This window comes from Paraburkholderia sprentiae WSM5005 (genome assembly GCF_001865575.2).
In the GTDB taxonomy this organism is placed as follows: Bacteria; Pseudomonadota; Gammaproteobacteria; order Burkholderiales; family Burkholderiaceae; genus Paraburkholderia; species Paraburkholderia sprentiae.
Genome location: NZ_CP017561.2, coordinates 2,058,979 through 2,289,664 on the forward strand (window position 1 = coordinate 2,058,979; position 230,686 = coordinate 2,289,664).

The following is a 230,686-nucleotide window of genomic DNA, read 5'->3' on the forward strand; positions in this document are numbered from 1 at the left end:
CCGCTCGGGCGCATCGAGCGAGGCCGTCTGCACGGTGTGCCATTCGCGTTGCGCGTGGTCCCACGCATAGTCGGCCCAGTAGATTTCGTCCATGCGCGCGTCGAGCGCGGCGAGCACGCGCGTCGTCGACGGATCGCGCAGGCGCGCGCTTTCCGCGCACACGAGCAGCGTGCCGATCGGCACGACCGGCAGGTTCAGGCCGAACGCGAGGCCTTGGGCGACGCCGGTCGCCGTGCGCAGTCCGGTGAACGAACCCGGACCCGAGCCGAACGCGATCGCGTCGCAGTCCGCCAGCGTCAGGCCGGCTTCGTCGAACAGTTCGCGGATCGCCGGTAGCAGGCGTGTACTAGACACCGCGCCGGTCTGTTCGTGACGCAGCCAGACGCGGGGTTCGGCGGTGAGTTGACCGGCGGCATCGACAGACGCTGACACGAGCGCCGCCGAACAATATTCGGTCGATGTATCGAGGGCAAGGAGCACTGTTTGAGTCATGGACCGTATTGTAATCGGCGCCGTGCGCGTGAATGATGGTTTGCGCGGGCCGCGCTGACCTGCTTTGCGACCACCACCGTTTGGAATGAGCCCTCGGCCTCGCGGCGGCGGGCAATTGTTATGATTTGCGGCCGATCTCATCTCTCCCGCCGAGCGGGCCAAACGACCATGACCGACATCAACGCCCAGTTCGCGCAAGCCCAGCAAGACGTCAAGCAACTGCCCGAGCGTCCGGGCAACCTGACGCTGCTGCGTCTTTATGCGCTCTTCAAACAGGCGAGCGAAGGCGACGCGCGCGGCGACAAGCCGGGCTTCACCGACATCGTCGGCAAATACAAATACGACGCGTGGGCGGCGCTCAAAGGCACGGCGCAGGAGGCGGCGAAGCAGCAATACGTCGAGCTCGTCGAGTCGCTGAAAAGCGGCGCCGCGACCTGAGTTGCCGCTAGGCCAGCCGTCTGCTGGAGTGGCGGTCTGACGCGGCTGCGACTGCCTCGCGGCGGTGTCGGACTCGACGCTGCGAGCGGCCGCCTCGCTTGCCTGCCTAATTCCGGCACGTGTTCCGTCGGAATTGTCCGAATAGTGGCGCAGTGCAGCAAATGTCGCTATAATGCCGCCTGCGCTTCACTGCTTTGGCCGTTTTTCTTCCAGCGGCCCCCGCGGCGCAGCGTGCCATAGCGTTTGCTCCAATCCAGTTTAGAACCTGTCCCCTCTGCCTAGCCCCCTCCGGGCTCAAGTCCCAGGCTGGCGACTCGCCATGTTGGCTCGTCGCATCCGATACAGCTTCTAACTAGAAACTCGCCTTCATTGTCGCGAGTTGCCCCCGTTTTTCGATTTGCTCGCTGCTTTTTTGCTCGCTGAATCCGACGACTTGGGTATGCCGATTGGCGTTGACGTTTCATCCGATGAACCACCCAGGATCGTTTTCAAGGATTCACATGACTTTGAGCAACACCCCCAGCAGCCCGTTGAACGCCATCGCCGACGAAGCACTCGGTCTCGCACCCGCCGCTCCCGAAGCCGCCGCGCCGGCTGACGCCAAGCCGACCTTCGCGTCGCTCGGCCTGTCCCCGGACGTCGTCTCCGCGCTGACCGCCGCCGGCTACGAGCACCCGACGCCGGTGCAGCAACGCGCGGTGCCGGCAGCTATCGCCGGCCGCGATCTGCTGGTTTCGAGCCCGACCGGCTCGGGCAAGACCGCCGCCTTCATGCTGCCCGCCATCGAGCGTTTCTCGCAGCTGCAAAAGACCCAGGCGAGCCAGCCGCGCGAACCGCGCCCGGCCGACGGTGGCCGCGGCCGCCGTCCGCAGCCGGTCGCGCGTCCGACCATGCTGGTACTCACCCCGACCCGTGAACTCGCGATGCAGGTTACGACCGCCGCAGCGACGTACGGCAAGCACCTGAAGCGTCTGCGCACCGTCAGCATTCTCGGCGGCGTCGCTTATGGCCAGCAGTTGATGCTGCTCGCGAAGAACCCTGAAATCCTGGTCGCCACGCCGGGCCGTCTGATCGACCACCTCGAGCGCGGCCGCATCGATCTGTCGCAACTGCAGATCCTCGTGCTCGACGAAGCGGACCGCATGCTCGACATGGGTTTCATCGACGACATCGACACGATCGTGGCCCAAACGCCGGCTACCCGTCAGACCATGCTGTTCTCCGCCACGCTCGACGGCAAGATCGGCTCGCTGACCGGCCGTCTCTTGAAGGACCCCGAGCGTATCGAGATCGTCCAGCGCCTGGAACAACGCACCAACATCGCGCAAACCGTCCATTACGTCGACGACCGCGATCACAAGGACCGTCTGCTGGACCATCTGCTGCGCGACGATGGCCTCGACCAGGCCATCGTCTTCACCGCGACCAAAATGGACGCCGATCAGTTGGCAGGCCGTCTGGCCGACGCCGGCTTCGAGTCGGCCGCCCTGCACGGCGACCTGCCGCAAGGCGCGCGTAACCGTACGATCCGCGCGCTGCGCGAGCGCCGCGTGCGCGTGCTAGTCGCAACCGACGTCGCCGCTCGCGGTATCGACATCCCCGGCATCACGCACGTGTTCAACTACGACCTGCCGAAGTTCGCCGAAGACTACGTGCACCGTATCGGCCGTACCGGCCGCGCGGGCCGCTCGGGTATCGCGGTGAGCCTCGTGCATCACGCCGAACAGGGCGCGCTCAAGCGCATCGAGCGCTTCGTGCGCACGCCGCTGCCGGTCAACGTCGTCGCAGGCTTCGAGCCGCGCAAGGCGGCGCCTGCGGGCAATGGTCGTCCTGGCTTCGGCGGGCGCGGCCGTCCGGCCGGTAACGGCCGTCGCTTCGGCAGCGGTTCGGGCAAGCCGGGCGGCTACGCCGGCTCCCGCAGCGGTAGCGGTAGCGGTAGCGGTAGCGGCAATGGCAACGGCTGGGGCAACAAGCCGGCTGGCGGTTCGCGCGAAAGCACCGGCGGTTCGCGTGACGGCTATGGTGCCCGCGAAGGCTTCGGCGGTGGTTCGCGCGACGGCTACGGTTCGCGTGACGGCTTCGGCGCGCGCCGCAACGACGGTCCCCGTTCGGCACGTCGCGGCAGCTAATCGCCCATCCGACAGACCGGACGGCTTCGCGCCGTCCGCGACAGGAAAGAAAACCGGTGCTCAGGCGCCGGTTTTTTTTCGCCCATAGGCTGTCCGCCCCAAATTTCACGATGTAAAAAAATTTTTTGCGTCGTAAAAAATCATGCTGCAAAGCACAAGAACGGCCATTGCAACAGGGAAGATATCGTTTCTCATCGCGAAACGAAAGCTCCAAGACATTGATTTGACAGAAAAACAAATATTGAAGAAACGCTTTGCGGCGTCTATTGCACACTCTTCGGTTTGCCTAGACTCTTATATAAGACTTCACGAAACGGAATGCCTCTACGGTCGCGACGCTTCGAGAAGACAGAGTCACCCATCCACCATAACTGGCATCGAAGGAGCACATCATGACCATGACCCGCGAACAGCAAGTGCAGCAGCTCAAGCAGCAATGGGAAACGGACCCGCGTTGGAAAGGCGTCAAGCGCACCTACTCGGCCGAAGACGTGGTGCGTCTGCGCGGCTCGGTGCAACCCGAGCACACGCTCGCCAAGCGCGGCGCGGAAAAGCTGTGGGCCGCCGTGAACAACGAACCGTTCGTCAATTCGCTCGGCGCGCTGACCGGCAATCAGGCGATGCAGCAGGTGAAGGCCGGTCTGAAGGCAATCTATCTGTCGGGCTGGCAGGTCGCGGGCGATGCCAATGTCGCCGGTGAAATGTACCCGGACCAGTCGCTGTATCCGGCCAACTCGGTGCCGCTCGTCGTCAAGCGCATTAACAACACGTTGACGCGCGCCGATCAGATCCAGTGGTCGGAAGGCAAGAACCCGGGAGATGAAGGCTACGTCGATTACTTCGCGCCGATCGTGGCCGACGCGGAAGCCGGTTTCGGCGGCGTGCTGAACGCGTTCGAACTGATGAAAGCGATGATTGAAGCGGGCGCGTCGGGCGTGCACTTCGAAGACCAGCTCGCGTCGGTGAAGAAGTGCGGCCACATGGGCGGCAAGGTGCTCGTGCCGACCCGTGAAGCCGTCGCGAAGCTGACTGCCGCGCGACTCGCCGCCGACGTGTCCGGCGTGCCGACCGTGCTGCTCGCCCGCACCGACGCCGAAGCCGCCGACCTCGTGACCTCCGACATCGACGACAACGACCGCCCGTTTTTGACCGGCGAGCGCACCGTCGAAGGCTTCTACCGCACGAAGCCGGGTCTCGAGCAGGCAATCTCGCGCGGCCTCGCGTATGCGCCGTACGCCGACATGATCTGGTGCGAAACCGGCAAGCCGGACCTCGAGTTCGCGAAGAAATTCGCCGACGCGATCCACCAGCAGTACCCCGATCAACTGCTGTCGTACAACTGCTCGCCGTCGTTCAACTGGAAGAAGAACCTCGACGACGCGACGATCGCGAAGTTCCAGCGCGAGCTCGGCGCGATGGGCTACAAGTTCCAGTTCATCACGCTGGCTGGCTTCCACGCGCTGAACTACTCGATGTTCAACCTCGCGTACGGCTATGCGCGCAACCAGATGAGCGCGTTCGTCGAAATGCAGCAGGCGGAATTCGCGGCGGCCGAAAAGGGCTTCACCGCGGTCAAGCACCAGCGCGAAGTCGGCACCGGCTACTTCGACGCGGTCACCCAGACGGTCGAGCGCGAAGCATCGACGACGGCGCTGCACGGTTCGACGGAAAACGAACAGTTCTTCGACAAGAAGGTCGCCTGAGATCGGGCCGGTCGGGGTCGTGCAGTTCCGGGCCTGAGCGCACAAACGATCGGCAAACGTCGAGCGGCACCACAAGAGTGTCGCCGACATAGGGAGAACCGTGCCGTGCCCGATTGACTGGCTGAAGCGTCAGCGCGCATGCCAGCGGCCGGGGTCCAGAAGAAGCCGGCACGCGACACGCCTGCGGCGGCGAAGCTGAACGCGCCGGCATCGCTGTCGGCGCGTTTTTTTTCGAATGCGCCGCGCGCCGGCAATCGGCCGGCGGCGCATCGTTTCACCGATAGACGATCACAGGAATCTTCGTATGCGTGAGCACGCGCTGCGTTTCACTGCCGATCAGCAGGCTGCCGAGCCCACGCCGGCCATGCGATGCCATGAAGATCACGTCGCAGCCGCCCTGCTCAGCGGCTTCGATGATGCCGAGATACGGCGCCGGATGCACGCTCGTGCGGCTCTCCACGCTGACGCCGACGCGGTGCGCCGCACGCTCCACTTCGCGCAGATGCACGCGCGCTTCGCGCTCGCTGCGCTGCAGGAACTCGCCGGGCAGTTCGACCACGACATCGGAGAACGGCGAGTACGGATATTGCGGCAGACACGCGTACGCGGTGACCCGCGCGCCGACGGCCTGCGCGAGGTCGATCGCGCCCGCTATCGCCTTGCGCGACAGATCTGAACCATCGGTTGGAACCAGGATGTGCCTGAACATAATGCCCTCCGTCACCGGCTGCGCGCAGCGCGGCCTCAGCGTCCAACGAAGCCCGGGGTGCAGGCTGCTCGAAACGATTCTAGTGCGTATGAATGGGGGTAGGGATCGGCTTCGTGCCGGTCTGGCGATTGGCGCATCAGTCCCAGTAACCGGCTTCGCCGTACGTATGTTTGAGGAAGTCCAGAAACAGCCGCACTCGCAGCGGCAGATGACGGCGCTGCGGGAACACCGCGTGGATGCCGATGCGCGGCGCGGCGAATTCGTCGAGCACGCTGACGAGGCGGCCCGCTGTGATGTCCGCGCCGACCTCCCACCACGAGCGCCACGCGAGCCCGTGCCCGGCGAGACACCATTCGTGCAGCACCGCGCCGTCCGAGCACTCCATCGTGCCGGACACCTTGATCGACACCACCTTGCCGTCGTGCTGGAACATCCAGCCGCGCTGCTGGTTCGCGCTCGCGCCCAGCGCAAGGCAGTTGTGGCGCGCGAGATCGGCAAGGCTATGCGGCGCGCCGCGCCGGCTCAGATACGCGGGCGACGCGACACACACGCGCCGGTTTTCAGCGAGTTTCAGCGACACCAGCGTCGAATCGGGCAACTCGCCGAGCCGCACCGCGCAATCGAAGCCTTCGTTGACGAGGTCGACGAGACGATCGGACAGATCCAGCGTAATCGACACGTCCGGATGCGCGACGGTGAACGCGGGCACGAGCGGCGCCACGTGCCGGCGCCCGAAGCCGGCCGGCGCCGACAGCCGCAGATGGCCGCTCGCCTTCACTCCGCCCGCCGAGACGCTAGCCTCGGCGTTCTGCATGTCGTGAAGAATGCGCTGGCAGTCTTCGAGAAAGGCCGAGCCTTCGAAGGTCAGCGTGAGCTTGCGCGTCGTGCGCACGAGCAGCTTGACGCCGAGGCGCTCTTCGAGCGCGTCGATGCGTCGGCCGATGATCGCGGGCGCGACGCCCTCGGCGAGTGCCGCCGCGGACAGGCTCCCCTTGGCCGCAACGGTGGCGAAGGTCTCGATCTGCTTGAAACGGTCCATGAACGAGTACGCGCCGCGCCGCGCAAAAGTGAGTGGTGCGCGTCAGATTAGGTATATGAAAGTAAAAGATCAAGTGATCTTTAGCGTATTTTTAGCACCCAAGGTCACCCAATACAATCGACCCCGATCTCTGACAGGAGCGCACGGCAATGTCGGCCACAACGACACCTTCCCCGCGAGCAGTGATTTTCGACGCCTACGGCACGCTGTTCGACGTGCATTCGGTCATCGCCGCCGCGGAGCAACTGTTCCCCGGACACGGCGACGCACTGTCGCAGCTTTGGCGTCAGAAGCAGATCGAATACACGCAACTACGCACGCTCGCCGCGCGTACCGACGCTCCCGGCGAACACTACCGCCCGTTCTGGGACATTACGCTCGACGCACTGCGTTTCGCCGCGAAAAGACTGCAGCTCACGCTCGGCCGCACGGCCGAAAAACGGCTGATGGACGAGTACGCGTGTCTGTCCGCGTTTCCCGACGCGGTGCCCGCGCTGCGCGCGTTGCGCGAGCCCATTGCCGCGCCGCGTGTCGGGCTTGCGATTCTGTCGAACGGCAACCCGCAGATGCTCGACATCGCGGTCAAGAGCGCCGGCATGAACGCCCTCTTCGATCATGTGCTGTCGGTCGACGCGGTGCGCGCTTATAAACCCTCACCCGCCGCATATGCGCTCGGCCCCGACGCGCTCGGCGTGTCCGCGCGCGAGATCGTGTTCGTGTCGTCGAACGGATGGGACGTCGCGGGCGCGGCATGGTTCGGCTTCACGACGTTCTGGCTGAACCGGCAGAACCTGCCCGTCGAAGAGCTCGGCGTGACGCCGCATGGCACCGGCGCCGGCATGAACGATCTGCTGGGTTTTCTGCGGACGCTCGCGACGACGCCGCGCTCGAGCGACGGCCGTCAAACGAAAGTTCATGGCAGTGGCAGTCGCAAGCGCGCCGGCCCGCGCGGATGACGGCGCCCCGTGCCTTCGGCAATCCACTTCCCCGTTTTTTAAGCTTCGCATTTTTGCAGTCTGACCGACCAAGGAGAAAACATGGCTAATCCGCTGTCGTTGCCGCAAGGCATCGAAATCACCGGCGACATCGAGCCCGGCTTTGAAGCGATCCTCACGCGCGAAGCGCTGGAACTTGTCGCGGCGTTGCATCGCACGTTCGAGCCGCGCCGTCAGCAGTTGCTGCAGGCGCGCGTCGAGCGCACCAGGCGGCTCGACGCGGGCGAGCGGCCCGACTTCCTCGCCGCGACGAAGAGCGTGCGCGAAGGCGACTGGACGATCGCGCCACTGCCGCGGGATCTGCAGTGCCGGCGCGTCGAGATCACCGGGCCGGTCGAGCGCAAGATGATCATCAACGCGCTCAATTCGGGCGCCGACTCCTACATGACCGACTTCGAGGATTCGAATGCGCCGAGCTGGGACAACCAGATCACCGGACATATCAATCTGAAAGATGCGGTGCGCCGCACGATCTCGCTCGAACAGAACGGCAAGTCGTATCGGCTCAACGACAAGACCGCGACGCTGATCGTGCGTCCGCGCGGCTGGCATCTCGACGAGAAGCATGTGAAGATCGACGGCAAGCGCGTGTCGGGTGGCATCTTCGATTTCGCGCTGTACATGGTGCACAACGCAAAGGAGCTGATCGCCCGCGGCTCGGGCCCGTACTTCTATCTGCCGAAGATGGAGAGCCATCTCGAGGCGCGTCTGTGGAACGACATCTTCGTCGCCGCGCAGGAAGCGCTCGGCGTGCCGCGCGGCACGATTCGCGCGACGGTGCTGATCGAAACGATCGTCGCCGCGTTTGAAATGGACGAGATCCTGTACGAGCTGCGCGAACATAGCTCGGGCCTGAACGCGGGCCGCTGGGACTACATCTTCTCGGCGATCAAGAAGTTCAAGAGCGACCGCGACTTCTGCCTTGCCGATCGCTCGCAGATCACGATGACCTCGCCGTTCATGCGCGCCTACGCGCTGCTGTTGCTGAAGACCTGCCATCGCCGCAACGCGCCGGCGATCGGCGGCATGAGCGCACTGATTCCGATCAAGAACGATGCGGCCGCGAACGACAAGGCGATGGCCGGCGTGCGTTCCGACAAGGCACGCGACGCGGGTGACGGCTACGACGGCGGCTGGGTCGCGCATCCGGGTCTCGTGCCGGTCGCAATGGAAGAGTTCGTCAAGGTGCTCGGCGACCGGCCGAATCAGATCGACAAGCAGCGCGTCGACGTGCTCGTGACTGCGACCGACCTGCTCGACTTCCGCCCGGAAACGCCGATCACCGAAGCGGGCTTGCGCAACAACATCAACGTCGGCATTCATTACCTCGGTTCTTGGCTCGCGGGCAATGGCTGCGTGCCGATTCACAACCTGATGGAAGACGCAGCCACCGCCGAGATTTCGCGCTCGCAGGTGTGGCAGTGGATCCGCTCGCCGAAGGGCAAGCTCGACGACGGCCGCAAGGTGACGGTCGAACTGGTGCGCGAGCTCGCGGTGCAGGAGCTCGACAAGGTCAAACGGACGGTGGGTGGGAATACGAAGCCGTATGAGCGTGCGGCGCAAATCTTCGAGCAGATGTCGACCGCGGAGCAGTTCACCGATTTTCTGACGCTGCCGTTGTACGAAGAGATTTGATGACGTTTATGATGCGCGCTCGAGCGGCTTGGGCCCGCTCGAACCGAGCGATCGCATCAGCTTGAATGACGGCGTGCCGCGCAAAGATGCGGCGCGCCGTTTTTTTTTTTTGCTCGCTGTCGCGCACCGGCTCAGCGCGTGCGCCGATGTTCCACCCAATCTCCCGAACGGATTTCGGGCAGCCCTTTTACCGCGTTCGGCGCGACTGGATAGAAGCGGCAGTTCACGACGTTGCCGTCCACTTTGACCATCACCTCGCGCGCCAGAAAGCGATCTTCGACGCCCGGGTACACGGATTCGATTTCGTCGAGCACCGCGACGAGGGCATCGTCGATTTCGTAGACGTCGCCGCGCACCTCGACGCCTGCTTCGTCGACGACGAGACCTGGATAGTCGCCAAAATCGAATAGGTGGCCGCGAACGGTGGTGTCGCCGAGCAGGCTCGGCGCGGGAAGATCGTTGCGCGCGGCGGCTTGGCTGATGTCGTTCGCTTCACCGGCACGCAGCGTGCCGTAGACAAAGACGGTCTGCATCGTCGTTGAATCTCCGTGGTAGTGATGTTGCTGGCTCAGGGGGATCGGGACATTATGCAACGGTGGCCCGTTGGCAACGGCAACTGGGCACGGCCTACAATGCTTGATGCTCTCGGCAGTGAATGGCCTCGACCGCACTCCGCCGTTGCCAGCTCCGGTGATCCGAACCAAGCTTGCCATGACCTCGTCCACCGACTCCGACCCGCTGAGCCGCGTGCGTTTCGCCGACATACCGCCCGAGTTCGCGCCGAACGACACCCACCCGATCCGCGTGCGCTCGCGGCCCATGCCGGCCGGCTGGCATATCGCCCGTCACACGCATGCGTGGGCGCAGGTCGCGTATGCGTCGCGCGGCGTGCTGCGGGTCGCGACGACGGGCATGACATGGATGGTGCCGCCGTCGCGCGCAATCTGGCTGCCGCCGCATGTGACTCACGAAGTGGTCGCCGTCGAGGATGCGTTCCTGCGCACGCTGTACATCACCGAAAGCACGGTGCCGGCCGGACTCGATACGCCGCGCGTCGTCGAAGTGTCGAACCTGTTGCGCGAAGTGATTGCCGCGCTCGATACGCCGGGCCTGTCCGCCGCGCGCGAGCAACTGCTCGGCGCGCTCGCGCTCGATGAATTGACGCGCTCCGAGCCGCTGCCACTGTCCGTACCGATGCCCAGCGAAAAGCGGTTGCGCGCGCTGTGCGAGGCCGTAATCGCCGATCCGATGCATGGCGAATCGCTCGAACAGTGGGCGTCGACCGTGGGCGCGAGCACGCGCACGATCGCGCGGCTGTTTCGCAGGGAATTGGGGGTGAGTTTTTCGCAGTGGCGTCAACAGGCGATTCTCGCGCGCGCGATTCCTCTGTTGAGCCAGGGACGCCCGCTGTCGCACGTCGCACAGGAACTGGGCTATCAGAGCCAGAGCGCCTTCTCCGCGATGTTCCGGCGTGCGTTCGGCGCGAGTCCGCGCGCGTTTATCGAGCGAGGTGCCGAGCATCGCGCGAGCAGCGACGAGCATGAAGGCGCGCCGGCGGATGATGAAACGGCGCGGGATCAAGCCAGTTCGGCGGACGTTGCCGAGCGGTGATTGGCGATCACGAGCGGTGCGCGTCGGTCATCGCCGCAGGCACCACGTCACACCCGCCGCGCCAGATGACGGATCGCGCCTAGCTGCGCGAGCCGCGGCCCGGCGAGCTTGTAGCCCTTGCGCTGATACAGCCGCGCCGCCGGATTATCGACGAACACGCGCAACTGCAACTCACGCAGCCCGCGCTCGCGCGCCCATTGATGCGAGATGTCGAGCAGAAACGTACCCGCGCCAAGCCGCCGATACCCTTCGGCAATCTGCACGTCGCGGATATGCAGCGAATCGCCCTCTTCGGTGATACGCAGCACGCCCATCGGCACGTCATCCACTTCCAGAATAAAATTTTCCGATTCCCGCCAACTGCCGAGAAATAGATCGCTGCGCCACACCAGATGATGCCGGCGATAATAGCCGCCCATGTTGTTGCGGGTCAGCGCCTCGGCAAACTCGAAATCGTCCATGCTGGCCGCGCGCAGATGAAACGGTGACGGAGCTTCGGTGGGATCGAACATGGCGGGACCGCTAGGATGAGTCGCATCAACGGTAAAACAGGCCGCGCGCGCTGGCAATGGCTGTTTGTCCCGAGCCCTCCGGGAGGCGTTGGCAACGAACGCGACCAATAAAAAAAGCCCACTTCTTACGAAGTGGGCCTTCTCAAATCTGGCGGAGCGGACGGGGCTCGAACCCGCGACCCCCGGCGTGACAGGCCGGTATTCTAACCAACTGAACTACCGCTCCAGATTTTGCACCGCAGCCTGCGAACCATGCTCGCCGCCTACTGCACCGTTCAACTTTCATCCGAACGACGCCGATATTTGGCGTCCCCTAGGGGATTCGAACCCCTGTACTCACCGTGAAAGGGTGATGTCCTAGGCCTCTAGACGAAGGGGACAACGCACTGCTTACATCTTTAATGAAAAAGCCCGTTCAGGTATGTATGAACGGGCTTTGTCTGGCGGAGTGGACGGGACTCGAACCCGCGACCCCCGGCGTGACAGGCCGGTATTCTAACCGACTGAACTACCACTCCAGTCTTTACACCTTGCTTGCGAGCGTCGGTTAATTCTCTGCAAGCCGCACTGCTTTAGTAATACTCGAATACTAAAGCGACGCTGATGTTTGGCGTCCCCTAGGGGATTCGAACCCCTGTACTCACCGTGAAAGGGTGATGTCCTAGGCCTCTAGACGAAGGGGACAAAATCTTTTCAGATCCGTCTTGATTCGCTATCGATCCGATCAACTCGCGCTAACTTTTCAGTTAATCCGCAAAGTTTCTTTCTCGTCAAGTGCGAAGTCCGCTATTTTAACTACGTTTCGGCGACTTGTGAAGTTTTTTCTACAACTTCCAGGCTTCTCAACCGCTTTAACTTCTCTGCTCTGTTGGTGGAGGTAAGCGGGATCGAACCGCTGACCTCTTGCATGCCATGCAAGCGCTCTCCCAGCTGAGCTATACCCCCTGCAGATCAGAGAAACGAGATTCTAGAGGGCGATCTGCGCTTTGTAAATACCCTTTGAGCAATCACATGCGAATTCGTTTGCGCCGGCAGGCTAACCCTCTCATGCGCACCAACCGCTGATCAGCCGAGCGATTTTTCGATGCGGCTAACGACGACGTCGCGACCGAACAGCATCAGCACGCTGTCAATCGACGGAGTATGCGTGGTGCCCGCCACCAGCAGACGCACCGGCATCGCAAGTTGCGGCATCTTGAGCTTGTGCGCGCCGAGCGTCGCCTTCAGCGCGGCAGCGATCGACTCCCGGGTCCACTCCGCCGTCTTCAATGCAGCGGCCAGATCGGCGAGCGCCGGACGAACCGCGTCGGTCACGTGCTGTGCGAGCGACTCGGCATCGGGTGCCGGCGTGAGATAGAACATCGCGGCGTTCTGCGCGATCTCCTTCACGGTCGACGCACGGTCCTTCATCAGACCCACCACGCCCGTCAATCCCGGCCCTTGCGCGAGCGCGGCTTCACTGATGCCGAGTTCCGCGAAGAACGGTTTCGCCAGTTCGGCGAGGCGTGCGTTGTCAGCTTCCTTGATGTAATGCGCGTTGAGCCAGTTCAGCTTGTCGTGGTCATACTGCGCCGGCGACTTGCCGAGATGCTCGAGATCGAACCACTCGACGAACTGCTCGCGCGTGAAAATCTCCGCGTCACCATGCGACCAGCCAAGCCGCGCCAGATAGTTGACGACCGCTTCCGGCAGGTAGCCCGCATCGCGATACCCCATCACGCTCATCGCGCCATGGCGCTTGCTCATCTTCTCGCCCTGCTCGTTCAGCACGGTCGGCAGGTGCGCGTAGACCGGCGGCTCGCCGCCGAGCGCGCGCAGAATGTTGATCTGGCGCGGCGTGTTGTTGACGTGATCGTCGCCGCGGATCACGTGTGTGATGCGCATATCCAGATCGTCGACGACGACGCAGAAGTTATACGTCGGGGTGCCGTCCGGGCGCGCAATCACGAGGTCGTCGAGTTCTTCGTTCGAGATTTCGATGCGGCCTTTCACGGCGTCGTCCCACGCGACCACGCCGGTCAGCGGATTGCGAAAGCGCAGCACCGGCTTCACGCCCGTGGGCGGCTCCGGCAACACCTTGCCCGGCTCCGGACGCCACGTGCCGTCGTAGCGCGGCTTTTCGCCCGCTTCGCGCTGGCGCTCGCGCAGCGCGTCGAGTTCTTCGGTCGACATGTAGCAGGGGTAGACGAGCCCCGCGTCCTGCATCTGCTTCAGCACTTCGCGGTAGCGGTCCATGCGCTGCATCTGGTAGAACGGGCCTTCGTCGTAGTCGAGACCCAGCCACGCCATGCCTTCTAAAATCGCGTCGACGGATTCGGTCGTGGAGCGCTCGAGGTCGGTGTCCTCGACCCGCAGCACGAAGGTCCCTTTCATCTTGCGCGCGAACGCCCACGGATACAGCGCGGACCGAATGTTGCCCAAGTGGATGAAGCCGGTGGGACTCGGTGCGAAACGGGTGCGAACGGAGGTGGTCATTAGCGGTTACTCGGAAAACAGGCGCCGGCGCCGATGCGAAGATGACTACGAAGCGCGGCAGCGAAGCGTGTCCATGCTGCGCGCGATGTCGCGCACGGCCACGAGGGAAATAGGTGCAAGAGCCGAATTATACCTTCCGCACGTGGGCTACCGCCCTCGTCCGAATGGCCTAAGGCGCATAGGAGAACGGCGTCCGGAGAGCTACCTACACGCTTCGCCACCGCTTGCCTGAACCATCTTGAGAAAGCGCCTCCGCAGTTCCGAATACTTCCTCTGCAACGTTTCATTACAGCGCACCGCGCGAGCCGATCGTTTGCTTTAAGATGTGCGCGCGCTGCAATGGAGGGCTTACCGTACACCGCTCCATTGCGGAGGGACACTTCCCCAGCGCGCGGAATCGCCGTCGGCGATCCGCCTGGCCCGACCTCAGCCTGACCGCGGTGCGCGCGACGCCGCCTGTGTCGCCCGCGCCGCCGCTGGAGAACTCGTTGAAACCGTCATCCCCCAGTTCGAGCCGCCGCAACTTTTCGTTGGCGGCCGCATCCGCGGTGCTTGCCGCGTGCACCACGACCGCCGGCAAACTCGATAGCGCGCCGATCACCGCGACCCCCGCCGTACCCCCGACGCCGCCTGAAAAAGCGCAACAGAAGCCGGTGCGCGTCGCGCTCGCACTCGGCGGCGGCGCGGCGCGCGGCTTCGCGCACATCGGCGTCATCAAGGCGCTCGAGGCACGCAATATTCAGGTCGATCTGGTCGTCGGCACGAGCGCCGGTTCGGTGGTCGGCGCGCTGTACGCGTCGGGCATGAACGGCTTCGCGCTGAACAAGCTCGCACTGTCGATGGACGAAGCATCGATCAGCGACTGGGCGATGCCGTTTCGTACGCGCGGCTTCCTGCAAGGCGTCGCGTTGCAGAATTACCTGAACACGACGCTAAACAACCGTCCGATCGAGAAGATGGCAAAGCCGCTCGGTGTAGTCGCGACCGATCTGCAAACCGGCCAGCCGATCCTGTTCCAGCGCGGCAACACCGGCATCGCGGTGCGCGCGTCGTGCAGCGTGCCGTCGATTTTCGAGCCGGTGAAGATCGGCGGTCACGAGTATGTGGATGGTGGTCTCGTGAGCCCGGTACCGGCGTCGTTTGCGCGCAAGATGGGCGCGGATTTCGTGATCGCCGTCGATATCTCGCAGCGACCGGAAACCGGCCTCACGGCAAGCTCGTTCGACGTGCTGATGCAGACCTTCACGATCATGGGCCAGACGATCAAGGCCTACGAACTCGACAAGTACGCCGACGTGGTAATTCGGCCGAATCTCGCGGCGATGAGCGGCAGCGATTTTTCGCAGCGCAACGCGGCAATCCTCGCCGGCGAGGAAGCGGTCGCGAAGACGATGCCGGAGTTGCAGCGCAAGTTGGCCGCACGGCGGATGGGAGTCTGAAAGCGGTGGCGCGCAATTAGCGCGCGCCACTATCGAAAAAATTCGCGGTGTCAAACGCAAAAAGCCTGCTTCGAACGAAGCAGGCTTTTTTCTCGCGAGCGCAGCGCGGAATCAGTTATTGCCGCCGATCGTCGCGTTCACGCGCTTGCGCAGATCGTCGCCCTGATACGAGGTCTCGATCCGACGCGCACCCGTGAAGCGCTTTTCCCAGTACCCATCATCCATGTCGTCGACGCGAATCGTACTGCCGGTGGACGGCGAGTGCACGAACTTGTTATCGCCAATGTAAATGCCGACGTGCGAGAACGTGCGACGCATCGTGTTGAAGAACACCAGGTCGCCCGGCTTCAGGTCGCTTACGCGCACCTTTTCGCCCACGCGGCTCATTTCTTCGGCACGGCGCGGCAGGGCTAGGCCGAGCGTGTCCTGGAACACATAGCGCACGAAGCCGCTGCAATCGAGCCCCGAATCGGGCGTATTGCCGCCCCAACGGTAGCGCACGCCGATCATATTCAAGGCGCCGACCACCACATCGCCCGCTTTGCCGGCCATCCCCGAAAGGAACGATCGGGCGCCGCCGTTCTGGCTCTCGGCAGGCTTCGTTTGTGGAGTGAGGAGGAAGAGAGGATCCGAGCCGGTGGCGGTCGGATATGAGGCATTCTGACTAAAACCGCTTACTTCGTCGGCGAATGCGCCGGGAGCTGCTGCCATCAAGACGCCAATGAACATCCCGGCGACGACGCGCGTGCAAGCCTGGGTGAAGTTTCTTTGCTGCATTGGTCGGTAGTTTTTGCCAAAAAATCAGGGGTCTAGAAAAAGTTTGCTCGATACTAGCCAGTAAGTATTTGCGTGTCAAAAGAAATAGGAAAAATCAATCGAGAGACGCACTCAATTGGGGAATGGGTGAAAAATCAACGGTCCAGCGCTGCTTTCAGCAGCTTTCGCGTGTAAGGATGCACCGGCATCGCAAAAATTTGCTCGACGTCGCCGGTCTCCACGATCGATCCGTTTTGCATTACCACGACGCGGTGCGCCATGGCCCCGATCACTTCCAGATCGTGGCTGATGAACACGAAGCCGAGGTTGTATTTGTGCTGCAGACCGACGAGGAGCTTGAGCACCTGCTGCTGGATCGAGACGTCGAGCGCGCTGGTCGGTTCGTCGAGAATCAGCACACGGGGCTCCAGCACCAGTGCGCGCGCGATCGCGATGCGCTGGCGTTGGCCACCCGAAAATTCATGCGGATAACGATACAGCGCCGTGCGGTCGATGCCGACTTCGCGCAGCACCGCGACCACCTTGTCGCGCCGCGCTTGCGGAGTCATCTGCGGCCGATGCAGCGCGAGACCCTCGCCGACGATCCGCTCGATTGTCTGCCGCGGCGAAAGCGAACTAAAAGGATCCTGAAAGACGACCTGCATGTTCGAGCGCAACGCGGTCTTTTCCACGCCGCGATAGCTCGCGAGCGCCCTGCCCTGAAACTCGATCTCGCCATGCGCGGTGCGCTGCAGACCGAGCAGCGCCATCGCGAGCGTCGACTTGCCCGAACCCGACTCGCCCACGATGCCGAGCGTCTCGCCCTGGCGTACCGACACGTCCGCCTCGTCGACCGCGCGAAACCGCCCCGCGCCGAACCAGCCCCGCAAGCCGGGCAGTTTCGTTCTGAAGTCGACCGACACGTCGCGCGCTTCGAGCAGCACCGGCGAGATCGGCAACACCGGCACGACCTCGCGCTGCGGCCGGCTCGCGAGCAGCCGCTGCGTATACGGATGGCGCGGCGCCTCGAATACCTGCTCGACCGTGCCGGTTTCGACCAGCACGCCCCGCTCCATCACCGCGACGCGCTGCGCGAAGTGACGCACGAGGTTCAGGTCGTGCGTGATCAGCAGCACGGCCATGCCGCGCTTTTTTGCTTCGTCGCGCTGCAATTCCAGCAGCAGCTCGACGATCTGCGCGCGGATCGTCACGTCGAGCGCGGTGGTCGGCTCGTCGGCGAGCAACAGGCGCGGCCGGCAGGCAAGCGCCATCGCGATCATCGCGCGCTGCCGCTGACCGCCCGACAGCTGATGCGGGTAGCTGTTCACGCGTTTCTCCGGCTCCGCGATGCCGGTGCGCGCAAGCAGCGCGACCGCGCGCCTGCGCGCCTCGGTCGCGCCGACGCCATCGTGCACGACGATCGTCTCCGCAATCTGGTCGCCGATCGAATACAGCGGATTGAGCGCGCTCATCGGCTCCTGGAAGATCATCGCGATGTCCGAGCCGCGCAGACCACGCATCGCGCGCTCGCTCTTCTTCAGCAGCTCTTCGCCATCGAAGCGGATCGCCCCGCTCACCTGGGCGTCGCTGAGCAGGCGCAGTACCGACAGCGCGGTCACGCTCTTGCCCGAGCCCGATTCGCCGACGAGCGCGACCCGCTCACCGCGCGCGATGGCGAGCGTAACGTCGTCGACGACCACGGTGTCGCCGAACGCGACACGCAGATGGTCAAGTTCGAGCAGCGGCGTATTCGTCGATTGCGGATCGATCTGCGGCAGTGCGCTCATTGCCGGCCTCCGGCGCGCATGGCATCGGAGATACGCGTGTCGAGCGCGTTGCGCAGTGCGTCGCCCATGAAGGTCAACAGCAGCAGCATCGCGACCAGCACGCCAAAAGTCGACACCGAAATCCACCACGCGTCGAGATTCGCCTTGCCCTGCGCGAGAAGCTCGCCCAGGCTCGGCGTCGGCGGCGGCACGCCGAGGCCGAGGAAGTCGAGACTCGTCAGCGCGAGAATCGCGCTGCTCATGCTGAACGGCAGGAACGTGATGACCGGCGTCAGGCTATTCGGCAACACGTGACGCCAGATGATCTGCCGATGCGACAGGCCCATCGCGCGCGCGGCGCGCACATAGTCCTGCTGGCGAGTGCGCAGGAATTCGGCGCGCACATAATCGGACAGGCCGATCCAGTTGAACAGCGACAGCAGCACGATCAGCAGCGCGAAACTGCGCTCGAAGATCGACGAAAAGATGATCAGCAGATACAGCTGCGGCATCGCGTTCCAGACCTCGATCAGACGCTGTCCGACGATATCGGTTCGCCCTCCGAAGTAACCTTGCACCGCTCCCGCAGCAATGCCGACTATCGTGCTGATCACGGTCAGCACGAGGCCGAACACGACCGACACGCCGAAGCCGTACAGCAGACGCGCGAACACGTCGCGACCGCGGTCGTCGGTGCCGAGCCAGTTTTCGCGCGACGGCGGCGCCGGATTGGGCGCCTTGGAGAAGTAATTGAGCGTGTCGTAGTAGTAGTGATTCGGCGGATACAGCGCGAAATTGCCCGGCGCATCGAAGCGGTGACGGATGTACGGATCGAGATAGTCGGCCGGCGTGGGAAAGTCGCCACCGAAGGTGGTCTCGGCGTAGGTCTTGACCAGCGGGAAATACAGATGGCCGTCGTAGCGTACGACGACCGGCTTGTCGTTCGACCACAGCGGCCCCACGAGGCTCGCCGCGAATGCGACGACGAAGATGATGAGGCTCCAGTAGCCGAGACGCTGCTGGCGAAAACGCCGCCATACGCGGCGCGCCGGCGACGGCGACATCAGTGCGCGCGCGGGTTCGGTGCGCGCCGCCGCATCGGCGCAAAGGCGGGCTCGATTCATCAGCGCTCCAGCTGTTCGAATTGGATGCGGGGATCGACCCACACGTAGCAAAGGTCGGAGATCAGCCGCGTGACGAGGCCGATCAGCGTGAACAGGTACAGCGTGCCGAGCACGACCGGATAGTCGCGCCGCATCACCGATTCATACGACAGCAAGCCGAGCCCGTCGAGCGAGAACAGCGTTTCGATCAGCAGGCTGCCAGTGAAAAACGCGCCGATGAACGCGCCCGGGAAGTTGACGATCAGCGGCAGCAGCGCATTGCGGAACACGTGTTTCCACAGTACGCGCCGCTCGGATAAACCTTTGGCGCGTGCGGTCAGCACGTACTGCTTGCGGATTTCGTCGAGGAACGCGTTTTTTGTCAGCATCGTGACGACCGCGAAGCTGCCGACCACCGACGCCGTGATCGGCAGCGTGATATGCCACAGGTAGTCGAGGATCTTGCCGACGAGACTCAACTGGTCCCAGTTGTCGGAAGTGAGGTTGCGCAGCGGAAATAGCTGCAGGAACGTGCCGCCGCCGAACAGCACGAGCAGCAGCACGCCGAGCACGAAACCCGGAATCGCGTAGCCGACCAGCACGACGAGGCTCGTCGCGATATCGAAGCGCGAGCCGTTGCGCACCGCCTTCGCGATGCCGAGCGGCACCGATATCAGGTAGGTGAGAAAGAACGTCCATAGGCCGATGCTGATCGACACCGGCAGCTTGGAGACGATCAGCGACCACACGCTCTGATGGCGGAAATAGCTCTGGCCGAGGTCGAAGGTTGCGAAGCGCTTGAGCATCAGCACGTAGCGTTCGAGCGGCGGCTTGTCGAAGCCGTACAGCTGCTTGAGTTGCGCGATCTGTTGCGCGTCGACGCCGCTGTGCGAGCGCAGCCCGAACGGCGAGGCGCCCTCCGCGCCCTTGCGCAGCTCGTGCTGCATCTGCTCGACGGGGCCGCCCGGCACGAACTGGATCACGACGAAGGTCAGCGTCAGCACGCCGAGCAGCGTCGGGATCATCAGCAGCAGGCGTTTGAGGATGTAGCTCCACATAGGCGGTGTTCCGGTGCGAAGGCGATGGTTGGGGGCGATCGGTCCGCGGATCAGTCGACGGTGCCAGTGTGCGAGCGCGCCTGCGGATCCGCGTACCACCACATCGTCGTGATCCAGCCTTCCGCGCCATAGTACAGCGGCAGCGTCTTCGGCCACGCGAGCCCGCGTTTGAACGCGACGCGATGCGTGCCGCTGTACCAGTGCGGCACCACATAGTAGCCATGCATCAGCAGACGGTCGAGCGCGTGCGCGGCGTCGGTCAGCTGCTCGCGCGTTTGCGCATGCACGAGCGCGTCGAGCACCGCGTCGACGGCCGGCGACTTCAGGCCGATCGCGTTGTCCGAGCCGGGGGTATCGGCGGCCTTGCTGCCAAAGCGGGTGATCTGCTCGGCGCCCGGCACCTGGACGTCGGGCATGCGAATCGTCGTCACGTCGAAGTCGAATGCATCGAGCCGCTTCTGATAGACCGCGAAGTCGGTGGTGCGGAAGTTCGCGGTGATGCCGAGCTTTTGCAGATTGCGCGTGAAGGTCGCGATGATCGGCTCCATCGACGAGGCCGAACCCGAGTCGTCGAGTATCTCGAACTGAAACGGCTCGCCGTTCGCGTTGCGCAGCGCGCCGTCGCGATAGGTCCAGCCGGCCTGCTGCAGCAGATCGCGCGCCTGCAGCAGGTTGGCGCGCAGGGAGCCGGGCGGATCGGTATTGGGCTGCTTCGGCATCGGCCCGAATACCGCCGGGTCGAGTTGGGCGCGAAACGGCTCGAGCAGCGCGAGCTCGCCCGGCGACGGCAGCCCCTTCGCTTGCCATTCGGTGTTGGCGAAGTAGCTGTCGATGCGCGCGTACTGACTGAAAAACAGCTGGCGGTTCAGCCATTGAAAGTCGAGCGCGAGATCGAGCGCTTTGCGTACCCGCACGTCCTGGAACAGCGGGCGGCGCGTGTTCAGGAAAAAGCCCTGCATGCCGGTGCCGTTGTGCTGCGGGAACTCGCGCTTGATCAGCTCGCCGCTGTCGAATTTCTTGCCGACGTCGCGCCGCACCCAGTTGCGCGCGACATATTCGACGAGCGCATCGTATTCGCCGGCCTTGAACGCCTCGAGCCGCGCGGTGCTATCCGCATACAGCTTGTAGACGATGCGATCGAAGTTGTTCATGCCGACGCGCACCGGCAGATCGGCGCCCCAGTACTGCGGGTCGCGTTTGAAGGTGATCGTGCGGCCGTTGTCGTAACTGTCGATCAGATACGGCCCGCTGCCGACGGGCTTGTCGAACGCGAGCTGATCGAACGGAATGCGGCTGCCGTCCGGCTTCATCCCCCACTTGCGCGAGAACACCGGCATGCTGCCCGCGATCAACGGCAATTCGCGATTGCGCTCGCGAAACTCGAAGCGCACCGTGGCCGGATCGACGACGACCGCGCGCTCGATTGCGCTGAAAATCGACGCGTACTGCGGCGCGGCCTGCGGGCTCTTGAGCGTGTCGAGCGAGAACTTGACGTCGCCGGCGGTGACAGGGTCGCCGTTCGAAAAGCGCGCGCGCGGATTGATGTGGAAGGTGACCGACAGGCCGTCGGGCGCGACGACGATGTCGTCGGCGAGCAGCCCGTAGGCGGACGCGACTTCATCGCTGCTGCCGATCGTCAGGCTCTCGAACATCATCTCGAGGCCGGGCGCGGCATTGCCGCGCAGCGTGAACGGATTGAACTTGTCGAAGCTCGTCAGGCGGCTCGGGTTGGCGAGCACGAGCGTGCCGCCTTTGGGCGCCGCGGGATTGACGTAATCGAAGTGTCTGAAGCCGGCCGGATATTTCGGCTCGCCGTATTGCGCGATCGCATGCGCGGCATGCGCGTGTGGCGCGACGAGCAGACTCGCGCACAGCAACGCGACGGCGAATGCGGCGCGCAAGGGTCCGTGGATCACGCTGTGTCGAAGTCCCTCAGGCGTTTGAACCCGTCGCGAGCCGGTTGTCATGGAGTCGTGCTGGTCAGTGGGCAGTGGCGATGTGGGGGATTCTACCCAATTGGCTTGCGCGATCCGGCGCGCGCGCGTCTGCGACGAAATGCGTTAGCGCTGGATGTTTCAGCGCCAAAACAAAAACCGCCCTCGAAGGGCGGTTCTGCGATCGCTGCGGCCGGTCGGGGCGCCGCTGTGCACGACGCGGTCCGACTCAATGCCAGCCACGATGCTGGTCATAGTGACCGCGCGCATAGTCGCCGCGGCCCGGCGGATGGTGACGATACCAGTCGTCACGCGCCCAGTAGCGACGGCCGTCCCAGTACCGGTCGCCATGCCAGCCGATCACGACTTGCGGGCCGCCGTAGTACACGGGAGCCGGCTGATAGACGACGGGAGGTGGCGGCGGAGGCGGCGGTGCGTAGACCGGAGCCGGCGCGACGTAGACCGGCGCGGGAATGCCGATGTTCACCCCGATGTTGAGCCCGGCGGCGGTCGCGGCACCCGATGCCGCCAACGTCAACACGCCCAGCATAAGCGGAACAAGACGAACGGACTTCATTGATCACCTTTGTAGGAACACGTTTTGTTGGCGGAAATATAACGCAACGCAGCAACGTGCGTATTTCAACCTTGTAATAACTGATGCTGAAAATCGCGTCCGTCACGGCGGCGTAACGTTTCGTTACATCTTCGGACGGCTGGTGAAAAGCGCCGCCCGCGCGGGCGATGGCCTCACTCGTGCAACCTAGCGCAAACGAACATCCGATGTTCGAAAGAACATCCAAGGCCGGCAATTTCTGCTTTGTGTCATCGGACGACCGGTCGATGCCCGTTCAGAAAAATCATCCTTTTGCGCAACAAAATGTGGATGAACAGCGCAACGACTATGGTTTTCCCGAATATCTAGTGGTACCTCAAGTGGTAGGATGACCGCCAGCACAGACAGAATAAATGTTCGAATTCGCGCATGACCGGGCATTGCTTCCCTAAGCGATGACTCCGGTGCGCCACGGAGACTGATTTTGAAAACGATCAAGGGATTGCGCTGGTGGATCATCGCCCTCGTTTGCGTTGGGACGATCGTCAACTACCTGTCGCGCAACGCGCTCGGCGTGATGGCGCCCGAGCTGATGAAGCTGCTGCACATGAGCACGCGGCAGTACTCGTACGTGGTCGGCGCGTTCCAGGTCGGCTATACGGTGATGCAGCCCGTCTGCGGCCTGATCATCGATCTGATCGGCCTGCGCCTCGGCTTCGCGCTGTTCGCGTGCCTGTGGTCGCTGACCGGCGTATTCCACGGTTTCGCGGGCAGTTGGTTTTCGCTCGCGGCGTTGCGCGGCTTCATGGGCCTATCGGAAGCGGTCGCAATTCCGGCCGGCATGAAGGTCGTCGCCGAGTGGTTTCCCGATCGCGAGAAATCCGTCGCGGTCGGCTATTTCAATGCCGGCACCTCGTTGGGCTCGCTGCTCGCGCCGCCGCTCGTGGTGTTCCTGTCGCTGCGCTACGGCTGGCAAAGCGCGTTTGCGGTGACCGGTGCACTGGGCTTCGTGTGGGCCGCCGCGTGGTTCGTGCTGTACCGCTCGCCCGCCGAACACAAGCGCGTGAGCGACGCCGAGCGCACCGTGATCGTCGAAGGCCAGGCACCGCCCGCGGCGCGCCGCGCGAGCGTGCGTGAAGTGCTGCGCACACGCCGCTTCTGGGCGATCGCGCAAGCGCGTTTTTTTGCCGAGCCTGCGTGGCAGACGTTCAGCTTCTGGATTCCGCTGTATCTCGCCACACAGCGTCATATGGATCTGAAACAGATCGCGATGTTCGCGTGGCTGCCGTTTCTCGCCGCGGACCTGGGCGGTCTGTTCGGCGGCTATCTGTCGCCGTTCCTGATGAAGCATTTTCGCGTGCCGCTGATTTGGTCGCGTATCTCGGGCGTCGTGCTCGGCGCAGTGATGATGATCGGGCCGGCGTCGATCGGTCTGGTCGCATCGCCGTACCAGGCCATCGCCCTCTTCTGCGTCGGCGGCTTCGCACACCAGATGATCTCCGCGCTCGTCAACACGCTCGCCGCCGACGTATTCGATCCGGGCGAAGTCGGCACCGTCGCCGGCTTCGCGGGCATGGCCGCGTGGATCGGCGGCCTCGGCTTCTCGCTGATGGTTGGCGCGCTCGCCGATTCGATCGGCTACACGCCGCTGTTCGGCGCGCTCGGCGCGTTCGACATCATCGGCGCGACGCTGCTGGTCATCCTGATGCGCGGCGTGCCGCGCCACGGCCGCGCGCGCCGCGCGGATCTGAGCGTCAACACTGCTGCCTGACCTCCCTCGAAGACTCATTATGCGTTCACTCAATCTCAAACATCCGCCGCGCTTCGCGCTCGTCACTAACGCGCGCCACCCCGCGCGCCACCCCGCGGGCAACCCGGTCGTGCTGAGCGCGCAGCCGGATTGCCGCATCGAGTTGTTCGTGCTCGCCGAGGACATCATCCGCGTGCTGGTGCTGCCGGACGGCCAAACGCGCGGCCCGCGCACGTGGGCGATCGCGCCCGGCGCGGACGACGTGCCGCTCGAAGGCCGCGAGCGCCGCGACCTGAGCGGTTTCACGCCGCCCCCATTCACGGTGAACGAAGATGCCGATCACGTCGTGATCGAAACGGCACGCGTGCGCGTGAGCGTCGCGCTCGAAGGCGGCGCTTGCGCCTGGGACATCCGGCACGAAGGCACGTGGCATCGCGTAATGAGCGATCGCAAGACCCAGGCCTACAACTTCGGCTGGTGGGATTCGCGCGTCTATCACTACGTCGAGCGGCGCCGCGACGAAATGTATGTGGGGCTCGGCGAGCGTGCCGGCTCGCTCGACCGCGCGCAGCAAAGCTACGAGATGCGCAACATCGACGCGATGGGCTACAGCGCGCGCACCACGGACCCGCTGTACAAGCACATCCCGTTCTACGTGACGTGGCAACCGCAGACGTCGACGGGCTTCGGCCTCTTCTACGACACGCTCGCCGATTGCCGCTTCGACATGGGCCGCGAGCTCGATAACTACCACGGCCACTATCGGCACTTCATCGCCGAGCATGGCGACCTCGACTACTACTTCATCGCGTCGCCAGGTTCGCCGCTCGACGCGGTGCGCCGCTTCACGTGGCTCACCGGACGTCCCGCGTGGATGCCGAAGTGGGGCCTCGGCTACTCGGGCTCGACGATGAGCTACACCGACGCGCCGGACGCGCAAAAGCAGATGGGCGAATTCATCGAGCGCTGCCGCGAACACGACGTGCTGTGCGATTCTTTCCATCTGTCGTCGGGCTATACCTCGATCGGGCCGAAGCGCTACGTGTTCAACTGGAATCACGAGAAGTTTCCGGACATCGACGGCTTCGTGCAAAGCTATCTCGATTACGGGGTGCGCCTGTGCGCGAACATCAAGCCGTGTCTGCTGCAGGATCACCCGGCGTTCGACGACGTCGCTCGAGCCGGCCTGCTGATCCAAGCGCCAGATGGCGAGCCCGCATGGGTGCAGTTCTGGGACGAAGTCGGCGCGTATCTCGACTTCACGAATCCCGCGACGATCGACTGGTGGAAAGCGCGCGTGAAGGACTCGCTGCTCAAATACGGCATCGCGGCCACCTGGAACGACAACAACGAGTTCGAGATCTGGTCGCCGCGAGCGACCGCACGCGGCTTCGGCAAACCTTATCCGGCAGGCCAGGCGAAGGTATTGCAAACGCAGCTGATGATGCGCGCGTCGCACGACGCGCAGCGCGAGCACGCGCCCGACAAACGGCCGTTCCTCGTGTCGCGCTCGGGCGGCGTGGGCATGCATCGCTACGTACAGACGTGGTCCGGCGACAACTACACGTCGTGGGAAACGCTGCGCTTCGATCTGAAGATGGGGCTCGGGCTCGCGATGTCGGGCGTGTCGAATAGCGGCCACGACATCGGCGGCTTCTCGGGTCCGGCGCCGGAGCCGGAGCTGCTCGCGCGCTGGGTCGCGTTCGGTATCTTCCTGCCGCGCTTTTCGATTCACTCGTGGAACGACGACGGCACCGTCAACGAACCGTGGATGCATCCTGAAGTCACACGGCACGTGGCTGAGCTGATCAAGCTGCGCTATCGTCTGATCCCGTATCTGTACGAGCTGCTGTGGCAATCGCATAGCGCGTACGAGCCGGTGCTGCGGCCGCTGTTCGCGGAGTTTCCGCACGATCCGCGCTGCCTCGTCGATGGCGACGACATGATGCTCGGCGCGTCGATGCTGGTCGCGCCGGTGGTAGATCCAGGCCAGAGCACGCGCGACGTGTACCTGCCGACCGGTTCGCGCTGGGTGTCGTACTGGAGCGGCGAGGCGTTCGACGGCGGCCAGACCGTCACGCTGCCTGCGCCGTTCGAGCGTCCGGTGTTCCTGTTGCGTGAAGGCGGCGTGATTCCCCTCAACGTCGCAGAGCAGCACTTCGGCCGTCCCGCCGACGAGCGCGCGTTCCTCGCGGTGCCGTATGCCGGCGCAGGCACCGCGCATGGCGGGTCGATCGAGGACGACGGCGAGACCGAAGCCTGGCGCAACGGCGAGCAAGGCCGCTGGAACGTCACGCTGACGGGCGACGCGAACACCTTGCGCGTGACGCTCGAGCGTTCGCAATGGATGCCGTGCGCGCAGCCGCAAGTGCGCGTGTTCCTGCCGATGCACGAAACACGCGCGATCGAGTGCACCAACGGCACGCTCGCAGCCGATCACCTCGTGGACGGCTGGCGCTGTCTGACGATTTCATTGCCGCACTGAAACGCACCGAACGACAAACCGCACCGGCCCGAGGGATCGGGCCATCCATTCAGTCTGGAGACGTCCCAATCATGAAAAAAAACCAGCGCGCGCGCACCCGCGCGTTCGTCCTCTGCTGCCTGCCGTTCGCGGGCGCCGCATGGTCCACCAGCGCGTCGGCGCAAAGCAGCGTCACGCTGTACGGCGTGGTCGACAATGCGTTCGCCTACGTCAGCAACCAGAAGGGGCATTCGAACTTCTACATGAGCCAGGGCAACCTGCAGGCGAGTAAGTTCGGCTTTCTCGGCTCTGAAGATCTCGGCGGCGGCACGAAGGCGATCTTCCGGTTGGAGAGCGGCTTCAATTCGCTGACCGGCGCGCAAAGCACCGCTGGGTATATGTTCAACCGCCAGGCCTATGTCGGTCTCGCGAACGATCGCTATGGCACCGTGACGCTCGGCCGCCAGTACACGCCCTACTTCCAGATGGTCGGCGCGCTGGGGCCGACTGGCGTGCTGACCGGCGCGACCGGCGCACACCCCGGCGATGTCGACGCCCTCGACACGACGCTGCGCTTCAATAATTCGGTAACCTACCTATCGCCGACGATCGCTGGCCTGCAGGCCAGCGCACAGTACGGTCTTGGCGGCGTACCTGGCAGCGTCGCGAACGGCAGCCTGTTCAGCGCGGCGCTGCGTTATGACTTCCAGCCCGTGTCGCTCGCGGTCGGCTACGTGAAGCTGAAGGACATCGCGACGAGCGCGGCGCTCGGCAGCTTCGCGATCAACTCGCCGGTCAACAACGGATACGCAAGCGCGCGCAGCACGCAGTTGTTCGCCGCGGCGGGCCGCTACACGTGGCACGATCTGATGGTGGGCCTCAACTACTCGAACGTGCAATATGCGCCGGGCCACGGGTCGCTGTTCTTCGACAAGGCCGTGTTCAACACTTACGGTGCGATTGCGACGTACCGGATCACGCCGAGTGTGACCGTCGGCGGCGGTTATAGCTTCACCCAGGCAAGCAAGGCGAACGGCATCAGCGATCCGGCGCACTATCATCAGATCTCGCTCGAACAGACTTATAGCCTGTCGACGCGCACCACGCTGTACGCGCTCGAGGCCTATCAGCATGCAAGCGGCAAGTCGCTGATCGCATCGGGCAGCGGCGTGACCATTGCCGACGCCGTCGCGGTGGTCGGCGACTCGCAGAACGCGACGCCGTCGTCCGGTCCGTCGCAGTTCGTCGGCATGGTGGGGTTGCGGCACGCGTTCTGACCGACGCGATCGCCGTCAGTGGCGGGATCGGCTCAATCAGACAGACTCGTTGCGGGTGGCGCTGAATCTGGCGCGTCCGCGACCGATCGCTGCGTATGGCCCGCCGCTACTACGTCGATGCAGACCCCGCCGTATCTCGCTCGCAGCGGATTGCGCTCGGTCGTGCACAGCGTGCCGAGCGCATCCAAGCCGTCGGTGGCTGCCGATGCGATAGCCGATCCGCGTCGCCGCCAGCGCATCATGCATCGTTTGCGTGATTCGAAAAGCCTGAACCAACCTGAATTAGAACGCGTCGGCTTATAACCATTTTTATTAGCCAATGACTGTGATATTTAATAAATCGAATCCGCACGCTTGCAGGCTCTAAGCGAACCGTGTACGTCGGCCGTTTTCGGGCAAACTAACTGCGCAAAGGCAGCATGTATTCAAACAATTCGCGGTCGTTGGTAAAGCCGAGCTTTTTCATCCCCTGCTTGCGCTGGGTACTGACGGTTTGCAGGCTCCGATGACTTAATGCCGCGATTTCGCTGATACTCATGCCGCTGACGTACAGGCGCAGCACTTCTCCTTCCCGCACCGACAGACGTGCGGTTTTCGTCGTGTCGAATTCTTCGCAATGGGTAATACCGGAGATGCGCCGCACCGACGGCGCGACATAGAATTGGCCGCGTGAAACGGCGCGCACCGCGCTAATTAATTCTTCCGGCGAGTCGCTTTTCAGCAGCACGCCATGGGCACGCGATCTGATTATCGCTTTCAATAGCAAAGGGTTGGTGAGCGCGGTGACGAAGATGACTTTGGTCGAAGGATAGGTGCAACGCAGCAGTGCCATCAGGGCAGTGCCGTCCCGGTACATCTTCCCGGGGATCTCGAAGTCGCTCAGCAGCACGTCGACTTCCTCTTCCCGAAGCAATTCGACGATTGCCGTAGAGGTCTCAGCCTCGCCAACCACGCTCAAGCCAGCTTGCCTTCGCAAAACACATCGCATTCCTATTCGCAGAATAGAACTGCTGTCCGCGATAGCGATCTTAGTAAGCAAAACTCACCTCCAGACATGATTACCTACCACCACTGCATCTTTGCAACCTGACTTCCACATCTCACGCAAAATCGTAACGCCCATTCACTCACACGGCTTATCTTTACTTGTCCAGATAGCGTGGATGAACGCACTGACCGGCTGCGACACCTTACCAGTGCATATTGTGCGGGCGTCCGCCCCAATGCGAGATAGTATAAGCACGAAATATCTGTCAATAAGTGCAAATGCCCGACTGACATCGATGGACGTACCGAGACAATTTTTTACGTTTCGACATTGGATTCGCGCCGTATCGCATCTTAAAAAGATTATCGCGAAAATCAAAAGAACCTACAGGCTGCCGCATTGCGGCCGTAGAGGACCATCCGTAAAGCGAGACCTCCCGGTGGTCGGGGGTGCTTGGCGGGGGACGTGACGATTAGGTGGAAAGCGCAGGGCCAGCCAATTTGAAGCGACATTTGCGCCACCAGGCGGATGATGCGCGGCCCACCGCCGTGAAGATTCCATTGCCCTTCGAGTTGTCTTTGACCAGCGTGGAGCGCCAACGGCGCCATGCATTGATCAGTAGACCTGCATATCAAACTCGGGACATAGCCATGCCTGACGGTGAGATCAAAACCAAAAAAAATGACCCGGAAAAACAAAAACCCCGCAGAGCCTAGACTCTGCGGGGTTTCGCCACCATTGCTGGCGGAGACGGAGGGATTCGAACCCTCGATCCAGGTTTTGGCCCAGATGCTCCCTTAGCAGGGGAGTGCCTTCGACCTCTCGGCCACGTCTCCCAAACTTTCTGTCGCACAGGGAGTCAGTGCGACGAAGCCAAGATAATAGCGGGCCAGGCCGAGAAGGTCAATCTCCGGAGAATATTATTTGTGCCAAAGAGGCGCCCCGCGGCGCATTCGTTCACATGAACGCCATAAAGCAACGGGGCGCTCTGGAGCACCCCGTTTTTCCCGACTTTTACGCCTGATCGAGTTCGAAGGCCTTATGCAGCGCGCGCACTGCGAGCTCCATATACTTTTCGTCGATCAATACCGAAATCTTGATTTCGGATGTGGAGATCATCTGGATATTGATGCCCTCTTCCGACAGCGTGCGGAACATCTTGCTCGCGATGCCGACGTGCGAGCGCATCCCAACGCCGACCACCGATACCTTCGACACCTTCGGGTCGCCCAGCACCTGCTCGGCCTGCACGTGCGCCTTCACGGTGCCGGTGAGGATCTCCATTGCACGCGCATAGTCGCCGCGGCCAACCGTGAAGGTGAACGCCGTCTTGCCTTCAACGCTCTGGTTCTGGATGATCATGTCGACGTCGATATTCGCGTCCGCCACCGGGCCGAGGATCTGATACGCGATGCCCGGCTTGTCGGGCACACCCATCACGGCAATACGCGCTTCGTCGCGCTGGAACGCAATGCCCGAGATGACTGCTTTTTCCATGGTCTCGTCTTCTTCAAAAGTAATCAGGGTGCCCGACTTCATTTCTTCGTCGAGCGGCATCAGCGGATCGGTCAGGCTCGACAGCACGCGTGTCTTCACCTGATATTTGCCGGCGAATTCCACCGAGCGGATCTGCAGCACCTTCGAACCCAGGCTGGCCATTTCCAGCATTTCTTCGAACGTCACGCGATCGAGCCGGCGCGCTTCTTCGACAACGCGCGGGTCCGTCGTGTACACACCGTCGACGTCTGTGTAGATCAGGCACTCGTCGGCTTCTAGCGCGGCCGCGACCGCGACGGCCGACGTGTCCGAGCCGCCGCGGCCGAGTGTCGTGATGTTGCCGTCCGGGTCGATCCCCTGGAAGCCCGTGATCACGACCACTTTGCCGGCCGCGAGGTCGCGCTTGACGCGCTCGCCGTCGATGTCGCTGATGCGCGCTTTCGTGAACGCGCTATCCGTTTTGACCGGCACCTGCCAGCCTGCGTAGCTGACGGCTTCGACGCCGGCTTCGTGCAGCGCGATGGCGAGCAGACCCGAGCTGACCTGCTCGCCGGTGGCGGCGATCATGTCGAGTTCACGCGGGCTCGGTTGAGTCGTGATTTCTTTCGCGAGGCCAAGCAGGCGGTTGGTTTCGCCGGACATTGCCGACGGCACGACGACCATCTGATGGCCAGCCTTGTGCCATTTCGCGACGCGCCTGGCGACGTTCTTGATGCGCTCGACCGAGCCCATCGAGGTGCCGCCGTATTTATGTACGATGAGTGCCATTGTCGTTCTGAACTGGAAGAGAAACCGCGCTGGCGCGCTGGAGACGACCGCACAGAAAGCACAGGGGCGCAACGTCTCGTGAACGGCGGCAAAGTGTGTGGCGGCGTAGATGCAGCACGCGTGAAACACGCGCGGATTTGCCCGGGATGAAATCGCAAATGGCTGATCGGATTTGAACGGCAGCGACGGATCGCGCTCGCCAGCCGGCACTAACGACCGATAGCGACAAAAGCGACGGCGAAATCGGGTCGGGCAAACAGCTAAAGTACCTGATTGGGCGCCAAAAGACAAGACGCAACGAGGGGTCCAGATGCTTCAAATCAGGCTTGCAATGGCCTGTTTTATCGTTGATTTGCACCCTATTTCACGCCTTCGACATTTGCCCGCGCGGCTTGCGCGACCGTCCGATCGGCGTTCAGGCGATCAGCAGATCCTCGCGCCAGGCGATTTTCACGCACGCCTCGCGCTCTCGAGACGCGTCGCGCACTGCCGCGCGATTCACGCCGATGCGCGGCACGAACAGCAGTTCATCGCCGACGTAGAGCAATGGCACGTCGCGCTTCCATGCGGGAATGCCGCGCTCCTGAAACAGGTTTTTCAGCGTGCGGCCCGGCGTATTCGGCGCGCCGATGCGCATGCGTTCGCCGCCGCGGCGCGCTCGCACGCTTAGCGATGCGCGTTGCAGGACGCTGAGGGGAACCGTGTCGAATGCTTCGTGAGCTGGCGCGCCCGGCGAAGCGTCCCCAACGTTGGAAGCAGAGGCTGCATCCACCACCGCGAACACGAACGTGCCGCGCCATTGCGGCACATGCCAGACTTCTTGCCCCTGCCACTCGAGTTCACTGATCTCGCGCTCGACGAGCGCGGTTTCGTCGGCTGGCTCGCTGCTGTCGCCGGCTTCCCAGTAGATGAGTCCGCGATAGCTGCGCAACGCATGCCCCGCATGATCGATGCGCAGACGATGCCCGTCCTGCCCCGCACCGACTTCGCGCAACTGCCGCAGCGCATCCGCGACACGCGCGCTCGATGCCGCGACGAGGCCGAGCGAGCGCATCCAATAGCGCAGCAGATTCAGCGCGCGATCGTCGTCGAACGCGAGCAGGACCTCGTGCGCGAGCGCGCGTCCTTCATCGCGCGACGCGCTCTGCATGTCGGCGTGCGCAAGCGTATCGAGCAACCGCTGCGCCGACGCTGCATGAGCGGCCGTGCGCGCGAGCGCATCGCGAAAACCGGGGAAGTGCACCGCGAGCGCCGGCATCACCTGATGACGCAATGCATTGCGCGCATAACGCGTGTCCGCGTTCGATTCGTCGTCGATCCAGCGCAGCTTGCGCACGCTTGCGTAATGTTCAAGCTGCGCGCGCAGCAGATGCAGCAGCGGCCGCACGCGGGTCGCAGACGCACCCGCGGGCAACAAGCCTGGCGCCATCGCCGCGAGACCCGCGAGCCCCGCGCCGCGCAGCAGCTGCAGCAGCACGGTCTCGGCCTGATCGTCCGCATGGTGCGCGAGCCACAGCGTGTGAATGCCGTGCGTTGCGCACATCGCGTCGAGCGCGCGATAACGCGCGTCGCGCGCCGCGGCCTCGATGCTCACGCCCGGCGCGCGCGAAACGTCCACACGTCGCGCGTCGAAGTCGACGCCGCGTTCGCGCGCGAATGCCTCGCAATGCGCGAGCCACGCATCGGCATGCGGACTCAAACCATGATGCACGTGCAACGCGATACAACGCGAGGCACCCGCGACGCGCACCGCCGCATCGAGCAGCACGCTCGAATCGACGCCACCGCTGAATGCGACCGCCATGCGTGTGTTCGGATCGAGCGCGGACAGCGCCGCGCCGAGCGCCTCGATCACGAGGCGCTCGGCGGATGAGTCGGCGGTGGTGGTCACGTCGTTAGCGCAGCAGGCGCCGGTGAGCGAAAGAGACAGGCCAACGCGCGGGGCTTATGCGCCCGGCGTCGTTTCCTTGAATTTGCCGTACGCCATCAGCCGTTCGAAACGGCGTTGGCGCAGGTCGTTGGTGCTCATACCCTGGAACTGGCGCAGCGAATCGGCGAGCGCGCGGCGCAGCATCGCGGCCATGCCCTTCGGATCGCGATGCGCGCCACCGAGCGGCTCGTTGACGATCTTGTCGATCAGACCGAGCGCCTTCAGACGATGTGCAGTGAGGCCGAGCGCTTCAGCCGCTTCCGGCGCCTTCGCGGCGCTCTTCCACAGGATCGACGCGCAGCCTTCCGGCGAGATCACCGAGTAGGTCGAGAACTGCAACATCAGCACGCTGTCGCCCACCGCGATAGCGAGTGCGCCGCCCGAGCCGCCCTCGCCGATGATCGTCGCGATCAGCGGCGTCTTCAGCTCGGCCATCACATACAGATTGCGGCCGATCGCTTCGGACTGGCCGCGCTCTTCCGCGCCGATGCCGGGGTATGCGCCCGGCGTGTCGATGAACGTGAAGATCGGCAGCCCGAACTTCTCGGCGAGGCGCATCAGACGTTCCGCCTTGCGATAGCCTTCCGGACGTGGCATGCCGAAGTTGCGCAGTGCGCGCTCCTTGGTGTCACGGCCTTTCTGATGACCGATCACCATGCACGCCTGGCCGTTGAACCGCGCGAGACCGCCGACGATCGACAGATCGTCCGCGAAGTTACGGTCGCCATGCAGTTCATGGAAGTCGGTAAACAGCTCACTCACGTAGTCGAACGTGTACGGACGCTGCGGATGACGGGCGATTTGCGAAACCTGCCACGGTGTGAGGTTCGCATACAGATCTTTGGTGAGCTGCTGGCTCTTCTTGGACAGCCGCTCGATCTCTTCCGAAATATCGACGGCCGAGTCGTCCTGCACGAAGCGCAATTCTTCGATCTTCGCTTCGAGTTCAGCGATCGGCTGTTCGAAATCCAGAAACGTGGTCTTCATTGGTTGTAATCCTTGGACTTACCGGGCAGCGCGTATTCTAACCGCGCGCGCCGATGTCAAAACCATTTCTCAACTATCGAGATCATATACGCGATAGTCTGTGAGACGGTTTGGTTTCCTGTTCTTCTTCAATAGTCGACCGGCAACGGATCGAGACTACGCCACATGTACCAGGTCGCGACGGTGCGCCACGGCTCCCAGTTCGCGGCAACCTCGCGCGCTTCGCTGCGCGTGACGGGTTCACCGCTGAAATAGTTGACGCTGATCGCCCGGATCAGGCCGAGGTCGTCGAGCGGCAGTACGTCGGGGCGCGACAGGTTGAAGATCAGGAACATCTCCGCGGTCCAGCGGCCGATGCCGCGAATCTGCGTGAGTTCGGCGATCACTGCCTCGTCGTCCATCGACGTCCACTTGCCGACGTGCAACGCGCCCGACACGAAATGCTGCGCGAGATCGAGTACGTACTCGGCCTTGCGTTTGGACAAACCGCACGCGTTGAGCTTCTCGAGCCCGAGCTTGATGAACTGTTGCGGCACGAGTTTCGGACACGCTGCTTCGACCTTCGACCACACCGCCTGCGCCGACGCGACCGAAATCTGCTGGCCGACCACCGAGCGCGCGAGCGTGACGAACGGATCGCCACGACTGAGCAGATGCACGGGGCCGAACTTTGGAATCAGCTTCTTCAGAATGCGATCGCGCTTGACGAGATCCGCGCACGCCTTGTCCCAATACGCGGGACGCGTGACCTCAGGCGCGAGACCGCCGATCTGCACCGGCACGGCGACTTCGTTCGCAAGCGATGCGACACCGGCCGCTTCCCCGCCCGCGCTGACCGCACTCGCCGACGCGGCCGACACGCGCGTCTTGCGCACGACTTCGCCCGCGTTCATGTCGCGTGCGAGCTCCTGCACGTCGCCGCCGAGCTCGGCCGGCAATGCGCCGTTGGGCTTTGCGCGCGACGCCGTTTTCGCGCGCTTCGCAGCCGGCGCATGCGCGGCTTCGGTGAGCGCGCCGCCCGCGCCATTGAGCGAACGTTTGGCGGTGCTCTTCTTAGCCGCGGCAGAGCCAGCTTTCGCCGCCGCCCCGGCCGCTTTCGACGACGCTTTGTCTACCGCGTTGCCGCCCGCGCGAGTCGACGTACGCGTCGACTTAGCCGCGGCAGCCGACGCCGCGGCTGCCGCCCTGGTTTGAGACGCCGCGCGTTTAGCCGGCGTCTTCGTGGCCGTTGCCATCCTGCCTCCTGCCTGGCGAGTCGTTCAGAGGGAAGTACGAGGTGCGCTCACACGCGCCGCCACTCGGTCAACCCGCCGGGTTTGTCTTCAAGGGCAACGCCGGCATCGAGCAATTCAGCCCGGATCCGGTCTGCTGCCGCATAGTCCTTTGCCTGCTTGGCGGCGATGCGCGCGGCGATCTTCGCTTCGATCGCGGCGGGCTCGAGCGCGCCTTCGGCTGCAGCACCCGCTGCCTGCTGCAGGTAGGCACGCGGTTCGCGTCCGAGCAGCCCGAGCACCGCGCCAAGCGCGTGCAATTGACGGGCCAGCGCGGGGTCGCGCGTGCGGTTCAACTCAGTGGCCAGTTCGAACAGCACCGACACGGCCACCGGCGTGTTGAAGTCGTCGTTCATCGCCGCCCGGAAGCGCTGCGCATGCGCTTCGTTCCAGTCAAGCTCGGCGCTATCGGGTGTCACGTCTTTCAACGCCGTGTACAAACGCGCGAGTGCATTGCGCGCGTCGTCGATATGCACGTCGCTATAGTTCAGCGGCGAGCGGTAATGCGCGCGCGCGATGAAGAAACGCACCACCTCTGCATCGTACTGCGCGAGCACTTCGCGAATCGTAAAAAAATTGTTCAACGACTTCGACATCTTCTCATTGTCGATCTGTACGTAGCCGTTGTGCATCCAGTAATTGACGAATGTTTGTCCGGTCGCGGCCTCGCTTTGCGCGATCTCGTTTTCGTGGTGCGGAAACTGCAAGTCCTGCCCGCCACCGTGAATGTCGAACTGTTCACCGAGCAGCGTGCAGCCCATCGCCGAGCACTCGATGTGCCAGCCGGGACGACCGCGGCCGTACTTCGAATCCCAGCCGGTGTCGACCGGTTCCTCGGGCTTCGCCTGCTTCCATAGCACGAAGTCGAGCGGATCCTGTTTCGCGTCGTTGGCCGCGACCCGTTCGCCCGCGCGCAGGTCTTCGAGCGACTTGCCCGACAGCTTTCCGTAGCCTTCGAATTTGCGTACCGCGTAGTTGACGTCGCCGTCGCTTGCCTGGTACGCGTAGCCGTTTTTCTCGAGCGTTTCGATCATGCCGAGCATCTGCGCAATGAAGTCGGTCGCGCGCGGCTCGATGTCCGGGCGCTCGATGCCGAGCGCGTCCGCGTCTTCGTGCAGCGCGGTGATGAAGCGATCAGTCAGCGATTTGATGGTTTCGCCGTTCTCGACTGCGCGCTTGATGATCTTGTCGTCGATATCGGTGATGTTGCGCACGTAGGTCACGTCGTAGCCGAGTGTGCGCAACCAGCGCTGCACGATGTCGAACACGACCATCACGCGCGCATGACCGACGTGACAATAGTCGTACACGGTCATCCCGCAGACGTACATCTTCACGACCCCGGCACGAAGCGGCACGAAAGTCTGTTTGTCACGCGCGAGCGTGTTGTAGATGCGCAGAGATTCCATAGAGAACGGTGCGTGGGCCGAAAGAAGTCCGCATTGTGCTTCATGCGCGCCGCGACCCGCGAAACGAAGACGACAGCGGGTGCATCGCATACAGCCGAAACCGGCGCACCTCGTGCAGCGATCAGGCTGCCGACGACGCTGCGAACCGGGCGGAGACGGCCACGAGTGGCGAAAAGACAGTCGGCGGTTCGACGGAACGCGCAGACCTTTTGTTAGAATGGCTCGGAGTATAACATCCAGACCTGAGCCTATGAAACACTCCAGCGGCCGCGCGCATAGCGCTGCGACCCTCGCCACCACGGCGTTTGGCAACGTTGTCGGCGGCGCTGTTGGCCGCGTTACTTTCGAAGCGGCGCGCGCCTTCGCGTGGCGCGTCACGGTCGTTGCCGCGCTTGCCGCCGTGCCGGTCGCGAGCGCTTATGCGCAGAAGGCCGCGGTGATGCCGCAAGGCCCCGCCGTGCGTGACGACACGCCGGAAATCGACGCGTCGATCGCGCAGCAAAACTGGCAAGCCGCACTGTCCCAACTCGATGCCCGAGTCGCCGCGAATCCGCACGACGCACAGGCGAAGTTCAAACGCGCGAACGTGCTCGTGCATCTGAATCGCGACGACGAAGCGATCACCGCGTTCACCGAACTCACCCAGCTGTATCCCGAGTTGCCCGAGCCGTACAACAACCTCGCCACGCTCTTCGCGCGGCAAGGCCGCCTGACCGAAGCGCGCGGCGCGCTCGAGATGGCCACCAAGGTCAATCCGAACTACGGCCTCGCGTTCGAGAATCTCGGCGACTTGTATCTGCGCCTCGCCGATGCCGCGTACCGTCGCGCGGAGAGCCTCGGCAAGGCGAGCGCGCGGACCTCGCAGCGTCTCGCGGAGATCCAGAAGGTCGTCTCACCGGCGCCCGCTGCCGCGGCCTCGCAGCCCGCCGCCGCGCCGACGAACGAGCCCGCCGCGCACCCCACGTCGAATATCACGGACAGCCCGAGCTTCCAGTTCGGCGGCCCGAATGGCTCGCTCGCCATGCCGCCGTACATGGCGCCGTCGCGCTGAGCGGCGGGCTCGTCGCCTGCCGCAGGTTTTCTCCAACCCCGAGGATTTTCATGAAATGGTTGATGTTGGCGCTCGGCAGCGCCGCCCTCATCGCAAACGCGCCCGCTTTTGCTCAGTCTGGTTCGCAGGCCGGGTCACAGCCCGTTCATCCGTCCGTGCTGTTCAAGACGTCGGAGGGCGACATCCGCGTCGAACTCTATCCCGAGAAAGCGCCAAAGACGGTCGCCAATTTCCTCGACTACGTGAAGGCCGGCCAATATAGCGGCACGATCTTTCATCGCGTGATTCCGGGCTTCATGATCCAGGGCGGCGGCTATACACAAAGCTTCGCCGAGAAGCCGACGCGCGCGCCGATTGCGCTCGAGAGCCGCAACGGTCTGAAGAACACCGCGGGCACGATCGCGATGGCACGCACGAGCGACCCGAATTCGGCCACCGCGCAGTTCTTCATCAACACGGTGGACAATGCCAATCTCGACTACCCGAATCCCGACGGCAACGGCTACGCGGTGTTCGGCAAGGTCACGAACGGCATGGACGTCGTGAAGCGCATCGAAGCCACGCCCACCACCACGCGCGGCCCGATGAGCGATGTGCCGCAGAAGCCGATCGTGATCCAGTCGGCGACGGTGGTGAGCAAATAACAACGAACGAGCAAGCCAACCGCGCGGCCGAAGCGCGGAGCGCGACCCACGCCCCGGCGCGGCCTGTCCTCGGCATGACGACGCGCCGCGCCTTTTATCCACCTGTTCATCAAAGGATTCCATCATGGTTGAACTGCATACGAACCACGGCGTCATCAAACTCGAACTGAACGCTGAAAAGGCGCCGAAGTCGGTCGAGAACTTCCTGAACTACGTGAAGGCCGGCCACTACGACAACACGGTGTTTCATCGCGTGATCGACGGCTTCATGATCCAGGGCGGCGGCTTCGAACCTGGCATGAAGCAAAAGCCGACGGCCGAGCCGATTACCAACGAGGCGAACAACGGTCTCAAGAACGAGAACGGCTCGATCTCGATGGCGCGTACCAACGACCCGCATTCGGCGACCGCGCAATTCTTCATCAACGTGAACGACAACGACTTCCTGAACCACTCGTCGCCGACGCCGCAAGGCTGGGGCTACGCGGTGTTCGGCAAGGTGGTCGAAGGCATGGACGTGGTCGAAAAGATCAAGAAGGTCAAGACCGGCTCGAAGGGCTTCCATCAGGACGTGCCCGTCGATGACGTCGTGATCGAAAAGGCTGTCGTCGTCGGCTAGGCTATGAGTGAGTCGCGCCTCGTGTGGCGTCGACTCCTTTGAACTGAAATCAGGCACCTTCAATGCTGCAAGAGACGCCGCTGCGAAGCGTCGCCGCGGGCGTGCCTGGCGAGGGCCAACGCCCGCACGCCGCGCGCCCTTTTTTCTTCCTCTCCGATCTGCATCTGAGCGAGGCGATCCCGCGCACAGTCGCCGCGTTCGAGCATTTCATCCGGGTGAGCGCGCAAGCGGCCGATTCGGTGTTCATCCTCGGCGACCTGTTCGAGTACTGGGTCGGCGACGACATGCTGAGCGAGCCGTTCGTCGCCGATGTTGCGGCGCTGCTGCACACGCTGTCCGAGCGTGGCATCGCGCTGTACATCATGCACGGCAATCGCGACTTTCTACTGGGCAAGCGTTTCATGAAAGCGGCCGGCGCGATCTGGCTGCCCGATCCGTTCGTGATCACCGCGTTCGGTACGCGCATTGCGCTCGCCCATGGCGATGGCCTGTGCACCGCAGATCGCGGCTATCAGCTCTTCAGGCATTTCGCGCGCAATCGACTCGCGCAAGCACTGTTTCTCGCGTGGCCGTTCCGCTGGCGCCGCAAGCTCGCCGAGAATATGCGCTCGAACAGCGAGCATGGCCGCACACGGCCGATGTCGATCAGGTATGACGTGACGCCGAAAGCCGTCGCCGCGCTGTTCAGGAAATCGAAGACGGCGACGATCGTTCATGGGCATACGCATCTGCCCGCGCGGCATCGCGAGCCGGGCGGCACGCGCTGGGTTCTGCCGGACTGGGATCTCGATCACGGCGAGCACCGGGGCGGATATCTGAAGATCGATGCCGACGGGATTCGAGCGTTGCCGCTGGATTGACCTTGCTGGATACCACGCGCGCAGGGCGCTGCCGGTGCGCCGAGATCTAGCGCTCCGCCGCCACCCCATCGACCTTCCCCGCGATCGCCGCCGACAGCCGCCGCAAATCGAGCAACGCCGCATCCGCGCCTTGCAGCCCTTCCAGGCTCGTGCCGAGCCGCTCTAGGGCATCGACGATTTCATCGATACGCCGCGCCTGGGTAGCCGCATGATCGATCAGGCCGTGAATCGCGAGCGACACCGGATCGTCCGCATTGGGCGTGATGCCGTATGCGCAGAACGCGCTGATTGCGCTGCCACGCTTTGCGTCGCGCGTCGCGTGGTTCGACTCCGCGTTCGCCCCGCTCGCGGCCGCGGCGACCGCTGCCGCTGGCACGATGATTCGCGCCGGATTGCCGACCGCCGTGCCGCGCGCGGGCACCGGCTTGGTCACGACCGCATTCGATCCGATCTTCGCGTCCGCGCCGACCGTGAAGCCGCCGAGCACCTTCGCGCCCGCACCGACGATCACACCGCGCTCGAGTGTCGGATGCCGCTTCGCGCCGCGCGTCAGCGACGTGCCACCGAGCGTCACACCCTGATAGATCGTGCAGTCGTCGCCGATCTGCGCGGTCTCGCCGATCACGACGCCCATGCCGTGATCGATGAACACACGCCGCCCTACCGTCGCGCCCGGATGGATCTCGATGCCCGTCATGAAGCGCGCCATCTGCGACACGAAACGCGCGAGCCAGCGGCGCTTCGCGCGCCAGCACGTGTGCGCGATCCGGTGCAGCACGAGCGCGTGCAGCCCCGGATAACACGTGAGCACTTCCCATGCGCTGCGGGCGGCGGGATCGCGCTCGCGGATCGTGGCGATATCTTCGCGAAGTCTCGTGAACATGGCAGGGACTGTGTTGTTGGGGGGAAACCGTCTGCGTGAGCGGGACCGCGCTTTGCGCTTGCGCGAGCCTCTGCATTTCGCGCCACGCCCGACGGCATTGCTGCCGCTTAGCACGGCGGCAGCTTTGCTTCTAACGTTTGGTGGATTGTAGGTCGATTGCGCGAAACCTGCCGGAAGCCCCCGACCTCGGCAAGGTTGTCGTCAGCTGAAGGCGGCGCATCAGGTGCGCCGTGCCGAACGGACCGACGGACCGTCAACCGGTGCGCTTGTTCTTGAGCAGGATGTGCCTGGCGATGCCGCGCACGATGTTGACCTCCTCGGGCTCGAGGCCCGAGCGCGCGAACAGCCGGCGCAGCCGTGACATCAGCCTTTTCGGATTGGCCGGATCGAGAAACTCGAGCGCGACCAGTGCGCTCTCCAGATGCGCGAACATGCTCTCGATCTCGTCGCTGGCCGCCATCCGCGTGCGCGTGCCGGCGGATTCGGCCCGCGCTGCGACGGCTGCCGCGGCGGGCGCGCCGTCGGTCGTCTCTTCGGAGCCGAGATACGCGGTGCGAAGTTCATAGGCGAGCACCTGCACCGCCTGCGCGAGGTTGAGCGAGCTGTAGGCCGGATTGGCCGGAATATGCGCGATCGCGCTGCATCGCTCGACGTCCTCGTTCGACAAGCCCGCGCGCTCGTTGCCGAACACCAGCGCGATCTCGCCGCGCATCGCCTCCGTGTGCGCGGCGGCGGCTGCCGCACGCGGCGTCCATTGCGGCGGACCGTATTCGCGTAGTCGCGCGGTCAGCGCGATCGACCAGTGCACGCCAGCCAGTGCCTCGGCGAGTGACGCTACCACGTGCACGGAGGCGAGCACGTCGTCGGCGCCGCTCGCCATCGCAATGGCTTCAGGATCGTTCTGCACGCTCGGCACGCGCGGCGACACGAGCACGAGCCGCGAAAAGCCCATGGTTTTCAGCGCGCGCGCCGCGGCGCCGACATTGCCGGGATGGCTGGGCTCGACCAGCACGAAACGCGTCGACGTGAAGCCGCCACGCAAGTCGGCCACGGCGGGGTCGGAGGAATGGCGGATGTGGTCCACGATGAAACTCGGCTGGCTAGTGATTCAAGACGCGTATGGTAGCGCCAACGGGCGCCGGCGCCGAATCGGACGTATGCGTGCGCCCCTGCGCGAGGGCGCTCGGACTCAGGTAAAATACCGCTTCTCGCGTCTGCCGCCGACGTTTGCGGAAGCTTCCGTCGAACTGGGCGCACCGTTCTTATTCAATTCGTCTCCGTCGACGGAATGCGCTCCGGTTTGATAGCCGGTTGGCGTTCCGTGCTGTTTTTCGCGTCGTCGCGGCGCCCGTCAGCGCAGGCTTCGCGCTTATTTTCCGGCCGGCAGCCATGCTGCCCCGGCACAAGGATCAGTTTATGCATCCCATGCTCAATATCGCTGTGAAGGCCGCGCGCCGCGCAGCTCAGATCATCACACGCGCATCGCTCGATCTCGACCTGCTCCAGGTCAGCAAGAAACAGCACAACGATTTCGTCACGGAGGTCGACAAAGCGTCCGAAGCGGCGATCATCGAAACGCTGAAGACCGCCTATCCCGATCACGCCATCCTCGCCGAAGAGTCGGGCAAGTCGGACGACGATTCCGAATACCAGTGGATCATCGATCCGCTCGACGGCACCACCAACTTCATCCACGGCTTCCCGTACTACTGCGTGTCGATCGCGCTCGCGCATAAGGGCGTCGTCACGCAGGCCGTCGTGTATGACCCGAACCGCAACGATCTGTTCGTCGCATCACGCGGCCGTGGCGCGTTCGTCAACGATCGCCGCATCCGCGTCGCCAGGCGCGACCGCCTCGCCGACTGCCTGATCGGCACCGGCTTCCCGTTCCGCGCGCAGGACAGCCTCGAATCGTACGGCCGTCAGTTCGCCGAGATGACCCAAGCCTGCGCGGGCCTGCGCCGTCCGGGCGCTGCAGCGCTCGATCTGGCCAACGTCGCGGCCGGCCGCATGGACGGCTTCTTCGAGCAGGGCCTGAACGCTTGGGACGTCGCGGCGGGCAGCTTGCTGATCACCGAAGCCGGTGGTCTGGTCGGCAACTACACCGGTGATTCGGAGTTCCTGCACGTCGGCGAAGTCGTCGCGGGCAACGCGAAGGTCTACGCGCAGATGGTTCCGATCCTGTCGCGCTACAGCCGCACGCGTGAGCATTCGGCGTAAGCTGCGCCACCGCCACGGCCGGTCCGCGGCAACCCATTAACGGATGTGCAGAAAAGCGGCTTCGGCCGCTTTTTTGTTTGGTGGCGCTGCAGTGAGCGGGGCTTCGTGCTACAAGTGGGAGTCGTTGGCGCGGGACTCGGCCGGGTCCGTTCCCTGCTCCATGCCGCTTTGACCCTGCCCGACTTTCTCCCCGGGCGCAGCGTCCAACCTGCCCCATGAAAAAAGGCTTCCACACGATCATCGCTGCACAGTTCATTTCGTCGCTAGCCGACAATGCGCTGTTGATCGCAGCCATCGCCCTGCTTTCGGTGATTCGCTCGGCCGCGTGGGTCACGCCGCTGCTGCAGATCTTCTTCACGATTTCGTACGTGCTGCTCGCGCCGTTCGTCGGCGCGTTCGCCGATTCGATGCAGAAGCGCCACGTCATGTTCATCTCTAACGCGCTGAAGGCGAGCGGCTGCCTGATGATGATCCTCGGCGTTCATCCGATGATCGCCTACGGCGTGGTCGGTTTCGGCGCGGCCGCGTATTCGCCGGCCAAGTACGGCATCCTCACCGAGCTCCTGCCGGCCGAGAAACTCGTGCGGGCGAACGCATGGCTGGAATCGGCGACGGTGCTGTCGACGATCGTCGGCACGATGCTCGGCGGTGCGCTGATCAGCACGGTCGTCGAGCACTTCGTCACGCGGGTGCACCTGCCGCTGATCCGCTCGGCCGCCGATCTCGCGATGGGCACGGTCATGCTCATCTACGCGCTCGCCGCCGCGATCAATATCTTCATTCCGGATACCGGCGCCCGCTACCCGAACCGGCTGACCGAGCCGACCAAGCTGGTCGGCGATTTCCATCACTGCTTCCGTGTGCTATGGGCCGACAAGCTCGCGCAAATCGCACTGTGGGTGACCACGCTGATGTGGGGCGCCGCGGTGACGATGCAGTTGCTGGTGCTCAAATGGGCGAACGTGAACCTCGGCTTGTCGTTGTCGAAGGCCGCCGTGATGCAAGGCGTGACCGGCTTCGGCATCGCGATCGGCGCGGCCGGCGCGGCGGCACTGATTCCGCTGCGCAACTCGCTGAAGGTTTTGCCCGTCGGCGTGCTGACGGGCGCGGTGGCGATCGCGATGGCCTTCTACAACAAGAACCTGTTCCCGCCGGGCGCAGGCCTGCGCTTCGGCACGCATGCCGTGCCGTACTACATGCTGCTTGCTTATCCGCTGATGATCGTGCTGGGCGCGTTGTCGGGCTTTTTCATCGTGCCGATGAACGCGATCCTGCAGCATCGCGGCGCGACGCTGCTGTCGGCCGGTCACTCGATCGCCGTGCAGAATTTCAACCAGAACCTCGCGGTGCTGCTGATGCTCGGCGCGTACGCGCTGCTGCTCACGGCGAAGATGCCGGCGCAGTGGATCATCGTCGTGTTCGGCAGCTTCATTACGCTGCTGATGTGGCTCGCGAAGCGCCGCAGCGCGTCCAACGAACGCAGGGTGGACATGCGGGCGATGATCGAGGAATGAACGCATCGCCGTGCTTCGGCAATCACAGCGAATGGCGCGGCTCCACCGGCGTCACGCGCCACGACGGCGTGAAACGCTCGCTTCGATTGAATCGGTCATGCTGCCATTCGGCTCTCGCGTTGTGCATCGTCCGTTCGGCCAGGGTCCGCTCGCCGCGCCGGCGAGTTAAACTCACGCCCTGAGCATCTACCGCAAGAAGACACGAAGGATGGGCATTCAAACCGCAGCGGCCAGCGACGTCGCACAACATACGCCGATGATGCAGCAGTACCTGCGCATCAAGGCGGAGCATCCGGGCACGCTGGTTTTCTACCGGATGGGCGACTTCTATGAACTCTTTTTCGACGATGCGGAAAAAGCCGCGCGCCTGCTCGACCTGACGCTCACGCAACGCGGTGCGTCGGCCGGCAATCCGATCAAGATGGCCGGCGTGCCGCACCACTCGGTCGAACAATATCTGGCCAAGCTCGTGAAGCTAGGCGAATCGGTCGCGATCTGCGAACAGATCGGCGACCCGGCCACGTCGAAAGGCCCGGTCGAGCGCAAGGTCATGCGCGTGGTCACACCTGGCACGCTGACCGACGCGGCGCTGCTGTCCGACAAGAGCGACGTCTATCTGCTCGCGCTATGCGTCGCGCACAATCGCCGCGGCGTCGCGACGAGCGTCGGTCTCGCCTGGCTCAATCTCGCGAGCGGTGCGCTGCGCCTCGCCGAAGTGGCGCCCGATCAGGTCGCCGCCGCGCTGGAGCGCATCCGTCCCGCGGAAATACTGATTGCCGACGCCACCGCCGATTCCGCCAGCTGGACACCTCCTGTCAACGCCAGCGCACTCAAGCGCGTGCCAGCCTGGCACTTCGATATCACGTCGGGCACGAAGCGCCTGTGCGATCAGCTCGAAGTGGCGAGCCTCGACGGCTTCGGCGCGCATTCGCTCGGTTGCGCGTGCGGGGCGGCCGGCGCGTTGCTGCTGTATGCGGCGTCCACGCAGGGTCAGCAACTGCGTCATGTGCGCAGCCTGAAGGTCGAACACGAATCGGAATACATCGGGCTCGATCCGGCTACGCGCCGCAACCTCGAACTCACGGAGACGCTGCGCGGCACTGAAGCGCCGACGCTGTGCTCGCTGCTCGATACGTGCTGCACGACGATGGGCAGCCGTCTGCTGCGGCACTGGCTGCATCATCCGCCGCGCGATTCGGCGGTGGCGCGGGCGCGTCAGCAGGCGATCGGCGCGTTGCTCGACGCGCCGCCGGGCGCCGATCTCGATACGCTGCGCCAGGCGTTGCGGCAGATCGCGGATATCGAACGGATCACCGGACGTCTCGCGCTGCTGTCGGCGCGCCCGCGCGATCTGTCGAGCCTGCGCGACACGTTCATCGCGCTGCCCGCTTTGCGCGCGCAACTCGCGGCGGTGGCATCGAACGCGGATTCGCTCGCGCGCATCGACGCGGCGCTCGAACCGCCGCAAGCGTGCGTCGACTTGCTCAGGATCGCGGTCGCGCAGGAACCGGCCGCGATGGTGCGCGACGGCGGCGTCATCGCGCGTGGATATGACGCCGAACTCGACGAACTGCGCGACATCTCGGAGAACTGCGGACAGTTCCTGATCGATCTCGAGACACGCGAACGCGCGCGTACCGGCATCAGCAATCTGCGCGTCGAGTACAACAAGGTCCATGGCTTCTATATCGAAGTCACGCGCGGCCAGACCGACAAGGTCCCCGACGACTATCGCCGCCGGCAAACGCTGAAAAACGCCGAGCGCTATATCACGCCCGAGTTGAAGACCTTCGAGGACAAAGCGCTGTCCGCGCAGGAACGCGCGCTCGCGCGCGAACGCGCGCTATACGACGCGTTGCTGCAATCGTTGCTGCCCTTCATTCCCGACTGTCAGCGCGTCGCGCTAGCGCTCGCCGAACTCGATCTGCTGGCCGCGTTCGGCGAACGCGCTCGCGCGCTCGACTGGGTCGCGCCGACGTTCTCGGCCGACGCGGGCATCGACATCGAGCAGGGTCGTCATCCGGTGGTCGAGGCGCAGGTCGAGCAGTTCATCGCCAACGATTGCTCACTCGCGACCGAGCGCAAGCTGCTGCTGATCACCGGTCCGAACATGGGCGGCAAGTCGACCTTCATGCGCCAGACCGCGCTGATCGCGCTGCTCGCTTACGCGGGCAGCTACGTGCCGGCGCGGCGCGCGGCCTTCGGACCGATCGACCGCATCTTCACGCGCATCGGCGCGGCCGACGACCTCGCTGGCGGTCGCTCGACCTTCATGGTGGAGATGACCGAAGCCGCCGCGATCCTCAACGACGCGACACCGCAAAGCCTCGTGCTGATGGACGAGATCGGCCGCGGCACGTCGACGTTCGACGGCCTCGCGCTCGCGTGGGCGATCGCTCGCCACCTGCTCGCCCACAACGGCTGCTACACGCTGTTCGCGACGCACTACTTCGAGCTCACGCAGCTTCCCGTGGAGTTTCCGCATGCGGCCAACGTGCACCTGTCGGCGGTCGAGCACGGGCACGGCATCGTGTTCCTGCACGCGGTCAACGAAGGGCCGGCCAATCAGAGCTACGGTCTGCAGGTCGCGCAACTCGCCGGCGTGCCGAACGCGGTGATCCGCGCGGCGCGCAAGCACCTCGCGCATCTGGAGCAGCAATCGGCCGCGCAGCCCGCGCCGCAACTCGATCTGTTCGCGACGCAGCCTGCCATGCTCGCCGAAGACGCGCACGACGACAACGAGGCCGCGGGCGGCGCAACGCCCGCGTCGCCCGCGATGCAGACACTCGTCGAGCGTCTGCGCGGCATCGATCCGAACGATCTGCGGCCGCGTGAAGCGCTCGATCTGCTGTACGAACTCCATGAACTGGCCGTCGCGCCGGATGCGGATCACTGACGCGCGGAGACACCCGCAACGCCTGCGCGAGCTTCGCGCGGCGCTGCGCCATGTGCACGCATCGATAGGCGGCATCGTCGTGCTCGCGGCAGTGTGCGCATGGACCGCGCCGGCGCACGCCGAGGCCTCGCGCTTCGCGTTCGCGGTGCTCTCCGACACGATGCACAGCTCCGCCGACGAAGCCGCCACGCAACGGCTGCTCGACGCGATTGCCCGCGAGCGCGACGTGCGCTTCATCGTCTACGACGGCAATCTGAAGGGGCCGAAGGAAGTCTGCCGCGACGCGCTGTTCGAGCGCCGCCACGCGCTGCTCGACAGTTCCCGGACCGCTCTCTTCTTTATCCCCGGCCAGCACGACTGGGTCGATTGCGGCAACGCGGAAGCCGGCGGCTTCGATCCGGTCGAGCGGCTCGACCAGTTGCGGCAAACGCTGTTCGCCGATCCGACCTCGATGGGCCAGAACCCGATCGCGTTGACGCGCGAGAGCGAGGTATCGCGCTTCCGTCCGTTCCGCGAAAACGTGCGCTGGGTGATCAACGACAAGGCGAACAACAAAGCCGGCGACGTCGTCTTCATCGGGCTGAACGCGCCCGGTCCGAACAATCACTACCTGAGCGCGGGTGGCCGCAACGGCGAGTTCGAAGATCGCGTGATTGCCAACGCATTCTGGCTCGAGCACGCGGCCGAGTACGCGAAGCGCCGCGACGCGCGCGCGATCGTCGTGTTCATTCAAGGCGACTTCGACCCGGAGCGCTACGAGCGACCCGAACGGTTCGCATGGCTGCACTTCGCGCACAGCGCGCGCCGCGACGGCTTTCTCGAATTCAAGCGCAGTCTGGTCAAGCTCGCGCAAACTTTTCCCGGACCCGTGGTCGTGATTCACGCGGACGACGAACGGCCGGCCGGCGGCTTCGTGATCGATCAGCCGCTACGCAACGACAAAGGGATGGTCGTGACGAATCTCACGCGCATTGCGCTCGCGCCGCGTGATCGTCTCAACCAATGGATTCAGATAGAAGCGGATTTCGGCAGGAAGCCGCCGTTCAGGGTCAGCGTGCGCGACGTGCCGAAGCAGATGCTGCTGCCCGCGACACCGCCGGTCTTGCCGCGCGAGGAGTCCGGCACGTCGATGCCGGGTGCACCGGAGATGCCGAATGTGGAAGGGTTCGGGCCGGCGTCGGAATTGCCGCCGGCATTGCAGACGCCCGGAGAATCGCAGGACCAGCAGCCGCGCATCCCGTCCGACCAGGGCGGCGCTAATTACGGGCCCGCGATTTCGATGCCGCCGGGGTCGATACTGCCCGCCTCGCCTGCTATGCCGGCATCGGCGCCGTCTGTCCCCGCGACGACACCGCGCGTGCCTGCAAGCTCAGTGCAGGGTCGGTTTTGAGTTGTCTTGTTCGTCCTCGTCTTCATCGTCGTCGAGAACTTCGAGGCCATCCGCGCCGTGCGCGTGCTCGTGCTGGATTTCGTCTTCGGTCGCCGGACGCACGTCTTTGACGGTCAATGCGAAACGCAGCGCCATGCCGGCGAGCGGATGATTGCCGTCGAGCACGACCTTGTCTTCCGCGACGTCGGTCACCACGTACACCAGCGCATCGATTTCCTCGTCGCCGTCTTCCGGGGTGCCTTCGAACTGCATGCCGACTTCAAGCGGTTCCGGGAAGCGATCGCGCGGCTCGATCTTCACGAGCTCGGGATCGTACTCACCGAATGCGTCTTGCGGCTCGAGCTGGATATCGGTCTCGAAGCCGGCCTCGTGGCCGTCGAGCTCTTCCTCGATCTTGGGGAACGTGCCATCATAGCCGCCGTGAAGATAGACCATCGGCTCTTCGCTTTCCTCGATCAGATTGCCCTGCGCATCCGAGAGCTTGTAGGCGACCGACACGACGGTGTTCTTTGCGATTTTCATTCGATTCTCCAGAATACAACTCACATTATACGATGCCCAGGCGGCCCACTCACCTCCCGGCCGATGCAGGTCCGGCGCGCAATTCGCCGTCTGCTGCAAAGCCGGCCACGCAGCCCATCGTTCCGCCCTCGCCCGACATTCCGACCGCACTGCTCGGCAATCTGAGCCCGTCGCAATTCATGCGCCGCTATTGGCAGAAAAAGCCGCTGCTGATCCGTCAGGCGATTGCCGGCATCGAAGCGCCGCTGTCGCGCGACGAGCTGTTCGAGCTGGCCGATCGGGACGACGTCGAAGCGCGCCTGATTACGCACTTCCGCAACACATGGCAGTTGGAGCACGGCCCGTTTGCGCCCGACGAACTGCCGTCCGTCAAGCAGCGCGCCTGGACACTGCTTATGCAGGGCGTCGACCTGCACGATGACCGCGCGCGCGCATTGCTCGACCGTTTCCGTTTCGTACCGGACGCACGCCTCGACGACTTGATGATTTCGTATGCGACCGACGGCGGCGGCGTAGGTCCGCATTTCGATTCCTACGATGTGTTTCTTTTGCAAGTAAAAGGCAAGCGCCGCTGGCGCATTAGCGCGCAGAAAGATCTCGCACTGCAGCCCGGTTTGCCGTTGAAAGTTTTACAGCACTTCGAGCACGAACAGGAGTGGGTGCTCGAGCCCGGCGACATGCTGTACCTGCCGCCGCACATCGCGCACGACGGCATCGCCGAGGGCGAATGCATGACTTGTTCGATCGGTTTTCGCGCACCGTCCGAGAGCGAGCTGACCGCGCAGTTCCTCTACTATCTGGCCGAGCGCGGCGAGGCCGCGGGCAAGGCCGGCGCGCTCTATCGCGATCCGCGGCAGGCCGCCGTCGAGCGGCCCGCACAACTGCCCACGGCGCTCGTCGAACGAGTGGGCGCGATGCTTGCTAAAGTCCGATGGAATGAGCAGGACATTGCGTCGTTCCTTGGCACGTACCTCAGCGAACCCAAGCCGAGTGTCGTCTTCGATCCGCCGCAACGGCCGCTCAACGCAGCCCGTTTCATCGGCGCGGCGTCCAAATTCGGTTTGCGGCTCGATCGCAGGACTAACCTGTTGTATGAACGCCGCTTTTTCTTCGTAAATGGAGAACAAATAACGTGGGGCGGCGCAAAAAAATGGTTGTTTGATCTCGCGAATCTGCGGTGCATGAGTGCGAAACGCTTTGTAACACTCTCGCACGATTCATCGGTGACAGCACTGCTACACGAGTGGTATTGTGCGGGCTGGATACAGGTGGGCGAGCTTGCGTAACTCTGCCCACGTGCTATACCGTACAGTGAAATTTTGTATGAGAAAGACAACGTATTGACCCCGGATTTATCGACTGTCAGTACGAAAGTGCATATAATTTCCGCCCAAGCCGTAGGGAAGATTCCAGCTCGTCAAAAGAGCATCTCCGCCAGCGGCCCAGGTCGGTGTTGGAGCACATTACCGGTTTTATTTTGCGCTGTTGCTTACCTTTAAACCATAAAAGGACGTGATCATGAAGAAATCCCTCCTCGTAGCATCCCTGTTGGCAGCTGTGGCACTGGCTGCATGCAACAAGAGCAACGATCAAGCCGCTGCACCGGCTAGCGACGCTGCTGCTGCTTCGGCACCGGCTGCTGCTGCTTCGGACGCAGGCGCTGCTTCGGGTGCTGCTGCTGCTGCGAGCGACGCTGCTGCTTCGGCTTCGGCTGCTGCTTCGGACGCTGGCGCTGCCGCTTCGGACGCTGCTGCTTCGGCTGCAGCTCCGGCTTCGGGCGCAAGCCAGTAAGCTGTCGCGTAGGGTTCGCCTCTGGGCGAAAACTGCTTCGGGAAATCGTTGCGATGTCCCGGGCAGTTAAGCAGAACGCCACGGATTGATCTCCGTGGCGTTTTGTTTTTTTGGCGCTCGATTAATGAAGCTTGCCGGCCCGCTAACTGTCTCATCACCTCAAAAACAAAACGCCGCTTTTTATAGCGGCGTTTTATTCAACAAAGAACCGCAGGCTCTATCGAGCCGTCGCCCCGGGCACTACATTTTCCTCGAAGAATTCGCGCACCACGTCGATCTCGCGGGTACGCTTGAACGGCGGCAGACTCTGCCAGATGCGACGGCCATAAGGTTTATCGACGAGACGGGTATCGCAGATCATCAGCACACCCCGATCGGTCTCGGCGCGAATCAGCCGCCCTGCGCCCTGCTTCAGCGTGATCACGGCTTGCGGCAGCTGATGGACGGCGAATGGGCTCAAGCCCTTCTTGGTCAGCGCGTCGAGCCGCGCGGCCAGCACGGGATCGTCCGGTGGCGCAAACGGCAGCTTGTCGATCACGACCAGCGACAACGCGTCGCCACGCACGTCCACCCCTTCCCAGAAGCTCTGACTGCCGACCAGGATCGCATTGCCGTACGCGCGAAAGCGGTCGAGCAATTCGGTGCGGCTCGCATCACCCTGCACAAGCAGCGGATAACCCCAACCGCGCGCCTCGATCGCGTCGCGCAGCTTCGCCGAGATACGGTCCACCGCGCGCAGCGTCGTGCACAGCATGAAGACGCCGCCGCCCGATGCTTCGATCGCGGGCAACGCCGCATCGAACACGGCATCGGTGAACATCGGCGATGACGGTTGCGGCAGATTGCGCGGCACGTACAAGAGTCCCTGCGACGGATAGTCGAACGGGCTTGGCAACGTCATCGAACGCTTCGCGTTCAAGCCCATCTGCGCTGCGTAGTGCGCGAAGTCGCCGCGCACCGACAACGTCGCCGATGTGAAGATCCATGCGCGCGGCACGCCGGCGCGCTGCTTCGCGAAAATCGGCGCGACCGACAACGGCGTTTCGTGCAGTTGCACCGTGTGCGAGAACACCTCGATCCAGCGCACCTTTTCGTTCGGATCGGCGCGCGCCGCGTTGGCGTCGCCCTCGCTGGTAGCGACCGCGTTGCGTTCGGCTTTCGTCGGCGGTGTGGTCCAGCCGCTCAGCACGTCCTGCAACTCGCGCGCGCGACGCAGACACGCGCCGAGCGATTCAGCGCGCTCGGCCTGCCCCGCCAACGCCGAGGCCAGCGCAGCGAGTTCGGTTTCGAGCGTCTCGAGCGTGGCGAACAGCGGATGGTCGTCGCGCAGCTGACCGATCGACACACGCACCGAGTCTTCCTTGAACGCGAGCCGCACGTCGCGCGCCGCGCGTTCGAGCGTCGCGCCGAGCTTGACCCAGTCGAGCGCATCGCGTGCGTGGCCGAGTCCCTCCGCCACCGAATCGCGCGCGAGTTCGAGAAACTGCGCGGTGGATAGCGTCTCGCCGAAAAACAGCGTCGCCGTTTCGGGCAGTTGGTGCGCTTCGTCGAAGATGACCGTGTTCGCGGTTGGCAGCAGCTCCGCCATGCCGGTATCACGCAGCATGATGTCGGCGAAAAACAGATGGTGGTTGACCACCACGATATCGGCCTGCTGCGCTTCGCGGCGCGCCTGCATCACGAAGCAATCCTTGTAGTGCGGACACTCCTGGCCGAGACAGTTGTCGCGGGTCGACGTGACCATCGACCACACCTGCGCCGTTTCCGGCACGCTCGCGAGTTCAGCCTTGTCGCCGGTGCGCGTGATCTTCGCGAAGCGCACGATGTCCTGCAGATACGAGGTCTCCTGGCGCGACGGCAGTCGGCCATTGTCCGCGGTGCGTTGCAGATAGTAGTGGCACAGGTAGTTCGCGCGCCCCTTCAGCATCGCAACCGACACCGGCACCGCGAGCGCGTCGCGCACGGTAGGAATGTCGCGCTGGAACAGCTGATCCTGCAGATGCTTGGTGCCCGTCGAGACGATCACCTTGCCGCCCCACAGCATGGCCGGCACGAGGTACGCATAGGTCTTGCCGGTGCCCGTACCCGCTTCGACGATCAGCGTGTTTTCACCGCCATCGCCGCCGTCGACGTGATCGGATCGGGCGCTGTTGTCGGTCGACTCGGAGGCGGCATCGGCCCCCGTGTGCTGCAGACGCCGCGCCGGGCGCTTCTGCGTCTCGAACATCGCGGGCTCGGGCATTGCGCGGCCCGATGCCTCCATCGCCGCGGCAACCGCGCGCGCCATCTCGATCTGCGACGCACGCGGCCGATAGCCATCGATCTGCCGTGCGAGCACACCGTTGTCGGCGAAGATCTCGTCGAGCTCGCTCGCGCGGCGCCGGGCCAGCGACACGGTCGTGCCGGCGGCCGATGGATCGTCCGGCGCGGCCCGGGATGAAGTGTCATGCGGTGAATTCAAGGCAAGCGTTCCTGCTAGGTCCGGCTCGCGCGCGGCGCGCCCGGCGCCTGCCAGGCCGCGAACTCAGGCGCGCGCATCCGGTTCGAGCTGCAATTGCAGCAAGATGATAGTGTCCTTGACCTTGAGTTTGCGCTTTTTCAGGCGCTGCAACTCGAAGTCGTCGATGCCGTGCTCATCCGACATCCGGTCGATCAACCGGTCGAGTCCACTATGCTCCGATTCCAGTTGCAGAATGCGGTCGCGAAGTGTGTTTGCGTCGATGGCGTGATGACGATCGCGCATGCTCGCCTCCTCTGGTCGGCGGCACGAACCGCGTGCAAGCGGTCCGAAGCCTGAGGTTGCAGTCCGGCTCAAACGCATTACGGCGGCCATGCCCATGCCCGCCACGGCTCACTCTACGGCACAGCCACTACAGCACACTTACTGCTGTTGTTGCTGTTGTTGCTTTTGCTGCTCTTCGAGCTGTTGCTGCTGCAACTCTTGCTGGCGTTTCTGCTCGGCTTTCTCGGCGGCCTGCTTCTGACGCGCCTCGACATCGAGCTTGTGCTGCGCTGCGTCGGCTTGCTTGCGCTCGAAATTCTCCTGCTTCTGCTGGCGCTCCTCGGCCTTTTGCGCGCCCTGCTGACGCGCTTGCTCGAGCTGGCGCTGGTAGTCGCTCTGCTTCTGGTCGTAAGCCCGCTGATTGGCCGCTGCCTGCGCTGGCGTGACGCCATGCTGCGCCTGATCGAGCGCGTGCTGGCGCTGCTTTTCCGTGTACGCCTGGGCGTTGGCTTCGCGCTGGGGTGCCTCGGCGTTGCGCTGCGCCTGATCGAGCGCACGCTGACGCTGCTTTTCCTGGTACGCCTGCTCGTTGCGCGCGTCTTCGGCGGCACGTTGCGGCGCCTGGGCCTCGTTTTGCGCGCGCCGCAATGCCGCACGTTCGTCGCGCTCGCGGGCGCGCTGTGCACGCTGCTCGGCGTCGAGCGCGAGCTGTTCCTTACGGATGTCCGCCTGCACACTGCGCATCGCGTCGCGCGCGCGGTTCAGACAGTGATTGACGAAGAAGCGGCTGTAGCAGTTGTGCTGCGCGACCGCGTATTGATAGTTGTTGTCGTCGGTGCGCTGATTCAGCACCTGTTGACGCTCGTCGAACGACTTGTCCAGCGCAGCCGCGTCACCCGCGCTTTGGGGGCCTTCGACGGTTGCGGCGACTTGCGGGCCCGATGCCGCGACAGGCGCCGCACCCTGCGCGGGCATCGCGCTCTGCGCCACAGCCGGCACCGGTGCGGCGAGCGCAGCGGCGATCACGCACGACGCCGCGGCCGCCTGAAGCGACGGGCCGAACAGACGCAAAGAAACCAGCGGCAATTGAGACGAACCCCGAGACGAACCCGGCAGCGAACCTGACGCCAGCAAAGAGACCAGGCGGTTGAGGGACAAGGTGATTGGCAACGTCGTAGAGGGTCAACAGAAGATGCCCGAAATTCTAACACCCCGCGGTTGAGCGCTTTGGCATTTATGGCAAAATGCCCCGCTCTAGCAAGCTGGTCGCGGCGCACGCCCGGCCTGTCCCGATTTGCCGCCCGCGCGCGGCCCATCACTGAGTCCGCAGGAACACCAAGACCTTATGACGGAAACCGTAGCACTCAAGATCGTCCAGCGCATCGCCACCGAACTGTCCGTCCAGCCGCGCCAGGTCGCGGCCGCGGTGGACCTTCTCGACGAAGGCGCGACCGTTCCGTTCATCGCCCGGTACCGCAAGGAAGTGACCGGCAATCTCGACGACACCCAACTGCGCAATCTCGAGGAACGCCTGCTGTATTTGCGCGAACTCGAAGACCGGCGCGCGGCGATCATCGCGAGCATCGACGAACAGGGCAAGCTCACCGACGAGCTGCGCGGCGCGATCGAAGGCGCCGACAGCAAACAGGTGCTGGAAGACCTTTACCTACCGTATAAACCGAAGCGCCGCACGCGCGCGCAGATCGCGCGCGAAGCCGGTTTGCAGCCGCTCGCCGACGCGCTGCTCGGCAATCCGCTGCTCGATCCGCAAACCGAAGCCGCGGCGTACGTGGACGCGGAGAAAGGCATCGTCGATGTGAAGGCCGCACTCGACGGGGCGCGCGACATCCTCTCCGAACAGTTCGGCGAGACCGCCGATCTGCTCGGCAAGCTGCGCGACTATCTGTTCAACCAGGGCGTGGTGTCGTCGAAGGTGGTGGAAGGCAAGGAAAGCGCGGAAGAAGAAAAATTCCGCGACTACTACGACTACGCCGAAACGATCCGCACGGTGCCGTCGCATCGCGCGCTCGCGCTCTTCCGCGGCCGCAATGCCGGCGTGCTGACGGTCAAGCTCGGCCTCGGCGAAGAGCTCGACGCGCAGGTGCCGCATCCGGGCGAAGCGCTGATCGCGCGGCATTTCGGCATCGCCAATCAGAACCGCCCCGCCGATAAGTGGCTCTCCGACGTATGCCGCTGGTGCTGGCGCGTGAAGGTGCAGCCGCACCTCGAAAACGAGCTGCTGACCAATCTGCGCGACGAAGCCGAACACGAAGCGATCCGGGTGTTCGCGCGCAATCTGAAGGACCTGTTGCTCGCGGCTCCGGCTGGGCCGAAGGCCGTGATCGGTCTCGATCCGGGGCTGCGCACGGGCGTGAAGGTGGCGGTGGTCGACCGCACCGGCAAAGTGCTCACGACCGACACGATCTACCCGCACGAGCCACGCCGCGATTGGGACGGCTCGCTCGCGAAGCTCGCGCGAATCGCCGCGCAAACGCAGGCCGAGCTGATCAGCATCGGCAACGGCACCGCGTCGCGCGAGACGGACAAACTCGCGAGCGAACTGATCGCGCGTCATCCGGAACTGAAGCTGCAGAAGATCGTCGTGTCCGAAGCCGGCGCGTCGGTGTACTCCGCGTCCGAGCTTGCCGCGAAGGAATTCCCCGACATGGACGTGTCGCTGCGCGGCGCGGTATCGATCGCACGACGTCTGCAGGATCCGCTCGCCGAGCTCGTCAAGATCGAGCCGAAGGCGATCGGCGTCGGCCAGTATCAGCACGACGTGAATCAGCGCGAACTCGCGCGCTCGCTCGACGCGGTCGTCGAAGACTGTGTGAACGCGGTCGGCGTCGATGCGAACACCGCGTCGGTCGCGCTGCTCGCGCGGGTGTCGGGTCTCAACGCAACGCTCGCGCGCAACATCGTCGACTATCGCGATGCGAACGGGCCGTTCCCGTCGCGCGAGCATCTGCGCAAGGTACCGCGTCTCGGCGACAAGACCTTCGAGCAGGCCGCCGGCTTCCTGCGCATCAACAACGGCGAGAATCCGCTCGACCGTTCGTCGGTCCACCCGGAAGCGTATCCGGTCGTCCAGCGCATCCTCGCGAAGATCAGCAAGCAGGTTGGCGAAGTGCTCGGCAATCGCGACGCGTTGCGCGGACTGTCGCCCACTGAATTCGTCGACGAACGTTTCGGTCTGCCAACCGTGCGTGACATTCTGGTCGAACTCGAGAAGCCTGGCCGCGATCCGCGTCCCGAGTTCAAGACCGCGACGTTCCGCGAAGGTGTCGAGAAGGTCAGCGACCTGATCCCGGGCATGGTGCTCGAAGGCGTCGTGACGAACGTCGCGGCGTTTGGCGCGTTCATCGATGTCGGCGTGCATCAGGACGGTCTCGTGCACGTGTCGGCGATGTCGACGAAGTTCGTGAAAGACCCGCACGAAGTCGTGAAGGCCGGTCAGATCGTCAAGGTCAAGGTGCTCGAAGTCGACGTGAAACGCCAGCGTATCGCGTTGACGATGCGTCTGGACGACGAACCCGGCGCGGCGGCCGCTCGCAGCGGCGGCGGTGCGCAGCAGGATCGCGGCGGCTCGGGCGGCAACGTCAATCGCGGCGCAGCGGGACGCGGCGCGCCGCAGCGCTCGCGCGAAGCGGAGCCGGGCGGTGCGATGGCGGCCGCGTTTGCGAAGCTCAAGCAGAAGTAAGCCGATCGGGCCGGTGCACTTAGTCGCACGTGCACCGGCCCACAGCATGACCGCGTCGCGCGATCGATCGCACACGCACGCGCATAAGCGAAAAGCCCACGCATTGCGTGGGCTTTCTCGTTTGCGCTCCCGCAGTCACGCGCAGGCCGTCAAATCTCGATCTTCGTCCCCAGTTCCACGACCCGGTTAGCCGGGATGCTGAAGAAGTCGGTCGGCTTCGCGGCGTTCTGATGCATCCACGCGAACACACGTTCGCGCCACACCGACATGCCCGGTAATTGCGTCGGCACCACCGTTTCGCGCGCGAGGAAGAACGACGTGTCCATCAATTCGAAGCTCATGTCGTGTGTGCGTCCGACGTCGAGCAGCACCGCCTTCACGTCGGGCGTTTCGTTGAAGCCGTAGGCCGCCTTCACCAGATACAGGCCACCCTCCATGTCCTTCACGGTCACGCGCTCGGCGTCGTTCACGTACGGAATGTCGCGCGTGACGAAGGTCAGGAAGATCGTGCGCTCGTGCAGCACCTTGTTGTGCTTCAGATTGTGCAGCAGGCTCACCGGCACCAGCGAATCGCTGCCGGTCAGGTAGATCGCGGTGCCCGACACGCGATGCGGCGGATGCGCGAGCAAACCTTGCAGGAACGGCATCAGCGGAATACCGTCGGCGGCCGTGCGTTCCTTCACGATCATCCTGCCCTTGAACCACGTCATCAGCAGGAAGAACAGCAGCCCGCCGATACATAGCGGCAACCAACCGCCTTCTTCGACCTTCAGCAGGTTCGCGCCGAAAAAGCCCAGATCGACCACCATGAACACGCCGATGATGAGCCCGACGAGCAGCTTGTTCCACTTCCACACCTTCACCATCACGACGCAGGCGAGGATCGTCGTGATCACCATCGTTGCGGTCACCGCGATACCGTACGCGGCCGCGAGATTGTCGGAGCTTTTGAACGCGATCACGATGCATAGAATGATGAACAGCAGCATCCAGTTCACGACCGGCACATAGATTTGCCCGATCGCGAGCTCGGAGGTGTGCAGGACCTTCATGCGCGGCACGTAGCCGAGCTGGATCGCCTGGCTCGTCAGCGAGTAGGCGCCCGAAATCACCGCCTGCGACGCGATCACTGTCGCCACCGTCGACAGCACGACGAGCGGCAACACCGCCCAGTCCGGCGCGAGCAGGAAGAACGGATTTTCGATCGCCTTCGCGTCGCGCATCAGCAGCGCGCCCTGGCCGAAGTAGTTCAGCACCAGCGACGGCATCACGAGCACATACCACGCCATGCGGATCGGCTGCGCGCCGAAGTGGCCCATGTCCGCGTACAGCGCTTCCGCGCCGGTCAGCACCAGCACGACCGAGCCGAGCACCACGTAGGCCTGCAGCACGTGCGCGGCCATGAACGTGTATGCGTAGTACGGATTGAGCGCGCGGATCACATTCGGCGACTGCACGATGTGCCAGAGGCCGAGCACCGCCAGCACGAGGAACCACAGCATCATGATCGGCCCGAACAGACGGCCGACGGTGGCCGTGCCGTGCCGCTGGATCCAGAACAGCACGATCAGGATCACGACGGTCAGCGGAATCACCAGATGCGACAGATGTGGCGCGGCGATTTCCAGGCCTTCGACCGCAGAGATCACCGAGATCGCCGGCGTGATCACCGCGTCGCCGTAAAACATGCAGGCGCCGAAGATGCCGAGCATCATCAGAAGGCCGGCCATTTTCGATTTCTGATCGACCGAGCGCATCGCCAGCGCCATCAGCGCAAGGACGCCGCCCTCGCCGTTGTTGTCGGCGCGCATCACGAACAGCACGTACTTGACGCCGACCACGATCACGATCGCCCAGAACAGCAGCGAGATCACGCCAAGGATCGACTGATCGGTCAACGGGATACCATGCGACGGGCTGAAGGCTTCCTTCAGCGCATACAACGGACTCGTGCCGATGTCGCCGAACACCACTCCGATCGCGGCAATCGCAAGGGAGGGCAACGGCTGTCTGTGTACGTGATTGTTATCTGTCATGGACGCGAGGAGATCCGTTCCCGGGCGAAAAACGACCGCTATTTTAAACTGCCCATCCGGTACCGCCCGGCTTGTTGTGGATACGCCACGTGGATGTCCGCGCAGTGTAGCATTGCGATATGGACGCGTCTGCCGCGGCCGAGGCGTCCCGGCGCCGCGCGGGGCGCGCATAAAAAAAACGGAGCCCGACCGGGCTCCGTTTGTGACACCGCAATGACGCACACGTGCGATTCGGCAAAGCGTGGCGCGCGCGCCTTCGGGTTAATTGCCCGACGACTCGTCAGCCTGAGCGATACCGCGCTTGATCCACGCGCCGAGGTTATGCGGACGCACCGTGTCCCACTCCTCGAACGGTTGATGAATCCATGGGTTGGTCGGCAGGTACTGCACGTGGTAATCGGGCTTCACCTTCGAGCAGCCCTTGTACCACAGCACAGCCGAGCGCACCGCGGTGATGGCCGGATAGCGTTCCTTCAGATGCTGCTGCACGCGAGCGAGCGTGACGCCCGAATCGACGAGGTCGTCGACGAGCAGCACGTTGCCGTGCAGCTCGCCGCGGGTCATCGTGATGTATTGCGCGATGTCGAGCTCGCCCTGCTGCGTGCCGGCCGCTTCGCGGTACGAGCTGGTTGCCAGGATTGCCAGCGGCAGATCGTAGATGCGCGACAGCTGGTCGCCGACGCGCAGACCGCCGCGCGCGAGGCACAGGATCTTGTCGAACTTCCAGCCCGATTCGTGCACGGCAAGGGCGAGCACCTCGATCAGCCGGTGATATTCGTCCCAGCCGACCCACAGGTTCTTGTCGTCGTTGCGCGGATCTTTCATCGCGATCATGGGTACACCTTGCATCGCTCAGACCTTGAACGGATGACGCAGCAGAATCGTTTCGTCGCGATCCGGACCGGTGGACACCATGTCGATCGGAATGCCCGCGACTTCCTGCACACGAGTGAGATATGCACGTGCGTTGGCGGGCAGCTCGTCCCACTCCTTGATGCCGACCGTGCTTTCCTTCCAGCCCGTGAAGGTTTCGTAGACCGGCATGCAGCGCGCGACTTCGGTCGCGCCGCGCGGCAGCAGATCGACGTTCTGGCCGTCGACCGTGTAGCCGACGCACAGCTTCACTTCGTCGAGACCGTCGAGCACGTCGAGCTTGGTCATGCACAGACCCGTCACGCCGTTGATCTGAATCGAGCGGCGCAGCGCGGCGACGTCGAGCCAGCCGGTGCGGCGCGGACGACCCGTGACCGAGCCGAATTCCTTGCCGACGGTGGCGAGTTCGAGGCCGATCGGCTCCTGGCGCGACGCGTTGTCTGCATCGTACAGCTCGCTCGGGAACGGCCCCGAACCAACCCGCGTGCAGTACGCCTTCGTGATACCGAGGATGTAGTTCAGCTTCTGCGGACCGACGCCCGCCCCCGCCGTCGCGGCACCCGCGACGCAGTTGCTCGACGTGACGAACGGATAGGTGCCGTGGTCGATGTCGAGCAGCGTGCCCTGCGCGCCTTCGAACAGCAGATTGCCACCGTTCGCGTTGACGTCGTAGAGACGGCGCGAGACGTCGGTGACCATCGGCTTCAGGCGGTCGGCGTAGCTCGACATCGTGTCGAGCGTTTGCTGGAAGTCGACCGCGGCTGCGCCGAGGTACTGCGTGAGCACGAAGTTGTGATAGTCGAGGTTTTCGCGCAGACGCTCGGCAAAGGCTGGTGCGTCGAACAGGTCTTGCACGCGCAGGCCGCGGCGCGCGACCTTGTCTTCATAGGCCGGGCCGATGCCGCGGCCGGTCGTGCCGATCTTGCTCGCGCCGCGGCGCGCTTCGCGGCCCTGGTCGATCGCGATGTGATACGGCAGGATCAGCGTGGTGGCTTCGGAAATGAACAGGCGCTTCTGGACGTCGATGCCGGCGGCTTCGAGTTCGCCGATTTCCTTGAACAGCGCTTCCGGCGACAACACGACGCCATTGCCGATGTAGCACGCGACGCCGGGATGCATGATGCCCGAGGGAATCAGACGCAAGATGGTTTTCTTGCCGCCGATGATAAGCGTGTGACCGGCATTGTGACCGCCCTGGAAGCGAACGACGCCTTGAGCGTGGTCCGTCAGCCAGTCGACGATCTTGCCCTTGCCCTCATCACCCCATTGGGTACCCACGACGACGACGTTGCGCCCGGGGTTCACATTCACTGCGCTGGCAGACATGTTGTTTCGTAAGCTGGTTAAAAACGTATTTTACCTAGGTTCGCGGAAGCTTCCGGAATTTTTCCGTTTCCGCTCAAAGGCATGCACGTCATGTTGACTATCGCGAGAGATGCGCGGCCGCGAACATTCGCTCGACCGCGCCCGATTCGGGCAGTGGTTGCGCCGCCCTGTGGCGAGCGACCGCAGACCCGTCCCCGGCAGCGTTGATCGGAACGCGCGGCTCAAGCGCGCGGTTCGACCATCCATGCGCCATTGCGCTCGACCAGCACCCGGTCGAACGCGAATTCATCCAGGTCGTGCTCATGGCCAGGCAGCGCCTGGATCACCACTTCACCGCCATCGCGCAATGCCGTGACCGCCACGCGCAACGCTTCGTCGTGCCGCCACGGCGCGAGGATCGCGCTGCTGCGCGCTTCGATCGACGAGATTCGCGCGACCTCGCGCAGATCCAGCGAAAAGCCGGTTGCCGGGCGAGCGCGGCCATAGGCCTGGCCGACGTGGTCGTATCGGCCGCCCCGCGCGACCGCGTTCGGCACACCGTCCACGTACGCGGAGAACATCACGCCGCTGTGGTACGCGTAGCCGCGCAGATCGGCGAGGTCGATCATCACTTCCGCGCCGTCGACCTGGCTCGCGAGGAATGCGAGGTCGTCGAGCGCGCGGGCGATCGCCGGCGCGTTCGGCAGACACGCGCGGGCCTCTTCGAGCACCGCCGCGCCGCCGTACAGCGTTGGCAGCGCGCGCAGCGCATCGCGAATCACTGGCGAGAATTGCGCGGTCATCTCGACGAGACGCGGCACGTCCTTGCCCGCAAGGGCGTCGTAGAGCCCCTGCCCGAGTTCCTCCGCGGCCGGTTCCGCTTCGATAAGTGCCGCCAGCACTCCCGCATGACACAGGTCCAAACGCACCTTCGCGAGGCCGGCGAGACGCAGCGCGTCGAGCATCAACTGCTGGATTTCGAGGTCCGCTTCGAGCCCCGCGTGCCCGTAGATTTCCGCACCGATCTGGATCTGCTCACGCGTTGCGTGCAGCCCGCGCGGCCTCGTATGTGCGACGTTGCCGGCGTAGCAAAGACGCGTGACGCCCTGGCGGTTCAGCAGGTGCGCGTCGATGCGCGCGACCTGCGGCGTGATGTCGGCGCGCAGACCGAGCGTGCGGCCCGACAGCTGGTCGACGAGCTTGAAAGTGCGCAGATTCAGATCGCGCCCGCCGCCGGTCAACAGCGACTCGAGGTATTCGAGCAGCGGCGGCATCACCATCTCGTAGCCGTACGAACGGAAACGGTCCAGCAAATGACGCCGCAATTCTTCAATCTTGCGGGCCTCCGACGGCAGCACGTCGGCGATATTCTCAGGAAGCAACCAGGTCGACATCGATACAGTCCTACGGCGTTGAGCACGGCGTCGTGAAGCGCCGATAAATAAGTTTGGATGGCATGCCGCGGCTTGATTCTGGCGGTTGACACAGACGCTCGGGAGGCGCTTTGCAGTTCACGCGACGCGCGGCGGTACAGGGCAACGAGCGGCAATGAGCGCCAATAAGCAACGTTCGTCAGACAAGCCAGTCCGCTTCAATGCCCGCTTCAGGTCGCGATGAACAGCAGAATCAGCCCAAGCAACATCACGATGAACCCGCCGACGCGAATCTGGTGCGGCGGCCGTTCCGCTATTTTACGGAACGTGTCGCGCCAGGCGCTCGGAAAAACGAACGGAAACATCCCCTCGATAATCAGCATCAGCGCGATCGCGAGCAATAACGAACCAGCTATGTCCATGCGAGTGAAGCGGCCGCGATGCGGATGCCGCGGCCTTCGGTAATCAGCGTTTGCGCGCAGCAGGCGCGGAAGCGTCCGGGGCGGCGCCGCCGGTCGGGCTACGCATGAAGCGGAAGAACTCGCTGCTGGAGTCGACCACGATCAGATCGCCCGGCCTGAAGGTCTTCCGGTACGCCTCCATGCTTTGATAAAACTGGTAGAACTGCGGGTCCTTGCCGAACGCTTCGGCGGCGATTTCCGCGGCCTTCGCATCGCCTTCACCGCGAATGCCTTGCGCCTGCGCGAGGCCGTCGGCGAGTACCGCCTGCTGCTTCGCGAGCGCGTCCGCGCGGATCTGGTTCGCTTCGGCGGCGCCCTTCGCGCGCTCGTCGGCCGCGGCCTGCTCGCGCGCGGCGATCATGCGCTTGAATACCGAGTCGGCCACCGCCGCCGGGAAATCGACACGCGTGAGTTGCACATCCACGACCGACACACCGAGCGATGCCGCGCCCTTGTCCATCGCAGCGCGCGCCTCTTCGGCGACCGCCTGCTGTTTGGCCAGTGCATCGGACAGCGTGAACTTGCCGAACGCGTCGCCGAGCGCGCCGCGCGACAGCAGCGCGAGCCGTTCCGGCAGGCTCTGCGGATCACCCTTCGTTTCGGCGATCAGCTTCAGCGGATCGGTCACGCGGAACCTGATGACCGGGTTGACCAGCAGGTCGGTTTTGTCGGACGTGACGTAGTGATCTTCGTCGGGTGCGTCGAGCGACTGGAGCCGATTGTCGACGAGCGTGACCGTTTGCAACGGCGGCGGCAGCTTCACGTGCAGCCCCGGGCCGAGCAGCGTGGGGGTCGCGTCGCCGCGCGCAGACAGCACGGCCATGTGCCGTTGGTCGACGACGAACACCATCGACGATGCCGCGAACAGCACGATGACGACGGCGACGACGAGCGCAATGATTCGGTTCATATTCCTGGGCGCTCCTTATTGAACGTCGTCTTCGCGCATGCGATTGCGAAACGCCTCGCGCGAGCGCAGCGACGCGGCACTCGGCCGGCTCGCTGGCGCAGGCGCGGAAGCCGCGGGGCCGGACGCTCCATCGGCGGCGGAGCCTGCCGCGCCACCGGTCTCAGCAGCCGACGCGGCCGTGGGTGCGGCTGCACTCGCCCCTTGCGGCGCGCCCGCGACAGCGGGCCCCGAAGCCGCGGCGCCTGTCGCCGCCGCCTGACGCTCGCGGTTGTGCTCGACGAGCCTATCGAGTGGCAGATACAGCACGTTGTTGCCGTTCTTCGCGTCGACGAACACCTTGGTCGCGTTCGCATAGATCTGCTGCATGGTTTCCATGTACAGGCGGAAGCGCACGACGGCCGGTGCCTTCGCGTATTGCGCGTAGACCTGATTGAAGCGCTCGGCCTCGGCCTGCGCCTGCGCGACCGTGGTCTCGCTATAGGTTTTGGCTTCCTGGAGCCGACGAGCGACGTCCGCCTGCGCCCGTGGCAGGAGATCGGCCGCATAAGCCTGCGCGTCGCGTTTCGCGCGTTCGTTTTCGTCGTGCACCTTCGCGGCGGCGTCGACCGAGGGTTGCACCTGCTCGGGCACCTGCACGCTTTGGATCGTCACGCCTGTGACCGCCAGACCGGACTGGTACTGATCGAGCGATTGCTGGATTGCGGCGATCAGCTGCTGGCGCAATGTTTCGTGATCCTGATCGAGAATATCGCTGGTGCTGTGCGCGCCGACGATGCCCCGCACCGCCGCCTGCGCGGCATGCATTACGCTCTGGTCTGGATCGACGCTGCGGAACAAAAAGTCGTCGGGCTTGCGCACCTGATACTGCACGGCAAAGCGAACGTCGACGATGTCGCCGTCGTGCGTGAGCATCGATGCGTCCTTCACGTTCGCGAGACGCACCACATTGCTACGGCCGATTTCAACTTGACGGATCTGCCCGACGTTGACCAACTCGTGGGACTCGAACGGATACGGCAGACGCCAGTGCACGCCTTGCGCCGCGGTATAGCGATACTTGCCGAACTGCAGCACGACGGCCGCCTGGCCATCCTGCACGACGAACACGCCGCTGCCGAGATAGATCGCGATCAGCACGCCGATCACGATGCCGACGCCGATGCGCGCGCCGCGGCCGTTGTCAGGACGGCCACCGCCGACACCGCCGCCTCTGCGCCCGAAAATCCGCGAGAGACGGCGATTGAAATCGCGCCACATTTCGTCGAGATCGGGCGGACCTTCACCATCGCGCGCTGGACGCTTCGGATCGTTCGGCCGTTGCCGGTCGCCGTTGCCCTCGCCCCGGCCCCAACGCGGATCGTTCAGTGAAAGCAAGGCGCGCATACGCAGCCAGATACTCTGCTCGTTGTAATCGTTCACCTGTGTTCGTTCACCAGAGTAGACAGCGGATCAGTGCAATTGAAACGGGTCAGTGCCCGAGTTCCGGAACCTTGTGATCGTTGCGCGTGTGCGCCGCGAAGTCATCTTGCGACGCATCGAGCGGCACGCCGGCAAGCGGTTCGGCGGTAGCGATTTCAGCGATGGCAGCGCGCAATGCATCCAGCCCCTGCCCGGTGCGCGCGCTCAAAAAGACGCGCGAAATATTACCATACTCATCCCGCTCGACCGCCTCGCCGCGGGCCGCCAGCTCCGGCACCGCATCGATCTTGTTGAACACCAGCACCTGGCGGATCGTATCTGCGCCAATCGCACGCAACACCTCGTTGACCTGATCGATCTGGTCGAGCCGCACCGCGCTCGATGCATCGACGACGTGCAGCAGCAGGTCCGCGTGAATGGTTTCCTCAAGCGTCGCGCGAAACGCGGCGACCAACTGGTGTGGCAGCTCACGGATAAAACCGACGGTATCCGACACCACCACCTGCCCCGCTTCGCCGCCCAGATAGACGCGCCGCGACGTGGTGTCCAGCGTCGCGAACAGTTGGTCGGCGGCAAACGCCTGCGCTTTGGTCAACGCGTTGAAGAGCGTCGATTTGCCCGCGTTCGTATAGCCGACGAGCGACACCGAGATCGTCTGGTTGCGATTGCGCGCGCGACGCTGTGTGCCATGCTGGCGGCGCAGCTTGTCGAGGCGAATCTTGAGCGCCTTGATGCGCTCGCCGATCAACCGGCGGTCGGTTTCGAGCTGCGTTTCGCCCGGACCGCGCAAACCGATACCGCCCTTCTGACGTTCGAGGTGGGTCCACGCGCGAATCAGCCTTGTCGACAGGTATTGCAGCTGCGCGAGTTCGACCTGCAGCTTGCCTTCGTGGCTGCGCGCGCGCTGCGCGAAAATGTCGAGGATTAGACTGGTACGATCGACCACGCGCCGATTAAGCGCCCGCTCCAGATTGCGCTGCTGAGCAGGCGCAAGAGCGTGGTTGAAGATCACGAGTTCAATGTCGTTCGCTTCGCAGGCGAGACGCAACTCTTCGGCCTTGCCGCTGCCCACGAACATCTTCGCGTCGGGACTGGAACGGCGTCCGGTGAGGGTGACTAAGGGGTTTGCGCCCGCGCTGTGCGCGAGCAGGCTGAGTTCTTCGAGACTGGCTGCGAAATCGATCTTGCCGAAATCGATGCCAACAAGCGCTGCATTGATCAAATTGGAGGGTACCAAAATGACGCGGCCGGGAGGGAATCGCCAACGGGCGACGCTGAGCCGGCCGCGGCGAGGGTTAGGACTGTTCGGAATCCGGGTGGAAATTCACCGGACGGGCGGGCACGACCGTCGAAATGGCGTGCTTGTAGACCATCTGGGTGACCGTATTCCTGAGCAACACGACGTACTGGTCGAACGATTCGATGTTCCCTTGAAGCTTGATGCCGTTGACCAGGTAGATCGACACCGGCACGTGCTCTTTACGCAGTGCGTTCAAAAACGGGTCTTGTAACAATTGCCCTTTGTTGCTCATAGCAAACTCCGTATTTTTTTGCAGGTTGACTGAATTGACGGCGAAGAAAAAGAGATCCGCCGCCAACCGCTACACTATAGCTGATTTTCATTTCGACGCGCGGGCCCGGGACCCGCGGCCAAACCCAGCGTACATGCGGGTTTCAGCCCAGGTTTAAGACCGCCTTCACCTGCTTCAGCCCTTATCCGCGTAAGGGTTCGTCGACGATCTGAACTCTATTCGCAATGGAGTCCCGGTCAGCTTGAAAGTTTCCCGGAAGCGATTCTCGAGGTACCGCTTATACGTGTCGGTGATCGCGTCGAGCGCATTGCCGTGAATCACGATAATCGGCGGATTCTGCCCGCCCTGGTGTGCGTAACGCAGCTTCGGACGCACCGGACCGCGGCGCCGCGGCTGCTGGAACTCGACCGCCTCGATCAGCGCACGCGTCAGCTTTGGCGTCGGCAGCTTCGACATTGCGGCAGCGTATGCGTCGTCGACCGAACGCATCAGCGGCCCGATTCCGGTTTTTTCCGCGGCGGAAATGAAATGGAATTTGGCGAAGTCCAGAAATTTTAGTTTGCGTTCGAGGTCCGCTTTGGTGCGCTCGCGCACATGCGGATCGAGACCGTCCCATTTGTTCACGCCAACCACTAGCGCGCGGCCCTGCTCGACGACGAAGCCGGCGATGTGCGCGTCCTGCTCCGAAATGTCCTGGCGCGCGTCGAGCAGCAGGATCACGACATTCGCATCGGAGATCGACTGCAGCGTCTTCACGACCGAGAACTTTTCGATCGCCTCGAACACCTTGCCGCGACGCCGCAGGCCGGCCGTGTCGATCAGCGTGTACGGCTTGCCATTGCGCTCGAAATCGACGTAGATCGAGTCACGCGTCGTGCCCGGCATGTCGAATGCGATCACGCGCTCTTCGCCGACCAGCGCATTGATCAGCGTCGACTTGCCAACGTTCGGCCGGCCGACGATGGCGATCTTCACGCCGCGGGCTCCCTCGTCTTCCTCGCTCTCTTCCGGCTGACCTGCATACGCGACTTCGAGCGCCTCGTTGATCATGTCCGTGACGCCGTCGCCGTGCGCGGCCGAAATCGCGCGCGGATCGCCGAGACCGAGCTCGTAGAAGTCGGCCGCGACGTTGGCGTACTTCATGCCCTCGGCCTTGTTCACGACGAGGAAGATCGGCCGGCCGACCTTGCGCAGATAGTCGGCGATCGACTTGTCCTGCGGCGCGAGACCGTTGCGCCCATCGACGATGAACACGACGACGTCCGACTCCTCGACCGCCTGACGGGTCTGGCGCGCCATCTCGTGCAGGATGCCGTCTTTCGCGACCGGCTCGAAGCCGCCGGTATCGACGACCAGATACGGCCGCTCGCCGGCGCGTCCTTCGCCGTAATGGCGATCGCGCGTGAGACCGGGCAGGTCGGCGACCAGCGCGTCACGCGAACGCGTGAGGCGGTTGAACAGCGTGGATTTCCCCACATTGGGGCGCCCAACGAGGGCAATAACGGGTTTCATCAGATGTTGTTCACGGTGAGACGCGGATCGCAACCGATCGCGCGCTTAGCGACGCCAGGCGGCCGCCGTGAGGCGGCGTTCTGACGAAATTATCACGAATTCAACCTGCTCCGGATGCGCGATCGATATGCGCATCCAGGCGGACGGGGCGCGGGCTGTACGGACGCCACCAGCGGCCGCCTGCTTCAAACCGGGCTGCTCGACGGCTGGCCCGCTCGTGTTCGAGCGCGTCCCCGGTTCGCAAAACTGGCGGCGAAGCGCACACGCGGCTTGGCATATGAGCCGGCACAACCTCGCGCCGACTTGCCGAACCGGCCCGTCCGGCGATTTTTTCTTTGAGCTTGCCCGATCACGCGATGGGCAGCGTCGCAACCCGATGCGGGAGCCGCGTGCCAAAGCCGGCGCAGCTTCAATTAAAAAGCGCGCGGCCGGCAGAGCCGGCCTGCGCGCTTGACAACAGGTGTAGCGGTCAGTGCGGACGATAGCCGAACAGGCCGCCGTCGCGCGTCTGCACGACCAGCGTGTCGCCGGCCAGCACCGGCGCCGCGGTAATCGCGCTGCCGTCGGTCTTCACCCGCGCGACGAGCGTGCCGTCGACGGTCGACAGGAAATGCACGAAACCCTGATAGTCCCCGAGCACGGCAGCGCGGCCGAGCAGCATCGGTACGCTCAGGTCGCGGTTCTTCAGCGTCTCGTTCTTCCACAGCACCGAGCCGTTGTTCACGTCGAAGGCGGACACGATCGACCAGTCGTCGGCGGCGACCACGCTGCGCTCATCCTGCGCGAGGCCGCTGGTGCTCGAGAACGGCTTGCCCCACAGCGCGCGGCCCGAGTTGGCATCAAAACAGCCAATCTGGCCTTGGAACGTTACCGCACACGTCTCCGAACCGACCAGCGTGGGCGGGCCGGTCACGTCGTTGATACGCTCGACCTCGGTCACGCCCTTCGGATACGACACCGGCGTCTGCCAGTAGGCGTCGCCCGTCTGCAGATTGATCGCGGCGAAGGAGCCGCCCGGGAAGCCGGCCAGCACGGCCGCGTCACCCGCGAACGTCATGCCCGACGACACGCGCAAGTTCAGCGGCACTGCGCGATTGCGGAAGTTCCACTTCTGCTCACCGGTTTGAGCGTTGAACGCGACGATCTGGCCGTCGACCGTGCGCACGATCACGAGGCCGTTGCCAACGAGCGGCGGCGTAATGATTTCGCCCGGCGCCTTAGCCGTCCACAACTCCTTGCCGTCCGCGCCGAGCACGTACACGTCGCCCTTCAGGCCACCCACCGCGGTCAGTGTGCCATCGCTGCCGACACCCGCCGACAGATCGTCATGCAGCTTGGTGCGCCACACGTCCTTGCCGGTTTGCGCGTCGATCTTTGCGACCGTGCCGTTCGCGCCCGCAGCGTACACGGCATTGCCGACCGCAACCGGCGAAAACAGGTAGCGGCCAGCCTTGCCGACGCTCGCCGACCAGGACTGTTGCACGTCGAGCACGGGTTTGAACTCGGTGAGCGGCGTCGGCACACGGCGCTCGTCTTTCGAGGACGAGCAAGCCGCCAGCGTGAGAACGGTCATCGCACAGATAACGGGCACGGCGTAACGTTTCAGCAGATTCATCGGTGGACGAAGCATTCAGGAAATGGATTAAAGGAGACCGTCTTGCGGTCGTCGCTCGCGGCGCGCCGCGCGGGACGCTTAGCCGCCAAGCGCATCCAGCTTGAACTGGATCAGCTGGCGCGCCGAGCTGTCACTCTTTGACAGCGAGTCGAGCGCGAGCTTATAGGCCGCGCGCGCGTCGTCGCGCTTGCCCTGGGCTGCGAGCAGGTCGCCGCGGCGGTCCGCCACGACGCCTTTGAAAGCATCGGATTGCGGCTCGGCCAGGAGCGCAAGGCCCTGGTCGTAAGCCTTGTCGTCGAGCAACAGAGACGCCATGCGCAACTTCGCGATCTGCTTGAACTCATCGTCTTTCGCGTGATCGATCGCCCATTGCAGCTGCGCTTTCGCGCCGGCTTCGTCGCCAGCGGCGTAAAGCGCTTTGGCGGCACCGAGCGCGGTCATCTGCGCATAGGCGGTGCGGCCGAACTTGTCTTCCATGTCGGCGGCGACGCGCGCGATCTGCGCCTTGTCGCCCTTTGCCGCAGCCTGCTGGACCTGGTCATACAGCACCGCGGCTTCCGCCGCCTGGCGACGCTGCCAGAAATTCCAGCCATTCCAGCTCGCGCCGGCCAACAACACTACCAGCACGATCCACGTGGTCGCATTGCCCCACTGCTGCCACCATGCCTTCAGACTTTCAATCGATTCTTGTTCGTCGTGGTAACTCATTGCCCGGCGATTTCCTCATTCTTGCTGCGTGTGCGTGTCGAGCCAGCCGGCCCGACGACATCGCGATCAGTCGTCGCCGTCTTCGGCGGATGCAACCATCGCATTGATTAGATATTCGGTCAAGTCTTCGGCGGGCACGTTCCGTTGCTCGTTCTTACCACCGTTGGCTTGCGTATCGCGCAGCGGTTTCACCCCGGCCGTACCGTTGGCGATCTCATCTTCGCCGAGCACGACCGCAAACGCGGCGCCGCTCGCGTCGGCGCGCTTCATCTGCGACTTGAAGCTCGCCGACTGACCGTCCGCGCTGCAGTGCAGGATGACGTCGAGGCCCGTATCGCGCAGACGTTCGGCGATGATGAACGCCTGCTCGCGCGCGGCGTCGCCCTGATGGACCACGTAGACGTCGCAGCCTTCGTCTTCGGGTACGAGCTGGTCTTCCTTCAGCAGCTCGAGAATCCGCTCGACACCCATCGCCCAGCCGCACGCAGCCGTCGGCTTGCCGCCAAGTTGCTCGATCAGCGGATCGTAGCGGCCGCCCGCCGCGACCGTGCCTTGCGCGCCGAGCTTGTCGGTCACCCATTCGAACACGGTCAGATTGTAGTAATCGAGACCGCGCACGAGACGCGGATTGATCGTGAACGGCAGGTTGTTCGCCTTCAGCAGACGCTGCAGGCCTTCGAAGTGCGCGCGCGATGCTTCACCAAGAAAATCGATCAGCTTCGGCGCATTCTGTGCGACTTCCTGAAGCGCAGGATTCTTCGTATCGAGCACGCGCAACGGGTTGGTGTAAAGGCGGCGCTTGGCGTCTTCGTCGAGCACGTCGATGTGTTTTTCGAGGTATGCGATCAGTTCGACGCGATGCGCGGCGCGTTCTTCAGCAAGGCCGAGCGAGTTGATTTGGAGCTTGATGCCGGTCAGGCCGAGGTCGTCCCACAAGCGCTGGCACATCATGATGATTTCCGCGTCCGCATCCGGACCCGCGAAGCCGAGCGCTTCGACGCCGACCTGATGGAACTGGCGATAACGGCCGCGTTGCGGACGTTCGTGACGGAACATCGGACCGATGTACCACAGACGCTTCGGGCCGTCGTACAGCATGTTGTGCTCGATCGATGCGCGCACCACCGCTGCCGTGTTTTCCGGGCGCATCGTCAGGTTTTCGCCGTTCAATGCGTCGGTGAAACTGTACATCTCTTTTTCGACGATGTCGGTCACTTCGCCGATACCGCGTGTGAACAGTTGCGTATGCTCGACGATCGGCGTGCGGATGTTCTGGTAGCCGTACGAACGCAGCATCGACTTGACGGTGGTTTCGAAAAATTCCCAGAGCCCGGCTTCCTGCGGAAGGATGTCGTTCATCCCTTTCACGCCGGACAGCTTCTCGAGCTTTTTCTTCTGTTCAGTCATCTGTGTTTCGATAGCCGGTATTTAGTTGAGCACGTCGGCGCGGCCATAGCGGCGCTCGACATAGTCGCTCACGATTTGCTGGAATTCTTGCGCGATGTTCTCGCCGCGTAGCGTCTTCACTTTTTCGCCGTCGATGAACACCGGCGCGGCCGGGTTCTCGCCCGAGCCCGGCAGACTGATGCCGATGTTCGCCTGCTTCGACTCTCCCGGACCGTTGACGATGCAGCCCATCACCGCGACATGCATCTGCTCGACGCCGGGATACTGGTCGCGCCAAACCGGCATCTGCTGACGCAGATAAGTCTGGATCTGCGACGCGAGTTCCTGGAACAGCGTGCTCGTGGTGCGGCCGCAGCCGGGGCACGCGATCACCATCGGCGTGAACGAGCGCAGGCCCATCGTCTGCAGGATTTCCTGACCGACGATCACTTCGCCGGTGCGCGACCCGCCCGGTTCCGGCGTCAGCGAAATACGGATCGTGTCGCCGATGCCCTGCTGCAGCAGCACCGACAGCGCCGCGGTCGACGCGACGATGCCCTTGGAGCCCATGCCCGCTTCGGTCAGGCCAAGATGCAGCGCGAAATCGCAGCGGCGCGCGAGTTCACGGTACACGGCGATCAGATCCTGCACGCCGCTGACCTTGCACGACAGGATGATCTGGTCACGCCCGAGACCGAGTTCGACCGCACGTTCGGCCGAGCCGATCGCCGACTGGATCAGCGCTTCGTACATCACGCTTTGTGCTTCCCACGGCGTGGCGCGCGACCCGTTTTCGTCCATCATCTTCGCGAGCAGGTCCTGGTCGAGGCTGCCCCAGTTCACGCCGATGCGCACCGGCTTGTCGTATTTGATCGCGGCCTCGATCATTTGCGCGAACTGCGTGTCGCGCTTCGCGCCGTGCCCGACGTTACCCGGATTGATCCGGTATTTCGAAAGCGATTCCGCGCAGCCCGGATAGTCGCGCAGCAGCAGGTGACCGTTGTAATGGAAGTCGCCGACCAATGGCACCGTCACGCCCATGCGGTCGAGCTGCTCGCGGACCGCCGGGACGGCCGCCGCCGCTTCCGGCGTATTCACGGTGATACGCACCAGTTCTGAACCGGCTTGCGCCAGTTCCTTGATCTGGATGGCGGTGCCGATCGCGTCGGCGGTGTCGGTGTTGGTCATCGACTGCACGCGCACCGGCGCATCGCCGCCGATGGTCACGAGCTGGCCGCCCCAGCGGACGTTGACCGCATGTGACTTGCGCCGCATCGCGTGGCCGCCGAACACCGGTTCGTCTGAAACGATCTTGCTACAGGATTGGGATTGAGCTTCGGTTTGCATCGAAAAACCCATTTACGCCGCACGCGCTATGCAAAAACGCAGCGCCTGAATTGAAAAAGCGCCGCCGGCCGGTTGGCCGCGGCGCGTACTGTATGTGTCAAGGCAGTGCGAAGCGTGCCACGTTGCCCTTGGCTGCCGCATATTTCGACGGATCGACCGGCTGACCGTCGAGCGTCACCGACTCGAGACCGGCCTTGTTGCCGACCGTAACCTTGAACGGACCAACACCCGTCACTTCCTCCGGATCGCCCGCATGCACTAGGCCGGAGAACAGTTCCTTACCGCTCTTGTCGCGTACGCTGAACCAGCTGTCCTGCGTCACGCGCAGTGCGACAACTGCCTCTCCTGGCGCTGGCGTGGCCGCCGCTGCCGGCGCATTTGCCACGGTCAGCGGTGCGCGCGCGGCCCGTGAGGCATCCTGAGCCGCTTGGGCTTTCGAGCCGGCCTCCGGTGCCGCTGCTGCTGGCGCCGCCGCTGTATTCGCCGCTGGCGCCGAGCCCGGCGCGGTGCCAGTGGCAAGCGGCGCAGGCATCGGCGTTACCGACGCAGACGCCGGGTTGTCCGGACTCACCGCGTTGTCAGCCGTCGCCGCCCCTGCGTCCGGCGCCGATGCGCCTTCCGCCGCTGGCGTCGTCGGACCTTGCGCGACCGCACCCGATGCCGCCGTGTCGCTGGTCGTCGAACTATTCGCGCTTGCCTTCAGTCGCGCGAGCCACGCGGACGAGTCGCCGCCGTTCGTGCGCCACATGCCCAGCGCGATGACCGCGACGACGATCGCCGCAATGCCCCACAGCCACGATCGGCTCTTGTGCCCGCTGTCGCCGAGCGACAGCGAAACCTTGCCGCGCGGCAGATCCTTGCCGGATGACGCCGGCATCGACAGGTTCGGCGCCGGCACGCCCTTCTCGCGACGCAGCGCCGCCGTAAAAGGCGCCGGATCGGCGCCCAGCATTTTCGCGTAGCTGCGTACGACACCGAGTGCGAACGTCGTGTCCGGCAGATGGCTGATGTCGCCCGCCTCGAGCGCCCTCAGCTTGACGATCGACACCTTCAGCCGCGCCGACACGTCCTCGATCGTCCAGCCCTTCGACTCGCGCAACTGGGTCAAGCGCGCGCCAACCGCCGCCAACGAATCGAGGGCCGGCTGCACGGCAGGCTGGACCACTGCTCGGGCAACGGGTGCCGGATGGCCATCGTTCGTGTCTGTCTCGTGCGGCTGCGGGTGCTGCGGCTCACTCATCCCAAATCCTTTCGCGTCGATTCTTTTAGTCGTGTGACCGGACGGGCCTGAGCCTCGCTCCGAATCGCAGACCGTTTATAACAAAATGCGCGGCTTTGTGTGCCGCTCCTGATCGATTCTGCAAACTTTCTTTTCAATCGGCGGTGGCATGGCAGCATTTTCGCGCTCACGGAGTGTTCCGCCGAACGCCGACGCCCTGCCGCCCCGCGCGATTACACGGCGCGAACCTCGATCACCTTCGCCGCCCTCCCGGTGCGCTCAGCAAGACGCGTGCGGTCTTTCACCGCGCCGGCCAGCTGACCGCAGGCAGCATCGATATCGTCGCCACGGGTCTTGCGCACGGTGGTGACGACGCCCGCGTCCATCAACACTTGCGCAAACCGCTTGATCTGTTCCGACTTCGAGCGGACGAGGCCCGATTCGGGGAACGGATTGAACGGAATCAGATTGAACTTGCACGGCACGTTGCGCGTGACAGCGAGCAGCTCGCGCGCGTGCGCCTCACTGTCGTTCACGCCATCGAGCATGCAGTATTCGAACGTGATGAAATCGCGCGGCGCAACTTTCAGATAGCGCTCGCACGCCGCCATCAGTTCGCGCAGCGGATACTTTTTGTTGAGCGGCACCAGCACATCGCGCAGTGCGTCGTTCGACGCATGCAGCGACACCGCGAGCGCTACGGGCAAATCCGCGCCGAGCCGGTCCATCATCGGAACGACGCCCGACGTGGACAGCGTGACGCGCCGGCGTGACAGGCCGTACGCGTTGTCGTCGAGCATTAGGCGCATGGCCGGCACGACAGCGTCGTAGTTGAGCAGCGGCTCGCCCATGCCCATCATCACCACGTTCGTGACGACCCGCTCGCCTTTGCCGTCGCCGCCCATCGCGCGGCCGAGCGCATCGCCGCGCGACGCGCGCAGCGCGAACTCGGCCATGCGCAACTGGCCGATGATTTCGCCGGTGGTGAGATTGCGGGAGAACCCCTGCTTGCCGGTCGAGCAAAACCGGCAGTTGACCGCGCACCCGGCCTGCGACGACACGCACAGCGTGCCGCGCGTTTCTTCCGGGATGTACACGGTTTCAACGGCGTTGCCGTTGCCGACATCGATCAGCCACTTGCGTGTGCCGTCCGACGAGACGTGGTCGCTGACGACGCCCGGCATCGTGATCGCGGCCCGGCCTTTGAGCTTTTCGCGCAAGGACTTCGCGAGATCGGTCATGCAATCGAAGTCGGCAGCGTTGTATTGGTGAATCCAACGCTGCAATTGCTTGGCGCGAAACGGTTTCTCGCCCAGGCTGTCGCAATAGGCGACGAGCCCTTGGGCGTCGAGGTCGAGAAGGTTGACGGAGGGACTGCTCGTCATGTCGAATCCTGCCATTTCAGTGCGAGACTACGTTCACGCAACAAGCTGCATGAACGCCATGCCGTTCGCGCCCATTCCTGCTGCTTTTACCTTACTACTTTGCCGTGCCGCGCGCGCGATTCATGCGATAAAACAGTTGGGCCACACGAAACGCGCCAGGCTGACAGCTTGCGACAGGCGACCGAGATCAGCGCCTGACCTCAGCGCGAGTAGACGTTGACCTGGGGGAAGAAGAACGCGATTTCAACCGCGGCCGTTTCCGGTGCGTCGGAGCCGTGCACCGCATTGGCGTCGATACTGTCGGCGAAGTCGGCGCGGATCGTGCCCTTCTCGGCCTTCTTCGGGTCCGTCGCACCCATCAGGTCACGGTGCTTCAGGATCGCGTTTTCGCCTTCAAGCGCTTGCACGACCACCGGACCCGAGATCATGAACTCGACGAGGTCCTTGAAGAACGGACGTGCTGCGTGCACAGCGTAGAACTTCTCGGCGTCAGCACGCGACAGATGCACCATGCGCGAAGCCACGATCTTCAGACCAGCGTTTTCGAAGCGGGTGTAGATCTGGCCGATTACGTTCTTGGCCACTGCGTCCGGCTTGATAATCGACAGGGTACGTTCGATCGCCATAAAAACTCCAAAAAATTAAGAGGTTACAGATTCAAATGAATCCGCTATTGTAGCATGTTCCCGGCCATCATTGCGATCGAACCCTTACATTATTGAAAGGATCGAAGCGCAGGGTGTAAAATACTGGTAGCGTAGGCCATGTGGGCGACTCGAGGGTATTGAAACTCCGTGCCGCCGCGCTAATCTTACGGATGAACGCTGCGCTCGCGGGCGCTTCGCGAATTGCCGTATCACCATCACGAAACACGCTTCCGAGGTAAGGAGAGACCATGAACGAACATCCGTATATGTTTGGCCGCAACGGCGCGGTGAGCACGGCCGAAACGCGCAACCGCGTGCTACGAAACACCTACTGGCTGCTCGCGCTGTCCATGATTCCAACCGTGCTCGGCGCGTGGGTCGGTCTTGCCACCGGCTTCTCGCTGTTCGCCGCCACCAGCCCTGCCATGAGCATGCTGGCTTTCTTCGCGATCGCCTTCGGCTTCATGTTCGCGATCCAGCGCACCAAGGACAGCGCCGTTGGCGTGTTCGTATTGCTCGGCTTCACGTTTTTCATGGGGCTGATGCTGTCGCGCATTCTCGCGTTCGTTCTCGGCTTCTCGAACGGCCCGTCGCTGATCATGCTCGCGTTTGGTGGCACTGGTGTGATCTTCGCGGCCATGGCGACTATCGCCACCGTCAGCAAGCGCGACTTCTCGGGCCTCGGCAAGTGGCTCTTCATGGGCGTGATTGTGATCCTGCTGGCTTCGGTCGCGAACGTGTTCCTGCAACTGCCGGCACTGATGCTGACGGTCTCGGTCATGGCAATCGTGATCTTTTCCGCCTACATCATGTTCGACGTGCAGCGCGTCGTGAACGGCGGCGAGACGAACTACATCACCGCAACGCTCGCGATCTACCTGGATCTGTACAACGTGTTCGTCAACCTGCTCGCGCTGCTCGGCATTTTCGGCGGCAACCGCAACTAACTCTGGCGGGTCGCGCGCCGTGCCTCCACGCCGCGCTCGAGGCGCAAAGTAGCAAAGGAAAAGCCCATAACGGTTGCTCGTTATGGGCTTTTTTCATTGCGTGGCCATCTGGCACGTGGCGCTCGGCGCGTCTGACGTCAATCCCGTGCGCGCGTTACAGGGTCAACCATGCGAAACCGTCGCTCTGGGACGCAACCACCACCTCTATGGGCGTCGCGCCAAGCACGCCCGCCAACGCCGCCCGCGCAAGTTCCGGCAGATTGTTCTGCTGGCTCAGATGCGCGGCGACCAAATGCCGCAAACGCGAGCGGTCCAGCGACGCCAGAATTTCAGCCGCCGCATCATTGTTCAGATGTCCGTGATTACCGCCGATTCGCGCCTTCAGCGACGGCGGATAACGACTGCCCGCGAGCATCTGCACGTCGTGATTGCATTCGAGCACGAGCGCGTCGCAGCCGCTCAGCACCGCGCTGATATGCGGCGTGGACGTGCCCACGTCGGTGAGCACGCCGAGCCGGCTCGCGCCGTTTGAGAACACGTATTGCAGCGGTTCGCGAGCGTCGTGCGGAACGGTATAAGGGAGAACGCTGAGCTCGCCGATCGCTACCGCCTCATCGCCCCACAGCACCTGCAGGTCGATATCGGCTTGGTCGGCGCCCACCGCGCGCGCGGTGCCCCAGCTCATGTACAGCGGAATCGACCACTTCCGCGCCAGCGTCAAGGCGCTGCCGATGTGATCGCTATGTTCATGCGTAATCAGGATCGCGTCGAGGTGCTCGGCGCTCGCGCCGAGCCGCGTCAGACGCCGTTCGACTTCACGCGCGGAAAAACCGCAATCGAGCAGCACACGCGTGGTGACTGCGCCGCTGTGCGCTTCCACCAGCAGCGCATTACCTTCACTGCCGCTGCCGAGACTTGCGAAGCGCACGACCCGCCTAGTTCAGTTGCGCGTGCAGCAGCGACACGATGCGCTGCGCATCCGACGACGTGTCGACCTGCCCATTCGCGTCGACGACCGCAATCTGCGTCACCGCGTCGCCCTTCGCGCGCACGTTGACGCGGAATTCCTGGCCCGGCTTGCGCGTCGAATTGCCGCTGTAGAACAGCTTGCCGAACAAGCCTTCCTTCTTCAGTTCCTGCATCGAATCCGCGTAGCGCACGTAATAGATGCCCTTCTCGCGATCGCGATTGTCGACCGTGAAGTTGGTGCGATCGAGCGCGAGGCCCACACGCAGCCAGGCGCGGTCGAACGACTCCTGCAGATCGAGCGTCGAGGCGCCCGCGTTCTGCTCAATGGTGGTCGGCGCGGTCGCCGGGCGCGCGTCGGTCAGCAGCTGCTTCGACTGCGCTTCGGTCAGGCCGAACTTCTGCATCAGCTTCGCGAGGAACAGCGCCTCGAGAGCCGGGTCGCGCGGACGCTCTTCCCAGCGCGAGGACGTCTTGTCCTGCCCGGTCAGCACTTCTTCCATCGCGCTATGCGTGATTGAGATATCGGTCGCGCTGTCCGAACCGCGCGACACCAGCGTGCGGAAACTGTCGCGGGTACCGGACGAATAGGCGAAGTCGATGACCTTGCCGATCGTGCGGCGGAACCAGTCGTCCGGAATGTTCGCGCGGTTTTCCGCCCAGTCGGTCGACATGATGCCGGTGGCCGGCGCGTCCGTCTTCAGTGCGAAGCCGTTCTCCTGCCAGAACTCCTGCAACTGCGGCCACAGCTGCTCCGGCGACCGGCCGTCTACCACAAGCCAGCGACGGTCGCCGTCGCGCTCGATGTGCATGCCGAGCGGATCCTGCGCAGTCGGCTGGCCTTCGGTCGCGTTGCCAGCCGCCGTGACAGCACGGGTCGGCGTGCCACCCAGCGCCAGATTGGCGGGCGGCGCCACATAGCGCTGGTCGTTCGGCGACGTGCTCAGATCGCTCGGCACGGCGAGCGGCGGCGCGCTCGAGGTCGCCTTGTAGTTGACGCGGTCGGAAGCGAACCAGTCGTTCAGCGTGTCACAGCCGGCGAGCGTCGACAGGGCAAGCGCCAGCGCCGCCATGCGGGTTGCGTGGAGGGAAAATGCGGAACGTTTCATGAGGTCCTTCGTGATGCTGGAACGCGATGCCTCGTTCGATCTGCCGGGAACGTGGGCTGAAGCGACGTCGGTTAATGAAATGCCGGTGGCGGTCTTGCGTGGGCGGCGGCACGCTTGGCCGTTCAGCCTAGCAGGCCCGCATCACGCAACGCGCCGCGCACCACTTCGTGGTATTGCACGTCGAGCGGCGTGAGCGGCAGGCGGATGCCGCCCTGCACTCGCCCCAGTTGCTGCAGCGCCCATTTCGCCGGAATCGGATTCGCTTCGGCAAACAGGTACTTGTGCAGCGACAGGAGTTTCAGATGAATGTCGCGCGCGGTCTTCACGTCCGCCGCGAGCGCGGCCTTGCATAGCTGGCTCATTGCGCGCGGCGCGACGTTCGCGGTGACCGAAATATTGCCATGGCCGCCGAGCAGCATCAGTGCGATCGCAGTGGGATCGTCGCCGCTATAGATGCCGAAGTGCGCCGGCGCCGACTTGATCAGATGCGCGGCGCGGTCGATGTTGCCGGTGGCTTCCTTGACGCCAACGATGCCCGGCACCTGCGCGCAGCGCAGGATGGTTTCGTTGCTCATGTCGGCGACGGTGCGGCCGGGCACGTTGTAGAGGATCACCGGCAGATCGACGGTTTCGGCGATCTTCGCAAAATGGCGGTAGATGCCTTCCTGGGTCGGCTTGTTGTAGTACGGGACGACCTGCAGCGTGGCATCGGCGCCGACGTCCTTCGCGTGCCGCGTCAGTTCGATCGCTTCAGCGGTGGAGTTGGCGCCCGCGCCCGCGATGACCGGAATCCGGCCAGCGGTGTGCTCGACCGCGGTCTTGACCATCAGCACGTGTTCTTCGACCGACAGCGTGGCCGATTCGCCGCTCGTGCCGACCACGACGAGCGCATTCGTGCCTTCCTCGACGTGCCAATCGATCAGTTTGCGAAACGCCGGCAGATCGAGGCTGCCGTCTTCGAGCATCGGGGTGATGATGGCGGGGATGCTGCCGCGGATCTGAACGCCGTTCTGGTGACCGCTGTGGTTGCCGTTAGTCATGAAACGCCATGAATATGATCAGGTAAACCGCGATTGTAGCGGATTAGCCAGCCAACTCGTAACAAGGTGGCGCTGTTGCCCGCGCGGGATCATCAGCACAGGCCGCTTCCCGAACCGCGCAGATGCGCTGAACGTAGGCCGGGCGCGGCTCGGCGACAAAACCGTCCTGAAATGCGATCACCCGCAGCTGACCCCGCACAATGTCGAGCAGCTCGCCAGGCGTCAGCAAATACGCCGGATTGGAGGGTTTACCGACGCTTTCGTTTCCTTGCGCGAAGGTCTCGTAAACCAGTATGCCGCCGGGTGCGAGCGCGCGCAGCAACTGTGGAAAAAGCGGCCGATGCAGGTAGTGAGTGACGACGACCGCGGCGAACTCCGCGTCGCGAGGCAATGGCCACGGCGCATCTTCGAGATCGGCTACGACCGGCGTGACGAGCGGCACGTCGCGCAGCAGATCGAGCGCAGCCGCGTCGCGATCAATCGCGGTGACGGGATGGCCCAGCGACGCAAGAAAGCGCGCGTGGCGCCCGGCGCCCGATGCGACGTCGAGCACCGCGCCGCCCGGCGCGATCAGGTGCGCCCAGTGACGCACCCAGCGCGACGGTTCACCGAGGCCGTGCAAACCACTGGTAACGGGCGAACTCATCGCTTAGGTGCGGCGCATCGAGCGCGCATCAGTTGTACGACAGGCCCATCGCCTCGCGGACGTCGCGCATCGTTTCGGTGGCGAAGCGGCGCGCCTTGTCGCAACCGTCGGCGACGATCGCGCGCAACAGCGACGGGTCGTCCATGTACTTCTGCGCGCGCTCGAGCATAGGCTGCTGCTCGCGCAGAATCCCTTCGACGACCGGCTGCTTGCAATCGAGACAACCGATGCCCGCCGAGCGGCAGCCCTTCTGCACCCACTCGTGGGTCGCCTTGTCGGTATAGACCTGATGCAGCTGCCACACCGGGCATTTGTCCGGATCGCCCGGATCGGTGCGGCGCACTCGCGCGGGGTCGGTCGGCATCGTACGGACCTTCTTCGTGATCGTTTCCGCGTCTTCGCGCAGGCCGATCGTGTTGCCGTACGACTTCGACATCTTCTGGCCGTCGAGACCCGGCATGCGCGACGCCTCAGTCAGCATCGCCTGCGGCTCGACGAGGATGATCTTGCGGGAGCCTTCCAGATAGCCGAACAGGCGCTCGCGATCGCTCATCGACAGGCTTTGCGATTCCTGCAGCAGCGCCCGCGCGCGCTCGAGCGCTTCGTCGTCGCCTTCCTGCTGATGCGCGTTGCGTAGTTCGTGATACAGCTTCGCGCGCTTGCCGCCGAGCTTCTTCGCAGCTTCGTTCGCCTTCTCCTCGAAACCCGGCTCGCGGCCGTACAGGTAGTTGAAACGGCGCGCGATTTCACGCGTCATCTCGACGTGCGGCACCTGGTCTTCACCGACCGGCACGAGCGAGCCGCGATATAGCAGAATGTCCGCCGCCATCAGCACCGGATAGCCGAGGAAGCCGTAGGTGGACAAATCCTTGTCCTTCAGCTTTTCCATCTGCTCCTTGTAGGTCGGCACGCGTTCGAGCCAGCCGAGCGGCGTGCTCATGCCGAGCAGCAGCGCGAGCTCGGCATGCTCGGGCACCTTGCTCTGGATGAACAGCGTCGCCTGCGCCGGATCGATGCCAGAAGCGAGCCAGTCGATCAGCACGTCCCATACGTTCTTTTCGATCACTTCGGGCGTTTCGTAGTGCGTCGTCAGCGCGTGCCAGTCGACCACGCAGAAGAAGCACGGGTACTCGGACTGCAGCCGCACCCAGTTTTTCAGCACGCCGTGATAGTGGCCGAGGTGCAGCGACCCGGTGGGCCGCATGCCGGAGAAGATACGGTCTGGGAACATGGTTATTTAGAAAAGCGAAACAAGTGGAGTCAGAATTGCGGTGATGGCGCTATAGCCGAGCGTAACCAGTGGCTTCAACCAGAAACGCGTGAGCGTACCCGTCATCACGAGCGCCATCACAATGAAAAAGCCGTACGGCTCGAGCCGCGACAACGCGATCGATTGCTTCGGCGGCAACAGGGCCATCACCACGCGGCCCCCATCGAGCGGCGGCAGCGGAAACAGGTTCAACACGCCGAGCACGAGATTGACGCCGACGCCCGCACCCGCCATGCGTGTAAAAAACGGTTCGTTGACATTGAGCACCGCGAGCGCAACACCGAACACGCCCCAGATCAGCGCCTGGATGAAATTGCAGAGAGGGCCGGCCGCCGCGACCCATAGGCTGCCCCAGCGCGGGTTGCGCAAATTGCCGAACGCGACCGGCACCGGCTTCGCATAGCCGAACATGAACGCGCCGCTCGTCGCGAAGTACAGCAGCAACGGAATGGCGATCGTGCCGAGCGGATCGATGTGCCGCATCGGGTTGAGCGACACGCGGCCGAGCACGTAGGCGGTGTTGTCGCCGAGCCAGCGCGCGACGTAGCCGTGCGCGGCCTCGTGCAGCGTGATCGCGAAGATCACCGGCAGCGCGTACACCGCAATCGTCTGTATCAGGGAGGAATCCATAACTCGCTATTGTAACAACGCGCTCGCGGGCGTCTGTCCGCTTTCGCTCACGCCACTCACGCTGTTTGCTCGAGGCCGAACGGCGCGAGCGGGCCGCGCCCTGCCCGCACCAGCACCGGCTCCGAACCCGTCAGATCGATCACGGTGGACGGCTCGCACACGCACGCACCGCCGTCGATCACCAGATCGAGCTGCTTTTCGAGCCGCGCGCGGATTTCCTCCGGGTCGTTCAGCGGCTCGCTTTCGCCAGGCATGATCAGCGTCGAGCCGAGCAGCGGCTGACCGAGTTCCTCGAGAATCGCGAGCGTGATCGCGTGGTCCGGCACTCGCAGGCCGATCGTCTTGCGCGATGGATGCGACACGCGCCGCGGCACTTCTTTGGTCGCCTGCAGCACGAACACATAGGGACCCGGGGTCACCGATTTGAGCAGCCGATACTGCCAGTTGTCCACCATCGCAAAATTGGCGAGCTCGGACAGGTCGCGCACCAGCAGCGACAGCAGCTGCTTTTCGTCGAGTCCGCGGATGCGCCGCAGACGCTCGACCGCATCCTTGTCGTCGAGACGGCAGGCAAGCGCGTAGGTCGAATCGGTCGGCAAGGCGACCACGCCGCCGTCGTTGATGATCTGCACGGCCTGCTTGACGAGGCGCGGCTGCGGATTGTCGGGATGAAGCCGAAAGTATTGGGACATGGAGACTCACGGTGGCGGCAGACGGACTGCGGCAGATGGGCTGCGGAGAGCAGAGCGCGTGCCGCATCCAGCTAGCCCGCGCGCGCGACGTGCCGTACCGGCACGGCGCGCGGTCACAGCCAGCGTTCCCAGACGGGCTTCAGATCAGCGGGTAACGGCGGCAGCGCGCCGAGTTCGATGCGGCCTTCGCCAGGCGCATGGAAGTCGGAGCCACGCGAGGCCTCGAAGCCGAAGCGACGCGCGACGTCCGCGTATTCGCGGTACTGGTCGGGCGTGTGGCTGCCCGTTACGACCTCGATCGCCTTGCCGCCGAGGTCGATGAATTCGCCGAAGAACGTGTCGAATTCGAGTTGCGAATACGCGTAGCGACCCGGATGCGCGACGACCGCGACGCCGCCCGCGGCCTGGATCCAGCCCAGCGCATCGGCGAGCTTGGCCCAGCGGTGCGCGATGTAGCCCGGCTTGCCGTCGCCGAGATAACGGTCGAACACTTCCTGCGCGTTTGCGCAGTGACCATGTTCAACCATGAAGCGCGCGAAATGGGTGCGCGACATCATGTCGGGATTCGACACGTATTGCAGCGCGCCCTCGTACGCGTCTGGAACGCCGAGCGCGGCCAGTCGCTCGCCGATCGCTTCGGCGCGCGCGGCACGGCCGTCGCGAGTCCGTGCGAGACCGTCGATCAGGATCCGGCTGGTCGGATCGATGCCGAGTCCGACGATATGCACGGTGCGCCCCGCCCACGTGACTGAAATCTCGACGCCGCTCAGGTACTTGATGCCGAGAGCCTCGGCCGTGGCGCGCGCCTCCTGCTGGCCGCCCACTTCGTCGTGATCGGTGAGCGCCCACAGCGTCACGCCGTTCGCGTACGCGCGGCGCGCGACGTCGGCCGGTGCGAACAGGCCGTCGGAAACGGTGGAGTGGCAGTGGAGATCGGCGTTCATCGTGGTCCGGGAAAGGTTCTCCAGTCATTTTACTGCAACGCAGTAAGTGGCCGCAGAGGTATCTCGCGACGCCTGCTCCGGTTGCCCGCGTGCCGCGAGCCGGGCCGGGTCAGGACCGGATCGGCGCCGGTGCGGCGACGTCCGCACGACGCACCGGCGCCGTTTCAAACGCGGCTTCAGGCGCAGAAACCTTCGATCAGCGCTGCGATCTGTTCCGGCTGGTCGTGATGCACCATGTGCCCCGCGCCGTCGATGATCTTCTCGCGCCAATCGGGAAACGCCCGGAAACGCGCCTTGAATTCGTCGAGTGGAACTTCGCCGGCAATCTGCGCGAGCGTCGGCGAGCCAGCGGCCTCGACATGCAGCACCTTCGCGCTGACCTTGCGCCACACCGCCATCACCTCGTCGAGGCGATACAGCGTCGGACCGCGGACCTTGTGCGCCGGATCGGCGAGCAGCATGAAGCGCCCTTCGCCATCCGGCTTCGACCAGTGCTGCGCGAGAAACTGCGCGCGCCGCGGATCGAGGCGCGGATTGGTTTTGATCAGGCGCGCGGCGACGTCCTCGAGCGACGCGTAGCGCTTCAGCTGCGGCGGATCGCGCAATTCGTCGAGCCAGCTGACGAGACGCTTCGGCGCCTGCGCCGGATGCGCTGCCGCGAGCCCGAAGCCTTCCAGATCGACCACGCGTCGCACCCGTTGGGGCCGCACGCCCGCGTACAGGCACACGACGTTCGCGCCCAGGCTGTGACCGACGAGGTTCACTTCGCCGCTCGGCGCGTAGTGGTCGATCAGCGCATCGAGATCGCCGAGGTAGTCCTGCACCGAGTAGCTGCCGCCGCCGCGCGCGGCGACGGGCCAGTCGGACAGGCCGAAGCCGCGCAGGTCGGGCGCGATCACCTGCCAGTCGCCGCCGAGCGCATCGACGACGAACTGGAACGACGCGGCGACGTCCATCCAGCCATGCAGCATAAACAGCATCGGCGTATCGGCATGACCCCAGCGCCGCACGTGCAGCCGGACGCCGCGCGCGGCAACGAACTCAGAGCGGGAAGTATTCATCGAGGGCGAACCCACACAAAAGAATGGTCGTTCGATTATAGGGACGGCGGCGCAAGAAGGGCTAACGGATTACTGAGGCGATGCTCAGTCTTCGGTTGCCTATGTGGCCTGCTGCGCATCCTGGCTCGCTAGCGCGGCGAGTTCCGCGTCGTCGAAACCGGCCTCGCGGCGCGCTTCGAAATTGAACGGGCCACGCAATTTCGGCGCGTGATACTGGTCGGCGAGACGCAGATAGGTGCGGTGCGGGTCGAGGCCGTCCGCATCGCACAGGTGACGAAACCAGCGGTTGCCGATCAGCACGTGGCCGATTTCATCGCGCAGGATCACATCGAGGATCGCCGCCGAGGCGTGATCGCCAGCTTGCTGCAGACGCGCGCGGATCGGCGGCGACGCGTCGAGGCCGCGCGCCTCGAGCGTGCGCGGCACGAGCGCCATGCGCGCGAGGACGTCGCCGCGAGTTCGCTCGCACATGTCCCACAAGCCGCCGTGCGCGGGGAAATCACCATAGGCGTGGCCGTATTCGGCCAGACGCGCGGCGAGCAGCGAGTAGTGATACGCCTCTTCGGCGGCGACCTTGAGCCAGTCGGTATAAAACGCGACGGGCATGCGGGCGAAGCGCCAGACGGCGTCGAGCGCCAGATTGATCGCGTTGAACTCGATGTGCGCGAGCGCGTGGAGTAGCACCGCGCGTCCGTGCGGCGACTGCATACTGCGGCGGCCGAGCTCGCGCGGTTCGACCAGCTCGGGCCGCTCAGGGCGGCCCGGCAGGCTGGCGGGCTCGGCGAGATGGAGGCCGGCGTCGCAGAGAGCGCGGCGGTCAAGTACCGCCGCGTACAGTTCGCGGGCCGCCGCGGCCTTCGCGGCGGGATCCTGCTCGCACAACGCGGCGAGCGCGGCGCGGCGCGTGCACGACGGCTCATTCCGAGAATTCGATGCGGGAGAATCGACACGAGGGGGCGAAGCGGCGGACGTCATGACAAACGGAGATAGTCGATGGAAGCGAGAAAGGTGACGGACAAGCGGCGGTTGACCCGCGCACGAGCCGCCGAGCGGCTCAAGCACACAACCGTTTACAATACTCGATTCGCCCATCCGGCGCGCTTTCCGGCACGCCCGTCAGACGCAGAATTGGCCGTCTCGCACCGCGCCGGGCGCTCGCCCCTGTCCTGTGCGGCGACCGATCAGGCAACCATCGCGCACGGTATCGGCGTCACCTGAAGACTGGCGCCGGCCAACAAGGAGACATTGTGACGATTTACAAGCTGGGCGAAGCCGCCCCGATCATCCATGAAAGCGTGTTCGTCGCGGATTCGGCGAACATCATCGGCAACGTGACGCTCGAGGAGAACGCGAGCGTGTGGTTCGGCGCGACGCTGCGCGGCGACAACGAGCCGATCACGATCGGTGCCGGCAGCAACGTCCAGGAAAACGCGGTGCTGCACACCGACCCCGGCTATCCGCTGACGGTGGAGTCGAACGTGACGGTCGGCCATCAGGCGATGCTGCACGGCTGCACGATCAAGGAAGGTGCGTTGATCGGAATTCAGGCGGTGGTCTTGAACGGCGCGGTGATCGGCCGCAACTGTCTGGTCGGAGCGGGCGCCATCGTCACAGAGGGCAAGGTGTTTCCCGACAATACGCTGATCCTCGGCGCGCCCGCGAAGGCGGTGCGCGAGCTGACGGAAGCGGATATCGCCAACATGCAGCGCGGCGCGGCAAGCTATGCCGGGCGCCGCGAGTATTTCAAGGCGCAGCTCGTACGCATCGGCTAGACGGCCGGCGTGCGCGGCGCGCAAAGGCGCGGCATCACGCCGCGTCATTCCACCGAGGAAAAGTTGTGAGCGACCAGTTGCAAAAATTCATGTTCAGCGCGGCGCCCGTGCGCGGCGAGATCGTTTCCCTGCGCAATACCTGGCAGGACGTGCTGACGCGCCGCGATTATCCAGCGCCCGTGCGAACGATCCTGGGCGAAATGATGGCCGCCTGCGCGCTGCTGTCGGCGAACCTGAAGTTCGACGGCACACTCGTCATGCAAATTTTCGGCGATGGCCCGGTCAAGATGCTGGTCGTGCAATGCAGCTCGAACCTGACGATGCGTGCAACCGCGAAGCTGTCCGGCGAAGCCGGCCATACGATCGACGATACGACTTCGCTCGTCGATCTGGTGAACGCGAGCGGCCACGGCCGCTGCGTGATCACGCTCGACCCGACCGACAAGCAGCCCGGACAGCAGCCGTACCAGAGTATCGTGCCGCTCTCGGGCGTGAGCGGACCACTGAAGTCGATCGCCGAAGTGCTCGAGCACTACATGCATCACTCCGAGCAGCTCGACACGCGCATGTGGCTCGCGGCGAACACCGAGCGCGCGGTCGGCATGCTGCTGCAGAAGCTGCCGGGCGACGGCGGCATCGTCCCGCATCCGGGCGAGCTCGACGCCGATACATGGGAGCGCGTGTGCACGCTCGGTGGCACGCTGTCACAGAGTGAACTGCTGAGCGAAGAACCGGAGACGGTATTCCGGCGCCTCTTCTGGCAGGAAAACGTCCAGCATTTCGAGCCGGTCACGGCGCGCTTCGAATGCACGTGCTCGCGCGAGAAAGTCGGCGCAATGCTGAAGATGCTCGGCCGCGCTGAAGTCGACAGCGTGATCGAGGAACGCGGCCACGTCGAGATTCATTGCGAGTTTTGCAATCAGCGCTACGAGTTCGACCCGGTCGACGTCGCGCAACTTTTCGTGGCCAGCGGACTCTCACAAGGCGTGACGCCGGCAGCCGCGCAGCGGCATTGAACCGCGCTTTCGCCGAAGCGGACCACGTGCCCGCGGACTGAGCGCGCTTAGCGACGGAAGTCCTGCCCGCGTCGGCAGAGCTTGCTCGAGCCTCGGACCGATGGAGATTCGACCATGAAGCACTCGCTTTCGTTGATCCTGGCCGTCATCGTGGGCAGCGCGGCGCTGGCCGGCTGCTCAATCGATCCACCGGGCCCGTCGCCGATTTTGAGCCGGTTGCCGCCCGATCAGGCTGAGGCCGTCAGCCACACGCAGACGCTGACACCGCAGCAAAGCGCGCAATATGAAGCGATCGATCGTCAGGTCATGTTCGAACAGGACCAGACGATGGCCGCGGACGCCGCCGCGCAAGCCTGGTCGCGGTATTACTCGCGCTCGCCGCCAGTGAGGTTTTCCGCGGGCTTCTCGAGCGGCGGCTGGGGACGTGGCTGGGGAACTGGGATCGGCGTCGGGTTCGGGCCGTACTGGGGTTGGTAGCAGCAAGTACGGCAGCACAAAAACAGAAAGCGCGGTTCACAATGAACCGCGCTTTTTTTCGCGTCCGTCAAAACGAGCCGATACGAGCCGTCCAATCTCAGTGCGCCGGCTTCTTCTCCTTCGCAGCCGCCGCCTTGCCGCCATGCTTGCGATCCGGCTTCGCGCGCGACTCGGGATTCGGCACCACGTGCAGCGGCGCCGCCGACACCTCACCGCGCGTCGAGGTGTTCGCCGATGGCGTGGCGGGCACCGGCAACGGTTGATTCGGCGACACGAACTGCACGAACACTTCGCCGTCCTTGACCATGCCCATTTCGTAGCGCGCCCGCTCTTCGACCGCGGCCGTGCCATTTTGCAGATCCTGCACTTCGCCCTGGATGCGCTCGTTGCGCAGCTTTGCGTCGGCATTCTTCTGCAGTTGCTGCGCGAGTTGGCCCTGCAACTCATGCACGCGCAGCCAGCCGCCATGCCCCCACCAGAGCGGGTACTGAATCAACGCCAGCAGAACGATCAAGACAGCAGTGACAAGCCGCATGAAGTAAGCACAGTAAATACGCGCCGCCCTGCGCTATACGCAGGGCGGCGAGGTCAATCAGAAACGAAGGATAACCGGCTCATCGATCGGGGTGAACAATCTGGCGAACACGCTTAGCGCAGGTTGTAAAACGCCGACTTGCCCGGGTAGCTCGCGATATCGCCGAGATCTTCCTCGATACGCAGCAGCTGGTTGTACTTCGAGATGCGGTCGGACCGCGACAGCGACCCGGTCTTGATTTGACCAGCGTTCAGGCCGACTGCGATGTCCGCGATCGTCGAGTCTTCGGTTTCGCCCGAGCGATGCGAAATCACAGCCGTGTAGCCGGCGCGCTTGGCCATTTCGATCGCCGCGAAGGTTTCCGTCAGCGTGCCGATCTGGTTGATCTTGATCAGGATCGAGTTCGCGATGCCCTTGTCGATGCCTTCCTTCAGGATGCGGGTGTTCGTCACGAACAGGTCGTCGCCGACCAGTTGGATCTTCTTGCCGAGCTTGTTGGTCAGCGTTTTCCAGCCTTCCCAGTCGCCTTCGTGCATGCCGTCTTCGATCGATACGATCGGAAACTTGTCGGCGAGGTTTGCGAGGTAGTCCGCGAATTCCGTCGACGACAGCTGCAGGCCTTCGCCCGCGAGCTGGTACTTGCCGTCGTGGTAGAACTCGCTCGCCGCGCAGTCGAGCGCGAGCAGCACGTCTTCACCGGCGCGGTAGCCTGCTTTCTCGATGGCTTGCAGAATGGTCGACAGGCATTCCTCGTTGCTGCCGAAGTTCGGCGCGAAGCCGCCTTCATCGCCGACTGCCGTACTCATGCCGCGATCCGACAGGATCTTCTTCAGCGCGTGGAACACTTCGGCGCCGCAGCGCAGTGCTTCGCGGAAGGTCGGCTGGCTGACCGGCACGATCATGAATTCCTGGATGTCCAGGCTGTTGTTCGCGTGCGCGCCGCCGTTGACGATGTTCATCATCGGCACCGGCAGTTGCATCGCGCCCGAGCCGCCGAAGTAGCGGTACAGCGGCAGACCGGCTTCTTCAGCCGCGGCCTTCGCGACGGCCATGGATACGGCCAGCATCGCGTTGGCGCCGAGGCGCGACTTGTTGTCGGTGCCGTCGAGTTCGAGCAGTGTCTTGTCGAGGAAAGCCTGCTCGGAAGCGTCGAGACCCATGATCGCTTCGGAGATTTCAGTGTTGATGTGCTCGACGGCCTTCAGCACGCCTTTGCCGCCGTAACGGCCGGCTTCGCCGTCGCGCAGTTCGATCGCTTCGCGCGAGCCGGTCGACGCGCCCGACGGCACCGCTGCGCGGCCCATCGTGCCCGATTCGAGCAGCACGTCGCATTCGACGGTGGGGTTGCCTCGCGAATCGAGAATCTCTCGACCGATGATGTCTACGATAGCACTCATGGTTTCCTCAAAGGATGACGTTGAATTCTTTACTGTGACCTTGCATCGCGCTGTCGAACCGGAGTTGGCGCTTTAGCGCCTGCTCCAGTCCCATGCGAAGCACCTGCCGGTCTCCCCGACAGACAACTCGCGCGCCGATACGTTCGACGACCATTATGCGAAAGCGCCGCGGATCGATTTTCGAGGGCAAGCGTGACACGCGGCGCACACCTGAATCAGTTGAAATCGCTTTCGAGGAACGGCCCGCGCTTGACGGCCCGGTCGAGCGTGACGAGCGTCTCGAGCAGGTCGGCCATGCGATCGAGCGGCACCGCGTTCGGTCCGTCCGACTTTGCTTGCGCCGGATTCGGGTGCGTTTCCATGAAGAGACCGGCGACGCCTACCGCGACCGCGGCGCGCGCAAGCACCGGCACGAATTCGCGCTGACCGCCCGAGCTCGTGCCCTGGCCGCCCGGCAACTGCACCGAGTGCGTCGCGTCGAACACGACCGGCGCGTTGGTCTCGCGCATGATCGCGAGCGAACGCATGTCCGACACGAGGTTGTTATAGCCGAACGACACGCCGCGCTCGCACGCCATGAAGCGGTCTTCGGACAAACCCGCTTCACGCGCGGCGTCGCGCGCCTTGTCGATAACGTTCTTCATGTCGTGCGGCGCGAGAAACTGGCCCTTCTTGATGTTGACCGGCTTGCCCGAGCGCGCGCACGCGTGGATGAAGTCGGTCTGACGGCACAGGAACGCGGGCGTTTGCAGCACGTCGACGACCGACGCGACCTGCTCGATCTCGTGCTCGGCGTGCACGTCCGTCAGCACCGGCAGACCGAGCTGGCGCTTCACTTCCGACAGGATGCGCAGACCCTCGTCCATGCCCAGACCGCGAAACGACTTGCCGCTGCTGCGATTGGCCTTGTCGTACGAAGATTTGTAGATGAACGGAATGTTCAGCTTCGCGCAAATTTCCTTCAGGCGGCCGGCCGTGTCGATCGTCATCTGTTCGGATTCGACGACACAGGTCCCGGCGATCAGGAAAAACGGCTTATCGAGCCCGATTTCGAAGTCGCCCAGTTTCATGCTTTCTCCTCGACCCTCGACTGCTGATGCGCGAGCGCCGCTTCGACGAACGACTTGAACAGCGGATGACCGTCACGCGGCGTGGACGTGAATTCCGGGTGGAACTGCACGCCGACGAACCACGGGTGCATGCTGCGCGGCAGTTCCATCATTTCCGGCAGATCCTCGCTCGGCGTACGGGCGCTGATGATGAGGCCACCGCCTTCGAGCTGGGGCACGAAACGGTTATTCACCTCGTAACGGTGACGATGACGCTCGTTCACATCCTGGCCGTAGATCTCTTCGGCGAGCGTGCCGGGCTTGATCGGGCAGCGCTGCGAACCGAGGCGCATCGTGCCGCCGAGATCCGACTCTTCGGTGCGCTTCTCGACGCGGCCTTCGCGGTCGTACCACTCGGTGATCAGCGCGACCACGCGGTTCTTCGTTTCCTGATCGAACTCGGTGCTGTTCGCATCTTTCAGGCCGACTACGTCGCGCGCGAATTCGATCACGGCGAGCTGCATGCCGAGGCAGATGCCGAGATAAGGAACCTTCGCCTCGCGCGCATAGCGGATCGCGGCGATCTTGCCTTCTGTGCCGCGACGGCCGAAGCCGCCCGGCACGAGCACCGCGTCGAGATGCGTGAGGCTCCCGACGCCTTGCGTTTCGACCTCTTCGGAGTCGATGTACTCGATGTTCACGCGCGTCGACGTATGCATCGACGCATGGCGCAGCGCTTCGATCAGCGACTTGTACGACTCGGTCAGATCGACATACTTGCCGACCATGCCGATCGTCACTTCGTGCTTCGGGTTCTGCAGCTTCTCGACGAGGTCCGACCACATCGACAGGTCAGCCGCCTTCGGCGTGAGCTTCAGCTCTTCGCAGATGATCGCGTCGAGACCCTGGTCATGCAGCATCTGCGGAATCTTGTAGATGCTGTCCGCGTCCCACACGGAGATCACCGCGTCTTCGGGCACGTTCGAGAACAGCGAGATCTTCGCGCGCTCGTCGTCCGGAATGCGGCGGTCGGCACGGCACAGCAGCACGTGCGGCAAGATGCCGATTTCGCGCAGCTTCTGCACGCTGTGCTGCGTGGGCTTGGTTTTGAGTTCGCCGGCCGTGGCGACCCAAGGGACCAGCGTCAGGTGCACGAAGCACGCGCTGTTGCGACCGAGGCGCAGGCTCATCTGACGCGCGGCTTCGAGGAACGGCAGCGATTCGATGTCACCCACCGTGCCACCCACTTCGACGATCGCGACATCGGGCTCGCCGCACGTCGCAGATGCTGCGCCGCGCTCGACGAATGCCTGGATTTCGTTCGTGATGTGCGGGATGACCTGCACGGTCTTGCCGAGATAATCGCCGCGGCGTTCCTTGCGGATCACCGACTCGTAAATCTGGCCCGTGGTGAAGTTGTTGGCCTTGCGCATCTTCGTGCTGATGAAGCGCTCGTAGTGGCCGAGGTCGAGGTCGGTTTCCGCTCCGTCTTCCGTCACGAACACTTCGCCGTGCTGAAACGGGCTCATCGTGCCGGGGTCGACGTTGATGTAGGGATCGAGTTTGAGGAGGGTGACTTTAAGACCGCGCGATTCGAGGATCGCGGCGAGGGAAGCGGCGGCAATACCCTTGCCGAGGGAAGATACTACGCCGCCGGTGACGAAAACATATTTGGTCATCGCTGGATGCTCGCGGGAAAAACGGATTATACCGTAAAGGATGGTCCCGACCCAGCAAAAAACGACCGGCCAGCCGAGCTTCAGAGCCGCCCAGCACGCGTTGCGCGTCAGGCGGTTCGCTCCAGCTCGCGCAGCATGCGTTGCACCGCGCGCGCCGTTTCGATCGGCTTTTCCATCGGATATAGATGGCTGCCCTCGATCCACTCGACGTGCCCGCCGGTCGCGCGCCGCGTCGCGTCGAGACCGGTCTGGCGGATTTCCTTCGAGCGTGTGCCGCCGACGAACCCGACCGGCACCGGCACACCGCGCGCGAGGCGGGCGCCGAGCGTATGCGGCAGCGTCCGGTAGATCTGGTATTCGGTGCGGCGATCGAACGCGAGCGTGCGAGTGCCGTCGGGCGAACTCTGCGGAATGCCGAAATCGATGTAGTCAGACAGCATGCGCTCGTCCCAGCGCGCGAATGCGGGCTTCGCATGGAAGTGCCGCCATGCTTCGTCACGGCTCGTCCATTGCGTGCGGCGCCTACGCGTAGCGGCGGCGGGCGACAGCCGCTCGTCGAGCCCGGTCCATTGCGACACGCGCAGCATGCTGCTGCGCCAACCGGCGATCACCGGCGAGTCGAGCATCACGACGCCCCTCACCCACTGCGGCTTTTTCAGCGCCGCCATCAGCGACAGATAACCGCCGAGCGAATGCCCGACGAGCCACACCGGCTGCTCGTATTTGCGGGCGATATCGTCGAGCAGTTGCTCGACCAGATGGGGCCAGTCCTGCGTGACCGGAAAGCGCGGATCATGGCCGATCCGCTCGATCGAGCGCAGGTCATAGTCGTCGGAGAGTTCGGCGAAGATCGTCCGGTAAGTCGAGGCCGGAAAGCCGTTCGCGTGCGAGAAATGGATGATGTTTTTCAACTGCGGCTATCTCCGTTGTCTTTTTTACGTGTGGGCGGGTGGTTTGCCTGTGCCGCTGCTTATGCCGGATGTCTGCGCCGTGACACTCATCGAGCCGCGACGCGCTCAGGGCTCCATCCAGTAGCGGCGCTGCGTGTCGCGATAGCGCTCGAGCGTGAGCACGGCGCCATCCTCACCACGCGCGCCCGGATCGACGTCCACCCTCACCGCGCCGTCGCGATCGCTGCGGCCGAGCGCGATGCGACGCGCCACGTAGCGCGCGAACACGCCCGCATTCGGATGGTGAAAGCGATTTTCGTAGCCTACCTGAAATAACGCGATGGACGGATCGATAGAGTCGAGGAACGGCTCGGTCGACGACGTCCTGCTGCCATGATGCGGCACGACCAACACTTGCGCGCGCAGCAGGTCGCGATCGCGCGCGAGCAGCGTGCGTTCGGTCGGCGCTTCGATGTCAGCCGTCAGCAGAGCCGTCAAACGAGGCGCGTTCGCACCGCCGCGCGTTGCCGCATCACCTGCGACGATGCCAGCCGAGGTGCTGACCCGCAGCACGCAGCAATGAGCGTTTGGCTTGCCGGTGAGTCCCCCGGCGTCCGGCCAGAGTACGGTGAACTCGACCCCGTCCCACTGCCACCGCTGCCCCGCCACGCATGGCAGCGTCTGCGCGCCGTGCTGCCTGGCCGTCGGCCACAGCGCATTGTCGGGCTCCAGCCCGCCCACCAGCTGACGGACCTCGATCGCATCGAGCACGGCGGGCGCGCCGCCCGCATGATCGGAATCGGCGTGACTGATCATCAGCGTGTCGAGCGTCTTCACGCCTTGCGCCTGCAGGAACGGCACCACCACACGCTCACCCGCGTGGGTCGATTCCGGCCCGGCCCCCGCATCGAACAGCAACGCGTGATGCGCGGTCTGCACGAGCACCGATGTGCCCTGCCCGACATCGAGCGCTGTCAGACGGAACGCCCCCGACGGCTCAGAGAGCGCGCCGTCCGCGCTGGGCATGAGTAGCGGCAGCCATGTCAGCGGCGCGGCCCAGCGCAGCGGCCAGCCGCGCGGCGCGAGACACCACAGCACGCCGAGCGCCGCCGCGGCGAGCGCCCACCCATGCGGCCGCGGCAACCACCACAGCGTCCAGCGCGGTCCCGAGAACATCTGCAGGCCGGCCACGAGACCCTCGAGCAGCGTATGCGCGGCCCGCCAGGCGAACGCATCGAGCGGCGCGGGCAATGCGACGCCCGCGAGCACCGCCGGCGTGAGCAGCAGGCTCACCCACGGAATCGCGAACGCGTTCGCGAGCGGACCGACGAGCGGAATCTGCGCGAACCAGTACACGGTCAGCGGCGCAAGCGCGACCGTCACCGCGTACTGCACGTGCGCGGCGCTGCGCAACCGTTCGGCGAATACGTACAGAGACCGGATCAGTGCGGCGCGCAGCGCCTGCCACCTGTTTCGAGCCGCGCTGCGCTCCTCGTCCTCATCGTGGCGGGACGCCTGAGGGCCCCGCCCGCGCGGCCGCCCCGACATCGCGAACAGGATCGCGCCGACCGCGCAAAACGACAGCCAGAATCCGGCCGACACGACCGCCCACGGATCGATCAGCAGCACGAGCCCGAGCGCCCACGCGAGCACGGTGGAGCGCGCCAGCTGACGGCCGCCGACAAACGCCAGCGCGACGAGCGCGGCCATCCACAGCGCGCGCTGTGCCGGCACGTTGAAGCCGGCGAGCGCGGCATGCAGCGCGGCGAACCCTGCGCCGGCCGTCACGCCGACGATCTGCGCGGGCAAGCGCAGCGGCCAGTTGCGGCCGAGCCACCCCGAACGTCGCCAGATTGCCGCGGCGAGCCAGCCGGTCAGCCCCGCGACCAGGCCGATATGCAAGCCCGAAATCGCCACCAGATGACTCGTGCCGGTGCCACGCATCAATTGCCGGTCGGCGGGGCTCACTTCGTCCTGCGCGCCGATCGCGAGCGCGACGACGATGCCGCGATGCGGCGCATCGGCAAGCACCGTGTCGATGCGCGCACGCAACGCGGCGCGCCAGCGGTCGACCAGCACGGCGAGCCCGCGCGCGTGGCCGGCCAGGCGCCGCGCATGATCCGGCACACTCACGTAACCGGTCGCCCGGACGTTGCGCGCGAGCAGACTCGCCTCGGTATCGCGCAGACCGAAGTTCGCGTTGCCGTGCGGGCGTTTCAGGCGCACGGTCAGACGCCAGCGCTCGCCCGGGGCGAGCCGCGGCATTGCGGCGTCGCGCGCGATCCACGTGAGCTGGATCACGCGCGGGAAAGCCGCGAGCCGCGCATCGTTCGTGTCGACGTCGAACAGGAAGCGCGCGCCTTTGTCGTCGCGCGTCGGCAATCCCTTGATACTGCCGACCACCTCGATATCCCGTCCTTCCCACGCGTGCGGCAGGCTCACAGCGAGCCGGGTCTGCGCGCGCACGGCTGCATAGCCGAAACCGACGCAGATCGCCGCGCACCATACGGCGCCCCAACCGGCCGCCCGCCGCACCCGCCCATCGCGCCATATCCGGCGAGCCGGCTGGTGCCGCAAGCCACGCCGACGCTGCAGCGACCCACCCGCCCCATGGTCACGCAAGCTCCACACGGCAATGCCCGCCGCCGCGCAACCGGCCAGTATCAAGGTCCACCATCCGCCCGTATCCGGCAGCGCCGCCTGCCGCTGCAGCCAGATCACGCCCAAAGCAAACCCGCACCAGACCGCCCGCATCCGTCCTCCGCGCCGCTGGCGCCAGGCGGGCTCACGCGTCGGCGAACGGGCAGCAGCGAGCCCGCCGGGCATGGGCGTCGCCCGGCGCGAACCCTTTCGATCAACGGTATCGATTATGCAGAGGAAAGCGCGAGTCGCGGCAGCGCGGCGAGCGCGTTAGCCGTTGTGCCAAGGGCGGCTGCGTCCGAGGTGACACCGCGCAGCTGCGCGAGGCTCGCGCCGATCGCCGGAATCTGCTCGGGCGAATTGCGCTGCTTATACATCCACGAAGGCGCGATATCCGGCGCGTCGGTCTCGACGACCAGCGCGTCGAACGGCAACTGCCCGGCGAGTCGCCGGATCTGCCGCGCGCGCTCGAACGTCAGGTTGCCGCCGAAGCCGAGATGCATGCCCTGATCGATATAAGCCTGCGCCTGCTGGAAACTGCCATTGAACGCGTGCGCGATGCCGCGATGGATCTGATGCCGGCGCAACCCTTTGATCACCTGATCCTGCGATTTGCGCACATGGCAGATCACCGGCAGATCGAATTCGCGCGCGAGCTCCAACTGGCCGTTGTAGAAAAACTGCTGGCGCGCGTCGTCGAGCCCATCGACGAAAAAGTCGAGCCCGATCTCGCCGATGCCGACGAAGCGCGGATCGTCGAGACTCGCCTCGATTTCCGTGCGCAGCAGGTCGAGGTCGGCATCGACGGCGTCCGGCGTGAACAGCGGATGAATGCCGAGCGCGTACGCGCCGCCGTCGACGCGGTGCGCGAGCTCGCGCACCGTCGCGAAGTTCTGTCGCCCGATGGCCGGAATCACGATGCGCGACACGCCCGCATGGCGCGCGCACGCCGCGACCGCGTCACGGTCGGCGTCGAACTCCGAAGCGTCGAGATGGCAGTGCGTATCGATCCACATGGGTTGTCTCGCTGAAAATGGGACCGGACCCAAGGCGGCATGGCGCTCCGCGGCGGCCGTCAGTCATCCGCGACCACCGCAACGACCATGCCGGCCTGCACTCAGACCGGCACCGGCGGCTCTTCGTGCAGCACGCCGTCGCGCAGCCGCATGATGCGGTCGCAGCGGCCCGCCAGTTCCGGGTCGTGCGTGACGATCACGAAGCTCGTCTCGAGCGTGCGCGACAGTTCGAGCATCAGGTTGAACACCGTGTCGGCGGTGCCGCCGTCGAGGTTGCCGGTCGGCTCGTCGGCGAGCACGCAGGCGGGCTTCGTGACGAGCGCGCGCGCGATCGCGACACGCTGGCGCTCGCCGCCCGACAGCTCACCCGGCCGATGCTTCGCGCGATGCCCCATGCCGACGCGCTCCAGCACCGCCATGGCCTCACGGCGCGCGACTTCGGTGGTCTCGCGACGAATCCGCAGCGGCATCGCGACGTTGTCGAGCGCGGAAAACTCCGGCAGCAGATGGTGAAACTGATAGACGAAACCGAGCGCGCGATTACGCAGATCATTGCGCTCACGCTCGGAGAGCTTCGTGAACGGCTTGCCTAGCACCGACACCTGGCCCGCGCTCGGATCGTCGAGACCGCCGAGCACGTGCAGCAACGTGCTCTTGCCGGAACCCGAAGCACCCACGATCGCGAGCTTCTCGCCGCGCCGCACGGTGAGTTGCGCGTTGTCGAGCACCTGCACGTTCAGGCCGCCCTGCACGAACGATTTGGAAATGCCGGTGGCTTCGAGCACGTACGGATACGACGCGGGGGCCTGAGCGGTCATGGAGGAAGCGGTTGAGGGATAGACGAGGCGGTCATTCATAGCGCAGCGCCTCCGCCGGACGGACCTTCGCGCCGCGCCAGCTCGGATACAGCGTCGCGAGCGCCGACAGCGCGAACGCGATGATGCCGATGCGCGCGACGTCGGCCGGAACCAGCTCGGACGGCAGCTCGCTGATGAAGTACACCGACGGCGGCAGGAACTGCACGCCGAGCAGATGCTCGATCATCGGTACGAGCCACGGAATGCTCCACGCGATCAGGCAACCGAGCGCGACGCCGGTCGCCGTGCCGATGAAGCCGATCGTCACGCCCTGCACGACGAAGATCTTCATGATCGAGCGAGGCTGCGCCCCGAGCGTGCGCAGGATCGCGATATCGGCCTGCTTGTTGGTCACCGTCATCACCAGCGACGACACCAGATTGAACGCGGCCACCGCAATGATCAGCGTCAGGATGATGAACATCATGCGCTTTTCGATCTGCACCGCCGAGAACCAGGTCTTGTTCTGCTGGGTCCAGTCGCGAATGTACAGATCGCCCGACAGCGTGCGCGCGAGCTGATGTGCGACTTGCGGCGCGCGCTGCATGTCGGTGAGGCGCAGCCGCACGCCGGTCGGCGCGGGCAGCCGGAACAGCGCCTGCGCGTCCTTGATGTTGATCAGCGCGAGCGTGCTGTCGTATTCGTAATGGCCCGACTCGAAGATGCCGACCACCGTGAACTGCTTGAGCCGCGGCAGCATGCCGGCCGGCGTGATGGTGCCTTCGGGCGCGACGAGCGTGATCTTGTCGTTCAACTGCACGCCGAGATTCGCCGCGAGGTCCGCGCCGAGCACGATGCCGAAGTCGCCCGGCATCAGGTCGGTCAGCTTGCCGCCCTTCATTTCCTTGCCGATGTCGGACACTTCGGGCTCGAGCGTCGGCTCGATGCCGCGCAACGCGACGCCGCTTACCGCATCCTGGCGCGTGAGCAGCGCCTGAGCCTCGACGTACGGAGCCGCGCCAATCACCTCCTTGTTCTGGCGCGCTTCCTTCGCGGTCAGTTGCCAGTCGGGCATCGAACCGGTCGGCGAAAAGATTTCGACGTGCGCGAGCACCGACAACATGCGGTCGCGCACCTCTTTCTGAAAACCGTTCATCACCGACAGCACGACGATCAACGCCGCGACACCCAGCGCAATGCCCGACATCGACACCAGCGCGATGAACGAAATAAAGCCGTTACCGGTCGTGCGTTTGCCGGCACGCGTGTAGCGCCAGCCAATCTGCCATTCGTAGGGAAATTTCAAGCGAATCCTTTGGTGCGTTCTTTGACTGTGCGCCCGGGGCGGCGGACATCAAGCGCCCGTCGTGCGGCCCGAGCGTCGTGACCGTTGGGCTCGCGGCGGCGCGGATCGTTCCACTCCCGCGCGGGCCGCCGTGCGGCTCTGCCAGTGCGCCGAAGTACCGCGGCACGGTGCGCCACCCTGCCGAGACCCCGCGGCGCGTCCAGCGATCAAGCGCGAAGTTTGCCACACAATGCCGCCGGCTCGCGCAAAGCACTGGCCGGGCCGCGCCAGCGACGAACCGTCGGCCCCGCATCGAAATATTCGCACCGTTTGCCCTACAATGCGCAGCATCATGCCTGCCGACCGCCTCCATCTTCTGCTGCCCTTCGCGCTGCCCGCCGCGGCCGACGCCTCCACCGCGCTTCATGACATCCAGAGTCCCGCCCTCGACCGGCTGATCGCCCGCGCGACGCTCGTCGAACGCGTGATCGGCGAGGATTTCCAGCGCACGCTGCCACACGAGCGCTGGGTCGCGCGGCAGTTCGGCGCGCTGCCCGACGGCGCCTCGGCCGCCGCCGACGAAGCCCCGCTCGCGCCCTACATGCTGCGCGCCGACGGCGGCGAACCCGGCAGCGCGACGTGGGCCTGCGTGCAGCCGGTGCATGTGCGCATCGCGCATGACCACCTGGTGCTGATCGATCCCGCGTCGCTCGACTTGCCGGACGACGAAGCGGCGATCCTGCTCGCCGTCGCACGTCCGCTCATCGAGGAGCTCGGCGTGCGCCTCGAGGCGCCGAAGCCAACCCGCTGGTATCTGTCGAGCGATGCTTTCGGCACCCTCGCGGGCGCCTCGCCGTTGCGCGCGAGCGGCCGCAACATCGAGATCTGGCTGCCGCACGAAGCGCATTCCGGCGAACGCTCGCGCGCGTGGATGAAGCTACAGAACGAAGTGCAGATGGCGTGGTTCGAGCATCCGGTCAACGAAGCACGCGAGGCGCGCGGGCTGCCGGCAGTCAACTCGATCTGGTTTCACACGCAGGGCGTCGCGCGGCCGGTGCATAGTCCGTTCGCGCAGGTGCTGTCCGATGCCGCCGCGACGCGCGGCCTCGCGCTCAGCGCGGGGGTCGCGACGAGCGCGCCTCCGCGGTCGTTCGGCGAACTGTCGGCGGCGTCGCGCGCCGCGACGAACGGCAGCGGTGTAACGCTCGTCGAACTCGATCCGTTCTCGGCGCCCTACATCGAACAGGACTGGGCGCGCTGGAACCAGGCATTCGCCGCGCTGCAGAGCGACTGGTTCGAGCCCGCGCTCGCGGCACTGCAAGCGGGCGAGCTCGCCGAACTCCGCCTCACGCTGTGCGGCGACACCGGCTCGGTCACGCTGACGGTCACGCGCGGCGATCTGCGCAAATTCTGGCGGCGGCGCGTGCTGGCCTCGCTTTTCATCGAATGATCCACGGCCCTTCAGCATGACCCGAATCGTTACGCGCCCCTGCTCCCCCGTCGACGCCGAAGTGCTGACCCGCTGCGGCCTGCATCCGGTGCTCGCGCGCCTCTACGCAGCGCGCGGCGTGTGCGTGCCGGAAGACGTCGAAACCGGTCTCGCGCGGCTCGTGCCGCCCGCCGAACTGAAGGGCTGCGAGGCGGCCGCCGCGCTGCTCGCCGACGCGCTGCTGCAGCAGCGCCGCATGCTGGTCGTCGCCGACTATGACTGCGACGGCGCGACCGCCTGCGCGGTCGCGGTGCGCGGGCTGCGCATGTTCGGCGCGCGCATCGACTATCTGGTGCCTAACCGCATGGAGCACGGCTACGGGCTCACGCCCGACATCGTCGAGCTCGCGACGCGCAGCGTGGCTGGCAAGCCCGATCTGCTGATCACCGTCGACAACGGCATCGCGAGCGTCGACGGCGTCGCGGCCGCCAACGCGCTCGGCATCGATGTGCTCGTCACCGACCACCACCTGCCCGGCGACGAACTGCCCGCCGCCCGCGCAATCGTCAATCCGAACCAGCCGGGCTGCACGTTCCCGAGCAAGTGCCTCGCCGGCGTCGGCGTGATGTTCTACGTGCTGCTCGCGCTGCGCGCGGAACTGCGCCGCCGCGGCGCGTTCGGCGACGCGCTGCCCGAGCCGCGCCTCGACGGCCTGCTCGATCTGGTCGCGCTGGGCACCGTCGCCGATGTCGTCAAGCTCGACGGCAACAACCGCGTGCTGGTCGCGCAAGGTCTGCAGCGCATCCGCCGCGGCCGCATGCAGCCGGGCGTCGCCGCGCTGTTTCGTGCCGCCGCGCGCGATGCGCGTAACGCGTCCGGCTTCGACCTCGGCTTCGCGCTGGGACCGCGCCTGAATGCGGCGGGGCGGCTGTCGGACATGTCGCTCGGCATCGAATGCCTGACCACCGACGACGTCGGCCGCGCATGGGAACTCGCGCAGCAGCTCGACACGATGAACCGCGAGCGCCGCGAAATCGAGGCCGGCATGCAGCAGCAGGCGCTGGACGATCTGTCGACGGTCGATCCCGACGGCTCGACCACGATCACGCTGTTCGATCCGCGCTGGCATCAGGGCGTGATCGGCATCGTCGCGGGGCGCCTGAAGGAGAAGTTCCACCGGCCATCGTTCACGTTCGCGCCCGCCGACGCTACCGGCGTGCTCGTCAAGGGCTCGGGCCGCTCGATCGCGGGCTTCCATCTGCGCGACGCGCTCGATCTGATCTCGAAGCGCGAGCCGGATCTGATCGTCAAATTCGGCGGCCACGCGATGGCCGCGGGCCTGACGATCGCCGCCGCCGACGTGCCGCGCTTCACGGCCGCGTTCGAGGCGGTCGGGCGCGAATGGCTGTCCGCGGAAGCGCTCGCGCGCACCGTCGAAACCGACGGCGAGCTCGAAGACGCGTACTTCACGCCGCAATTCGTCGAGATGCTGGACGCGGCCGTCTGGGGCCAGGGTTTTCCGGCGCCGGTGTTCTCGGGCGAGTTCGAGGTCGCCTCGCAGGCGCTCGTGAAGGACAAGCACCTGAAGCTGCAACTGCTGCGCGGCCGCCAGCGCTTCAACGCGATCTGGTTCAATCACACGGACACCCTGCCCGCGCGCACCACCGTCGCCTACCGGCTCGCGAGCGACACATGGAATGGCGTGTCGCGTGTGCAACTGATCGTCGAACATGCGGTGATCTGAAATCTTCCGCAAAATCAATCGGGAACACGCGCCGGATCGTCCGCGAGACTCCGGCGCGGCGTGACGATCGGCTATAATTTCTGCTTTTTACGCAGAATAGAAGATCGACATGGAAGCGGAACGTCTCAACGCGATCGAAGCGTCTCTGGCCGACCTGCGCAAGCGCGCGGACGACCTACGGGGGTATCTTTGACTACGACGACAAGGCGCTGCGCCTGATCGAAGTCAACCGCGAACTGGAAGACCCGGACGTCTGGAACGACTCGAAGCACGCCCAGGCACTCGGTAAGGAAAAGAAGCTGCTCGACGACACGGTCGGCAAACTCACGTCGATCACCAACGACGTGCGCGACGCGCAGGACCTGTTCGACATGGCGCGCGAAGAAGCCGACGACGACACGCTGCTCGCCTGCGAAGCCGACGCCCAGGCCATCGAAGCACGCGTCGCCGACATGGAATTTCGCCGGATGTTCGCCAATCCGGCCGACCCCAACAACGCCTTTCTCGACATCCAGGCCGGCGCCGGCGGCACCGAGGCGTGCGACTGGGCGTCGATGCTGCTGCGCCAGTACCTGCGCTACTGTGAGCGCAAGGGCTTCAAGACCGAAGTGCTGGAACAGACCGACGGCGACGTCGCCGGCATTAAAAACGCGACGATCAAGATCGAAGGCGAATACGCGTACGGCTTTCTGCGTACCGAAACGGGTGTGCACCGGCTCGTGCGCAAGTCGCCGTTCGACTCGTCGGGCGGCCGGCACACGTCGTTCTCGTCGGTGTTCGTGTACCCGGAAATCGACGACTCGATCGAAGTCGACATCAATCCGGCCGACCTGCGCATCGACACGTACCGTGCTTCGGGCGCGGGCGGTCAGCACATCAACAAGACCGACTCGGCAGTGCGTATCACGCACATGCCGTCGGGCATCGTCGTGCAGTGCCAGAACGACCGCTCGCAGCACCGCAACCGCGCCGAAGCGATGGCGATGCTGAAATCGCGCCTGTACGAAGCGGAAATCCGCAAACGTCAGGCCGAGCAGGACAAGCTCGAAGCGGGCAAGACCGATGTGGGTTGGGGCCATCAGATCCGTTCGTACGTGCTCGACAACAGCCGCATCAAGGATCTGCGCACCAACGTCGAAATCAGCAATACGAAGAGCGTGCTCGACGGCGACCTCGATCCGTTCATCAGCGCGAGCCTGAAACAGGGCGTATGAGCGCGCACGGCGCGGCCACGTTCACCCGTCGGGACCGCGCCTGAGTTTTTACACTACTGGCTTCCCGCCCGCGGCGCACGCCGCGGCGGGTCACCGAATACCAAATCATCATGACTGAACCGACCCAGCCGACTGTCGCGCCCGAAGCGGACGACAACAAGATCATCGCCGAGCGCCGCGAAAAGCTGCGCGAGTTGCGTGAGCAAGGCGTCGCCTATCCGAACGATTTCCGTCCTACGCACCACGCCGAAGATCTGCAGACGCAATACGAGCACACCGACAAGGAAGCGCTCGAAGCGAATCCGCTCGAAGTCGCGATTGCCGGGCGCATGATGCTGAAACGCGTGATGGGCAAGGCGAGCTTCGCGACCGTGCGCGACGGCTCGGGTCAGATCCAGTTCTTCATCACGCCCGCCGACGTCGGTCAGGCAACCTACGACGCGTTCAAGAAGTGGGACATGGGCGACATCGTCGCCGCGCGCGGCGTGCTGTTTCGCACCAACAAGGGCGAGTTGTCGGTGCGCTGCACGGAGCTGCGTCTGCTGTCGAAGTCGCTGCGTCCGCTGCCTGACAAGTTCCACGGCCTCGCCGACCAGGAAATGAAGTACCGCCAGCGCTACGTCGACCTGATCGTCACGCCGGAAACGCGCCGCACGTTCGTCGCGCGTACGAAGGCAATATCGTCGATCCGCAAGTACATGGCCGACGCGAACTTCATGGAAGTCGAAACGCCGATGCTGCATCCGATTCCGGGCGGCGCGGCGGCCAAGCCGTTCTCGACGCACCACAACGCGCTCGACATGCAAATGTTCCTGCGCATCGCGCCGGAGCTGTATCTGAAGCGGCTGGTGGTGGGCGGCTTCGAGCGCGTGTTCGAGATCAATCGTAATTTCCGCAACGAGGGCGTGTCCGTGCGCCACAACCCGGAATTCACGATGATCGAGTTCTACGCGGCCTACACCGACTACAAGTGGCTGATGGATTTCACCGAGCAGCTGATTCGCCAGGCCGCCATCGATGCGCTCGGCACGGCCACCATCACCTATCAGGGTCGCGAGCTCGATCTGTCGAAGCCGTTCCACCGGCTCACGATCACGCAGGCAATCCAGAAGTACGCGCCGCACTACACGAGCGAGCAGCTCGCCGACAGTACGTTCCTGCGCGCCGAGTTGAAGAAGTTCGGCGTCGATGCATCGCAGCCGCAGTTCCTGAACGCGGGCGTCGGCTCGCTGCAATTGGCGCTGTTCGAAGAGACGGCAGAGTCGCAACTGTGGGAGCCGACCTACATCATCGACTACCCGATCGAAGTGTCGCCGCTCGCGCGGGCGTCGGACAAGGTGGCGGGCATCACCGAGCGTTTCGAGCTGTTCATCACGGGCCGCGAAATCGCTAACGGCTTCTCGGAGCTGAACGATCCGGAAGATCAGGCCGCGCGCTTCAGGAAGCAGGTCGACCAGAAAGACGCCGGCGACGAAGAAGCGATGTTCTACGACGCCGACTACATCCGCGCGCTCGAATACGGCATGCCGCCGGCGGGCGGCTGCGGTATCGGCATCGACCGTCTGGTGATGATGCTGACCGATAGCCCGAGCATCCGCGACGTGATCCTGTTCCCGCATCTGCGTCGCGAGGATTGAGCGGCGCTGCGCTAGCGATCGTTGCGGTTGGCGTGCGAAGCCATCGTTGTGAAGAACGCCCGGTTTATGCCGGGCGTTTTTTATGCCGGGCCGTTTCGCCGCGGGGGACCGTTTTCTGCTGTTGAGCGTTGTAACCAGCGGTAAAAGCTGCTCGATCACGCACGAGTCGCCGTAATCGCCTTTGGCTTTGCAAGCTTGCGAGCGGCAAGGCGCGCCGCGTAGAGGCCACCTGCGCACGCCCAAGGCGTCACCGCACAGGTTACAAATTGAAACGCTGCCCGGATCGGATTGCCCGACACTCGGTATGAGAAGAAGTCGGCTCTGTCAGAAACGGAGGCCCAACATGGACACCCCTACTCGTCAAACCACGCAGCAACCTCGTCTTCATCCGTTGATCGCGGTCGCCGCGGGCGCGGTGCTCGTCGCGAGTCTCATCGCTACCGCAGCAATCACCGGCGTGTTGCCGAAGGCGTCGAGCAACGGCACCCAGAACGCTCAGACACAGGCCGCGCAGGCCATAGCGCAACCGCCGGCTGTCGTCGATTCGGCCGCGCCGGTCAATCCATCTGTGCAACAGCAGCAGCTTCACGCTCAGCAAGCGGTGCCCGCCGCCCCTGCCCCTGCGCCGACGCAGCAGCAATACACGCAGCCACAGCAGGCGCAGGCCGCGCCGCAGTACGCGCAGCAGCCGGCGCCGCGAGCCGCTTATTGCTCGACTTGCGGCACCGTCGCCTCGATTACGGTGATTCGGCATGAAGGACGTGGCACCGGCATTGGCGCGGTCGGCGGCGCGGTGGCCGGGGGCGTCGTCGGGAATCAGTTCGGCGCGGGCGGCGGGCGTACCGCGATGACGCTGCTCGGCGCGCTCGGCGGCGGGCTCGCCGGCAACTCGGTCGAAAAACATCTGCGCAGCACGACGTCGTATTCGGTGCGCGTGCACATGGCAGACGGCAAGACGCGCTACTTCACTTATCGCGAGGCGCCGCCGTTGCGCGACGGAGAGCGCGTGCGCGTCGAGAACGGTGGCCTCGTCGCCGACTGAGCTCAGCGCCCGACGTTCGTCGACGCAGCCCATGAAAAAAGGCGATTCCATCGGAATCGCCTTTGCTTTGGATTCAATACGTCAGTTCCAACGCGCGTTTAATAATCCGCGTCTTCGATCCATGCCGCCTGGATCGCTTCGAGAATCTTTTCGCTGGAGCGGTTCGGATCGTCGTCAAAACCTTCGAGCTCGGTCACCCAGCGATGTAGGTCGGTGAAACGCACCTGCTGCGGATCGACGTCCTGATGCTTGTCCGTCAGAGCCATCGCGATGTCTTGCGTATCGGTCCACTTCATGGCGGCACCCTCCTGTTAGTGGTTTTCCTTTGCGTGATTGATCGAGTAACGCGGAATTTCGACGACCAGATCCTGGTCGTCCGGCATAACCGCCTGACACGACAGGCGCGAAGCCGGTTCCAGCCCCCATGCCTTGTCCAACAGATCGTCCTCGTCTTCCTCGGATGGCGTCAAGGCGGCGAAACCCTCACGCACGATCACGTGACAGGTCGTGCACGCGCACGACTTCTCGCACGCATGCTCGATTTCGATACCGTTATCGAGCAGGTTGTCACAGATGCTCTTGCCGGGCACGGCGTCGATCACCGCGCCTTCCGGACACAGTTCGACGTGAGGCAGCACAACGATTTGAGGCATACAGTTTCCGTTTGGGTCTGAGGCACGGCGGCTGCCAGCAATGCCGCGTGCAGGCTCCGTACCATTTTACTGGCGCCGCGCGGACTTTTTAAGTCCGCGCGGCGCGCTCCGGTGGTTCAAGGGAGGTTCGCAGTGGGTCCGTGGCCGGGACAACGCGCGGCGCGCGCTCGTTGACGCCACGCTCGCCGGTTCAGATCTCGTCGAGCTTGCGGCCGGACAGCGCGCGGCGAATCCCCTTGTTCATGCGGCGCGCGGCGAATTCGTCGGTGCCTTCCGCGAGCGCCTTCGTCGCCGCTTCGATCGCGCCGACGTCATCGCCTGACGCGACGCTGCGCAGCGCGGTGAGCAGCGCGTCGAGTTCAGCGCGTTCGCTGTCGTCGAGTAGGTCCGCGTCGGCGGCGAGCGCCGCATCGGTCGCTTCGACGAGACGCTGCGCTTCGACCTGCGCCTCGCGCAATGCGCGCGCGCGCATATCGATTTCAGCGGTCGAAAAGCTGTCTTCGAGCATGCGCGCGATGTCGTCGTCGGCGAGGCCGTAAGAAGGCTTCACGACCACCGATGCCTCCACGCCCGACGCGAGCTCGCGCGCGAATACCGACAGCAGGCCGTCGGCGTCGACCTGATAGGTCACGCGAATGCGCGCGGCGCCCGCGGCCATCGGCGGAATGCCGCGCAGCTCGAAGCGCGCGAGCGAGCGGCAGTCGCTGACGAGCTCGCGCTCGCCTTGCACGACGTGAATCGCCATCGCGGTCTGGCCGTCCTTGAAGGTCGTGAAATCCTGTGCGCGAGCGACCGGAATCGTCGAGTTGCGCGGAATGATCTTCTCGGTGAGGCCACCCATCGTCTCGACGCCGAGTGACAGCGGAATCACGTCGAGCAGCAGCCACTCGTCGCCTTCGGTGCCGCGGTTGCCGGCCAGCAGATCGGCCTGGATCGCGGCGCCGAGCGCGACCACCTGATCCGGATCGAGATTGACGAGCGGCGGCTGGCCGAACAACGCCTCGACCGCGCGGCGGATCACCGGCATGCGCGTCGCGCCGCCGACCAGGACGACGCCCTTGATGTCCTTGGTCGTGACCTTCGCGTCGCGCAGCGCTTTTTTCGTCGGGCCCAGCGTGCGTTGCACCAGCGCGGCCGTGATGGTCTCGAATGTGGCTTCGTCGATCGTCAGATCGAGCGCGGTGCCGTCCGCGAGCGTGACTTTGAGGCTCGCCCGCGGCGCGCTCGACAACGCCTCCTTGGCCTCGCGCACGCTGTCGAGCAGCAGGCGCACGTCGTGCGGCGCGAGCGTCTGCGGCGCGATGCCGGCCTGTTCGAGCACGTGGCGGTATAGCGCATGGTCGAAGTCGTCGCCGCCGAGCGCGGAATCGCCGCCCGCTGCGAGCACTTCGAACACGCCCTTGGTGAGCTTCAGGATCGACAGGTCAAAGGTGCCGCCGCCGAGGTCGTAGACCGCGTACAGACCTTCGGCGCCATTGTCGAGACCGTAGGCGATCGCGGCGGCGGTGGGTTCGTTGAGCAGACGCAGCACATTCAGGCCCGCGAGGCGCGCGGCATCCTTGGTCGCCTGGCGCTGTGCTTCGTCGAAGTAAGCGGGCACCGTGATCACCGCGCCGACCAGCTCGTCGCCGAGCGTGTCTTCGGCGCGCTGGCGCAGTGTCGCGAGAATTTCAGCCGATACCTCCACCGGGCTCTTCACGCCATCGACGGTGCGGATCTGCACCATGCCGGGGGCATCGACGAAATCGTACGGCGCGTTTTCGGCGCCTTCCACTTCCGTCTTGCCGCGGCCCATGAAACGCTTGACCGACACGATCGTGTTGCGCGGGTCGGTCGCGGCTTCGGCTTTCGCCCGGCGGCCGATGCGGCGGCCGCCCTGTTCCAGGTAACGCACCACCGAGGGCAGCAGCACGTGTCCGTCTTCGTCGGGCAGCACATCGGGCACGCCGCTGCGCACGGCGGCGACGAGGGAGTTGGTGGTGCCGAGATCGATACCGACCGCCAGACGCCGCTGATGAGGCGCCGGCGCCATGCCGGGTTCGGAGATTTGCAGTAAGGCCATCTGGATCTTCTCGGGGACGTTGTGCCCCGTCCTGAATGTTCGCGTTGCTGGGGGTGATGCCACGGCTCGCGGCCGCGCTGGTTTTGTTTGTCGCTTGGTACGTCGCTGCCTACTGTTGCCGCTTGCCGGCGCCGCGCCTTTACGCGCCTTGCAGAAACCGCGCTAGCCTTCGAGCCGCTCGATCTGCGCGTCGATTTCCGACGCCACGCGCTCGATGAACATCAACTGCCGCACCGCCTCGCTCGCCGCCTGATTCGCGCCGCTATCGAGCGATGCGCCGAGCTTGTCGAAGCGCTGACGCTCTTCGTCACGCAGCTCCACGAGCAGCGCGTCGAGCGCGTCGACGTTCTTCGCCGCGGCGGCGTCCTCGATGTTCTCGCGCCACTCCATCTGCTGCATCAGGAATGCGGGCTCCATCGCCGTGTTGTTCTCCGCGTCGACGTTGATGCCGCGCAACGACAGCAGATAGGTCGCGCGCTTGAGCGGATCGCGCAGCGTCTGATAGGCCTCGTTCGCGCGCGTGGCCCATTGCATCGCGATACGCTTTTGCGCATCGCCGGCCGCGGCGAAGCGATCCGGATGCACCTGGGCCTGCACGGTGCGGTACGCGTGATCGAGCGTGCTCGCGTCGAGCGCAAATTGCGCCGGCAGACCAAACAGATCGAAGTGGCTGTCGTTCAGCGAGGCCATCGGATTAAAGTCCGTTGAGGAAAAGTGGCGTGGAAACGTTGAGCCCTTGCAGGCGTGAGCGCTTGAGTCGCGCGGGGATCAAACTAAAAAGGCGGCCCGCGCCGCCTTTGATCCGCCGCACGCGGAAAGTAACGAAGCTACACGCGGAATGACTCGCCGCAGCCGCACTCGTCTTTCACGTTCGGATTGTTGAACCTGAAGCCTTCGTTCAGGCCCTCGCGCGCGAAGTCGAGCTCCGTGCCGTCGATATACGCAAGACTCTTCGGGTCGACGACGACCTTCACGCCGCTCGTCTCGAACACCTGATCTTCTGGCGCGAGTTCGTCCACGTACTCGAGCTTGTAGGCGAGACCCGAGCAACCGGTGGTGCGCACACCGACGCGCAGCCCGATGCCTTTACCACGGCGGGTCAGATACTTCCGGACGTGCTGTACTGCCTTTTCGGTCAACGTAATTGCCATAACGTTTCTCAGTTGCCAGCGTGCGCGGCGCGCGTGTGTTCGCGCCGCGCCTACCGGTTACACCTTTTTCTTACCCTGTTGCTCAGGCAGCATTGCCGTCTTCGACAACCGCTGCTTCGCCGTGGCGCTGCTTGTAGTCGGCGACCGCCGCCTTGATCGCGTCTTCGGCGAGGATCGAGCAGTGGATTTTCACGGGCGGCAGTGCCAGCTCCTCGGCGATCTGCGTGTTCTTGATCGACATCGCCTGGTCGAGCGTCTTGCCCTTCACCCATTCGGTGACGAGCGAGCTCGACGCAATGGCGGAGCCACAGCCGTACGTCTTGAACTTCGCGTCTTCGATGATGCCGTCCGCGCCGACGCGGATCTGCAGCTTCATCACGTCGCCGCAAGCCGGCGCGCCGACCATGCCGGTACCGACCGTGTCGTCGTCCTTCGCGAAGGAACCGACGTTGCGCGGGTTTTCGTAGTGGTCGAGGACCTTGTCGCTATAAGCCATGATTACACTCCTTGATTCGTTTCAACCTGCAATCCGATCAACCTTCGATGTGCGCTTCGTCCAGCCGGCGCGTCAGTGCGCGGCCCACTGGATGGTCGACAGATCGATCCCGTCCTTGTGCATTTCCCACAGCGGCGACAGATCGCGCAGCTTGGAAATCTTCGACTTCAGCAGGTTGATCACGTAATCGATTTCCTGCTCGGTCGTGAACCGCCCCACCGTGAAGCGGATCGAGCTGTGCGCGAGTTCGTCGTTGCGGCCAAGCGCGCGCAGTACGTACGACGGCTCCAGCGACGCCGACGTGCACGCCGAACCCGACGACACCGCCACGTCCTTGACCGCCATGATCAGCGATTCGCCTTCGACGAAATTGAAGCTGATGTTCAGGTTGTGCGGCACACGTTTTTCCATGTCGCCGTTCACATACACTTCTTCGATTTCCGACAGGCCTTTCAGCAGTCGGTCGCGCAGCATGCGGATGCGCTCGTTTTCGGTCGCCATCTCTTCACGCGCGATACGAAACGCTTCGCCCATGCCGACGATCTGGTGCGTGGCCAGCGTGCCCGAGCGCATGCCGCGCTCGTGGCCGCCGCCGTGCATCTGCGCTTCGATACGAATACGCGGTTTGCGGCGCACGTACAGCGCGCCGATGCCCTTGGGACCGTAGGTCTTGTGGGCCGAAAACGACATCAGATCGACCTTCAGCTTCTGCAGATCGATCTGGATCTTACCGGTGGCCTGCGCCGCGTCGACGTGGAAAATGATGCCCTTCTCACGCGTGATCTCGCCGATCGCCTCGATGTCCTGGATTACGCCGATCTCGTTGTTGACCGACATGACCGACACCAGAATCGTGTCCGGGCGCAGCGCGCCCTTGAACGCATCGAGGTCGATCAGACCGTCGTCCTTGACATCCAGATACGTGACGTCGAAGCCTTCGCGCTCCAGCTCGCGGCAGGTGTCCAGCACCGCCTTGTGCTCGGTCTTCACCGTGATGATGTGCTTGCCCTTGCTCTTGTAGAAGTGCGCCGCACCCTTCAGCGCGAGGTTGTCCGACTCCGTTGCACCCGAGGTCCAGATGATTTCGCGCGGGTCGGCGTTCACGAGCGCGGCGACCTGCTCTCGCGCTTCCTCGACCGCGCGCTCGGCGTGCCAGCCATAGGCGTGGCTACGCGACGCGGGATTGCCGAATTGCTCGCGCAGATACGGGATCATCTTGTCCACCACACGCGGATCGATCGGCGTCGTGGCGCTGTAGTCCATGTAGATGGGAAGATGGAGAGAGTCGTTGTTCATCAATTGCTCCGGGACGTCATGTGCTCTGGCTTCTGGATTCGATATGGGGCTGCGGCGTGGGTTTTCTATTGCCGCGCTTCATGAACCGGCCATGTTGAAAACGGAATTGGGACCTTTGGGCGCCACGCGGGCAGGTTCGACCGCCGGCGCGTCGTTACGCCTGTCGCGCAGCACCGCCGGCGCGCCTTCGCGCGAGCGCTGCTGATCGACCAGATCCTTCAGCGAAACCGAATCGAGGTATTCGACCATTTTCTGGTTCAGCGTCGACCACAGCTCATGCGTCATGCAGTGGCCGTCGTGCTGCTTGGTACCTTCGCACGTGCCTTTGCCGCCGCACTGGGTCGCGTCGAGCGGTTCGTCGACCGCGATGATGATGTCGGCCACCGTTACCTCTTCGGCGCGGCGCGCGAGATTGTAGCCGCCGCCCGGTCCGCGCACGGACTCGACGATTTCATGACGGCGCAGCTTGCCAAACAGCTGCTCGAGATACGACAGGGAGATGTGTTGGCGCTGGCTGATACCCGCAAGCGTCACCGGGCCCTGCTCCTGGCGCAGTGCCAGGTCGATCATCGCCGTGACGGCGAAACGGCCTTTCGTGGTGAGTCTCATATAGTGTGGGAACCGCAATTCTCGACAAGTTTTGTCAAGTATAAATACATGAGCGATTTAGTCAAGTATGGGCGGCAACTTTTGTGACATTCGCTTAATTGATCGTTATGTTTGGCGCCGCGCCAGCGTGCGCGGCGCATGCAGGATGTGGCCGCGCTTGCGCCCTCGCGCCCGCCCGTTCTCGCCCGAGACCTACGCGAGCAACTGCGGGCGCAGCGCGGCGAGCAGCCCGCGGCAGGCTGCTTCGCACTGGTCGAGCACCAACTCGAAACCTTCCGCGCCGCCGAAGTACGGATCGACGACCTCTCGCGCGCCGCTCCAGCGGCCATCCGACTCCGGCACGAACTCCATCAACAGACGGATCTTGTCGCGCTGCGCGGGCGGGCACAGTTGACGCAACGCGGCGACGTTGCGGTCGTCCATTGCAATTAACAGATCGAAGCGCTCGAAATCCGCGACTGTGATCTGGCGGCCGCGCAGCGCGTCGAGCGCGTAGCCGCGCTGGCGCGCCGCGTCTCGAGCCCGTTCGTCGGGCGCCGCGCCGATGTGCCAATCGCCGGTGCCGGCCGAATCGAGAAGAATGCGGTCTGCCAGCTTCGCCTCGTCGACCAGACGACGCATCACGCCCTCCGCCGTCGGTGAACGGCAGATATTCCCTAGACACACGAAACAGACGGACACAGTGTTCATCACGGATTGTTCGACGCTCGAGGCGCCGGCGCGGGCCGGCAGACAGTCAGCGGACTGCGCCGCGATTATACAAATCCCGGCAGATTCGCGCCGGGCGCGCCAAAGCCGCGCAAGCGCAGTGGGCTTCGGGCCGCCGCCGTCCGACGCACCTGCTCACGACGCTTGCGCAAGCGGCGTCACGGTGGCGGCGCGCATCGGCTCGGACGGCAATGCCGGCGCGGCGTCGATCAAGCCGTACGACGCCGCGCGTGCCAGTTCGGCGGTCAGGTGGTTGGCGTCGAGCGGCATCTGCGAACGGCTCGAAGCGGTTTGGCCGTTGATGTGCAGAGCGGCGAGCACCGCGAGGGGCACCGCAATGGCCAGAGGCCGGTACACCGATATTGTCTTTTTCATGATGTGTTTTCCAATTAGCGGCACATGCGCTCATCGCGCACTATGCCCAGTCGAAATGCTATAGGAATTCACAATTGGGAAATACACGCCCGCGCGCGATAGATCGTTGCCCGAAATAGAACAGCCAATCGGCCGCTAAGCGCCGGGCACCGGCTCCTGGCACGAAAAAGAAAAGCTTACAAACGCATACAAAGCCACCGCGACGGACGGCGATAATGATGGTCTTACTGTTACGTCGACATTTCTTTGTACTTGCAACCGGTCCGAAAACATGAAACGCATTGCACCTCTCGCTGGCCTCGTGGCCGCCGCGCTGCTCGGCGGCTGCGCGGTCTATCCGGACGGCACGCCCATGTACGGCAACGGCTACGGCGGTTATAGCGGTTACGACGGTTCCGCGTACCCGCCGGGCGCCGCGGTCGTGCCGCAAACCAACGTGTACCTCGGCTACGGCGATTACGGTCCTGGACGCTACTACAGTCCGGGGCCGGGCCCAGGCTATCGCGGCTATCCGGACCGCGGTCATCCGGGCGACAACGACCGGCATCACGGCGATCATGACAACGATCGTGGCGACCACGGCGGCGGCCTTGGTCAACCGCACGGCGGCCCGCCGCCACAGGGCGCGGCGGGCGGTCCGCACGGTCCAGGTGGCGCCAATGGCGGGCCACGCCCCGGCGCAGGCGGCCCGCCGCCGGCCCAGCCGCAAGCAGGCAACGGCGGCGGACGAGGTAACGCGTGGGTGAGAAACGCGCCCGCGCGGCAGGCGGGGCAGATGACCGAACATTGAGGAATGGGCGGGGCTGAGCCGCCACGCTCGCGCCCGTGCCACCTCGCAGCCGGCGCGAGCGCGGCCGTCAAATCACGCCTGACGCCGCCCGCTCAGCCGATGTGGCTGCGCTGGGCGGCATACAACTCCCGGAACGTACGGCCGACGGGTGCCGGCATGTCGCGCGTATCGGTCCAGCCCGCGCCGCCGAGCGGCAGTTTGGCGATCGACCGATTGCGCCCGCCCATGCGCTCGAGCACGCGCACGGCGAGCTTGGTGAAGAGCGCATAGGCATCGGGATGCAGCGCGAGCCAACCCCACACCGCCAAGCCGGCGCGCTCCTTCCACGGCCGCAGGTGTCGCTCCATCTGTTTTTCGCGCAGCTTGCGCAACAGATCGGATAGCGGGATGCCGACCGGACACACGCTATTGCACTCGCCGCACAACGTCGCGGCTTGGGGCAGATCGAGCGCCTTGTCGATGCCGACATAGCTCGGCGTCAGCACCGACCCCATCGGCCCCGGATAGACCCATCCATACGCGTGCCCGCCGACCTTCTGATACACCGGACAGTGGTTCATGCAGGCGCCGCAGCGGATGCAGCGAAGCATCTCCTGAAAGTCACCGCCGATCAGCCCCGTGCGCCCGCCGTCGACGAGCACCACGTACATATGCTCGGGCCCGTCCTGATCGCCCGCGCCACGCGGCCCGGTCAGCATCGAAAAATAGTTCGAGGTAGCCTGGCCGGTTGCCGAACGCGGCAGCAGGCGCATCGCGGTCGCAAGATCCTCGAGCGTCGGCAGTACCTTCTCGATGCCGGTGACAGCGACGTGCACGCGCGGCATCACCGTGCACATACCTTCGTTGCCCTCGTTGGTCACGACCGCGACCGAGCCCGTTTCCGCAATGATGAAATTGCCTCCCGTGACGCCCATGTCCGCGCTCAGAAAATGAGGCCGCAACATCTCGCGCGCCTCGCGCGTCATGTCGGAAATGTCGGTCAGCCGCGGCCGGCCGTGCGTCTTCGCGAACAGATCGGCGATCTCGTCTTTATCCTTGTGAACGACCGGCGCGATGATGTGGCTCGGCGGCTCGTTGTCGTTGATCTGCAGGATGTATTCGCCGAGATCGGTTTCGATCGACTGCACGCCCATCTGGCCGAGCACTTCGTTCAGACGCATTTCCTCGGTGACCATCGATTTGGTCTTGATCACCTTTTTCACGTCATGCTTGCGCGCGATGTCGCCGACGAGTCGCGCCGCCTCCTGCGTCGTTTCCGCGAACAATACCGTCACGCCGCGCCGCGTCGCCTCGCGCTCGAAGGTTTCGAGCCACACGTCGAGATTCTCGAGCGCGCGATTGCGGCGCTCCTTTAGCGCAGCCCGCGTCGCGGGGAAGTCGATCGCGGTCATCGCGCTTGCGCGCGCCGACACGAACTTCGTAGACAGCTTGGTCAGGTTCTGCTGCAGGCGCTGGTCGGCGAGTTTCTGACCGGCGCGAGCCTTGAACTGCATCGATTGGACTTGCATGGCGGCCCTGATGAGATCGGATTCAAACGAGCGGCGCATTGGCGCGCGACGCAATGCGTGGGAGACAGAGGAACGCGACGCGAGCGACGCGCCGTGTTCCCCGCGGGCTTACACGTCGCCGGCCAGCACTTGCGCGATATGCAGCACGCGCGTCGTCGCGTCGCCATTGCGACGCAGCCGACCCTCGATATTCAACATGCAGCCGAGGTCGCCAAGCACCACCGTCCCGGCGCCGCTCGCGGCGATGTTCGCGCACTTTTCGTCGACGATCGCGGTCGAGATATCGCCGTACTTGACCGCGAACGTGCCGCCAAAGCCGCAGCAATGCTCGCAGCCTTTCATCTCGATGACTGCAACGCCGACCTGGGCGAGCAGTTGGCGCGGCTGCGCCTTCACGCCCAGTTCGCGCAAGCCCGAACACGAGTCGTGATACGTCACCTGCGCCGCGAACTCGCCCGGCTGCAACTGCACCTTCGCGACGTTGACGAGGAAATCCGTCAGCTCGAACACCTTGCCGCGCAGGCGGCCGAAACGATTCATCAGTTCGGGATCGTCGCGAAACAGGTCGCCGTAGTGCGCGCGGATCATTCCGCCGCACGAGCCCGACGGCACGACCACGTAGTCGAACTGCTCGAACTCGCGCAGCGTTTTCTCGGCGAGCTCGCGCGCGAGGCGGCGGTCGCCGGAGTTATACGCGGGTTGCCCGCAACAGGTTTGCGCGGGCGGCACCACGACCTCGAAACCGGCGCCTTCGATCAGTTTGATGACCGAAAAACCGATTTCAGGACGCATCAGGTCGATCAGGCACGTGACGAACAATCCGACTCGCATGAGCCCTCCTTTCGGGGAAACGTTCCTGATTATCCGCTGTTTGCCGGTGCAATACCAACGGCCGGAAGGCATAGGAAGCACGCCGCGCCGGATACGAAGCGCCTTTCCATGCGCGTTCGCTTTTTTCACCATACGAGATACAATCAGTCTTCGCTGTTTGACGCATCCACCGATTCTCATATGAGCGATACGAACCCGGATCCTAAAACTTCGATCCAGGTGATCGAACGCATGATGCGCCTGCTCGACGCACTGGCAGCGCATAGCGACCCGGTCAGCCTGAAAGAACTGGCCCTGCGCACGGAGCTGCACCCGTCCACCGCGCACCGCATCCTGAACGACATGGTGATGTGCCGGCTGGTCGACCGTTCGGATCCCGGCACCTACCGTCTCGGTATGCGCCTGCTCGAACTCGGCAATCTCGTCAAGGCGCGCCTATCGGTGCGCGATGCGGCGCTCACGCCGATGCGCGAGCTGCACCGTCAGACCGGGCAGACCGTGAACCTGTCGGTGCGTCAGGGCGACGAAATCGTCTATATCGAACGCGCGTATTCGGAGCGCTCGGGCATGCAGGTGGTGCGAGCGATCGGCGGGCGCGCGCCGCTTCATCTGACCTCGGTCGGCAAGCTGTTCCTCGCCGCCGACGAAACCACCCGCGTGCGTGCCTACGCAACCCGCACCGGTCTATCTGGCCATACGCAGAACAGCATCACCGATCTCACGAAACTCGAGCGCGAGTTGTCGCACGTGCGCCAGCAGGCCTGCGCGCGCGACAACGAGGAACTGGAGTTGGGCGTGCGCTGCATCGCCGCGGGCATCTACGACGATACCGGCAAGCTGGTCGCGGGCCTGTCGCTGTCGGCACCGGCCGATCGCTTGCAGGATTCGTGGCTCGGGCAGTTAAGCCAGACCGCCTTGATGATTTCGGAATCGCTCGGCTATCGCCCACAGGCGCAGCAGGACCATTCACACGGCTCGCACGGCTCGCATTCGTAGGTGGCGCAGCGCGGCCGCCTGGCAGCGGGTGACCGATCCCCTGGGTGCCCTCGCCGGCGCCATGAAAAAAAGCCTCGCATCCGCGAGGCTTTTTCTTTGCACGATGAGCGCAGCCGGCCCGGATACGCTCGGCTGCGCGCCCGATGGGGTTCAGGTACCCGGACCGCCGGCATCGGCGCTGGTGATGCGCGGCTGGTCGCCGCCGTTATCCAGCCAGGTACGCAGGCGCGTCGCATCCGCGAAACGCGAATACTTGCCCGACGAATCGAGCAGCACCATGATCATCGGCCGGCCGTGGATGGTCGCCTGCATCACCAGACACTCGCCCGCTTCGTTGATGAAGCCGGTCTTCTGCAGACCGATGTCCCACGTCGGGTTGCGCACCAGCGCGTTGGTGCTGTTGTACGCGATCGTGCGCTTGCCGGTGTACACCTCATAGCTGTGATCGGTCGAGAACTTGCGGATCAGCGGGTATTGATACGCCGCGTTGACCATCTTGACGAGATCGCGCGCGCTCGACACGTTCATGCTCGTCAGACCGGTCGGGTTCTCGAAGTGCGTGTCGTTCATGCCGAGTTGCCTCGCCTTCGCGTTCATCGCCGCGAGGAAGGCCGGACGGCCGCCCGGGTAGTAGCGCGACAGCGCCGCTGCCGCGCGGTTTTCCGACGCCATCAAGGCGATGTGCAGCATGTCCTCGCGCGACAGTACCGAGCCCACCGACAAACGCGAGCCGGTGTTCTTCTCGTAGTCGCGGTCTTCATCGGTGACTTCGATCTGATCGGTCATCGGCTCTTTCGAATCGAGCACCACCATAGCGGTCATCAGCTTGCTGATCGATGCGATCGGCACCACCGCACGCGAGTTCTTGTCGAATAGCGTCTCGCCGCTGTTCTGGTCGATCACGTACGCGACGCTTGAGCGCAGCATCAGCGCGTCGGGTGTCTCGTGCAGACCAAAGGCCTGCCCGACGGTCGGCTGGCGCGGCTCGTACGCGACGCGACGCACGACCGAACGATGCCGCCCGTTCGCCGTGAACGTCACGCGCCTGCGTTTGACGCCGGCACGCGGTGCGTCTTCATCCGCGGCAGCGGCTTTCACTGCCTCGCCCTTGCCGGCTTTCGCGGCGCGGCTCGACACCTTTTCGGTGGCGGCCGCCTGCGCCGGCTTTTTGGCGGCCTTGGCGGCTTTGGCGTGTTTGGAAGTTTTTGCGGTCGCAGCAGAGGTTGCTGCAAAAGTGCTGACAGGCGTAGCGAACGCCGCTGCGACGGCCAGCGAGATGGCCACCGACAGAGCGGTGCTGCGCGCCGCGCCGTGGAGCAGTTTTAGCGACGAAAACATGTCGGTTTTCATGGGTGTTCGATAGGGAGCGGCGAGAGGTTTCCGCAAGTGTAGTAAAGCAACGAAAAATTAGCAATTTGAAGCACTTATACGCGCTCCTTAAACCGGCTTATCAGCTCCGATCGCCAAAACGCAAATAAGTGCCGCGCTTCGATCGCAAAAAACGATCGCCACCGCCAAGTGCCGCCGTTGCCGCCGCCCCGCCCAATCGAGCAGATCCTTGCAGCATAACGGCAAATTTGAGACAAACTTGATCCGAGGAAATACTGTTAGAGCACCGGCCAAAACGGACTGCGCCGCGCCCTGAAGGCGTTGCGGACGAACGGCAGACTTTTTAAGCGTCTGATGAAAGTCGCCAACGCGCGTTCGACTGCCATCGCTCTTTAACGTTCCTTGTCACTTACCGGTTTACATCGAATTTTGCGAATGAACGGTTTGCTAGGGAACCAAGCTGTGCAACATGGCCCCACTGCAAGCGCCATGCCGCGAGGGCGGGCAACAACAGTCTCCAAAAGCGCGCGGTGAAACGGTAGTTTGTTCTGCACCGGCGAGGTGCAACGAGCCGATATTTCCGCGTCACGTTAATGACATGCCTACTGTATAACCTTTTGTTTTACCGGCCTTTTCTTAGCATTGTGCGTTGCACAAAAAACGCTTGACATTCTTTGCAGCCATCCTAAAATGGGAACCATTGCTGCGATGCACAATACATCGCGGTCCGGGCGGACGATCAAATCTTCGTCTTGCCATCCACCCAACGCGGTCCGCATAGACCGGCCGCGATCCAGGAGCGTAAACCATGACTCTGCTGACCCCTGAGCAATTCGCTGCAGCCCAGAAAGCCAACTTCGAAACTCTGTTCGGTCTGACCACCAAGGCATTCGAAGGCGTCGAAAAGCTGGTTGAGCTGAACCTGCAAGTTGTGAAGTCGACGCTCGCCGAAAGCCAGGAAAATGCCCAACGCGCGCTGTCCGTGAAGGACGCGCAGGAACTGCTGGCGCTGCAAGCAAGCCTTGCCCAGCCGGTGGCTGAAAAGGCGCTGTCGTATGGTCGCCACGTGTACGAAATCGTTTCGGCCACGCAGGGCGAGTTCACGCGCGTCGCAGAAGCGCAATTCGAAGAGCAAAACCGCAAGGTCCAGGCGCTGGTCGAAAACGTCGCCAAGAACGCGCCGGCCGGTTCGGAAACCGCTGTCGCCGTGATGAAGTCGGCTATCACCGCTGCCAACACCACGTACGAAACGGTCCACAAGGCAACCCGCCAGGCTGTCGAAATCGCCGAAAGCAACTTCAATGCTGCTGCCACGGCCGCTTCGAAGGCAGCTTCGCAAGCCGCTGCGCAAGCATCGCGCGCCGCCGCCAAGAAGGCAGTCTAAGCTTCACGCGTCAACACGCTAGGCTTTACGCCTGGCGTCGCCTTTCTCGCCGGCCAAGCCCACCCTCTGCGCCGGCGTTATCGCAAGCAACAGCGTCGTGCCGTTGCCGCTTATACGGTTTGACTGGCCGAACGCTCCGATACGTTGCAATAGCGTATCGTTTGCCCGGCCGCCAAGCCGGGATTTTTTTGCCCGCATACCAGCCGCCGCAAAATCAGAAACGGCGCGCTCCGAGATGGAGCGCGCCGTTTTTCTTTGCCGTTGCGGTTCGACCGACTTCGCCGCGCCCACATGTCGCCATGCAAGCGAGGCGAACCGCCTTACTTCTTCTTCACGGGCGGCAGATCGGTACAGACGCCTTCATACAGCTCGGCCGCCATTCCGACCGATTCGCCGAGTGTCGGATGCGGATGGATCGTCTTGCCGATATCCGTTGCATCCGCGCCCATCTCGATTGCGAGACAGACTTCGCTGATCAGGTCACCGGCATTCAGACCGACGATACCGCCGCCGATCACGCGATGCGTTTGCTCATCGAACAGCAGCTTCGTGAAGCCCTCGTCGCGGCCATTGGCGATCGCACGGCCCGACGCGGCCCACGGAAACACCGCCTTGCCGAACTTGACGCCTTCGGCCTTGAGCTGGTCTTCCGTCTTGCCAGCCCATGCCACTTCCGGATCGGTGTAAGCCACCGACGGAATCTGCATCGCGTCGAAGTACGCCTTCTCGCCGTGCGCGACTTCCGCCGCCACGTGGCCTTCGTGCACGGCCTTGTGCGCGAGCATCGGCTGACCGACGATATCGCCGATCGCGAAGATGTGCGGCACATTCGTGCGCTGCTGCTGGTCGACTTCGATGAAGCCGCGGTCCGTCACCGCGACGCCGGCCTTTTCGGCGCCGATCCGCTTGCCGTTCGGCGAGCGGCCGACGGCCACCAGCACGAGGTCGTAGCGTTGCGGCTCGGCCGGCGCCTTCTCGCCCTCGAACGACACGTAGATGCCGTCCTCCTTCGCTTGCGCCCCGGTGGTCCTGGTCTTCAGCATCACGTTGGCGAAACGCTTGCTGTTGTACTTCTCCCAGACCTTGACCAGGTCGCGGTCCGCGCCCGTCATCAAGCCTTCGAGCATTTCGACCACGTCGATTTGCGCGCCGAGCGTCGAGTAGACGGTCGCCATTTCCAGACCGATGATGCCGCCGCCGATCACGAGCATGCGCTGCGGAATCTGGCGCAGTTCGAGCGCGCCGGTCGAATCGACGACCCGCGGATCTTCCGGAATGAACGGCAGCTTCACCGCTTCAGAGCCCGCGGCAATGATCGCCTGCTTGAACTTGACGACCTTCTTACCGGCCTCGGTCTGCACTTCCATATGGTTCGGATCGACGAACGCGCCGGTACCGACCACCACTTCGACCTTACGCGCCTTCGCCATGCCGGCGAGACCGCCGGTCAGCTTCTTGACCACGCCGGACTTGAAATCGCGCAGCTTGTCGAGATCGATCTGAGGCTTGCCGAACGTGATGCCGTGCGAGGCAAGATCAGCCGCCTCGTCGATGACGAGCGCGGTGTGCAGCAGCGCCTTCGACGGGATACAGCCGACGTTCAGACACACACCGCCAAGCGTCGAATAACGCTCGACCAGCACGGTATTCATACCGAGGTCGGCTGAGCGGAATGCGGCCGAGTAGCCGCCGGGGCCCGAACCGAGCACGAGCATGTCGCACTCGAGGTCGGCGCTGCCCGAATAGCTGCCGGCCTGCGGAGCCGGTGCGGCGGCCTTCGGCGCCGCGGCGGCAGGCGCCGGCGCCGCCTTCTCGGGCTCTTTCGGCGCCGCAGCGGCGGCGGCCGCGCCGCCCGCCGATGCCTCGACGAGCGCGATGACCGTGCCCTGCGAGACTTTGTCGCCCGGCTTGATGCGCACTTCCTTGACGGTGCCGGCGGTATCGCTCGGCACTTCCATCGACGCCTTGTCGGATTCGAGCGTCAGCAGCGACTGCTCCTGCTCGATGACGTCGCCCGGCTTGATATTGACTTCGATGACGTCGACGTCCTTGAAGTCACCGATGTCCGGTACTTTTACTTCGACGAGACTCATAGTGTCCCCTTCTCTTGTTGAGCGGTGATGAGCGGCGCGCCCGACGTGCACCGCGCACGACACACGCGCGAACGGCGCGACGCGGATCAGTCGACACGATCCGTGCTCGCGCCGGCGGATCTCACCAGCCGCTCAAAGAATCACACGCCGGAAATCGGCAAGAATCGAACCGAGGTATGCGTTGAAGCGCGCGGCTTCCGCTCCGTCGATCACGCGATGGTCGTACGACAGCGACAGCGGCATGCTCAGGCGCGGCACGAACTGCTTGCCGTCCCACACCGGCTTCATCGCGCTGCGCGACAGGCCGAGAATCGCCACTTCAGGCGCGTTGATGATCGGCGTGAAATGCGTGCCGCCGATACCGCCCAGCGACGAGATCGAGAAGCAACCGCCCTGCATCTGGTCCGGCTTCAGCTTGCCTTCGCGCGCGGCCTTCGACAGATCGGCCATTTCCTTCGCGATGTCGACGAGGCCCTTCTTGTCCGCGTCGCGAATCACCGGAACGACGAGGCCGTTCGGCGTATCCGCGGCAAAACCGATGTGGTAGTACTGCTTGAACACCAGGTTGTCGCCGTCGAGGCTTGCGTTGAACGTCGGGAATTTCTTCAGGGCCGCCACGCAGGCCTTGATCACGAACGCGAGCATCGTGAACTTGATGCCCGCCTTTTCGTTTTCCTTGTTCAGCTTCACGCGCAGCGCTTCGAGCTCGGTGATGTCCGCTTCGTCGTTGTTCGTGACGTGCGGGATCATGACCCAGTTGCGATGCAGGTTCGCGCCCGAGATCTTCTTGATGCGCGACAGCGGTTTCGGATCGACCGGACCGAACTTCGTGAAGTCGACCTTCGGCCACGGCAGCAGATTGAGCTCGCCACCGCCGGCGGCCGGTGCGGCTGCACCAGCCGGCGCCGCGCGCTGGCCCGTCATCACGCCCTTCACGAACGTAGTCACATCGGCCTGCGTAATGCGGCCCTTCGGACCGGTGCCGCGCACCTGCGAGACGTCGACGCCGAGTTCGCGCGCAAACTTGCGCACCGACGGCGACGCATGGCTCGGGTGACGCGAGCCGCCTTCGCCTGCCGGGATCAGCGGCGCCTGCGCGAGCGCAGACGGCGCGGCCGGTGCCGCAGTCGGCGCGACCGGCGCGTCGGACGGCTTCTCGGCCGGCGCCTTCGCGGCCGGTGCCGGCGCGGGCGCTGCGGCAGCGCCGCCTTCCGCTTCGAGCACGACGATGACCGAGCCTTCCGACACGGCATCGCCAACCTTGACCTTCACTTCCTTGACGACGCCGGCCACCGAGCTCGGCACGTCCATCGTCGCCTTGTCGGATTCCAGCGTGACGAGCGACTGTTCCTTCTCGACGCGATCGCCGACCTTCACCGCGATCTCGATTACCGGAACGTCTTTATAGTCGCCGATATCCGGCACCTTGATTTCCTGCACGCCGCCGCCCGCCGCCGCGGGCGCGGGGGCCGGCGCCGCAGCGGGAGCCGCCGCCGGTGCCGCCTTCGGTGCCGCCGCGGGCGCCGCGGCAGCGGCGTCGGCGGCTTCCAGCACGATGATCAGCGTGCCTTCGGACACCGCATCGCCGACCTTGACCTTCACTTCCTTGACGACGCCGGCGGCCGAGCTCGGCACGTCCATCGTCGCCTTGTCGGATTCCAGCGTAACGAGCGATTGCTCTTTTTCGACGGTGTCACCCGCCTTCACCAGCACCTCGATCACAGGAATGTCCTTGTAATCGCCGATGTCCGGCACCTTGACTTCGATCGCTTGACTCATTGTTAGTGTCTCCTGGGCCGCGCACGCCGCCCGCCCCTCGCGACGAGGAGCAGGCGCGCGCATCGCGGCACACGGGTGATGCCTTAGACGGTCATCGGGTTGGGTTTGGCGGGATCAAGGTTGTACTTCTTGAGTGCCTCGGCGACCACCTTGCGTTCGATCGTGCCTTCGTCCGCCAGCGCGTTGAGCGCGGCGACCGTGACCCAGTAGCGATCGACTTCGAAGAAGTGACGCAGCTTTTCGCGCGTGTCCGAGCGGCCGTAGCCGTCGGTGCCCAGCACGACGAACTTCTGCGGCACGAATGCACGGATCTGCTCGGTCAGCGCACGCACGTAGTCGGTCGACGCGATGACCGGACCCGGCGCATCCTTCAGCAGCTTCTCGACGTGCGACAGCTTCCTCTCTTCGGTCGGATGCAGCATGTTCCAGCGCTGCACTTCATGACCTTCGCGCGCGAGCTCGGTGAAGCTCGGCACGCTCCACAGGTCGGCATTGACGCCCCAGTCGTTCTTCAACAGGTCGGCCGCGGCGATCACCTCGTTGAAGATCGTGCCCGCGCCCATCAGCTGCACGTGCGGCGCCTTTTTATCGGCAGCGGTCTTGCTGAACGAGTACATGCCCTTGATGATGTCGGCCGCCACGGTGTCGCCCTGCGGGATCGCCGGGTGCTCGTAGTTCTCGTTCATCACCGTGACGTAGTAATACACGTCCTCCTGGTCGGCGACCATGCGACGCAGACCGTCCTGCATGATGACCGCGAGTTCGTAGCCGAACGTGGGGTCGTAGCTGATGCAGTTCGGCACCGAAGCGGCCCACATCAGCGAGTGGCCGTCTTCGTGTTGCAAACCTTCGCCGTTCAACGTCGTGCGGCCCGCGGTGCCGCCCAGCAGGAAGCCGCGCGAGCGCATGTCGCCGGCTGCCCATGCAAGGTCGCCGATGCGCTGGAAGCCGAACATCGAGTAGAAGATGTAGAACGGAATCATGATCTCGCCGTGCGTCGAGTACGACGTCGCGGCTGCGATCCAGTCGGCCATGCCGCCGGCTTCGTTGATGCCTTCCTGCAGGATCTGCCCGGTCTCCGACTCACGATAGAACATCAGCTGGTCGGAGTCTTCCGGCACGTACTTCTGGCCGTCCTGGTTCCAGATGCCGATCTGACGGAACAGACCTTCCATGCCGAATGTCCGCGATTCGTCCGGCACGATCGGCACGACGCGCTTACCGAGCGCCTTGTCCTTCAGCAGGATGTTCAGGATCCGCACGAACGCCATCGTCGTGGAGATCTCGCGGCCTTCGCCCGTGCCCTTGAGCAGCGGCTCGAATGCCGACAGTTCCGGCACCGGCAGCGACTCGGCCTTCTGACGACGCGCCGGCAGATAGCCACCCAGGTCCATGCGCTTCTGGCGCATGTATTCGAGTTCCTTCGAGCCTTCCTCGAACGTCAAATACGGCACGTCGACGATCTGCTCGTCCGTGATCGGCAGACGGAACTGATCGCGGAATTTCTTCAGCTGCTCCACCTGCATCTTCTTCTGCTGGTGGGTGATGTTCATCGCCTGGCCGGCTTCGCCCATGCCGTAGCCCTTGATCGTCTTCGCGAGGATGACGGTCGGCTGGCCCTTCGAATTCGACGCTTCCGCGAACGCCGCGTAGATCTTGTGCGGATCATGACCGCCGCGGTTCAGATTCCAGATGTCGTCGTCGGACCAGTCGGCGACGAGCGCCTTCAGCTCCGGCGTGTTGAAGAAGTGCTCGCGCACGAACGCGCCCGACTCCGACTTGTACGTCTGGTACTCGCCGTCGACCACTTCCATCATGCGACGCATCAGCGCGCCCGACTTGTCGCGAGCGAACAGCGCGTCCCAACGGCTACCCCAGATGACCTTGATCACGTTCCAGCCGGCGCCGCGGAATTCGCTTTCGAGTTCCTGAATGATCTTGCCGTTACCGCGCACCGGACCGTCCAGACGCTGCAGGTTGCAGTTGATCACGAACACGAGGTTGTCGAGGCGTTCGCGGCCAGCCATGCCGATCGCGCCGAGTGATTCCGGCTCGTCGGTTTCGCCGTCGCCGAGGAAGGCCCAGACCTTGCGGCCGTCGGTCTTCGCGATACCGCGCGCCTGCAGGTATTTCATGAAGCGCGCCTGATAGATCGCCATGATCGGGCCGAGGCCCATCGAGACGGTCGGGAATTGCCAGAAGTCCGGCATCAGCCACGGATGCGGATACGACGAGATGCCCTCGCCGCCGACTTCCTGACGGAAGTTGTCGAGCTGCTTGTCGGTCAGACGGCCGAGCAGGAACGCGCGCGAGTAGACGCCCGGCGACGAGTGGCCCTGCACGAACACGAGGTCACCGCCGTGCTCGGCCGACGGAGCGTGCCAGAAATGGTTGTAGCCGACGTCGTACAGCGTGGCGGCCGACGCGAACGACGCGATATGGCCGCCGACGTTGGTTTCCTTGCCGGCGCGCAGCACCATCGCCATCGCGTTCCAGCGGGTGTACGAGCGGATGCGGTGTTCGATGTCCTGGTCGCCGGGGTTCTTGGCCTGACGCGCGACCGGAATCGTGTTGATGTAAGGCGTGTTGGCGGAGAACGGCAGATGTTCGCCGTGCACGCGTGCGAATTCGATCTGCTTTTCGATCAGGTAGTGGGCACGGTCAGGGCCTACAGCAGAAATCACGCCATCCAGCGCTTCCAGCCATTCGCCGGTTTCCTGGGGATCGTCGTCTTTATCGGCGGCGACATATTTCATGACTTCGTCGGGTACAGCGGACATGCTCGTCTCCTGGATATGGGAACGCACTTTGAACAGACGACGCGGGACGCAGGAACGGCCGCGGCAACTCCGGCCGATTGTAATGAGGGTCCCGACGTCAGCGCAACCAAATTTTCAAATTACGAGATCACTTCTCATAATGCGGAAAATTGCTGCAACGCAACCTGGTTTGCCTGCCATTCGACTGATCCGCCGGCTAGTTTGCGCCGAATAACTGCACTTTCCGCGCTTTTTTGCGCCATTTGTCGGGGACGTGCTGAGCTACAATGCCACGCATGTTGACCGAACGGCTTTTCTCTCGCTCGGCGCGCGCCGCTGGTTCGCCGGCGGATTCGTCGCCGTCCACGCGCTGGCACCACGGACCTTGGTGGTCCAATTCCTATTTGCTGACGCCGCTCCTGTCGATCCTGGTGTTCCTGGTCGTGATGAGCCTGATTCTCTGGAGTTTGAACCGGCGCGAGCAGCAACAGCAGGAAGACACGCTGTACCGCAACGTCGCGTGGGCGCAGCAGCAGATCCGCCTGTCGATGACCGGCGCGCAGGAGCAGATTCAGGCGCTCGCGCGCGACCTCGCCGCCGGCCATGCCGACGAGCATTCGTTCCAGGTGAGCACCACCGACATCATGCAGGGGCATCCCGAGATCCTCTACATGAACTGGTACACCGGTCAGCAGCAGCCGCGCTGGCCGAACGCCGCGCCGCCGGTGCTGGGCCAGCGGCTCGCGCGTCCGAACGACGCGCAGATGGACGAAGCGGTCAAAGCTGGTTTCGCCGAAGCGCGCAACACGCGCCGCCAGGTGTACTCGCCGCTCATCTACGACGACCTCGGCAACGGCTTCATCACACTGCAAACGCCGATCTTCCGCGACCGCGATTTCCTCGGCACGATCGCCGCGGTGTTCTCGGTGGAAGGCATTCTGAAGCGCGACATCCCACCCGAGCTGTCGGCAAAGTACAAAATCTCGATCATCGACGTGAACAACCGCGAGTTGACCACCACGTCGACCCGCCCGCGCCTGCCGCGCGACATGTTCTACGACCTGCCGCTCGACCCGCCGGGCCAGGGCATTTCGGTGCGCGTGTACGCGTTTCCGCAGATCACCAACTTCACGAACAACACGCTGGTGTGGCTGGTGGCCGGCCTCTCCTGCTTCGTGCTGTGGAGCCTGTGGAGTCTTTGGAAACACACGCGCCAGCGCTTCGAGGCGCAGCAGGCGCTCTACGCGGAAGCGTTCTTCCGCCGCGCGATGGAGAACTCGGTGCTGATCGGCATGCGCGTGCTCGACATGCACGGCCGCATCACGCACGTGAACCCGGCGTTCTGCCGCATGACCGGCTGGGACGAAAGCGACCTCGTCGGCAAGAGCGCGCCGTTCGCCTACTGGCCGCGCGACGCTTACCCCGAAATGCAGCGCCAGCTCGACATGACACTGCGTGGCAAGGCGCCCTCGTCCGGCTTTGAGTTGCGCGTGCGGCGCAAGGACGGCTCGACGTTCCACGCGCGGCTCTACGTGTCGCCGCTGATCGACAGCTCGGGCCGCCAGACCGGCTGGATGTCGTCGATGACCGACATCACCGAGCCCAAGCGCGCGCGCGAAGAGCTCGCCGCCGCCCACGAACGCTTCACGACCGTGCTCGAAAGCCTCGATGCGGCGGTGTCCGTGCTCGCCGCCGACGAAGCCGAGCTGCTGTTCGCGAACCGCTACTACCGGCATCTGTTCGGCATCCGCCCGGACGGCCACCTCGAACTCGCGGGCGGCGGCTTCGACAGCTCGCAGGCGTCGTCCGATTCGATCGACATGGTCGACACCTTCGTCGGCCTGCCCGCCGCCGCGCTGACGGAAAGCACCGCCGACGCGCAGGAAATCTACATCGCCGGCATCCAGAAGTGGTTCGAGGTGCGGCGCCAGTACATCCAGTGGGTCGACGGCCATCTCGCGCAGATGCAGATCGCGACCGACATCACGACCCGCAAGCGTGCGCAGGAGCTGGCGCGCCAGCAGGACGAGAAGCTGCAGTTCACGAGCCGCCTGATGACGATGGGCGAAATGGCCTCGTCGCTCGCGCACGAACTGAACCAGCCGCTCGCCGCGATCAATAACTATTGCTCGGGAACCGTCGCGCTGGTTAAATCCGGTCGGACGACGCCCGACAATCTGCTGCCGGTGCTCGAAAAGACCGCGCAGCAGGCGGTGCGCGCCGGCATGATCATCAAGCGCATCCGCGAGTTCGTGAAGCGCAGCGAGCCGAAGCGCCAGGCCACGCGCGTCGCGGACATCGTCGCGGACGCGGTGGGTCTCGCCGAAATCGAGGCGAGAAAGCGCCGCATTCGCATCGTCACCGATCTGCGCTCGCGCCTGCCGGTGATCTACGTCGACCCGGTGCTGATCGAGCAGGTGCTCGTGAACCTGCTGAAGAACGGCGTCGAGGCGATGGCCGAAGCGCGCCCGAACGCAGTCGATCCGGTCATCCGCGTGGTCGTACGGCTGGAGAGCGGCTTCGTGTGCATCAGCGTCGTCGACCAGGGCCCGGGCGTCGACGAAGCGACCGCCGAGCGTCTGTTCGAACCGTTTTACAGCACCAAGTCCGATGGCATGGGCATGGGGCTGAACATTTGCCGTTCGATTATCGAATCGCACCGCGGCCGTCTGTGGGTGGTGAATAACGTCGAGTCCGACGGCCACATCACGGGCGCCACGTTCCACTGCAGTTTGCCTATTGGGGAGCCCGACGGCCCGAGCAACGGCGGGTCCGAGGCACCGACACCACAAACCGTTACGGGAGAGCTATGAACAGCCCAGTCACCACACAGGAAACCGTGTTTGTCGTCGACGACGACGAGGCGGTGCGAGATTCGCTGCGCTGGCTGTTGGAGGCGAACGGCTACCGCGTTCAATGCTTCTCGAGCTCCGAGCAGTTTCTCGACGCATGGCAGCCGCATCAGCATCCGGGCCAGATCGCATGTCTGATTCTCGACGTGCGAATGTCCGGCATGAGCGGGCTCGAGTTGCAGGAACGCCTGATCGCCGACAACGCGTCGCTGCCGATCATCTTCGTGACGGGCCACGGCGACGTGCCGATGGCGGTGTCGACGATGAAAAAAGGCGCGATGGACTTCATCGAAAAACCGTTCGACGAAGCCGAACTGCGCAAGCTCGTCGAGCGCATGCTCGACAAGGCGCGCAGCGAAAGCACCAGCGTGCAGCAGCAGCGCGCCGCGGCCGAGCGCCTCGGCAAGCTGACCGCGCGTGAGCATCAGGTGCTCGAGCGGATCATCGCCGGCCGCCTGAACAAGCAGATCGCCGACGACCTCGGCATCAGCATCAAGACGGTCGAAGCGCATCGCGCGAACATCATGGAAAAGCTGAACGTCAACACGGTCGCCGATCTGCTGCGACTCGCGCTGTCGAACAAGCCGCAAACGGCGCAATAACAGCGCCACGGGCGGCCCTGCGTTCGCAGGGCCGTTTTATCTGGCCGATCCGCGACGGCCCGAACGATGCTGTGTTCCGGCGTGCCACCGGCCTCCCCGACCGGTCGCGTTGCGTTTGTCGCCGTCACGCGAACCCATCCGTTACATCCCGTTCCCCTCCACGCGCGCGCCGAATCGGCAGCGGAACGCGCGCTCCTGCGCCGGTATAATGTGGGACTTTGCAGCGGCGCCTTGGCCGAACTGGCAGCGCGCCTGTCGCCGGGCGACCGGTTGCGTCGACCAGCCGAAGCGCACCGTCGCGCGCCCCTCTCCGCGCGAGCGCTTTGCCCGCCTGCAAGCCGCCTGTCCCGACCCGATTCCCGATCCCAACCTCGACCCAACGTTCGACCGACCATGACTGCCAAATTGATCGACGGCCTCGCCCTCTCCAAGACCCTGCGCGCCGACGTCGCCGCGCGCGCCGCCGCCCTGACCGCCCGTGGCCATCAGCCGGGCCTCGCCGTGATTCTGGTCGGCGCCAATCCGGCCAGCGAAGTGTATGTGCGCAACAAGGTGAAGGCCTGCCACGACAACGGCCTGGGCTCGTCGTTCGACCGGTATCCGGCCGACCTGCCCGAAGCCGAACTGCTCGCGCGCATCGACGAGCTGAACCGCGATCCGGCCATCCACGGCATTCTCGTGCAGCTGCCGCTGCCGAAGCACATCGACAGCCACAAGGTGATCGAGGCGATCGCGCCCGAGAAGGACGTCGATGGCTTCCACGTCGCCAATGCGGGCGCGCTGCTGACGGGCCAGCCGCTGTTCCGTCCGTGCACGCCGTACGGGGTGATGAAGATGTTCGAGGCCTACGGCATCGATCTGAAGGGCGCGAACGCGGTGGTGATCGGCCGCTCGAACATCGTCGGCAAGCCGATGGCACTGCTGCTGCTCGAAGCGGGCGCGACCGTCACGATCTGCCACAGCAAGACGCGCGACCTGGCCGCGCACACGCGCAACGCCGACGTCGTGGTTGCCGCGACCGGCCTGCGCAACATCCTGACCGCGGACATGGTGAAGCCGGGCGCGACCGTGATCGATGTCGGCATGAATCGCGACGACGCCGGCAAGCTGTGCGGCGACGTCGACTTCGCGGGCGTCAAGGAAGTGGCCGGCCATATCACGCCGGTGCCGGGTGGCGTCGGCCCGATGACGATCACGATGCTGCTCGTCAACACGATCGAAGCAGCCGAGCGCGAGGCGGACGCGGCGAACGCGTAACCGCCGGGCGGCGAGCGGCAGGCGCAGCGAGACGGCTCATCCGTCTCGTCATCGCCGGTTCGCCGCCGGTCACCGAACCTGCGCCCCATCACCGCGCCGCACGAGCGCCGCCGCCATGTGCGATGCACGAGCGCTGCACGCTGCGCCGCAACAGCGGCGTCATGCAGAAAACAGCTCTGGGGCGGCTCACAGCCCCCGCGGCGCTAACCGCCGGAACCGCCCAGCGCCGCGCAACATCTGTTAATTTGTCAGCCGATGGATTGGAATCGGCGCTCCCCGCCCCAATAATTCTCAGCATCCGGTGGCGCCACGCGCCGTGCGCGAGCGTCGAACGAGCCACCATGAGACGGCACGCGCAAGCGCCCGTCGCATCGCCCCTTCACCCGCGTCAGACAGGAAGCCTTATGTCCACTACCGCCACGCATCAAGACAACCCGCTCCTCGATTTTTCCGATCTGCCGCGCTTTGGCGACATCCGCCCCGTACACGTGACGCCCGCCCTCGACGTACTGCTCGCCGACGCGGCGGCCGCCGTCGAGCGCGCCGCGCTGCCGGCCACGCCCGCGTCGTGGGCCGACGTCGTCGAACCGGTCGAGCGTGCCACCGAGCCGCTGTCGCGCGCGTGGAGCGTGATCGGCCATCTGAACGCCGTCGCCGATACGCCCGAACTGCGCGCCGTATACGGCGAAAACCTGCCACGCGTGACCGAGTTCTGGTCGAGCGTCGGCCAGAATCTCGCGCTCTACGAGAAGTACAAGGCACTGAACGCGAGCGACGAATTCGCGTCGCTGAACGGCGAACGCAAGAAGATCCTCGGCAACGCGCTGCGTGACTTCCGCCTGTCCGGCGCCGAGTTGCCGGAAGATCAAAAGCCGCGTTTCGCCGAATTGCAGGAGCGCCAGGCGGCGCTGTCGAAGGCGTTTTCGGATCACGTGCTCGATGCGACCAACGCGTATGCGTACATCGTCGATGCCGGCAACGACGCGCAACTGGCGGGGTTGCCCGAAGACGTGATCGAGGCCGCGAAGGAAGCCGCCGCCCGTGACGGCAAGACCGGCTACAAGTTCACGCTGCACTTCCCGTCGTATTTCCCGGTCATGCAGTACTCGGAAAACCGTCCGATGCGCGAAGCGATGTATCGCGCATATACGACGCGCGCGTCCGAACTCGGCGCGCAGTACGGCAACGGCAAACCTGAGTGGGACAACACCCAGGTGCTCGCCGACGAACTGAAGCTGCGCGCCGAAGAAGCGCAGATGCTCGGCTACGGCAACTTCGCCGAAGTGTCGCTCGCACCGAAGATGGCCGAGTCGCCGGCGCAGGTGATGGCGTTCCTCGAAGACCTCGCGACGCGCGCGCGTCCGCACGCGGAACAGGACTGGAAAGAACTGCGCGAATTTGCCGCGAGCGAACTCGGCATGACCGATCTGCAACCGTGGGACATGACGTTCGCCGCCGAGCGTCTGCGTCAGAAGCGCTATTCGTTCTCGGAAAACGAAGTGAAGCAGTACTTCCCGGAAGATGCGGTGTTCAAGGGCCTGTTCAAGGTCACCGAAACGCTGTTCGGCGTGCGCATCCGCCGCGATGAAGCCGCCGTCTGGCATCCCGACGTGCGCTTCTTCCGCGTCGAGAATCAGGACGGCGGCCTCGTCGCGCAGTTCTACCTCGATCTGTATGCACGCGAAGGCAAGCGCGGCGGCGCCTGGATGGACGACGCACGCGGCCGTCACAAGCTCGCGCATGGCGCGGTGCAAACGCCGGTCGCGTATCTGACCTGCAATTTCTCGGCGCCGGTCGGCGGCAAGCCCGCCTGCTTCACGCACGACGAAGTGATCACGCTGTTCCACGAGTTCGGCCACGGGCTGCATCACATGCTGACGCGCGTCGATGAGCTCGGCGTGTCGGGCATCAACGGCGTCGAATGGGATGCGGTCGAGCTGCCGTCGCAGTTCATGGAGAACTTCTGCTGGGAATGGGACGTGCTGTCCGACATGACCTCGCACGTCGATACCGCGAAGCCGCTGCCGCGCGAGCTGTTCGACAAGATGCTCGCCGCGAAGAACTTCCAGAGCGGCCTCGGCACGCTGCGGCAGATCGTGTTCTCGATGTTCGACATGCAGTTGCATACCGGCTTCGACGCGAACGGCGCGAAGAGCGCCAACGAGCTCGCGCGCGAAATCAACGAGCGCTTCCACGTCGTGCCGCAAGCGCCGTTCTCGCGTTGGCCGAATACGTTCAGCCATATCTTCGCGGGCGGTTACGCAGCCGGCTACTACAGCTACAAGTGGGCCGAAGTGCTGTCGGCCGATGCGTACGCGGCGTTCGAGGAAGCCGCGCAAGCGGCGGGCAGCGTGCTCGATCAGTCGACCGGCATGCGCTATCGTCGCGAGATTCTCGAGGTGGGCGGCAGCCGTCCGGCGATGGAATCGTTCAAGGCGTTCCGCGGCCGCGAGCCGAATATCGATGCGCTGCTGCGGCATAACGGCATGGCGCCGGTTACCGCGCACTGAGCGACGCCGATAGAAAAACCGGCGGTCTGCGCAAGCAGGCCGCCGGTTTTTCATTCATGCGCGAGATGTGTCGCTACGCGCGATGCAGCTTGAAATCAACCTGCCCCGGCCGCCCTTCGAGCGATAACGACGCCCGCGCGGCCGGCGCGCGGCTGACCACCCTGCCCCGGCTCACCACCACGAGCCGCGCGGCACGCAGACGGATCGCCTCGACCTCGTCGCGCGCATCGAGCACGACGAGATTGGCCGCGCATCCGGGCGCGATGCCATAGTCGTCGAGACCGAGAATGCGCGCCGCGTTCGCGGTCACTGCGTCGAAACAGGCGTGCATGCCGTCGACGCTGGTCATCTGCGCAACGTGCAAGCCCATCTGCGCGACTTCGAGCATATCGGCCGACCCGAGGCTGTACCACGGGTCCATCACGCAGTCGTGACCGAATGCGACCGTGATGCCCGCGGCCAGCATCTCCGGCACTCGCGTCATGCCGCGCCGTTTCGGGTACGTGTCGCTGCGGCCTTGCAATGTGATGTTAATGAGCGGATTCGCGATCGCCGCGACGCCCGACTCGCGCATCAGCGGCAACAGCTTGCTCACGTAGTAGTTGTCCATCGAATGCATCGATGTGAGGTGCGAGCCGGCGACGCGTCCGTGCAGGCCGAGCCGATGCGTTTCGGCCGCGAGCGTTTCGATGTGGCGCGACAGCGGATCGTCCGACTCGTCGCAATGCATGTCGACGCGCAGACCCTTTTCGGCCGCGTACTCGCATAGCATGCGCACCGACTGCGCGCCGTCGGCCATCGTGCGCTCGAAATGCGGAATGCCGCCGATCACGTCGACGCCCATGCCGATCGCGCGCTTCAGATTGTCGAACGCACCGGCGCTGCGCAGCAGACCGTCCTGCGGGAAGGCAACCAGTTGCAGGTCGAGATATGGCGCGACCTGACGCTTCACTTCCAGCAATGCCTCGACCGCGAGCAGACGTGAGTCGCACACATCGACATGGCTGCGAATCGCGAGCAAGCCGCGCGCGACGGCCCAATCGCAATACTGCAGCGCGCGCTCGATCAACGCTTGCTGCGTGAGCTCGGGCTTCAGCTCGCCCCACAGCGCGATGCCTTCGAGCAGCGTGCCCGACGCGTTCACCCGTGGCAAACCGTAGGACAGCGTCGCATCCATATGGAAATGCGGATCGACGAACGGCGGCGTGACGAGCGAACCGGCCGCGTCGATTTCGTCGCGCGCGCTCGCGGCCAGGTTCGGCTCGACCGCGACGATGCGGCCCGCGTCGATGCCGATGTCGATGGGTTGCCGATGATGCTGGAACAGCTGCGCGGCACGGCGCGGCAGCGTCGCGCGGCGGATGATCAGATCCATGTATCGCTCCCGTTGATCGCGTTCGGATTCGCTACGATTCTATCGATGCCAGAAAAATGCGTAACACCCATGCGTACCGGCACGCGGGCCGCCATCCGTACCGGCAGCGCGCGATGCGACGCGCCTATACTCGCCGTTTCGGCCATGCATTGATGGAGCGCACAGATGAAAACGATCGGCGTGATCGGCGGAATGAGCTGGGAGTCGTCCACCGAGTACTACCGGCTGCTGAACCGCCACGCGAAGGCGCGGCTCGGCGGTCATCACAACGCGCGCAGTCTGCTGCTGAGCGTCGATTTCGCGTCGATCGAGGCGAACCAGCGCGCCGGCGACTGGCACGCGCTCGGCGAGCAGATGGCCGATGCCGCGCGCCAGCTCGAACGCGGCGGCGCCGATCTCGTGATCCTCGCGACGAACACGATGCACCGCGTGTACGAATCGATCGAGCAGGCAATCACGGTGCCGTTCCTGCACATCGCCGATCCGACCGGCGCGGCGCTGCGCGCGGCGGGCGTGGAGCGGGTCGGCCTGCTCGGCACACGCTATACGATGGAACAGACGTTCTATGCCGGACGGCTGCACGAGCGCTATGGACTCGAGACGCTCGTGCCTGACGACGACGAACGCGCGGACGTGCACCGCATCATTTACGACGAGCTTTGTCACGGTAACGTGGACGACGCGTCGCGTCAGGTCTATCAACGCGTGATCGAGCATCTGGCCGCGCGTGGCGCGCAGGCGGTGATACTCGGTTGCACGGAGATCACGCTGCTGATCAAACCGGAAGACTCGGTGCTGCCTGTGTTCGATACCACGGCGTTGCATGCGCAGGCGGCGGTGGAGTGGGCGATTGGAGGGCAGTGACACATACGCCGCGAGCTGCGACAAGCAAACGAAGCGCTGAAAGTCAAAAAGCCCGCATGGCTTGCGCGATGCGGGCTTTCAACAATGCTTGGTTGCGGGGGTAGGATTTGAACCTACGACCTTCGGGTTATGAGCCCGACGAGCTGCCAGACTGCTCCACCCCGCGTCAGAGAAAAAAGATTATATAAGGTCGCTGGCAAAACGTCAAACCTCTGAGCAGAACATTTACCCAAACGACGTCGTCAGGCGAAAGTTGCTTCGCGCGCTCGGCGTGGCGTGATGATCGAGCTCGCTTCGCGAGCCTCGCGATGCTGGAACTCGAAGCTCGATAAACACGCGCGAGCATAGCGAACAGCGTGGGCGACGTCACAGGCGCCGGTTTCGACCGGCGCGGCCCCCGTTATAATCGGCCTTGCTCTCACCACGCACGCATCGGATATTTTCGTGAAAATCGCCACCTGGAACGTCAACTCTCTCAAAGTCCGCCAGCAACACGTCATCGACTGGCTCGCGAGCAGCGGCGCCGACGTGCTGTGCCTGCAGGAACTGAAGCTCCCCGACGAAAAATTTCCGCGCGCCGAACTGGAGGCGGTCGGCTATCGCAGCTGGTACGCGGGTCAGAAAACGTATAACGGTGTCGGCATTCTGGTGCGCGACGGCTTAAACGTCGACGAGAGCAGCATCGTGCGCAACATCCCCGGTTTCGAGGATCCGCAGCAGCGCGTGATCGCGGCGACCATCGACGGCGTGCGCATCGTCTGCGCGTATTTCCCGAACGGCCAGGCGCCCGGCACCGACAAGTTCGCCTACAAGCTGCGCTGGCTCGACGCGCTGCACGACTGGCTCGCCAAGGAGATGACGCTGCATCCGAAGTTCGCGTTGCTCGGCGACTACAACATCGCGCCCGACGATCGCGACGTGCACGATCCGAAAGCGTGGGAAGGTCAGAACCTCGTGTCGCCCGAGGAACGCGCGGCGTTCGTGCGACTGATCGGCCTTGGCCTGCTCGACGCATTCCGCCGGTTCGAGCAGCAGGAAAAAATCTATTCGTGGTGGGATTACCGGATGATGGCGTTCCGTCGCAACGCGGGACTGCGCATCGATCACATCCTGCTGTCGAAGGCGCTTGCCGACATCTGCTCAGCGTGCGACATCGACAAGGTGCCGCGCAAGTGGGATCAGCCTTCCGATCACGCGCCGGTGTTCGCGCAGCTCGGCTGATCCACCCTCCAGCGACGCAGCGACGCGCGCTGCTTCGCTTGCGTATCGCATCAAGCGCCGCCCAGCACACCCCACAAGAAGCTGAACACCATCGCATCATGCTCGGCCTGCTCCAGCTCATCGGAGCCGCCGTGTCCGCCCTCCGTGTTCTCCCGATACCACACGTGTTGCGCACCCAGCGCCTGCATACGCGCGGCCATCTTGCGCGCGTGGCCCGGATGCACGCGATCGTCGGCCGTCGACGTCATGAATAGCACCGGCGGATAGGCGACGCCCGCCGCGAGGTTGTGATAGGGCGAATAGGCGGCGAGCGCGCGCGCTTCATCGGGCTCGTCAGGGTCGCCGTACTCATCGATCCACGATGCGCCCGCATGAAGCAGGTGATAGCGGCTCATATCGAGCAACGGCACCTCGCACACGACCGCGCCGAATAACGCCGGCCGCTGCACCATGCAGGCGGCCACCAGCAGACCGCCGTTGCTGCCGCCCTGAATGCCGAGCTGCGCAGCGCTCGTCACGCCGCTGGCGATCAGCGCTTCGGCGACCGCGATGAAATCATCGAACGCGCGCTGGCGATGCTCGCCCTGCGCCGCTGTGTGCCAGCGCGTGCCGAACTCGCCGCCGCCGCGAATATGCGCGACCACATACACGCCGCCGCGTTCGAGCCAGCCGATGCCCTGCCCCGTCAGATAGCCCGGCAGCAGCGGAATCGCGAAGCCGCCGTAGCCGCTCAGCAGACACGGACGCGTTGGCTGTTCATCGCCCGGCGACGACGACGCCTGCTTTGGCCCAATCACCGTGTACGGTACGCGCGTGCCATCGGCCGATACCGCATGCCCGCGCGTCACAGCCACGCGCGTCGCGTCGAACTGCGTCGGCCAACGGTCGAGCAGCTCCCATTCGGCGGGCTCCTCAAGCGCGAGATCGGAGAGCCAATAGGCGGGCGGTTGCAGATAATCGTCGGTGTCGACGAACACTTCGTCGTTCAGCGTCGCCTCGACCGGCGACACGTCGACCTGCGCATCGCCGCGCGACGCGAACACGCGTTCGCGCCATTGCCACGTGCCGTCGTCGCGCTGCGACGGCGTCCAGATCAGGGTCTTGCCGCGCACATCGTCGAGATACGACACGATCAGATGATGGCGCGTATGCGACCACTCGCAGGCCGAGGTCAGCGGCGTCGGCGTGAAGAGCGGCGTCACGTCGCGCTCGCCGCGCAAAAACGCATCCTCGCGAATCGCGAGCAGCGCGCCGCCCGGATAGCGCGCGAGATTGCCGTCCCACTCGCATTCCCAGTCGAGCCGCGGCTCGAGCAACAGCCAGCCCTGCCATGCGCCCACCGCGACGTGCGACGGCACGTCGTAACGATGCCAGGCATCGCTAGCATCGTCGAGGTAGTACGTGTTCGAATCGAAAAAGTCGACGCTGCTCGTTACCGTATGCCGGCGATCGACCGGATCGTAATGCGCCTCCACGGCGATGTCGCCAAACTCGCCGCGAAACACGACGGGCGCCTCCGCGAGCGCGGTACCGCGCGTCCAGCGTCGCACGTCGCGCGGATAGCCGGAACGCGTCAGCGTCTTGCGCCCGTTGTCCCAGCCAACGTACAGCGTATCGCGATCGATCCACGACACCGTGTGCTTGCCCGCCTTCGCGATCGCGAAGCCAGCGTCGACGAAACGCCGCGCGTCGAGATCGAACTCGCGCACGACGAGCGCGTCCGAGCCGCCCGGCGACATCGTGATCAGCGCGCGGTCGCCGTCGGGATAAAGGATGTCGAGATCGACGCACACCCACGGCGTGCCTTCGGCCGCACCGAGCGCGTCGAAGTCGAGCAGGTTCTGCCACACCGGCGCGCCGCCGCGCCATGCGGCCCACGCGGTGCGTCGCCAAATGCCGCGCGGATTGCGCTCGTCCTGCCACAGATCGTAGGCCCAGTCCTTCCAGCGATCCGGAATCACAGGACGCTCGCGCGGCAGATAGGCATCGGCGAGCCGGCGTCTGAGCGTGTCGAACGACGCGCCGGTGCACCACGCGGCGCAGGTGCGCGCATTCTGCGCGTCGACCCACGCGAGCGCGTCAGCGTCGTACAGCGCTTCGAGCGACAGGAAGGGATCGGGGGAAAGCGGCCACTCGAATGGAGCGGGAGAAGCGGAGGAAGCTGGCATCGTCGGCTGTCGGATCGGAACAGCGTTGATTATGCCTTGTGCGCGGCCAGTGCCGGTTGGGTGCGGGGCGCGGCGCAACAACGACGAAGGCGGCCCGAGCCGCCCTCGCCTGCCAGGCGGGATCGCTCGAGCCGAGTGCGTCAAGGCTCGAGATTGAGCTCCTGAATCTTGCGCGTAATCGTATTGCGCCCGATGCCAAGCCGCTCGGCCGCCTCGACCTTGCGGCCGCGCGTGAAGTCCAGCGCCTCGCGGATCACCGCCGCTTCGAAGCGGCGCGCGAGCTCGTCCATCACGTCGGCCGCGTTCTCGCGCAGCATCCGCGCGACCTCGGTGCGCAAGCCGCCTTCCCACGCGCTCAGCGCGGTCGCCACCGACACACCGGCCGCAGCGCCCGGATGCACGACCGTACCGCCGCTCATGCCAGCGAGCGGCGCACTGCCCGCGAATCCAACGTGGTTCGCCACGCTGCCATCCACCGTCGCACCGGTAGCGGCACCCGCACCCAGCTCGCTCGCGCCGATCTGCGCGGGACCGAGATCGGGCGGAAGATCCTTGATCTCGATGGTCTGCGCGGGCGCCATCACCGTGAGCCAGTTCGCGAGGTTCTCGAGCTGGCGCACGTTGCCCGGAAACGGCAGCGACGCGAGATGCACGAGCGCCTCGTCGGACACGCGCTTCGGTTCGACGCCGAGATCGCGCGCGCTCTTCTGCAGGAAATGCCGCGTGAGCAGCGCAATGTCCTCGCTGCGCTCGCGCAACGCGGGCAAGCGCAGACGGATCACGTTCAGACGGTGATACAGATCTTCGCGAAACAGCCCCTGCCGCACGCGCGATTCGAGATTCTGATGTGTCGCCGCGATCACCCGCACATTCGCGCGCAACGGATTGTGGCCGCCCACGCGATAGAACTGCCCGTCCGACAGCACGCGCAACAGGCGCGTCTGCAGATCGAACGGCATGTCGCCGATTTCGTCGAGAAAGAGCGTGCCGTTCTCGGCCTGCTCGAAGCGCCCTTGGCGCATCGCCTGCGCGCCGGTGAATGCGCCGCGCTCGTGACCGAACAGTTCGGACTCCAGCAGATCTTTCGGAATCGCAGCCGTGTTCAAGGCGATGAAGGGACCGTTCGCGCGTGGGCTATGTCGGTGCAACGCACGGGCGACCAGTTCCTTCCCGGTGCCTGATTCGCCCGTAATGAGCACGGTGGCCGCCGAATGCGACAGGCGGCCGATCGCGCGAAACATGTCCTGCATCGCAGGCGCCTGGCCGAGCATCTCGGGCGCCTCGGTGACGCGCTCGTCCCACGTCTGCTCGCCACGCATGCTTTCGTCGACCGCGCGGCGAATCAGCTCGACGGCCTTGTCGACGTCGAACGGTTTCGCCAGATACTCGAACGCACCGCCCTGAAATGCGGCGACCGCGCTGTCGAGATCGGAGAACGCGGTCATGATGATGACCGGCAAGCCGGGCACCTTGTCGCGTACGGTTTGCAGCAGCTCCAGCCCGGAGCCGCCGGGCATGCGGATATCGGAGACCAGCACCTGCGGGCTGTCGTGATCGAGCGCGGCCGACGCGTCGCGCACGTTCGCGAAGCTGCGCGTCGCCAGGTTCTCGCGCGCGAGCGCTTTCTCGAGCACCCAGCGAATTGATTGGTCGTCGTCTACTATCCAGATCGGCTTCATATAGGTCTGTCAGAAGTCTTGAGATGCATGGGGTGTCTAGCCGTCGAGCGGCAGCAGAATCTGAAACTCGGTATGGCCCGGCCGGCTGTCCACCTCGATCAGGCCATCGTGCTGCTGCACGAAGGTCTGCGCTAGCGTGAGACCGAGACCGCTGCCGTCCTCGCGCCCCGACACGAGCGGATAGAAAATGCGGTCGCGAATCTCATCGGGAATGCCTGGGCCGTTGTCGACGATATGCAAGTCCAGTGCCAGCTTGCACAGGCGTTTTGAAATGGTGACCTTGCGCGCGATGCGCGTGCGCAGCTCGATGCGCGCATCGCCCTGCGAGATCCGCTCGCGCAATGCCTCGGCAGCATTGCGCACGATGTTCAGCAGCGCCTGGATGAGCTGCTCCTTATCGCCGCGCAGATCCGGCACGCTAACGTCGTAATCGCGCTCGATCGTCAGGCCGCGCGGAAACTCGGCGAGAATCAACTGACGCACGCGCTCGCACACCTCGTGAATATTCACGTCACCGACGATATGCGGATGCCGGTGCGGTTCGAGCAAGCGGTCGACCAGCGTCTGGAGCCGGTCCGATTCCTTGATGATGACCTGGGTGTACTCGCGCAATTCGTCACGCTCACGCTCGCCCAATTCGAACTCGAGCAGTTGCGCGGCGCCGCGAATGCCGCCGAGCGGATTCTTGATTTCATGCGCGAGATTGCGGATCAGCTGCTTGTTGACGGCCGTCAGGTCGTTGATGCGCTCTTCGCGGTCGGTGCGCAGATGCCGCTCGTTCTCGAACAGTTCGAGCAACACATAGTCCTGCGCGCTTTCCAGAAAGCCGACGATCGCATGCACGTGCAGCGGCTCGTGCCCGACGCGCTCGAGCACGGCGTCCAGATGCGTCGCGTGAAAACGGTGCGCGGCGATCGCAGTGATCGTCGCGACCAGTTCGTCCGCGTTCGAGAAGATGTCCGGCCACGCCATCTGCGTGAGTTGCCGGCGCGACATCGCGAGCATCGACTCCGCGGACGGATTCGCGAACGCGACTCGCAGCGTGCGCTTCTCGAGCACCAGCACGACGGTCGGCAGCGCCTCGAAGCCGGGCAGCAAGCCGGAGCTCACGAGCTGCACGTCGTCCGACAGCGTCTGTTCGTGTCCTTTCCTTGCCTTGATCAGATTCTTGAGAACCATCTTGCAGTCTGGCCGTAGGAGATGGTGGTGAATCAGGAGTGCTGCTTTTGTGTTTTACCGAATCGCATGTTGCCCGCGCGCGGCCGGCCGTGCGTACGGCCTAACAAAAAAGGGACGGCGCCGCCGTCCCTTCGTGACCGATCGCGAGCGTCGGACCGAGCGCTTCGCCGGGTGAAGGGCGAAGCGCCATGGCCGCTTACAGCGAGTAGTACATCTCGAATTCGATCGGGTGCACCGACTGACGATAACGCTGCAGTTCCGTCGTCTTCAGTTCGATGTACGCGTCGAGCATCGCATCCGTGAACACGCCGCCGCGCGTCAGGAACTCGCGGTCCGCGTCGAGCGAGTCGAGAGCCTGGTCGAGGCCCGCGCACACGGTCGGGATCTTTGCATCCTCTTCCGGCGGCAGGTCGTACAGGTTCTTGTCGGCGGCTTCGCCCGGGTGAATCTTGTTCTGCACGCCGTCCAGACCCGCCATCATCAGCGCGGAGAAGCACAGGTACGGATTCGCCATCGGATCCGGGAAGCGCGTTTCGATACGGCGGCCCTTCGGGTTCGACACGTGCGGAATGCGGATCGATGCCGAACGGTTGCGAGCCGAGTAAGCCAGCTTGACCGGCGCTTCGAAGTGCGGCACGAGGCGCTTGTACGAGTTCGTCGACGGGTTCGTGATCGCGTTCAGCGCGCGAGCATGCTTGATGATGCCGCCGATGTAGAACAGCGCGAATTCCGACAGACCTGCGTAGCCGTTGCCCGCGAACAGATTCTGGCCGTCCTTCCAGATCGACTGGTGAACGTGCATGCCCGAGCCGTTATCGCCGACCACCGGCTTCGGCATGAACGTCGCCGTCTTGCCGTACGTGTGCGCGACGTTGTGGATGACGTACTTCATCTGCTGCAGCCAGTCGGCACGCTGCACGAGCGTCGAGAACTTGGTGCCGATTTCGTTCTGGCCCTGGCCCGCCACTTCGTGGTGGTGCACTTCGACCGGAATGCCGATCTGTTCGAGCAGCAGGCACATTTCCGAGCGGATGTCCTGGAACGTGTCGACCGGAGCGACCGGGAAGTAGCCGCCCTTGGTGCCCGGACGGTGGCCGGTGTTGCCGCCGTCGAATTCCTTCGCCGACGACCACGGTGCTTCTTCCGAACCGATCTTGATGAAGCAGCCCGACTGGTCCGTGTTCCACTGGACCGAGTCGAAAATGAAGAATTCCGGTTCAGGACCGAAGTACGCGGTGTCGCCGAGACCCGAGCTCTTCAGATACGCTTCGGCGCGTTTCGCGAGCGAGCGCGGGTCGCGCTCGTAGCCCTTGCCATCAGCCGGTTCGACGACGTCGCAGGTCAGCACGAGGGTCGATTCTTCGTAGAACGGGTCGATGAAGGCCGTGTTCGCGTCCGGGACCAGCAACATGTCCGATGCTTCGATGCCCTTCCAGCCGGCAATCGACGAACCGTCAAACGCATGGCCGCTTTCGAACTTGTCTTCATCGAATGCCGACACCGGCACTGAAACGTGTTGTTCCTTGCCGCGCGTGTCGGTGAAACGGAAGTCGACAAACTTGACGTCCTCGTCTTTGACGAGTTGAACGACGTCGGCCACGGATTTACTCATAACCTATCTCCTGATTAACGAATTCGGCGGATTTAGCCGCCGCCCAATCTAGCTGACCCGTCCCGGCACGTCCACCCAAACGGCGTCGCAACGCATAAATTCTGCCGGGACCAGTCGATCGACACCAATTAAGCAGATAGTGTGCCATGCATGAGCCTGGAATGCGCCAAGTCGGCGCACACCGTTGCTGCGCTTGGGTTTGCCGACCGCGCGCGGAGCGTTGGCAGAGCCGCGATGCAATCTCCGCGCATTGCGACGCACCAATTGAGTGCATTCACCGGTTTAGAAATCGCCCCCCCTCCCGAGTTGGTGCATTGAGCGCGTGATGCACCATTTTTGCGCACGAAAGCTCCGACAGCGCCCGGTGTCTACTGCCCGTGCTGTCCCGTCTCCACTGGCCTCCGGGGTGCCTGCCGCGCGCTAGAATGATCATTTGGTCCGAAGGAGATTGACGCTCATGAGCACGCTCGAACAGCTTTACGCGAAGGCGGACGCCCGCCGCACCGAGAACCAACTGCCCTACGCGGGCGCGGTATCGCCGGCCGAGGCGTTCGAACTGCTGGAACTCGATCCGCGCACGCGCCTCGTCGACGTGCGTACCCGCGCCGAGCTCGATTGGGTCGGTCGGCCGGTGATCGGTGATGGTCAATACGCGCACGTCGAATGGACGCGCTATCCGGGCGCGGTGCCCAACCAGGAGTTCATGCAGCAACTCGCTCAGGTGGCCTCGCCCGACACGCCGGTGCTGTTCCTGTGCCGCAGCGCAGCGCGCTCGAAGCTTGCCGCGATCGCCGCGACCCAGGCCGGCTTCACGAAGGCGTACGACCTGCTCGAAGGCTTCGAAGGCGACAAGGACGGCCAAGGGCATCGGAAGACAGTGTCGGGATGGTGTTTTCACGGCTTGCCGTGGATCGGCGCCTGAGAGCGGTTCTGGCGAACGAATGCAGCCCCCAGTTGCCCAAGCCCGTGAGAGCGGGGGCTGGAGCAGGCTGATTGAAACGGGACGCGCCGACCACGTATAAATTGCATCGTCGGCGCGGCCTGTGACGCTGCGATGTCGCGGCTCACACCGTCCTGGCCTGCCGGCGCGGACCGCTTGCATCGTCGTCGGCGCCGCGCACGGCGCCCATCGGATTCAAGGCGCGGCCGACATTCCGCACACCTGCAACTTGATACGTCGTCGTCAACGCGATCGGGTCCACCGGCGCCGCGCCGCACTCGACAGCCGTATCCGCGCGGGCCGTACAGTACAGCGGCCCGCCGGACCGCTGTACGTCGCTCAGCTTCGCGGCTTGCCGGCGGCGGCCGCCGCGGCTTCAGGCTCGACGATATCGCCGCCGAGCAGATGCACTCCCTCGCGCAGCTTCACGAACGCTGCGGCAACCGCTTCGGGCTCGCCCTTCACGCCGAGATCGATGTGATGCCGCGCATACACGCCGCCGCGCTCGGCATCGCCGACGCTCGGCAGGCTGAATACCCGCACGCCCGGAAAATCGCGCTCGATTTTCTCCATCAGCGGCGTCACGCGCGACTCCGGCAACTCGAAGACGAGCAGCGATTTTTCCGCGTGCGGCGTCGTGTGATGCAGATGCGCGTACTGCGTGTCGAGGACCCACTCGATCATCGGCCAGGCCATCACCGGGAATCCCGGCACGAAGTGGTGCTGGCGGATCGAAAAGCCCGGAATCTTGTTGTAGCCGTTCGGAATGATGTCGGCGCCCTGCGGGTACGTGCCCATGTTCAGGCGATGGCGATTTTCCGGCGAGTCCAGGTCGAGCTGCGCCGGCGCGTTCGCCGGATGCATGTCGCGGATGCGCTCCTGGATCAGCTTTGCGGCCTGCGGATGCAACTGGAGCGGCACGCCAAGCGCGGCCGCTGCGCACTGGCGCGTGTGGTCGTCCGGGGTTGCGCCGATGCCGCCCGTCGAGAAAACGATGTCGCCCGACGCAAACGTGCGCCGCAGCGTCGCTGTGATGCGTTGCGGATCGTCGCCGATGTACTCCGCCCAGCCGAGCGACAAGCCACGCGCGCCGAGCAACTCGATGACCTTCGGCAGATGCTTGTCGACGCGTCTGCCCGACAGGATTTCATCGCCGATGATGATGACGCCAAATGCCATTGCCGCCTCTTTCGTTTGATCAATAGGAAACCGGCGCGACCTCGCGCGCGCCGCCAGGCGCTTGCGCCCGCATGCGCTGCAGCGCGCGCAGGCAGTAGGTGCCGAACCATAGCGCCGAGAACACGAGGATGAACGCGTAAATCCAGATCGTCACCGTCGTGATCACCGGGAACAGCACGATCAGCCATACCGACGACGCCCACAGCAGCGTCGGCACCGAACCGAGCAGGCCGCTCACGATACCGATCAGCAGCAGCGGCAGCCGGTGACGCCGCACGAGTTCGCGCCGCTCGTCGCGCGTCGCATGCAACGCGAGCGCGTCGTAGGTCATCACGCGATACGTGAGCCAGCCCCACAACAGCGGCGGAATCAGCGCGAAGAACGGCGGCACGAGCCACACCGGCAACGTGACGATCAGCAGCACGACACACAGCAGCGTGGTCCATAGCGCCTGACCGAGGCTACCGTACCACGTTCCGCCACGGCGCATCTCCAGCCCGGCGAACTGGCGTGCCGCGAGAAAGCGGATCACGGACGGCATCGACAGCATCGCGATCAGCAGCAGCACCGTGACGACGATCAGCGGGATCGCCATCGCGATCACGATGAACGGCGCGATGACCGCGTGCAGCGCCGAAAAACCGAGCACGTCGAAAAGATGATAAAGCGTGGCGGTGAAAGACCAGTCTTCGAGCCATGTACGGGTCGCGCCGGTCAGCGTCTGCCAGAAGAACCACAGGAGTACACCCCAGCTGACCGTCGCGACGATAAACGGTTTGAAGGTCAGCCAGAGCATGCGCGGATGCAGCGCGCTTGCGAGCGCGCGCCCGAACGAGCGCAACAGATCATTCATGCGAGCCAGTGCCTGCGAACGAAACGATGGACGGGAAATAGCGCCGCGCGCCGGCCACGGCTGCCGGAGTACCGGAGCGTGCGCACGAACGTGCACAGCATAAACCAGAGGACGCGCCGCCGGCAGAAGTGGGCGGCCAGCCGCAGTGCGTGCTCGGATGGATCCAGAACGGACTCAGAACCGACTCAAACGGCGGCGGTGTCGTTGCCGGGCGCGCCGCGCTTCGGCGCGAGGCGATGGGCGATGCGCACCAATGCGAACCAGTGCTGCGCCCAGAAGCCGTCGCCATAGCGTCGGCCTTCGAGTTGATCGCTGATACCCGTCGGCTCCATGTCGCGGCTCCACGACACGCTGCGGAACAGCATGTCCCACCACGGAAACAGCACGCCGAAATTGCAGCCGTACTTCAGCCCTTCGTGACCGTAGCCGATCGCATGGTGACGGCGATGGAACGTCGGGCTAACGAGCAGCCGCTCGCCGAGCCAGCCGTAGGACAGGCGGATGTTCGCGTGCTGCACGCTTTGCGCGAGGTTCGCGATCGCGACCAGCACGACGAACTGCGATGGCGGCACACCGATTGCGAGCGCGATCACCGCGAAGAACGACGCCTGCAGCAGATCGTCGAGCAGATGGTTTCGATCGTCGGACCACAGAGACATTTGCCGCTGACTATGGTGGACCGCATGCAGCTCCCACCACACGCCGACACGGTGCTGCCAACGGTGATACCAATAGCCGGCGAAGTCGAGCACGAGCAGATACATGACGAACGTGACGAGCGGCTGCGTGGTCACGCCGGGCCACAGGTTGTCGAAATTCAGGTTCGCGACGCCATGCAGCCGCAACCAGCCTTGCACGTTGTCGAACAACGGCTGCAGCGCGAAGAAAAAGAACAGATTCAGAATGCCGAGCTTGGCGATCCACGTGTACAGCACGTCGACGCGCACTGCCTTGCGGTTGTCCCATTGCTCGACCGGGCGCAGCGCCTCGAGCGGACGCAGGACCGCGTACATCGCGAGCACCTCGAGCACACCGACGATGACCCAGTACAGGCTGTCGTAGGTGTCCTCGTCATAGTCCATCAGGTTGAAACGGAACAGCAGCGGCTGCACCACGTCGACGTACAGCCACGTCTGCACGGCTGAAACGAAGCTGTCGAGTGAGGAGAAAATCAGATGGAACATGATGCTGGCCTTTTACTTCATCCTTGATGGCTCGCGGCGCCCTGGCACTTTCGGTTGCCCTCGGGCCCCTCACGCACCGTTCGGCGCCGTGACCGGCGCACGGTCGAAGAAATAGATGCCGTGCGGCGAGCGGCCCACCGCAATCGTCTGGATCAGCTTGCGCGTGTTGAGGTCGATGATGCCAATGTGCTTCGCAAAGCGGAACGTAACCCACAGATAGCGTTTGTCGGCGGAAAGTTCCATGTCGTCCGGTCCAGGCATCAGGCCGGTGATGTCGCCGACATTGGTCAGCGTGTCTTCGTCGATGATGCTGATCGTGCTGGCTACGCGGTTCGACACTGCGACATGTTTGCCGTCGTCGAGCGAGCGGAAGTTGTGCGCACCCTTGCCCGTGTGAATCGTCTTGACGACCTTCTGGTTGCGCCAGTCGACCACGGCGACGTAGTCCTCGCCTGTCATGCCGACGAGCAGGTATTTTTCGCCCGGTGTCATCCAGAGCCCCGCCGGCACCTTGCCGACCTTCATTTTCCATTTGACGGATTGCGTGGGCAGCTCGATGGCGGCGAGCTCACCGGACACCTGCAGCGTGACGAACACCGTCTTGCTGTCATTCGAGAACGCCATGTGGCTCGGCATCACCGCGAGCGGCAGCCGCGCAGCCAGCGTCATCTGGTTTTTCTGGCTGTCGTAGTGGTAGATGTCGAGCCGATCGAGCCGCAGGCCCGTGGTGACGAGCCACTTGCGATCCGGCGAAAAGCCGATTTGGTAAGGATCTTCGATGTTCTCGACCCAGCGTTGCGTCTGCCCCGTTTTCGGATCGACGAACATCAGGTTGTTCGACACCGAATTGGCGACGATCAGCGAGGAATTGTCCGGCGTGACCATCAGGTGATGCGGTTCCTTGCCCGTGGGCACGGTGCCGACGAGCTGGCGGCTGTTCTCATCGATCAGGCTCAGCGTGGCCTCGCCGGAATTGAGCACGATCACGTTGTTGGCGTGCGCCGCCGGAGAAAAAAAACCTGCGGCGGCGACCAGCGCCGCGGTCGCGGCGAACGTGGCAGTCAAGCCGGGAAGAAAAAATTTACGCATGAAAACTCGCTTCGAGAACAACCGTCATTGTAGAACGTTTGCCGGTCCGAGCGGTTGACGCAAGTCACCGGGCGACAACCGAAAAATGACGGGTGCGATGAGGTGTGGCCGCGAGCGGGCGGGTTCGTCTTGCGTGCCCGGTTTCGGGCTCGCGCCGCGTTTCCGATTGAGAAATCAATGCGCTCTCGCTACCGGACCAATCACGCACCAGTCACACGTTAAAATCGCGCAAATCATTAGCGGACGCAATAGGAATACTTCTTTTTTCTTATCCATAAAACTTGTCTGTATTAATATATATTTTAGCTCGGCTGAATTTCGGAGTTCGCTGATATCCGAATTGCACACCGACATCGGAGAATTCTCCGTACGCACTGCGCCGCCAGCGCTTCTTGCACGAAATCCGAGCGTATGACGCTGGGGCCGGCGCGTTCCACCAACTAACGCAAGCCTTCCGAAGACCGGTGTTTTTATTTTTATGTTCCAACCAACCAGGCAATAACATCAAGTTAATGTCGGTTACGCGCTGCGCACTACCAACCACAATAATTCGGAGGATTATTAATTGATAACCAGGAAAAATTCGAAAATTGGCCGTGCACCGTCTCGAATCAAAATCGCGGCGCCCCGAACGGCCTCCTTGCAAACACATCGCGCTTGCGCTCGCCAGAAAAGCATCTCCCGGGCGGTTCGAGGTACTGCGGGTGTTGCTATAGCGGCGGCGGCACTTTACGTTACGGAAGCAACCGGCGCCGGCGTCGATTCGGTTGAGGTAGGCACGGCCAGCGCGCCCGGCGACGTCGCAGTCGCGATAGGCGCACAGGCCACCGCAAACGGCAACTCATCGCTGGCGCTCGGCTCACAGGCGAGCGCGCAAAAAGTCGAGGCGATCGCGGTAGGAGCAAACGCCAGTGCGCTGGGCGCCGGCGCCGTCGCCATCGGGTCCGCCTCTTCCGCACAGGGGGACGGCGCGAGCGCGCTCGGGCACTACGCGAAAGCGCAGGCGGACCGAGCGACCGCGGTCGGCCTCAACGCGTCGGCGCTGGGCGTCGACTCGGTCGCGACGGGCTCCGGTTCGATAGCGGCTACCTCAGCGGCCTCCGCGTTCGGCTCGCTGTCCACGGCGACCAGCGTCGGATCGACCGCGCTCGGCTATCTCGCGCAGGCCGGGAGCACCAACTCGCTCGCAGCCGGAGCATGGGCCGCGGCGCTGGCGGACTCGAGCGTCGCGCTTGGCAGCAATGCAGTCGTCAGCGGTGTGGGCGCCATCGCACTGGGCGTCGCCGCGCAGGCGCGCGGCGCGTATGCGAGCGCGATCGGATTCGGCGCAACGGCTGCGGGCGCCGGTGCGATCGCACTGGGCACCAACGCCAACGCGAGCGCCGACAACAGCATCGCACTGGGCGCCGCTTCCAGCACCACGGCAGACCTGTCGCAAAGCGCGTTTGCGCCCGCGGGCACCGGCGCCACGCCGATCGCAGCCTCCAGCGCGCCGGGCGAAGTCTCGCTCGGCTCGGCCAATAACGAGCGTCGCCTAACCAACGTCGCCGCGGGCGCGGCTCCCACCGACGCGGTAAACGTGAGCCAGCTGAGCGCGGTCGACGGCAAGGTCGATGCACTTGCTCAGAGCAGCGCGCTGCATTACTTCGACGCTGCTGACCCTGCCGACGGCTCGAACGACGCGCTCGCAAACGGCACGCACGCACTCGCCGCGGGCAGCAACGCCAGCGCTACGGGCACCGACGCATCGGCATTCGGCACGAGCGCCAGCGCGAACGCAACGGAATCGACAGCGATCGGCGCGGGCGCCGTCGCCGGCACGGCCGGTGCGACCGCGTTAGGCGCCTCAGCGTCGGCCTACGGCACCGGAGCGACGGCGCTCGGCGCCAACGCCACGGCGAACGGGGGCGGCGCCCTCGCGCTCGGCTCCGGCGCCAGCGCAGCCGCCGACAACGCGCTGTCGCTTGGTTATAACGCGAGCGCGCTAAAAGCAAACTCCGTCGCGCTCGGCCAGGGCTCGATCGCCGATCGCGCAGCTACCGTGTCGGTCGGTTCAGCGGGCAACGAGCGCCAGATCACCAACGTCGCGGCCGGCACCGCCGACACCGACGCGGTCAACGTCGCGCAGCTGAGGGCGGTAAGCGACCAGAGCAGCGCGAGCGCAGCGAAGCTCGACAGCGCGGTCATGTACGACACCAACGCCGACGGCAGCATCAACCGCAACAGCGTTACGCTCGGCGGCGATGCAACGGAGGGCACCGTCATCCACAACGTCGCGGACGGCGTACTGGCGTCCGACGCGGTCAACCTCGGTCAGCTGAACGCCGTGCTCGAAGGCGCGATCAATAACGCGGCGATCGGTTCGCCCGGCGCGTTATTCAGCGCGGCAGGCGACAGCGCGAGCGAAAACGCGCAGGCGTTAGGCGTGCATGCGCTGGCAGCCGGGGCGAACGCGCGGGCGAGCGGCGACAACGCGCTCGCCGAGGGTGCGAACGCGCAGGCCGGCGGCGCCAACGCGATTGCCCTCGGAGCGAATGCGCAAGCGAGCGGCGCCAACGCAGCAGGCATCGGAGCGAATGCCCTAGCCAGCGGCAACAACGCCATGGCGCTCGGCGCCGCGGCCAGTGCGAGCGCCGACAACTCGGTAGCGTTAGGCCAGGGGTCCGTCGCCGACCGCGCGAACACAGTGTCGGTCGGCGCGGCAGGCCAGGAACGCCAGATCGCCAACGTCGCAGCCGGCGTGCGAGGCACCGACGCGGTCAACCTCAATCAATTGCAGCAAAGCGTGCGCGGCGCGATCAGCGAGGCGAATCACTATACGGACGACCAGATCCGCTCAGCTCGTCGGGATAGCTATGGGGGCACGGCAGCGGCGCTCGCGATGGCGGGCTTGCCGCAAGCGGTGCTGCCGGGGCACGGCATGGTCGCGATGGCAGGCGGCACCTACGGCGGTCAATCTGCGCTCGCGATCAGCGTGTCGCAGTTGTCGGACACCGGCAAATGGATCTACAAGGTCCAGGGCAGCACCGACTCGCGCGGACAACTCGGCGCATCGATCGGCGCGGGGATGCATTGGTGAAATCAGTTGGACCGACTGTGCCGAACAGCGGTCGGCCGCGACGGCGCGCAGCAAACGCTCGCAATGCGCGGCGCGCAACGGTGTGCCGACTCGCTCGTCGCCCGCTGGGCACGCGCAGTGCCCAGCGGGCGCGAACGAGCGCGCTGGTTTTAGCGCTGCATCGACTCCCACACTTTGTACAGGCGCTTCACCGAAACCGGCATCGGGGTACGCAACTCCTGCGCGAACAGCGAGATGCGCAGCTCTTCGAGCAGCCAGCGGAATTCCGCAAGCCGCGGATCCACGACGCCGCCGCGCTGCGATACAGCACGCTGATAGTGCTGCAGCAGCGGCTGGAATTCGGCGAACTGCCGCGCGTCGCGCACGGCGTCTGCGCGCAGCTTGTCGATACGCAGCGCCATCCCCTTCAGATAACGCGGGAAATGTGCGAGTTGGGCGTATGGCGTCTCGATGACAAACCGCTTGCCGATCAGCCCATCGAGCTGATTCTGCAGATCGGCGTACGCGGCCGCGAACGGCTTCGCCTGCAACAGTTTCTTCGTCAGGCTCGCGTATTCGCCGAGGATCTGCCCGACCAGTCGCGAGATTTCCTGCGCGAGCAACGTGAGACGGCTGCGCCCTTCGTCACGTCGCGTATGGAAGCTCGCGTCGTCGTCGGGCAAGGGATCCTGCAGGCACGCCCGGTCGAGTGCGGTGTCGATCAGCTGATCTCGCAGTTCTTCCTGCGTGCCGCGCGGCATGAACTGCATTGCCATTTCGCGCAGGCCCGGCAAGTTCTTTTCCAGATACTTGATCGGCTCCTTCAACTGCAGCGCGAAAAGTCGACGCAAGCCCGCCCGATGAATCCGTGCGGCTTCCTCCGCCGAATCGAACACCTCGACGTCGCAATGCGTGCCGCGATCCACCAGCGCGGGGTAGCCGAACAGCGTCTGACCGCCGCGGCGAATTTCGAGCAACTCGGGCAGCTTGCCGAAATTCCACGTGCTCAGGTTTTCATACAACGCGGTAGCCGGTGCGCCATCCGGCGCCACAGGCCGCGCAGCGGCGCCGCCCTTGCCGCGCGACGCCCCACTAGCAGGCAAATCCGCAGACCGCGCAGGCGTCGCGATACCGCCGCCGCCCGCACCGGCCAGAGCGGCGCCTGCCGCGCCCGAGACGAGCTTCTGGAAGTGCTGCTGGGCCTGAGTGCCGAGCTCGGCGCGCAGTTGCGACAGATTGCGCCCCATCGCGAGCTGACGGCCATGTTCGTCGATGATTTTGAAGTTCATGAACAGATGCGCGGGCAGCGTCTCGAGCTTGAAGTCGGACTGCTTCATCGCGACCTGGGTCTGCTCGCGCACATCGGCGATCAGCGCCTCGAGCAGGCCCCCTGCTCCGAAGCGCTGTGCGTTGTGCCGTTCAGCGAAACCCGCCGCGTACTCGGGAAGCGGCACGCAATGCCGACGCAGCTTCTGTGGCAGCGACTTCAGCAGCAACTGCGCCTTTTCCTTCAGCATCCCGGGCACGAGCCACTCGCAACGGCGCGCGTCGACCTGGTTCAGCGCAAACAGCGGCACCGCGAGCGTCACGCCGTCGCGTGGCGTGCCCGGCTCGAAGTGATAGGTCAGCGCCATCTCGATGCCCGCCATCGTCAGCCGCTTCGGGAACAGATCGGTCGTGACACCCGCCGCTTCGTGCCGCATCAGATCGTCGCGGGACAGATACAACAGCCGGAGCTTGTCCTCCGTCTGGCCGCTCTTTTTGACCTCGTCGCGATACCAGCGCTCGAACGACGCACCGGTATGGATGCCGTCCGGCAGCGCCTGATCGTAGAACGCGTAGATCAATTGGTCGTCGACCAGCACGTCCTGGCGGCGCGACTTGTGCTCGAGCTGCTCGATATCGGCGAGCAGCTTGCGGTTGTGTGCGAAGAACGCAAGCTTCGTGTCGAACTCGCCTTCCACGAGCGCACCGCGAATGAACAGCTCGCGCGCCCGCGCCGGGTCCTGTGTGCCGAACGCCACCCGCCGCCGGTGATAGATCGGCAGGCCGTACAGCATCGCGCGCTCGAACGCGGACACCTGCGCCGCGCGCTTCTCCCAATGTGGCTCGGACAGCGACTTCTTCAGCAGGTGCGCGCCGACCTTCTCGACCCACTCCGGCTCGATTTTCGCGATACAGCGCGCGTAGAGCCGGCTCGTTTCGACGAGTTCGGCAGCCATCACCCACTTGCCCGCTTTTTTCACGAGTGCCGAGCCGGGCCACAAATAGAACTTGATGGCGCGCGCGCCGAGGTAATACGGCTCGTCGTCGGCCTTCAGGCCGAGGTTGCCGAGCAGACCGGTCAGCAGCGCAAGATGGATCTGCTCGAACGTCGCCTCCGCTTCGTTCAGCCGCCAGCCGTGCTCGCGCACTACGGTCAGCAGTTGCGAATGGACGTCGCGCCACTCGCGCAGCCGCAACTGCGACAGGAAGTTCTTGCGGCACTCGTCCTGCAGCTGCCGGTTCGATTTCTTGTGCGCGATCGCTTCGTCGAACCAGTTCCAGATCTTCAGCCACTGCAGGAATTCGGAACGCTCGTCGGCGAAACGGCGATGTGCCTGGTCGGCCTGCTCTTGCGCTTCGATCGGACGATCGCGCGGATCCTGCACGGACAGCGCACTCGCGATCACCAGCACTTCCTTCAGCGCCTGCTGGTCACGCGCGGCGAGAATCATGCGGCCGACGCGCGGATCGAGCGGCAGTCGCGCGAGTTCGCGGCCGAGCGGCGTCAACCGGTTGTCGTCGTCGACGGCGCCGAGCTCGTTGAGCAACTGATAGCCGTCGGAGATCGCACGGCCCGGCGGCGGCTCGATAAACGGAAACGTTTCGATCGCCGTCAGATGCAGCGACTTCATGCGCAGAATCACCGAGGCGAGCGACGAGCGCAGAATTTCCGGATCGGTGAAGCGCGCGCGGCCCTGGAAGTCGGTTTCCTCGTAGAGACGAATGCAGAGGCCGTCAGCGACCCGCCCGCAGCGCCCCGCGCGCTGGTTCGCGGCGGCTTGCGAAATCGACTCCACCTGCAGCTGCTCGACCTTGTTGCGATAGGAGTAGCGCTTCACGCGCGCAAGCCCGGTATCGACCACGTAGCGGATGCCGGGTACCGTCAACGAAGTTTCGGCGACGTTGGTCGCGAGCACGATGCGGCGGGTGTTCGACGCGCGGAACACGCGCTCCTGCTCGGCCGCCGAGAGCCGCGCGAACAGCGGCAGAATTTCCGTATGCGGCGGATGATGCTTGCGCAGCGCCTCGGCGGCGTCGCGAATCTCGCGCTCGCCGGGCAGGAACACCAGTACGTCGCCGGGGCCTTCGCGGCACAGTTCGTCGACGGCGTCGACGATTGCCTCCATCAGATCGCGGTCGGTCTCGCGCTGCGTCTTCGTGCGCTCGCGGCCAGACGAGGTTGCACCCGAGGTCCCTTGCGCCGCCTTGAGCGCAGGGCTCTCCTCGACGACCGGCCGGTAACGCACCTCGACCGGATAGAGCCGCCCGCTCACTTCGATCACCGGAGCGGGCTTGTCGTCGCCGCCGAAGTGTCGCGCGAAACGGTCGGCGTCGATCGTCGCCGAGGTGACGATCAACTTCAGATCGGGGCGCTTCGGAAGAATCTCCCTCAGGTAGCCGAGCAGAAAATCGATGTTCAGGCTGCGCTCGTGCGCTTCGTCGATGATCAGCGTGTCATACGCTTTCAGGAGCGGATCGGTCTGTGTTTCGGCGAGCAGAATGCCATCGGTCATCAGCTTGACCGATGCGCCTGGCGCGAGGTTATCGTTAAAGCGCACCTTGTAGCCGACCACTTCGCCGAACGGCGTGCCGAGTTCCTCGGCGATCCGGCGCCCGGTCGCCGACGCGGCGATCCGGCGCGGCTGCGTATGGCCGATCAGACCGTCGCCGCCGGCACCGAGACCACGCCCGAGCGCGAGACAGATTTTCGGCAGCTGCGTGGTCTTGCCCGAGCCGGTTTCGCCCGACACGATCACGACCTGATTCTGCGCGATCGCCCGCGCAATCTCGTCGCGACGACCGGAGACAGGAAGCGCTTCGGGGAACGTGATCGGTGGAATCGGATTCGGCTCGACGAGCCGCGACGGCCGCGGTGCGCGCGGCGCGCGAGGTTCCTTGCGCGGCTCGTCACGCGCCGCGCCGCGCGCGCCAGCACGCTCTTCGCGCGCTTCGCCGCTGCCGTCCGACGGCACTTTTCGCGCAGACGCGCCGGCCCTCCGACGCGCGTCGCGCGCCTGATCGGATCTCGCCTCCTGCGCAGGGCGGCGCACCGTGTCGCCGGGGTGAGCCTGCTCACCGGCCGGCGCCGGTTTCTCATTCGCCCCAGCGGGACTTTTGGGTACATTCGACATGGGGGCGCATTATAATCCCCGGCATGAATTCCCAAACCGACCTCGTCCCCGCGTCCGCGAGCGTCCCGGCCACCGCCGACTCGCCGGAAACCCTTGCCCTGCATGCGCAATTCGTCGACTGGATGCGTTCAGTCGCGCCGTATATCCACGCGTTCCGAAACAAGACATTCGTCGTCGGTTTCGGCGGCGAAGTGGTGCATCAGGGGCTGCTGAATGCGCTCGTATCCGACATCGCGTTGCTGCAGGCAATGGGCATCCAGATCGTACTGGTGCATGGCTCGCGTCCACAGGTCGAGGAGCAGATGAGCCTGCACGGCGTCGAATCGGAGTTTTCGCACGGCATGCGCATCACCGACGCGCGCGCGCTCGAGTCCGCGAAGGAAGCGGCCGGCGAAGTGCGTCTCGACATCGAGGCCGCGATCAGCCAGGGTTTGCCGAACACGCCGATGGCGCACGCGCACATCAGCGTCGTGTCGGGCAACTTCGTGACGGCGCGCCCGGTCGGCATTCTGGACGGCGTCGACTTTCAGCACACGGGCCTCGTGCGCAAGATCGACGCGGATTCGATCCGTCACTCGCTCGCGAGCCGCAAGCTCGTGCTGCTGTCGCCGCTAGGCTTCTCACCCACCGGCGAAGCGTTCAATCTGTCGATGGAAGACGTGGCCTCGGCCGCGGCGATCGCGCTGCGCGCCGACAAAATCGTGTTCCTGACCGAGACGCCGGGCCTGATGGAAACCGACGAAAGCGCCACCGAGCTGATCCGCGAACTGTCGCTCGACGACGCCTACAAGCTGCACGAAAGCGGCGAAGTCACCGGCGACGCCGCGTTCTATCTGAAGCATTCGATCCGCGCCTGTCGCGGCGGCGTGCCGCGCGCGCACATCATCCCGTACGCGCTTGACGGCAGCCTGCTGCTCGAACTGTTCCTGCACGATGGCGTCGGCACGATGATCTCGTACGAGAATCTTGAAAGCCTGCGTGAAGCGACGCCGGACGACGTCGGCGGCATTCTCGCGCTGATCGAGCCGCTCGAATCGGACGGCACGCTGGTGCGGCGCGGCCGTCATCAGATCGAACGCGACATCGACCATTTCTCGGTGATCGAGCACGACGGCGTGCTGTTCGGCTGTGCGGCGCTGTATCCGTATCCGCAGGAGCGCATCGGCGAAATGGCATGCTTGACCGTCGCGCCCGAAGCTCAAGGCACCGGCGACGGCGAGCGCCTGCTCAAGCGCATCGAACAGCGTGCGCGGGCACGCGGTCTCACGCGCATTTTCGTGCTCACCACGCGCACCGAACACTGGTTCCTCAAGCGCGGCTTCGTCAAGGTTACGGTCGACGACCTGCCTGAAGACCGCCGCCGACTCTACAACTGGCAGCGCAAGTCGCTCGTGCTGATGAAACAGCTTTGAGTAGCCCGTGGTCGCCCCCATCTGATCCGAACCGGCGTCTGCCCGCCCCAAGTTGATACAGCAACCATTTTTCTGATACAGCAACCATTTTTCATGGGACCGGAGTAAGTGCTAAAGCACCAACTCCGGTCGACACAGGAGAAGCACAGCATGACTCGTATGGTTCAATGCGCGAAGCTCGGCAAGGAAGCCGAAGGCCTCGATTTCCCGCCGCTGCCGGGCGAACTCGGCAAGCGGATCTACGAAAGTATCTCGAAGGAAGCCTGGCAGAGCTGGTTGAAGCAGCAGACCATGCTGATCAACGAGAACCGCCTGAACATGGCCGATCCGCGCGCGCGGCAGTATCTGATGAAGCAGACCGAAAAGTTCTTCTTCGGCGAAGGCGCGGATACCGCGTCGGGCTACGTGCCGCCGTCGGCCTAGGGTCGGCGCGTCCGGCATGATGCGACGTCTCGCCCGAAGCGGGTGACCGCACGCCAAAAATCCGCGCCGCGAGCGCGGATTTTTTTCGCCCCGACCTCGGCTGTGCGTCGCGTCATCTTGGGCTAAAAAAGCGCTCGGAAATGTTCTAAGCGGTTCGTTTCGGAGACCGCTCCGACCCCGCCAGATCTCCCGCCCCACAATGGATTGAGCCGAATCAGCGGCCCGGCGTGACACGCCCGGTTTGCATGATCCTCTGCCATCGTGCTAACATGTGCGTCGTTTCAACGGCAATTCACCTTCATTCGCGTTCTTTCATGTTGACTCGCCCTGCGCTTTCCGCGCTCGCGTCATCGTGAATTGAACTGTTTTTAAACAAGAAGGCTCGTCGGTCGTTTCCCCGCCTAACGCGGAAAATTCAAGACCGGCCTTTTTCGTTTCAAGCCTTCAGCGGCGCATGGGTCATGCTTCCAGCCAGCCCGGCGTCCTCCATGCATCTGCCCCCCTTCCACGGCCACGCAGGTGCAACAGTCAGCACAATTTAGACGAGTGTTTTTTCGCGAACTTATCGCGAGGCGCGGGCGTTTGCTTCTTTTCGCCATCTGTTTCGCCACCGGATAACCGGTGTCGCGGATATTCTCGCCTTGCTCACGAAATTGCACTTCCCAGCAACCGTGGCGGAACGCATCACCAGTTTCGTCGCAGTCATTGGAGTTTTAACCTTGACCGCTTCCAGCAACGGCTTCTGGCGACATCACAAGCAGGAACAACGCCTTTCCCTCGACGACATCACCGTCGTCGATCACTCCCTCCTGAAACGGGCCGTCGGCGCGATGGCGCTCGGCAACGCGATGGAATGGTTCGACTTCGGCGTGTACAGCTATATCGCGGTCACGCTCGGCAAGGTGTTCTTCCCTTCGTCGAGCCCATCCGCGCAGCTCATCGCGACCTTCGGCACGTTTGCCGCGGCATTTCTCGTGCGTCCGATCGGCGGCATGGTGTTCGGGCCGCTCGGCGACCGCATCGGCCGTCAGCGTGTGCTGGCCATGACGATGATCATGATGGCCGCGGGCACCTTCGCGATCGGCCTGATCCCCAACTACGCGACGATCGGCATCCTGGCGCCCGCGCTATTGCTGCTCGCGCGCCTCGTGCAGGGCTTCTCGACCGGCGGCGAATACGGCGGCGCAGCGACCTTCATCGCGGAATTCTCGACCGACAAGCGTCGCGGCTTCATGGGCAGCTTCCTCGAGTTCGGCACACTGATCGGCTACGTGCTCGGCGCGGGCACGGTCGCGCTGCTGACGGCGACACTGTCGAACGACGCGCTGCTCTCCTGGGGCTGGCGTGTGCCGTTCCTGATCGCCGGACCGCTCGGCCTGGTGGGTCTGTACATCCGCATGAAGCTCGAGGAAACCCCCGCGTTCAAGAAGCAGGCCGAAGAGCGCGAAGCCGAAGAACGCGCGCTGCCCAGCCAGTCGTTGCGCCAGTTGCTCGTGCAGCAGTGGAAGCCGCTGCTGCTATGCGTCGGCCTCGTGTTGATTTTCAACGTGACCGACTACATGGCGCTGTCGTATCTGCCGAGCTATCTGTCGGCGACGCTGCACTTCAACGAAACGCACGGCCTGTTTCTTGTGCTGCTCGTGATGATCCTGATGATGCCGATGACGCTCGCCGCCGGCCGTCTGTCCGACGCGATCGGCCGCAAGCCGGTGATGCTGCTCGGCTGCGTCGGTCTGTTCGCGCTGTCGATTCCCGCGCTGCTGCTGATCCGCATGGGCACGGTGCTGCCGGTGTTCGGCGGTCTGATGATTCTCGGCGTGCTGCTGTCGTGCTTCACCGGCGTGATGCCGTCGGCGCTGCCTGCGCTATTCCCGACCAGGATCCGCTACGGCGCGCTCGCGATCGGCTTCAATATCTCGGTGTCGCTGTTCGGCGGTACCACGCCGCTCGTGACCGCATGGCTCGTCGAGCGCACCGGCAATCTGATGATGCCCGCGTACTACCTGATGGGCGCATCGCTGATCGGCATCGCGTCGGTGCTGGCGCTGCGCGAAACCGCGCGCAAGCCGCTGCTCGGCTCGGGTCCGTGCGTCGCGACGCGCGCCGAAGCGCATGCGGTGCTGCGTGGCGAGCGCGAGGCCGAGGAGATGGATGAAAGGTTTGCGGCAACTGCGACCGCGCGCGCCTGATCCGCACAGTCATCCCGCGCGAAGCGTAGTGTCGAAGCGGGCCGGCGAAATTCGCCGGCCCGCTTTTTTTACCTCAGCAGCGCATCGAAGGTCGCACTGACCTGCGCGCCTTCGACAATCAGCCTGCCCGCGCACACCGGCAGCGTGAAGCGCCGCGGCCCCGCACTACCCGGATTGACGTACAACACGCCGTCGCGCTCGGCGATCGACGGCTTATGCGAATGACCGCTCACGACGACGCGAATGCCTTCGTCCTGCGGCACGCAGCCGAGCTCGGCGATGTCGTGCACGACGAGAATCGTCACTTGCTGCACGGTCAGCCGCGCGTGCGTCGGCAGCGAAGCGGCCCAGTCGCCGGTATCGTTGTTGCCGCGCACCGCGGTGAGCGGTGCGATTCGCGCGAGCGCGTCGAGCACGGCCGGGTTGCAGATATCGCCCGCGTGAACGATCGCGTCGCAGCCGTCGAGATAGCGCAACGCTTCGGGACGCACGAGGTTGTGCGTATCGGAGATGAGCCCAATGCGGGCAGCAGGCGAAGCGGATGAGCGGGAAGTCATGCGCAGTCTCGCTCCGCTTGCGGTCCAGCCAGTTCTCGCGCCGCCGCCTGAGCGCTGCGCTGCGCAGACAGCATGCGCCGCGTCAAACCTTGCACGACGACCGACACCACCGCCGCACACGCAAACCCCGTCGCCACGCCGTACAGCGGCAGCAGCATTGCCGTCACCGCGAAGAAAGCCGCCAACGAGCCGCGCCCGACCACCATGCCGCGCATCAGTAGGGCGACGAAGTCCGCGCCATGCGCACGCTGCGCCGACACCGCGAGCACGCTGCCGAGCAGCGGAAACACCGACAGCACACCACTCCACGCCGCACCCATCGATACCGACGTCGTCGTCACCGCCAGCGTCAGCAATGCGCCCGCGAGCATCCGCACGGCCAGATCCGCTCGCCCGACGCGCGCCGCCGGCACATGGCCGGTCGCGCGCGGCAAGCTGCCCTGCGACACCGCGACGGCCACGCATGCGGCCGCCACCGCCCACCCCAGCGAGCCGGGCATGCGCACGATCAGCAGCGCCGCGCCGAGCCAGCCGGCCATGCCCGCGACCAGCGCCAGCGGCCAGTCGAAGCGCCGGCAGGTCCACCCATAAGCAAGATTGAACGCCTCGGACGCGGCGATCGCGGCAATCGACGCCGCCGACGCCTGCGCCGCGAACGCGGGCCCGCGCTCGAGCGCGAGCAGCAGCACGATCGGTCCGGCGACGACCGGCAGCCCCGCGAGCCATCCCGCGACCGAGGGCCCCCAGATACGCGCGGCCGCCGTCAGTGCGGCGAGAAAGGCCGGCACCAGCACGAGCTTCAGTGCGAGCAACATGCTCAGGCCTCCAACACGTGTTCGATGCGCCGGTCCGGCACGAACCACCACGCGGCGGCGAGCGCGTACAGCGCGGCCGACGCCCACGGCACGACGAACGCGAGCCCGATGCCGGTCAGGTAAATGACGACGGAGACCTTGCCCTTGAAGTCCTTGCCGAGCGCTTTGGCCAGCGTCGACTCGCGGCCGTGCTGAAGGATCAGCGTGCGCGTCAGCATGAAATACGCGATCGCCGCCATGAACAGCACGATGCCGTACATCGCGGTCGGCCATGCGGCCAGATGGTTTTCGCCGACCCAGTGCGTGACGGCCGGCAGCAGCGACAGCCAGAACAGCAGATGCAGATTCGCCCACAGCACCTTGCCGTTGACCTTCTGCACCGCATGGAACATGTGATGGTGATTGTTCCAGTAGATTCCGACGTAGACGAAGCTCAGCACGTAGGCGCAGAACACCGGCACCACCGGGCGCAGCGCCGCGAGATCGTGGCCTTCGGGCACCTTCAGCTCGAGCACCATGATCGTGATGATGATGGCGATTACGCCATCGCTGAAGGCTTCGACGCGTCCCTTGCCCATGCTGCGATGTCCGGAAAATGAATGCGGTGGGGCGCACAGCCCGCCCGCGCCTTGCAGGTGAGGCGAGCCGCGCCGCTGCCGATTATCCGCGATGGTGCAAGGCTTTGTCGATGCGCGCGAGCCGGCCACGCGGATGGTGCGATCCGCCGCGACTCACGGGTAATACACCGCGAGCCACACGCTCGGCTCGGTGTCGCTCGTCCATGCGACGCGGTGCCGGCAATGCGCTTCGATCAGCATGTGATCGCCGGGCTTCATAGGATGCGGCTCGGCGTCGCCGGCGAATTCGAGCACCGCGGCGCCGGCGAGCAGCACGACCCATTCGGCGCGCGGGCTGTCGTACCAGAAGCCGGGCGGACTCGCGTGCCCGCTCGAAACGATCCGCTCGATCGTCACGCCGCCTTGTTCGACGAGCGCGTCGACACGCTCGTCGAGGGCGCCCCCGGATTGCGCGACGGCATCGAACAGGTTGCCGCTGCTACGCGCGGGTTTGATCGAGCTTGTCATGTGCGAGTCGTGCGGGCGTCAAGGCCGCTCATCGCATCGGCTTCAGACCATCGAGCAGCGTCGGCACCAGTTCGCTGATCGTCGGATGCACGTGCATCGCGTATTGCAACGTCGGATACGGCGCACCCGCGGTCATGATGTCGACGAACGTATGGATCGCCTCGTCGCCCTCGATGCCGTGAATCGCCGCGCCGAGTATCTGTTTGCTGTGCGCGTCGACGAGCGCCTTCATAAAACCGTCGGTTTCGCCGCGCTCGCTCGCGCGGCCCACGCGCGACATCGGCATCGTCGCGATCAACGCTTCGCGGCCGCTCTTGCGCACCTCCTCCTCCGACATGCCCACGCGCGCGAGCGGCGGATCGACGAACACCGCATAGGTCATGATCCGCGTGTCGACGCTGCGCGCGCCGCCGTCGAGCAGGTTCGCCGCGACGATGTGGTAATCGTCGTAGGACGTATGCGTGAACGCGCCGCGGCCGTTGACATCGCCGATCGCCCAGATGCCCGGCGCGCTGGTGCGCAACTGGCCGTCGACGATGATCGTGCCGTGCCGGTCGGTCTCGATGCCGGCCGCGTCGAGACCCAGATCGTCGGTGTTCGGCCTGCGGCCGGTGGCCAACAGCAGGTGCGACGCCTCCATGGCCGGAATGTTCTGATCGAAGCCGATGCACACGTCGTTCGGCCGATGCGCATGCGGCTCGACGCGGGTCGGCTGCACGCCGAAATGAAACTCGATGCCCTCGCGCGCGAGCACCTGCTGCACCGACTCCGCCAAATCGGCATCCTCACGATTGAGCACGCGCTCGCCGCGCACGAGCACGCTGACGCGGCTCCCGAAGCGGCGAAACACCTGCGCGAATTCGAGCGCGATATAGCTGCCACCGACGATCACCAGATGATCCGGCAACGCGGTCAGTTCGAGCAGCGTCGAGTTCGTGTAGTACGGAATCCGCTGGATGCCTTCGAGCGGCGGCACGACGGCGCGCGTGCCGGTGTTGATGAAGACCTCGTCGGCGCTGAGCTCGTTCAGCAGTTGGCCGTCACGCCCGCTGATCACGAGCGTGCGCGCGCTGGTGAAGCGCGCGTGGCCGTTGAATACCGTGACGTTTTGCGTGCCGCGCAGCCATTTTTCGACGCCGTTGCGCGACTGTCCGATGATCTGGTCTTTGCGCGCCTTAACGGCGGCGAGATCGACGCTGACGGAGCCCACCTGCACGCCGAGGTCCGCCGCATGGCGCGCCACGTGCGCCGCGCGGGCGCTCGCCACATAGGATTTGGTCGGCGTGCAGCCAACGTTGACGCAAGTGCCGCCAAACTCCGCGCGTTCGATCACCGCGGTGCGGCGGCCACTTTGAGCGAGGCGCACGGCGAGCGGCGAACCGCCTTGTCCGGTACCGATCACGGCTGCGTCGAAGTGCTGTGACATGGCAACTCTCCCCGGCTGGGTGCAGGTCGTAGCATCTTACGCTCAGTGCCACGCGCTGCCATGCCATGTCTGATTGTGCGGGCGCTTGGGGGATGACTGCGTTGTTACTGCGCTTGCTCCGCGGGACTTCTCAGCCGTGGCAATGAACCGCGCAAATTAATTCGCGCGAACGTTGCAGCGCGGCGTGCGCGCCGCGCGCCGCGAATACCCAGCCAACCTGGCCGAGATTGAAGTCCTGCGACACCATCACCTGCATGAGCGCGACCATCGGCAGCACGACCGCTGGCCGGTAAAGCTGGTTTCTGAGCAACTCTGACATGACGACCCCCATCGCGGGGCGCCGCTGCGGCACCGCGCACCCATAACGTTTCGATGGGGGAATTTTAGGGACTGCGTTGCCGCCGATAAATAGCGGCAACGCGAAGTCACTTGTTCGGCAATCTGAACAATCGCATCAGGACGCGTTCGCCATGCCGATCATCTGCGCGTCGCACAGCGTGCGCGCATACGCACTCGCGCCCACCGGCCGGCTGTACAGATAGCCCTGCTGCTTGTCGCAATCGATCGCGCGCAGGAATGCGGCCTGCTCGACGGTCTCGACGCCCTCGGCGGTGACGTTCATGCCGAGCGAGTGCGCCATCGCGACGACCGCCTGGGTGATCGCGATCGAATCGCGATGATCGGGCAGCCCCGCGACGAACGAGCGGTCGATCTTCAGGTTATGCAGCGGAAAGCGCTTCAGGTAGGACAGCGACGAATAGCCGGTGCCGAAGTCGTCGACCGAGACGCGCACGCCCATCGCGTTCAGCGCGCTCAGCATCGGCAACACGGTGTCGCTGTCGCTCATCAGCAGCCGCTCGGTGATCTCGAGTTCGAGCGCGGACGGTTCGAGCCCGGAGCGCGCAAGACAGCGTTCGATGCGCGCGAGCAGCCCGTCGTTGAACTGCCGCGGCGACAGGTTCACCGCGACGATCAGATGGGGCGCCAACGTCCGCCGCCACTGCGCGACCTGCTCGCAGGCGCGTTCGAGCACCCAGTCGCCGATCTCGACGATCAGACCGGCGTCCTCGGCGACCGGAATGAATTCGCCCGGCGACACGTTGCCAAGCTCGCTGTTGTACCAGCGCAGCAGCGCTTCCGCGCCGATCGTGCGGCCGCTCTGGCTATCGACGATCGGTTGATACACGAGGCTCAGCTCGTGGGCGGCGAGCGCGCGGCGCAGCGACTGCTCGATCGTGAAACGCCGCTGCAGATGCTGGTTCAGCTCGGCGGTGAAGAACTGGAAGTTGTTGCGGCCGCGCTGCTTGGCGTGATACATCGCCGAGTCGGCGTTGCGCATCAGCGTCGCGACGTCCTGACCGTCCTCCGGAAAAAGGCTGATGCCGATCGACGCGCCCAGGTAGTACTCGTTGCCGGCCACCGCGAACGGCACCGCGATCATGTCGAGAATGCGGTGCGCGAGGCCGATCAGCTCGCCGGTATTGCCGTACGCGCTGGCGACGATCACGAACTCGTCGCCGCCGGCGCGCGCGAGCGTGTCGCTGCGCCCGACGCAGGCCGACAGCCGCTCGGCGACGCTGCGCAGCAAGGCGTCGCCGGCCTCGTGACCGGCGGTGTCGTTGACCTTCTTGAAGCCGTCGAGATCGACGAACAGCACCGCGACGCTGGCGAACTCACCACCATGGTCGCCAGCGGCGCGCGGCGCGAACAGGTCGTGCATCCGCTCGGTCAGATAAGCGCGGTTGTAGAGACCCGTCAGGGAATCGCGCGTGGCGAGGTACTTCAGTTGGCGCTGCGCCTCGCGCACCGGCCCGATGTCGGAAAACGAAATCAGCACTGAGTCCGGCTCACTGTCGCCGGGACGCAGGATCGGCACGACGTTCTCCGTGATCCACACGACTTCGCCGCTCGTCAATTCGAGGCCGACCGTCACGCCGAGCATCGGTTTGCCGGTCGCAAAGACCTGCGAGACCGGACGGTTGTCTTCACCGATGACCGAGCCGTCCTCGCCGAACGCACGTGTCATCACGGTCCCCATGCTGCGGCCGACCACCTCCGGTGTCACGTGCAGCATGCGTTGTGCACTTGGATTGCAGGCGAGCACGATGCCGGTGCGCGACTGCACGACGATGCCCTCGCTCAGATGATCGACGACCAGCCGGTGGCGCTCCTCGCTATGCGCGAGGCGCCGCGCCATCGCGTCCTGATGAACCGCGAGGCCGACGCTGCTGCCGATGTCGCGCAGCATCGCCTCTTCCTCGGCCGTCGGACGGCGGGTGGCACGATAGTAGACGGCGAAGGCGCCGAGCACGATGCCGGCGTCGTTTTCGAAGGGCACCGACCAGCATGCGCGCAGGCCGTGCGGCAACGCCAGGTTCCGGAAGTTTTCCCATAGCGGATCGGATTCGATGTCGTCGACGATCACCAGACGCCGCTCGAACATCGCGGTGCCGCACGATCCGGCGCGCGGACCGATCGCGGCGCCCTCGATCGCGGCGCTGAACGCGGGCGGCAGCGACGGCGCGCCGCCGACGCGCACATGTACGCCGTCCGGGTCGAGTAGCAGGATCGAGCAACACGCGCCGTCGCCGAGCAGCGCCTCGGCGCGACGGCAGACTTCGTCGAGCAGCTCGGGCAGCGGCGCGTTGCGAGTGATCAGCCGCAACACGCTGCGCTCCGATGCGAGTACTTCCTCGGCCCGTTCCAGCCGATAGCGCGCGCCTTCCGGCGCGGCGGTCGTCGTGCCACGTGATGTCGCTTCGCAAATCATAATTGCGCCCCCCCAACCCAACATCGGCAAGTAAGTGTACGCGGCACACCGGGGTTTACGCTAAGTCAGCGCGAAAATCTGCCATGTATCGCATGCGGACGGTTGCGGGGGTGACGGCGGGGTCAGGCTTCAATGGTTGCCACCGCCTCTCGGAGGGCGCGTTCCGCCGCCACCACCGGGTCCACCGCCTTGGTGGCCGCCTTGGGACCCGCCGTGATGACCGCCAGCAGGACGATTGCCGCCGCCCGGCGGATGACCGCCTCCGCCGCCTTGCGGTGCGCCGGGAGGACGCCCGCCGGCGTTGCCCGGATGCGGTCCCCCCGGCGCACGCCCGCCGCCATGCCCAGGCGGCGGCCGCCAGTTCGGTGGCGGATGCCCGGCGCCGGGTCGCGGCGGCGGGGGCGGCGCATGACGCGCCCAGCGAGATCGCTGGCCGTACCACGGCTGCCCGCGATAGTAGTTGCCCCAGTAATCGTTGATCGAGAACGCGAGGATCGGCAAGCCGAGCGCGGCGCCGTAGTTCAGCGGCATGTTGCCGCCCTGGTACGGCGAACTGAGCCGCGATGCATACACCCAGCCGCGCAGATTCGGCGCGGCGACGTCGCACCACTGATAGTTGCTCAGGCACCCCATCACCGTCACCGGAACCCCACCCGGCAGTTGCGCGACGATCGGGTAGTCGGTCGCCGGGCCCGCGCGCACGTTGGTTCCGCTGTTCGTATAGGCCTGCGACTGCGCGCTGGCCACACCGGGCAAAGTGAGCAGGCCGGCTGCCACCGAAAGACCGGCCACCAGTTGTCGTTTCATTCGTTCTCCCATTTTCGACGGCCGCTTTCGACCGGGCTGGCCATGGGCCCCCACTTCCTATATAGACGTTGCGCCCACTACATGACATGCGAACCTGCGCCAGCGCCGATCGAAGCCGCTCGGTACCGCCGCCGCGCCGCGCCCGCGCCCGTCGCGCTCACGTCCGGCAGAATGCCCGCCGACAACCGGCGCGGCAACATCTGGTAACGACCGGCCCGAACTCCCGCGTTGTTCGGACCTCCGCGCCGCGCGCGACCGGTCGATCATCGGCGGCATCGTCAATCGATGCACCACCGGGAACCCGATGAACCTCTTCCGCTCGCTTCTGATCGCCGGACTGCTGCTCGCGCATTCCTACGCCAACGCCACGAGCTTCGACTGTCAGCGCGGCCGCTCGCCGACCGAGCGCATGATTTGCGGCGACGCCGCCCTCTCGACGCTCGACGACACCTTGGGCGAACTCTACTGGAAGGCACGTCGGCGAGTCGCCCAGCGCCGCGCGTTCATCGACGACAGCGACAGCAAGTGGGCCTGGCGCGAAGCGAACTGCCGCGACGCTGCCTGTTTGCGGACGTGGTACGCGACACGTATCGACGAATTGCAGCGGCTGCTGGCGAGCTGGTCGAGCGGCGCGCGGCATGCGGCGTCCGTCGATGCGCAAGCGAACGCGGACGCGTCGACGCTGCAATGCACGGCCGCGAAGCCCGGCCTCGTCGTGAACGAGCAGTGTGCGAGCGTGTTCGGCCAGTCCGGCAAGCGGTGGAAATATCAGCCGCGTGACGCCGACTGGTTCTGCGGCGTGGCCACGCTCGCGGCGGCGGACATGACGCCATTGCAAGCCCCAGCGCAGATGCAGATGCAGACGCAACGGCAGGTGCAGGCGAGCGCCGGGCAATGAGACGGCGAGACCCGCTGGCAACGACCGCTGTCATCGCGCGTGCCGAACGAATGGCGCGTCGGCGGCAGTTTCGCCGGGCGGCTTAGTCGGCGGCGGCGGACGGCTCGCCGCCCTGTTGCGTGCCGAACAGTTCCGCGCAAAGCTGCGCGCCGATTTCACTCAGCGACGCCGCCCCGGTGCCATCGTCGTGGAACATCGTGTCGACGAGACCGCCGTCCGCGAGCGCCGTCAATTGCCGCCGCAGGCTGCTCATCGGCACGCCCGCCTGCTTCGAGAGCTTCGCGAGCGACCACGAGCGCCGGGGCGTCTCACGGTGCGCGCGCCATAGCTGCGCGAGTATCGCGGCGAGCTGCGGGTCGATGTCGTCGTCGTTCATGCGCGTCTCCTTGTCGTGATTGTCAATTGCATCGGCACCGCGCCGTTCACGCCATCCGCGTGGCAAGCTCACCGAGCGTTTTCAATGCCGCCTCGGCCTGCGCGGTCCACGGATAGCTGTAGTTGAGCCGGATAAAGTGCCGAAAATCGTTGCGCGTCGAAAACATCATGCCCGGCCCGACCGTGATCCCGCGTTCGAGCGCCGCCTGATAAAGCCGCATCGAATCGATCGTCGCCGGCAGTTCGACCCACAGCACGTAGCCGCCCCGCGGCGTCGACACGCGCGTGCCGACCGGGAAGAAGCGCAGGACCAGCGCGCTCATGATGCTCGCCTGCTGCCGGTACACGCGGCGCAGGTGCCGCAGATGCCGGTCGTAGCCGTCCTGGCGCAGATAATCGGCGACCGCGACCTGCGGCACCGACGGCGTCGTCAGCGTATTCAGGAACTTGAGCTTCTCGACCTGCGCGCGATACCGCCCCGGCAGCGCCCAGCCGATCCGGTACGACGCCGTCAGGCTTTTCGAAAACGACGCGCAATGCAGCACGAGCCCTTGGGTGTCGAAGGTCTTCAGCGTCGACGGCCGCGTGTCGCCGAAATACAGCTCCTGGTAGACGTCGTTCTCGATCGCCGGAATCTCGTGCGCGGCCAGCAGTTCGACCAGTTGCCGCTTGCGCTCGTCGGACATGCAAAAACCGAGCGGATTCTGGAAGTTCGGCATCACCATACATGCGGCGATCTTCTGCCGCGCGATCACTTTCGCGAGCGCGTCGATGTCGATGCCGTCGACCGGATGCGTCGCCACCTCGATCGCGCGCATGCCGAGCCGCTCAATCGCGTGCAGCATCGCGTAGTAAGTCGGCGATTCGACCGCGACGGTGTCGCCCGGCTTCGCCACCGCCTGCAGGCTCAGGTTGATCGCCTCGGTCGCGCCGAGCGTGATCACGATCTCGCCCGGATCGACCGGCAGACCGTTGTCCGCGTAGCGCCGAGCGATCTGCCGGATCAGCTCGGGGTTGCCCGGCGGCAGATCGTCGATCAGGTTCCAGCTCGCGTGACGCCGCGCGATCGCGTTGGCGTACTGGTTGATGCGCCGCCACGGGAACAGCGACGGGTCCGGATACGGCGAGCCGAACGGCACGGCGTCGTGGGCGCGGATGCTGCGCAGTGTCGACAGCACCAGCCGGCTCACGTCGACCGTCGCAGGCACCGGCGGCGGCGCGGACTTGCCGCCCGCGCGTGCCGCGGCGGGCGCCGGTGCGAGCGCCCGCGCCGCGGCGTCGCGCACGAAATAGCCGGACTGCGGCCGGGTCTCCACGATGCCGCGGCTCTCCAGCAGCGCATACGCATGCAGCACCGTCTTGATGCTGACGCCGTGCTGGTGGCTCGCCTGACGCACCGACGCGATCCGCTCGCCGGCCGCGAACACGCCACGGCGCACGGCTTCGGTGATTTCGTCGGCGAGTTTTTCGTAGAGCTTCATGCGGTTCGGGCGGCTTCGGGTAGCTTCCGGCGGTTTCAGATACCGTCCCGGCACTGTACTCCTATTCTTTCCGATTTTCTGTGTCCGATCAGATTTGTGGAACACAGTACGCTTGTGCCGTTGGTCTCCAAAGCCCCTCGAATCTGTCCATCGCCACGTCATGAAGAAGAACGAAGCACAAGCCGAAGCCCGCATCGAGCCGTACAAGCACCCCGCCGCCGGATGGGGCGCGCTGAAGTACGTCGCCATCAACCTGCTCAAGGAGAAGGTCGCTGGCGGCAACTACCGCACGCTGCTCAAGCAGAACCAGCCTGACGGCTTCGACTGCCCCGGCTGCGCGTGGCCGGATCGCGAACACGCGTCCACGTTCGAGTTCTGCGAAAACGGCGTGAAGGCCGTGGCCGCCGAGGCGACAGGCAAGCGCGTGACGCCCGCGTTCTTCGAGCGGCATAGCGTCGCCGAGCTGATGACGCAATCGGACTTCGAGCTCGAGCAGCACGGCCGCCTGACCGATCCCCTCGTCTACGACGCCGCCCGCGACCGCTACGTGCCGATCGGCTGGGATGACGCATTCGAGCTGATCGCAAGTCATCTGCAGCGCCAGGGCGATCCGAACCGCGCCGCTTTCTATACGTCGGGACGCGCGAGCAACGAAGCCGCGTTCCTGTACCAGCTGTTCGTGCGCATGTATGGCACCAACAATTTCCCCGATTGCTCGAATATGTGCCACGAGGCGACCAGCCGCGGCCTGCCGCATACGGTCGGCGTGGGCAAGGGCACGGTCACGCTCGACGACTTCGAACACGCGGACACGCTGCTGATCTTCGGCCAGAACCCGGCCACCAATCACCCGCGCATGCTCGGCGAGCTGCGCGAATGTGCGAAGCGCGGCGCCACGATCGTGTCGATCAATCCGCTGAAGGAGCGCGGCCTCGAACGCTTCGCGAGCCCCCAGCATCCGGTCGAAATGCTGACGATGGGCAGCACCAGGATCAGCTCGGTGTTCATTCGCCCGAAGGTCGGCGGCGACTTCGCGCTGATCAAGGGCGTCGCCAAGCGCGTGCTCGAACTCGACGATGAAGCGCTCGCATCGGGCCTCGAAGGTGTGCTCGACGTGGGCTTCATCGCCGAACACACGGTCGGCTTCGCGGCTTTCGCCGATGATCTGCGCGCCGAGCGCTGGGACACGATCGTCGCCGAGGCAGGCGTGCCGCTCGACGAGGTGCTGAAGCTCGCCGATATCTATGTGAAGGGCCGCGCGGTGATCTCGACGTGGGGCATGGGTCTCACGCAGCACAAGAACTCGGTCGCGACGGTGCAACTGCTGTCGAACCTGATGATGATGCGCGGCAATATCGGGCGCCGCGGCGCGGGGCTGTGCCCGGTGCGGGGACACTCGAACGTGCAGGGTGACCGCACCGTCGGTATCGAAGAGAAGCCGACCGACGCGTTTCTCGACCGCCTCGGCGCGGCCTACGATTTCGAGCCGCCTCGCGAGCACGGACTCGATGTCGTCAACACGATTCAGGCGATGCTCGATGGCAAGGTGAAAGTGTTCATCGGCCTGGGCGGGAATTTCTCGATCGCGACGCCGGACACGCCGCGCACCTGGGCCGCGATGCGCGCGTGCGACCTGACCGTGCACGTGACGACGAAGCTCAATCGCAGCCACCTCGTGCATGGTCGCGACGCGCTGATCCTGCCGACGCTCGGGCGCACCGAGATCGATGTTCAGAACGGCGTGGCGCAAGGCGTCAGCGTCGAGGATTCGATGAGCATGGTGCACATCTCGTACGGGATGAACAAGCCGGCATCGGACAATCTGCTCTCCGAAGTGGCGATCGTCGCGCACATGGCGCACGCGACGCTCGGCAGCGGCAAGGTGGACTGGCTCGCGCACGCGGCCGATTACGCGCTGATACGCGAGGGCATCGCGAAGGTGATCGACGGTTTCGGCGACTACAACGAGCGCCTGAAGCATCCGGGTGGCTTCCATCTCGGCGTTGCGTCGCGCGATCGCATCTGGAAAACGCCGAGCGGCAAAGCACAGTTTCTGGTGCACCCAATCGCGCTCGACACGCCGATTCATCAGGCGCGCAAGCGTTACGGCGAACGCCTGATGACGCTGATGACCACCCGTTCACATGATCAGTACAACACGACGATTTACGGTCTCGACGATCGCTATCGCGGTGTGTACGGACAGCGGCGCGTGCTGTTCGCCAACAAGGACGATCTCGCGATGCTCGGTTTCGCGGCCGGTCAGCGCGTGGATATGACGAGCGTGTGGGCCGACGGCATCGAGCGACGCGTGGATGGTTTTCTGCTCGTCGAGTACGACATTCCACGCGGCTGCCTCGGCGCATATTATCCGGAGACGAATCCGCTGGTGCCGCTCTCCTCGGTCGCGGATGGCGCGGGCACGCCGACGTCGAAGTCGATTCCGGTGTTGTTGACGGCATCGGTGCTTGAAGATGCCGTTGTTGTGGCGGCTTGAATCAGCACTATCTTCCGCGCCTGCTGCGCGGTCGGTTTCACGCTGTCTTTTTCGCCAGATCGCGATGCGTCAGATAGAGACGCAGATCGAATTCGATCTGGTGGTAACCCGGCTGCATGAACTCGCATAACCGATAGAACGCCTTGTTGTGATCGCTCTCCTTCAGATGAGCGAGTTCGTGCACGACGATCATCTTCAGAAACTCCGGCGCCGCGGCCTTGAATAACGACGCGATGCGGATTTCCTTCTTCGCCTTCAGCTTGCCGCCCTGCACGCGCGAAATGCTCGTGTGCAGACCGAGCGCGTGACGCATCACGTCGAGCTTGCTGTCGTACGTGACCTTGTCGATCTGCTCGGCACTGCGCAGATGTTCGCGTTTGAGCTCCGCGCAGTACGCGTAGAGCGCGCGGTCGGTTTGAACGTCGTGCGTGTTCGGGTACCTTTGCGCGAGGTAGGAGCCGAGCTGATCGGCGGCGATCAGCGTTTTCACCTTGTCTTGCAGAGGTGCGGGGTAGCCGGTGAGGTATTTGAGGGGGGACATGAACGCGGATTCGGATTTGCGGGGCTGATGTTACGCATGGTCGGGCTGATGGACAAGCTTGGGCATTTTCCGGATGCCGCCCCGTTCGGAGCTGAATAAAAATCAGGCTAGGCAGCTCCATGACGATATCAGTAAGCAAGGTCTCGGGTATCACGAAATATTGGAGCGGGGGCACGACATGTTTGGAGGCGGTGATGATTGATACAAGGACAGAAATTGCGGGGCGGCTTACCGTGCTCGTCGGGCTTGATGTGAGCTGGGTCAGTCATGCTGGAGACATGGTCACTGTGCAATTTGGCCCGCAGCGACGGTACACGCTTAGGGGAAGAAGTCGGGAGGATGGAGCGTGGGCGCTTCATGTGCAATGTGCCTGGCAGCTCGAACGAGAGGGCTTCACCGTAGCGACGAGAGCGGATCTGCGGGACTCCGATGAAAAGGCGCACGCCACGGCGCGGCGCTTGCATGAAATATTCGTGGGGCAAGGACCTGTCAAGGTCGAGGATGCATCGGCAGACGACGCAGGCGGCATCGTCGTTTCGTTCTCGCGAGGGTATCGCCTTGTCGTGATCCCGGACCGCGTTGAAGATGACGAAGACTGGCGCTTCTTCGCGCCGGGCAACGATGCCGCGCATCTGGTCATCGAGGGGGGCGCGGTCGCACCCGAGTCTTTCGACTGATACGCAGAGGCCGATCGTCGCGGGTCGGCTTTTTTTGTGCGGGCCGGTAAGGCACAGCCTGAGTGTCGATTTTTTGTCTCTTCGAGGAAGCGCTCGCGGACGTACGCGCCGTATTGGCGCGAACAGCGGCTTCGGGCGCATGATCTGCTGCGCGAGGGCCACCAGCGGCTGGAAAAGCTCATAGACCAGCGATACGGTCGCTGCCCGCGAGCATTCGCGCTACGGGCGCGAAAAACCGCAGTATTCCTGCGGGCGCTTTTCTCTCTTTCACCGAGAGCCGTGGAGATTTTGGGCGGTCGCCCATGTACGGACTGCCTGTCGCACGGTAATTATCTGACTGCTGTCAACCCCGTCAGCGATTTCAGATAGACCATCGACACACCTATGTCCCAGTCCGTATTTGAGATGCACTCCGTGGAGCTGTCCTGCCAGCGGCCACCAGGGGCCTGTTATGTCATCTGCGACGAATGGCACTATAAAGCGTGCCTCGGCAAGGCCGCAGACCTTCAGAGGGCCAAGGCGGAGACCCGGGAATTTCTTGACATTGCCCAACTGAATCACAGGGCGTGGCAGAAGGACCGGAAACTGATCAGGAATCTCATTGGCAGTCACTGGCTGTTTTTTCATCGCGTACGGGACCGCAACCCTGACACCGATGGCTGGTGGGTCATCGTCGCTCTTCTCGAAGAGGTGCGCCGGGGTGCCCTGCTTGCCATTAAAGGTCCGCGTAATGGCCTGTTTCCGTCACCGTACAGCAGCACGCCGTTGCGGAATATCGCAGCGAGGGCCGGCAATCGCCGGGACGGCGAATCTGCGCTGTCTGTCCAGTATGATCCGGCCACCTGGCAAACCCGGCTGAACGCTGCGCGCGCAGCCAGGGCTGGCGATAGAGGCGCATCAACGCTGCTCGGCGACGCGCAGCCGTTCGAGTATGTGCCTGATGCGTTGAGCGGCGATGTCGTTGAACTCGCCGCGAGCACCAATAACCCACGCTATGCCGCCAAGATGCTTGGATACGATCAAAACACGTTCAGCGACATGCTTCACGCTATGAAGCAGTACAACAAATTGCGCGGCGACAACAACGTAATCTGGCATGACGTTGGAGACGTGGAATTTAACGGCGTGATTATCGACAACATGCACAGTTGGGCACCCTAAAGGAATGTTATGGTAACGACCCATCAACTTGCACATGCTTCTTTCACTATCTATCAGGACGTGGAGCGGCCCGAATTCTGGACAAACTACTTTGGCGTTGAACCGGACATGCAGAGTGTTCGGGGACAATTCCGCACTACACCATCGGGGCGCACTAGCAAGTACCCCGCTCGAATTGGTGTATGGGGTGTGCATAGCAAGGGGCATGTTCAGAGTAATATTCTTGCGCCTCACCTTCGCTATCTGGTCGAACGCTTGGCATTGCCCCGATCAGACCTGCCCGAATTGCTCAAGCGCACTGGCGCGCATATGCGTTTCTTCTGTTATTGGGACAACGAGAGCGGCGACCGCGTGCCTGATGTGCCCGACGACATTCGCACCATGATGGAAGCCATGGGCGGCACGGTTGAGATTGATGAATATCGATAGAGCCTCGCTCGAGTGCACAAGCCGATCCTCGCGAGTCGGCTTTTTTTTTGCGAGCTGGTAAGGCACAGCGCGAGTGTTATGGGCCGCACTTCTGAATTAATCCTCTATGCCGCAAACATGCACGGCCCACGCTTCCATCATTGGGCGGCGCTGTTCCAAAAGATTGTCCCGCTGAGGTAGTCAGGCGACCGTCCCGCCTTTGATCGGAATGACTTCGCGATCCGCGCCCATTCAGCCTGTCTCAGTTCAGTATTTGGTGCCGGGGATCGGACTCGAACCGACAAGCCGTGAGGCGGCGGATTTTAAGTCCGCTATGTTTACCAATTTCATCACCCCGGCAGGGGTTGCAATCGCGCGTGGACGCGAATTCTACCATCACGTCGCGGCAGCCCAAAAAGCGTCCGACGCCGCATTCATCCCCAAGTCATAAACGTTTCCGATAATCCGCTCACGAAAACGATTACAGCGGCCAGAAAACCGATGACCCCGACGATCAAGGATGTCGCCGCCCACGCCGGCTTTTCCATCGCCACGGTATCGCGCGCGATCAACGCGCCGCACACCGTGAACCCCATCACGCTCGACAAGGTGCGCCAGTCGATCGACGCGCTGAACTTCCGTCCGAGCCCGCTCGGCCGGCAATTGCGCGGCGAGCGCACGCGCCTGATTGGCGTCGTTCTGCCGACGCTCGCGAATCCGGTGTTCGCCGAATGCCTGCAAGGCATCGACGATCTCGCGTCAGCGCAAGGCTATCGGCTGATGCTGATGACCACGCAGTACGACGTGGATCGGGAACGTCACGCGATCGAAACACTGCGCGAGCATCGCGTCGAAGGGCTGATCCTGACAGTCGCCGATGCCGACACGCATCCGCTGCTCGACGAACTCGACCGCAACGGCCCGCTGTACGTGCTGATGCACAACGACACGGTGCGCCGCCCGTCGGTGTCGGTCGACAATCGCCTCGCCGCCTACGACGGCGTGCGCCGGCTCATCGCGCACGGCCATCGCCGCATCCTGATGCTGGCCGGCTCGTTCGCCGCGTCCGATCGCGCGCGTCAGCGGCATCTCGGCTACACGCAGGCGATGCAGCAGGCCGGCCTCACGGCCGCGCCCGCGCTCGAAGTCGATTTCAACGCCGAAGAACTCGCGCCGTCCGTGCTCGCGCACCTGACGCACGGTGCAAACCGTCCGACCGCCCTCTTCTGCAGCAACGACCTGCTCGCGATGGTCGTGATGCGCGGCCTGCGTCGCGCGCGTCTGAGGATTCCGCAGGACATGTCGATTCTCGGCTTCGACGGCCTAGCGATGGGCGAACTGTTGTCGCCAGCGCTCGCGAGCATCTGCGCGCCGAATCGCGAGATCGGCTGCGCGGCGTGGCAGCGGCTGCTCGCACGGATCGACGGCGCACGCGACGAGCGCGCGTTCTCCGCAAGCTCGCTCACGTTGACGTTGCCGCACAGCGTGCGCGAAGGCGCGACGATCGCGGCGCTCGCGGCGCACGCGCACCTCGACGCAGTGTCGCCAAGCCGCGTGGTGAGCGCCGCGGCAAGCACGGAAAAGCCGTTCGCATAAGAAGCCAAATCAAGGCACGCCGATACGCGCGCCCAACCGTCATCACCAACTCGCGCAACCATCCGACCCAGGAGACCCGCAGTGACCCGCTCATCCTCACGGTTCGCATCCTCGCTCAAACCGCTCTGGCAAAAACTCTCGCACGCCGCTGCAACCGCATTGCCGGCGAGCCTCGTCGTCGCCGGCGCGGCGCTCGTCGCGCTCGCGCCGCAAGCCGCGCGCGCCGACGAAACCGCGATCTGCTACAACTGCCCGCCCGAATGGGCCGACTGGGCGAGCCAGATCAAGGCGATCCAGCAAAAGACCGGCATTCGCGTGCCGTTCGACAACAAGAACTCGGGACAATCGATCGCACAGCTGATGGCCGAGCAGAAAAGCCCGGTTGCAGACGTCGTATATCTCGGCGTGTCGTCGGCCTTCCAGGCGAAGGACAAGGGCCTGATTCAGCCGTACAAGCCCGCGCATTGGGACGACATTCCCGCCGGCCTGAAAGACCCGCAAGGCTACTGGTTCACGATCCACTCGGGCACGCTCGGCTTCTTCGTCAACAAGGACGCGCTCGAAGGCAAGCCGGTGCCGCGCTCGTGGGCCGACCTGCTGAAGCCCGAATACAAAGGCATGATCGGCTACCTCGATCCGTCGAGCGCGTTCGTCGGCTATGCGGGCGCGGTCGCGGTCAACCAGGCGCTCGGCGGCACGCTCGATAACTTCGAGCCGGGCCTCGACTGGTTCAGAAAGCTCAAGGCGAACGCGCCGATCGTGCCGAAGCAGACGGCGTACGCGCGCGTGCTGTCCGGCGAAATCCCGATCCTGCTCGACTACGACTTCGACGCGTATCGCGCGAAGTACAAGGATCACGCGAACGTCGAGTTCGTGATTCCGCAGGAAGGCACGATTTCGGTGCCGTACGTGATGAGCCTCGTGAAGGGCGCGCCGCACGAAGCAAACGGCAAGAAGGTGCTCGATTTCGTGCTGTCCGACGCAGGCCAGAAGCTGTGGGCACAGGCGTATCTGCGGCCGGTGCGCGCAAGCGCGATGAGCGCCGAGACCGCCGCGCAGTTCCTGCCCGCGAGCGAATACGCACGCGCAAAGCCGGTCGACTTCGCGAAGATGGCCGGCCAGCAGTCGAGCTTCGGCGAACGCTATTTGCAGGTGATGCATTGAACGACGTCACGTTCCCGCTGCGCTGGCGCATCGCGTTGCTCGCGCCCGCGCTCGCGGTGTTCATCGCATTCTGGCTGCTGCCGATGGGCGCGCTCGCGCAGCTCTCCGGCGGCGGCCGCGCGTTCGCGACCTATCGCGCGATGCTGACGAATGCGCGCTACATGTCGAGCCTCGGCGCGACCGTCGTGCTGTCGGCGGCGGTCACGGCGGCCACGCTGGTGCTGTCGGTGATCGCGGGGCTGCTGCTCGCGCGACGCGAGTTCGCCGGCAAGCGCGCGCTGCTCGCGCTGCTGACGTTTCCGCTCGCGTTTCCGGGCGTCGTCGTGGGCTTCATGGTCATCATGCTCGCGGGTCGTCAGGGGCTGATCGGCGCGCTGTCGCTGAAACTCGCGGGCGACCGCTGGGTGTTCGCGTATTCGATGAGCGGTCTGTTTCTGGGCTACCTGTATTTCTCGATTCCGCGCGTGATCGTCAACGTGATGGCGTCGGCGAGCAAGCTCGATCAATCGCTCGAAGAGGCCGCGCGCTCCCTCGGCGCATCGCCGTGGCGCATCACGCGCGACATCGTGCTACCGGCTTTGTCGCCCGGACTGATCGCGGCGGGCGCCGTGTGCTTCGCGACCGCGATGGGTGCCTTCGGCACGGCGTTTACGCTCGCCACCGACATCGACGTGCTGCCGATGACCATCTATACCGAGTTCACGCTGAACGCGAACATGATGACGGCCGCGGGCCTGTCGATCGTGCTGGGCATCGTCACGTGGGCGGTGCTCGCGATCGCGCGCAGCGTGAGCGGTGCGGGCGTGGCGGCGAGCGCATGAACGGCGCGTCGCCGGAACCCGGCGTCAGTCAACCGCATCACGATCTATCCATGAACTCAGTCACGGCCCCTTCACCTTCCTCACCCTCCTCACTGTCGCAGCCGGCAGCGGGACCGCGCGCGCGACGCGCGTGGCCTGCCGCGCGAAGCTGGCTCGCCGCGGGTCAGTGGTTCGTCACACTGCTGTTGTGCGCATTCCTGATCGTGCCGGTCGTCATGTCGATCGTCGCGGGGCTGACGGTCAACTACTTCAAGGGCGTGTCGAGCGGACTGACGCTGCGCTGGCTCGTTCAGGTGTGGACCCAATATCACGACTCGGTGTGGCTGTCGCTCGAAGTGGCCGCGGCGACCCTCGTCGTCACGCTGCTGACCGGCGTGCCCGCGGGCTATGTGCTCGCGCGCAGCAAGACGCGCTTCGCACGCGTCGTCGAGGAGTTTCTGGTGTTGCCGATCGCGCTGCCAGGCCTCGCATCGGCGCTCGCGCTGCTGGTGGTCTACGGCGGCTTCACGGCGTTTCGCATGAGCGCCGCGTTCATCGTCGTCGGGCATGTGGTGTTTACGCTGCCGTTCATGGTGCGCGCGGTCGCGGCGGTCTGCGCAAGCAGCGATCTGCGCACGCTCGAAGAAGGCGCGGCCAGCCTCGGCGCCAGCTTCTTCACGCGCTTCGTCACGATCGTGCTGCCGAACGCACGGCCCGGCATCGTCGCGGGCGCGCTCGCGGTGCTCACACTATCGATCGGCGAATTCAACCTCACGTGGATGCTGCACACGCCCGATACGAAGACGCTGCCGGTCGGCCTCGCCGATACCTACGCATCGATGCGCATCGAGATCGGCAGCGCGTACACGATCCTGTTCTTCATCATGACGATGCCGCTGCTCGTCGCGATGCAATGGCTCGGCGTCGATGCGACCGGCCAGCGCAACGCGTCGAAGAAGCGCGGCGCCACCTCTTCCCCGAAGCGCATCGACACGCCATGAAACTGACATCGGTTCCCATCACGCTCACGCAGTGCGCCAAGACGTTTCGCGGCACGCGTGTGCTCGAATCGCTCGACCTGTCGATCGGCGCGGGCGAAACCCTCGTGCTGCTCGGACCGTCGGGCTGCGGCAAGACGACGACACTGCGCCTGATCGCGGGTCTCGAAACCCCCGACGCGGGCGGCCGCATCGCGTTCGGCGACGACGACGTGACCACGCTGCCGATCGAAAAACGCGCGGTCGGCATGGTATTCCAGAGCTACGCGCTGTTTCCGAACCTGACGGTGCGCGGCAACATCGGCTACGGTCTGAAGATCAGACGCGTGCCGGCCGCAGCCGCACGCGAACGCGTCGACGAACTGCTCGGCATGATGCGGCTCACCGCGCATGCCGACAAACCGATCGATCAACTGTCCGGCGGACAGCGTCAGCGTGTGGCGCTCGCGCGCGCGCTCGCGGTGCAGCCGCGCGTGCTGCTGCTCGACGAACCGCTGACCGCGCTCGACGCGCGTCTGCGCGACGCATTGCGCAGCGAGATGAACGCGCTGTTGCGCGAACTCGGCATCACGACCGTCTACGTGACGCACGACCAGGCGGAGGCGATGGAACTCGGCGATCGCATCGTCGTGATGAGCGCGGGGCGCATCGAGCAGATCGGTTCGCCGCGCGACATCTACTATCGTCCGGCGAATCGCACGGTCGCGCAGTTCGTCGGCACGATCAACCGTGTCGCGGGCGAGCCGTGCGACGGCATGCTGACGACGACCGGGGGCGCCGTGCCCTTACCCGCGCATGCGTCGAAACCGGGCGGCCAGCACGAAATCTTCTTTCGCCCCGAGGACGCGCGGCTCACCGACCCCGCGCTCGCGCAGCTGCGCGGCCATATCGAGAGCACCGCTTTCCTCGGCGAACGCACCCGTCTGACGATTGGCGGCGCCGCGCCCGAGCCGCTTGTCGTCGACGTCGCGGGCCGTATCCAGCTTGCGCGTGGCACATCGGTCGGTATTTCGATCGAGCAGGACGCACTCATTGCGCTATCGTAGGACAAAGCGGCGCCGCATCCCGGCGCTCAACACGAAGCAACCCGAAGGACCTCTGTCATGCTGCTGGCTCAAATTAGCGACCTGCATATCAAGCGACCCGGCGTGCTCGCGTATCGCCGCGTCGATACCGCCGCCTATCTCGCGCGCTGCGTCGAGGCGCTCAACGCGCTGACGCCGCGCCCCGACGCGGTGCTGATCACCGGCGACCTCGTCGATCAGGGCGACGCGCAGCAGTACGCGCACCTGAAGACACTGCTCGCGCCGCTCGCGGTCCCCTACTTCCTGATGGTCGGCAATCACGATGAACGCAACGCGTTGCGCGCGGCGTTTCCCGAGCGAGAAGAACTGCTAAGCGGCGGCGAGTTCGTGCAGTACGCACTCGACGTCGGCTCGCTACGCGTGATCGCGCTCGATTCGCTGGTGCCCGGTTCGAGCGCCGGCATGCTGTGCGACACGCGGCTCACGTGGCTCGCGCGCCAACTCGACGAAGCGCGCGGCAAGCCGGTGGTGGTCGCGCTGCATCATCCGCCGTTCGCCTGCGGCATCGGGCATATGGACGAGATCCGGCTCGATCAGGCGGCGTCGGACAAGCTCGCCGCCTTGATCGCGCGGCATCCTAACGTCGAGCGGGTGCTTTGCGGGCATGTGCATCGGTCGATGTTCGTGCGCTTCGGCGGCACGATCGCGAGCGCCATTCCAGCGCCCGCGCACCAGGTGGCGCTCGATTTTCGCGAGGACGGACCGTCGACGTTCGTGATGGAGCCGCCCGCCTACGCGCTGCACTACTACGATCCGGCGACCGGCATGGTCACGCATCATGCGTATGTCGACGCGGCCGACGGCCCGTATCCGTTCTACGACGCTGGCGCATTGATCGACTGACGCGCGGGCCGCTGCCGGCCGTCGCAGCCGGCAGCAGGAACCCCGTCGCTCCGGTATGATCGGCACGCTTGGGGACCGCGCATGGGCCGGTCCGTCGATCCGCCTCTGTCATGTCCACTTCCGACGCCTCCACTTCCGCTTCCTCCACCCCGTCGTTGCGCGGCCTGTTGCTGCTGCTCGCGACGATCGCGGGTATCTCGGTCGCGAACATCTATTACAACCAGCCGCTGCTCGACAACTTCCGCCAGTCGTTTCCGGGCAGCGCGTCATGGGTCGGCGCGGTGCCGGCCGTCACGCAGCTCGGCTACGCGGCCGGCATGCTGCTGCTCGCGCCGCTCGGCGATCGCTTCGACCGGCGCCTGCTGATCCTGCTGCAGATCGCCGGGATGTGCGTCGCGCTCGTCATCGCGGCGTCGGCGCCGACGCTCGCGGTGCTGATCGTCGCGAGTCTCGCGATCGGCGTGCTCGCGACGATCGCGCAACAGGCCGTGCCGTTCGCGGCCGAACTCGCACCGCCCTCCGAGCGCGGCCACGCGGTCGGCACCGTGATGAGCGGCCTGCTGCTCGGCATTTTGCTCGCGCGGACCGCGGCGGGCGTCGTCGCCGAATACTTCGGCTGGCGCGCGGTCTTTGCCGCCTCGGTCGTCGCGCTGCTCGCGCTCGCGCTCGTCATCATGGTGCGTTTGCCGAAGAGCCAGCCGACCTCGACGCTGCCGTACGGCAAGCTGCTGGTGTCGATGTGGCATCTGGTGATCGAGCATCGCGCGCTGCGCGAGGCATCGCTGACCGGTGCGGCGCTGTTCGCGGCGTTCAGCATCTTCTGGTCGGTGCTTGCGCTGCTGCTAGCGGGTGCGCCGTTTCATCTCGGGCCGCAGGCGGCGGGGCTGTTCGGCATCGTCGGCGCGGCCGGCGCGCTGGCCGCGCCGCTTGCCGGCAAGTTCGCCGACCGGCGTGGGCCGCGCGCGATCATCAGCGTGTCGCTCGTGCTGGTCGTGATCGCGTTCGTGATTTTCGGCGCGTCGGCCAAAAGCATCGCGGGACTCGTGGTCGGCGTGATCATTCTCGACATTGGCGTGCAAGCCGCGCAAATTTCGAACCAGTCGCGCATCTATGCATTGAAGCCCGACGCGCGCAGCCGGGTGAACACCGTCTACATGGTCGCGTATTTCATCGGCGGGGCGCTTGGCTCGGGTGTCGGCGCGATCGTCTGGCCGGTGTTCGGGTGGATCGGCGTCAGTGTCGCGGGGATCGTGTTTGCCGGGCTCGGTGCGTGGAATCATTTGCGGCTCCCGGCGCGGGCTGGGCATTGAAGAGAGGCTGACCAGAACTGGACACCGACACGCGTGTGATTTGCCACCGCCAGGCTTGGTTTTGAAACCGGAGGATGGTCTGTAATGAAGGATGTGTGGCTCGACCTCGAGCGGTTCATCCGGGCAACCCGCGCCCCCGCTGCCTTGCCGCTTGACGACAAGCTGACCCGCGACATGGATCTATATCACGATCTCGATTGGGAGCCGGCGAAAATCGTCGAGGTGATGCATGTATGGGCTGAGCGCTTCCAGGTGGACCTGCGCGACTTCGACGTCAGCTACTACGTCCCATCCGCCAACATGCGAAAGCGCGACATCGTCGTGGCCGCGCTGACGTCCCCGTTCAGTGCGAGCGCGCGAGAATTACTCGGTGGACGTTCGCTTACTCTTGGGATGCTCGAAGCAGCGATGAAGCGCGGAGCGTGGAAACAGGACTAGAAACGCCAACTACGTTCGAGTCGTTACACCCCGCCGCCCCGCCCCAACGCATACTCATGCAGCGCATCGAGCACGCGATCGAACTCGAACGATTTGTCGTAGAAATGCCGCACGCCATACTGCTCGCAGCGCTCTCGATACGCGGGCAACGCATGATTGGTCAGCACCGCCGCGAACATCGAATCGATCAGCCCCTCGCGCTGCAAATACGCCAGCACCGGCACGCCCGAACCCTGCTTCAACTGCAAATCGACGATCACCGCGTCGAACGGTTCGTCGCCGAGCAGCGCGATCGCCTGATCAGCCGAATCGGCATAAGCGGCCACTCGCAGCAGGCCCGACGCATCGATCGCCTCGACGAGGCTGCGGCGGATCAGCGGCGAATCCTCGATCAGCAGCACGCGCAACGGCGCGCGGCCGGCCGGCACGGTAACGGGGTTCGATTCGCTGTTCATCGGGATATCTCAATCGTCCGTCATTCGATCAGGCCATTCTTGATCGCGTAATACGTGAGATCCGCGTTGTTCGCAAGACGCATCTTTTCCAGCACCCGCGCGCGATACGTGCTCACCGTTTTAACAGACAGATGCAGCTCTTCGGCGATCTCGGTCGGCAACTGGCCAGCCGCGAGCTTGCAGAAGATCTGAAATTCGCGCTCCGACAGCGCTTCGTGCGGACGCCCAGCGGCGGGCTTGTCGAGATTGTCGGCAAGCGTATCGGCAACCGCCTCCGACAGATAGCGATGCCCGCGCGCGACCGAGCGGATCGCGCGCACGATTTCTTCCGGCTCGCAGTCCTTGTTCAGATAGCCGTTCGCGCCCGCGCGCAGCAGATTGATCGCGTACTGGCTCTCGGGATAGCCCGACAGAATGAGCACGCCCTGCCCGGGACGCACCTGCTTGATCACACGCAACGTATCGATGCCGTTCTTGTCCGGCATCGCGATATCGAGCAGCACGACGTCGAATGCCTGCTCGCGCACGAGGCTGATGGCTTCCTCGCCGGTGGCGGCCTCGGCGGCGACGCACATGTCCGGCTCGTCGGCGACGAACTGTCTGAAACCACCTCGAACGATCGCATGATCGTCAGCTATCAGCACTCGAATCATCGCTTGGGTGTCCGTGCAATTGGCGTCGCTCCGAAGCCGACATTGTAATGATCCGGGCAAAGATCCTGGCGAGCGACGCGGCGGCCCGGCATGCGCGTGGAGGGCCATCGCGCATACCGCCGTCACACGCGCGCGCCAACCGACGCCGGGCTATCGCTTCGCGCTGCTACTCCCGACCCGAGAGCAGATCCGCCATATCGTCGGCATGCTCTTCCTCGACCGCGAGAATCTCCTCGAACAGCCGGCGCGTGGTCACGTCCTTGTCGCCGAGGTAGCGGATGATCTCGCGATACGTATCGATCGCAATGCGCTCGGCGATCAGATTCTCGCGGATCATGTCGGTCAGATCGGTGCCTTCCTTGTATTCCGAATGCGCGCGCGTCTTTAGACGATCCGGCGCGAAATCGGGCTCGCCGCCGAGTTGCACGATGCGCTCGGCGAGGCGGTCGGCATGCTCCTGTTCCTCGCTCGCGTGCTCGGCGAACTCGGTCGCCACCGCTTCCGAGTTGATGCCCTTCGCCATGAAGTAGTGCCGCTTGTAGCGCAGCGTGCAGACCAGCTCGGTCGCGAGCGCGTCGTTGAGCAGCTTGAGCACCGTGTCGCGGTCGGCGCCATAGCTCGACGTGACGGGACCGTCCGATATGTGCTTGCGCGCATCGTCGCGGATCTTCTGCAGGTCCATCACGAACGAGCCGCTGGACTGCGATGCCGTGTCTTGGGCGCCAGATTGCTTCATCATCGAACTTCTCCTTTATCCGGGATGGGAATCGCGCATCGGCATCAATCACGCCAGATGCGCCGATGGGACCGACGGCAAACGCCTCGCGTTCGCGCGCCTTGTTGACTTCCTACGTCTTGCGTGCCTATGTATCGCGTTCATTCAGACCCGTCCGGCTAGGTTCGGAACACGCCCAGCAGCAGCGTGACCACGAACACGACGAGGAAGATGTAGAACAGGATCTTCGCGATTTCGGCCGCGCCCGCCGCGATGCCGGTAAAGCCGAACACCGCCGCGATGATCGCAATCACGAAGAAGACGATGGCATAGTGAAGCATGGCATTTCTCCCTTTTGTTGGCCTTCACATCGACTCGAGCAAACCGCTCGCCTGCTAACAAGGCGCGGCCCGCCACCATTGCGACGGCCGCGCTAATCGATCATTTTCTTCGTCACGACGAAGCCCAGCACGAGGAACACCACGCACAGCACGACAAAGACGAAGAACAGGAACTTCGCGATCGCCGCCGCGCCGGCCGCGATGCCGGTAAAGCCGAGAAGACCCGCGATCACTGCGATGATCGCGAAGAACAGTGCCCACTTCAACATGATGGCTGCCTCCCGAAACATTGAATGAACGATCGGGTCCATGCTATCCATGCGCGGCGCCGCGCGCATTCCGACGTCCGCCGTTTTTCGTGTGAGAATCCGCTTACATTGGATTACGACGACGTTACGCGCGCGGTTTCGCGCGATGCTGGCGTCGATGCCCGATTCTGGAGTCGAACGTGTCGAATGTGCAAAACCCGCCGCAAGCCCATAGCGCGCGCGCCACGGCGCGTCTCGCCGAGTGGATGCGCAACCGCAGCTGGGCGATCGCGATGACGGTGGCGATAGTGATCACGGTGGGCGGCCTCGTGATTCTCGAGACCGCGCGTCAGCGCATCACCGCCGAGTACGAAACCGCGCTCGAAGCGCGCGACGTCACCGTGCAGCTGAGCACGCTCGCGAGTGAGCTGGCGCGCCTGAGCGCCCAACAAAACCAGTTTCTTCTGACGAAGGACGACGCGTCCGCTCACAGCTTCTGCGCGAGCGCCGCGCGCGTTCGCGACACCACGCAGCAGTTGGACCACTTCTATCGCGGCGGCCGCGCGGACAGCGCGGAGCTGGCGAGCTTCACACAGATCCTCGCGCTGATCGACGCGCGCATCGGCGCGGGCGCCGCCGCGATGCAGCGCGCCGCGCCGCATCCGCTCGACCTGCGCGCATGCGGGCCCCCGAGCGACGTCGATCCGGCGGACGCGTCGCTGATCGACAGCACGCTCACGCTGTTGCGCGACAACGAGGAGCGTCGCGCGCAACACGCGCTGGCCGCGAGCCGCGCCGATCAGCGGTTGTCGACGCTGTGCGCGGCGGGTCTGTCGGCGCTGAACATCGTGCTGTTCATTCTGCTGTTTCGCAATCTGGGCATCCAGATCGACCGGCAGGCGCGCGCGCAGCGTCAATTGATCACGCAGCAGGAGGAGCTCGACCAACTCGTCAACGAGCGCACGCGACAGCTCGAAGCGCTCGGCTGGCATCTGCAGGCGGTCAGCGAAAACGAAAAAACGCAGCTCGCGCGCGAGTTGCACGACGAACTCGGCGCGATTTTGACCGCATGCAGGATGGACGTGGCGTGGGCACGCCGCAAGCTGAAGGACAGCGAGCCGGACATCGCCGACAAGCTGCAGCGCACGCTCGCCAACCTCGATCAGGGTATCGCGTTGAAGCGGCGCATCATCGAGGACATGCGGCCGACCGTGCTCGCCAATTTCGGGCTCGTCACCGCGCTGCGCACGCTCGCCGACGAAGCCGCGCAGCGCAACAACTGGACGCTCGAGCTGCACCTGCCCGCCGACGATATCCAGCTCGACGAGCAGACCGAGATCGCGCTCTTTCGGGTTGCGCAGGAGTCGCTGACGAACGCCGCGAAGTACGCGCGGGCCTCGAAGGTCGGAATCGCACTGCAGCTCGGCGACGGCGAGGTCGCGCTGCATATCGCGGACAACGGTGTCGGCATCATGCCGGCCGATTTGAAGCGCACGCATACGCACGGCCTGCTCGGCATGCGCCAGCGCGTCGCCGCCCATGGCGGGCGCTTCGACATCCGCCGCGGCGCGCTAAACGGCACCGAGGTCGACGTCGTGATGCCGAGCGCGAGCACCGCGACGCCGTCGGACGATCTGCCGGCGGCGCCGGCCACACCGTCCACTTAGTCGCGAAGCCCCGTCTGACAGGTTCTCCGCGCAGTGCCGCAAAGCCAGTGTAGGAGTGCGCCGACGCAAACACCGGAGCACGCCTACAACAAAATCGCGGCACGGCCGACAGCACTGCCCCCGCCCTTTTTTTACCATGCAATCAGGCCGGTTCGAAACCGGATCGAAACCTCATCGACTGGCATGGCCCCGGTCGGACGACATCAACCGATGCATTCTCGACAAGGAGAATTTTCATGACTCGACTGATCGCTTTGCTTGTGCTCGCAGGAACCGCCATGCTTGTCACGGGTTGCAACACGATGGCGGGCGCCGGCCAAGATATTTCGAAGGGTGGCCACGCCATCACGAACGAGGCGGATAAGGCGAAATAAGCCGGCACATGGCAACAGGCTTTGGAGAGCCCGTCGCGGGATGCCGCGGCGGGTTTTTTTTCGTGAATGTTTTGCTTGCCGGCTTTCGGCGCGACGCGCTTTCGCAACGCCGTTAAACAGAACGGCGATCCACTCCCGCGGATCGCCGTGCCGTCCTCCCATTGCCGATCTTCCGGAGTCCTTGATTGACTGTGCGAGGCTCGTCCGGCGATCGGCGGCCCGCGTCATTGCCCGGTCAAAGTATTCGATAGCTCGACGCTCGGCGTGCTCGTGTTGCCGTTCTGTACGATCAGCAGATGAATCTGCCCCGGCACCAGCTGGCTCAACGTACCCGCGATCGGCACCGACGTGATCAGCCAGTCGGCGTTATTCGCGAGCGAGAACGAGTTGGACTGGAAGATCGGCGTCTTGCTGCCCGCCACGGTCGCGATCAGCACGTACTGGCCGCCCGAGACATAGATCGAATCCTGTCCGCTCGCCGGCACCGCGTTCTTGAACGACACGCCGGCGATCGTTGGCGACACGTTCGTGATGCTGGTGGCGCTTGCCTGGACGAGGTAAAGGTCGAGGTCCGGCGCGTTCGCCGACGCGTTGAAGCCGCGCACGCGCGCGCTCCCGGACAGCAGCCCCTTGTCGAACGGATCGTCGATCAGGCCAATATCCGGCGCGGACAGACCGGGCAACGCCAGCACCGTGTATTCGTGGCCCTTCGCGACATCGGGGAAGTTGCCGCTCGCGAGCGCGGTTTTCGTGCCGGTCGGGGCGTACGCGACCGTCGTCGATCCCGTGTCGATATTGGTGAGGTTGGTCACGCCTTTGTACGGGATGTTGGTTTGCCCGGAAGGCGCGTTGCCGTTGACGAGGAAGTCGACCGCCGGTCCGCCCGGAATCGCGTGAACGAAGTGGATCTCGGGATTGGTCAACCCAAGCTCCTTGCCTGCATCGCTGCCACCGCCGCCGCCGCATGCGCTCAGGACCGCCGCGGCCGCAACGACCGCCATCATGGTTCGGATCATTTTCATTGTGTTCACCTGTCTCGATGTCGGGCTTGACGCTCATCGCCCATTGATACGCGGGCGACCACGGGGAACCTCGCGGTCGCCCTCCTCCCATCCGTGCAGCACGGCGCGCCGGTTTTGTCGGTTGGCGCGTCCGTGTCGATGGACGCCCGCAATCAGCAATGGCTGTGCCGTGGCCCTAAAATTGGCGTGTGACAACTGACGAATGTCTTGCGGATCAACGGATTGCGGCGATTTAGAGTTTTTCGTCGGCAGCTCCGCTGCCGCGCGCGATCTATCGTGCGTGCTGCTCCCCGCTTACACGGCGCCTGCATGTCTTACCCGTCACGGCCCCGGTAATCGAACCAGAAGGACAAGCCGACGCTCACCAGAATCACGATCGTCGCGATCACAGTCGAGCGCGTGACCGGCTCGCCGAGCAGCAGCGCCCCCAGCGCGACCGCGACGACCGGATTCACGTACATGCAGCTGCTCGCGATGATCGGGCTCGTGTGGCGAATCAGAAAACCGTACGCGACGTACGCGGCCATCGTGCCGATCAGCATCAGATACAGAAACGCGACGAGCGGCAGGACATGCAGCTCGAGCATCCGCTCGCCCGACACCCACGCGACCAGCGTCGACATCGCGCCGCCCAGGCCGATCTGCAGCGCGGTCGACACGAACAGATCCGACGGCAGCTTCAGCTGCCCGGCCAGATGCGCGCCGCCGGCCCAGAACAGCGCGCCGCATAGAATCGCGAGACTGCCGCCCGCCGAGCCCGGCGTGCTGTCGCCATGACTCAGAATCACGATACCGGCGAGGCCGAGCCCGACCGCGAACCATTCGCCGCGGCCGATCTTGCGTCCGGCGACGGCCGCGATCACCGTCGCGAACAGCGGCACGGTCGCGACCATCACGGCCGCCGTGCCGGTGCCGACCGTGCGCATGCCGTACGCGAGCATGCCGCTCGACAGACCGACCAGCATCGTGCCGACGAGGCCCGCATTGCGGACTTCGGCGAGGCTGGGCCAGATCGGCTTGCGGCGCGCGGCGAACACGAATAGACCGATGCCGGCGAACAGATTGCGCAAGCCCGACATCAGCAGCGGCGGAAACGAGCCGAGCGCGACGTGCACCCCGAGATAGGTCGAACCCCACACCAGATAAACGACGGCAAGCGCGAGCGCGACCTGCCCGTTGCGCGACTGCGGCAAATGCAGCGGCCAGCCACGCGAAGAAAACACCGAGCGTTGCGACGACATGCGCTCAGCCCGCCGTCGCCACTCGACCCGCGCGATGCGCTCGATGCCCGCGAGGCGCCGAGCCTGCGTCGATACCTGTGGGGCGGAATGGCGGGCGCCGCATCGGCGATGCGGTTGGATGGGCGAGGCTGGCGGACATGTCGGTGGAACGGTAAGACGAAGGACAGCGCCGGAAGCGCCAGAAACGGCCGTGGCGGCAGCATCGGTCAAAACGACACGACGCCACGCGGCCGCGATGCGCGGCGGCAAGGCTGGCGAAGCCGCGGCGCGCACCGCATTATGCAGTAAGCGCCGAGAACGCCGCGCGACTGAATCGTAACTTTTGGCGTTCCCGCAATAGAAAAGCCGGGGACGCGTCCCCGGCTCGCATTCAATTCCGCATCCCTGCGATGCGCGGCCGCGCATCGGCGCGATGGCCAGGCAAGCTGGCCGCGGACTCAGTTACCCATCGCGCCCGACGCCTCATGTTTCATGCCCATCCCGCCGCCGTCCTTTTTCATCGCGCCGTGTTTCATCGCGTCCTTTTTCATGCCGTCCTTCGACATGTGGTCCTTGTCCATCGAATCTTTGGACATCGCATTCTTCGACATCGCATCGTTGGACATTGCGCCGCTTGCCTGCGCGAATGCCGCGCCGCCGCTTGCCAGCATCAACAACGCGATCGTGGTGATTGCAATCTTCTTCATGGGATGACTCCATTGGTGGTGAATGAATCGAAACCGGCGAGAGCCGGCGTGCTTCCGAAGCCGCTGCCGCAAGCGAGCGTGCGCCCGCATGCGTCAGGAGCCTCCGAACCAGTTGTAGCCCTGATCGACCCAATAGCCGCCGGGATACGTGTTGGTGACGAACATCTCGACGATGTGCTTCGGATTCTTGTAGCCGAGCTTGGTCGGCATGCGCAGCTTCATCGGGTAGCCGTATTTCGCGGGTAGCCGCTCGCCGTCGTAGGAAAACGTCAGTAGCGTTTGCGGATGCAAAGCGGTCGGCATGTCGATGCTTTCGTAGTAGTCGTCCGCGCACTTGAAGCCGACGTACTTGGCCGTCGTGTCCGCGCCGACGCGCCGCAGAAAATCGCCGAACGGCGTGCCGCCCCAGCGGCCGATCGCGCTCCAGCCTTCGACGCAGATATGTCGCGTGATCTGCTCCGCGTGCGGCAGCGCGTACAGCTCAGGCAGCGTCCACGCGCGCTGGCCGGTGACGAGACCGCTCAGCTTCAATTGATAATCCGAGCCGTCCACGTGCGGCACGTCGTCGATGCCGTAGTACGCGTTGAATGGAAATGGCCGCGTGATCTGCGATTCGGTGTAGGTCGGCGCGAGTTGCCGCGGATCGAACAGCGCAGCTTGCGCGCGATCGTTCAACCGCGACACGGCGGTGAGGAAGCGGTTCACCGAAGCGTCGTCGGTCAGCGAGCAGCCGGTCAGCATCGACAGGCCGCCGAGCGTCAGTAGCTGCTTGCCGAACAGGCGCCGCGACGGCATCGCCAGTTCGCGCTTCGCATCGAGCAGGATCGATGCGCGGTCGAGCGTGCGGCCGACACGCGGCGCGGGTCGACCCGCTGGCTTGTCTATCGGCTTGTCCATGATTCGGTCTCCATAACGAGTTCGCGCTGCGTTCTGTTCTGCATCAGCATGGTCTGCCGCGGCTCAACGTCCGCGCAGCATCGCGAGCAGCGAGCGCGGCACGAGCGCGACCATCGCCAGATGCACGGCAAGAAACGCGGCGAGCAACGACATCGCGCTGAAGTGCACGACGCGCGCGTTGTCGTAGCCGCCCATCAGTTCGCGCAGCAGCGGAAACTGCACCGACTTCCAGATCGCGAGACCCGACAGCACGAGCACGATCAGATCGGCGATCGCGAACAGGTAGGCGAATTTCTGTACCGCGTTGTAGACGCGCAGATCGTCGTGCGACAGTTTCCCGCGCAACGCGGCGACGAAATCGCGCAGCACCGAGCGCGGCGTCAGCGGCAAGAACTTGCGCACGAAACGCCCGCTCGCGAGATTCAGCGCGACATACACGACGCCGTTGATCACCAGCAGCCACATCGCCGCGAAGTGCCATTGCAACGCGCCGCCGAGCCAGCCGCCCAACGTGATCGCGGTCGGAAAGCTGAACGCCGGGAAGATCGGCGACGCGTCGTAGATGCGCCAGCCCGACAGCATCATCACGATCGCCGCGAGCGCGTTCAGCCAATGCGTGATGCGCAGCCATCGCGGGTGAATGACGCCGCGCTTCGGTGCGGCGGGCGCGGCCGGTGCGCTGGGGCGCAAGGGGTGGGGCGTGGCCATGGGGCTCTCCTCGAGCAGCGGTGGAGAATGCGGCGGGCGCGATGTCGATCAACGGCACGCGGGAAGGTCGGCCGCTTGCAGTACTTCGCCGCTCGCGTCGCTTTCGACGAAGGCGACCACGCCGAAGCGATCGGCGGCGGCGGCGGCGTGGGGGGTGGGGGCGGCTTGCGCGTCGTCGGGCGCACCAGGTACGTCGATATCCTGAAGAATACGCGCATGACCCGCGACGAGCGGCACCGGCCCGAACCACGCACGCACGACGCGCTCGTGATGCAGCGTCGCGCCGCGGTTTTCGCCCGCGCCGACCTGCGAGGTCAGCGCGTTCTCATAGACCGCGAGATAGGCACTCAACGGACCCGCGCTGGCTGCGGCCATGCTGCTGAACTGCGCATCGACATCGAACGCGCCGGGCGCATGCGGGCTCAGCGCAAGCGCGACGCTCGCCTGCGCGGGTTCGGCGCCCAGTTCGTCGATGCGGCGCTGGAAGCGGTCGCGTTGCGACCAGTCGCGCAGCTCGCGCCCCGCGACGAAGACTTCCGGCGTATAGATCGTGTGCGCACCCGCCAGACGGGTCAGCGTCTGTTGACGTTCGGTGAAGCGATGCTGCGAAAAGCGGTCGGTCCAGCCGAGGCTGTTCCAGTAATCGACGTGCAGCGCGAGCGGCACGATGCCGTGCGCGGCGCCGGCGCTTTTCCATTGACCGAGCCAGCGGTCGGCGGGCGGACAGCTGTCGCAGCCCTCGCTGCTGTACAACTCGACGAGCGCCATCCGGTGCGTGGGGCTGTGCGTGGTGCACCGGGGACCGGCCGCGTCGGCCGCACGGATGCCAGAACCGCTCAGCAGAACAAGCGCGAGGCCGGCGGCGGGTGCGGAAAAAGACGTAAAGCGCTGAAGTATCGAGCGATTGTGCGCGGTCGACATGACGTGCTCCGATCGTAATCTGCACGTTTGTCGAACCGCGCGGCCGCTTATGACACGCCTCTTTTAATTTATTTCCGGCGTGGGATGAGCCCGACAAAATCTCGCTCGGCTCAGTCGTAACTGATCACCACCGTCACGCGCGTGTCCGTATCGGTACGCTTCGCGTTCAACGACAGCACGCCGCCCGTGCGATCGACCGCGTAGTGGCCGTCGCGGGCCGTCGCGACGCGCCCGGTGCCGTCGACGAAACGCGCCGCCAGCAGATCGCGTGAGCTCGTGCTGCCGTTCACGTCGAGGGCGACGTCGGCCCCGCTGACGAAGCCCGGCGGCGCGCTGAACGTCACGGTGCGCGAGAAGCGCTGACCCGCCACGCGCGCGCTACCGACAGCGACGCCGGCGGGCGCCGTCTCCGCGCTGATCTGCATCTGCGGTGCGACGATCATTCCCACGAACCGGATCACTCCGCCCGTCACCTTCGATGCCGCCGGCGCCGCTAGCGGCGCGGCGAGCAACGCCGCGACCGCGATCGTGCGACCGAACGATCGCCACCGCCTTCTTTCCGCTTTCATGTGCACCTCTCTCCGGTCACTCGGCGCGAGTCGCCTCGCGCCCTTCACGCGCCATCCCGCGAATCGCTTCGCCGGAGCGCGGCCTTCGCTGCACTTCGTTTAACGGCAATCTTCCGAGTGGCTTGAACGCAATGCGGACCACATCACTTCCATCTGGCACCGCACAAAGCGACAAATCGACGGGGCGCGACGCCGCGAACAGAAGTGCGCGAGACAGCGTGCTAACATGAACCTTTCGTCTCGCTGCTGCCGCGCGGCCTCCGGTTTTGTCGCGCGACACTTCCCATTCGCTCTGCTGTCAACACTTGGTCGTTTTGCCCGTGACTTCTGTGCGTCGTCCGACCTTTCGTGCTCTCTCCCGCTTGCGCCCATGCCGCGCAGGCGGCTGGGCGCCCGCGAGCGTCGCGTCGCACGGCACCGGCGAGACGTCCCGAACGCTCCCGCTTCACGCCGCCCGGCGCCTTCGCTGACGTAGCCCGCTGATACCTAGGGCCGCGTCGCCGGGCTCCGGGCTTTCCCATTCGCTCACTCACCCGCCAACCGCCCGCGTTGGGTCGTTGCACGCGGCCTTCCTTCACCGGTCCTATCTGGAGTGATGATGATGAAGAAGATCAAAACCTGCTATCTGACCGAACTCGACGTGGCCCGCCTCGAGAAATACGCGGCCGCCGACGCCAAGCTGCAGCAGATGCTCGACGACGTGCTCGAACGCGCGGTGATCGTCGACTCGCACGACATCCCCGCCGACGTCGTCACGATGAACTCGCAAGCAACGCTGATCGATGCGGCGAGCGGCGAGCAGATGACGTGGACCGTCGTCTATCCGCCGAACGCGGATTTCGCGCAAGGACGCCTGAACGTGTTCTCGCCGGCCGGTCTCGCGCTGCTCGGCGCGCGCCGCGGCGAGAGCATCCGCTTCACGCCACCCAGCGGCGATCAGCAAGTGCTCAAGCTGCACAAGATCCTGTATCAGCCCGAAGCCGCCGACGATTTTTCGCTGTAAGCCGGATGTTTCCTCGCTGTAAGTTTTTGAACCATTCGGACAGGTTGCCAAACCGCGGGCGAGCGGTGTATCGTGTGCGCTGCTAACGCGGGGGTCCTGCGTAGCGCGGAGCTGGAGGTCCGTGTTGCGTGGGTGAGAAATACCCTTTGAACCTGATCTGGATAATGCCAGCGCAGGGAAGCGTACGGATTTCGCACCCTGCTTTAACGGCCTCAGTTCTCCGCGATTTCCGACCACTTCCATCTCAGTCTCCTGCTTAGCCGCCCCACTTTGTACGGAGACTTACATGAACGCCAATCCGAAGTTTATTTCCGCCGAAGCCCATGTGGACGAGGCGGCCGTCGCGCCGTTGCCGAATTCGCGCAAGGTCTACGTGAGCGGCTCGCGCCCCGACATCCGCGTGCCGATGCGTGAAATCTCGCAGGCCGACACGCCCGACAGCTTCGGCGGCGAAAAGAAGAATCCGCCGATCTACGTGTACGACACGTCGGGCCCCTACTCCGACCCGGACGCGAAGATCGACATCCGCGCCGGCCTACCCGCGCTGCGTCAGGCGTGGATCGAGGAGCGCGCCGACACCGAACCGCTGACGGGTCTATCGAGCAGCTTCAGCCGCGAGCGCGCCGCCGACCCGGCCACCGCGCAGCTGCGTTTTCCGGGACTGCATCGCACGCCGCGCCGCGCGGTCGCCGGCGCCAACGTGACGCAGATGCACTACGCGAAGCAAGGCATCGTCACGCCGGAAATGGAATACATCGCGATTCGCGAAAACCAGCGCCGCGCCGAGTACCTGGAGACCCTGAAGACGAGCGGCCCGAACGGTGCGAAGCTCGCCGCGATGATGGGCCGCCAGCACCCCGGCCAGGCATTCGGCGCGAGCGCGTTCGGTCCGAACGGCCTCACCGAAATCACCGCGGAGTTCGTGCGCGAGGAAGTCGCGCGAGGCCGCGCGATCATCCCGAACAACATCAATCACCCGGAAAGCGAGCCGATGATCATCGGCCGCAACTTCCTCGTGAAGGTCAATGCGAACATCGGCAACTCGGCGGTGACGTCGTCGATCGGCGAGGAAGTCGACAAGATGACGTGGGCGATCCGCTGGGGCGGCGACACGGTGATGGATCTGTCGACCGGCAAGCACATTCATGAAACGCGCGAATGGATCATCCGCAACAGTCCGGTGCCGATCGGTACGGTGCCGATCTATCAGGCGCTCGAAAAGGTCAACGGCAAGGCTGAAGATCTCACGTGGGAAATCTTCCGCGACACGCTGATCGAGCAGGCCGAACAAGGGGTCGACTACTTCACGATCCACGCGGGCGTGCGTCTGCAATACGTGCCGTTGACGGCGAACCGGATGACCGGCATCGTGTCGCGTGGCGGTTCGATCATGGCCAAGTGGTGTCTCGCGCATCACAAGGAAAGCTTCCTGTACGAGCACTTCGAAGATATCTGCGAAATCATGAAGGCCTACGACGTGGCCTTTTCGCTCGGCGACGGCTTGCGTCCCGGTTCGATCTACGACGCGAACGACGAAGCGCAACTGGGCGAGCTGAAGACGCTCGGCGAGCTCACGCAGATCGCGTGGAAGCACGACGTACAGGTGATGATCGAAGGTCCGGGCCATGTGCCGATGCAGCTGATCAAGGAGAACATGGACCTGCAGCTCGAGTGGTGCGATGAAGCGCCGTTCTACACGCTCGGGCCGCTGACCACCGACATCGCGCCGGGCTACGATCACATCACGTCGGGCATCGGCGCCGCGATGATCGGCTGGTTCGGCACCGCGATGCTGTGCTACGTGACGCCGAAGGAACACCTCGGCCTGCCGAACAAGGACGACGTCAAGACCGGCATCATCACGTACAAGCTTGCCGCGCATGCCGCGGACCTTGCGAAAGGTCATCCGGGCGCGCAGGTGCGCGACAACGCGCTGTCGAAGGCGCGCTTCGAATTCCGCTGGGAAGACCAGTTCAATCTCGGTCTCGATCCGGACAAGGCGCGCGAATTCCACGACGAAACGCTGCCGAAGGATTCGGCCAAGGTCGCGCATTTCTGCTCGATGTGCGGCCCGCACTTCTGCTCGATGAAGATCACCCAGGACGTACGCGAATTCGCCGCGCAACAAGGCGTGACCGACGACGAAGCGCTCAAGAAAGGCATGGAGGTGAAGTCCATCGAGTTCATGAAGCAGGGCGCGGAGATTTATCAGCGGCAGTAAGCGCCGTGAGCGGCTTGCGCGATTTACGCGAGCCAGCGCAGCAGTAGCGGAGCCCGCCCACATGGCGGGCTTTTTTATTCCGCCGCGGGCTGGCACGTTGCGTGCTGAACAGAGGAAAACGTCTGTTTCCAACAACGAACGGAGTGAGCATCATGAAATCGATCCGTCAACTCGGGACTCGTGTTGGCACCATCGCGGCCACCATTTCACTCGTCGCGGGCCTCGCGGCATGCAACGACATGTCCCCGCGTACACGCGACACCGCGATCGGCGCGGGCGTCGGCGGTGCGGCCGGCGCGGCGATCGGCGGCAACGGGTGGTCGACGCTGGGCGGCGCCGCGGTGGGCGGCGTCATCGGCAACCAGGTCGGCAAGTGAGCGTTGCGTCCGAGCGTGGAAATAGACTGAAATATACGATTGCGCTTTTGCCGCAGCGTTGCTGCGGCAAAAGCGTAAGCTCCCCACAATGATGTCGCGCGAAGCGGCATCGGTTCATCGAGGAGCGCGCCATGAAGTCCCGCATCGTCACCCATCTTTGCGTGGTGCGCCGCGCGACGCCACTCGATTCATCCCGTTGTCTCGCAAGATTCGCGCGGCCCGCCGCCGTGATTTCCACGCTCGCCTCGAGCCTCTTTTTAGCAGGTTGTTATTACCCTGCCGGCTACTATCCCGCCGCCTATTACCCGTCGTACTATGCGAGCGCGCCCGCGACCACCGCCGACCCAACCGCATCGACGGCCGATTCGCAGCAGCCGCCTCAAGCCCACGCGCAAGCACAGGTCGCGCCGCAGGATCAGCAGCCCGGTTATGCGGTCCCCGCGCCCGTGTATGTGGCACCGCCGGTCTACCCCGCCTACTATCCGCCACCGGTTTATCCCTACCCCGCTTATTACGGCTACCCCGCGTACTACGGACCATCGATCGCGATCGGCTTCGGCGGTTATTGGGGCGGGCACTGGGGCGGGCATTGGGGCGGGCACCACCATTGACGTCTCTTCTGTCGTCGCGAAGCGTGCTCGCGCCGGCACTGCAGCAGCCGGCACGCACATTCCTGCATAAGCCGTTTTGGCGCGCGTGTCGCATACCACAGCGCCTACCCGCCCGTACTTTCCCGGCTTGACGCGCCGGTATGGCGCCCTATCCTTGGAAAGCTTCACGCAGCACCCGCTTAACTCAGGCGGCGCCGCTTTGTCGAGGCCACTCGCGAGCGTCCGCCGAGCCACAGCGACGCGCCGTCACGCGCAGTCCCCCGCGTCGAATTACACAACAACGAAGGAGACGTGATGTTTCATCAACTACTCACACCGGTCGGCAATTCGCTTTTTCCGTCCTTCATCGTCGCCGCGCTGCCGATCATCGTCGTGCTCGCGCTGCTCGGCTGGGCGCGCAGGCCCGCGTGGCAAGCGTCGCTCGCGGGACTGATCGTCGGTTTGATCGTGGCGATTTCCGTCTGGCAGTTTCCGGTCGGGCTCGCGTTCAATTCGGTCGCGGCCGGCGTCGTGTTCGCGATCTGGCCGGTCATGTGGATCGTATTCACGGCGATCCTGCTGTACAACATCGCGCAGCGCTCGGGTCGCTTCGCGGCGTTCCGTCTGTGGATGATCGACAACCTGCCGAACGACCGGCGCATCGTGCTCGTCGTGGTCGGCTTTTCGTTCGGCGCGCTGCTCGAGGGCATTTCCGGATTCGGCACGCCGGTCGCGATCACGAGTTCGCTGCTGATCATGCTCGGCTTTCCAACGCTCGAGGCGCTGACCTTCACGCTGATCTTCAACACCGCGCCGGTCGCGTTCGGCGCGCTCGGCGTGCCGATCACGGTGCTCGGCGCGGTCACGCATCTGCCATCCGATATGCTCGGGAAAATGGTCGGGCGGCAATTGCCTTTCTTTGCCGTCCTGCTGCCCTTCTATGTGATCGGCGTGTACGCGGGCTTTCGCAACATGCTGCGGATCTGGCCGGTGCTGCTGGTGTCGGGCGTGAGCTTCGCGCTGACCCAGTTCGTCGTCTCGAACTTCGTGAACTACAGCCTGACCGACGTGCTGTCTTCGCTGGTTTCGCTGATTGTCACCGTCGCGTTCCTGCGCGTCTGGAAGCCCGCCGCCGATCCGAAATTCGCGGTCAACGTCGATCGCATCAGCGACGTACGTGGCAAGATCGGCGGCGCGCAGGGCTGGTATCCGTGGATCATCGTGTCGGTCGTCGTGATCGTCTGGACGATCGCGAAGATCTTCACGATCGGCGACATCAAGGTGGCGTGGCCGGGTCTCGACAAGGCCGTGTTCATCACGCTGTACAACACGCCGTACGGCGCGATCTGGGACTTCCAACCGCTCGCGACCGGCACCGCCATCCTCGTCGCCGCGCTCATCACCGCGTTCATCGTACGGCTCTCCCCGGCGGAGTTCGGCAAGGCGATCGCCGATACGTGGGTGCAGACGCGCATCGCGATTCTGACCGTGGCGACGATCGTCGGCCTCGCGTATCTGATGAACTACTCGGGACTCACTTATACGCTCGGTCTCGGCGCTGCGTCGGTCGGGCCGCTGTTTCCGCTCGTATCGGCGTTCCTCGGCTGGGTCGCGGTGTTCCTGTCGGGCAGCGATACGTCGGGCAACGCATTGTTCGGCAATCTGCAGGTGGTCGCGGCCAATCAGCTCAATCTGAATCCGGTGCTAATGGCCGCGACCAACTCGTCGGGCGGCGTGATGGGCAAGATGATCTCGCCACAGAACATTTCGACCGGCGTCGCGACCACCGAGTTGAAGGGCAAGGAAGGCGTCGTGTTCGCCAAGACCTTCAAGCATTCGATTCTGCTGACGGTGCTGCTCGGCGTGCTCGTCTGGGCGCAGCAGAACTTCCTGCAGTGGATGATTCCGCATTGAGGTCGCGCCGATAACGGCGCGAGGCGAACCACATCGTTTCGCACGGCCGCCCGCGTGTCGCGGGCGCCGCTTCACAGGCCGCTTCACATGCCGCTCCCACCGCCGCTGCGCCGGATCGCAATTTTTCTCACATATCCGTGACAATTGCTCGTTTGGCGCGCGCCCTCGCAGCGCTTACGATCGACGTCACCAGACGCGGCCGTCTACCGGATGTTGCCGTTTCATCCAGCACTGAAACATTCGCGCGCTCGCGCTGTTACGATGCGCTGGCGTCGCGACTCAACTGCGCGCGGCGCCATTCCAATGAAAGCCAGAAACCTGCTGCAACTACTGATCCTCGCCGCGCTGTGGGGCGCGTCGTTCCTGTTCATCCGCGTCGGCGTCAGCGACTTCGGCGTCGCGCCGCTGATGGCGCTGCGCGTCGGCATCGGCGCCCTCTTTCTCGCGATCGTGCTGATCGCGCGACGGCCGCTGCAACAGTCGGTCACGGTGTTGCGCGAGCGCGCGCTGCCGCTGCTGGTGGTCGGCATTCTCAATTCGGCGGCTCCGTTCTGCCTGTTCGCGTATGCGGAGCTGACGCTGTCCGCGGGCGTCACGTCGGTGATCAATGCGTGCGCGCCGCTGTGGGGCGCGCTGGTCGGCTTCCTGTGGTTGCGCGACCGGCTCAGCGCGTTGCGCACGCTGGGTCTCGTGATCGGTTTTCTCGGTGTGCTGATGCTCGTGTGGGATCAGATCGCGGCGCCGGCCGGCTCGGCCGCCTCGCCGCTTACCGTCGCGCTCGCGGCCGGCGCCGCGCTCGGCGCCACGCTGCTCTATGGCATCGCCGCCAACTACACGAAGCGTCACCTGACCGGCGTCGACGCGCTGAGCGTCGCGACCGGCACGATGATCGGCGCGACGATCGTGCTGCTGCCGCTCGCGGTGATCTACTGGCCCGCCGCTCCGATTTCGCTACGCGCGTGGGGCGCGGTGATCGCGCTCGGCGTCGCCTGTACCGGCGTCGCGTACATGCTGTTCTTCCACCTGATCGCGGTCGCCGGGCCGACACGCGCGATCACCGTGACCTTCGTGATTCCGATCTTCGGCATTCTGTGGGGCGCGTTGTTTCTCGGCGAGACGGTGTCACCGGGGATGCTCGAAGGATGTGCGGTGATTCTGGTCGGCACCGCGTTGGCGACCGGCGTGGTCAAACGCTTGCCGTGGGTAGGAACGCGGCGCGCGGATACCTGAGTACGCGAATTTGGCCAAAAAAAAACCGCCCGGATTTCTCCGGGCGGTTTTGTCGAACCGGCGGTGTTGGCCGCGAGGCTCTCGTGTCAGCGTAGCTGGTCGACCATCAGGCTCATGATCTGCTTGGCCTGGGAGCTTTCGTCGAGTTGCCCCTTGTCGTCGACCACGGCCACGCGGGTCTGGTTCGGCGTCACCGCGCGTACGTTCACGCGATACTGCTTGGCGACCTTCTCCTTCTTGCCGTGGAAGACCTGGCTCCAGAAGCCCTGCTCGGCCGACGACAGATCCTTCGGATCGACGTAGCGCACAAAATACAGGCCGCGGCTCACGTCGCGGTCGTCGACCGTAAAGTTGCTGCGGTCGAGCGCGAGGCCCACGCGCAGCCATGCGCGGTCGTACGGCTCGCCGAGGGTGAGTTCGGTGGACGAAACCTGCGCCGACGCGTTCGCCGAATCCGCGTCCGGCATCGGTTGCTGGGCCGACAGTGCGACGTTCTGCGCGGCGACCGCGGCCATCCCCGACTTCGCACCCGCCGTCGCCGCGTTCGGCGCGATCTGCGTGCCCGCCGGCGACAGTTCGGCGTTGCGCGTGCCACCCGCGTTGGCACCCGAATCGGCCCGCGAGAGCGAGACCATCAGACGCTTCAGATACTCCTGTTCAAGCGCCGGGTCATTCGGCTTGGGCTGCCATTGAGTCGACTCGTTGTTCGTGCCGGTGAGCGCCTCACGCATGCCTTTCTGGCTCACGAACACATAGGTGCCGCCGTTCGGCGCCGCTTCGAGACGGGTGCGGTACTTATTGCGCTCCGAGTTCACGTAGCTGTTGCCCATCGCCTTCGACAGCGTGTTGCGGATCAAGCCGTCGTTGATCTGCGCATGGGTTTCGTTCCAGTCGGTTTCCATCACACCCTTGTCGCGCTGGTCGACGACGAGCAGGAAGCCCTGCTCCTGCCAGAAGCGGCGGATTTGCGGCCAGGCCTGATCGGGCGTTTTATTGTCTAGCACGAGCCAGCTTTCGGTGCCGTCGCGCTGGATGTGCATGCCCTGCACGGGCGGCACGACCGCGGCCACGTCGCCGGCCGGCGCCTTGGCCTGCACCTGTTTGAGCGTGGACAGCGAGGTTTCGCCGCCCTGCGGCGGCAGCGAACGCTGATCGGACGTCTCGTCGATCATGTTCGGCGGGACGGCAAGCGATACCTGCTTCGAACGGGAGTCGCTCTTGTAGTCGATTTTGGTCGGCGACGAGGTGCCGCAGCCGGCGACCAGACCGCCTGCCACGAGCATTGCTGCAAACCGCTTGGTGAGACGAAGATCAGTCATGTTCGGGGAATCCTTCCGCAACGCCACGGCAAGTTCCGTGGATCAACCCAACATTTTACCGGTCCCGGCGAGGTGTGTGCAAAAACTGGGGTTTGCCCGCAAATTCTATTTACCTTCCTATGAGGTAAATTTAACACCCCCTAACACTTTCGAGTTGACATCGGGAGTGTGCGAGGATCTCGCCGGAGGCTTGCCGAATCAGCGCTTCCGGTCTGCATGCGGCTTGATTTTCGCGATGCCGGGCGGCCACATCCGCCGCGGTTCGCGAAGAGCACCAAAAACCGAGGCGACGTCAAACGAGTTGCCTCAATAAGAATCACGGCGCCAAACGAGGAAGGCCACATGTACAAGTCGTGTCTCAATCCAGCTGCGATCGCATCGGTTGTCGCCCTCGTCGCGTGCTGCGCGAGCGTCGGCGCGCATGCCGAATTGGGCGGCACGATGCCGAGCCAGGCGGTGCCGGGCGCGGGCGCGCCGCGCATGCTGCTCAATGGCGCACTGCGCGAGCGCACGTGGACCGACGCCGGCAATACGACCATCAACGAATATGCGACCAGCACCGGCCAGATCGTCGCCTACGCGTGGCAAGGCCCGACGATGCCGGATCTGCACGCGCTGCTCGGCAAATACGGCGACTCATACAAGACGGGCGCCTCGGCGGCGGCCGGCAGCGGCAATCTGCACGCGTCGCGGGTCACGCGCCCGGACGTGATCGTCGAGTCCGGCGGACCGATGCGGGGCTACGTCGGACGCGCGTGGCTGCCGGCGGCTTTGCCCGCCGGTGTCACCGCCGACGACATCCAGTAACGCGTGCGCTCCGCACGCGTTGCGCGCACCCCGCGCACCCTTCACGCCTGAGATCCATCCGACGGACCGCCACGCCATGAAATCCGCCCTGCGTTTGCATGCCCTGCTTCTCTTCGGCTGCGCGGCCCTCGTCGGCTGCGGCGGCGGAGGCGGCAGTTCCCCGGCCAGCTCGCCGGGCTCGTCCGGCTCGGGCTCGACGCCGTCAACGATTACGCCGACCTCGACGAGCAGTGCCACAAGCCCGTCGAACACGACGCAGAGCACCAACGTACCGCAATCGACGATGGCCAATGTGCAGCCGGTCACGGTCGGCGTATCGCCAGGCAACACCCGCAACATGCTGACGACGAGCGTCACCGTCTGCGAGGCCGGCACCAGCCACTGCGCGACGATCGACAATATCCAGGTCGACACCGGCTCGAACGGCCTGCGCATCCTCGCGTCGGCGCTGCCTACGACCCTGTCGCTGCCGGCCATCACCGCGGGCAGCGGCGCGAGCGCCGAGTGCGCGGTGTTCGGCAGTGGCTACGCGTGGGGCGCGATCCGCACCGCGGATGTTCGTATGGCGGGCCAACAGGCGTCATCGATTCCGATCCAGGTGATCGCCGATACCGCGCTGCCCGCCGCGCCCACCGATTGCGCCAACTCCGGCGCGTCGCTGCTCACGGTGTCGAGCCTCCATTCGAATGGCATCCTCGGCGTCGGTCTGTTTCCGGTCGACTGCGGCAGCGGCTGCTCGAGTTCGGCGTTGCCGCGCTGGTACTACAGCTGCTCGACGAGCGGCTGCACCGCGACCGCGCAGCCGCTCGCGCAGCAGGTGACCAATCCGGTCAGCAGCTTCCCGATCGACAACAACGGCGTCGTCATCGACCTGCCGGCCGTCGCCGATGCGGGCGCGGCCAGCGCGTCGGGCTCGCTGATCTTCGGCATCGGCACCCAGGCGAACAACACGCTGACGAGCACGAACGTCCTCAAGGCAAACTCGGCGACCGGCTATGTGACGACGACCTCGGGAGGCCAGACTTATGCGGTGAGCTATCTCGACAGCGGCTCGAACGGCCTGTTCTTCCACTCGACGCAGTTCCCGTTGTGCGGCTTCTGGTACTGCCCGACTTCGACGCTGTCGGCGAGCGCGTCGATCACTGGCATCGATGGCGCGTCGAGCACGGTGTCGTTCGACATCGGCAATTCGAGCACGCTGTTCGCGTCGTCGAACAATGCGTTCGACAATCTCGCCGGCAATGCGAGTCAGGGCTTCGGCTGGGGCTTGCCATTCTTTTACGGCAAACGCATTTACACGGCGATTGCGGCGCGCGATACGTCGGCCGGCCAGGGGCCGTATTACGCGTTCTGAGGTGGATTGGGTGGATGCGCAGCGCGCGCGTGGCGATCGCGAACTCAGCCGGCCGCGCTAGCCGGTTGCGGGACCGGCGTGGCGAGCTTCGCCGGCGCGAGCCAGCGGAAAACGTCCAGCTCTTCGCCGTGGAACGTACATTCGGCGGCGGCGGGTGTGCTGAGCTTGTTCGGCTCGGCCGGCTTCGCGGCCACCTTGACGTCCGACGCCGACGCCGCGAGCGGCGCGGAAGCCGCGAGCGTCGCGGAAGCCGCCACCTCGGATGCGCTGACCAGATGCTCGATCGATCCCTCCACCACGACGCGCGAGCCGCGAATCGCGGCCCCGCGATGCGTGACCCGCAGCGTATCGGACGACATCGCCGACGGCGCCTCCGCCAGCTTGCTGCGCATCAATTGCTCGCATGCGCTCGAGTTCCGCGTGGCCATCGTGCAGGCCGCCAGCAGCGCCGCTGCGCTCGCGATACAGGCGATTGAGAGGATGCGGATCTTCATCGATGTTCCGTTGTTTTAGGCGTCGGTCATTGTAGCTCACGCCCTCGCCGCGCGGCTCCGCGGCTCCCTGCCGCTTGACCTGCACGCGGCGCATCGGCATCGTGTTGGCCGCCGCGCCGTCGATGGCGCAGCCGGCCGCCGGTTAGGCCACGTGGCGCGGCAAATTCCAAGCAACGCTTCCCCCAGTAACGACCCCGGCTTTTCCATGCTTAGCCTCGTCCTGCTCGCGATCGTCGCCTACGCCGCGACCAATATCGACAATCTGTTCGTGCTGCTCGGCTTTATGACCGAAGCGGGCGCCCAGCGGCGCCACGTGGTGGCGGGACAGTACGCGGGATCTCTGATCCTCGTTGCCGCCGCGCTCGTGCTCGCGGCCTTGCTTACTCACCTGCCGGCCGGTTATGTGGGCCTGCTCGGCTTGCTGCCGATCGTGGTCGGCTTCCACAAGGGATGGCAGCGCTTCGGTCCCGGCCATGCACAGCGCAACGCCAGCGAGGCTAGCGAGGACAGTCAAACGAACGTTCCGCCATCCATTCGCGGCTCATCGAGCTGGACCGTCGCGAGCGTTGCAATCGCCAACGGCTCGGACAACCTCGCGGTCTACGTGCCGCTGTACGCGAGTCATACGCCCGCCGGGAACGCGCTGGTTTCGCTCGTGTTCATCGTCATGATCGGACTGTGGTGCGCGGGCGCGGCATGGCTCGTCGATCATCCGTTGCTCGGCGCGCCGGTCCGGCGGTACGGCTCGGCGCTGCTGCCGCCGATCCTGCTCGCGATAGGCGTATCGGTGATCGTGAACAACGATACGCTACGGCTTTTGTTCGGCGGGTGAGCAATGCGGGGGCCGGTCGAAGCACTGGCCGGGCGTCGAAGAAACTTCGCTACCCTTTTCATCTTCGGTTCTGCTCGGTGAATCGACGACGCCTCGTGACGTCAGCCATTGCGGCCGCATGCCCGCGTCTGCAACCGGGCATGCCGCAGCCCGCGCTGACTCGGCCCTTGACGCACTCTCAATAATATGGTCCCATTGCGCACTATGTACCGCGCCCAGACCACCCTATCGCTACTACTAGCCCGCTCTACCGGGCTAGGTCTGCTGCTGCGCGCGTCCGCTTCTCTCTGATACACCGAAGCATCGCTTGAATCCCCAGTAACTGACCCAGCCCCGGTTTCCGACCGGCGGCCCAGCATCGCGTTTTCGTCGTCCGGTCGACACCCGTTCCACGGTTCCTCCCTCGGATGATGAAAATGTTGAAAAACCCTGCTACCAAGTACCGTTCGTTCAAACCGATCGATTTGGCCGATCGCCAGTGGCCGTCGCGCACCATCACGCGCGCGCCGATCTGGATGAGCACCGACCTGCGCGACGGCAACCAGGCGCTGTTCGAGCCGATGAACGCCGAGCGCAAGATGCGCATGTTCAAGACGCTGGTACACATCGGCTTCAAGGAAATCGAAGTCGCGTTTCCATCGGCATCGCAGACCGATTTCAACTTCGTGCGCGAGCTGATCGAGGGCGGCCACATTCCCGACGACGTGACGATCGAAGTGCTCACGCAGGCGCGCGACGATCTGATCGAGCGTACTTTCGAATCGTTGCGCGGCGCCCCCCGCGCGATCGTCCATCTGTACAACGCGACCGCGCCGGAATTCCGCAAGATCGTGTTCGGCCTCGAAAAGAGCGGCGTGATCGAACTCGCGCAGAAGGCCGCGCGCACGATGAAGCGCCTCGCCGACGCACAGCCGCAAACGCACTTCACGCTGCAATACAGCCCCGAAGTGTTCAGCGGCACCGAGCTCGAATTCGCGAAGGAAGTTTGCGACGCGGTGTTCGACATCTGGCAACCGACGCCCGAGCACAAGGCGATCGTCAATCTGCCGGCCACCGTCGAAATGGCCACGCCGAACGTCTACGCGGACCAGATCGAATGGATGCACCGCAATCTTGCGCGGCGCGATTCGCTGATCGTCTCCGTCCACCCGCATAACGACCGCGGCACGGCCGTCGCCGCCGCTGAGCTCGCGGTGATGGCGGGCGCCGATCGCGTCGAAGGTTGTTTGTTCGGCAACGGCGAGCGCACCGGCAACGTCGACATCGTCACGCTCGCATTGAATCTGTACACGCAGGGCGTCGATCCCGAGCTCGATTTCTCGAACATCAACGAAGTCGCGCGCACGGCCGAGGAATGCACGCAGTTGCCGGTGCATCCGCGTCATCCGTATGTCGGCGATCTCGTCTTCACCGCGTTCTCGGGCTCACACCAGGACGCAATCAAGAAAGGCTTCGCCGTGCAGAAGCCGGACGCGATCTGGGAAGTGCCGTACATGCCGATCGATCCGAGCGACCTCGGCCGCACCTACGACTCGGTGATTCGCGTGAACAGCCAGTCGGGCAAGGGCGGTATCGCGTACCTGCTCGAGCAGAGCTACGGCGTCGTGTTGCCGCGCCGTTTGCAGGTCGATTTCAGCTCGTCGGTGCAACGTTGCACCGACGAGAGCGGCCAGGAAGTCACGCCCGTGCAGATCTGGGAACTGTTCCAGCAGGAATACGTGCGCACGGCGGCACCGGTCCGCTATATCAGCCACAGCCTGTCCGAGGCGGACGGCCGCGAGCACATCAAGCTCAATGTCGAAATCAACGGCACGCCGCGCGTGCTGACGGGCGCCGGCAACGGCCCGCTCGATGCGCTGATGCACGCCTTCGACGTGCCGGTGCGCATTCAGCACTACGAGGAACGCGCGCTCACGCAGGGCGCCGATGCGCGCGCGATCGCGATCGCCGAAATGGCCGGCGCCGATGTGGCCGGCAGCGCGTTCGGCGTCGGTGTCGATGCGAACCTGATCACCGCGTCGATTCGCGCGGTGATCAGCGGTGTCAACCGCGCCTATGCACGCGTGAACGCGGACGCCCAGCAGCGCTTTTTCGACGCCGCGCTGAGCGACGCGACGGTGTGAGGCCGCGGTCTGCCGCGTTGAACCTGCGGCGCGCCGCGGGTTAGCCGGGCTGACAGCAACAAACAAGGGGCGTCTCGACGCCCCTTGTTTTTTAATGTCGATTGATCGGCCGCAGCGTCGGCCGGGTTTCAATGAAACACGTCCCGGCCGAAGTACTTCAGCGAAATCCGCTGATATGTGCCGTCTTTTCTCATGCCGGCGAGCGCGTCGTCGATCGCCACCCGCAGCTTCGGGTTGCCCTTGCGGATCAGCACGGCGGACTTGTCGCTGCTGTCAGGCGACGTGTCGACCGCGACGACCTTGATCCTCGCGTCGGGCTGGCGCTTCTTGTAGTCGAGAAACGACAATGAATCGTTGACGGTCGCGTCGACTCGGCCCGCGACCAGCAGATCGATCGATTCGTCGAAGCCCAGCGCCGGAATCACCTGCGCGCCGTGCGCCGCCGCGATCCGGCCGACGTTGCTGGTTAGCGTATTGGCCGACTTCCGGCCCTTCAGGTCATCGAAAGATCTGATCGTCGTGTTGTCCGACGCGACGATCAGCACCGCACGCGACGTGATGTACGGGTCCGAGTAATCGTATTTGAGCTTGCGCTCGTCGGTGATCGCGACTTCGTTGATCACCGCGTCGTAGCGATTGACGTCGAGACCGGCGATCAGTCCTTCCCATTTGCCTTCGATGAATTGCGGCTTGACGCCGAGACGCTGCGCGATCGCACTGGCAAGTTCGACGTCGAAGCCGGTCAGCTTGCCCGCGTCGTCGTGATAGGTGAACGGTGCGTAAGTGCCTTCGGTGCCGATCCGGAACACGCCCGATGCCTTGATCTTCGCGAGATCGTCGGCACTCGCCGGATGCGCGAGTGCGGCCTGCAACAGCGCGATCATCGCGAGTGAACGAATCGGCTTCATCGGACGGCTCCGGCTGAGTGGCTGCGAGGGCCGACTGTAGCAAACCGCCCGCGATTTTCAAAGCGCTCCGTGTGGGCGCGCCGGCGCGCCGCTCAGTATGTCTCCAGATGCAGCCGCCCTTCGCGCTTGAGCTTCGTCCACAACGCTTCCCAATCCAGCTGATGCTGCTCGCCGATGTCCTGGAGCGCCTGCAGCACACCGTCCTCCATGCCTTTGAGGCCGCACACGTAGATATAGGTGTTGTCGTCCTTCAGCAGATTCGCGACGTCCGAGCCGCGTTCGCGCATCGCGTCCTGCACATAACGCTTGGCCTGCCCCGGCGTGCGCGAAAACGCCAGCGTCGTGTCGATGAAATCCTTCGGCAGATTGGTCAGCGGTCCAAAGTACGGCAGCTCCTGCTGGGTGCGCGCGCCGAAGAACAGCATCAGCTTGCCGGTCGCGCCTTTCAGGCGCTTGCGCCGACGGTACTCCGTCATCGCGCGCATCGGCGCGGAACCGGTGCCCGTGCAGATCATCAGCAGATGCGAGTTCGGATGATTGGGCATCAGGAAGGTGCTGCCGAACGGGCCGATCACGTTGACCACGTCGCCCTTCTTCAGATCGCACAGATAGTTGGAGCAGACGCCGTCGATCGCATCGCCGTGCCGCTGCGACACGCGCTTGACCGTCAGCGATACGTTGTTATAGCCAGGCCGCTCGCCGTCGCGCGGACTGGCCACCGAATACTGGCGCGCGTGATGCACGCGGCCGTCGGCGGCAGCGCCCGGAGGCAGAATGCCGATCGACTGGCCTTCGAGCACCGGAAACGGCGTCGAGCCGAAATCGAGCACGATGTGATGGATGTCGCTCGACGTCGCGCCGTCGGTGAGCCGGTAATTGCCGACCACCGTCGCGGTGGTCGGCGCCTTGTGCGTGTAGAGATTCACGTACGGCTTGGCGGCCGACCACGGCGGCACGACCGCGCCGCGCACGATGTCCACTTCGATGCCGTCCGCCGCCGCGGAACTGTCGCCGGACGCGCAAGCGGCCGTCGCTTCGTCAGCCGGTACCGCCATCGTGTTCTGTTCCGGCAGCACGTCCCACGTGAACTGCTCGTCGATCGCATAGGCGTCGGCCTTCAGCACCGTGCGCCAGTTGTCGATCGCGCCGGTCGGGCACGGCGGCACGCAGGCCATGCAGCCGTTGCAGACTTCGGCCTTCACGACGTAGTTGTTGCCGTCGTGCGTGATTGCGTCGATCGGACAAGTCTCTTCGCAGGTATTGCAGCGAATGCAGATCTCCGGATCGATCAGATGCTGCCGCAGAACGTCGACCGATACTGGGCCGTTCATGACTTCCTCCACCTGGTAATACGGCGCGCGCGGCGCGCTTGCCCGCGTCGCCTGCTTCAGTTGAAGCGCACGTATTCGAAATCGACCGGCTGACGGTTCACGCCCATCGCGGGCGGCGCGATCCAGTTCGCGAACTTGCCCGGCTCGGCGACGCGGCCCATCAGCGACGCGACGAACGCGCGGTCTTGCGGCGTCGCGAGCCACGTCGCTTCGTTCGCGGCCCATTCGGCTTCGCTGAGCACGCGGCCGTCGGGCGACACCCGCGTGCCTGCGAACGTGCCGATCTGCCGGTTGAACGCCTTGTGCGGCACCGTCATGCGAAAGTCGATGCCGGCCTTCTCGAGCACCTTGTTCCAGCGGCCGACGCCCGCGATCGAGTCCTTGATGTAATCGTCGCGCAACACTTCGTTCATCGCGTTGAGCATCGGCACCTCGCGCTCGACGAGCCTGCCGTCCTGCACGTCGAGCAGCCGGTAGCCATGCTCGTTCAGGCGATGATCGTCGTCGCGCTTGCCTTCCTCGTAGCGGCCCTTCAGACCCGAGCTATAGAACGTCGCCGCATTCGACGAATGATCGGCGCCGAACAGGTCGATCGTGACCGAGTAATGGAAGTTCAGATAGCGCTGGATGGTCGGCAGATCGATCACGCCGGCCGCGCGGAGCTTCGCGACATCGTCGGTGCCGAGCTCGTTCATCACCTGCGCGGTGCGCTGAATCACGCGCGACACACCCGATTCGCCGACGAACATGTGATGCGCTTCCTCGGTCAGCATGAACTTTGTCGTGCGCGCGAGCGGATCGAAGCCGGACTCCGCGAGCGCCGACAACTGGAACTTGCCGTCGCGGTCGGTGAAGTAGGTGAACATGTAAAACGCGAGCCAGTCCGGCGTTTGCTCGTTGAACGCGCCGAGAATGCGCGGATTGTCTTCGTCGCCCGAGCGACGGCCGAGCAAGGCTTCGGCCTCTTCACGACCGTCGCGGCCGAAATAGCGATGCAGCAGATACACCATCGCCCATAGATGACGGCCTTCCTCGACGTTCACCTGAAACAGGTTGCGCAGATCGTATAGCGACGGCGCGGTCAAGCCGAGGTGACGCTGCTGCTCGACCGAAGCCGGCTCCGTATCGCCCTGCGTGACGATGATCCGGCGCAGATTCGCGCGATGCTCGCCGGGCACATCGTGCCACGCGGTTTCGCCCTTGTGCTCACCGAAGTGGATCTTGCGATCCTGCTCGCCCGGCGTGAGGAAAATGCCCCAGCGGTACGCCGGCATTTTCACGTAATCGAAGTGGGCCCAGCCGCCCGCGTCGACGCTGACCGCGGTGCGCAGATAGACGTCGTAGCCATGCGATCCTTCCGGGCCCATCTCGCCCCACCACGACAGAAAGTTCGGCTGCCATTGCTCGAGCGCGCGCTGCAGCGCGCGGTCGTCGGCGAGGTTGACGTTGTTCGGAATCTTTTCGCTGTAGTTGATCGAGGACATGGTGGGTTTCCTAGGTCTGTTCCCTGCTCGGAAGCTGCAGTGACGAGAGGCGCCTATCACACGCGCGACACATCGAATTGCGCCTTGCTGCCCTTGCCGTACACCTTGAGCGCACCCTTCTCGCCCACTGCGTTCGGCCGGTTGAAGATCCAGTTCTGCCAGGCGGTGAGACGGCCGAAAATGCGCGTCTCCATCGTTTCCGGCCCGTTGAAGCGCAGATTCGCTTCGAGGCCTGTCAATGCGTCGGGCGACATCGCCGCGCGCTCCTCGAGCGCGATGCGGATTTCGTCGGCCCAGTCGATGTCGTCCGGCGCGGCGGTGACGAGACCGAGACGCTCGGCGTCGACTGCCTTGACCGGCTGGCCGATCAGCGCGCGCGCCGCGCCGAGCGGCTCGGCTTCTTCGTAGAAGCGCCGCGCGAGCCGCGATTGATGCGTCACCATCGGATACAGACCGAAGTTGACTTCCGACAGCGTGATCGCCGGCTCCTCATCCTCGTTGTCGGGCAGCGCGGCCATGTAGGTGCGATCGGCGGCGAAGGCGAGTTCGGCGAAGGTGCCGGCAAAGCACGAGCCCGGTTCGATCAGTGCAAAGATGGAACGCGACGACACGTCGATGCGCGCCAGCGTGCGGCGCAGCATGCCGATCGTTTCGCGCACGAACCAGTGATCCTTGTGCTGCAGCAGCGTCGCGTCGATCGCCAGCAGGTCACGCGCGTCGCCTTCGGTCTTGAACACCCAGGTGCCAATGTCGAGCGCGTTGGTGCGCATCGTCAGGATCGCGTCGTCGAGTTCGCGCGCGAATTGCAGCGGCCACCAGTTCGCGCCGGCCGCGACGATCGCGGCGAGCTCGCTCGGTTGCGCGGTGTGCGGCGCGCGCGCGGTGAAGGTCGCCACCCGTTTCGCGCGATCGATCGCGACGTCGACCGTTTGATAGCCGATGCCGTCTTCGCGATCGGTGCGTTCGATGCGCGTCAGCGCGACGCCCGGCGCATCGGCCGGACGATCGCTGTGCGCGGCGAGCTCGAGCGCACGCGCCTGAATGGCCTGCTCGAACCGGTTCGGCTTCACGACTTCGTCGACCAGACGCCAGGCCTTCGCGCGTTCGCCGCGCACGCCCTCGACCACCGTGCAAAAAATGTCCGCGCGATCGTGGCGCACCTTGCGTTTATCGGTCACCCGCGTGAGACCGCCCGTGCCCGGCAGCACGCCGAGCAGCGGCACCTCCGGCAGCGACACGGAAGAGGAGCGATCGTCGATCAGATAGATTTCGTCGCAGGCGAGCGCGAGTTCGTAACCGCCGCCCGCGCATGCACCGTTGACCGCTGCTAGAAACTTTAGGCCCGAATGGCGCGACGAATCTTCGAGCCCGTTGCGAGTTTCGTTCGTGAACTTGCAGAAGTTGACCTTCCACGCGTGCGACGACAACCCCAGCATGAAAATATTCGCGCCCGAGCAGAACACGCGGTCCTTCAGGCTCGTCACCACCACCGTACGAACTTCGGGATGCTCGAAGCGAATGCGCTGGAGCGCGTCGTGCAGCTCGATGTCGACGCCGAGGTCATACGAATTGAGCTTCAGCTTGTAGCCGTCGCGAATGCCCCCGTCCTCGGCGATGTCGATGCCGAGCGTCGCGACCGGACCGTCGAAGCTCAGCGTCCAGTGCTGGTACTGCGACGGATCGGTGCGGTAGTCGACCGGCGCGGCCTGAGCAACGGCGGTAGGTGCTGTGGACATGGGGCGTCTCCTGATTGGACGATACAGTCTGTTTTTTTGAACAATAGTGCATCACCATATCCGAGTAAAGCATTTTAGTGCAGTTTTTCGGGGAAACCCTGGCCCCTATGCCGGGTCAGTTCACGCGCGCTTCGTCGGGCGCTTCCGCCGCGAGACGCGCGGCGAGACGGTCGCGCAGCTGCAGATAGGCGTCGGCGAGCGTCTTCTCGCTGGTGTCGAACGTCATGTCCGCGCGCCCGTACAGCTCGGCGCGGCCGGCGAGGATGCGCTTCAGGTCGTCCATCGCTTCGCGGTTGCCGGACATCGGCCGCAGATCACCTTGCGCGACCACGCGGCGCATATGCTCGTCGGGCGTCGCCTGCAACCACACGGTGAAGCAGTGCGACAGCAGCACGTTGAAGGTGCCCGATTCCGACACGAGCCCTCCAGGCGACGCGATCACCGCGTGCGGATGCTCGTCGACCACCGCCTCGAGCGCGCGATGCTCGTAGCGTCGATAAGCACTCGCGCCATACAGCGCATGGATCTCCGACGGCGGACAGCCCGCGAGCTGTTCGATCACGCGTGTGAGCTCGATGAACGGCACCTTGCGCTCCTGCGCGAGCATGCGTCCGAGCGTCGATTTGCCCGCGCCGCGCAGGCCGATCAGCGCGATGCGGTCCTTACGATGCGGGTCGCGCGGCGCCTGCGCGAACATCTCCGCGAGCGCGATGCGCGCACGCTGCAGCGCCGCCTGGTCGCGGCCGTGCAGCAGCTCACGGATGAGCAGCCATTCGGCGGACGCGGTGGTTTCGTCGCCGAGCACCTCGGCGAGCGAGCAGTTCAACGTCGCCGCGAGCTGGCGCAGCACCAGCACCGACGCATTGCCGACGCCCGATTCGAGGTTCGCCAGATGCCGCTCCGACAAACCGGTTTCGGCCGCCAACGTCTTGCGCGTCATGCCGCGGCGTGCGCGCAGCAGACGCACGCGCTCGCCCATCGCGGTCAGGAACGGATCGCGCTCTTCACGCTCGGCGGCGCGTTCACCCGCACGTTCGGTACGTTCGGCGCGGAGCGCGTCGTCGGTTTCGTCCAACGGTGCAGGTGGGTACTTTTGATTCATTTTTTGCAACCTCGTGACGTCGATACATGTACTATAGTGCTTGACATGCATCAGGTGAACGGTTTAATTTTCCGCAAAAGCTGACCGAATCACAAACACAGCGTTGCGTCGCTGTAGCGGAGGCTCGCATGTCCCCACAGGAATTCCAGCGCCTGATCGGAGGCGTCACTGGGCAACTCGCCGGGCGGCCGCTCGACGATTCGTTGGCGGCCTGGCTAAACGACACTTGGCCCGCCGGCAGCCCCGCCTTCGGCGAACTCGCCAACGCATGCCGCAGCGGTGTCGCCGAAGGCTGGCTGTGCAACCGCGAAGCCGGCGGGATCCGCTACGGCCGCATCTTCAACGCACTGCCCGACACGCAGGGCTTTTCCGTCGACGTCGTCGACATGCAGGACATTGCCGGTCCGCACCACCTGCATCCGCACGGCGAGATCGATCTGATCATGCCGCTTACCGAAGGAGCGACGTTCGACGGCCATCCGGCAGGCTGGTGCGTGTACGGCCCCGGCTCCGCGCATCGTCCGACGGTCGCGAACGGCCGGGCGCTGGTGCTGTATCTGCTACCGCAAGGGGCGATCGAATTCACGCGTGCGTGACGAGCGAGCGGCAAGCATCGAGCGGATCACGAGCAAACAACAGCCGGACCGCGCCACCGATGGAGGAGACATATGGAAGCCCTGCTGGAAACACGCGCGCCTGAGCCGGTCGCGCCCCCGCCGCCGCTGTTCAACTTCGCGACGCATCTGTTCCAGTTGAACGAAGCGCGCGCGAGCAAGCTCGCCTATATCGACGACCACGGCGCGATGACCTACGGCGAGCTCGAAGAACGCGCGCGGCGCTGCTCCAGCGCCCTGCGCGCGCTTGGCGTGCATCCCGAGGAGCGCGTGCTGCTCGTGATGCTCGACACCGTATCGCTGCCCGTCGCGTTTCTCGGCGCACTGTATGCGGGCATCGTGCCGGTCGTCGCGAACACCTTGCTGAGCGCCGGCGACTATGCGTACATGCTGGCGCACAGTCATGCGCGCGCGGTGATCGTCTCGGAAGTATTACTGCCTAACGTGACGCAAGCGCTGAGCAGCATCGCCGACGACAGCTGCCAACTGATCGTCTCGCAGCCGCTCACCTGCGCCGAGGCGCCGCTTGCCGCGCCTCGCTTCGAAACGCTGCTCGACGCCGCGACGCCCGCGGCCAAGGGCTGTGCGAGCAACGCGGACGACATTGCGTTCTGGCTCTATTCGTCGGGCTCGACCGGCAAGCCGAAAGGCACCGTCCACACGCACGCGAATCTGTACTGGACTGCTGAGCTGTATGCGAAGCCGGTGCTCGGCATCGTCGAGCGCGACGTGGTGTTTTCGGCCGCGAAGCTGTTCTTTGCGTATGGGCTCGGCAACGCGCTGACGTTTCCGCTGTCGGTCGGCGCGACCGCGATCCTGATGGCCGAGCGCCCGACCGCCGAGGCGATTTTCGCGCGCCTCGTCCAGCATCGTCCGACCGTGTTCTACGGGGTGCCGACCTTGTACGCGAACATGCTGGTCTCGCCCAATCTGCCCGCGCGCGCCGACGTCGCGATCCGCGTGTGCGCGTCGGCGGGCGAGGCATTGCCGCGCGACGTCGGCGAGCGCTTCACCGCTCACTTCGGCGCCGAGATTCTCGACGGCATCGGCTCGACGGAAATGCTGCACATCTTCCTGTCGAATCGCGCGGGCGAAGTCGAATACGGCACGACAGGACGCCCTGTGCCGGGCTATGAAGTCGAGTTGCGCGATGAAGCGGGGCGACCGGTGCCCGATGGTGAAGTCGGCGATCTGTTCATCAAGGGGCCGAGTGCGGCGCTGATGTACTGGAGCAATCGCGAGAAAACGCGCGCGACCTTTCTCGGCGAATGGATCAGAAGCGGCGACAAGTATCGGCGTCTCGCGAACGGCTACTACGTGTACGCCGGCCGCAGCGACGACATGCTGAAGGTGAGCGGCCAGTACGTGTCGCCGGTCGAGGTCGAGATGGTGCTGGTCGCGCATCCCGCGGTGCTCGAGGCCGCGGTGGTCGGCGTCGATCATGGCGGGCTCGTGAAAACGCGCGCGTTCGTCGTGCTCAAACGCGACTTTGCGCCATCCGAGCTGCTCGCGGACGAACTGAAGGCCTTCGTCAAGGAACGGCTCGCGCCGCACAAGTACCCGCGCGATATCGTGTTCGCCGACGATCTGCCGAAAACCGCCACCGGCAAGATTCAACGCTTCAAGCTGCGCGAACAGTCACAGGTGATGCATTGATGCAGAACCGCGCTATCGAGGCTGCCGCTGGCTGCGCGAGCGCCGCCAGCAGCTTTGCCGAATTACCCGCCGCCGCATCGCGTGGGCCGCTGCGCATCGAATACCGCTGGGTCAATCAGCAGGCGAATGCGCAGCAGGACGATTCGCCGATCGCGGTATTCCTGCACGAAGGTCTCGGCTCGATCGCGATGTGGCGCGACTGGCCGCAGACCTTGTGCGAGCGGCTGCGCATGCGCGGGCTCGTCTATTCGCGTCCCGGCTACGGACTCTCGACACCGCGTGCGCCCGACGAGAAATGGCCGGTCGATTTCATGACCGCGCAGGCGCGCGACATCCTCCCCGCCCTGCTCGACGCGCTCGCTATCGACCGGCGGCAACGCCAGCGCATCTGGATGATCGGTCACAGCGACGGCGGTTCCATCGCGCTGCTGTACGCGGCGCTCTTTCCCGATGCGCTCGCAGGCGCGGTCGTGATAGCGCCGCACGTCTTCGTCGAAGACATCTCGGTGCAAAGCATCGCCCAAACCAAACAGCTTTACGAGACCACTGATTTACGCGCGAAGCTCGCCCGCTATCACGCGGACGTCGATTCCGCGTTCTACGGCTGGAACGCTGTCTGGCTCGATCCTGAGTTCAGGCAGTGGTCGATCGTCGGGGCGCTCGCGCCGATCCGTCGACCGCTGCTCGCGATCCAGGGCCACGACGACCACTACGGCACGATGGCGCAGATCGACACGATCGCCGCGCATGTGCCGCACGCGCAACTCGTCAAGCTCGACGCCTGCGGACACTCGCCGCATCGCGACGCGCCTGCCGCGCTCAACGACGCGATCGCGGCGTTCGTGCGCGCGCACCAATAAGCGGCGCCCTGCCTGTTACCGATACTTCATAAAAATTACACGGATCGGCGATTATGCTGCGGCATCGCTGACCTCGGCACATCGATGGCGAGGCATCCCTTCCCCGCCCGGAGACAGTGCCATGCCCTTCGTGTCGAAGCCGATCCGTGCGCCGCGGCGCAAACGATTGACGCTCGCCTTGGCCGTCATCACGCTGTGCGCGCTGACGAGCGCATGCAGCAACGACGACCCGCCCGCCAGCACGACTACGCTCGGTTCTACAGGGCATTTCACCGCTAACCCCGGCGACCCATCGAACGCCCCGCCACCGCCTGACTCCGCGCCGCCGACGCTGACGGTCCAGACACCGGCGGCGCCCGCGTCCGAAGCCGCCACGGTAATATCCGCCACCTCGCCGCCGCTGGCCAGCCCCGTCATCCATAGCGTCGATTGACAATTGCACCACGCGCGGCCGCAAGACTGGCTTCGCGCGCCCGACGCAGCTGCGCCGTTCCAGTATCGCAATTCGTTGTCCCGTGCCGTTCTCGTCCACCGAAGATCAAAGCCACAACCATGACCTCCAACAATCGCCGTGATTTTCTGCGCTCGGCCGCGCAAGCCGCCGGTTCCTTCACCGCGTTGAGCATGCTGCCGCCGGGCATCCGCAATGCGCTCGCGATTCCGGCCAACAACCGGACCGGCACGATCCGCGACGTCGAGCACATCGTCGTGCTGATGCAGGAGAACCGCTCGTTCGACCACTATTTCGGCACGCTCAAAGGCGTGCGCGGCTTCGGCGACACGCGCGCGATCAGGCTCGCGAACGGTCAGCCGGTGTGGTATCAGCCGCTCACCACCGACACCGCCGGCGCCAGCTACGTGCTGCCGTTCCGTCCCAGCGCACCGAATCTCGGCCTGCAATTCCTGCAGGATCTGGCGCACGACTGGGGCACCACGCACGCGGCATGGAACGGCGGTCGCAACGACCAGTGGGTCCCGTCGAAAGGCGCGACCACGATGGCTTACCTGACGCGCGACGACATCCCGTTCCACTATCAGCTCGCCGATGCATTCACGATTTGCGACGCCTACCACTGCTCGCTGATGGGCCCGACCGATCCGAACCGCTACTACATGTGGAGCGGCTGGGTCGGCAACGACGGCAGCGGCGGCGGTCCGGTGATCGACAATTCGGAGCTCGGCTACGGCTGGTCGACCTACCCGGAAGTGCTGCAGAACGCGGGCATCTCGTGGAAGATCTATCAGGACGTCGGCACCGGGCTCGACGCGAACGGTTCGTGGGGCTGGACGCAGAACCCGTACATCGGCAATTACGGCGATAACTCGCTGCTCTATTTCAACCAGTACCGCAACGCGCAGCCGGGCAACCCGCTGTACGACAACGCGCGCACCGGCACCAACGCGGCGCACGGCGACGGCTACTTCGACATCCTGAAGCGCGACGTGCAAAACGGCACGCTGCCGCAGGTGTCGTGGATCGTCGCGCCCGAAGCGTACAGCGAGCATCCGAACTGGCCGACCAACTACGGCGCGTGGTACATCGATCAGGTGCTGCAGATCCTCACGTCGAACCCGGAGGTGTGGAGCAAGACCGTACTGCTCGTCAACTACGACGAAAACGACGGCTTCTTCGATCACCTCGCGGCGCCGTTCGCGGCCGCATCGAGCGCGAGTGGTCTGTCCACTGTCGACATCACGCACGAAATCTATGCGGGCGATGCGAAGAACGTCGCCGGGCCGTATGGGCTCGGACCGCGCGTGCCGATGCTGGTGGTCTCGCCGTGGTCCAAAGGCGGCTACGTGTGCTCGGAAGTGTTCGACCATACGTCGGTGATCCGTTTCATCGAAAAACGCTTCGGCCAGCAGCACGGTCTCGGCGAATCGAACATCACGCCGTGGCGTCGCGCGGTGTGCGGCGATCTGAGCTCGGCGTTCAACTTCGCGAATCCGAACGCGTCGGTGCCGTCGCTGCCGAGCACGAGCGGCTACGTGCCGCCCGACCAGAATCGTCACCCGGATTACGTGCCGCAACCGCCGACGGTGCAGACGGTGCCGAAGCAGGAGCCGGGCGTGCGCCCGGCGCGCGCATTACCGTACGAACTGTTCGTGCGCGTCGACGAAGGCGCGAACGGCAAGCTGACGATGCGCTTCGTCAACACGGGCCGCGCGGGCGCGGTGTTCCTCGTGTATGCGGCGAACAGCGCCGACGCGCCGCGCAGCTATACCGTCGAAGCGGGCAAGCATCTGCAGGACGCGTTGCTGGTCAACGCAGATGGTAGCTACGATTTCAGCGTGCACGGCCCGAATGGTTTCCTACGCCGCTTCGCGGGCAAAGTGGTCGCGCGCAGCTGGTGGCACGGTTCGGACACCGCACGACCGGCCGTCGCCGAAGGCTACGATGTCGCGAACGGCAATCTGCAACTGCGTCTCGAGAACGTCGGCAGCGCGCGTTGCCAGTTCACGATCGTCAACGCGTACGACGCGAACCACGTGATCACGCATTCGGTGCGCGGCGGCGACACCGACAACGTGTACCTCGATCTGCGCAACGCCTACGGCTGGTACGACCTCACTGTCACCGTCGATACCGACCCGGCGTTCGCGCGCCGCTTCGCCGGTCACGTGGAGACCGGCAGTCAAAGCATGAGCGATCCCGCATTGGGCGGCTGAGCGATGCGCTAACCCGACTCCCTGAAAGCAACGGCTGCTGGCGCCTTGAGCGCAGCGGCCGTTCTTGATTCAGTGGTCAAATGCGCGCGCAAGCGCCCGCTTAGGATTCGAAATCGAGCCCGCCGATCAACGTCACCGGCTCGCCCTGGGTATGCGTGGAGAAATCGAGTTCGCGCGCCTCGGTCCACGCATTGAGCTTGCGCGGCAGCGCGGCGAGATATCTGGCGAAACGCGTCGCGCCCTGCTCGCTCATCAATCTTTCTATTTCGTCGCTATCCCAGGTCAGATAGAGATCCAACGGATGCGGATAATGGCCGAGTTCATCGAGCGGGGCCGCATGAATCCGCACGCGGGTGGGCTGGCCCTGTGCACCGTGCGGCAACACGTCGGTGTGCACGGTCTTCGCGAAGCACCTGGCGAGCGCCTCGGCAATGCGCGGCGCGAACTCCTGGTCAAAACGAATGGCACTGTCCGGGCCCATCCCGCATCTCCGCTGTGATTTTCATCGTGGACCGGGCATCGTAGCAGACTCGGTTTTTCGCGGGCGGGGCGGCGTCCGCTTCGCCGGTCGCCGTCATCTCATCGGCAGCAAGCCCTGTCGAATTCGCCACATACGACATACTTGCGCCAAAAATCGCCGACCCGCCGCGCCGGGCTCAACGTTTCGCGACAACTCTTCTGTGATTCCAGCCCTTTACGTATGACCTGTGCCGTGCGCGTCTAGCATCGGTACACGGGTTCGGCGCGCATGTTGCGCCGCATGATCGCTCTTCGGATGACATATGAGCAAGGCAAGATTCGCCTCTTTCTGGCACGGCCCAGAACTTTCCCCCTACGAAATCGCCTGTCTGAATTCGTTCACGCGGTACGGCAGCGAGGTCGCGCTTTATAGTTACGCGCCGATCGCCGAGCTGCCGCCCGGCGTGGTCGCGAAGGACGCGACCACGATACTGCCGCGCGATTCGCTGAACGACTTCCCGATTCGCGGGGTGCCGTCGATGCAGCATTTCACCGACTATTTCCGCTTCGTGATGTTCACCAAGACCGACGAGATCTGGGTCGATACGGACATGCTGCTGCTGCGCGATTTCGATCTCAACGCCAAGGGCGACCTGATCGGCCGGGAAACACCGTCCAGCATTTGCAATGCGATATTGAGACTCGACCCGGATCAGCCGCGCCTGCACGAGTCGATCAAGCGGGTCGAAGCGATGAAAGGCACGGCGCTGAAGTGGGGCGACACCGGCCCGCGTCTGTTGACCGCCCTCTACGGCGTGAAGGCCGGTCTGCCCGAAAGCCTGTTCTATCCGGTGCATTTCGACGCTTACTACAAGGTGTTCCTGCCGCGCTATTTCGACGAGTGCGCGGCGCTCTGTTCCGACGCGTACACGCTGCATCTGTGGAACAACCGTGTCGTCAAGATGGGGCTCTTCAAGCGCATCGGCCCGCCCGTTGGGTCGTTCCTGCATCACGTGTTCGAGCAAACCGGCGCGAACGAGTCGTTTCGCGAGTTTTATCCGGCGAGTGTGATGCAGGCGATGATCGACAACGCGGAGGGGAAAGTCGGCGGCGACGAAGGCGTGCGCAAGCTGCTGCGCGTCGGCGTGCCGATGGTCAGGACGGCCATCGCGCGCAGGTTCGGCGCCTGATTCGCCACTTCAGTTCGCGCCGCATCTGCCCGAGCCCTGCGCCTGGTCCAGCACGAAGTCGATGAATGTCGCCGCCGCGCGCGTGTGATGCCGGTTCGGCATGTACAGCATGTACATGTGCGTGCCGAAGATGCTGAGCCGCCACGCATCGAGCGCGGTCAGCACGGCGCCGCGCTTCAGATCGTCCTGTACCACGTAATCGGGCACGAGTCCGACGCCGAGACCGGCCAGCACCGCCTGGCGCAAAAATAGAAAGTTTTCCGAAATAATCGTCGGTTCGAGCAGGACTTCATGACGCTCGTCCCGCAGATATGCGGCGAGCCGCAACTGCTTGCCGATCACAGCCGCGGTAATCAGCGGCGCGGTGCGCAGGTCGTCGAGCGTCACGGGCATGCCGTGCGTGCGCGCGAACTCGGGGGACGCGCAGGCCACGTACCGGACCGGCCCCATGTCCCGTGCGACGAGGTTTTGCGGCGGCTCCGACATCACACGCACCGCGATGTCGATCTCCTCGCGCATCAGATCCTCGACGCGGTTCTCGAACATCACATCGAGCACGATGCCCGGATATTGCCGCTTGAACGCGATCAGCCAGCCCGACATCACGAACTGGCCATAGCCGCTCGGCACGCTCAGCCGCACACGCCCCTGCAGGCTTTGGCCCAGCGTCGTCACCGACTCGCGCGCGGCAAGCAGCGCGTTGCGAATCGTGCGGCCGTGCTCGTAGAGCCGCAGACCGATCTCGGTCGGCTCGACACGTCGCGTGGTGCGTCGCACCAATTGCAGCCCGACGGAACCCTAGAGCTGGTTCAGGTGATAGCTGACGTTCGCGCGGCTCATCTTGAGGCGGCGCGCCGCTTCGCTCAGATTGCCGGCGTCGAGGATGTCGACGAGCAGCGTCAGCGTATTGACGTCCATTGCAGTGCCTTTGTCAAAATAATCTTGACAGTCTGTCAATCGGCCATGCCATTGTCAATGAACGTTGACCACTCCAGAATGGGACGATCCCGCGCGCGTCGTCGCCATCCAACGGAGTTCCCTAATGCCTCTTCGTCCCTCAGCAGACGTCGTCACGCGCGAATTGCGCGGCGCCGTGCTGCTCGTCACGATCGACCACGCGCCGGTCAACGCGCTATCCGCCGACGTGCGGCGCGGCCTGCTCGCCGCGATCGAAGCCGCCGACACCGAGCGCGCCGTGCAAGCCGTGCTGATCGTCGGCGCGGGGCGCAACTTCATCGCCGGCGCCGATATTCGCGAGTTTGGCAAACCGCCGGCGCCCCCTTCACTGCCGGACGTGTGCAACCGCATCGAGGCATGCGCGAAACCGGTGATCGCCGCGCTGCACGGCGCGGCGCTCGGCGGCGGGCTCGAAGTGGCGCTCGCTGCGCATTACCGGATTGCCGTCGATGGCGCGAAGCTCGGCTTGCCCGAAGTACAGTTGGGCCTGCTGCCCGGTGCCGGCGGCACGCAACGCGCGCCGCGCCTGATCGGCGCGCCGGCCGCGCTCGATCTGATGCTGACTGGCCGATATGCGAGCGCGAAGGAAGCGCTCGCGCTCGGACTGATCGACCGTCTCGGCGACAGCGGCGACATCCTCGCCGAAGGGCTCGCCTACGCGCGCGAGCTGCTCGCCGCGCACGCGCCGGTGCGCCGCACCCGCGACGCCGCCGCATTGAACGATCGCGCCGCGAGCCTCGCCGCCGTAACGAAAGCGCGTGAGGCAACGGCGCAGAAAGCGCGCGGCCTGTTCTCGCCGCTGAACATCGTCGACGCCGTCGAAGCCGCGATCGAACAGCCCTTCGACGAGGGCCTGAAACTCGAACGCAAGCTGTTCCTGCAATGCCTCGACAGTCCGCAGCGCGCCGGCCTGATTCACGCGTTCGTTGCCGAGCGCGAAGTGCTGAAAGCGCCCGAAACCCGTGGCGCCAAACCGCGCGCGCTCGACACGATCGGCGTGGTCGGCGGCGGCACGATGGGCGCGGGCATTGCGGTCGCGATACTCGACGCGGGACTGCCGGTCACGATGATCGAGCGCGACGAGGCCTCGCTCGCGCGCGGCCGCGCGCACATCGACAAGGTCTACGACGGGCTCATCGCCAAAGGCCGCCTTAGCGCGGAGAACAAAGCCGCGACCATGGCGCGCTGGCGCGGCAGCACCACGTACGATGCGCTTGCTCACGTCGACCTCGTGATCGAAGCGGTGTTCGAAGATCTCGACGTCAAACAGGTGGTATTCGCCGAGCTCGATCGCGTCTGCAAGCCCGGCGCGGTGCTCGCGACCAACACCTCGTATCTCGACATCGACGCGCTCGCGGCCAGCATCTCGCGCCCGGCCGACGTGGTCGGCCTGCACTTTTTCTCGCCCGCCAACATCATGAAGCTGCTCGAAGTCGTGGTGCCGAAGCAGGTCAGCGCCGACGTCGTCGCGACCGCGTTCGAACTCGCGAAGAAGCTGCGTAAGACGCCGGTGCGCGCGGGGGTGTGCGACGGCTTCATCGGCAATCGCCTGTTCGCGGCGTATCGCGCGACCGCGGACGCGGTGATGGAGGACGGTGCGTCGCCGTACCAGATCGACGCGGCGGTGCGCGCGTTCGGCTTCCCGATGGGGCCGTTTCAGGTGGTCGACCTCGCGGGCGGCGACATCGGCTGGGCGGCGCGCAAACGCCGCGCGGCGACGCGCGACTCGAACGCGCGCTACGTGCAGATCGCCGATCGCCTGTGCGAGCGTGGCTGGTTCGGCCAGAAGACGGGTCGCGGTTTTTATCTGTACCCCGAAGGATCGCGCGGCGGCATGCCCGATCCTGAAGTCGAGGCGATCATCGACGCCGAGCGCGAGCGCGCGGGTATCACGCCGCGCAGCTTCACCGACGAGCAGATCATGCGCCGCTACCTGGCCGCGATGATCAACGAAGGCGCGAACGTCGTGCACGAAGGCATCGCGCTGCGCCCGCTCGACGTCGACGTGACCCTGCTGTACGGCTACGGCTTTCCACGCTACCGCGGCGGTCCGATGAAATATGCGGACAGTGTCGGCCTGCCGACGATTCTCGCGGACATCCGCGAGTTCGCGAAGGAAGACCCGCTGTTCTGGCGGCCGTCGCCGCTGCTGGTCGACCTGGTCGAGCGCGGCGCGGATTTCGCAAGCCTGAACACGACGGCCTGAGCCCCGGCAACACTGACGGAACGACGGCGATGGATCTGAACTTCACTCCGGAAGAACAAGCGTTTCGCGCCAGCGTGCTGGCCTTTCTGCGCGGCAAGCTTCCGCCACGTCTCGCCGACAAGGTGCACGGCGGCCGGCGTCTGACGCGCGACGACATGGCCGAGTGGCACGCGATTCTGAACGCGCAAGGCTGGCTCGCGAGTCACTGGCCGAAAGAGTACGGCGGCCCGGGCTGGAACGCGGTGCAGAAATTCATCTTCGACAACGAATGCGCGCTCGCCGGCGCGCCGCGTGTCGTACCCTTCGGCGTCAACATGCTCGGACCGGTGCTGATCAAGTACGGCAGCGAAGCACAGAAACGCCATTGGCTGCCGCGCATTCTCGATGGTTCCGACTGGTGGTGCCAGGGGTATTCGGAGCCGGGCGCCGGCTCCGATCTTGCGTCGGTCAGGACGACGGCGGTGCGCGGCGAGGACGCACAGGGCGAGCACTACATCGTCAATGGGCAGAAGACGTGGACCACGCTCGCTCACTACGCGAACATGATCTTCTGCCTCGTGCGCACCGCGACGCACCTGCGCAAACAGGAAGGCATCAGCTTTCTGCTGATCGACATGAACACGCCGGGCGTCGAGGTGCGGCCGATCATCACGCTCGACGGCGAACACGAAGTCAACGAAGTGTTTTTTACCGACGTGCGCGTGCCTGCCGGCAATCTCGTCGGCGAAGAGAACAAGGGCTGGACCTACGCGAAATATCTGCTCACGTATGAGCGCACGAATATCGCGGGCGTCGGCTTTTCGGTCGCCGCGTTCAACCGTCTGCGCAAGATCGCCGCGAAACAGTTGCGCAATGGCCGGCCGCTCGCCGAGAACCCCGCGTTCGCGGCACGCATGGCGCGTGTCGAGATCGATCTCGAGAACATGAAGACGACCAACCTGCGAGTGATCGCGGCGGTGGCGGGCGGCGGCGCGCCCGGCGCCGAGAGTTCGATGCTGAAGATTCGCGGCACCGAGATCCGTCAGGAGATCTCGTCGCTGACGCGGCGCGCAATGGGCGCTTATGCGCAGCCGTGCGTCGAGGACGCGCTGCACGAAGGCTTCGACGGCTTGCCGGTCGGCCCCGACGAAGCCGCGAGTGCAGCGGCCCAGTACTTCAACAATCGCAAGTTGTCGATCTTCGGCGGCTCGAACGAAATCCAGAAGAACATCATTTCTAAAATGATCCTCGGACTGTAGGAGGCACACGTCATGAACTTCCAGCACACCGAAGACCGCCGTATGCTGGCGGACACGCTGAATCGTTTCATCAGCGAGCAGTACGGCTTCGCGACGCGCGACGAGATCGCGCGTTCGACGCGAGGCTTCAGCGCGCAATTGTGGGCGCGCTTTGCGGAGCTTGGCGCGATCGGCGCGTTGTTCGATGAAGCGAGCGGTGGTTTTGGCGGCGGCGGGTTCGATATTTCCGTGGTGTTCGAGAGCATCGGCCGCGGGCTCGTCGTCGAGCCGTTTCTCGATACGCTGATCGTTGGCCGGGCGATCGCCCGCAGCGGCAGCGACGCGCACAAAGCGGTGCTGGGTTCGTTGATCGACGGCTCGCGGGTCGTTGCGCTTGCGCATGGCGAACCGGACAGTCATTACGAACTCGCGAGGGTCGCAACGACGCGCGCGCGGCGCAGCGCAATGGGCGATAGCGGCACGTGGACGTTGCACGGTGCGAAGGCCGTCGTTCAGCATGGCGAGCATGCTGATGGGTTTCTCGTGTCGGCACGCACGAGCGGCGATGCCGATGCCGAGGCCGGCATTACGCTGTTTCTGGTGCCCAGGGACGCGGCGGGTGTCAGCGTGCGCGACTATCGCAAGATCGACGGAGGACGCGCGGGCGAAGTGACGTTCGACAACGTCACGCTCGATGGCGACACCGTGCTCGGCTCAGTGGACCAGGGCTTTGCGACGCTCGAATATGCGGTGAGTGGCGGCGTGCTCGCGCTGTGCGCCGAAGCG

The 230,686-nt window shown here is 64.6% G+C and carries 199 protein-coding genes, 8 tRNA genes, 1 pseudogene and 1 riboswitch (2 of these 209 running past the window's edge); of the genes and pseudogenes, 79 read left to right on the plus strand and 129 right to left on the minus strand.

Annotation, left to right across the window (positions count from 1 at the left end; all coding sequences use genetic code 11):
• Window positions 1-492: the 5' portion of a tRNA (adenosine(37)-N6)-threonylcarbamoyltransferase complex dimerization subunit type 1 TsaB gene (gene tsaB, locus BJG93_RS09370; RefSeq protein ID WP_027198023.1), read on the minus strand. It extends 354 nt beyond the left edge of the window; the window shows 492 of its 846 coding nt (coding positions 1-492); the start codon lies at window positions 490-492; the stop codon falls past the left edge of the window.
• 168 nt (window positions 493-660) lie between these two features.
• On the opposite strand from tsaB, the gene BJG93_RS09375 reads away from it, so the two are divergent.
• The 3 genes from BJG93_RS09375 to aceA all read left to right on the plus strand — a co-directional run bounded on the left by BJG93_RS09375 (window position 661) and on the right by aceA (window position 4,762).
• Window positions 661-930, plus strand: a complete 270-nt coding sequence (locus BJG93_RS09375) for an acyl-CoA-binding protein (RefSeq protein ID WP_027198024.1) — start codon at window positions 661-663, stop codon at window positions 928-930.
• Window positions 931-1,430: 500 nt separating this feature from the next.
• A complete protein-coding gene (locus tag BJG93_RS09380) occupies window positions 1,431-3,059 on the plus strand; it encodes a DEAD/DEAH box helicase (protein WP_027198025.1) in 1,629 nt (542 codons plus the stop codon).
• A gap of 398 nt (window positions 3,060-3,457) precedes the next feature.
• The gene (gene aceA / locus BJG93_RS09385; RefSeq protein WP_027198026.1) at window positions 3,458-4,762 is read left to right on the plus strand and encodes an isocitrate lyase; all 1,305 of its coding nucleotides are present in this window, start codon (window positions 3,458-3,460) and stop codon (window positions 4,760-4,762) included.
• A gap of 274 nt (window positions 4,763-5,036) precedes the next feature.
• Here aceA and BJG93_RS09390 read toward each other — a convergent pair whose 3' ends face one another.
• Together BJG93_RS09390 and BJG93_RS09395 are read right to left on the minus strand one after the other, a co-directional pair.
• Window positions 5,037-5,471 carry a universal stress protein gene (locus BJG93_RS09390; RefSeq protein WP_027198027.1) on the minus strand — a complete coding sequence of 145 codons (435 nt, stop codon included), beginning with the start codon at window positions 5,469-5,471 and terminating at the stop codon, window positions 5,037-5,039.
• 136 nt (window positions 5,472-5,607) lie between these two features.
• Window positions 5,608-6,510 carry a LysR family transcriptional regulator gene (locus BJG93_RS09395; RefSeq protein ID WP_027198028.1) on the minus strand — a complete coding sequence of 301 codons (903 nt, stop codon included), beginning with the start codon at window positions 6,508-6,510 and terminating at the stop codon, window positions 5,608-5,610.
• Window positions 6,511-6,659: 149 nt separating this feature from the next.
• On the opposite strand from BJG93_RS09395, the gene BJG93_RS09400 reads away from it, so the two are divergent.
• Both BJG93_RS09400 and aceB read left to right on the plus strand, forming a co-directional pair.
• A complete protein-coding gene (locus tag BJG93_RS09400; RefSeq protein WP_027198029.1) occupies window positions 6,660-7,466 on the plus strand; it encodes a haloacid dehalogenase type II in 807 nt (268 codons plus the stop codon).
• A gap of 81 nt (window positions 7,467-7,547) precedes the next feature.
• Entirely contained in the window at window positions 7,548-9,140 is a 1,593-nt protein-coding gene (gene aceB / locus BJG93_RS09405) for a malate synthase A (protein WP_027198030.1), read from the plus strand.
• A gap of 131 nt (window positions 9,141-9,271) precedes the next feature.
• On the opposite strand, the gene BJG93_RS09410 is transcribed toward aceB, so the two are convergent.
• Window positions 9,272-9,673, minus strand: a complete 402-nt coding sequence (locus tag BJG93_RS09410; protein WP_027198031.1) for a gamma-glutamylcyclotransferase family protein — start codon at window positions 9,671-9,673, stop codon at window positions 9,272-9,274.
• Window positions 9,674-9,851: 178 nt separating this feature from the next.
• Here BJG93_RS09410 and BJG93_RS09415 point away from each other — a divergent pair, with 178 nt between their 5' ends.
• Window positions 9,852-10,751 (plus strand): AraC family transcriptional regulator, encoded by a 900-nt coding sequence (locus BJG93_RS09415; protein ID WP_027198032.1) that lies wholly within the window; start codon window positions 9,852-9,854, stop codon window positions 10,749-10,751.
• Between the two features lie 47 nt (window positions 10,752-10,798).
• On the opposite strand, the gene BJG93_RS09420 is transcribed toward BJG93_RS09415, so the two are convergent.
• The 7 genes from BJG93_RS09420 to gltX all read right to left on the minus strand — a co-directional run bounded on the left by BJG93_RS09420 (window position 10,799) and on the right by gltX (window position 13,738).
• Entirely contained in the window at window positions 10,799-11,263 is a 465-nt protein-coding gene (locus tag BJG93_RS09420) for a GNAT family N-acetyltransferase (RefSeq protein WP_027198033.1), read from the minus strand.
• 149 nt (window positions 11,264-11,412) lie between these two features.
• Window positions 11,413-11,489, minus strand: a tRNA-Asp gene (locus tag BJG93_RS09425).
• A gap of 78 nt (window positions 11,490-11,567) precedes the next feature.
• Window positions 11,568-11,643: transfer RNA gene (locus BJG93_RS09430), tRNA-Glu, on the minus strand.
• Between the two features lie 61 nt (window positions 11,644-11,704).
• A tRNA-Asp gene (locus tag BJG93_RS09435) sits at window positions 11,705-11,781 on the minus strand.
• Window positions 11,782-11,871: 90 nt separating this feature from the next.
• A tRNA-Glu gene (locus tag BJG93_RS09440) sits at window positions 11,872-11,947 on the minus strand.
• A gap of 185 nt (window positions 11,948-12,132) precedes the next feature.
• Window positions 12,133-12,208, minus strand: a tRNA-Ala gene (locus BJG93_RS09445).
• Between the two features lie 120 nt (window positions 12,209-12,328).
• Window positions 12,329-13,738: a glutamate--tRNA ligase gene (gene gltX, locus BJG93_RS09450; RefSeq protein ID WP_027198034.1), complete on the minus strand. Its 1,410-nt coding sequence runs from the start codon at window positions 13,736-13,738 to the stop codon at window positions 12,329-12,331.
• Window positions 13,739-14,061: 323 nt separating this feature from the next.
• Between gltX and BJG93_RS09455 the strand changes: the two genes are divergently transcribed.
• Complete coding sequence (locus BJG93_RS09455) at window positions 14,062-15,177, plus strand: patatin-like phospholipase family protein (RefSeq protein ID WP_231337393.1); 1,116 nt, start codon at window positions 14,062-14,064, stop codon at window positions 15,175-15,177.
• Window positions 15,178-15,288: 111 nt separating this feature from the next.
• Here BJG93_RS09455 and BJG93_RS09460 read toward each other — a convergent pair whose 3' ends face one another.
• The 6 genes from BJG93_RS09460 to BJG93_RS09485 form a co-directional block, all read right to left on the minus strand.
• Window positions 15,289-15,954 carry a C40 family peptidase gene (locus BJG93_RS09460; protein ID WP_027198036.1) on the minus strand — a complete coding sequence of 222 codons (666 nt, stop codon included), beginning with the start codon at window positions 15,952-15,954 and terminating at the stop codon, window positions 15,289-15,291.
• A gap of 134 nt (window positions 15,955-16,088) precedes the next feature.
• The gene (locus BJG93_RS09465; protein ID WP_027198037.1) at window positions 16,089-17,720 is read right to left on the minus strand and encodes an ABC transporter ATP-binding protein; all 1,632 of its coding nucleotides are present in this window, start codon (window positions 17,718-17,720) and stop codon (window positions 16,089-16,091) included.
• The gene (locus BJG93_RS09470; RefSeq protein WP_027198038.1) at window positions 17,717-18,823 is read right to left on the minus strand and encodes an ABC transporter permease; all 1,107 of its coding nucleotides are present in this window, start codon (window positions 18,821-18,823) and stop codon (window positions 17,717-17,719) included. Before BJG93_RS09470 ends, BJG93_RS09465 begins: the two co-directional genes overlap by 4 nt.
• On the minus strand, window positions 18,823-19,860 hold the full coding sequence (locus tag BJG93_RS09475; protein ID WP_027198039.1) for a microcin C ABC transporter permease YejB: 1,038 nt from the start codon (window positions 19,858-19,860) through the stop codon (window positions 18,823-18,825). The genes BJG93_RS09470 and BJG93_RS09475 overlap by 1 nt, the downstream gene beginning before the upstream one ends.
• A gap of 50 nt (window positions 19,861-19,910) precedes the next feature.
• Entirely contained in the window at window positions 19,911-21,827 is a 1,917-nt protein-coding gene (locus BJG93_RS09480) for an extracellular solute-binding protein (RefSeq protein WP_082194644.1), read from the minus strand.
• Window positions 21,828-22,023: 196 nt separating this feature from the next.
• On the minus strand, window positions 22,024-22,371 hold the full coding sequence (locus BJG93_RS09485) for a hypothetical protein (protein ID WP_034479477.1): 348 nt from the start codon (window positions 22,369-22,371) through the stop codon (window positions 22,024-22,026).
• Window positions 22,372-22,577: 206 nt separating this feature from the next.
• Between BJG93_RS09485 and BJG93_RS09490 the strand changes: the two genes are divergently transcribed.
• The 4 genes from BJG93_RS09490 (at window position 22,578) to BJG93_RS09505 (ending at window position 27,841) form a co-directional block, all read left to right on the plus strand.
• On the plus strand, window positions 22,578-22,742 hold the full coding sequence (locus BJG93_RS09490; RefSeq protein WP_154671834.1) for a hypothetical protein: 165 nt from the start codon (window positions 22,578-22,580) through the stop codon (window positions 22,740-22,742).
• Window positions 22,743-22,834: 92 nt separating this feature from the next.
• Entirely contained in the window at window positions 22,835-24,121 is a 1,287-nt protein-coding gene (locus BJG93_RS09495; RefSeq protein ID WP_027198041.1) for an MFS transporter, read from the plus strand.
• 19 nt (window positions 24,122-24,140) lie between these two features.
• On the plus strand, window positions 24,141-26,585 hold the full coding sequence (locus BJG93_RS09500; RefSeq protein WP_027198042.1) for a glycoside hydrolase family 31 protein: 2,445 nt from the start codon (window positions 24,141-24,143) through the stop codon (window positions 26,583-26,585).
• Window positions 26,586-26,656: 71 nt separating this feature from the next.
• The gene (locus BJG93_RS09505; protein WP_027198043.1) at window positions 26,657-27,841 is read left to right on the plus strand and encodes a porin; all 1,185 of its coding nucleotides are present in this window, start codon (window positions 26,657-26,659) and stop codon (window positions 27,839-27,841) included.
• Between the two features lie 400 nt (window positions 27,842-28,241).
• On the opposite strand, the gene BJG93_RS09510 is transcribed toward BJG93_RS09505, so the two are convergent.
• The 7 genes from BJG93_RS09510 to cysS all read right to left on the minus strand — a co-directional run bounded on the left by BJG93_RS09510 (window position 28,242) and on the right by cysS (window position 36,691).
• Window positions 28,242-28,829, minus strand: a complete 588-nt coding sequence (locus BJG93_RS09510; protein ID WP_051374411.1) for a response regulator transcription factor — start codon at window positions 28,827-28,829, stop codon at window positions 28,242-28,244.
• Window positions 28,830-29,571: 742 nt separating this feature from the next.
• Window positions 29,572-29,665, minus strand: a tRNA-Ser gene (locus BJG93_RS09515).
• 178 nt (window positions 29,666-29,843) lie between these two features.
• Window positions 29,844-31,094, minus strand: coding sequence for an aspartate kinase (locus BJG93_RS09520; protein ID WP_027198046.1), 1,251 nt, complete (start codon window positions 31,092-31,094; stop codon window positions 29,844-29,846).
• Between the two features lie 415 nt (window positions 31,095-31,509).
• Window positions 31,510-32,985: a tRNA lysidine(34) synthetase TilS gene (gene tilS, locus BJG93_RS09525; protein WP_027198047.1), complete on the minus strand. Its 1,476-nt coding sequence runs from the start codon at window positions 32,983-32,985 to the stop codon at window positions 31,510-31,512.
• Window positions 32,986-33,039: 54 nt separating this feature from the next.
• A complete protein-coding gene (locus tag BJG93_RS09530) occupies window positions 33,040-34,011 on the minus strand; it encodes an acetyl-CoA carboxylase carboxyltransferase subunit alpha (protein WP_027198048.1) in 972 nt (323 codons plus the stop codon).
• A 128-nt stretch (window positions 34,012-34,139) separates the two neighbouring features.
• Window positions 34,140-35,246: a DNA-3-methyladenine glycosylase family protein gene (locus tag BJG93_RS09535; protein WP_027198049.1), complete on the minus strand. Its 1,107-nt coding sequence runs from the start codon at window positions 35,244-35,246 to the stop codon at window positions 34,140-34,142.
• A gap of 47 nt (window positions 35,247-35,293) precedes the next feature.
• Complete coding sequence (gene cysS, locus BJG93_RS09540; RefSeq protein WP_027198050.1) at window positions 35,294-36,691, minus strand: cysteine--tRNA ligase; 1,398 nt, start codon at window positions 36,689-36,691, stop codon at window positions 35,294-35,296.
• 250 nt (window positions 36,692-36,941) lie between these two features.
• On the opposite strand from cysS, the gene BJG93_RS09545 reads away from it, so the two are divergent.
• From BJG93_RS09545 to BJG93_RS09560, 4 genes are all read left to right on the plus strand, one after another.
• Window positions 36,942-37,742 (plus strand): tetratricopeptide repeat protein, encoded by an 801-nt coding sequence (locus tag BJG93_RS09545; RefSeq protein ID WP_027198051.1) that lies wholly within the window; start codon window positions 36,942-36,944, stop codon window positions 37,740-37,742.
• A 50-nt stretch (window positions 37,743-37,792) separates the two neighbouring features.
• Window positions 37,793-38,386, plus strand: coding sequence for a peptidylprolyl isomerase (locus BJG93_RS09550; protein ID WP_027198052.1), 594 nt, complete (start codon window positions 37,793-37,795; stop codon window positions 38,384-38,386).
• A gap of 124 nt (window positions 38,387-38,510) precedes the next feature.
• A complete protein-coding gene (locus BJG93_RS09555) occupies window positions 38,511-39,005 on the plus strand; it encodes a peptidylprolyl isomerase (protein ID WP_027198053.1) in 495 nt (164 codons plus the stop codon).
• A gap of 62 nt (window positions 39,006-39,067) precedes the next feature.
• Window positions 39,068-39,865: a UDP-2,3-diacylglucosamine diphosphatase gene (locus tag BJG93_RS09560; RefSeq protein ID WP_027198054.1), complete on the plus strand. Its 798-nt coding sequence runs from the start codon at window positions 39,068-39,070 to the stop codon at window positions 39,863-39,865.
• 46 nt (window positions 39,866-39,911) lie between these two features.
• Here the strand turns inward: BJG93_RS09560 and cysE are convergent, their stop codons facing one another.
• From cysE to BJG93_RS09575, 3 genes are all read right to left on the minus strand, one after another.
• On the minus strand, window positions 39,912-40,748 hold the full coding sequence (gene cysE / locus BJG93_RS09565; protein ID WP_027198055.1) for a serine O-acetyltransferase: 837 nt from the start codon (window positions 40,746-40,748) through the stop codon (window positions 39,912-39,914).
• Between the two features lie 253 nt (window positions 40,749-41,001).
• Entirely contained in the window at window positions 41,002-41,832 is an 831-nt protein-coding gene (locus BJG93_RS09570; protein ID WP_027198056.1) for an RNA methyltransferase, read from the minus strand.
• Between the two features lie 182 nt (window positions 41,833-42,014).
• Window positions 42,015-42,170, minus strand: coding sequence for a hypothetical protein (locus BJG93_RS09575; RefSeq protein ID WP_154671835.1), 156 nt, complete (start codon window positions 42,168-42,170; stop codon window positions 42,015-42,017).
• Between BJG93_RS09575 and BJG93_RS09580 the strand changes: the two genes are divergently transcribed.
• The 4 genes from BJG93_RS09580 to BJG93_RS09595 all read left to right on the plus strand — a co-directional run bounded on the left by BJG93_RS09580 (window position 42,165) and on the right by BJG93_RS09595 (window position 48,768).
• Window positions 42,165-42,968 carry an inositol monophosphatase family protein gene (locus BJG93_RS09580; RefSeq protein ID WP_027198057.1) on the plus strand — a complete coding sequence of 268 codons (804 nt, stop codon included), beginning with the start codon at window positions 42,165-42,167 and terminating at the stop codon, window positions 42,966-42,968. The genes BJG93_RS09575 and BJG93_RS09580 overlap by 6 nt on opposite strands.
• 215 nt (window positions 42,969-43,183) lie before the next feature.
• Window positions 43,184-44,482 carry a lysophospholipid transporter LplT gene (gene lplT / locus BJG93_RS09585; protein WP_027198058.1) on the plus strand — a complete coding sequence of 433 codons (1,299 nt, stop codon included), beginning with the start codon at window positions 43,184-43,186 and terminating at the stop codon, window positions 44,480-44,482.
• Between the two features lie 208 nt (window positions 44,483-44,690).
• Window positions 44,691-47,378, plus strand: coding sequence for a DNA mismatch repair protein MutS (gene mutS / locus BJG93_RS09590; protein WP_027198059.1), 2,688 nt, complete (start codon window positions 44,691-44,693; stop codon window positions 47,376-47,378).
• Complete coding sequence (locus BJG93_RS09595; RefSeq protein WP_027198060.1) at window positions 47,365-48,768, plus strand: hypothetical protein; 1,404 nt, start codon at window positions 47,365-47,367, stop codon at window positions 48,766-48,768. Before mutS ends, BJG93_RS09595 begins: the two co-directional genes overlap by 14 nt.
• Here BJG93_RS09595 and BJG93_RS09600 read toward each other — a convergent pair.
• Window positions 48,748-49,290, minus strand: a complete 543-nt coding sequence (locus tag BJG93_RS09600) for an FKBP-type peptidyl-prolyl cis-trans isomerase (RefSeq protein WP_027198061.1) — start codon at window positions 49,288-49,290, stop codon at window positions 48,748-48,750. The genes BJG93_RS09595 and BJG93_RS09600 overlap by 21 nt on opposite strands.
• Window positions 49,291-49,322: 32 nt before the next feature.
• Here BJG93_RS09600 and BJG93_RS09605 point away from each other — a divergent pair, with 32 nt between their 5' ends.
• Window positions 49,323-50,576 (plus strand): cupin domain-containing protein, encoded by a 1,254-nt coding sequence (locus BJG93_RS09605; RefSeq protein WP_027198062.1) that lies wholly within the window; start codon window positions 49,323-49,325, stop codon window positions 50,574-50,576.
• 232 nt (window positions 50,577-50,808) lie between these two features.
• Window positions 50,809-51,081 (plus strand): hypothetical protein, encoded by a 273-nt coding sequence (locus BJG93_RS09610; RefSeq protein ID WP_082194645.1) that lies wholly within the window; start codon window positions 50,809-50,811, stop codon window positions 51,079-51,081.
• A 217-nt stretch (window positions 51,082-51,298) separates the two neighbouring features.
• Here BJG93_RS09610 and BJG93_RS09615 read toward each other — a convergent pair whose 3' ends face one another.
• The 3 genes from BJG93_RS09615 to BJG93_RS09625 form a co-directional block, all read right to left on the minus strand.
• The gene (locus tag BJG93_RS09615) at window positions 51,299-53,542 is read right to left on the minus strand and encodes an ATP-dependent DNA helicase (protein WP_027198063.1); all 2,244 of its coding nucleotides are present in this window, start codon (window positions 53,540-53,542) and stop codon (window positions 51,299-51,301) included.
• Window positions 53,543-53,605: 63 nt separating this feature from the next.
• Complete coding sequence (locus BJG93_RS09620; protein WP_027198064.1) at window positions 53,606-53,824, minus strand: DUF465 domain-containing protein; 219 nt, start codon at window positions 53,822-53,824, stop codon at window positions 53,606-53,608.
• A 138-nt stretch (window positions 53,825-53,962) separates the two neighbouring features.
• Window positions 53,963-54,889, minus strand: coding sequence for a hypothetical protein (locus BJG93_RS09625; RefSeq protein WP_407675266.1), 927 nt, complete (start codon window positions 54,887-54,889; stop codon window positions 53,963-53,965).
• A gap of 259 nt (window positions 54,890-55,148) precedes the next feature.
• On the opposite strand from BJG93_RS09625, the gene BJG93_RS09630 reads away from it, so the two are divergent.
• Window positions 55,149-57,503: a Tex family protein gene (locus BJG93_RS09630; protein ID WP_027198066.1), complete on the plus strand. Its 2,355-nt coding sequence runs from the start codon at window positions 55,149-55,151 to the stop codon at window positions 57,501-57,503.
• Between the two features lie 149 nt (window positions 57,504-57,652).
• Here BJG93_RS09630 and BJG93_RS09635 read toward each other — a convergent pair whose 3' ends face one another.
• The 17 genes from BJG93_RS09635 to ndk all read right to left on the minus strand — a co-directional run bounded on the left by BJG93_RS09635 (window position 57,653) and on the right by ndk (window position 77,210).
• Window positions 57,653-59,539: a potassium transporter Kup gene (locus BJG93_RS09635; protein WP_027198067.1), complete on the minus strand. Its 1,887-nt coding sequence runs from the start codon at window positions 59,537-59,539 to the stop codon at window positions 57,653-57,655.
• Between the two features lie 261 nt (window positions 59,540-59,800).
• Complete coding sequence (locus BJG93_RS09640) at window positions 59,801-60,373, minus strand: phosphoribosyltransferase (protein WP_027198068.1); 573 nt, start codon at window positions 60,371-60,373, stop codon at window positions 59,801-59,803.
• A gap of 18 nt (window positions 60,374-60,391) precedes the next feature.
• Entirely contained in the window at window positions 60,392-61,738 is a 1,347-nt protein-coding gene (locus BJG93_RS09645) for an adenylosuccinate synthase (RefSeq protein WP_027198069.1), read from the minus strand.
• Window positions 61,739-61,959: 221 nt separating this feature from the next.
• A complete protein-coding gene (locus BJG93_RS09650) occupies window positions 61,960-63,111 on the minus strand; it encodes an ATP phosphoribosyltransferase regulatory subunit (RefSeq protein ID WP_027198070.1) in 1,152 nt (383 codons plus the stop codon).
• Window positions 63,112-63,320: 209 nt separating this feature from the next.
• Window positions 63,321-63,512 carry a DUF2065 domain-containing protein gene (locus BJG93_RS09655; protein WP_027198071.1) on the minus strand — a complete coding sequence of 64 codons (192 nt, stop codon included), beginning with the start codon at window positions 63,510-63,512 and terminating at the stop codon, window positions 63,321-63,323.
• 43 nt (window positions 63,513-63,555) lie between these two features.
• Entirely contained in the window at window positions 63,556-64,461 is a 906-nt protein-coding gene (hflC, locus tag BJG93_RS09660; protein ID WP_027198072.1) for a protease modulator HflC, read from the minus strand.
• Window positions 64,462-64,476: 15 nt separating this feature from the next.
• On the minus strand, window positions 64,477-65,880 hold the full coding sequence (gene hflK, locus BJG93_RS09665; protein ID WP_027198073.1) for an FtsH protease activity modulator HflK: 1,404 nt from the start codon (window positions 65,878-65,880) through the stop codon (window positions 64,477-64,479).
• Between the two features lie 49 nt (window positions 65,881-65,929).
• On the minus strand, window positions 65,930-67,102 hold the full coding sequence (gene hflX / locus BJG93_RS09670; RefSeq protein ID WP_027198074.1) for a GTPase HflX: 1,173 nt from the start codon (window positions 67,100-67,102) through the stop codon (window positions 65,930-65,932).
• Between the two features lie 73 nt (window positions 67,103-67,175).
• Window positions 67,176-67,412 (minus strand): RNA chaperone Hfq, encoded by a 237-nt coding sequence (hfq, locus tag BJG93_RS09675; protein WP_006051315.1) that lies wholly within the window; start codon window positions 67,410-67,412, stop codon window positions 67,176-67,178.
• A gap of 174 nt (window positions 67,413-67,586) precedes the next feature.
• Window positions 67,587-68,924 carry a ribosome biogenesis GTPase Der gene (gene der / locus BJG93_RS09680; protein WP_027198075.1) on the minus strand — a complete coding sequence of 446 codons (1,338 nt, stop codon included), beginning with the start codon at window positions 68,922-68,924 and terminating at the stop codon, window positions 67,587-67,589.
• 469 nt (window positions 68,925-69,393) lie between these two features.
• Window positions 69,394-70,539, minus strand: a complete 1,146-nt coding sequence (gene bamB / locus BJG93_RS09685; RefSeq protein ID WP_027198076.1) for an outer membrane protein assembly factor BamB — start codon at window positions 70,537-70,539, stop codon at window positions 69,394-69,396.
• A gap of 78 nt (window positions 70,540-70,617) precedes the next feature.
• Complete coding sequence (locus tag BJG93_RS09690; protein WP_027198077.1) at window positions 70,618-71,247, minus strand: YfgM family protein; 630 nt, start codon at window positions 71,245-71,247, stop codon at window positions 70,618-70,620.
• Between the two features lie 66 nt (window positions 71,248-71,313).
• A complete protein-coding gene (gene hisS / locus BJG93_RS09695) occupies window positions 71,314-72,654 on the minus strand; it encodes a histidine--tRNA ligase (protein WP_027198078.1) in 1,341 nt (446 codons plus the stop codon).
• Window positions 72,655-72,675: 21 nt separating this feature from the next.
• On the minus strand, window positions 72,676-73,980 hold the full coding sequence (gene ispG / locus BJG93_RS09700) for a flavodoxin-dependent (E)-4-hydroxy-3-methylbut-2-enyl-diphosphate synthase (protein WP_174566102.1): 1,305 nt from the start codon (window positions 73,978-73,980) through the stop codon (window positions 72,676-72,678).
• A gap of 97 nt (window positions 73,981-74,077) precedes the next feature.
• Window positions 74,078-75,220 (minus strand): RodZ domain-containing protein, encoded by a 1,143-nt coding sequence (locus BJG93_RS09705; RefSeq protein ID WP_027198080.1) that lies wholly within the window; start codon window positions 75,218-75,220, stop codon window positions 74,078-74,080.
• Window positions 75,221-75,432: 212 nt separating this feature from the next.
• Window positions 75,433-76,584 carry a 23S rRNA (adenine(2503)-C(2))-methyltransferase RlmN gene (gene rlmN / locus BJG93_RS09710; RefSeq protein ID WP_027198081.1) on the minus strand — a complete coding sequence of 384 codons (1,152 nt, stop codon included), beginning with the start codon at window positions 76,582-76,584 and terminating at the stop codon, window positions 75,433-75,435.
• 200 nt (window positions 76,585-76,784) lie between these two features.
• Complete coding sequence (ndk, locus tag BJG93_RS09715) at window positions 76,785-77,210, minus strand: nucleoside-diphosphate kinase (RefSeq protein WP_027198082.1); 426 nt, start codon at window positions 77,208-77,210, stop codon at window positions 76,785-76,787.
• A gap of 269 nt (window positions 77,211-77,479) precedes the next feature.
• Between ndk and BJG93_RS09720 the strand changes: the two genes are divergently transcribed.
• Complete coding sequence (locus BJG93_RS09720) at window positions 77,480-78,178, plus strand: Bax inhibitor-1/YccA family protein (protein ID WP_027198083.1); 699 nt, start codon at window positions 77,480-77,482, stop codon at window positions 78,176-78,178.
• A 154-nt stretch (window positions 78,179-78,332) separates the two neighbouring features.
• On the opposite strand, the gene BJG93_RS09725 is transcribed toward BJG93_RS09720, so the two are convergent.
• The 10 genes from BJG93_RS09725 to BJG93_RS09770 form a co-directional block, all read right to left on the minus strand.
• Window positions 78,333-79,106 (minus strand): MBL fold metallo-hydrolase, encoded by a 774-nt coding sequence (locus BJG93_RS09725; RefSeq protein ID WP_027198084.1) that lies wholly within the window; start codon window positions 79,104-79,106, stop codon window positions 78,333-78,335.
• Window positions 79,107-79,113: 7 nt separating this feature from the next.
• Window positions 79,114-80,253, minus strand: a complete 1,140-nt coding sequence (bamC, locus tag BJG93_RS09730) for an outer membrane protein assembly factor BamC (RefSeq protein ID WP_027198085.1) — start codon at window positions 80,251-80,253, stop codon at window positions 79,114-79,116.
• Window positions 80,254-80,375: 122 nt separating this feature from the next.
• Window positions 80,376-81,293 (minus strand): 4-hydroxy-tetrahydrodipicolinate synthase, encoded by a 918-nt coding sequence (gene dapA / locus BJG93_RS09735; RefSeq protein ID WP_027198086.1) that lies wholly within the window; start codon window positions 81,291-81,293, stop codon window positions 80,376-80,378.
• Between the two features lie 43 nt (window positions 81,294-81,336).
• Window positions 81,337-81,939, minus strand: coding sequence for a class I SAM-dependent methyltransferase (locus tag BJG93_RS09740; protein ID WP_027198087.1), 603 nt, complete (start codon window positions 81,937-81,939; stop codon window positions 81,337-81,339).
• 28 nt (window positions 81,940-81,967) lie between these two features.
• Window positions 81,968-83,170, minus strand: a complete 1,203-nt coding sequence (locus BJG93_RS09745; protein ID WP_027198088.1) for a tryptophan--tRNA ligase — start codon at window positions 83,168-83,170, stop codon at window positions 81,968-81,970.
• 6 nt (window positions 83,171-83,176) lie between these two features.
• Window positions 83,177-83,839 carry a site-2 protease family protein gene (locus BJG93_RS09750; protein ID WP_027198089.1) on the minus strand — a complete coding sequence of 221 codons (663 nt, stop codon included), beginning with the start codon at window positions 83,837-83,839 and terminating at the stop codon, window positions 83,177-83,179.
• A 56-nt stretch (window positions 83,840-83,895) separates the two neighbouring features.
• Entirely contained in the window at window positions 83,896-84,531 is a 636-nt protein-coding gene (locus BJG93_RS09755) for an L-threonylcarbamoyladenylate synthase (protein ID WP_027198090.1), read from the minus strand.
• Between the two features lie 113 nt (window positions 84,532-84,644).
• Window positions 84,645-85,475 carry a 3',5'-nucleoside bisphosphate phosphatase gene (locus BJG93_RS09760; RefSeq protein ID WP_027198091.1) on the minus strand — a complete coding sequence of 277 codons (831 nt, stop codon included), beginning with the start codon at window positions 85,473-85,475 and terminating at the stop codon, window positions 84,645-84,647.
• A gap of 176 nt (window positions 85,476-85,651) precedes the next feature.
• The gene (locus BJG93_RS09765; RefSeq protein WP_027198092.1) at window positions 85,652-86,536 is read right to left on the minus strand and encodes an alpha/beta fold hydrolase; all 885 of its coding nucleotides are present in this window, start codon (window positions 86,534-86,536) and stop codon (window positions 85,652-85,654) included.
• Between the two features lie 99 nt (window positions 86,537-86,635).
• Complete coding sequence (locus tag BJG93_RS09770; RefSeq protein WP_027198093.1) at window positions 86,636-87,511, minus strand: ferritin-like domain-containing protein; 876 nt, start codon at window positions 87,509-87,511, stop codon at window positions 86,636-86,638.
• A gap of 18 nt (window positions 87,512-87,529) precedes the next feature.
• Here BJG93_RS09770 and BJG93_RS09775 point away from each other — a divergent pair, with 18 nt between their 5' ends.
• From BJG93_RS09775 to BJG93_RS09790, 4 genes are all read left to right on the plus strand, one after another.
• Complete coding sequence (locus BJG93_RS09775; protein ID WP_154671836.1) at window positions 87,530-87,754, plus strand: hypothetical protein; 225 nt, start codon at window positions 87,530-87,532, stop codon at window positions 87,752-87,754.
• 29 nt (window positions 87,755-87,783) lie between these two features.
• On the plus strand, window positions 87,784-88,308 hold the full coding sequence (locus BJG93_RS09780) for a gamma carbonic anhydrase family protein (protein ID WP_027198094.1): 525 nt from the start codon (window positions 87,784-87,786) through the stop codon (window positions 88,306-88,308).
• A gap of 65 nt (window positions 88,309-88,373) precedes the next feature.
• Window positions 88,374-89,324: an Hsp33 family molecular chaperone HslO gene (gene hslO / locus BJG93_RS09785; RefSeq protein ID WP_027198095.1), complete on the plus strand. Its 951-nt coding sequence runs from the start codon at window positions 88,374-88,376 to the stop codon at window positions 89,322-89,324.
• Window positions 89,325-89,438: 114 nt separating this feature from the next.
• Window positions 89,439-89,801 carry a hypothetical protein gene (locus BJG93_RS09790; protein ID WP_027198096.1) on the plus strand — a complete coding sequence of 121 codons (363 nt, stop codon included), beginning with the start codon at window positions 89,439-89,441 and terminating at the stop codon, window positions 89,799-89,801.
• A 97-nt stretch (window positions 89,802-89,898) separates the two neighbouring features.
• On the opposite strand, the gene ftsB is transcribed toward BJG93_RS09790, so the two are convergent.
• From ftsB to BJG93_RS09835, 9 genes are all read right to left on the minus strand, one after another.
• Window positions 89,899-90,336, minus strand: coding sequence for a cell division protein FtsB (gene ftsB, locus BJG93_RS09795; RefSeq protein ID WP_027198097.1), 438 nt, complete (start codon window positions 90,334-90,336; stop codon window positions 89,899-89,901).
• Between the two features lie 113 nt (window positions 90,337-90,449).
• Window positions 90,450-91,733: a phosphopyruvate hydratase gene (eno, locus tag BJG93_RS09800; RefSeq protein WP_027198098.1), complete on the minus strand. Its 1,284-nt coding sequence runs from the start codon at window positions 91,731-91,733 to the stop codon at window positions 90,450-90,452.
• A gap of 215 nt (window positions 91,734-91,948) precedes the next feature.
• Complete coding sequence (gene kdsA, locus BJG93_RS09805) at window positions 91,949-92,803, minus strand: 3-deoxy-8-phosphooctulonate synthase (protein ID WP_027198099.1); 855 nt, start codon at window positions 92,801-92,803, stop codon at window positions 91,949-91,951.
• Window positions 92,800-94,461, minus strand: coding sequence for a CTP synthase (locus BJG93_RS09810; RefSeq protein WP_027198100.1), 1,662 nt, complete (start codon window positions 94,459-94,461; stop codon window positions 92,800-92,802). Before BJG93_RS09810 ends, kdsA begins: the two co-directional genes overlap by 4 nt.
• 107 nt (window positions 94,462-94,568) lie before the next feature.
• Window positions 94,569-95,372 (minus strand): alpha/beta fold hydrolase, encoded by an 804-nt coding sequence (locus BJG93_RS09815; protein ID WP_027198101.1) that lies wholly within the window; start codon window positions 95,370-95,372, stop codon window positions 94,569-94,571.
• Window positions 95,373-95,477: 105 nt separating this feature from the next.
• On the minus strand, window positions 95,478-98,105 hold the full coding sequence (locus tag BJG93_RS09820; protein WP_027198102.1) for a DNA internalization-related competence protein ComEC/Rec2: 2,628 nt from the start codon (window positions 98,103-98,105) through the stop codon (window positions 95,478-95,480).
• A gap of 113 nt (window positions 98,106-98,218) precedes the next feature.
• Window positions 98,219-99,007: a TatD family hydrolase gene (locus BJG93_RS09825; protein WP_027198103.1), complete on the minus strand. Its 789-nt coding sequence runs from the start codon at window positions 99,005-99,007 to the stop codon at window positions 98,219-98,221.
• A gap of 101 nt (window positions 99,008-99,108) precedes the next feature.
• On the minus strand, window positions 99,109-99,825 hold the full coding sequence (gene lolD, locus BJG93_RS09830) for a lipoprotein-releasing ABC transporter ATP-binding protein LolD (RefSeq protein WP_174566101.1): 717 nt from the start codon (window positions 99,823-99,825) through the stop codon (window positions 99,109-99,111).
• Between the two features lie 31 nt (window positions 99,826-99,856).
• Window positions 99,857-101,110 (minus strand): lipoprotein-releasing ABC transporter permease subunit, encoded by a 1,254-nt coding sequence (locus BJG93_RS09835; RefSeq protein WP_027198105.1) that lies wholly within the window; start codon window positions 101,108-101,110, stop codon window positions 99,857-99,859.
• A gap of 319 nt (window positions 101,111-101,429) precedes the next feature.
• Here BJG93_RS09835 and BJG93_RS09840 point away from each other — a divergent pair, with 319 nt between their 5' ends.
• From BJG93_RS09840 to BJG93_RS09860, 5 genes are all read left to right on the plus strand, one after another.
• Window positions 101,430-102,539, plus strand: coding sequence for a hypothetical protein (locus BJG93_RS09840; protein WP_027198106.1), 1,110 nt, complete (start codon window positions 101,430-101,432; stop codon window positions 102,537-102,539).
• A 16-nt stretch (window positions 102,540-102,555) separates the two neighbouring features.
• Window positions 102,556-104,262, plus strand: a complete 1,707-nt coding sequence (gene recJ / locus BJG93_RS09845) for a single-stranded-DNA-specific exonuclease RecJ (protein ID WP_027198107.1) — start codon at window positions 102,556-102,558, stop codon at window positions 104,260-104,262.
• Between the two features lie 109 nt (window positions 104,263-104,371).
• Window positions 104,372-105,476, plus strand: a protein-coding gene (gene prfB, locus BJG93_RS09850; RefSeq protein ID WP_154671837.1) for a peptide chain release factor 2 whose coding sequence is annotated in 2 segments (ribosomal slippage) — window positions 104,372-104,452 and window positions 104,454-105,476 — 1,104 coding nt in all. Because the reading frame shifts where the segments join, the coding sequence is not laid out codon by codon here.
• A 110-nt stretch (window positions 105,477-105,586) separates the two neighbouring features.
• Window positions 105,587-107,113: a lysine--tRNA ligase gene (lysS, locus tag BJG93_RS09855; RefSeq protein WP_027198109.1), complete on the plus strand. Its 1,527-nt coding sequence runs from the start codon at window positions 105,587-105,589 to the stop codon at window positions 107,111-107,113.
• A gap of 343 nt (window positions 107,114-107,456) precedes the next feature.
• On the plus strand, window positions 107,457-108,155 hold the full coding sequence (locus tag BJG93_RS09860; protein ID WP_027198110.1) for a glycine zipper 2TM domain-containing protein: 699 nt from the start codon (window positions 107,457-107,459) through the stop codon (window positions 108,153-108,155).
• Window positions 108,156-108,253: 98 nt separating this feature from the next.
• On the opposite strand, the gene iscX is transcribed toward BJG93_RS09860, so the two are convergent.
• The 10 genes from iscX to BJG93_RS09910 all read right to left on the minus strand — a co-directional run bounded on the left by iscX (window position 108,254) and on the right by BJG93_RS09910 (window position 115,505).
• Window positions 108,254-108,451, minus strand: coding sequence for a Fe-S cluster assembly protein IscX (gene iscX, locus BJG93_RS09865; protein ID WP_027198111.1), 198 nt, complete (start codon window positions 108,449-108,451; stop codon window positions 108,254-108,256).
• A 15-nt stretch (window positions 108,452-108,466) separates the two neighbouring features.
• Entirely contained in the window at window positions 108,467-108,808 is a 342-nt protein-coding gene (gene fdx, locus BJG93_RS09870; protein WP_027198112.1) for an ISC system 2Fe-2S type ferredoxin, read from the minus strand.
• A 190-nt stretch (window positions 108,809-108,998) separates the two neighbouring features.
• Window positions 108,999-110,870, minus strand: a complete 1,872-nt coding sequence (gene hscA / locus BJG93_RS09875; protein ID WP_027198113.1) for a Fe-S protein assembly chaperone HscA — start codon at window positions 110,868-110,870, stop codon at window positions 108,999-109,001.
• A gap of 162 nt (window positions 110,871-111,032) precedes the next feature.
• Entirely contained in the window at window positions 111,033-111,560 is a 528-nt protein-coding gene (gene hscB / locus BJG93_RS09880; protein WP_027198114.1) for a Fe-S protein assembly co-chaperone HscB, read from the minus strand.
• A 137-nt stretch (window positions 111,561-111,697) separates the two neighbouring features.
• Entirely contained in the window at window positions 111,698-112,021 is a 324-nt protein-coding gene (gene iscA, locus BJG93_RS09885) for an iron-sulfur cluster assembly protein IscA (RefSeq protein ID WP_027198115.1), read from the minus strand.
• Between the two features lie 82 nt (window positions 112,022-112,103).
• On the minus strand, window positions 112,104-112,517 hold the full coding sequence (gene iscU / locus BJG93_RS09890; protein ID WP_027198116.1) for a Fe-S cluster assembly scaffold IscU: 414 nt from the start codon (window positions 112,515-112,517) through the stop codon (window positions 112,104-112,106).
• A gap of 72 nt (window positions 112,518-112,589) precedes the next feature.
• Window positions 112,590-113,813 (minus strand): IscS subfamily cysteine desulfurase, encoded by a 1,224-nt coding sequence (locus tag BJG93_RS09895; RefSeq protein WP_027198117.1) that lies wholly within the window; start codon window positions 113,811-113,813, stop codon window positions 112,590-112,592.
• 78 nt (window positions 113,814-113,891) lie between these two features.
• Window positions 113,892-114,422, minus strand: a complete 531-nt coding sequence (iscR, locus tag BJG93_RS09900; RefSeq protein WP_027198118.1) for a Fe-S cluster assembly transcriptional regulator IscR — start codon at window positions 114,420-114,422, stop codon at window positions 113,892-113,894.
• A 192-nt stretch (window positions 114,423-114,614) separates the two neighbouring features.
• Window positions 114,615-115,112, minus strand: coding sequence for a low molecular weight protein-tyrosine-phosphatase (locus tag BJG93_RS09905; RefSeq protein ID WP_027198119.1), 498 nt, complete (start codon window positions 115,110-115,112; stop codon window positions 114,615-114,617).
• Window positions 115,113-115,265: 153 nt separating this feature from the next.
• On the minus strand, window positions 115,266-115,505 hold the full coding sequence (locus tag BJG93_RS09910; protein WP_027198120.1) for a hypothetical protein: 240 nt from the start codon (window positions 115,503-115,505) through the stop codon (window positions 115,266-115,268).
• 271 nt (window positions 115,506-115,776) lie between these two features.
• On the opposite strand from BJG93_RS09910, the gene BJG93_RS09915 reads away from it, so the two are divergent.
• Window positions 115,777-116,295, plus strand: coding sequence for a hypothetical protein (locus BJG93_RS09915; protein WP_027198121.1), 519 nt, complete (start codon window positions 115,777-115,779; stop codon window positions 116,293-116,295).
• A gap of 92 nt (window positions 116,296-116,387) precedes the next feature.
• Here the strand turns inward: BJG93_RS09915 and BJG93_RS09920 are convergent, their stop codons facing one another.
• Both BJG93_RS09920 and BJG93_RS09925 read right to left on the minus strand, forming a co-directional pair.
• Window positions 116,388-117,803 carry a lactate utilization protein B gene (locus BJG93_RS09920; RefSeq protein ID WP_027198122.1) on the minus strand — a complete coding sequence of 472 codons (1,416 nt, stop codon included), beginning with the start codon at window positions 117,801-117,803 and terminating at the stop codon, window positions 116,388-116,390.
• Window positions 117,804-117,911: 108 nt separating this feature from the next.
• Complete coding sequence (locus BJG93_RS09925; protein WP_027198123.1) at window positions 117,912-118,634, minus strand: (Fe-S)-binding protein; 723 nt, start codon at window positions 118,632-118,634, stop codon at window positions 117,912-117,914.
• A 180-nt stretch (window positions 118,635-118,814) separates the two neighbouring features.
• Between BJG93_RS09925 and BJG93_RS09930 the strand changes: the two genes are divergently transcribed.
• Window positions 118,815-119,630, plus strand: coding sequence for an IclR family transcriptional regulator (locus tag BJG93_RS09930; protein ID WP_027198124.1), 816 nt, complete (start codon window positions 118,815-118,817; stop codon window positions 119,628-119,630).
• A gap of 150 nt (window positions 119,631-119,780) precedes the next feature.
• Here BJG93_RS09930 and pbpG read toward each other — a convergent pair whose 3' ends face one another.
• Entirely contained in the window at window positions 119,781-120,980 is a 1,200-nt protein-coding gene (gene pbpG / locus BJG93_RS09935) for a D-alanyl-D-alanine endopeptidase (RefSeq protein WP_027198125.1), read from the minus strand.
• Between the two features lie 787 nt (window positions 120,981-121,767).
• Here pbpG and BJG93_RS09940 point away from each other — a divergent pair.
• Complete coding sequence (locus BJG93_RS09940; protein ID WP_013089827.1) at window positions 121,768-122,343, plus strand: phasin family protein; 576 nt, start codon at window positions 121,768-121,770, stop codon at window positions 122,341-122,343.
• An 18-nt stretch (window positions 122,344-122,361) separates the two neighbouring features.
• Here BJG93_RS09940 and BJG93_RS09945 read toward each other — a convergent pair whose 3' ends face one another.
• The 4 genes from BJG93_RS09945 to aceE all read right to left on the minus strand — a co-directional run bounded on the left by BJG93_RS09945 (window position 122,362) and on the right by aceE (window position 128,995).
• Window positions 122,362-122,634, minus strand: a complete 273-nt coding sequence (locus BJG93_RS09945) for a hypothetical protein (protein ID WP_154671838.1) — start codon at window positions 122,632-122,634, stop codon at window positions 122,362-122,364.
• Window positions 122,635-122,663: 29 nt separating this feature from the next.
• Window positions 122,664-124,436: a dihydrolipoyl dehydrogenase gene (gene lpdA / locus BJG93_RS09950; protein ID WP_027198126.1), complete on the minus strand. Its 1,773-nt coding sequence runs from the start codon at window positions 124,434-124,436 to the stop codon at window positions 122,664-122,666.
• Between the two features lie 132 nt (window positions 124,437-124,568).
• On the minus strand, window positions 124,569-126,215 hold the full coding sequence (gene aceF, locus BJG93_RS09955) for a dihydrolipoyllysine-residue acetyltransferase (RefSeq protein ID WP_027198127.1): 1,647 nt from the start codon (window positions 126,213-126,215) through the stop codon (window positions 124,569-124,571).
• 83 nt (window positions 126,216-126,298) lie between these two features.
• A complete protein-coding gene (gene aceE / locus BJG93_RS09960; protein ID WP_027198128.1) occupies window positions 126,299-128,995 on the minus strand; it encodes a pyruvate dehydrogenase (acetyl-transferring), homodimeric type in 2,697 nt (898 codons plus the stop codon).
• Between the two features lie 275 nt (window positions 128,996-129,270).
• On the opposite strand from aceE, the gene fixL reads away from it, so the two are divergent.
• The 4 genes from fixL to BJG93_RS09980 all read left to right on the plus strand — a co-directional run bounded on the left by fixL (window position 129,271) and on the right by BJG93_RS09980 (window position 136,195).
• Window positions 129,271-131,787 (plus strand): oxygen sensor histidine kinase FixL, encoded by a 2,517-nt coding sequence (gene fixL / locus BJG93_RS09965; RefSeq protein WP_034479499.1) that lies wholly within the window; start codon window positions 129,271-129,273, stop codon window positions 131,785-131,787.
• Window positions 131,784-132,428 (plus strand): oxygen response regulator transcription factor FixJ, encoded by a 645-nt coding sequence (gene fixJ / locus BJG93_RS09970; RefSeq protein WP_027198130.1) that lies wholly within the window; start codon window positions 131,784-131,786, stop codon window positions 132,426-132,428. Before fixL ends, fixJ begins: the two co-directional genes overlap by 4 nt.
• A 393-nt stretch (window positions 132,429-132,821) precedes the next feature.
• Window positions 132,822-133,685 (plus strand): bifunctional methylenetetrahydrofolate dehydrogenase/methenyltetrahydrofolate cyclohydrolase FolD, encoded by an 864-nt coding sequence (gene folD, locus BJG93_RS09975; protein ID WP_027198131.1) that lies wholly within the window; start codon window positions 132,822-132,824, stop codon window positions 133,683-133,685.
• 404 nt (window positions 133,686-134,089) lie between these two features.
• The gene (locus BJG93_RS09980; RefSeq protein WP_027198132.1) at window positions 134,090-136,195 is read left to right on the plus strand and encodes a M3 family metallopeptidase; all 2,106 of its coding nucleotides are present in this window, start codon (window positions 134,090-134,092) and stop codon (window positions 136,193-136,195) included.
• 73 nt (window positions 136,196-136,268) lie between these two features.
• On the opposite strand, the gene BJG93_RS09985 is transcribed toward BJG93_RS09980, so the two are convergent.
• Window positions 136,269-137,570, minus strand: coding sequence for an amidohydrolase family protein (locus BJG93_RS09985; protein WP_027198133.1), 1,302 nt, complete (start codon window positions 137,568-137,570; stop codon window positions 136,269-136,271).
• Between the two features lie 165 nt (window positions 137,571-137,735).
• On the opposite strand from BJG93_RS09985, the gene BJG93_RS09990 reads away from it, so the two are divergent.
• Window positions 137,736-138,434 carry an aspartate/glutamate racemase family protein gene (locus tag BJG93_RS09990; protein WP_027198134.1) on the plus strand — a complete coding sequence of 233 codons (699 nt, stop codon included), beginning with the start codon at window positions 137,736-137,738 and terminating at the stop codon, window positions 138,432-138,434.
• A gap of 89 nt (window positions 138,435-138,523) precedes the next feature.
• On the opposite strand, the gene BJG93_RS09995 is transcribed toward BJG93_RS09990, so the two are convergent.
• Window positions 138,524-138,600: transfer RNA gene (locus tag BJG93_RS09995), tRNA-Met, on the minus strand.
• Between the two features lie 278 nt (window positions 138,601-138,878).
• Here BJG93_RS09995 and xth point away from each other — a divergent pair.
• Window positions 138,879-139,655: an exodeoxyribonuclease III gene (gene xth, locus BJG93_RS10000; RefSeq protein ID WP_027198135.1), complete on the plus strand. Its 777-nt coding sequence runs from the start codon at window positions 138,879-138,881 to the stop codon at window positions 139,653-139,655.
• Window positions 139,656-139,705: 50 nt separating this feature from the next.
• Here xth and BJG93_RS10005 read toward each other — a convergent pair whose 3' ends face one another.
• The 4 genes from BJG93_RS10005 to glnA all read right to left on the minus strand — a co-directional run bounded on the left by BJG93_RS10005 (window position 139,706) and on the right by glnA (window position 146,293).
• Window positions 139,706-141,823: a prolyl oligopeptidase family serine peptidase gene (locus tag BJG93_RS10005; RefSeq protein WP_027198136.1), complete on the minus strand. Its 2,118-nt coding sequence runs from the start codon at window positions 141,821-141,823 to the stop codon at window positions 139,706-139,708.
• Window positions 141,824-141,963: 140 nt separating this feature from the next.
• Complete coding sequence (gene ntrC, locus BJG93_RS10010) at window positions 141,964-143,502, minus strand: nitrogen regulation protein NR(I) (RefSeq protein ID WP_027198137.1); 1,539 nt, start codon at window positions 143,500-143,502, stop codon at window positions 141,964-141,966.
• A gap of 36 nt (window positions 143,503-143,538) precedes the next feature.
• Window positions 143,539-144,681 carry a nitrogen regulation protein NR(II) gene (gene glnL, locus BJG93_RS10015; RefSeq protein WP_027198138.1) on the minus strand — a complete coding sequence of 381 codons (1,143 nt, stop codon included), beginning with the start codon at window positions 144,679-144,681 and terminating at the stop codon, window positions 143,539-143,541.
• Window positions 144,682-144,877: 196 nt separating this feature from the next.
• Complete coding sequence (gene glnA / locus BJG93_RS10020; RefSeq protein ID WP_027198139.1) at window positions 144,878-146,293, minus strand: type I glutamate--ammonia ligase; 1,416 nt, start codon at window positions 146,291-146,293, stop codon at window positions 144,878-144,880.
• Between the two features lie 457 nt (window positions 146,294-146,750).
• Here glnA and BJG93_RS10025 point away from each other — a divergent pair, with 457 nt between their 5' ends.
• Window positions 146,751-147,215 carry a rhodanese-like domain-containing protein gene (locus BJG93_RS10025; RefSeq protein ID WP_027198140.1) on the plus strand — a complete coding sequence of 155 codons (465 nt, stop codon included), beginning with the start codon at window positions 146,751-146,753 and terminating at the stop codon, window positions 147,213-147,215.
• Between the two features lie 357 nt (window positions 147,216-147,572).
• On the opposite strand, the gene BJG93_RS10030 is transcribed toward BJG93_RS10025, so the two are convergent.
• From BJG93_RS10030 to BJG93_RS10045, 4 genes are all read right to left on the minus strand, one after another.
• Window positions 147,573-148,412, minus strand: a complete 840-nt coding sequence (locus tag BJG93_RS10030; RefSeq protein ID WP_027198141.1) for a competence/damage-inducible protein A — start codon at window positions 148,410-148,412, stop codon at window positions 147,573-147,575.
• Window positions 148,413-148,431: 19 nt separating this feature from the next.
• Window positions 148,432-149,265: an EI24 domain-containing protein gene (locus BJG93_RS10035; RefSeq protein WP_027198142.1), complete on the minus strand. Its 834-nt coding sequence runs from the start codon at window positions 149,263-149,265 to the stop codon at window positions 148,432-148,434.
• Window positions 149,266-149,450: 185 nt separating this feature from the next.
• Window positions 149,451-150,449 carry a sterol desaturase family protein gene (locus BJG93_RS10040; protein ID WP_027198143.1) on the minus strand — a complete coding sequence of 333 codons (999 nt, stop codon included), beginning with the start codon at window positions 150,447-150,449 and terminating at the stop codon, window positions 149,451-149,453.
• A gap of 69 nt (window positions 150,450-150,518) precedes the next feature.
• Complete coding sequence (locus BJG93_RS10045) at window positions 150,519-151,538, minus strand: YVTN family beta-propeller repeat protein (protein ID WP_027198144.1); 1,020 nt, start codon at window positions 151,536-151,538, stop codon at window positions 150,519-150,521.
• Window positions 151,539-152,178: 640 nt separating this feature from the next.
• Here BJG93_RS10045 and BJG93_RS10050 point away from each other — a divergent pair.
• Entirely contained in the window at window positions 152,179-154,617 is a 2,439-nt protein-coding gene (locus tag BJG93_RS10050; protein ID WP_231337394.1) for a YadA family autotransporter adhesin, read from the plus strand.
• A gap of 149 nt (window positions 154,618-154,766) precedes the next feature.
• On the opposite strand, the gene hrpA is transcribed toward BJG93_RS10050, so the two are convergent.
• Complete coding sequence (hrpA, locus tag BJG93_RS10055) at window positions 154,767-158,993, minus strand: ATP-dependent RNA helicase HrpA (protein WP_071336515.1); 4,227 nt, start codon at window positions 158,991-158,993, stop codon at window positions 154,767-154,769.
• Window positions 158,994-159,016: 23 nt separating this feature from the next.
• Here hrpA and argA point away from each other — a divergent pair, with 23 nt between their 5' ends.
• From argA to proP, 3 genes are all read left to right on the plus strand, one after another.
• Window positions 159,017-160,405, plus strand: a complete 1,389-nt coding sequence (argA, locus tag BJG93_RS10060) for an amino-acid N-acetyltransferase (RefSeq protein ID WP_027198146.1) — start codon at window positions 159,017-159,019, stop codon at window positions 160,403-160,405.
• Between the two features lie 150 nt (window positions 160,406-160,555).
• Window positions 160,556-160,828: an oxidative damage protection protein gene (locus tag BJG93_RS10065; protein WP_026225286.1), complete on the plus strand. Its 273-nt coding sequence runs from the start codon at window positions 160,556-160,558 to the stop codon at window positions 160,826-160,828.
• A 719-nt stretch (window positions 160,829-161,547) separates the two neighbouring features.
• Entirely contained in the window at window positions 161,548-163,017 is a 1,470-nt protein-coding gene (gene proP, locus BJG93_RS10070) for a glycine betaine/L-proline transporter ProP (RefSeq protein WP_027198147.1), read from the plus strand.
• Between the two features lie 68 nt (window positions 163,018-163,085).
• On the opposite strand, the gene BJG93_RS10075 is transcribed toward proP, so the two are convergent.
• From BJG93_RS10075 to BJG93_RS10110, 8 genes are all read right to left on the minus strand, one after another.
• Window positions 163,086-163,574, minus strand: coding sequence for a metallophosphoesterase family protein (locus BJG93_RS10075; RefSeq protein WP_027198148.1), 489 nt, complete (start codon window positions 163,572-163,574; stop codon window positions 163,086-163,088).
• Window positions 163,571-164,389 (minus strand): hypothetical protein, encoded by an 819-nt coding sequence (locus BJG93_RS10080; RefSeq protein ID WP_027198149.1) that lies wholly within the window; start codon window positions 164,387-164,389, stop codon window positions 163,571-163,573. Before BJG93_RS10080 ends, BJG93_RS10075 begins: the two co-directional genes overlap by 4 nt.
• 2 nt (window positions 164,390-164,391) lie before the next feature.
• Window positions 164,392-164,967 carry a TMEM175 family protein gene (locus BJG93_RS10085; protein ID WP_027198150.1) on the minus strand — a complete coding sequence of 192 codons (576 nt, stop codon included), beginning with the start codon at window positions 164,965-164,967 and terminating at the stop codon, window positions 164,392-164,394.
• A gap of 153 nt (window positions 164,968-165,120) precedes the next feature.
• Window positions 165,121-165,474: a cupin domain-containing protein gene (locus BJG93_RS10090; RefSeq protein ID WP_027198151.1), complete on the minus strand. Its 354-nt coding sequence runs from the start codon at window positions 165,472-165,474 to the stop codon at window positions 165,121-165,123.
• 28 nt (window positions 165,475-165,502) lie between these two features.
• A complete protein-coding gene (locus BJG93_RS10095) occupies window positions 165,503-166,900 on the minus strand; it encodes an FAD-containing oxidoreductase (RefSeq protein ID WP_027198152.1) in 1,398 nt (465 codons plus the stop codon).
• A gap of 130 nt (window positions 166,901-167,030) precedes the next feature.
• Entirely contained in the window at window positions 167,031-167,219 is a 189-nt protein-coding gene (locus BJG93_RS10100) for a hypothetical protein (RefSeq protein WP_027198153.1), read from the minus strand.
• Between the two features lie 135 nt (window positions 167,220-167,354).
• Window positions 167,355-169,670, minus strand: coding sequence for a putative bifunctional diguanylate cyclase/phosphodiesterase (locus BJG93_RS10105; protein WP_027198154.1), 2,316 nt, complete (start codon window positions 169,668-169,670; stop codon window positions 167,355-167,357).
• Window positions 169,671-169,799: 129 nt separating this feature from the next.
• Window positions 169,800-170,477 (minus strand): SH3 domain-containing protein, encoded by a 678-nt coding sequence (locus BJG93_RS10110; RefSeq protein WP_034479516.1) that lies wholly within the window; start codon window positions 170,475-170,477, stop codon window positions 169,800-169,802.
• A gap of 304 nt (window positions 170,478-170,781) precedes the next feature.
• Between BJG93_RS10110 and BJG93_RS10115 the strand changes: the two genes are divergently transcribed.
• Complete coding sequence (locus BJG93_RS10115) at window positions 170,782-171,375, plus strand: lysozyme inhibitor LprI family protein (protein ID WP_027198155.1); 594 nt, start codon at window positions 170,782-170,784, stop codon at window positions 171,373-171,375.
• An 82-nt stretch (window positions 171,376-171,457) separates the two neighbouring features.
• On the opposite strand, the gene BJG93_RS10120 is transcribed toward BJG93_RS10115, so the two are convergent.
• Window positions 171,458-171,751, minus strand: a complete 294-nt coding sequence (locus BJG93_RS10120; protein WP_027198156.1) for a helix-turn-helix domain-containing protein — start codon at window positions 171,749-171,751, stop codon at window positions 171,458-171,460.
• 46 nt (window positions 171,752-171,797) lie between these two features.
• Window positions 171,798-173,231, minus strand: coding sequence for an aminotransferase-like domain-containing protein (locus BJG93_RS10125; protein WP_027198157.1), 1,434 nt, complete (start codon window positions 173,229-173,231; stop codon window positions 171,798-171,800).
• Window positions 173,232-173,391: 160 nt separating this feature from the next.
• Here BJG93_RS10125 and BJG93_RS10130 point away from each other — a divergent pair, with 160 nt between their 5' ends.
• Window positions 173,392-175,728 carry an FdhF/YdeP family oxidoreductase gene (locus BJG93_RS10130; RefSeq protein ID WP_027198158.1) on the plus strand — a complete coding sequence of 779 codons (2,337 nt, stop codon included), beginning with the start codon at window positions 173,392-173,394 and terminating at the stop codon, window positions 175,726-175,728.
• A gap of 37 nt (window positions 175,729-175,765) precedes the next feature.
• Here the strand turns inward: BJG93_RS10130 and BJG93_RS10135 are convergent, their stop codons facing one another.
• A complete protein-coding gene (locus BJG93_RS10135) occupies window positions 175,766-176,269 on the minus strand; it encodes a M48 metallopeptidase family protein (RefSeq protein ID WP_027198159.1) in 504 nt (167 codons plus the stop codon).
• A 119-nt stretch (window positions 176,270-176,388) separates the two neighbouring features.
• Here BJG93_RS10135 and BJG93_RS10140 point away from each other — a divergent pair, with 119 nt between their 5' ends.
• The 3 genes from BJG93_RS10140 to BJG93_RS10150 all read left to right on the plus strand — a co-directional run bounded on the left by BJG93_RS10140 (window position 176,389) and on the right by BJG93_RS10150 (window position 178,536).
• Window positions 176,389-176,946 carry a hypothetical protein gene (locus tag BJG93_RS10140; protein WP_231337395.1) on the plus strand — a complete coding sequence of 186 codons (558 nt, stop codon included), beginning with the start codon at window positions 176,389-176,391 and terminating at the stop codon, window positions 176,944-176,946.
• Between the two features lie 384 nt (window positions 176,947-177,330).
• Window positions 177,331-178,107, plus strand: a complete 777-nt coding sequence (locus BJG93_RS10145; protein WP_027198161.1) for a hypothetical protein — start codon at window positions 177,331-177,333, stop codon at window positions 178,105-178,107.
• A 9-nt stretch (window positions 178,108-178,116) separates the two neighbouring features.
• Window positions 178,117-178,536, plus strand: a complete 420-nt coding sequence (locus tag BJG93_RS10150) for a DUF4279 domain-containing protein (protein ID WP_034479519.1) — start codon at window positions 178,117-178,119, stop codon at window positions 178,534-178,536.
• Window positions 178,537-178,790: 254 nt separating this feature from the next.
• Here BJG93_RS10150 and BJG93_RS10155 read toward each other — a convergent pair.
• Window positions 178,791-178,875 (minus strand) — tRNA-Leu (locus BJG93_RS10155).
• A 141-nt stretch (window positions 178,876-179,016) separates the two neighbouring features.
• On the opposite strand from BJG93_RS10155, the gene BJG93_RS10160 reads away from it, so the two are divergent.
• The 8 genes from BJG93_RS10160 (at window position 179,017) to BJG93_RS10195 (ending at window position 186,749) form a co-directional block, all read left to right on the plus strand.
• Window positions 179,017-180,111, plus strand: a complete 1,095-nt coding sequence (locus BJG93_RS10160; protein ID WP_027198162.1) for a LacI family DNA-binding transcriptional regulator — start codon at window positions 179,017-179,019, stop codon at window positions 180,109-180,111.
• Between the two features lie 81 nt (window positions 180,112-180,192).
• Window positions 180,193-181,275, plus strand: a complete 1,083-nt coding sequence (locus BJG93_RS10165; RefSeq protein ID WP_027198163.1) for an ABC transporter substrate-binding protein — start codon at window positions 180,193-180,195, stop codon at window positions 181,273-181,275.
• Window positions 181,272-182,096 (plus strand): ABC transporter permease, encoded by an 825-nt coding sequence (locus BJG93_RS10170; protein ID WP_027198164.1) that lies wholly within the window; start codon window positions 181,272-181,274, stop codon window positions 182,094-182,096. Before BJG93_RS10165 ends, BJG93_RS10170 begins: the two co-directional genes overlap by 4 nt.
• A gap of 50 nt (window positions 182,097-182,146) precedes the next feature.
• Window positions 182,147-183,076 carry an ABC transporter permease gene (locus tag BJG93_RS10175; RefSeq protein WP_034480052.1) on the plus strand — a complete coding sequence of 310 codons (930 nt, stop codon included), beginning with the start codon at window positions 182,147-182,149 and terminating at the stop codon, window positions 183,074-183,076.
• Window positions 183,073-184,119, plus strand: coding sequence for an ABC transporter ATP-binding protein (locus BJG93_RS10180; protein ID WP_027198166.1), 1,047 nt, complete (start codon window positions 183,073-183,075; stop codon window positions 184,117-184,119). Before BJG93_RS10175 ends, BJG93_RS10180 begins: the two co-directional genes overlap by 4 nt.
• Window positions 184,120-184,176: 57 nt before the next feature.
• Window positions 184,177-185,001: a phosphodiesterase gene (locus BJG93_RS10185; protein WP_027198167.1), complete on the plus strand. Its 825-nt coding sequence runs from the start codon at window positions 184,177-184,179 to the stop codon at window positions 184,999-185,001.
• A gap of 110 nt (window positions 185,002-185,111) precedes the next feature.
• Window positions 185,112-186,311 (plus strand): MFS transporter, encoded by a 1,200-nt coding sequence (locus BJG93_RS10190; protein ID WP_027198168.1) that lies wholly within the window; start codon window positions 185,112-185,114, stop codon window positions 186,309-186,311.
• A gap of 84 nt (window positions 186,312-186,395) precedes the next feature.
• Entirely contained in the window at window positions 186,396-186,749 is a 354-nt protein-coding gene (locus BJG93_RS10195) for a DUF1493 family protein (protein ID WP_027198169.1), read from the plus strand.
• Window positions 186,750-186,772: 23 nt separating this feature from the next.
• On the opposite strand, the gene BJG93_RS10200 is transcribed toward BJG93_RS10195, so the two are convergent.
• The 5 genes from BJG93_RS10200 to BJG93_RS10220 form a co-directional block, all read right to left on the minus strand.
• The gene (locus BJG93_RS10200) at window positions 186,773-187,204 is read right to left on the minus strand and encodes a response regulator (RefSeq protein ID WP_027198170.1); all 432 of its coding nucleotides are present in this window, start codon (window positions 187,202-187,204) and stop codon (window positions 186,773-186,775) included.
• A gap of 20 nt (window positions 187,205-187,224) precedes the next feature.
• Complete coding sequence (locus BJG93_RS10205; RefSeq protein ID WP_027198171.1) at window positions 187,225-187,857, minus strand: response regulator; 633 nt, start codon at window positions 187,855-187,857, stop codon at window positions 187,225-187,227.
• A gap of 166 nt (window positions 187,858-188,023) precedes the next feature.
• Window positions 188,024-188,596 carry a ferritin-like domain-containing protein gene (locus BJG93_RS10210; RefSeq protein WP_027198172.1) on the minus strand — a complete coding sequence of 191 codons (573 nt, stop codon included), beginning with the start codon at window positions 188,594-188,596 and terminating at the stop codon, window positions 188,024-188,026.
• A 155-nt stretch (window positions 188,597-188,751) separates the two neighbouring features.
• The gene (locus tag BJG93_RS10215) at window positions 188,752-188,913 is read right to left on the minus strand and encodes a DUF1328 domain-containing protein (RefSeq protein WP_006052455.1); all 162 of its coding nucleotides are present in this window, start codon (window positions 188,911-188,913) and stop codon (window positions 188,752-188,754) included.
• Between the two features lie 92 nt (window positions 188,914-189,005).
• Window positions 189,006-189,182, minus strand: a complete 177-nt coding sequence (locus BJG93_RS10220; protein WP_027198173.1) for a DUF1328 family protein — start codon at window positions 189,180-189,182, stop codon at window positions 189,006-189,008.
• Between the two features lie 179 nt (window positions 189,183-189,361).
• Between BJG93_RS10220 and BJG93_RS10225 the strand changes: the two genes are divergently transcribed.
• Together BJG93_RS10225 and BJG93_RS10230 are read left to right on the plus strand one after the other, a co-directional pair.
• Window positions 189,362-190,828 (plus strand): sensor histidine kinase, encoded by a 1,467-nt coding sequence (locus BJG93_RS10225; RefSeq protein WP_027198174.1) that lies wholly within the window; start codon window positions 189,362-189,364, stop codon window positions 190,826-190,828.
• Between the two features lie 236 nt (window positions 190,829-191,064).
• Window positions 191,065-191,202, plus strand: coding sequence for an entericidin A/B family lipoprotein (locus tag BJG93_RS10230; RefSeq protein ID WP_027198175.1), 138 nt, complete (start codon window positions 191,065-191,067; stop codon window positions 191,200-191,202).
• A gap of 224 nt (window positions 191,203-191,426) precedes the next feature.
• Here BJG93_RS10230 and BJG93_RS10235 read toward each other — a convergent pair whose 3' ends face one another.
• The 7 genes from BJG93_RS10235 to BJG93_RS10265 form a co-directional block, all read right to left on the minus strand.
• Window positions 191,427-192,224 carry a DUF4397 domain-containing protein gene (locus BJG93_RS10235; RefSeq protein WP_027198176.1) on the minus strand — a complete coding sequence of 266 codons (798 nt, stop codon included), beginning with the start codon at window positions 192,222-192,224 and terminating at the stop codon, window positions 191,427-191,429.
• 314 nt (window positions 192,225-192,538) lie between these two features.
• Window positions 192,539-193,465, minus strand: a complete 927-nt coding sequence (locus BJG93_RS10240; protein WP_027198177.1) for an EamA family transporter — start codon at window positions 193,463-193,465, stop codon at window positions 192,539-192,541.
• 437 nt (window positions 193,466-193,902) lie between these two features.
• Entirely contained in the window at window positions 193,903-194,151 is a 249-nt protein-coding gene (locus BJG93_RS10245) for a pentapeptide MXKDX repeat protein (protein WP_027198179.1), read from the minus strand.
• A gap of 93 nt (window positions 194,152-194,244) precedes the next feature.
• Window positions 194,245-195,048: a molybdopterin-dependent oxidoreductase gene (locus BJG93_RS10250; RefSeq protein WP_027198180.1), complete on the minus strand. Its 804-nt coding sequence runs from the start codon at window positions 195,046-195,048 to the stop codon at window positions 194,245-194,247.
• Window positions 195,049-195,111: 63 nt separating this feature from the next.
• Window positions 195,112-195,756 (minus strand): cytochrome b/b6 domain-containing protein, encoded by a 645-nt coding sequence (locus BJG93_RS10255; RefSeq protein WP_027198181.1) that lies wholly within the window; start codon window positions 195,754-195,756, stop codon window positions 195,112-195,114.
• Between the two features lie 48 nt (window positions 195,757-195,804).
• Complete coding sequence (locus BJG93_RS10260) at window positions 195,805-196,677, minus strand: DUF1223 domain-containing protein (RefSeq protein WP_027198182.1); 873 nt, start codon at window positions 196,675-196,677, stop codon at window positions 195,805-195,807.
• Window positions 196,678-196,787: 110 nt separating this feature from the next.
• On the minus strand, window positions 196,788-197,246 hold the full coding sequence (locus BJG93_RS10265; RefSeq protein ID WP_027198183.1) for a hypothetical protein: 459 nt from the start codon (window positions 197,244-197,246) through the stop codon (window positions 196,788-196,790).
• 601 nt (window positions 197,247-197,847) lie between these two features.
• Here BJG93_RS10265 and BJG93_RS10270 point away from each other — a divergent pair.
• The 6 genes from BJG93_RS10270 (at window position 197,848) to BJG93_RS10295 (ending at window position 204,581) form a co-directional block, all read left to right on the plus strand.
• Window positions 197,848-198,249 carry a GreA/GreB family elongation factor gene (locus BJG93_RS10270; RefSeq protein WP_027198184.1) on the plus strand — a complete coding sequence of 134 codons (402 nt, stop codon included), beginning with the start codon at window positions 197,848-197,850 and terminating at the stop codon, window positions 198,247-198,249.
• Between the two features lie 79 nt (window positions 198,250-198,328).
• A riboswitch (TPP riboswitch) is annotated at window positions 198,329-198,446 on the plus strand.
• An 89-nt stretch (window positions 198,447-198,535) separates the two neighbouring features.
• Entirely contained in the window at window positions 198,536-200,470 is a 1,935-nt protein-coding gene (gene thiC / locus BJG93_RS10275) for a phosphomethylpyrimidine synthase ThiC (RefSeq protein ID WP_027198185.1), read from the plus strand.
• 152 nt (window positions 200,471-200,622) lie between these two features.
• Complete coding sequence (locus BJG93_RS10280; protein WP_027198186.1) at window positions 200,623-200,847, plus strand: glycine zipper 2TM domain-containing protein; 225 nt, start codon at window positions 200,623-200,625, stop codon at window positions 200,845-200,847.
• A 131-nt stretch (window positions 200,848-200,978) separates the two neighbouring features.
• Complete coding sequence (locus BJG93_RS10285) at window positions 200,979-201,458, plus strand: hypothetical protein (protein ID WP_027198187.1); 480 nt, start codon at window positions 200,979-200,981, stop codon at window positions 201,456-201,458.
• Between the two features lie 294 nt (window positions 201,459-201,752).
• Window positions 201,753-203,351, plus strand: coding sequence for an L-lactate permease (locus tag BJG93_RS10290; RefSeq protein ID WP_027198188.1), 1,599 nt, complete (start codon window positions 201,753-201,755; stop codon window positions 203,349-203,351).
• Window positions 203,352-203,654: 303 nt separating this feature from the next.
• On the plus strand, window positions 203,655-204,581 hold the full coding sequence (locus BJG93_RS10295; protein ID WP_034480060.1) for a DMT family transporter: 927 nt from the start codon (window positions 203,655-203,657) through the stop codon (window positions 204,579-204,581).
• Between the two features lie 86 nt (window positions 204,582-204,667).
• Here BJG93_RS10295 and bamC (BJG93_RS10300) read toward each other — a convergent pair whose 3' ends face one another.
• A complete protein-coding gene (gene bamC, locus BJG93_RS10300; protein ID WP_027198190.1) occupies window positions 204,668-205,900 on the minus strand; it encodes an outer membrane protein assembly factor BamC in 1,233 nt (410 codons plus the stop codon).
• A 342-nt stretch (window positions 205,901-206,242) separates the two neighbouring features.
• Between bamC (BJG93_RS10300) and BJG93_RS10305 the strand changes: the two genes are divergently transcribed.
• Together BJG93_RS10305 and BJG93_RS10310 are read left to right on the plus strand one after the other, a co-directional pair.
• Window positions 206,243-206,707, plus strand: a complete 465-nt coding sequence (locus tag BJG93_RS10305) for a DUF2844 domain-containing protein (protein WP_027198191.1) — start codon at window positions 206,243-206,245, stop codon at window positions 206,705-206,707.
• 76 nt (window positions 206,708-206,783) lie between these two features.
• Window positions 206,784-208,061 (plus strand): DUF3443 domain-containing protein, encoded by a 1,278-nt coding sequence (locus BJG93_RS10310; protein WP_027198192.1) that lies wholly within the window; start codon window positions 206,784-206,786, stop codon window positions 208,059-208,061.
• A gap of 44 nt (window positions 208,062-208,105) precedes the next feature.
• On the opposite strand, the gene BJG93_RS10315 is transcribed toward BJG93_RS10310, so the two are convergent.
• Entirely contained in the window at window positions 208,106-208,555 is a 450-nt protein-coding gene (locus BJG93_RS10315) for a hypothetical protein (protein WP_027198193.1), read from the minus strand.
• 205 nt (window positions 208,556-208,760) lie between these two features.
• Here BJG93_RS10315 and BJG93_RS10320 point away from each other — a divergent pair, with 205 nt between their 5' ends.
• Window positions 208,761-209,387, plus strand: coding sequence for a cadmium resistance transporter (locus tag BJG93_RS10320; protein ID WP_027198194.1), 627 nt, complete (start codon window positions 208,761-208,763; stop codon window positions 209,385-209,387).
• A 416-nt stretch (window positions 209,388-209,803) separates the two neighbouring features.
• Complete coding sequence (gene leuA / locus BJG93_RS10325) at window positions 209,804-211,510, plus strand: 2-isopropylmalate synthase (protein ID WP_027198195.1); 1,707 nt, start codon at window positions 209,804-209,806, stop codon at window positions 211,508-211,510.
• 128 nt (window positions 211,511-211,638) lie between these two features.
• On the opposite strand, the gene BJG93_RS10330 is transcribed toward leuA, so the two are convergent.
• The 5 genes from BJG93_RS10330 to BJG93_RS10350 form a co-directional block, all read right to left on the minus strand.
• The gene (locus BJG93_RS10330; protein ID WP_027198196.1) at window positions 211,639-212,418 is read right to left on the minus strand and encodes an amino acid ABC transporter substrate-binding protein; all 780 of its coding nucleotides are present in this window, start codon (window positions 212,416-212,418) and stop codon (window positions 211,639-211,641) included.
• 92 nt (window positions 212,419-212,510) lie between these two features.
• Window positions 212,511-213,749, minus strand: a complete 1,239-nt coding sequence (boxA, locus tag BJG93_RS10335; protein ID WP_027198197.1) for a benzoyl-CoA 2,3-epoxidase subunit BoxA — start codon at window positions 213,747-213,749, stop codon at window positions 212,511-212,513.
• Between the two features lie 56 nt (window positions 213,750-213,805).
• Window positions 213,806-215,233, minus strand: coding sequence for a benzoyl-CoA 2,3-epoxidase subunit BoxB (gene boxB / locus BJG93_RS10340; protein WP_027198198.1), 1,428 nt, complete (start codon window positions 215,231-215,233; stop codon window positions 213,806-213,808).
• A gap of 56 nt (window positions 215,234-215,289) precedes the next feature.
• Window positions 215,290-216,969 carry a 2,3-epoxybenzoyl-CoA dihydrolase gene (gene boxC / locus BJG93_RS10345; RefSeq protein ID WP_027198199.1) on the minus strand — a complete coding sequence of 560 codons (1,680 nt, stop codon included), beginning with the start codon at window positions 216,967-216,969 and terminating at the stop codon, window positions 215,290-215,292.
• 115 nt (window positions 216,970-217,084) lie between these two features.
• A complete protein-coding gene (locus tag BJG93_RS10350) occupies window positions 217,085-218,071 on the minus strand; it encodes a helix-turn-helix transcriptional regulator (RefSeq protein WP_027198200.1) in 987 nt (328 codons plus the stop codon).
• 128 nt (window positions 218,072-218,199) lie between these two features.
• On the opposite strand from BJG93_RS10350, the gene BJG93_RS10355 reads away from it, so the two are divergent.
• The 3 genes from BJG93_RS10355 (at window position 218,200) to BJG93_RS10365 (ending at window position 221,201) form a co-directional block, all read left to right on the plus strand.
• Entirely contained in the window at window positions 218,200-218,667 is a 468-nt protein-coding gene (locus BJG93_RS10355) for a DUF4863 family protein (RefSeq protein ID WP_027198201.1), read from the plus strand.
• 72 nt (window positions 218,668-218,739) lie between these two features.
• The gene (locus BJG93_RS10360) at window positions 218,740-220,341 is read left to right on the plus strand and encodes a benzoate-CoA ligase family protein (RefSeq protein ID WP_027198202.1); all 1,602 of its coding nucleotides are present in this window, start codon (window positions 218,740-218,742) and stop codon (window positions 220,339-220,341) included.
• Window positions 220,341-221,201 carry an alpha/beta fold hydrolase gene (locus BJG93_RS10365; protein WP_027198203.1) on the plus strand — a complete coding sequence of 287 codons (861 nt, stop codon included), beginning with the start codon at window positions 220,341-220,343 and terminating at the stop codon, window positions 221,199-221,201. Before BJG93_RS10360 ends, BJG93_RS10365 begins: the two co-directional genes overlap by 1 nt.
• 51 nt (window positions 221,202-221,252) lie before the next feature.
• On the opposite strand, the gene BJG93_RS10370 is transcribed toward BJG93_RS10365, so the two are convergent.
• Window positions 221,253-221,618, minus strand: a complete 366-nt coding sequence (locus tag BJG93_RS10370; protein WP_027198204.1) for a hypothetical protein — start codon at window positions 221,616-221,618, stop codon at window positions 221,253-221,255.
• 135 nt (window positions 221,619-221,753) lie between these two features.
• Here BJG93_RS10370 and BJG93_RS10375 point away from each other — a divergent pair, with 135 nt between their 5' ends.
• Window positions 221,754-223,871: a phosphocholine-specific phospholipase C gene (locus BJG93_RS10375; RefSeq protein WP_027198205.1), complete on the plus strand. Its 2,118-nt coding sequence runs from the start codon at window positions 221,754-221,756 to the stop codon at window positions 223,869-223,871.
• 100 nt (window positions 223,872-223,971) lie between these two features.
• Here BJG93_RS10375 and BJG93_RS10380 read toward each other — a convergent pair whose 3' ends face one another.
• Complete coding sequence (locus tag BJG93_RS10380) at window positions 223,972-224,352, minus strand: DUF5594 family protein (protein ID WP_027198206.1); 381 nt, start codon at window positions 224,350-224,352, stop codon at window positions 223,972-223,974.
• A 301-nt stretch (window positions 224,353-224,653) separates the two neighbouring features.
• Here BJG93_RS10380 and BJG93_RS10385 point away from each other — a divergent pair, with 301 nt between their 5' ends.
• Window positions 224,654-225,520, plus strand: a complete 867-nt coding sequence (locus tag BJG93_RS10385; protein ID WP_027198207.1) for a hypothetical protein — start codon at window positions 224,654-224,656, stop codon at window positions 225,518-225,520.
• 9 nt (window positions 225,521-225,529) lie between these two features.
• Here BJG93_RS10385 and BJG93_RS10390 read toward each other — a convergent pair.
• Window positions 225,530-226,438 (minus strand): annotated as a pseudogene (locus BJG93_RS10390) (LysR substrate-binding domain-containing protein).
• Between the two features lie 124 nt (window positions 226,439-226,562).
• Here BJG93_RS10390 and BJG93_RS10395 point away from each other — a divergent pair.
• The 3 genes in view from BJG93_RS10395 to BJG93_RS10405 are tightly spaced (at most 29 nt apart) and all read left to right on the plus strand, a layout consistent with a single transcriptional unit that may run on beyond the window.
• A complete protein-coding gene (locus tag BJG93_RS10395; protein ID WP_027198208.1) occupies window positions 226,563-228,683 on the plus strand; it encodes a 3-hydroxyacyl-CoA dehydrogenase NAD-binding domain-containing protein in 2,121 nt (706 codons plus the stop codon).
• 29 nt (window positions 228,684-228,712) lie between these two features.
• A complete protein-coding gene (locus BJG93_RS10400; protein WP_027198209.1) occupies window positions 228,713-229,921 on the plus strand; it encodes an acyl-CoA dehydrogenase family protein in 1,209 nt (402 codons plus the stop codon).
• Between the two features lie 12 nt (window positions 229,922-229,933).
• Window positions 229,934-230,686 carry the 5' portion of an acyl-CoA dehydrogenase family protein gene (locus BJG93_RS10405; protein ID WP_027198210.1) on the plus strand. Its footprint extends 399 nt past the window's final position, so 753 of the gene's 1,152 nt are visible here — the first part of the coding sequence; it begins with the start codon at window positions 229,934-229,936; its stop codon lies off the right edge, out of view.

Coding starts and splice junctions, on each gene's coding strand:
- BJG93_RS09375 (WP_027198024.1), top strand. CDS start 661: ATGACCGACATCAACGCCCAGTTCGCGCAAGCCCAGCAAGACGTCAAG.
- BJG93_RS09380 (WP_027198025.1), top strand. CDS start 1,431: ATGACTTTGAGCAACACCCCCAGCAGCCCGTTGAACGCCATCGCCGAC.
- aceA (WP_027198026.1), top strand. CDS start 3,458: ATGACCCGCGAACAGCAAGTGCAGCAGCTCAAGCAGCAATGGGAAACG.
- BJG93_RS09390 (WP_027198027.1), bottom strand. CDS start 5,471: ATGTTCAGGCACATCCTGGTTCCAACCGATGGTTCAGATCTGTCGCGC.
- BJG93_RS09395 (WP_027198028.1), bottom strand. CDS start 6,510: ATGGACCGTTTCAAGCAGATCGAGACCTTCGCCACCGTTGCGGCCAAG.
- BJG93_RS09400 (WP_027198029.1), top strand. CDS start 6,660: ATGTCGGCCACAACGACACCTTCCCCGCGAGCAGTGATTTTCGACGCC.
- aceB (WP_027198030.1), top strand. CDS start 7,548: ATGGCTAATCCGCTGTCGTTGCCGCAAGGCATCGAAATCACCGGCGAC.
- BJG93_RS09410 (WP_027198031.1), bottom strand. CDS start 9,673: ATGCAGACCGTCTTTGTCTACGGCACGCTGCGTGCCGGTGAAGCGAAC.
- BJG93_RS09415 (WP_027198032.1), top strand. CDS start 9,852: ATGACCTCGTCCACCGACTCCGACCCGCTGAGCCGCGTGCGTTTCGCC.
- BJG93_RS09420 (WP_027198033.1), bottom strand. CDS start 11,263: ATGTTCGATCCCACCGAAGCTCCGTCACCGTTTCATCTGCGCGCGGCC.
- gltX (WP_027198034.1), bottom strand. CDS start 13,738: ATGACCACCTCCGTTCGCACCCGTTTCGCACCGAGTCCCACCGGCTTC.
- BJG93_RS09455 (WP_231337393.1), top strand. CDS start 14,062: ATGTGCGCGCGCTGCAATGGAGGGCTTACCGTACACCGCTCCATTGCG.
- BJG93_RS09460 (WP_027198036.1), bottom strand. CDS start 15,954: ATGCAGCAAAGAAACTTCACCCAGGCTTGCACGCGCGTCGTCGCCGGG.
- BJG93_RS09465 (WP_027198037.1), bottom strand. CDS start 17,720: ATGAGCGCACTGCCGCAGATCGATCCGCAATCGACGAATACGCCGCTG.
- BJG93_RS09470 (WP_027198038.1), bottom strand. CDS start 18,823: ATGAATCGAGCCCGCCTTTGCGCCGATGCGGCGGCGCGCACCGAACCC.
- BJG93_RS09475 (WP_027198039.1), bottom strand. CDS start 19,860: ATGTGGAGCTACATCCTCAAACGCCTGCTGCTGATGATCCCGACGCTG.
- BJG93_RS09480 (WP_082194644.1), bottom strand. CDS start 21,827: ATGACAACCGGCTCGCGACGGGTTCAAACGCCTGAGGGACTTCGACAC.
- BJG93_RS09485 (WP_034479477.1), bottom strand. CDS start 22,371: ATGAAGTCCGTTCGTCTTGTTCCGCTTATGCTGGGCGTGTTGACGTTG.
- BJG93_RS09490 (WP_154671834.1), top strand. CDS start 22,578: ATGTTCGAAAGAACATCCAAGGCCGGCAATTTCTGCTTTGTGTCATCG.
- BJG93_RS09500 (WP_027198042.1), top strand. CDS start 24,141: ATGCGTTCACTCAATCTCAAACATCCGCCGCGCTTCGCGCTCGTCACT.
- BJG93_RS09505 (WP_027198043.1), top strand. CDS start 26,657: ATGAAAAAAAACCAGCGCGCGCGCACCCGCGCGTTCGTCCTCTGCTGC.
- BJG93_RS09510 (WP_051374411.1), bottom strand. CDS start 28,829: ATGCGATGTGTTTTGCGAAGGCAAGCTGGCTTGAGCGTGGTTGGCGAG.
- BJG93_RS09520 (WP_027198046.1), bottom strand. CDS start 31,094: ATGGCACTCATCGTACATAAATACGGCGGCACCTCGATGGGCTCGGTC.
- BJG93_RS09530 (WP_027198048.1), bottom strand. CDS start 34,011: ATGAAGACCACGTTTCTGGATTTCGAACAGCCGATCGCTGAACTCGAA.
- BJG93_RS09535 (WP_027198049.1), bottom strand. CDS start 35,246: ATGGCAACGGCCACGAAGACGCCGGCTAAACGCGCGGCGTCTCAAACC.
- cysS (WP_027198050.1), bottom strand. CDS start 36,691: ATGGAATCTCTGCGCATCTACAACACGCTCGCGCGTGACAAACAGACT.
- BJG93_RS09545 (WP_027198051.1), top strand. CDS start 36,942: ATGAAACACTCCAGCGGCCGCGCGCATAGCGCTGCGACCCTCGCCACC.
- BJG93_RS09550 (WP_027198052.1), top strand. CDS start 37,793: ATGAAATGGTTGATGTTGGCGCTCGGCAGCGCCGCCCTCATCGCAAAC.
- BJG93_RS09555 (WP_027198053.1), top strand. CDS start 38,511: ATGGTTGAACTGCATACGAACCACGGCGTCATCAAACTCGAACTGAAC.
- BJG93_RS09560 (WP_027198054.1), top strand. CDS start 39,068: ATGCTGCAAGAGACGCCGCTGCGAAGCGTCGCCGCGGGCGTGCCTGGC.
- cysE (WP_027198055.1), bottom strand. CDS start 40,748: ATGTTCACGAGACTTCGCGAAGATATCGCCACGATCCGCGAGCGCGAT.
- BJG93_RS09580 (WP_027198057.1), top strand. CDS start 42,165: ATGCATCCCATGCTCAATATCGCTGTGAAGGCCGCGCGCCGCGCAGCT.
- BJG93_RS09575 (WP_154671835.1), bottom strand. CDS start 42,170: ATGCATAAACTGATCCTTGTGCCGGGGCAGCATGGCTGCCGGCCGGAA.
- lplT (WP_027198058.1), top strand. CDS start 43,184: ATGAAAAAAGGCTTCCACACGATCATCGCTGCACAGTTCATTTCGTCG.
- mutS (WP_027198059.1), top strand. CDS start 44,691: ATGGGCATTCAAACCGCAGCGGCCAGCGACGTCGCACAACATACGCCG.
- BJG93_RS09595 (WP_027198060.1), top strand. CDS start 47,365: ATGCGGATCACTGACGCGCGGAGACACCCGCAACGCCTGCGCGAGCTT.
- BJG93_RS09600 (WP_027198061.1), bottom strand. CDS start 49,290: ATGAAAATCGCAAAGAACACCGTCGTGTCGGTCGCCTACAAGCTCTCG.
- BJG93_RS09605 (WP_027198062.1), top strand. CDS start 49,323: ATGCCCAGGCGGCCCACTCACCTCCCGGCCGATGCAGGTCCGGCGCGC.
- BJG93_RS09610 (WP_082194645.1), top strand. CDS start 50,809: ATGAAGAAATCCCTCCTCGTAGCATCCCTGTTGGCAGCTGTGGCACTG.
- BJG93_RS09620 (WP_027198064.1), bottom strand. CDS start 53,824: ATGCGCGATCGTCATCACGCCATCGACGCAAACACACTTCGCGACCGC.
- BJG93_RS09630 (WP_027198066.1), top strand. CDS start 55,149: ATGACGGAAACCGTAGCACTCAAGATCGTCCAGCGCATCGCCACCGAA.
- BJG93_RS09635 (WP_027198067.1), bottom strand. CDS start 59,539: ATGACAGATAACAATCACGTACACAGACAGCCGTTGCCCTCCCTTGCG.
- BJG93_RS09640 (WP_027198068.1), bottom strand. CDS start 60,373: ATGATCGCGATGAAAGATCCGCGCAACGACGACAAGAACCTGTGGGTC.
- BJG93_RS09645 (WP_027198069.1), bottom strand. CDS start 61,738: ATGTCTGCCAGCGCAGTGAATGTGAACCCCGGGCGCAACGTCGTCGTC.
- BJG93_RS09650 (WP_027198070.1), bottom strand. CDS start 63,111: ATGTCGACCTGGTTGCTTCCTGAGAATATCGCCGACGTGCTGCCGTCG.
- BJG93_RS09655 (WP_027198071.1), bottom strand. CDS start 63,512: ATGGACATAGCTGGTTCGTTATTGCTCGCGATCGCGCTGATGCTGATT.
- hflC (WP_027198072.1), bottom strand. CDS start 64,461: ATGAACCGAATCATTGCGCTCGTCGTCGCCGTCGTCATCGTGCTGTTC.
- hfq (WP_006051315.1), bottom strand. CDS start 67,412: ATGAGCAACAAAGGGCAATTGTTACAAGACCCGTTTTTGAACGCACTG.
- der (WP_027198075.1), bottom strand. CDS start 68,924: ATGAAACCCGTTATTGCCCTCGTTGGGCGCCCCAATGTGGGGAAATCC.
- bamB (WP_027198076.1), bottom strand. CDS start 70,539: ATGAATCTGCTGAAACGTTACGCCGTGCCCGTTATCTGTGCGATGACC.
- BJG93_RS09690 (WP_027198077.1), bottom strand. CDS start 71,247: ATGAGTTACCACGACGAACAAGAATCGATTGAAAGTCTGAAGGCATGG.
- hisS (WP_027198078.1), bottom strand. CDS start 72,654: ATGACTGAACAGAAGAAAAAGCTCGAGAAGCTGTCCGGCGTGAAAGGG.
- ispG (WP_174566102.1), bottom strand. CDS start 73,980: ATGCAAACCGAAGCTCAATCCCAATCCTGTAGCAAGATCGTTTCAGAC.
- BJG93_RS09705 (WP_027198080.1), bottom strand. CDS start 75,220: ATGAGTGAGCCGCAGCACCCGCAGCCGCACGAGACAGACACGAACGAT.
- rlmN (WP_027198081.1), bottom strand. CDS start 76,584: ATGACGAGCAGTCCCTCCGTCAACCTTCTCGACCTCGACGCCCAAGGG.
- ndk (WP_027198082.1), bottom strand. CDS start 77,210: ATGGCGATCGAACGTACCCTGTCGATTATCAAGCCGGACGCAGTGGCC.
- BJG93_RS09720 (WP_027198083.1), top strand. CDS start 77,480: ATGAACGAACATCCGTATATGTTTGGCCGCAACGGCGCGGTGAGCACG.
- bamC (WP_027198085.1), bottom strand. CDS start 80,253: ATGAAACGTTCCGCATTTTCCCTCCACGCAACCCGCATGGCGGCGCTG.
- dapA (WP_027198086.1), bottom strand. CDS start 81,293: ATGACTAACGGCAACCACAGCGGTCACCAGAACGGCGTTCAGATCCGC.
- BJG93_RS09740 (WP_027198087.1), bottom strand. CDS start 81,939: ATGAGTTCGCCCGTTACCAGTGGTTTGCACGGCCTCGGTGAACCGTCG.
- BJG93_RS09745 (WP_027198088.1), bottom strand. CDS start 83,170: ATGTTCCCAGACCGTATCTTCTCCGGCATGCGGCCCACCGGGTCGCTG.
- BJG93_RS09750 (WP_027198089.1), bottom strand. CDS start 83,839: ATGGATTCCTCCCTGATACAGACGATTGCGGTGTACGCGCTGCCGGTG.
- BJG93_RS09755 (WP_027198090.1), bottom strand. CDS start 84,531: ATGTCCCAATACTTTCGGCTTCATCCCGACAATCCGCAGCCGCGCCTC.
- BJG93_RS09760 (WP_027198091.1), bottom strand. CDS start 85,475: ATGAACGCCGATCTCCACTGCCACTCCACCGTTTCCGACGGCCTGTTC.
- BJG93_RS09765 (WP_027198092.1), bottom strand. CDS start 86,536: ATGAATACTTCCCGCTCTGAGTTCGTTGCCGCGCGCGGCGTCCGGCTG.
- BJG93_RS09770 (WP_027198093.1), bottom strand. CDS start 87,511: ATGACGTCCGCCGCTTCGCCCCCTCGTGTCGATTCTCCCGCATCGAAT.
- BJG93_RS09775 (WP_154671836.1), top strand. CDS start 87,530: ATGGAAGCGAGAAAGGTGACGGACAAGCGGCGGTTGACCCGCGCACGA.
- BJG93_RS09790 (WP_027198096.1), top strand. CDS start 89,439: ATGAAGCACTCGCTTTCGTTGATCCTGGCCGTCATCGTGGGCAGCGCG.
- ftsB (WP_027198097.1), bottom strand. CDS start 90,336: ATGCGGCTTGTCACTGCTGTCTTGATCGTTCTGCTGGCGTTGATTCAG.
- eno (WP_027198098.1), bottom strand. CDS start 91,733: ATGAGTGCTATCGTAGACATCATCGGTCGAGAGATTCTCGATTCGCGA.
- kdsA (WP_027198099.1), bottom strand. CDS start 92,803: ATGAAACTGGGCGACTTCGAAATCGGGCTCGATAAGCCGTTTTTCCTG.
- BJG93_RS09810 (WP_027198100.1), bottom strand. CDS start 94,461: ATGACCAAATATGTTTTCGTCACCGGCGGCGTAGTATCTTCCCTCGGC.
- BJG93_RS09820 (WP_027198102.1), bottom strand. CDS start 98,105: ATGCGGGCGGTCTGGTGCGGGTTTGCTTTGGGCGTGATCTGGCTGCAG.
- BJG93_RS09825 (WP_027198103.1), bottom strand. CDS start 99,007: ATGTGGATCGATACGCACTGCCATCTCGACGCTTCGGAGTTCGACGCC.
- lolD (WP_174566101.1), bottom strand. CDS start 99,825: ATGACCGCTCAGGCCCCCGCGTCGTATCCGTACGTGCTCGAAGCCACC.
- BJG93_RS09840 (WP_027198106.1), top strand. CDS start 101,430: ATGCGCAGCATCATGCCTGCCGACCGCCTCCATCTTCTGCTGCCCTTC.
- recJ (WP_027198107.1), top strand. CDS start 102,556: ATGACCCGAATCGTTACGCGCCCCTGCTCCCCCGTCGACGCCGAAGTG.
- lysS (WP_027198109.1), top strand. CDS start 105,587: ATGACTGAACCGACCCAGCCGACTGTCGCGCCCGAAGCGGACGACAAC.
- BJG93_RS09860 (WP_027198110.1), top strand. CDS start 107,457: ATGGACACCCCTACTCGTCAAACCACGCAGCAACCTCGTCTTCATCCG.
- iscX (WP_027198111.1), bottom strand. CDS start 108,451: ATGAAGTGGACCGATACGCAAGACATCGCGATGGCTCTGACGGACAAG.
- fdx (WP_027198112.1), bottom strand. CDS start 108,808: ATGCCTCAAATCGTTGTGCTGCCTCACGTCGAACTGTGTCCGGAAGGC.
- hscA (WP_027198113.1), bottom strand. CDS start 110,870: ATGGCCTTACTGCAAATCTCCGAACCCGGCATGGCGCCGGCGCCTCAT.
- hscB (WP_027198114.1), bottom strand. CDS start 111,560: ATGGCCTCGCTGAACGACAGCCACTTCGATCTGTTTGGTCTGCCGGCG.
- iscA (WP_027198115.1), bottom strand. CDS start 112,021: ATGGCAATTACGTTGACCGAAAAGGCAGTACAGCACGTCCGGAAGTAT.
- iscU (WP_027198116.1), bottom strand. CDS start 112,517: ATGGCTTATAGCGACAAGGTCCTCGACCACTACGAAAACCCGCGCAAC.
- BJG93_RS09895 (WP_027198117.1), bottom strand. CDS start 113,813: ATGAACAACGACTCTCTCCATCTTCCCATCTACATGGACTACAGCGCC.
- iscR (WP_027198118.1), bottom strand. CDS start 114,422: ATGAGACTCACCACGAAAGGCCGTTTCGCCGTCACGGCGATGATCGAC.
- BJG93_RS09905 (WP_027198119.1), bottom strand. CDS start 115,112: ATGAACACTGTGTCCGTCTGTTTCGTGTGTCTAGGGAATATCTGCCGT.
- BJG93_RS09910 (WP_027198120.1), bottom strand. CDS start 115,505: ATGAAAAAGACAATATCGGTGTACCGGCCTCTGGCCATTGCGGTGCCC.
- BJG93_RS09915 (WP_027198121.1), top strand. CDS start 115,777: ATGAAACGCATTGCACCTCTCGCTGGCCTCGTGGCCGCCGCGCTGCTC.
- BJG93_RS09920 (WP_027198122.1), bottom strand. CDS start 117,803: ATGCAAGTCCAATCGATGCAGTTCAAGGCTCGCGCCGGTCAGAAACTC.
- BJG93_RS09925 (WP_027198123.1), bottom strand. CDS start 118,634: ATGCGAGTCGGATTGTTCGTCACGTGCCTGATCGACCTGATGCGTCCT.
- BJG93_RS09930 (WP_027198124.1), top strand. CDS start 118,815: ATGAGCGATACGAACCCGGATCCTAAAACTTCGATCCAGGTGATCGAA.
- pbpG (WP_027198125.1), bottom strand. CDS start 120,980: ATGAAAACCGACATGTTTTCGTCGCTAAAACTGCTCCACGGCGCGGCG.
- BJG93_RS09940 (WP_013089827.1), top strand. CDS start 121,768: ATGACTCTGCTGACCCCTGAGCAATTCGCTGCAGCCCAGAAAGCCAAC.
- lpdA (WP_027198126.1), bottom strand. CDS start 124,436: ATGAGTCTCGTCGAAGTAAAAGTACCGGACATCGGTGACTTCAAGGAC.
- aceF (WP_027198127.1), bottom strand. CDS start 126,215: ATGAGTCAAGCGATCGAAGTCAAGGTGCCGGACATCGGCGATTACAAG.
- aceE (WP_027198128.1), bottom strand. CDS start 128,995: ATGTCCGCTGTACCCGACGAAGTCATGAAATATGTCGCCGCCGATAAA.
- fixL (WP_034479499.1), top strand. CDS start 129,271: ATGTTGACCGAACGGCTTTTCTCTCGCTCGGCGCGCGCCGCTGGTTCG.
- fixJ (WP_027198130.1), top strand. CDS start 131,784: ATGAACAGCCCAGTCACCACACAGGAAACCGTGTTTGTCGTCGACGAC.
- folD (WP_027198131.1), top strand. CDS start 132,822: ATGACTGCCAAATTGATCGACGGCCTCGCCCTCTCCAAGACCCTGCGC.
- BJG93_RS09980 (WP_027198132.1), top strand. CDS start 134,090: ATGTCCACTACCGCCACGCATCAAGACAACCCGCTCCTCGATTTTTCC.
- BJG93_RS09985 (WP_027198133.1), bottom strand. CDS start 137,570: ATGGATCTGATCATCCGCCGCGCGACGCTGCCGCGCCGTGCCGCGCAG.
- BJG93_RS09990 (WP_027198134.1), top strand. CDS start 137,736: ATGAAAACGATCGGCGTGATCGGCGGAATGAGCTGGGAGTCGTCCACC.
- BJG93_RS10005 (WP_027198136.1), bottom strand. CDS start 141,823: ATGCCAGCTTCCTCCGCTTCTCCCGCTCCATTCGAGTGGCCGCTTTCC.
- ntrC (WP_027198137.1), bottom strand. CDS start 143,502: ATGAAGCCGATCTGGATAGTAGACGACGACCAATCAATTCGCTGGGTG.
- glnL (WP_027198138.1), bottom strand. CDS start 144,681: ATGGTTCTCAAGAATCTGATCAAGGCAAGGAAAGGACACGAACAGACG.
- glnA (WP_027198139.1), bottom strand. CDS start 146,293: ATGAGTAAATCCGTGGCCGACGTCGTTCAACTCGTCAAAGACGAGGAC.
- BJG93_RS10025 (WP_027198140.1), top strand. CDS start 146,751: ATGAGCACGCTCGAACAGCTTTACGCGAAGGCGGACGCCCGCCGCACC.
- BJG93_RS10030 (WP_027198141.1), bottom strand. CDS start 148,412: ATGGCATTTGGCGTCATCATCATCGGCGATGAAATCCTGTCGGGCAGA.
- BJG93_RS10035 (WP_027198142.1), bottom strand. CDS start 149,265: ATGAATGATCTGTTGCGCTCGTTCGGGCGCGCGCTCGCAAGCGCGCTG.
- BJG93_RS10040 (WP_027198143.1), bottom strand. CDS start 150,449: ATGTTCCATCTGATTTTCTCCTCACTCGACAGCTTCGTTTCAGCCGTG.
- BJG93_RS10045 (WP_027198144.1), bottom strand. CDS start 151,538: ATGCGTAAATTTTTTCTTCCCGGCTTGACTGCCACGTTCGCCGCGACC.
- hrpA (WP_071336515.1), bottom strand. CDS start 158,993: ATGTCGAATGTACCCAAAAGTCCCGCTGGGGCGAATGAGAAACCGGCG.
- argA (WP_027198146.1), top strand. CDS start 159,017: ATGAATTCCCAAACCGACCTCGTCCCCGCGTCCGCGAGCGTCCCGGCC.
- BJG93_RS10065 (WP_026225286.1), top strand. CDS start 160,556: ATGACTCGTATGGTTCAATGCGCGAAGCTCGGCAAGGAAGCCGAAGGC.
- BJG93_RS10075 (WP_027198148.1), bottom strand. CDS start 163,574: ATGACTTCCCGCTCATCCGCTTCGCCTGCTGCCCGCATTGGGCTCATC.
- BJG93_RS10080 (WP_027198149.1), bottom strand. CDS start 164,389: ATGTTGCTCGCACTGAAGCTCGTGCTGGTGCCGGCCTTTCTCGCCGCA.
- BJG93_RS10085 (WP_027198150.1), bottom strand. CDS start 164,967: ATGGGCAAGGGACGCGTCGAAGCCTTCAGCGATGGCGTAATCGCCATC.
- BJG93_RS10090 (WP_027198151.1), bottom strand. CDS start 165,474: ATGACAAGCTCGATCAAACCCGCGCGTAGCAGCGGCAACCTGTTCGAT.
- BJG93_RS10095 (WP_027198152.1), bottom strand. CDS start 166,900: ATGTCACAGCACTTCGACGCAGCCGTGATCGGTACCGGACAAGGCGGT.
- BJG93_RS10100 (WP_027198153.1), bottom strand. CDS start 167,219: ATGTCAGAGTTGCTCAGAAACCAGCTTTACCGGCCAGCGGTCGTGCTG.
- BJG93_RS10105 (WP_027198154.1), bottom strand. CDS start 169,670: ATGATTTGCGAAGCGACATCACGTGGCACGACGACCGCCGCGCCGGAA.
- BJG93_RS10110 (WP_034479516.1), bottom strand. CDS start 170,477: ATGAAACGACAACTGGTGGCCGGTCTTTCGGTGGCAGCCGGCCTGCTC.
- BJG93_RS10115 (WP_027198155.1), top strand. CDS start 170,782: ATGAACCTCTTCCGCTCGCTTCTGATCGCCGGACTGCTGCTCGCGCAT.
- BJG93_RS10120 (WP_027198156.1), bottom strand. CDS start 171,751: ATGAACGACGACGACATCGACCCGCAGCTCGCCGCGATACTCGCGCAG.
- BJG93_RS10125 (WP_027198157.1), bottom strand. CDS start 173,231: ATGAAGCTCTACGAAAAACTCGCCGACGAAATCACCGAAGCCGTGCGC.
- BJG93_RS10130 (WP_027198158.1), top strand. CDS start 173,392: ATGAAGAAGAACGAAGCACAAGCCGAAGCCCGCATCGAGCCGTACAAG.
- BJG93_RS10135 (WP_027198159.1), bottom strand. CDS start 176,269: ATGTCCCCCCTCAAATACCTCACCGGCTACCCCGCACCTCTGCAAGAC.
- BJG93_RS10140 (WP_231337395.1), top strand. CDS start 176,389: ATGACGATATCAGTAAGCAAGGTCTCGGGTATCACGAAATATTGGAGC.
- BJG93_RS10145 (WP_027198161.1), top strand. CDS start 177,331: ATGTCCCAGTCCGTATTTGAGATGCACTCCGTGGAGCTGTCCTGCCAG.
- BJG93_RS10150 (WP_034479519.1), top strand. CDS start 178,117: ATGGTAACGACCCATCAACTTGCACATGCTTCTTTCACTATCTATCAG.
- BJG93_RS10160 (WP_027198162.1), top strand. CDS start 179,017: ATGACCCCGACGATCAAGGATGTCGCCGCCCACGCCGGCTTTTCCATC.
- BJG93_RS10175 (WP_034480052.1), top strand. CDS start 182,147: ATGAACTCAGTCACGGCCCCTTCACCTTCCTCACCCTCCTCACTGTCG.
- BJG93_RS10180 (WP_027198166.1), top strand. CDS start 183,073: ATGAAACTGACATCGGTTCCCATCACGCTCACGCAGTGCGCCAAGACG.
- BJG93_RS10185 (WP_027198167.1), top strand. CDS start 184,177: ATGCTGCTGGCTCAAATTAGCGACCTGCATATCAAGCGACCCGGCGTG.
- BJG93_RS10190 (WP_027198168.1), top strand. CDS start 185,112: ATGTCCACTTCCGACGCCTCCACTTCCGCTTCCTCCACCCCGTCGTTG.
- BJG93_RS10195 (WP_027198169.1), top strand. CDS start 186,396: ATGAAGGATGTGTGGCTCGACCTCGAGCGGTTCATCCGGGCAACCCGC.
- BJG93_RS10200 (WP_027198170.1), bottom strand. CDS start 187,204: ATGAACAGCGAATCGAACCCCGTTACCGTGCCGGCCGGCCGCGCGCCG.
- BJG93_RS10205 (WP_027198171.1), bottom strand. CDS start 187,857: ATGATTCGAGTGCTGATAGCTGACGATCATGCGATCGTTCGAGGTGGT.
- BJG93_RS10210 (WP_027198172.1), bottom strand. CDS start 188,596: ATGATGAAGCAATCTGGCGCCCAAGACACGGCATCGCAGTCCAGCGGC.
- BJG93_RS10215 (WP_006052455.1), bottom strand. CDS start 188,913: ATGCTTCACTATGCCATCGTCTTCTTCGTGATTGCGATCATCGCGGCG.
- BJG93_RS10220 (WP_027198173.1), bottom strand. CDS start 189,182: ATGTTGAAGTGGGCACTGTTCTTCGCGATCATCGCAGTGATCGCGGGT.
- BJG93_RS10230 (WP_027198175.1), top strand. CDS start 191,065: ATGACTCGACTGATCGCTTTGCTTGTGCTCGCAGGAACCGCCATGCTT.
- BJG93_RS10235 (WP_027198176.1), bottom strand. CDS start 192,224: ATGAAAATGATCCGAACCATGATGGCGGTCGTTGCGGCCGCGGCGGTC.
- BJG93_RS10240 (WP_027198177.1), bottom strand. CDS start 193,465: ATGTCGTCGCAACGCTCGGTGTTTTCTTCGCGTGGCTGGCCGCTGCAT.
- BJG93_RS10245 (WP_027198179.1), bottom strand. CDS start 194,151: ATGAAGAAGATTGCAATCACCACGATCGCGTTGTTGATGCTGGCAAGC.
- BJG93_RS10250 (WP_027198180.1), bottom strand. CDS start 195,048: ATGGACAAGCCGATAGACAAGCCAGCGGGTCGACCCGCGCCGCGTGTC.
- BJG93_RS10255 (WP_027198181.1), bottom strand. CDS start 195,756: ATGGCCACGCCCCACCCCTTGCGCCCCAGCGCACCGGCCGCGCCCGCC.
- BJG93_RS10260 (WP_027198182.1), bottom strand. CDS start 196,677: ATGTCGACCGCGCACAATCGCTCGATACTTCAGCGCTTTACGTCTTTT.
- BJG93_RS10265 (WP_027198183.1), bottom strand. CDS start 197,246: ATGAAAGCGGAAAGAAGGCGGTGGCGATCGTTCGGTCGCACGATCGCG.
- BJG93_RS10270 (WP_027198184.1), top strand. CDS start 197,848: ATGAAGAAGATCAAAACCTGCTATCTGACCGAACTCGACGTGGCCCGC.
- thiC (WP_027198185.1), top strand. CDS start 198,536: ATGAACGCCAATCCGAAGTTTATTTCCGCCGAAGCCCATGTGGACGAG.
- BJG93_RS10280 (WP_027198186.1), top strand. CDS start 200,623: ATGAAATCGATCCGTCAACTCGGGACTCGTGTTGGCACCATCGCGGCC.
- BJG93_RS10285 (WP_027198187.1), top strand. CDS start 200,979: ATGAAGTCCCGCATCGTCACCCATCTTTGCGTGGTGCGCCGCGCGACG.
- BJG93_RS10290 (WP_027198188.1), top strand. CDS start 201,753: ATGTTTCATCAACTACTCACACCGGTCGGCAATTCGCTTTTTCCGTCC.
- BJG93_RS10295 (WP_034480060.1), top strand. CDS start 203,655: ATGAAAGCCAGAAACCTGCTGCAACTACTGATCCTCGCCGCGCTGTGG.
- bamC (WP_027198190.1), bottom strand. CDS start 205,900: ATGACTGATCTTCGTCTCACCAAGCGGTTTGCAGCAATGCTCGTGGCA.
- BJG93_RS10305 (WP_027198191.1), top strand. CDS start 206,243: ATGTACAAGTCGTGTCTCAATCCAGCTGCGATCGCATCGGTTGTCGCC.
- BJG93_RS10310 (WP_027198192.1), top strand. CDS start 206,784: ATGAAATCCGCCCTGCGTTTGCATGCCCTGCTTCTCTTCGGCTGCGCG.
- BJG93_RS10315 (WP_027198193.1), bottom strand. CDS start 208,555: ATGAAGATCCGCATCCTCTCAATCGCCTGTATCGCGAGCGCAGCGGCG.
- BJG93_RS10320 (WP_027198194.1), top strand. CDS start 208,761: ATGCTTAGCCTCGTCCTGCTCGCGATCGTCGCCTACGCCGCGACCAAT.
- leuA (WP_027198195.1), top strand. CDS start 209,804: ATGTTGAAAAACCCTGCTACCAAGTACCGTTCGTTCAAACCGATCGAT.
- BJG93_RS10330 (WP_027198196.1), bottom strand. CDS start 212,418: ATGAAGCCGATTCGTTCACTCGCGATGATCGCGCTGTTGCAGGCCGCA.
- boxA (WP_027198197.1), bottom strand. CDS start 213,749: ATGAACGGCCCAGTATCGGTCGACGTTCTGCGGCAGCATCTGATCGAT.
- boxB (WP_027198198.1), bottom strand. CDS start 215,233: ATGTCCTCGATCAACTACAGCGAAAAGATTCCGAACAACGTCAACCTC.
- boxC (WP_027198199.1), bottom strand. CDS start 216,969: ATGTCCACAGCACCTACCGCCGTTGCTCAGGCCGCGCCGGTCGACTAC.
- BJG93_RS10350 (WP_027198200.1), bottom strand. CDS start 218,071: ATGAATCAAAAGTACCCACCTGCACCGTTGGACGAAACCGACGACGCG.
- BJG93_RS10355 (WP_027198201.1), top strand. CDS start 218,200: ATGTCCCCACAGGAATTCCAGCGCCTGATCGGAGGCGTCACTGGGCAA.
- BJG93_RS10360 (WP_027198202.1), top strand. CDS start 218,740: ATGGAAGCCCTGCTGGAAACACGCGCGCCTGAGCCGGTCGCGCCCCCG.
- BJG93_RS10365 (WP_027198203.1), top strand. CDS start 220,341: ATGCAGAACCGCGCTATCGAGGCTGCCGCTGGCTGCGCGAGCGCCGCC.
- BJG93_RS10370 (WP_027198204.1), bottom strand. CDS start 221,618: ATGACGGGGCTGGCCAGCGGCGGCGAGGTGGCGGATATTACCGTGGCG.
- BJG93_RS10375 (WP_027198205.1), top strand. CDS start 221,754: ATGACCTCCAACAATCGCCGTGATTTTCTGCGCTCGGCCGCGCAAGCC.
- BJG93_RS10380 (WP_027198206.1), bottom strand. CDS start 224,352: ATGGGCCCGGACAGTGCCATTCGTTTTGACCAGGAGTTCGCGCCGCGC.
- BJG93_RS10385 (WP_027198207.1), top strand. CDS start 224,654: ATGAGCAAGGCAAGATTCGCCTCTTTCTGGCACGGCCCAGAACTTTCC.
- BJG93_RS10395 (WP_027198208.1), top strand. CDS start 226,563: ATGCCTCTTCGTCCCTCAGCAGACGTCGTCACGCGCGAATTGCGCGGC.
- BJG93_RS10400 (WP_027198209.1), top strand. CDS start 228,713: ATGGATCTGAACTTCACTCCGGAAGAACAAGCGTTTCGCGCCAGCGTG.